This window comes from Streptomyces pyxinicus, assembly GCF_024753135.1.
Lineage (GTDB): Bacteria > Actinomycetota > Actinomycetes > Streptomycetales > Streptomycetaceae > Streptomyces > Streptomyces pyxinicus.
Genome location: NZ_JANUGP010000004.1, coordinates 1 through 229,696, shown reverse-complemented (window position 1 = coordinate 229,696; position 229,696 = coordinate 1). Strand labels below are relative to the sequence as shown.

Genomic DNA, 229,696 nt, shown 5'->3' with positions numbered 1-229,696 from the left:
CATGGGCGGCTCCATCTCCATAGCGTGCTCGTACAGCGGCTGGAGCCAGGCGTGGAGGCGGTCGCGGATCGCGTTCAGGGCGGGGGTGTCCCGGCCGGTCCGGAAGGAGGCCACCTTCTCGCCCGCCGCGCGACGGCGCATCCGGATAACCACCGCTCGGTCCATGATCGTGTCGGGCAGGTCACCGATCCCGGCGAGCGCGGCCATGGCGAAGGTCGGGAACTCCTGCACCTGGTGCTCGGGCCCGGACACCCGCAGCGTCGGCCGGCCACGCTGGTGCCCGGCGTTGATGAGGCCGCGGACCTCCTCGTTCTTCTCCGCGGCCTTGGTGGTGCTGAACATGGCATCGGCCTCGTCGACCAGGAGGGTCGGCGGGTCGTCCCCGTCGATCGACCGGAAGATCGCCGCTGCGGTGGCATTGACGGTGATCAGGCGGTTGTGCACCGTCTCGGTCACCACGTCCAGGAGCCTGGACTTACCGCACCGCTTCTCCGGCGCGACGATCGCCAGGCGCGGTGCGTGCTGCCACGCGCGCTGCAGATGCGTCGCCGCGATCCACAGGGCCACCGCTGTCACCGCCTCCTCGCTGGGCATCGCCACGTATCGCTTGATCTGCGTACGCAGGTGGTCCAGGATCTCCGCGCCATCGGATATGGACACAGCCTTGGACGCGTCGTCGAGATCGTCGTCCGCAGGTGGTGCGGTGGAGTCAGCCGGTTGGCCGGGCACAGCAACGGGAGGCCATGACGTGGCGGCGTCGTCGGGAAGGGATGGCGTACTCGGCTGGGGATCGGTCATACTGGGCATCAGCTCCTCTGCTTGCGGGCCATATGGGACGGCAATCCCGGTCTCCGCAGGTTGATCGCTAGGGATGGCGGTTGAGAGGTTTGCGCTTGAGCCCCCGGCATCGCCGGGGGCCTCTTTCATGTCGCGTGCGGGCGTGTGGGCTCCTGAGGTCGGTGGGGTGGGATGCCACCACTATGCCACATGAATTGCAGATCGCAGAAGTGTTCTGCATCTCGCAGTACGCATGCTACTGTTATGGGGTCCTTGCGAATGGCAGGGCACTGCTACGAACGGAAGGAGGTGGCCATGGCGGATGAGGACCCGCCACAGGGCGTGCTGCTCAGCGGCGAGGGCAACGTCGCGGTGCGCATCAAGCTGGAACGCGAGGCGCGCGGCTGGAGCACCAACGCCCTGTCCGACCGCATGAACGAGGCCGGCTTCGAGATGAACCCGTCCGCGGTCTGGCGGATCGAAAACGGCAAGCGCCGCATCAACCTCGACGAGACCATCGGCTTCGCCGAGGTCTTCGGCCTCGACCTGCGCAACCTCGTCGGCCCCCCGCAGTTGGCCGCCAAGGCCCGCGCCATGGAGCTCATCGACGAGATCCTCGATGCGTTCCGCGCTACTCAACGCGCCAACATGGCCTTCACCGAGGCACGCGACGCCCTCGACGCCTACCTCACCGAGCACCCCGACGTGCGCGAGGAAGCCGACGTCATGGTCTCCAACGCCATGGCGGAGGAGGCCAGCAAGACCATGCTGAAGATGCACGGGCCTCCGCCGCCTGGCGGCGCCGCCTTCGTCGACGAGGCATAGCTCGGCTCCCACTCCCGTCCTGGGTCCGCAAACCCCCAGCACGGGCAGCTCACTCTCATCCCTAGCGATCGACCGGCGGACCGGTGTTGCCGCGCCCATGCCCGCCAGAAGAGGAACCACCCCTTGAGCCAAGCTGCGATACCCCCTGCCTCCACAACGACCCCGTACGCCGAGGCCGCCCTGCCGCGCCTTTACGTCCCCGAGGAAGTCGCCGCCGCACTCGGCTGCTCGGCCTGGTGGGTCAAGGACCGTGCCCGCCGCCGGCTCATCCCATTCACCCGCGTCGGCCGTGCCTACCGCTTCTCGGACGAGCACCTCGCCGAGATCATCCGCATGCACGAAGAGCGTCCGGCCCAGACACCGCAGCGCCCTGGCGTCGTATCGGTACCGACCCGGAAGCCTCGTGCCCGGCGGCAGCAGCCCGAGACGGCTGTGCCCACCATCCGTCTCGAGGCCCGACCACCGCGCCGGATGACCAAGTACCAGTTCGGAAAAGCCGCTTAACGCACCCCACGCGACAGAAGGGAGGGAAATCTGTGGGGTACGCAGAAAAGCGCGGTGGTTACTGGCGAGGCCGCTACAAGATCGAGGACGGCAAGTACGGCACCGTCGCCGATTCCGCAGGCGTGGTGGTCAAGTTCGCCACCAAGCGCGAGGCCAAGCAGGCCGCGGACGCGGAAGAGGTGACCGTTCGGCGTGGCCAGTGGCGTGATCCTGGCCTCGGCCAGGAGACCTTCGGCGAATACGCGAGCCGCTGGTACGCCGCCCAGGACCTGGCCGCCTCGACGATGCAGAACTACAGGCGGCACATCGAGGAGCACCTGCTCCCCGACTTCGACGACAAGGCGCTCGCAGGCATTCTGCGTACGGACGTCGACGCCTGGGAGAAGAAGGAACGGGCTTCGTACGCGGCGTCCAGCGTCAAGACCTGGCGCTCCACGCTCCACCTGATCTTCGAGGACGCGATCGACGAGGGCCTGCTCACGTCCAACCCGGCAGCCAGGCGCCGAGGCCGAGGCAAGCGCGCCGGCCGCTCCCGCGACCGCGGCCCGGAGAAGGTCGTCACCGACGCGCTCGGCATCCTGCTGACTGCCGAGCGGGCAGCCCTGCTCTCCGGGCGCGATGACGAGTTCGTCGCCACGGTCCTCAAGGGCTACACCGGCAAGCGCTGGGGCGAAATCGTCGGTCTGGAAACGGAATTCGTCCGCCCCAGCGCCTTCCGCGTCGAGTGGCAGCTGTACGAACTGGACACCGGCGAGCTGGTCCGCTGCCCGCCCAAGGACGACAGCTACCGCGACATCGACTCGACGGAATGGCTGTCCGCCCTGGTCCTCAACCACATCGCCCGTTCGAAGCCGACGCCCTGCTCCTGTCACGGCAGGACGTACGTCTTCCGTGGCCAGGGTGCGGCGCGCACCGGCGGCCACCAGGGCGCCAAGCTCGTCGACGTCGCCCGCCGTGCCGAAGTCTCCACGGGCACGGTCTCCAACGTCCTCAACCACCCCGATCGTGTCCGCGAGGACACCCGCGTGCGCGTCGAACTAGCCATCGCAGAGCTCGGGTTCATACGGGGAGGCATCACATCGGAGCACGCGGCCCACTGGCGCCGAAACGGCTTCGCCACTTGGCTGTTCACCCCTGCGGTCTCCGGCTGGTATCCGAAGAAGGCTCCACAGGAGGCCCGCCCGGTACCGATCCTCGGCGAGCCCTGGCCGGGCATCCCGGTCCGAGGCCGAGGGGCCGCTGCTCGGGCGGACGCCTGCTGGCTCCCGATCGCCAAGGGCCTTACGCCGCACGGTCTCCGGCACACCCACCGCACGATGATGGAGGACCTCGGCACCGAGAAGGTCCTCATGGACGAACGCATGGGCCACATCGACGGCTCGGTCTCCGCGCGCTACGCGCACGTCACGCCCGGCATGCGCCGGCGCCTCATGCTCGGCTTGACGGAGCAGTGGGAGTCCGCGCTCGATGTGCGTCGTGCTCTGTGTTCGACCTCGCCAGTCCGAGTTCTTGATCGCCTCCTGCGGTTGAAGGGATAGACCGAAGGGCGGCGTACGCGAGGTGGGACTGTCGTTTAGACAGTCCCACCTCGCGAACTTTGGGCCGCTAGTCCTCTGCTCCCAGCGAGGGGTCAGGGCCGAAGGCAGTGACAATCATGCGGGCGAGCCCGCCGGGGGGACTGGTCAGCGTGCCACTCACGCGAACTGGGATTCCGGCATCGTGACAGTGCACGGCCGCGTGATAGTCCCTGTCGGCAAGGTCCATCCATACCGTGCGGCTGCGGCGCTGGATAAGCGTTTGGACGCCAACTCGGCCGGTGTCGTCATCTGGGTGGCGGCTGAGATCTGTAACCACGCCGTAGATCAGGTGCTCTCGCGTGTAGACCTTGGTCTTGAGCCGTTCGGATACCAGGTCGACGATCTCGATTGCCTCGCGGTTGAACTCAACACGCGCTGGCGTACCTGGTGGTGGCGCCGCCACACGGGACCAGTTGAAAGCCACGTCGAGCGCGTTGACGGACTCCGTGTTCACGACCTTGGCGAGAGCCTGACACAGCTCGTAGGAGACTCCTTCGCCGATGGAGTCGTTGATCTCGCTTGCGGTGGGCGCGTGTTCGGCGCCCGCCATGTCCTGCAGTACGCCGAGCGCGCGAGACATAGTGGCTGTCACCCGGCGGTCAAAGAGAGTCTCCTCGATCTGAACGTCGATGTGATCTTGGCGAGGTGAGTAGACGTCCTCGGGGGAGCGTGCCTGGCTGATGATGGGCACGATGTACGAGCCGCGACGGGTCTGGCCCAGGCGAACTTCCCGTGCCTGATCACGCGCCCGAGTCGGGAAGTTCCGGAAGTGCCCTTGGCGTCGGATGGTCGCCGCAGCAGAGGCCACACGGAGGCGCTTCGCGGAGACGAAGAGCTCATACCCGGACTCAAGCGGGATCGATCCATCGCTCATTGACGGGTGGGAGGCCCGGAGGTCAGTGACGTCGTTATAGACCGTTGCGATGGCGTCGTGGACTGTCTGAACGTCTTCGCTTCCCACTCGCGCCAGGTCCTGGATGAGGATCCGTGCCCTCTTGGCGAAGTCCGGTGCGCCTGGCTTCATGGGGACGAGCACGACTTCGTCCGCCGGCCCTGGGAGCCTCCAGAGTTCGGCTACGTCCCCGCCCGATACCGGGACCCAGCCGGTGACCTTGAGGTAGCTGCGAATCTCTTCGGGGCCGAAGTCTGGGGTGTTGTCCGCCATGTCAGCTCAACCCCAGACCGGTGCTGTTGGTCATGCGTCGCGCGGCATCGAACATGGTCCCCATGGCCTTCACGGTGAGCTCTTGGTGCTCAGGAAGATGGATCGCAGTAGTTGATCCACCAGGGGCGTGTCCCATCCCGTAGAGGGAGGACCAGTAGCCGTGGCAGGCGAGGACGATCGAATCCGGCTGGTGGATCACCCAGCGGCCGATATCGGGCGGGACTATGAGCAGCGCAAGGTGACCAGGTGCTGAGCGCTCGGGGTCACGTAACTTGTCGTAGGTCTCGATGTCCAGGTCGAAGCTGTAGCCGCTTCTGATGGTGCGTGGGTTCTGTGTGCACTTGAGCTGGATATCGACCATGAGACCGCGCGAGCGGAGTGTGACGTCGACGCCATCCTTGTCTACGTTCCAGTCGCAGATCGTGTACCCGCCTTGCGTTGCTAAGGCATGTACGTACGCGCGACTGACCTGTTCCTTCTGCCAGCTCGTTGCCTCAGCGGCCATGCCCACCCCCCGGTTGCGTGATCGCGAGGATAAGTGGGATCGGAAGGTGAGGGAATACCGCATCCACGGCCCATCTTTGGTCGTTCCCGGTGCCAGGCGCTGGAGATCCCGATTGGCGAGTGCACAGGTTCAGATGTGTGACGGCTGCTGGGTGCTGGCTTCAAGACGCAGGACCGTCTGGGAGAGGCCGACCAAGATCTTCTCCCCGATTTCTCCCAAACGATCATCGGAGACGCAGCAAGGGCCTGACCCTCAGAGAGAATCAGGCCCTTGACCTGCTGTTTTGGCTGTCGGGGTGGCGGGATTTGAACCCACGACCTCTTCGTCCCGAACGAAGCGCGCTGCCAAGCTGCGCTACACCCCGATGTCGCTGCTCTCGCGGCGACGACGTTTACTTTAGCCCACCGGGGGCCGTAGGCGAAATCCGGTTCAGAGGCGGTGGCGGGCCGGGGTCGGGCGGGTGTGGTCGAGGGCGATCAGGAGGATGGCCAGGGCGTACATCGCGAGGCCGAGGAGCAGGGCGTTGGCCAGGGTGTCGCGGTAGCCGTGGGTCGTGGCGTCGAGGAAGGGGTAGAGATAGCGGGATGGGTTGGATGGGGGGAGCAGGGCCGCCCGGGACAAGGTGAAGATCAGGTAGGCCAGGGGGTAGAGGAGCCACGTCGTCGCCTGGCGGACGTGCAGGCGGGCCCGTGGGGTCAGGAGCAGCCAGTCCAGCAGGGCCGCCGCCGGGGCCAGCGTGTGCAGGAGCTGGAGGGCCGTCCACTGGGCGTGCCAGCGTCCAGGAGGTGAGGCCGCGCCCGGCATCGAGAACGGGGGCGTGGTGTGGGCCAGCAGCAGGTGGTAGACCAGCGCGCTGATCAGGGCGTACAGGAGCGCCGCTCCCGTCAGTGCCGACGGCAGCGGGCGGCGGGCCCGCCAGGCTCGGGACGCCGACAGGAGCATGACCACCGCGAGCAGGAGGCCGGCCTGGACGCCGAAGTAGCTCACTATGCGGGATGGCGGGCCCAGGAGGAGTTCCAGTGCTACGCCCGCCAGCGCTGCCAGGGCCGTCAGCAGGCGGAACGCCGCTGTCACCGGGCGGTGGAGCGGGGCCATCACCGCCGTGGCCGGTACCGGGGCCGGCAGGAGCCGGGGCGGCCTCGGGATCGCGGGCAGGTCCGGGATTTCCCTGGGTATCGGGGCGGTCATGCCCTCACGCTAGGAGCGGGGGGAGGTGGCGGCCAGGTGGGTTGGGCCGGGGGAGTGACCCCCCGGGGGCGGCCATCGGCCGGTAGCCCTCAGTGTCCGCCCGCAGCGCGGACTACCGCCGCTCCACCAGCGTCAGCAGCGTCGACTCCGGCGGGCACGCGAACCGTACCGGCGTGTAGCGGTTCGTGCCGCAGCCCGCCGAGACGTGGAGGTAGGAGGTGTTGCCCTCGGCGGTGTGGGTGGAGAGGCCCTTCACCCGGTCCGTGTCCAGGTCGCAGTTGGTGACCAGGGCGCCGTAGAAGGGGATGCAGAGCTGGCCGCCGTGGGTGTGGCCGGCCAGGACCAGGGGGTAGCCGTCCGCCGTGAACGCGTCCAGTGTGCGCAGGTAGGGCGCGTGGACGACGCCGAGCGAGAAGTCGTACGTCCCCGACGGGCCCCCGGCCACCCGCGCGTAGCGGTCCCGCTTGATGTGCGGGTCGTCCAGGCCGGTCAGCTCGATGGAGACGCCCTCGACCTTCAGGACGCCGCGCGTGTTCGTCAGGTTCAGCCAGCCCGCCTCGTCGAAGCCGTCGCGCAGGCCCTCCCAAGGGTTGTGGACGACGCCGACCGCCGGCGCGTTGCCGTTCAGGCCGTGCCGGCCGCTCGTCTTCTCCAGCAGGTAGCGGGCGGGGTTGCGGAGCTTGGGGCCGTAGTAGTCGTTCGAGCCGAAGACGTAGGCGCCCGGGAACTCCATCAGGGGGCCGAGCGCGTCCAGCACCTCCGGGACGCCCTCCGGGTCCGAGAGGTTGTCACCGGTGTTGATCACGAAGTCCGGGCGCAGCCCCGCCAGCGAGCGCAGCCAGCGCTGCTTCTTGTGCTGTCCGCTCACCATGTGGATGTCGGAGACCTGCAGCACGCGCAGCGGGCCCATGCCCGGCGGCAGCACCGGGACCGTCACCCGCCGCAGACGGAAGGAGCGGGCTTCGAAGCCCACCGAGTACGCCAGCCCGGCGGCGCCTGCCGCCATGATTCCCAGAGGTACTCCGTATCGCGCGCGCATACGACCATCGTGTCAGACCCCGGCGAACCGTCGAGATCCCCGGTCGGCTCTCTCAGATTCGAGACCCCCGGTCCCGCTCGGGCTCCAGACGGGTTCGAGACCGCTCGCCCCTTTAATCGGCGGGCGTTCGCGGTGGCGCACCTGCGACAATCGGTCCCATGACCACCACGCTCAAGTCGAAGCTGCACGACGACCTCAACGCCGCGATCAAGGAGCGCGACGAGCTGCGCTCCTCGACGCTCCGGCTGACGCTCACCGCGATCACCAAGGAGGAGGTCGCGGGCAAGGAGAAGCGCGAGCTGTCCGACGACGAGGTCCTCAAGGTGATCACCCGGGAGGCGAAGAAGCGCCGCGAGGCCGCGGACGCGTTCGCGCAGGGTGGCCGGGCCGAGCAGGCCGAGCGGGAGAAGGCGGAGGGCGAGCTGCTCGCCCGGTACCTGCCCAAGCAGCTCTCCGACGACGAGTTGGACGCGATCGTCGCCCAGGCCGTCGAGGAGGCCAAGGCGTCCGGCGCGGAGGGCCCGCGGGCCATGGGTGCCGTGATGAAGATCGTCAACCCCAAGGTGGCCGGCCAGGCCGAGGGCGGCCGGGTCGCCGCCGCGGTGAAGAAGCTGCTTCAGGGCTGATTCGCCGAGTTCCCCCGGTGCATCGGGGGCGTACGACGACGGGGCCGCACCTCCGCCCGGTGGGCGAGGGGTGCGGCCCCGTCGTCGTCACTACCCCCGCTGGCCCCCGTTCCCGTTGCGTCCGCCGTTGGCCTGGCCCTGGATGAAGTTGCCGGGGAGAGAGAAGGACGGCTTCGGGCGCGGGCCGCCGGGCGTGCCGGTGGTGGTGCCGTCGGTGGTGCCGCCGTCAGCGGTTCCCCCGTCCGTCAAACCGCCGATCAGTCCCCCGATCAGCCCCGTTCCCCCGTTGTCGCTGCCGTTGGTCCCGTTCGTCCCGTTGTTCTCGTCCCCCCGATCGCCTTTTCCCTGACCATCCTCCTCGTCGTCGGGGATGTCGACCAGGTTGAAGTCGGGTGCCGGCTTGCCCTCCAGGGCGCCGGTCATCATGTCGCGCCAGATCGGGCCCGGCACCTCACCACCGAAGACCTTGTCGTGCGGGATGCCGCCGATGGTGATGTTGATCATCTTGCGCTTGTGCTGCGGGTCGCCGACCCAGACCGCGCCGGCCATGTTCGGGGTGTAGCCCACGAACCAGGCCGCGAAGCGCTCGTCCGTCGTACCCGTCTTGCCCGCGCTCGGCCGGCTGCCGAGACCGGCCTCCTGGCCCGTGCCGTCCTCGACCACGCCCTTGAGGAGCGTGCTGACGGTGTCGGCGGTCTTCTCCGACATCGCCCGCGAACAGGTCGACTTCGGCACCTCCAGCGACTTCTGCTCCCGGCCGGCCCGCTGGGTGATCGACTCGATGGCGATCGGGGTGCAGTACATCCCGCGCGAGGCGAAGGTGGCGTACGCGCTCGCCATCGTCAGCGGGGACATCTCCTGGGTGCCGAGCGCGATGGACGGCGCCTGGTCGATCTTGCGGCCGTCAGCCCGCGCCACGCCCATCTTCTTGGCCATGTCGACGACCGGGCAGATCCCGATGTCGCTGATCAGCTGCACGTAGTAGGTGTTGACCGACTTGGCGGTCGCCTCCTTCATGCCGTACGGCCCGTGCTCCGACTCGTTCTCGTTCGTGAGCTTGGCGGGCTTGTTCGGGTCGTTGCGCCAGATCTTGCCGTCGCACGCGTTGATCGGGCTCGGATACGTCATCTGGTACGGCGACGAGTACTGCTGCGTCGGCTGCTTGCCGCCCTCGATGGCCGCCGCCGCCACGATCGGCTTGAACGTCGAACCGGGCTGGTAGCCGGCGCCGCCGCCCATGTCCGAGTTGACCGACAGGTTGATCTGGGTCTCGTTCTTGCCGAAGCCGTACGGGCGGGACTGGCCCATCGCGAGGATCTTGCCGGTGCCCGGTTCCACGATGGACGCGGCCGTGGCCACGCCGTCGCTCTTGTAGACGTGGTCCTTGATCGAGTCCTGTACGGACTGCTGCGCCTGCGGGTCCAGCGTCGTACGGATCGTCAGACCGCCCTGGTTCCAGAGCTTGGCCCGCGCCTCCTTGGTCTTGCCGAAGGCCGGGTCGGTCAGGAAGACCTCGCGGACGTAGTCGCAGAAGAAGCCGGCGCCCTGTACGGCGGTGATGCAGCCGTTCTTCGGCCGGCTCTGGTGCAGCACGATCGGCGCGCGCTTGGCCTCGTCGGCCTCCTGCCGGGAGATGTCGCCCAGCTCGGCCATGCGCTGCAGCACCGTGTTGCGCCGCTTGGTGGCCTCGGCCTCGTCGTTGACCGGGTCGTAGCGGCTCGGGGACTGCACGATGCCGGCGAGCAGCGCCGACTCCTGGAGGTTCAGGTCCTTCGCGTGCTTGGAGAAGTAGCGCTCCGCCGCCGCCTCGACGCCGTAGGCCTGCTCGCCGAAGAAGGTGATGTTGAGGTAGTTCTCCAGGATCTTCTTCTTGCCGAGCTTGTCCTCGATCTGGATCGCGTACTTCAGCTCGCGGATCTTGCGCCCGAGGGTCTGCTGCGTGGCCTGCGCGACCTTCGTCGGGTCGTCGCCGGCCTCCTCGATGAAGTAGTTCTTCACCAGCTGCTGGGTGAGCGTCGAGGCGCCCTGGGCGACCCCGCCCTCCTGCGCGTTCTTGTTCACGGCGCGCAGCACGCCCTTGAGGTCGATCGCGCCGTGCTGGTAGAAGCGCGAGTCCTCGATCGCGACGATCGCCTTCTGCACGTACGGCGACATGTCCTTGAGGTCGACCACCGTACGGTCGCGGGAGTAGACCGTCGCGATCTGGTGGTCCCTGGCGTCCAGGATCGTCGTGCGCTGGCTGAGCTGAGGACTCTTCAGGTTGGCGGGGATCTCGTCGAAGCTCTTGACCGAGCCCTTGGCCGCGAGGCCCAGCGCCCCGGCCGCGGGCAGCGCGATGCCGGCCATCACGGCTCCCGCGAGCACACTGACACCGAGGAACTTCGCGACCTGCTGCGTTGCCGACAGGCCACCGCCCGAGCGCTTCTTTGGCATGGGGGCAGCCTAATCCGTACCTCTGAGCGTTCCGAGGGACCGGCTCCCCGTCGGGATGTTCGGGTGCCGGATCGTGACGTACGGCGCGGTGCGACCCGGTACGGCGGCGCGGGCGCACCGGCAGCGGCCGACCTTTCCGTTTCCCGGACACACGGGCAGGCCTTGGCCTAAGCTGCTCTCAACTGTCACAGCGGTACGGCCATGGAGCAATACGTCCGGCGACCCCGAATCGTTCCGGACGCGCCCCGGTTTTCTGAGCTGTACGTGTCCGAATCCGCCTCGTGTGTCACCTGGCGCCCGGTGTGCCGCACCACAGCTGTCCTGGAATGCCGGGACAGTCGCATATGTCGCCAGCTCACTCCCGCGGGTGATCTGCCGCTTACCCATAGTCCGTTCGGGCCATTCAAGATTGGGCCCGAAGGGGGTGTTGCGCTGTGCCCGCCTTCCGTAACGTCCTCAACTGGCGGCGGTGAATATGCCGCTGCCGCCGTGGGGGAGCCTCGATTCGGGAGAGGACGGCGCCGGTATGGGCTGGGTAACCGACTGGAGTGCGCAGGCTGCCTGCCGCACTACCGATCCGGATGAACTGTTCGTTCAGGGAGCAGCGCAGAACAGGGCCAAGGCGGTGTGCACCGGATGCCCGGTACGCACGGAATGCCTGGCGGACGCGCTGGACAACCGCGTCGAGTTCGGCGTGTGGGGAGGCATGACGGAGCGGGAGCGCCGCGCACTGCTGCGCCGGCGGCCCACCGTGACCTCCTGGCGGAGGCTGCTGGAAACCGCCCGCTTGGAGTACGAGCGGGGCGTCGGCATCGTGCCCCTCGACAGCGACGAGGTGTACGAGAACTACGCGGCGGTCGGCTGAGGACATCGCGGTACGACGCCAGTACCGCACGTGTACAAGACTGGTACGGCACTTGCCACGGGCCGCGTTCGGTCAGTCCTCCGCACCGTCCGAGGCCAGACGCGTGCCGATGTCGCGCAGGCCCGTGAGGTCGTGGACATCGCCCGGAAGGGCGGGTACGTCGACCACCGCCACCTCGGGGTGGCGGGCGGTGAAACGATCACGCGTGCGCTGCTCGCGCGCCAGCAACCGCATGCGCTCGGCGTGCAGTCTCAGCAGACCCGCGGTGAGGCGGTCGACGGGGCGGTCCGTGTCGGCGGGGGAGCCTTCCTCGGAAGCGGTGTCACCCGCCGTGGCGCTGTTGCCCGCCGTGTCGCTGGGGTCGCCGGCTGCGGACTCGGGTGCCGGTGTTCGTGAACTGCCGTACGTGTCGGGAGAGTTACGAAGACCAGCTTTCCCGCCCCCCTGATCCACAATGCGGGGGTCCTCAAGATTTTCCGCGGCGGCGAGCGCCCGCTCGGCCGACAGTCCGGCCGCGCCGCTGTCGTGCACCCGGTTCAGCACCAGACCGACCAGCGGCATCTTCTCCGCGGCCAGCCGCTCCACGAAGTAGGCGGCCTCCCGCAGCGCGTCCCGCTCCGGGGCCGCCACCACCAGGAACGCCGTGCCGGGCGCCTGGAGCAGCTTGTACGTGGCGTCCGCGCGGGTGCGGAATCCGCCGAACGTGGTGTCCATCGCGGCGACGAACGTCTGCACGTCCTTCAGCAGCTGACCGCCCAGCAGCTTGCCCAGCGTGCCGGTCATCATCGACATGCCGACGTTCAGGAACGCCATCCCCGCGCGTCCGCCCAGCTTGGCCGGTGCGGTGAGCAGGCGGATCAGCCGGCCGTCCAGGAAGGAGCCGAGCCGCTTGGGCGCGTCCAGGAAGTCCAGCGCCGAACGGGAGGGCGGGGTGTCGACCACGATCAGGTCCCACTCCTCCCGCGCCCGCAGCTGGCCCAGCTTCTCCATCGCCATGTACTCCTGCGTGCCCGCGAAGCCCGCCGAGAGCGACTGGTAGAAGGGGTTCGCCAGGATCGCGGCGGCCCGCTCCCGGTCCGCGTGCGCCTCCACGACCTCGTCGAAGGTGCGCTTCATGTCGAGCATCATGGCGTGCAGTTCGCCCTCGCCCTCGGTGCCCTTCACCCGGCGGGGCACGTTGTCGAGGGAGTCGATGCCCATCGACTGGGCCAGCCGCCTGGCCGGGTCGATGGTCAGCACGACCACCTTGCGGCCCCGCTCGGCCGCCCGCAGCCCGAGGGCGGCCGCGGTCGTCGTCTTGCCGACCCCGCCCGAGCCGCAGCACACCACGATCCGCGTCTCGGGATCGTCCAGCAGCGGGTCGACGTCGAGCGCCCGCGCGGCGGACAGCCGACGGCCGGCCTCCTGGCCGCCGACGGCGTCCTCGCCCACGGTGGTCTCCGGTGCCTCGGCCGGGTCCGGACTCATGACAACCCCTGCTTCCGCAGCTCGGTGGCGAGTTCGTACAGGCCCGCGAGGTCCATGCCCTCGGCGAGCAGCGGCAGTTCGTGCATCGGCAGGCCCAGCTCACCGAGGGACGCGCGCTGCTCCTGCTCCAGCGCGTACCGCTCGGAGTACTCCGCCGCCTGGTCCAGCAGCGGGTCCACCAGCTTCTCGGCGTTCCCCCCGCGCCGGGCCCCGCCCAGCCCCGCCGCCGAGAGCGCCTGTGCCACCGAGGAACGCTCCACCGTCCGTACGAGTTCCAGGCCGGCCGCGTCCAACACCTGCGGGCGCACCATGTTCACGATGATCCGGCCGACCGGGAGTTGGGCCGCGCGGAGTTCGGCGATGCCGTCGGCGGTCTCCTGGACCGGCATCTCCTCCAGCAGGGTCACCAGATGCACCGCCGTCTCCGGCGACTTGAGCACCCGCATCACGGCCTGCGCCTGATTGTGTATCGGGCCGATCTTCGCGAGGCCCGCCACCTCGTCGTTGACATTCAGGAAGCGGGTGATGCGGCCGGTCGGCGGGGCATCCATGACGACGTAGTCGTACACGAACCGACCCTGCTTGTCCTTGCGGCGCACGGCCTCGCACGCCTTGCCGGTCAGCAGGACGTCCCTGATGCCGGGGGCGATGGTGGTGGCGAAGTCGATGGCGCCGAGCTTCTTCAGGGCTCTGCCCGCGCCACCGAGCTTGTAGAACATCTGGAGATAGTCCAGAAGGGCCAGTTCCGCGTCTATGGCGAGGGCGTGCACCTCCCCGCCGCCCGGCGCGACCGCGATCTTGCGCTCCTCGTACGGCAACGCCTCCGTCTCGAAGAGCTGTGCGATGCCCTGCCGGCCCTCGACCTCCACGAGAAGCGTCCGCTTCCCCTCGGTCGCGAGGGCCAGCGCGAGGGCTGCGGCGACCGTCGTCTTTCCGGTCCCGCCCTTGCCGCTGACGACCTGGAGCCTGCTCACGTCTTCGAGACTAACCAGTCCGGCCGACGCTCACGCGGGAGGCTGTGGATAACGAGCGTCACAGTCGGCCGTGCGACCGGTCCCGGCGGCCGCCGGGATTCGGGTTCCGGGGCAGCGGCTACAGTCCCCCCATGACCAAGAAGTGGGAATACGCCACCGTGCCGCTGCTCGTCCATGCCACGAAGCAGATCCTGGACACCTGGGGCGAGGACGGCTGGGAGCTGGTGCAGGTCGTGCCCGGGCCCAACCCGGAGCAGCTCGTCGCCTACCTGAAGCGGGAGAAGCAGGCATGAGCGCGGTCGAGGCCAAGCTGGCCGACCTGGGCCTGACCCTGCCGGAGGTCGTACCGCCGCTGGCCGCGTACCAGCCGGCCGTGCGGACCGGTGTGTACGTGTACACCGCCGGCCAGCTGCCGATGGTCGAGGGCAAGCTGCCGGTCACCGGCAAGGTGGGCGCCGAGGTCACCCCGGAGGAGGCCAAGGACCTGGCCCGCGTCTGCGCGCTGAACGCGCTGGCCGCCGTGAAGTCCGTCGCCGGTGATCTGGACCGCATCGCGCGCGTCGTGAAGGTGGTCGGCTTCGTCGCCTCGGCGTCCGACTTCACCGGTCAGCCCGCCGTCCTCAACGGTGCCAGCGAACTGCTCGGCGAGGTCCTCGGCGACAAGGGCGTGCACGCCCGCAGCGCGGTCGGCGTCGCGGTGCTCCCGCTGGACGCGCCGGTCGAGGTCGAGATCCAGGTCGAACTGGTCCCGTAGCCCGGCACCGCCCGGCGGGGCCGCCGGGTGGCCGCAGACCTCTGTGTTCCGGGGCGGCCGGGGTCGCCGTAGGGCCGAGCCGGCCCCCAGGCAGCCCGGCCCGTCGGGAACGACGTACCACCGCCCCTCCCCGCCACCAGGCACCCCACCACCCCCAAGGACCTCTCGAACATTCGCCCTATCCGGGATAGCCTCCGGCCATGGCGAACGGTCAGTGGTACCCCCCGGAGTGGCCGGACCGCATCCGCGCGCTCGCGGACGGGAGCCTCACCCCGGTGACCCCCAGGCGCGCGGCCACCGTGCTGTTGCTCAAGGACACCGCGGACGGTCCGTTCGTCCACATGCTGCGCAGACGCGCCTCCATGGCCTTCGCCGGGGGCGCGTACGCGTATCCCGGCGGTGGAGTGGACCCGCGTGACGACGACCGCCGGGTCCGCTGGGCGGGGCCCCCGCGCGCGTGGTGGGCCGAGCGGCTGGGTGTGGACGAGAGCGGGGCCCAGGCCGTCGTCTGCGCGGCCGTACGGGAGACGTACGAGGAGGCCGGCGTCCTGCTCGCCGGGCCGGACGCGGAGTCGGTCGTCGGCGACACCACCGGCGCCGACTGGGAGGCCGACCGGGCCGCCCTGGTCGCGCGTGAGCTGTCCTTCGCCGAGTTCCTGGACCGGCGCGGCCTGGTGCTGCGCTCGGACCTGCTGGGCGCGTGGACGCGCTGGATCACCCCGGAGTTCGAGGCCCGCCGCTACGACACGTTCTTCTTCGTGGCCGCGCTCCCGGAGGGCCAGCGCACCCGGAACGCCTCCACGGAGGCCGACCGGACGGTGTGGATCCGCCCCGAGGACGCCGCCGCCGGGTACGACAGGGGCGAGCTGCTGATGATGCCGCCCACCATCGCCACGCTGCGCCAGTTGCTGCCGTACGGGTCCGCCGCCGAGGCGCTCGTGGCGGCCCCCGCGCGCGACCTGGCGCCGGTACTGGCGACCGCGCGCCTGGAGGACGGCGAGATCGTCCTGTCCTGGCCGGGGCACGAGGAGTTCACGAAGCACATCCCGAGGACGGGGGCGACGTCCGTATGACCGACGCAGTGGCACTGCCGGGGCAGCCCCGGGGCGCGGTCCTCTCCGGTCCCGCCACCGAACGGGCCGTCAACGTGCTCGCGCCGAACCCCTCCGCGATGACCCTGGACGGCACCAACACCTGGATCGTCGCCGAGCCGGACTCCGACCTGGCCGTGGTGATCGACCCGGGACCGCTGGACGAGGGCCATCTGCGCGCGGTCGTGGACACGGCGGAACAGGCGGGCCGGCGCATAGCCCTGACCCTGCTCACCCACGGCCACCCCGACCACGCCGAGGGCGCCGCCCGCTTCGCCGAACTGACCGGCACGCGCGTGCGTGCCCTCGATCCGGCGCTGCGGCTCGGGGAGGAAGGCCTGGCCGCCGGGGACGTGATAGCCGTCGGCGGCCTGGAGCTGCGGGTCGTGGCGACCCCGGGGCACACCGCCGACTCGCTCTGCTTCCACCTGCCGGCCGACCGCGCGGTCCTCACCGGCGACACCGTCCTCGGGCGCGGTACGGCCGTCGTGGCGCACCCCGACGGCCGCCTCGGCGACTACCTGGACTCCCTGCGCCGCCTGCGCTCCCTCACGGTGGACGACGGCGTGCACACGGTGCTGCCGGGCCACGGGCCGGTGCTGGAGGACGCGCGGGGCGCCGTCGAGTTCTACCTGGCCCACCGCGCCCACCGGCTCGCCCAGGTGGAGACGGCGGTCGAGGACGGCCACCGCTCCCCGGCCGAGGTCGTCGCCCACGTCTACGCCGACGTGGACCGCTCACTGTGGCCGGCGGCGGAGCTGTCGGTACGGGCCCAGCTGGAGTACCTGCGCGGACACGGCCTCATCTAGCCCCGCGCGACACGAGAAGCGGCACGAGCAGCGGTACGACAAGCAAGCAGTACGACAAGCAAGCAGTACGGCAAGCGGTACGACAAAGGGGCCCGGCTTCCGGAGAAGCGGGCCCCTCGCGTCGTACCGGGACAGCCGGAGTCAGCGCGAGCGCTTGGCCAGCCGCTCCACGTCCAGCAGGATGACCGCCCGTGCCTCCAGGCGCAGCCAGCCGCGCTGGGCGAAGTCCGCCAGGGCCTTGTTGACGGTCTCGCGGGACGCGCCGACCAGCTGGGCCAGCTCCTCCTGCGTGAGGTCGTGGACGACGTGGATGCCCTCCTCGGACTGCACGCCGAAGCGGCGCGACAGGTCCAGCAGGGCCCGCGCGACCCGGCCGGGGACGTCGGAGAAGACCAGGTCGGACATGGCGTCGTTGGTCTTGCGCAGTCGGCGTGCGACGGCGCGCAGCAGGGCGCCGGCGACCTCGGGGCGGGCGTTCAGCCAGGGCTGGAGGTCGCCGTGGCCGAGGGCCAGCAGCTTGACCTCGGTCAGCGCGGTCGCGGTCGCGGTGCGCGGGCCGGGGTCGAAGAGCGACAGCTCTCCGATCAGCTCTCCGGGGCCGACGACGGCGAGCATGTTCTCGCGGCCGTCGGGGGAGGTGCGGTGCAGCTTGACCTTGCCCTCGGTGACGACGTAGAGCCGGTCGCCGGGGTCGCCCTCGTGGAACAGGGAGTCACCGCGTGCCAGGGTCACCTCGCTCATGGAGGCGCGCAGCTCCGCGGCCTGCTCGTCGTCGAGAGCCGCGAAGAGCGGGTTGCGCCGCAGAACGTCGTCCACGAGTTCTCTCCTTGTCGACCTGCTCAGGGGATCTTTCTCCCCCACGTGCCAGGGGACCGTGTTCCCCATTTTGCCGGACGGTCCAAACAGTGTGATCTGTCACAAGGATGCCGCACAGGTGTGCCGAGGTAAGCGGCAGGGGTCCAATCGGGCGCCGATCTACAGGTCACCGGGTGGGGCCGACGGCCGGTGCGGCGGGCGCGCCATGGCCCAAGTGGCCGGTGAGAGCGCGGCATCGGAGGGCGTCCGGGAGTGTTCGAGAGGTTGTACGGATCGATTCCGCTGTGGGCGAACGCCATCCGGAGCGCTTTCCGGAAAGTAGTACAAAACGGAAGAAAGGGATGTAAGGCATCTGATCGGGGCCCTGTCGCAACTCCGGTCCTCCGACGGGCCGGTCGTCCTGAAGATCGCCCACCGGCGCGGGGCCCGGCGGCGTAGCCTTCCTGCATGGCAGTGAGCAAGGCGCGCAAGGCGGCCAAGACGGTGACCGAGGCCGTGAAGCCGTGGAAACCGGAGTCTCGGACCGCCCTCGTGCGACGGGCCCGCAAGATCGACCGGGAACTCGCGGAGGTGTACCCGTACGCGCACCCGGAGCTGGACTTCGAGAACCCCTTCCAGCTGCTGGTCGCCACCGTGCTGTCGGCCCAGACCACCGACCTGCGGGTCAACCAGACCACCCCGGCGCTGTTCGCCAAGTACCCGGCTCCCGAGGACCTGGCCGCCGCCGACCCCGAGGTGGTCGAGGAGATCCTGCGGCCCTGCGGCTTCTTCCGGGCCAAGACGCGGTCGGTCATAGGGCTCTCCAAGGCGCTCGCGGAGGACTTCGGCGGCGAGGTGCCCGGCAAGCTGGAGGAACTGGTCAAGCTGCCCGGCGTCGGCCGCAAGACCGCCTTCGTGGTCCTGGGCAACGCCTTCGGCCGGCCCGGGATCAGTGTGGACACGCACTTCCAGCGGCTGGTGCGGCGCTGGAAGTGGACCGAGGAGAGCGAGCCGGAGAAGATCGAGGCGGCCGTCAGCGCGCTGTTCCCGAAGAGCGACTGGACCGACCTGTCCCACCACGTGATCTGGCACGGCCGCCGGATGTGCCACGCCCGCAAGCCCGCCTGCGGCGTCTGCCCGATCGCGCCGCTCTGCCCGGCGTACGGCGAGGGCGAGACCGACCCGGAGAAGGCGAAGAAGCTCCTGAAGTACGAGAAGGGCGGCTTCCCCGGCCAGCGGCTGAAGCCCCCGCAGGCCTACCTCGACGCGGGCGGTATCGCGGCGCCGCCCCTGGGGGCCGCGTGACGGAACGATCCCGGGGTCCTCGGGCGTTGGAACAGGCGGAGCGACGGGGGTGGCGATGACGAGGGCCAGTGAGACGCGGGGCGGCGCGGTGACGCTCAGCGCGGAGGGGCTGCCCGACTGGCTGGACCCGGTGGTGCGCGCCGCCGAGACGGTCCAGCCGCTCCAGCTCAGCCGCTTCCTGCCGCCCGAGAACGGCTCGGGCCGGCAGTCCGCCGTACTGATCCTCTTCGGCGAGGGCGAGCGCGGCCCCGAGCTGCTGCTCATGGAGCGGGCCGGCTCCCTGCGCTCGCACGCCGGGCAGCCGTCCTTCCCGGGCGGCGCGCTGGACCCCGGGGACGGCGATCCGGCGGGCGACGGCCCGCTGCGGGCGGCCCTGCGCGAGGCCGAGGAGGAGACCGGCCTCGATCCGGCGGGCGTCCAGCTCTTCGGCGTGCTGCCCGCCCTCTACATCCCGGTCAGCGAGTTCGTGGTCACCCCGGTGCTCGGCTGGTGGCGCGAGCCCACCCCGGTCGACGCGGTGGACCCGAACGAGACCGCGCGGGTCTTCACCGTCCCCGTGGCGGATCTCACGGACCCCGCCAACCGCGCCACCGCCGTCCACCCCAGCGGCCACATCGGCCCGGCGTTCCTGGTGGAATCCGCCCTGGTCTGGGGTTTCACGGCCGGCGTGATCGACCGGCTGCTGCACTACGCGGGCTGGGAGCGCCCCTGGGACCGGGCGCAGCGGGTCCCGCTCGACTGGCGCGCATGACAGGGTGTCCCCGTGTCGCATCCCCGGGGGACACCGGTTCCCCCCGCCAGTGCGTGGCGGGCCGGCCTCCCGGTCGCTCCGCCGGGAGCGGAGTGAGTAGGCGAGGCCTGAAGCGTTGAACGTGCTGGACATCCTGTTGCTGGTCGCGGCCGTGTGGTTCGCGGTCGTGGGCTACCGCCAGGGCTTCGTCGTCGGCATCCTGTCGGTGATCGGCTTCCTCGGCGGCGGTCTCGTCGCCGTGTACGCGCTGCCCGTGGTCTGGGACGCGGTGACCGACAAGGCCGAGGTCGGCACCACCGCGGCCGTCGCCGCCGTGGTCGTCGTCATCGTCTGCGCCTCCGTCGGACAGGCCCTGACCACCCACCTCGGCAGCAAGCTGCGCCGCCACATCACCTGGTCCCCGGCCCGCGCCCTGGACGCCACCGGCGGCGCGCTGGTCAACGTCGCCGCCATGCTGCTGGTCGCCTGGCTGATCGGCTCCGCCCTGGCCGGGACGACCCTGCCGACCCTCGGCAGGGAGGTGCGCGGCTCCAAGGTGCTCCTCGGGGTCTCCCGGACGCTGCCGGCGCAGGCCGACACCTGGTTCGCCGACTTCTCCTCCGTGCTCGCGCAGAACGGCTTCCCGCAGGTCTTCAGCCCGTTCGCCAACGAGCCGATCAAGGACGTCCGGCCGCCCGACCCGGCCCTCGCGCGCGGCTCGGTCGCCGGTCGCGCGCAGCGCTCCATCGTCAAGGTCACCGGCACCGCGCAGAGCTGCGGCAAGGTCCTGGAGGGCACCGGTTTCGTCTTCGCCGACCGCCGCGTCATGACCAACGCGCACGTGGTCGGCGGGGTCGACGAGCCGACCGTGCAGATAGGCGGCGAGGGCCGCAGGTACGACGCCAAGGTCGTCCTGTACGACTGGAAGCGCGACATCGCCGTCCTGGACGTACCGGACCTGCGGGCGCACGCGCTCCGCTTCACCACGTCGGACGCGTCCGGCGGCGACGGCGCGATCGTCGCGGGCTTCCCGGAGAACGGCTCCTACGACGTGCGCGCCGCCCGCGTGCGCGGGCGCATCACGGCCAACGGCCCGGACATCTACCACCGCGGCACGGTCCGCCGCGACGTGTACTCCCTGTACACGACCGTCCGCCAGGGCAACTCCGGCGGCCCCCTGCTCACGCCCGACGGCCGGGTGTACGGCGTGGTGTTCGCCAAGTCCCTGGACGACGCGGACACCGGCTACGCCCTGACGGCGGACGAGATCCGGCCCGACATCGACAAGGGCCGCGCGGCCAACGAGCAGGTGGGTACGGACAGCTGCGCGCTGTGACGCCGGTGCCCGGCATCCCGGGCACCGGCGGTCAGTTGCGCGCGTGCCGCAGACGCATCGAGACCCAGCGTGCCCGGCGGCGCAGAATGCGCGGAATCCCCACCCGCAGATCCGCTTCCGCCAGTTGCGGAGTGCCTCGCTGAGGCGTGCTCAGGCCGGTGGCCGAGCGGCGGTTGCGGGGTGCGTCACTGTAGTCGTGCGTCCAGCCCATACCCGTTCGTGTGCCCCCGCCCCAAGGTCCATAACCGTTCGGGCGGCGGCCAATTGGCCTATGCGGCGGGCATGTGGCCGTTCAGGGGACAAGTGTTCACCAATCGGATACACCGCGCATCGGAACCGTCACGTTGCGGTCACATCCGGACGCGGAACGGGCAGCTCCGGACGGGCCGTCGGCTCACCGGTCGGGCTCGGGATCCTTCAGCCAGTTGACCAGTTCGGTGGAGAACGCCGCCGGGTCCTCCTCGTGCGGGAAGTGCCCGAGACCGTCGAACAGCCGCCAGCGGTACGGCGCTTCGACGTACTCGCCGGAGCCGGCCGCGCTGCGCGTGCGCGTCACCGGGTCCAGCGAGCCGTGCAGATGCAGCGTGGGCACCCGCACCGGACGCTTCATCCGGCGGTAGAACTGGACGCCGTCCGGGCGGGCCAGCGAGCGCACCAGCCAGCGGTACGGCTCGATCGAGCAGTGCGCCGTGGAGGGCACGCACATGGCCCGCTGGTACGTCGCCACCGTCTCGTCGTCCGGCAGTCGCGGCCCGGACCAGTCCCGCATCAGACGGCCCACCAGGGCACCGCCGTCCGCGGTGAGTTGACGCTCCGGCAGCCACGGCCGCTGGAAGCCCCAGATGTAGGAGTTGGCGGCGGTCTGCCGGGCGTCGCGCAGCATGGCCGCGCGCCAGCGCCGCGGATGCGGCATCGAGACGACCGCGAGCCGCCGTACCAGCTTGGGGCGCATCGCCGCCGCCGTCCACGCCAGATAGCCGCCGAGGTCGTGGCCGACCAGCGCGGCGTCCGGCTCGCCGAGGGACCGGATCACCCCGGTGACGTCCAGGGCGAGGTTGGCCGGGTCGTATCCGCGGGGCGTGCGGTCGCTGCCGCCGACGCCCCGCAGGTCCATTGCCACCGCCCGGTAGCCCGCGTCCGCGAGCGCGGTCAGCTGGTGGCGCCAGGTCCACCAGAACTGCGGGAAGCCGTGCAGCAGCAGCACCAGCGGGCCGTCGCCGAGTTCGGCGATGTGGAAGCGGGCGCCGTTGGCGGCGACGTCCCGGTGGGTCACCTGCTGCCCGTCCGGCAGGTCGATCCGGACGGCCGGGGAAGCGGCGGGGTCGGTCATGAGGACGAGCGTGCCACAGCCTCGATGGCCGCGGGGGCGCGGTCCTCGGGCAGCTCCGGACGCGGGTGCGGCTTGGCGTTCTGCAGGACGCCCGCCGACTCCTTCACCGAGGCGGCCACCTTCTGCGGGCCCTGGCCCTTCTTGGCCTTCTTCGCGAACGCCACGCCGATCAGCGCCAGCAGGCCGGCGACGAGCACGTTGGCCGCGAAGGACAGCAGGAAGCAGACGGCCAGGTTCCAGTGGCTCCAGGTGCGGATGCCGTACGCCAGCGCGAAGTTGAGCATCGGCAGGGAGAAGACCAGCACCGCGCCGGCCACCGAGAACGCACCGCCGCTGACCGCGCCGCGCTTGACGTCCTGCCGCAGCTGGGCCTTGGCCAGGGCGATCTCGTCGTGCACCAGCGCCGACAATTCGGTCGTCGCCGAGGCGAACAGCTGGCCGATGCTGCGTTCGGCGCCGACCGGGCTGCCGTCGGGTGCGCTCATCGCGTTCTCCCTCTTGGGTCTCTCGTGCCGCAAGTGTGCCGTCTTGATGTGTACCGTCTCGTCAGATCATGCCGGACGGCCGCCCTCCTCGCCTGCCCCACCCGGTACTTCCGCAAGCCCGTGGCGCGCCGCGGCGGCCCGCTCGGCGGCCTGCTCGGCGGCGATCCGGCGGTGTTCGGCGGCCTTGCGGTCGTGGATCTCCGCCATCCGCAGGTGGTACGCCGGGTCGTCCTGCTCGTAGACGTCCGGGATGCCGTCGAGGTCGTCGTCACGCTCCTCGTCCTCGCACAGCGCGCGGTACCTGGCGTTCCGTATCTTCAGCAGCGCCGTCGCGCACACCGCCGCGATCAGCGAGCCGGTGAGCACGGCCGCCTTGACCTCGCCGGTGAGGACGGGGTCGCCGTCGAAGGCCAGCTCGCCGATGAGCAGCGACACGGTGAAGCCGATCCCGGCGAGGGAGGCCACCGCGAAGACGTCCGCCCAGGCGAGATCCTCGCTGAGCGAGGCCCGGGTGAAGCGGGCGGTCAGCCAGGTGCCGCCGAATATGCCCACCGTCTTGCCGACGACCAGACCGAAGACGACCCCGAGCGTCTCCGGCTTGGTGAACACATCGCCGAGCGCTCCGCCGGAGACCGCCACCCCCGCGCTGAACAGCGCGAACAGCGGTACGGCAAGGCCTGCGGACAGGGGCCGCACCAGGTGCTCGATGTGCTCGCCCGGCGAGTGCTCCTCGCCCTGCCGGGTGGTGCAGCGCAGCATCAGTCCCATCGCCACGCCGGCGATGGTGGCGTGCACGCCGCTGTTGTACATCAGCGCCCAGATCACCACGGCCAGCGGCACGTACACGTACCAGCCGCGCACGCCCTTGCGCAGCAGCAGCCAGAAGACCAGCAGGCCGGCCACGGCCCCGCCGAGCGCGGCGAAGTTCAGCCGGTCGGTGAAGAAGACCGCGATGATCAGGATGGCGAAGAGGTCGTCGACGACCGCGAGGGTCAGCAGGAAGGCGCGCAGGGCGCTGGGCAGCGACGTGCCGATGACCGCGAGGACGGCGAGCGCGAAGGCGATGTCGGTGGCGGTGGGCACCGCCCAGCCCGCCGCGGAACCGTGCCCGGCGAGGTTGGTCAGGGTGTAGACGAGCGCCGGTACGGCCATGCCGCACAGCGCCGCCGCCACGGGCAGCATGGCCGCCCTGCGGTCGCGCAGGTCCCCGGCGACCAGCTCGCGTTTCAGCTCGATGCCGGCGACGAAGAAGAAGACGGCGAGCAGGCCGTCGGCGGCCCAGTGCGCGACGGAGAGGTGCAGACCGAGGCTGCCCGGGCCCAGGTGGAAGTCGCTCACCGTCGCGTAGCTGCGCCGCAGCGCGGGGACGTTCGCCCAGACCAGCGCCGTTACGGCGGCGAGCAGGAGCAGGACGCCGCCCACGGTCTCGGTGCGCAGCGCGTTGGCGACGAAGGTCCGCTCGGGCAGCGACAGCCGTCCCAGCAGCTTGCGGGCGGGATGCGGGGTGCGGGGCGCGGTCACGGCGGGACCTCCGGTGGCTGGACAGTACGGCTTACCTGCCGACCAGACTTCCCGGCGCACCCAGTGAACCTTGCTACGTCCTTGACGCTCTCCTTACGTTACCGAACGGGGGCGGGTGGCGGGAAATGGTGCTCCGGGGCGGTGGGGGTGGGGTTGGTGATGTGGGCAGGTGAGTGGCTGGGAACGGTCCTCTGGGCGGTGGGTGGCGGGCGGTGGGCGGTGGGCGGTGGGACCGGTGATCGTGCGGTCGATGGCGGGAACCGGTGATGCGCACGGCGATCGGTGGGAGCGGGTGGTGCGCAGGCTGGATCGGTGGGATCGGTGGGAGCGGTTGTGTGGTGGCGGGCGGCGGTAACTGGTGATCCGCTGATCCGCACGGTTGGCGGCGGCAGCCGTTGATCGGCGGCCGGGCGGCCGGGCGGCCGGGCGGCGGAAGCGGTGACGCGGCACCGGGCGGCGGGGAGCGGGCGGTGATCCGGCGCCGGGCGACAGGAAACCGCGATCACGCGCCGGGGGGCGGGAAGCGGTGATCGCGCGCCGGACGGCGGTGACCGTGATCTCGCGAGCCGGACGCCGAAGGGGTACCCGGTGTGTCGTCCGGGTACCCCTTCGTGGCCCTGGGTGCGGGGGCCGGCCGCGTCGGTCAGTCCTCGCTCGACGCCGCCGGGAGCTGGGTCTGGATGAGGTCCATGACCGTGGAGTCGGTGAACCCCGCCCGTCAACGTCGCCGAGTTCTCCGTTTGCGATGCCGTCCGTCTGACCTGCGGTGATGCCCTTCGGGACCCGGCTGATGGCACCCGTCACCCGCATCGGCGGCAGTGAGAACTGGGGTGCGGCTGGCACGCTCCGATACCCGTCCAGGGCTTTCAGTGCCTGCCGGTACTCGCCCCTCTCATCCCATCGCCGGACCGTCCGCATCAGCGTGTTGTAGGCACGCCCACCGATCTGCTCGCACTTGTCGTACTCCATCCACGTCCGCCCTGTGCGGATCTTCTCCAGCGTGACCTCGAACGCACCGCGCACGTCCTTCCACTTTTGCGTGTTGGAGATGATCGAAGAGACCTTCTCCCACATCTCGTCAGTCAGCTCGGCCGGCACCTGCTCGCCCGTGTCCCAGTGCCACTTCGACAGCGGGTCGAAGTTGCCCTTGCGGTGGACCTTCGCCGTGCCCTCGACCTGCACCTGGATGTCCAGCATCTCGATCAGGTCAGCCTGCTCCCGCTTGGACAGCTTGCCGACCTTCGTCCGCAGCTTGTCCGCAGCGGCCACTACCTGAAGCGCCCGCTCCTCTTCGCCCTCGATGTCGGCGATCCAGGACTCCACCCGCTCGCGCTCCTGGAGCAGCTCGCGCTCGTCTTCCTTGTAGCGGGCCTTCAGCTCCTCGACCTCTTGGCGCATCTCCTCGACGAAGTCCGCGTCGTCCTCGTCGCCGTCGTCCTCGCCGGCCTCGACCATGACCATCAGGCGGGCGATGGCCTTCTTGCGGGTCCTGCGCTGCTTCGCCAGCGTCTCGTCGATCTGCTCCAGCCGCCGCCGGTAGGACTCAAGGCGCTGCGGCGTCGAGCCGAGGGACTCCTTGATCAGCTCGTGCAACCGGTCCGGGTCGGCGACGAGGTTGGTCACCTCCGCCATCACCGCGGCCTCGACCTCATCCGCGTACAAGGTCTGGCAGTCGTGCTCGTACTCCGCCCCCTCCCGGACCTTCTGGCACCGGTAGTAGCGCACGTCCTTGCGGTTATCGACCGCGCCCGTCATGGGGACGCCGCACAGGCTGATCAGCCGTCCAGACAGCGGGTAGTCGTTGGCCGGGCTCTTGGTCTTGGCCGACCGCTCCAGCGCCTCCAGCGCCAGCACAGCGCGCGCACTGGAGACGATCTCGGGCAGAGGCAGGACGTGGGTCTGCTCGTCCTCGGTACCGGCGGCGAAGGTGAACTCCACCGTGCGGCGCAGGGCCTTCTTGACCCGCTGCGCGAGGTTGCTGCCGTCCCACAGGTGGCCCTTGCGGGTGCGGTAGCCCTTGGCGTTCAGCTTCTTGGCGATCTCGCCGCGCGTGAGGTACTCGGGGTAGTCGACGAGGTACTCGACGGCCGCCTCGATGACGATCGCCTCTAGCGGGTTGACCACGATGTCCCCGGTCTCGGGGTCGATCATGTAGCCGTAGGGGATGCCGCCGTGGGGCCAGCCGCCGGCCATCACCTTCTGGATGCGGCCGGACATGGTCCGCTCCAGAATCAGCGCGTGCTCCATCTCCGCCATGTAGGCGAGCAAGGCCAGCGTGACCTCGAACATGTCGCCTTCGGAGTCGATGCGGTTGTCCGCCGTCACGATGCGGACGTTGCGGCCCTTCTCGACCTCGATGTCCTGGGTGTCGTACACCCAGCGATGGATGTTCTTCATCGTGCGCCCGATGCGGTCGAGCTTGCCGAAGATGACCAGGTCGATCCGGCCGGCCGCGATGTCGGCGTTCATGCGGTCCAGGTCTTCGCGCTCGCGCAGCTTCCCGGATATGCCGCCGTCCGTGTAGACGTCCACGATCAGGTAGTTGCCGACGCCCAGCATCAGGTCGAGCCAGCGCCTGCACAGCTCGTCTTGCGCGTCCAGGCCGAAGCCGTCGACCTGCTTGGACGTGCTCACTCGGCGGTAGATGGCGACGCGCCAGCGCCTGCGCATCTTCTTGCCGGGCAGCAGGACCTTGGTCACGTTGTCTCCTTTACACACGCGAGAACGGAGGCACCCCAGGCGGGATGCCTCCGATGGGACGTTTGCCAACCTATCCCATTAGTGTGTAAGAAAGCCATGAGCTATGTCTGTCTATCGCTCATCTCGTCTTCGTCATCGACGAGGAGTCGAAGGATCAGGGCCGTGAACCGGGCGCGCTTCTCGCGGCTCCAGTCCGTCTCGCGCCACTCGGCTGTCACCTGCGGGTACTGAGTGCTCACGGGGCGACCCTCTGGTTCTTGACGTACGCGGCGTGCGTGACGGGCATCTGCTCGGCGAAGTGCTGCTCCATCTGCTGGGCCGCCATCTCGATCTCCCGCTGAGGGAAGCTCGGAAACAGGGCCGCCTTGTCCGCGGTGCGCAGGCTCAGGAAGTGCATCAGCGAGCGGGCGTTACAGGTGGCGAAGAAGCTGGTGTACGTGCCGACCGGCAGGACGGAGCGGGCGACCTCGCGGGCGATGCCGGCGCGCAGCATCACCTGGTAGGAGTTCCAGGCGTGGCGGTAGTTCTCCCGCGTGACGTCCCGCATCACGCTGTACTGGAGCTGGGTGCCAGGCTGGAACCGGTAGGCGCCGGGCTTGCCGACCTGGACCAGGTTGCGGTCCTCGGCCGGCACGTAGAAGACGGGCGCCAACTCCCGGTACCGGCCGCTCTCTTCGTTGTAACTCCAGCCAACCCTGTGACGGAACCACTCGCGGGCAACAAAGATCGGGGCCTGGATCAGGAACGTCATCGAGTTGTGCTCGAAGGGGCTGCCGTGCCGGTCCCGCATCAGGAAGTTGATCAAACCCTTGGTCGAACCGTCCGAGCCGGCCGCGTCAGCTCCGAGGGTAGAGACTCGGGCGGCCTGGACAACGTCGTAGTCCATCGCGCTGGTGCGCAAGGGCTGGACGGTGATGTCGGATCGGTAGGTGATGCTCACGGAGTGATGTCCTTCTGATGGTGAACGATGGGGGTCTCTGTGCCCGACGCTTCGGCCGGCGAGGCGACGAGCAGGACGATCAGCAGGGCCAGGGCGAACGCCGCGACGTAGAACGGCGCGCCCCTCGGGATCGGTCGCACTATCACACGCGCTCGGTGCTTGCTCACGCGGCCACCAGCTCCTCGTACTGCTTGCGGGACATGCTCGTCAGGTGCCACCCGCCGAAGTCGCACTCGTAGACCCGGCCCTCGACCTTCAGCCCGCGGCGAGTGCCTCGGGCGTCGGCCCTGCGGGTCCGCTTGGTCTGCGCCCGGCCCATCGCCTTCTCGGCCTCCGGTCGGGAGATGAAGGCGCGCTTCAGGCCGCAGTCGCAGGCCCTCCAGTCGACCGTCTTGTACGTCATCGGGGGTGGTGCTCCTTACTTCTTACTGTTGGTCTTCGGGGGGTCCTTCACGAACTTGTCGCAGGCGCAGGTCGTGACGTGGCACTTGCCCCTGGCGGCGGAGGCCGCGGAGTGGGTGAAGGGCGGGTGACCGCACTGGGAGTCGTAGCAGTAGCCCGGCCAGCCGGCCTTGCCGTCGTGGTTGGCGATGGCGATGCCCGACGACGTCAGGGGGAGGGCCCGGCCGGTCCCGCCGAAGCTCATCTTCTTGGCGAAGGCTTCCGCCTCGGCGACGGAGCCGAAGGGCCCGTAGTTGAGGCCCTTCGATCCGTCTGCCCATCGGTGGGTCAGCACCCACAGGTCTCGCATCTGGAGGATGGAAGCCGCCTCCTTCAAGACGGCCTTGGCCATGTCCTCCGGAGTCTCGAAGCCGGGGTCGGTCAGCAGGCCGACGAGCGCCTGGATCTCGTGCCTCCGGGGTGTGAGTCTCAGTGGCCGGCCTCCTTGCCCAGGTCGGGGAAGTGAGCAAGCACCTGGGCCTTCGACCAGTCCTCCCAGGCTTCGACGTCGTCCTGGTTGAGGTGCTCGCGCCAGAGGGCGATGTGCTCCAGACCGCTGTCCTCCAGCTCCTCCTTGATCTCGTTGACCAGCCGGGCCTTGCCCAGGTCCGGCAGGGGGCCGTCCTCCCACACCAGGTGGTAGCGGTAGTGGAAGGCCAGGGCGTCGGCCATGCGCTCCAGGTCCAGGCGGTAGACGACCCGGAGGTTGATCCGGTACCGGCCGTCTACGCTCAGCGTCGGCTTCACAGCAGCTCCTGTCGTTCTATCACACGTGGGCCGGAAGGCCCGCCAGCTCACGCAGGGAGTTCAGCAGGCTGGCAAGGTCATCGCGCGCCTCACGCGCGGCGTCATCCGCCGCCTCGTCGTACTCGCTGTAGGTGTACTCGTCCTCGTTGAGGTCGCCGTCCTCGTTGAGGAACTTCTGGATGCTGGCGTCTCGCGCGTCCTCGCGGGCGTCGCACTCTCGGATTAGGGCGACAACCCGGTCCTTCAGTCGGTGTTCGGCCTCGACCACTCGCGCGGCGATGACTCGCTCCAGTTCGGCCTCGAAGTCGCGGGTCGGGTTGGTGCTCACCTCTCGGTGCTCCTCTCGGGGTGGGACAGGACTCGCACGCCCCAGCGGCGAGCCATCACATAGGTGCGGACGTTCCAGGTGGTGCCGGGCGCCTTGTTCAGGTCGACCCAGTGGCCGCCGGCCTTGTGCGCTACGGTGGCTTGGGGATCGAGGCCGACGATGGCCGTGCCGTTCGGCAGTGCGTCCAGCTCGTCGATCCGCCTGATGTTAGTCACTCTATCACACTTATGCTGCGGCGAGGAACTGAGTGGCCAGCGTGGTCACGCCCAGCAGACGGTCACGCAGGTCGTCCACGGTGCCGTCGTTGAACAGGGTGGCGTCGAACTTCCAGTTCGCCAGCGCGATCTCGGAGGGGTACGGACGGCCGTGTTCGTCCCTGGCCGGGCCGACCCCTGGCCGGTCGATCCAGATCACCACACCACCGCGGCCCCGTACGGCTCGCGCCTCGTTGGGGAAGCGCACGTCGCTGACGACCAGGGCCTCGCGCTCGGGCTCGTAGTCCTCGAACAGGGCCTCGACCCAGACGTCCTCGCCCAGCGTCGCGCGGCCGGCGTCGGTGCCCGTGGCGTGCAGCAGGCGCCGGACCTCGGGGTACCTCTCCTTCGCGACGTCCCACCCGATGGCGTTGACCAGGTTGGCCAGCCGCACGGGCGGCACGTCGGCGTGGGTACGCGTCAGAGGGTTCTGTCGGTACAGGAACGACTTCAGCCGGTCGGCGAAGGCGTCTCGCCTCCAGCCTCCCTCGACCAGGGTCTGCGCTGCGGTGTCCTTCCCGCTGCGAGCGAAGCCCGCGATTCCGACGAGCAGGTTGTCACTCACTCGGGGTCCTCCTTGTCAGGGTCCAGCAGATCGGCGGCGTGGAGCATCCCGGTGCCGGTGTAGAAGTGGCGGCCCATCGGGTCGGCCAGGTTGCCGGCCGCGTCCCGGAGCTTGGCCGCCCACTCGCGGCGGACCGCGTCGACCAGTTCCTCCAGCTCGCACTGTCGGTCCGCGCGCTCCTCGCCGTACAGGCCGCCGGCGATCTCCGCCATCTGGGTCTTGATGTCCGGGCGCCAGAGCCACTCGCCGCCCTCGCGCCTCCATCCGAATGCGGTCACTCTATCACACACCGGCCAGCTCATCGAGTTCGGCCGGCGACAGATCCACGTACGGCTCGCCGTTGGCGTACACCGCCTGGAGGTGAGACAGCCGCACGCACAGCCGTTCTCCACAGGTGGGGATAACTCGCACACCCCTGGGGAGCGGGCCGCAGTGGATCAGCCAGGAGACGCGGCCGGCGGTCTGGTTGTACCCGTTGTAGGAGAGCTGTCCGAGGCCGGTCGCCTTGCAGATACCGCCATGCCAGACCTGATGCTGGCCGGACCAGACGACGGTGTTGAAGAACTTCTCCTCGTCGGTCTCGCCCTTCAGGTACTTCGGGGCGGAGACCGGGGCGACGCGTACGTACTCGCGGAGTGGGGTGTCAGCGCCCACGTGGCCCCAGCGGGCGATGCGGGACCGGTGGGCGAGGCACAGGCCGTTCTTCTGGCTGTGCGCCTCGTTCTTGCAGCGGACGCCCTGGCTGCTGGTCACGGTGCACTTCATGGTAGGTGTCCTCTCGGATGTCGGTCGGGGGAGTCGGATGGGTGGGTGCCAGGGGCTCGAACCCTGGTGCCTGCCGGTCACCCTGTCGCACTTTCACACCTGCGTGCGTCAGAACAGGAAGTAGTCGAAGACCACGATCACGGCGGCCAAGGCGAACTGTGCGACTGCCAGCACGAGCAGCCAGTCACGGGGCCTCACGTCGTTTCCTTGTAGCCGTCGAAGCACTCGACGTACGAGGTGTCGCCCACCTTCGCCCAGCAGAACTGATGGCCGTTGTACGTGCCCCACAGCTCCCTACCGGCGCGGGCCTGCTTCTCGTTGAAGGCGACCCGCCGGGCGATCGAGTTCAGCCGGGGGTTCAGGTAGACGACGCGACCACGGGCGTCGATCACGTACGAGTAGCCCTTGCCGTTGCCCATCTTGGCCGCGTCCCAGTAGCAGGACGTGATGACGGTGTTGTCCTCCGAGCATGGGCGGGTCGGCAGCTTCAGCGGGGCGCCGGTCCCGGCCGGCCGGGCGGACGAGACGGGCTCGACCTTGACCTCGGCGTCGGCGGTGGCGGCGGCCGTGCCGCCCGCGAACGCGGCGGCGGCGACCAGGACGGTGGCGATCTTCTGGCGGAGGTTCATGCGGCACTCTCCTTCTGGAGCTTGAGACGGGGGAGGTTGATGGCACCCGTGCGGGGCGGTTGGGGCACGGGCGGGAGCTTGTACCGGTAGGCGGTCAGCTCAGGGATCTCATGGGGCTCGGTGACGTTGTTCTCGACGGCGACCCTGTAGACGGTGGCGAACAGGGCGACCGACCGCTTCACGATCTCGCTGTAGCTCAGGCCGGTCGGGGCGAGGGTGGCGATGGCCTCGGCCAGGTCGGTGTCGACTCGGGCGGAGAGCTGGCGGGGGACGCTCACGCGGCCAGCTCCTCGAAGTCGAAGGAGTAGGCGACCTCGCCCTCCGCGGTGATCAGGCCCGCGTCGATCAGGTGCTGCGCGGTGCGGCCGTACGAACCCTGGAGAGTCCACGCCATGCCGCTCTTGATCAGGGTGGCGAACAGGTCCAGCGTCTCGGCGTCGCCCAGCTCGCCCAGCTCGAAGCTGATCAGGTCGATCGTGATGTCCTTCATGCGTCCCATCTCCGGGTTACCTCGTATCGTTGGGGGCAGGGAGGGGGGCCGATCTCTACTCGGCCCCGCTCCCGTCAGTCAGTCGGTCGGGCTCAGCTGCCCAGCTCGCTCAGGCGGGCCTCCCACTTCGCCGCCTCGATCTGCTCCTGCGCGACCTCACGGAGGAGCGCCTTGGCCTTTTCGTCGTGGCGGTTGCGCTCGTACTCGAACAGGCGGCGGATGCTCTCGGTCTTCCAGCCGGGGTACTCGGCCTCGAAGGCGTTCAGGGCGTCGACTTCCCAGCCGGACAGGGTGCCGTGCGCCTTCGTCTCGTAGTCGAGCTGCTGGCCCTTGTCGTTGCGGCGACCCCCGTTCCACGTCCGGCTGTCGGTCGTCCACTTCATGACGACGCCGTGCAGGTCCACCTCGCCCCGGTCGTCGGGCAGCCGCTTGTAGGTGTACTCGGTGCTGTACTTGCGGCCCCGGATCTTGGCGTGCCCCTTCTCCACGTCGCCCTTGAACTCCGGGTCGGTGCTGATCCAGACGCGGGGGATGATCTCCTCGACGTCCCTGTGCTTGTCGAAGTTGTAGCGGGTGCCGTGCTCGGCCGACACGACCTTGATGTAGAAGGTGGCCGCCTCGATGTCGATCTTGTAAGCCTCGGTCTTGAGCTTCACGGGGATGCCTCTCAAAAGGTGGTGGTTGCTGTGCTGCTCGGGCTGGCGGCTTACCAGTCCCACCAGCTACGGACCTCCTCGGGAGAGGTCTCGTACTGGGTCTCGATGACGGTGTCCAGGTCGTCGACCAAGGGGTCCTCGCCCACGGTCACGATCGCGTTGACGACCAGGTTGATCAGGTCCCGGTCCCGGTCACCGAGGTCCAGGCCGTCGAGGACTAGATCGGCCCCGCCGTTCGCGGCGTCCGTCAGTTGTTCGAGGGTGAAGGTGGTGCTCACTTGCTCACGCCCTTGGGGCTACAGCTCGCGGTCCATCCGCGATGGCGGGAGCCGGGGACTCGAACCCCGGCGTCGGCCGGTCTCCCTGCTGGCTTTGCCAATCTATCACACTGGGTCTGTCTTACACACTGGGTCAGCTGTACACGACTTTGCCGAACAGGGCTACCTGCACGACGACGTCCGCCGCCCCAGCGTCGATGTGCTCGGCCGCGATGCCGTCCCCCGTCCGGTCCCTCCAGGCATCGAGGACGTAGCCGTGCAGCTCGTCGTTCACGTACGTCTGGAAGGGGTCCAAGAGCTTGCCGAACGCCACCCGCACCTCGTCCCGGCTCAGGTAGTGGACCTTTTCCACCTCGCGCTCGCCGCCGAAGAACGGGCAGGCGTCCTCACCCTCGACGACGGTGTGCACCTTGCCCTCGGGCAGGCCGGCGAACTCCTCCAGCGTCGGCTGGATGGCCCAGTACGTGATCCCGCCGAACGCGGCGATCTCCATGATGTCGTCCACGTCCCGGTCGGTGATGTGATTCAGCAGGTGCTGTTTGATCATGACGGATCTCCTCAGTGCGGGGGCGGCGCCAACCGCCCCCGCGGTGATGGTGTGGTGGTGGTCAGTAGCCGAACTGGAATGTCAGGCCGAGCAGTTCAGGGGCCGTCGATCTGGTGACCTCGACGTCGTACCAGGCGTCCCCGTCGTCCCGGCCGGTGCCGGTCTCGGGGAAGATGTGGTCGTACTCCCAGTCCGACCGCTCGGTGGTGTCCTCGTCGGGGAGAGGGAGGGGCACGGCGACCACGGACGTGGTCTCGATCTCCGCGCCGCCCCCGTATCGGTTCTCGATCCTCAGACCGATGACTGCGATGTCCATCACGACTTCGCGATGATCAGCAGGGCTTCCAGGTAGTCCTTCGACTGCTCGCGCAGGTACTCGCGGATCTCATCCTTGGTGAAGACGCGCGGGGTGGTGCGGTCGGCGTCGCCCTGCTTCTCGTCGTACGGGTGGGCGTGAAGGTCGTCCCACTCCTCTTCGGTCGTGTGACCCACGAGCCAGGTAACGGCCGCGCCCTCATGGCCGGTCACGTACAAGGCCAGCGCGATCTCATCGGCCTGCTGGCAGTTGAAGGCCGGGCCGGTGCTGTCGGCGGTTACGGCGTCACCGAATATCCCGGCGAGGGGCTGAAGGGTCTGACGCAGGAGCGTGGTGGAAAACGACATGCGGGTCTCTCCTCGGGTTGCTGCTCGCGAGACACGCGCTCGCGATGGTGGGTGCCGGGGGCTCGAACCCCGGTGCCAGCCGGTCACCCGCACGACATGACGCTCTAACACACCAATGTCCGTGTTACACACCTATTCCTGTTCAAGCTCGATCTCCTCGATCACGGACGACTCGTAGTCGAGGTTGAATTCGCCGGACGCCCGCAGGGTGGCCTCCAGCCAGGCGCGCACGTCGTCCTCGGTGAACTCCGAGCCGTCGTCCTTGCGCAGGCCCTCGATGTCGAAGCTGACCGTGACCGTGCCCTTGTACGAGTAGTCGAGCGGGTCCAGGCCGATGTTCTCGCCCTTGTCGCTGATCTCCGAGCGGTAGTCATCCAGGTCGTACTCGGTGACAATCTCGCGCAACAGATCACGGGCGTTGGCGCGCAGTTCGCCGAACTTTTCGCGGGCCGCCCGAGCCTCTCCCTGTTCGCGCTGAAGGGCCCCGTGGATGTTCGAGTAACGGGCCTCCAGGCTGCCGAGCGCCCCCTGGGTGCGGGTGAGATCGGCCTGCGCCAGCTCCAGGGCGTCGGTCACGCGCTGTATCTCCAGGCGGAGGGCGGCGGCGGTGACGGAGTCGGCCGGGTCGGTGAGCTTTTCGAGGGAGACGGTCATAACGGTTACCTCTCATGTCAACCTAACACACTGCGTGTCAGGGTAGTGGGTGTCGAGGGCTCGAACCCCGATGCTTGCCGATCACCCTGCTTCAGTCTAACTATCACATACTGAGGGACATGAAGACTACGTCGGGCTCGCCCGCAGTCCAGTTGGGTACGCGCTCCGTCTCGCGGAAGCCGTAGCCCTGGTAGTACGACGGCAGGAAGCCGTCGAAGCAGTCGAGCAGGCGGGCACCCTCGCGGATGGCGGCGTTGACCAGGGTGTCGCCACGCCCCTTGACGCGGGAGAACAGGCCGATGAGCGTGCCGTCAGGGGTCACCCCGAAGCCGGCCTGGCTGTCGTCGGTCAGGAAGTACCGCGCGTCCTCGGGCATCTCCTCGGGCTTCGAGGTGGCGGCGGCGATTCGGTCGGACCCGGCGCGAGCGGAGCGGAGGGCGGCCTTGTAACGAGCGGCGGAGGTGAAGCTGATCACTGGAGAACTCCCGGTGTCTGGTAGTCAGTCTATCACATGGCGGTTTGGGTGGACGCCCCGGACTCGCACACGGGTGGTGGCTGCTCGCGTCCCGTCGACTTATGTCACTCTATCACACATGGTGCCAGTAGACCACGGCGACGTCACGGCCGTCTCCGATCCACGCTTCGATCACGAGCTTGCTCATCAGCCCGTAGGGCGTGACGAACTCGGCGTAGTGCACGCTCAGATCGTGGGTGTACCGCAGGGTCTCCTTGACCAGCGCATCCAGGTGCCGGGCGAGGTCGCAGTGACTCTCGTGCACCCATCCGGGAGCGGACAGGGCGGCGCCGGGGACGGCGAGCAGGGTCTTGCTGTGCAGAGGCATGGGTCTTCCTAGGGGTGTGATCAGGCGTAGAGGTGGGCGTCCATCGTGGCGGCGGCGTAGACCTCCGCCTTGAACTCCGCGCGCAGGTCGTCCAAGTACGCCTGGCCCTGCTCGCGGGCGAACTCCCGGTCATGCCGCTCGCACAGCGGGTTGGAGTCGTGGACGCACGGCATCCAGGTGCGCGGGTCGGACGGGTCGCTCGGGCAGTGGCAGCACGCCGGGCAGTCGGTGTGCTTGTCCAGGGAAACGGACATGGGTGTCCTCCATGAGGTGAGTAGGAACGGGGGCCGGGGACTGGCACCCCATCGGGCAGGCCGGACAAGCCGGCCGACCTGAAGGCGTGCCGGATCAGGGGCGGTGGCGGCGACGCTCAAGCGTCCCGTTCTCACCGCCCCGACCGGTTGCGGGCGGTAGGGCGACAACAGCCGTGGCGTGTACGTATCCCCAGGGCGCGAGTGCTGCGGTACCTCCCCTTTCAGGGGGAGTGACAACGCGTGCATCGGCGTCGGGCAGAGGTCGAAGAATCGGCGCGCGCCTACCGGGCGCGGGTACTGCGGTCGTGCTTTGGGTGGTGCGTGGTCCGTTCCGTGGAGCGGGGAGGACCGGACCCCGTTCCCGCCCCCTGGGGTGCCCTACCGCCTACGGGGCCGACCGTCGGCCCCTTGCTACCTCCCATCGTTCGCGGGCGGTAGGGCACTCCCTGGGGAGCGGGAAACGGCCTCCCCCGCAGGTTGAAGGCTTGGGCTTAGCTCGGCGGGCACACCGCTTCACTTTCACCGGCCCCCGTTTCCCAACGCCATGACGCGTACAGGCACCCACGGGCTCCGTCTCCTGGCCTACGGTGCGAACTAGACGGACACCTCTCCCCAAGGGACCGCAGAGGGTGGCCCCTCCCCTTGGGCTTCAGCGCCCGCCCGGCCGACCGGGCTCCAGCACGTTCTGCGGTTACGGACCGGGCCCGTACGAGTCGGGGTTGCGATTCGCGTTCATGTCCTGCCTCCGTTCGGTCGTTGCGGTCGGTGTGATGGGGAGACTTTAGGCAGATCGGCTGAGTGATGTCTACCTAACACACCGGATCGGACGCGATCCGGGTCCGTTTCCAGGGCCTGAAACATGCCGTGACCTGCGACGATAGGGACGTGTGTGACGCGCATCACACTTGTCGGGTAGCCTGTTCGGCTGCCTGGTCTGTCCGGTTCTGTCTGTTCGTGCTGGCCGCTCGATGTCTGCCTATCCCACATCGGCCGTCTCCGCTGGTCAGACGCCGTTGTCCGGCCCGTTCCCGCCGGTCCTGGGGAGTTGGTCCAGTGGCCTGCCGTTCGGCCCGTAGCGGCCCGTCCCTGGTCTGCCTGCCCGTGCGTCGCGCGCGTGGCGCGGGTACCTGCGCGCGTTGCGCGTGTGGCGCGGGTACCTGCGTGCGCGTGTCCCTGCGCGTGCGCTTGGCGCGGGTACCTGCGCGCGAGCGGGCAGGCGACGGCGAGGCCAGGGCGGCGCGGGGGGTGGGGGGTGACCCCGGCGGAGGGATTTTGCGGATCGATGCGTGATAGCAGCCGGGATTCCGCCACGGTTTCAAGGTCGATCAGGAGATGCCGGCCCCGGCTCCCACACGGGCAGACGGGGCTCGAAGTGCTGCTGAGAGTGGCTACATCTTCGCCCGGCCGGCGACGGTACGGACGAGGTGAGCGACCGACTGACCCTCGAAGTACCCCAGGGGTGGCCGCACCTCTCCCTGGTCGTCCAGCTCCAGGAGCTGGGCGCCGATCTCCGCGAGTTCCGCAGCCTGCCGGCCGGTGATCCGGACGTCCTGCTCCACGGCCCCCGCGGTCGTGAGGATCTGGTCGAGCACTGCCTGGTCGTAGCCGTCAGGAAGTGTCAGCGAGTCGGGCCGGACGCGGCGAAGGGCGCAGGAGGCGATGACGTACGGAGGAGCCAAGATGGCCCCGCCGGGACTCCTGGACACGAAGCCGCTCGCATCCGCGCGGAACGCACCCCTGACCGCAGGGGCGGCCGCCGGTCTCCGCTCGTGCACGCCTACCTCATACTTCATGCTCGATGATCCAGGCACGGTGCTCCTGCCTGGCGTAACCCCGCTCGTTGTCGGTCCAGCATGGGGCATCCACTGGCAACGGCCCGCGCGTGGTGCCGTTGATGAAGTCATGGGAGATCAGCTCTCGGGCGAAGTCGATCGCATCCGTCAGCGTGGCCGCGACTTGGCTCGGATGACCCTCGGCCATGTCCGCGACGCGGTCCACCGCGGCGGCTCGCCGTACGAGGAACTCGCGAGCGAGGTGGCCGCCGTCCGAGTCGCCCATCAGGATGCCGAGCCTCTGCACCTTGGCCAGCTCAACCGTTAACCCGTCCATACGGTCAGGGTAGCCAGGCGCTGACCCTGCGTGGGCGGCTTCGCCGCCCCAGCTCGTCGGTTGGCTGAATCCGTGGTGCCCGGTAGGGCACCCTTTCCCTTCGCCGCCGGGGCCGGTGCTGTGCGCCGCCGCGAGGCGGCCGGCGCTGGTCAAGCTCAGCCTGTGTAAGTGTGACGGGCGCCACCGCGGCCGACCCGCAAACGGAACAAGATCAACTGCATCCTTATATATGTAAACGGCTAGACGAACTGCCAGGCTGGAGGCCCTATCGGGCCTCACCGATGCCTCCTACTGACGTAGTTGAGGCTTGGCCAGCGGGGGCGCGGAGCGCCCCTCTGAACGTAGCCACGTACTTCTACTTCCCCTCGGGTCGACAGCTTCGGGCAGCTACCTGCCTCGCAGGTAGGACGTCGTCGAGGGGGTCAACTTCCACGGCCAGGGGGTGACACGGTCGCCCTGGCAGAACTCCGATCGCAAGAGCAGGCTCCCCAAGGACTGGGAGCGCACGCGCAAGCGAATCCTTCGGCGGGACGGTCACCAGTGCACAGCGCGCGACAGCTACGGCGTGCGGTGCGCGGAGCCGGCCACCGACGTGGACCACATCATCGCTGGCGATGATCACCGAGACCCCAACCTGAGATCGCTCTGCGGATGGCACCACCAGCGCAAGTCATCGCAAGAGGGAGCCGCAGCCAGCGCCGTGAAGCGCCGGCAGATCGACAAACGGTTCCGACGCGGCGAGGCCCATCCGGGTCTCCTGTGACCCCGGCGGCTCCGAGTCCCTCCCCTGCTCGTCGAGCGCCGGCCGGCACCCCAGGGCTTCCTCTCCCCTGGGCGATGCCTCGCCCCCTGGTCGCTACCCCAGGGGGCTCGACTTCCCGCTACGGCGGGCGAGGGGAGCGTTCGAGCGCGTGGGCGCGCGCCGGCCTCCAAAGCCGGACGCAGCAGGTTCGAGTCCTGCCGGGCGTGCGTAAGCCCCGGACCCACCTCTGACGCAAGTGGCCGTGAGCGGCTGGTGCACCAGCGCTCAGCGCCCCTCGGGGGCGTGGGCATAGACGAAAGGGAGGTGACCGGTGGGCGCACGTGGCCCCGTCCCGAACCGTGAAGATGACCTCGCACGCCCCCGGTCGCGCAAGGGTGGCGACCAGCAGTCGGCGACACAAGGCGAGATGCGGCCGGTCAAGATCCCGAACGCGGATCGTGACTGGCACCCCATCGCCCGCCGGCTGTGGGACTCGCTGAAGACCTCGGGCCAGTCGGACTTCTACCAGAACTCCGACTGGGCCTTCGCCTACTCGCTGTGCGAGGACTTGTCGTTCTACAAGAAGTCGGGCAAGCGCAGCGGGCAGATGCTCCAGACCATCTACTCGGCCTTCGAGCGGCTGCTTGTCGCCGAGGGCGACCGGCGCCGCGTGCGCATCGAACTGACCGAGCCCGTACCCGAGCAGGACTCTGCCGCGGTAGTCGCCATCGCTGACTACAAGAAGGTGCTGGGAGTTGACTGATCGGGGGTGACGCTTGGCTGCCGCCGTGCCGCTCACCTCCGAAGAGATCGAAGCCCTGGAGCCTGACTACCTGGGGCCCACCTGGCAGAAGGACGCCTTCGGCAGATGGAAGCTCCCTGAGTTCACGCTGGGGTGGCAGATCGCCGGCTGGTGCGCCGAGTACCTGGACGGTGAAGGCTCCACCGACGAGAAGCGGGTGCCCTGGAAGTTCACTCCGGAGCAGCTCCGCTTCCTGCTGTGGTGGTACGCCATCGACAAGGCCGGCGAGTTCATCTACCGGACCGGAGTCCTCCAGCGCCTGAAGGGCTGGGGCAAGGACCCGCTCCTCGCGGTGATCTCGCTCGTCGAGTTCGTCGGGCCGTCGCGCTTCTCCCACTGGGACGAGGACGGTAGCCCGGTCGCGAAGTCTCACCCGCAGGCATGGGTGCAGATCACGGCCGTGAACCAGGAGCAGACCACCAACACGATGGGCTACCTGCCCATCCTGATGGGGCCGAAGCTCATACAGACCTACGGCATCAAGGCCGGCGCCGAGCTGATCCGCGCCGACCGCGGCCGGAAGAAGCTCCAGGCGGTCACCAGCTCGTACCGGGCGATCGAGGGTAAGCGGACGACGTTTACCCTGCTCAACGAGACACACCACTGGGTTGCCGGCAACGGCGGCCACAAGATGTTCGAGACCATCGACGGCAACTCCACCAAGATGGACTCCCGGTACCTGGCGATCACGAACGCCTACCTGCCGGGTGAGGACAGCGTGGCCGAGCGGACGCGCGAGGCGCACAACAAGGTGCTCGAAGGCCGCGCGGCCGACGTCGGCGTGCTGTACGACTCGATCGAGGCCCACCCGAAGACTCCGCTGACGCCCGAGGCGCTGCGCATCGTCCTTCCCAAAATCCGCGGTGACGCGGTCTGGTTGAAGATCGAGACGATCATCAAGTCCGTCATGAACCTGACGATCTCGGCCTCTCGCTCACGGCGCATGTACCTCAACCAGGTCGTCGCCGAGGAAGACGCCCTGTACGGACCCGAGCAGTGGACAGACATCCTGCACGAGGGGGCCACGCTCCAGCCGGGCGACGAGATCGTGTTGGGCTTCGACGGCGGCAAGACCGACGACAGCACAGCTTTGCTCTGCATCCGCGTGCGCGACATGTGCGCGTTCGTGCTGGGGCTGTGGGAACGGCCGGACGGCCCGCGTGGTGACGGCTGGCTGGTACCTCGGGCCGAGGTCGACTCGGCCGTGCACGACGCCTTCCGCCTGTACGACGTGAAGGCGTTCTATGCCGACGTCGCCCTCTGGGAGTCCTACATCTCCGAGTGGGACGAGACGTACGGCGACCGCCTGGCCGTGAAGTCGCCGGTCGGCAAGGACAGGATCGGCTGGGACATGCGTTCGTCGCTGAAGCTCTCGACGATGGCGCACGAGCGGCTGATGCGCTCAGTGTTCGACCGCAAGCTCCGTTACGACGGGGACCTGACCTTGCGCCGGCACGCCCTCAACGCCAGGCGGAGATCGAACAACTACGGCATCTCCTTCGGCAAGGAGAGCCGCGAGTCGCCGAAGAAGGTCGACGCCTACGCCGCGCTGATGCTCGCGCACGAGGCCCTGGTCGATCTGCGCGCCCGCGGCAAGAAGGTCCGCCCCCGCACGGGGCGTGGCTACTTCATGTAGCACTGTGTTAGTGAGACAGAAAGGTGGTGAGGCATGGCTGACACCAGCCCGAAGGCGCTGGCGACGGAACTCCTCGCCATCCTCGATCGCGACGAAGGCCGGCTGGAGCGGATCGACCGCTACGTGCAGGGCAACCACGACGACCCGTACATGCCGCCCCAGGCGGACGACGAGTACAAGCTGCTGGCCAGGCGCGCGGTGTCCAACTGGATGCCGCTCCTCGTCGGCACGCCGGCTCAGGCGCTGTACGTGGACGGCTTCCGCTCGGGCGCGTCCAGCGAGGGTGAGCTGCCCGCCGCGCCGGCCTCGAAGACCACGGAGTGGTCGCACTGGCAGCGCTCGCGCCTCGACGCCCGCCAAGCCGCGGTGTACCGGGGCGCGCTGGCCTTCGGTCACTCCTTCGTGCTGACGGAGAAGACGAAGAAGGGCGTGATCTCGAAGGGCCTGAGCGCGAAGCGCACGGCGGCCCTGTACGAGGACCCGGCCAACGACGAGACACCGTACGCCGCGCTGACCATCACGGCCATGCCGAAGGGCAACGTCAAGGGCAAGGCCCGTATGTGGGACGGCAGTTACGAGTACGCCGTCACCTTCACCGCGAAGGGCGATGCGGACAGCGTGCGCGTGGCCCGCCTGAAGCGGCACGGCGCGAGCGAGTGTCCGGTCACCCGGTTCGCCGCGTCCGTCGACCTGGAGGGTCGCACGGTCGGCGTCGTGGAGCCGATGATCGCGCTCCAGGACCGGATCAACCAGACCGTCTTCGACCTGCTGGTCGCGCAGACGTACACCTCGCATGAGGTCCGGTACGCCACCGGCATGGCTCCGCCCATGCAGATGGAGATGCTGGACGCGGAAGGCAACATCACGACCGACCCGGACAAGGCGGTCGACAGCCGGCCGAAGCTCGACGCGGCCGGCAACCCGATTCCGGCGCCCATCAACCACAACGCCCGCCGCTTTTTGTTCGCCGAGGACCCCGACGTACGGTTCGGGTCGTTGCCGGCCGGGCCGGTCAGCTCGCTGATCGACTCGATCGACATGTCCATCCGGCACCTCGCCGCGATCAGCCAGACCCCGGCCCACTTCGTGCTGGGCCAGATAGCCAACCTCTCCGCGGAGGCACTGCTGGCCGCCGAGACCGCGCTTCAGCGGAAGGTCTCCGAGTTCCAGTCCATCTTCGGTGAGTCCTGGGAGAGGGTCTTCCGCCTGGCCGCAGAGCTGGACGGTGACACATCTGCCGCCGAGGACTTCCACGGCGAAGTGCAGTGGCGCGACATGGAGTCGCGCAGCTTGGCCCAGGCCGCTGACGCTCTCGGCAAGCTCGCCGAGCAGCTCGGCATCCCGAAGAAGGGCCTTTGGAAGCGGGTTCCGGGCGTCACCCAGACCGAGTACGAGGACTGGGTGGACCTGGCCGAGGACGAGGACTCTGTCGGCCAGCTCGCCACCGCGCTGACGCGGGCGACACCGTCCGTCGCCCCGGCGCCGGCCGTCGACACCAGCCCCCGTGAGGGGCTGATCGCCGCGTGACGTCCGCAGCCCGACAGGCTGAGGCTGATCGCGTATCCGCCGCCTTCCAGGTGGCCCTGACCCAGATCGGGGCGGGCACCGTGGACGAGGCGCTGAAGCTGTGGAAGGCGGTCCCCGTCACCGCGAGGGCCACCACGTCCACGGCGTGGCTCCGCCGGGCCATCACACTGGTGATGACCCGGCGGCGTATGAGCCGTGATCTGGCTCGCGCCTACTACCGTCTGGCCCGCGCCCTGCGCACGGGTTCGACGGTGGCCGATCCGTACCACCCAGAGCCCACGTACGTGACCCTGGACACCTTGCGGCGAGAGTTCGCTGAACTGGCTGGTGAAGCCGCTGGCGGCTCCCTGGAGGAGCCGTCAGGCGCCGGTCGGCCTGAACCCTCCGACTCCTCCCCGCAGGCCGCGACCGGCGAGTCCGGGGAAGCCGGCGGGGAGGCACAGCCCGCGTCCGAGCAGACGTCAGCCCCGGAGGCCGACGCCGAGCTGGACGAGGACCGCATCGCGGTTGAGGAGCTGGACGGACTGGAGCCGAGCGAGGAGCAGATCGAGCGGGAAGCAGAGGCTGAGGCGAGGGTCATCCTCGAAGCGCTCGGCCCGTCCAACCTGGAGCGCAAGACGTCGGTGATCGACGACTCCAAGCCCGCGGTGGACGTCGACAAGGCACGCGAGGAAGCCCATCAGCAGGCCGGCGCACGGCAGGCGGCGACCGCCGAGCGCCTGGTGATGAACGGCGGCCGGTCCACCGTGTGGAACCACATGGCCAGGGACCGCCGGGTGATCGGCTACATCAGGCTTTCGCGCTCCGGTACTCCCTGCGGGTGGTGCGCCATGCTCATCTCTCGCGGCCCCGTCTACAAGTCGCAGGCCACGGCGGCGTTCGCTGAAGGCGACGCCTACCACGACAACTGTCACTGCTACGCGGAGCCGGTCTACAGCCTCGCGCAGTACAAGGGCTCGTCGGCGTCGGCGCTGTACGAGCTGAATCGCCGGTACGAGGAACTGTGGCCGAAGGTCACCAAGGGCCTCTCCGGTAAGGCGGCTGTGTCCGCCTGGCGCCGGTTCATCCGGCGGGAACAGAAGGCCGCAGCCCAGGAGGCGCGGCAGACACCCCCGAACGTCCAGGAGGCGTGAGAGTGCCCGAGCAGGAAGCCCCCAGCACCGAGAACGACACCCCGAACGAGGAGACCCCGCAGATGCTCGCGGAGGGCGAGGCTCACCAGGGAGATAGCGCGGAGTCGACCGAGGAGAAGTCCCAGGAGGAAACGGTTCCTCCGGAGGTGCTGCGCAAGGAGCTGACGGACGCGCGAGCCGAGGCGGCCAACTACCGCGTGAAGCTGCGCGAGGCCGAAACCAAGCTCTCGTCGGCCAAGACGGTCGAGGAGTTCGAGGCCGCGGTCGCCGAGCTGAAGGCGCAGAACGACGCGCTGGAGCGGCAGATCCTGCTCAACAACGTGGCAGCCAAGTACGAGCTGCCGCCGGCCCTGGCCAAGCGCCTGGCGGGTTCGTCGCCCGAGGAACTGGAGGCCGACGCGAAGGAGCTTCAGAAGCTTGTCGTGCCGCCGGCTCCCGAGTCCCTCGGTGGCGGTCTGACTCCGTCCGATGGCGACGAGGACTTCGACCCGGTCAAGGCCGCTCGGGCTGCGCGCTCGCGCAGGTACTGAGCTTCCCCTTCTGGGCCGGTGTGTTAGTGAGACACGCCGAGCCTCCCTCCCCCTACCTACAGGAGACCCACCCCAGTGGCGTACACCCCGCACGATGTGATCAAGCCCGAGAAGATCGCGGCCACCGCTGCGGTCGCTCTCGAAGAGGCTCTGGTCGTCCCGGCTGTCTTCCAGCGCGAGGGCATCGACCAGTTCAAGGGCACCAAGAACGACACCATCAACGTCAAGGTCGAGGGCGTCCTGCCCTTCCGCACCTACGGCTTCCGCAACGACCGCTCGAAGCCGATCGAGTTCGACACCTACCACGAGAAGACCGTGGCCGTGAGCTTCGCCGGCGACATCTACTCGGCTGTCCAGCTCACCGACGAGCAGAACGACTTCGACCTCCAGGGCTGGGCCAAGCTGATGGCCAAGCAGACCGAAGCGGTCGGCCGCGGCCTGGAGTTCCAGGCCGTTGACTACCTGCTCGGGCAGAAGTTCCCGGTCACGCTCGGCGGCCAGGTCGCGAACCGCTCCCTGCGCCGGACCCTGATCCGCGCCCGCGATGTGCTGAACAAGTTCCGCATCCCGAAGGAGTCCCGGACCCTGCTGGTCGGCACCGACTGGGAGACCGAGCTGCTGGCCGACCCGGACCTGAACCTCGCTTCCAACGTCGGTGAGTCCGAGGCCGTCTCCGCGCTGAAGGAGGCGACCCTGGGCCGGCGCTACGGCTTCAACATCGTCGTCTCCAACGAGCTGCCCTCGGACAAGGCCATCGCGATGACGCAGTCCGCGTTCATCTTCGCGACCGGCGCCCCGTCCGTCCCGCAGTCCGTCCCCTTCGGTGCGTCCGCGTCCTACAACGGCGTGGCGTTGCGATGGGTCCGCGACTACGACGCGAACTACCTGGTGGACCGCTCGGTCGTGAACACCTTCAAGGGCTTCCGCTCCGTGACGGACATCCTGATGGGCCGCGACGCGGTCACTGGCCAGGCGTTCGTCTCCGAGCACGAGCACTTCGTCCGCGCCATCTCCCTGGACCTGGACGCCGACGCTGACGTGCTGCCCGACCCGGACGGCCCGGACCCCGTCGAGCAGGAGCTGGCCGCCATCACTGGCGTAGCCGCGACCGCTGACGGCGCCTCCGTCTGATCCAGTCGTTGAGACGGGGCAGAGTGTGTAAGCGTGACACCCTCCGTCCCGTCTCGCCCCGACGAGAAGGAGAACCCGTGGCGTACGCCACCCTCGACGACCTGAAGGGGCGACTGGACTGGACGCTCGACGCTGATGAGGAACGTGTCGCGGCTAACGCGCTGGAGGACGCCTCGGACCTGGCAGCCCACTACGGGCGCGAGTGGCCCGAGGACGCCGCCCCGCGCATGGTGCGCACGCTCGTCCTGAAGACGTGCAAGCGGTACATGTCCAACCCGGACGGCTACACCCAGTCCCGAGCCGGCGACGAGACGCTGGCCTGGAACGACGCGGCCGGCGAGAACGCCGGCACCGTGTACTTCACCAACGAGGAACAGAAGCTGCTTGCCGGCCTGGCCGGTCGGCGCACGAACGGCCTCTACACCGCCGAGGTCACCGCCTGGCAGTCACGCCGCCGGCCCGTGGCCGTGGGCCTGGTGCCGGTCGAGCCCTTCGGCAAGAACTTCCCGATGTACGCCGACGAGCGGGAACCGTGGTGAGCAGTCTCCAGCGCAGGCGCGGCGTGAAGGCGAAGGTCTGGAAGACGAAGGAACACGTCGACAGTCGCGGCAACAAGGTGCTCGTCGCCGACCCGGCCGGCCCGGTCGAGGTGCGGTGCGCGCTGATCCCGCAGCGCTCCGCCCGAGCCGAGGTCCCCGGCCAGATGCAGATCAACATCACTCGCATGATCGTGTCGGCCGACCTGTCGGACGTGACCCTGTGGTCCCGCGTCGAAGCGCTCGGCACTCAGTGGGACATCGTCACGCCGCCGGCCTACCACCACGGCAACCGCAAGACCCGGCACTGGGCCATCGACATCCGGGAGCGGCCATCGTGAGCATCGAGTGGCTGGACAACGGGCTGGGCAGCAAGTTCAAGAACGTCGAGGACTACCTGGCCCTGATCGACGGGGTCCAGCTGGCTCTCGAAGAGAAGCAGTTCCTGATCCGCGTGCGCGCGGAGGAGAACCTGCAACGCGCCCGAGCCGGCAAGGGCAAGGAGATCGGCGCCCTGGACCCGACCGGGGCAACCGTCGAAGTCGAACGCGGCCGCGTCGACCGGTATGTGGTCCTGGAGGACCACGCCGTCGACCACCAGGGCGGCAACCCGAACTCGGCTCTGGCCATCGAGCTGGGCCGTAACGCCTACGACGTGACCCTGCTGAACGCCGAGGGCGAGACCGTCAACAAGTACACGGTCGGCTCGATGGAGGGCCTCTTCATCCTCACCGACGCCGCGGACCTGCCGCACCGCGATGGCGGGGGAGCGAAGGTCAAGCGGCACGTACGCATCCGCATGAAGAAGGGGGGCGGCGGTGGCCGGACTTCCATCCGAGATTAGGGCGCTCGCCGAGCTGTCGCCCGTCGAAGACCTACTCCTCGCGGTGCTCCGCGAGGGACTGCCCGGCATCCACGTGCAGTCGCTCATCGCCAAGGACCAGAGCTTCCCGTTCGTCCTGGTCCGCCGGGACACCACGTACGGAGTCTGGACCGGCGACGACCGCTTCACCGACTCCGCCCGCGTGGTCGTGCAAGCGTTCTGCGAAGACCCAGACGGCGACGCCGATGCGTCGATCCTGTCCGAGGCGTGCCGCGTGGTCCTGCGCAACGCGTGGATGCAGCAGAAGGTGTATCCGGGCAAGGGCCACATCACCCGCGTGGACATGCTGGCCGCCCCGCGCCGGACGACCGACTGGGCGACCTCGACAGGGCCGGTCCAGTACGCCGACCTCCCGACCGGGGTGTGGCGCTACGAGTCGACGTTCCAGGTCGACATCCGCAAGCCGCGTACCAAGCCCTTCCTGAAGTAACCCCACAGTCCGGTGTGTTAGTGAGACATGCCGGGAGTAAGGAGACCCCCCGAGTGGCACTGAACGATGCCGCGACTCTCGTCATCGGGAGCGGCAACTACCTGACCGCCGCGACCGGTACGGAGATCCCGGCCGACTTGCTGGCCCCGCTCTCCCCCTGGGAGGCCGTGGGCCACACCAGCCTCGAAGACATCCTCTCGATCACCTCCGAGGGCGGCGAGGCGACCACGATCGGCTCGCTCCAGAACAAGAGCCTGCGCACCAAGTACAGCGCCCGCACGGAGACGCTGGCGCTCACGCTCCAGCAGTTCGACGTCGCCGGCCTGAAGCTGTACTACGGCTCGAACGCCCCGGTCCTGCCGGACGGTACGGTCGGCGTTCCGACCGACCCGGTCCCCACGACCTGCGCCTTCCTCGCGGTGTTCGTGGACGGCGAGAACGTCTTCGCGATCTACGCGCCGAAGGCGGAGATCTACCGGAGTGACGACCTGTCCTTCGGTGACACCGAGTCCCTCGCCGGCCTCCCGCTCGGCGTGAAGCCGATGGCGTACGGCTCCAACAACTGGACCTACGCGATCACCCCGCTGGGCACAGTGCCGGCCGAGGGCGGCGGCACCGACGCGGGCTCGGGCGCCGGCACCGGAGCCTGAGCCGTCCTTTGACCCCCCGGTGTGTAAGTGCGACAGCGGACCCGCCTTGCACACCGGGGCCCCTCGCGGGCCCCTCCCCTCGGTCCGCCCCCTGTTCTCTCCCGACCCCTTGGAGGTCCGCACCTCATGGCCACGTACACCCTCGACGACATCCGCGCCGCCGCCGACGCGAAGTACGGCTCGACCGACATCCAGCTCGACGACACGAACACCGTTGTCCTCCGCAACCCGCTGCGCCTAGCCAAGGCCGAGCGCGACGAACTGGGCTCCCTCCAGGACAGGCTCGACGGCGACGAGGGCCTGGACCAGGGCGACGTCCTGGCGGACGCGATCCGCCTGGTGGCGAAGGACAAGAAGGCCGCGGAGGAGCTGATCGAGCAGGTGGCCGGCGACCTCGCCGTACTGGCCTCGATCTTCGAGACCTACACCAAGGGCACCCAGGCGGGGGAAGCCTGAGCCTCGCGCGCCTGATCGACGAGCACGGCGAGGGCCTGTACCCCGACCTGCGGTTCTACTACGGCGTTGACCTCGCCGAGGTGATCGCCGGCCGCGGGCCCTCGCCGGCCCTCGTCTGGCTCATGGTGCAGAGGCTGCCCGACACCTCCCTGACCGTCGCTCTCGCGTCGGGCGGCAGGGAGCACTTCGGCTGGGGCGTGGACCGCCACATGACCGCCGACATCTTCGACGCGCTCAACCAGAACACGCGGGCCACCGGCCAGTGGGGCAAGAAGGGCGCTCCCAAGTTCCCGGAGTGGCCCAGGCCCAAGGTCCAGAAGAAGGCCGCCAAGGGGAAGACCAGGCGCCGCGTACGCGTGGCGGACATCTACAAGCAGTTCGCCCGGAGGTAGGCCCATGCCCGATGGACAGGTGGTTGGTCGCGTAGCGATCAAGATCCTGCCGGAGACCAGCAAGTTCAAGCAGGAAGCCGAGGCGGAACTCAAGAAGGCGGAGCAGGGACTTGAGGTCAAGGCCAAGGTCGTCCTCGACGCCGACGACATCAAGGCCCAGGCCGAGAAGATCCAGGCGGCGGCCAAGAACGCCCTCAAGGACATCGGCCTCCGCGTCAACCTGGACAACGAGGACTCCGTCCGCGCCGGCATCGCTCGCCTCCAGGCCGAGCTGAACCGACTGGCGGAGACATCGATCCATGTCGACCTCAACGGCGACGACCTGGGCGCCGCGCTCGATCTGCTCAACGATCGGCTCGACGAGATCCGCACGATCCGCCTGACGGTGGACGAGTCCTCGCAGGACTCGATTAAGGCCGCCATCGCCCGCATCGACGCCGAGCTGGCCAAGCTGCGCTCCGTTGACATCGATGTCCACGTGAACGAGGCCGAGCTGCTCGCCGTGCGCGAGATGCTCGCCAACGACCTGCGCCTGGACCTGACCGTCGACTACGACGACGACGCCTCGCTGAAGCAGGCCCTCGCCAAGATCAACGCCGAGTTGGCGAAGATCGCAGAGGTCAACCTGACGGTCGGCATGGACGAGGAGTCGCTGAAGAAGGCGCAGGAGGAACTCCGGAAGCGTCTCGACCTGCGCGCCGAGGTCGCCCTGAACTGGGACATGGCCGAAGCCCAGGCCACGGCCGACAAGGTCAAGGCCATGCTCGACGACATCAAGGTCAACCCCAAGCTGGATGACCGGGACGTCGCCAAGCTCAAGCGGCAGCTCGAAGCCGCGTTTCTCCAGATGGAGGAGCTGAAGGCCAAGATCACGCCCGAGCTGGACGCGGTCGCCAAGCGTAAGGTCGAGCACGAGATCGATGATCTCCAAGACAAGATCGACGGCCTGAAGGCCGAGATCGAACCGGAGACCTCGAAGTCCGCCATCGCCGCGGTGATGGCGTCGATGGCCCGCCTGACCCGCGACCGCACCGTCAACCTGTTCCCGAAGGTGTCGGTGTCCGCGTACACCACCGCGGCCTCGATGCTGAAGGCGCTGTCGGGTGGGCGCGTGCTGAGCCAGACGTTCGAGAAGCTCGGCAACGTCTTGAAGAACCTGGACAGAAGTACGCCGATCATCGGCACGCTGGCTACGGCCATCGCCGGTCTGGCGTCCTGGGGTATCGCGGCGGCCAGCAACCTCGCCGCCCTGTCCGCGTCGCTGGCGCAGATCGGCGCGACCTCGCTCGCACTGCCGGGAATTCTCGGCGGCATGGCGATCGGCGTCGGTGCCACGATCGCCGCGTTCAAGGACTTCAACAAGGTTCTCCCCGAGGTCAAGGGGCAGCTCTCCGCGCTCCAGGATCTGATCAGCTCCAACTTCTGGGCCGAGGCCAAGAAGCCCATCCGGGACCTGATCGACAGCGCCCTCCCCGCGCTGCGGGACGGCTTCGCTCAGACCTCCACCCAGCTCGGCCAGTTCTTCGGCGGCTTCGCCACGGCCCTCAAGGGCTCGCTCGCCCCCGAGCTGAAGGGGATGTTCGGCGACCTGTCGAAGTCGATCGACATCGCCACCAGCGGCACGGGCGCGTTCGCCAACGTCATCACGACGCTCGGCAAGGTCGGCGCCGGCTACCTGCCGCAGCTCGCGCAGTGGTTCGTCGACATCGCCGAGAAGGCGTCGAACTGGCTGAACCAGAAGGGCGAGTCAGGTCTCAAGGAAGAGATCGACGCCGGTATCCAGTCCCTGAAGGACTTGGGTGGCGTCCTCTTCGAGACCGGCGGCATCCTCGCGGGCATCGCTCGCGCCGCCACCGAGGCCGGCGGCTCCACCCTCGGGATGCTGCGAGACACCCTCGCCGGCATCCACGCCGCAGTCGACTCATCGGGCGCGCAACAGGCCCTCGTCGGCGTCTTCACCGCAGCCCACCAGGCCATGTCGAACATGGCCGGCCAGGGCGGCGCCCAGGTGAAACGTTTCTTCAGCGAGCTGGCCTCGCTGATCACCGAGGTCATGCCGCAGGTCGGCACGATCATCGGCACGGCCATCGGCGGCATCGCTGACGCGCTGTCGCAGCCGATGGTCACGCTCGGCGTTCAGGATCTCTTCAACGGCCTGGAGCAGGGCGTCAACGCCCTGGTGCCAGCGCTGAAGCCGCTGGGCGCCGCGCTCGGCGCGGTCCTCTCGATCATGGGCGAGATGGCCGAGAATCTCGGCCCGCTCCTGGCAGCCGCGCTGACCCCGCTGGCCAACGCCTTCGTCTCGCTCACCCCTGCGATCCTCCCGCTGATCGACCTGCTGGGCGGTGCCCTGACGGGCGTCTTCCGGCAGCTCGCCCCGGTGATCAACCAGCTCGCGCCGGTTATCGCCGACGTGCTGGGCCAGGCGTTCACCGCACTGTCTCAGATCCTGCCGATCGTCGCCCAGGCGTTCGGTCAGATGCTGGCCGCGGTGGCACCGCTGGTGCTCCAGCTCATCTCGGGCCTGGCCCCGATCCTGCCGCTCGTCGCGCAGTTCATCGGGCAGATCATCACCGCGGCCATGCCGCTGGTCGATGTTCTGATCCAGATCCTCTCGGCCATCCTGATCCCGCTGATCCCGGTGGTCCAGGGCATAGCGGAAACGTTCCTGCCTCTGTTCGCCCAGGCGTTCGATCGCCTGGTGCAGGCGGTGATGCCGTTCCTTGAGGCGCTGAAGTCGATCATCGACTTCCTGATGCCGGTCCTCGCGCCGGCCATCGAGTTCCTCGCCGAGCTGTTCCTGGGCACCTTCGTGTCCGCGATCAACGGCGTGGCGTTGGTCTTCGAGGGCCTGAAGGAGATCTTCAAGGGCGTCATCGACTACCTGAAGGCCGTCTTCGAGTTCTGGTACGACTTTTTCACCCTGAACTGGGGTGACCTCTGGGACGACGCGGTCAACGTCTTCAAGTCCCTGATGGGGATCTTGAAGGGCCTGTGGGACACGCTGCTCGGCGCGTTCATCACGTGGCTGTCGGTCAGCTTCCTGGGCGCAGCGAAGAAGGGCCTCACCGCGATCAAGGACGCCTTCAAGGCGGGCTGGGACGCGGTGGTCAACTTCGGCAAGAGCGCCTGGTCCAACATCACCTCGGGCTTCTCGTCTTTCTTCTCCGGCCTGTGGTCGAAGGCGTCAAGTGGCATCAGTCGGATCAAGTCGTTCTTCAGCGACGGCTGGGACTCAGTCCGTACGACGGCCATCTCGAAGTTCCAGTCGCTGGTCTCCACGATCGAGACGTGGATCGGCAAGGCCGCGTCCACGGTGGCCAAGCTCCCCGGCAAGGCCAAGGAGGCGCTGGGCGACCTTTCGTCGACCCTGAAGAACGCCGGCATCCAGTTGATCAAGGGGTTCATCTCCGGGATCAGCGGCATGTTCGGCGCGGTCAAGGACAAGCTCGGCTCGCTGACGGACAAGCTGACGAGCTGGAAGGGCCCCGAGTCCCTCGACAAGGTCATCCTCGTCAACGCCGGCCAGCTCGTCATCAACGGCTTCATCGCCGGCCTGGAGTCCCGCTACGACGCGGTACGCAAGTCGCTGAAGGGGCTGACCGAAGACGTCGCCGGAACCGAGTTCGGCGCCCCGTCGATCGGCGCGTTCAGCACGTCGCGTGGTGTGTCCTCCGCGGTCTCGGCCGCGCTCGCCGGCCAGGCCGGCGGCACCACGAAGGTCCTCAACTACTACGCAGCACCGGGTTCCTCTATCGACTCCGAAGAGGACCTGTTCGCCGCTGCCAACCGAGCCCGGATGGGATGGTGATTCGGCTTGCCGAAGCTCATCTTGAGCAGCGGCACGGACACGCTCAACCTCAACGAGATCGCGGACAAGGGCCTGGGCTACCAGGCCAAGTCGGGGGCGACAGGCTTCGGCCTGCCCCCCGTCACCGTCCAGTGGCTCGAAGGGGCCGGGGACGGTTCTGTGTACCGCCGCAAGCGGGTCCAGTCTCGGGATATCGACCTGGCCCTGGAGATCCTCGCGCGTGATCGTACGGATCTCCAGGCCAGGCTGTCCCGGCTGGCCCTGGCCGTTTCCGACCGGTGCGTGCTCACGCTCCAGAACGATGACGGCACCCGCTGGTCCCTCGTCGTCTACCGCACAGGCGGTGGCGAGTTCACGTACGGCGTGGAAACGATCGGCGAGCGCGAGTTCGAGACGGTCATCACCTTCCGGGCACCCGACCCGTACTGGACGTCCTCGGTCACCGAGACCCGGCGCATCACCGGGGCGACGTCGAGCCCGTTCCTGTCCACTCTGGGCAACCTAAAGGTCTCGGCGTCGCAGGCGATCGGCACGATCGAGCTGAACAACTCTGGGGACGCCGAGGCGTACCCGGTCTGGAAGATCACCGGGCCGGGCCGTACGTTCACGGCCGTCTCTCCGACCGGCGAGCGGCTGAAGTGGAACGGCAAGCTGGCGGCCGGCGAGTCGCTGACGATCGACACCAAGGCGGGCACGGTCGTCGACCAGGACGGCACCAACCGCTACAACGAGCTGGATGCCGCGCCCCGCTTCTGGACGGTCAAGCCTGGCCTATCTACGGCGGAGGCGTCCCTGCTCGACATCTCGAAGGCGTCGGCCATCGTCTGCTCATGGCAGCCACGCAAGTGGATGGTGGTGTGATAGTGAGACTTGCTGACCTCACCGTCGAAGTGCGGGACAGAACGCTGACGCGGGTCGGGCTGGTCCGGCCCGAGGAGCTGAACTTCGAGATGCAGGACGCCTTCAACAACGTCGGCTCCTGGAAGCTCACCCTCGCCAGTGAGCATCCGCTGACCCCCATCCTGCGCCGGCCCGGCTCCGGGCTCATCGTCACCGGCCCGAGCTACACCCTGATGTCCGGGCCGATGACGAAGTTCGAGTCGGCATCCACGCCGGAGGACCCCGGCGGCTCGGTCGTCTTCGAGGGCGTCTCAGACAACGTCATCTTGTCGGACATGCTCGCGTTCCCCGAGCCGACGAACCCCAACGGTGCAACACAGGCGCTCGCGCACGACGTCCGACAGGGGGCGGCGGAGAGTGTCATGCACGGATTCGTCCGGGCCAACGCCGGCCCGGCGGCCCCGGCACCTCGGCGCAGACAGCGTCTGACGATGGGCGACGACCACGGCCGCGGGCCCCAGGTCGTGAAGTCCGCACGCTTCCCCGTGCTGGGCAACTTGCTCTCCGAGGTGGCGCTGCTCGGCGACCTGGGCTTCCGCGTCATACAGCGTGGGACAGCCCTCGTATTCGAGACATACCAGGTGCAAGACAGGTCCGACTTCATCCGACTGGACGTGCTGAACGGCACCCTGTCCGGGCAGCGCGCCGCGATCTCCGCGCCAGGGGTGACGCGAGCGATCGTCGCCGGCCAGGGCGAGCTGACCAAGCGCCAGCTCCTGGAGGTGTCCAACGAGACCTCTCTGGAGGCCGAATCCGACTGGGGCCGGCGCATCGAGCTGTGGGTCGACCAGCGCAACACCGACAACTGGGACGAGCTTCAGCAGGCCGGCGACGAGGCGATAGCCGACTCGGGCTTCACCGCCGTCGACCTCCAGCTGGTTCCGATGGAGGACTCGACGATGGTCTTCGGCAGGGACTGGGGCTTGGGCGACCGGGTCGCGGTCGTGGTTGACGACCAGGAGCTGAAGGCCAACGTGACCGGCCTGGTCATGAAGGCCAGCAAGGACGGCTTCCTCGTCGGCGCCGCACTCGGTGACCCGACCGGCTTCAGCACGGACATCGCGCTGCACAAGCGTGTGTCCAGGGCCGAGAAGCGTGTCTCCTCGCTGGAGCGATCCACCAGCGGCGGCGCGGACGACATCATGGCGATCATGGGAGTTTGGTAGTGGCCACCCCGTTCAACTTCTACCGGGGCAGCGCCCCCGCCGGGCTGACTCCCGTCTACACCGTGCCGGACTCCACGACGGCGATCGTGACCAACGTCGTCGCCGCCAACCCCGGTGACCAGGCCGGCTCGGTCACAGTCCAGATCAGCGGGGTGGACGTCCTCCCCAGAGTCGGCATCGCCCCGCAGGGCGTCCTGACCCTGGAGATCAACCAGGTGCTCACCACGGGCGACGAGATCGAGGTACAGGGCAGCGGCTCAACGTGCGCGCTGCACATCAGCGGAGTGGAGGTTGTGTAAGTGGGACTGACCGTATGGCCGGCTCCCGAGGATTCCGGCATCGTCGGTCCCACTGGAGCCGAGGGCCCGCAGGGTCCACAGGGACCGAAGGGCGACAAGGGCGCCGCAGGAGCAACCGGCGCCGCGGGTGCTCCCGGCGCGGCCGGCGGCCAGGTACTGCACGGCACCGCGGCCCCCACTGCGAGCCAGGGCAAGGACGGAGACCTCTACATCCTGGAGGACACCCGCACCCTGCTGGGCGTCACGAACAGCACGCTGACCTACTTCCAGAAGTCCTCGGGGGCCTGGTATCAGATCGGTACCCCGATCGGCGGCGCGAAGTGGTACGTGAACACCGCGTCGACACCGAGCACGGACGCCAAGGCCGGCGACATGCTTCTCCGCTCCGACACGGGCGACCTCTGGCAGCGCAGTGCGTCCGGCTGGGGCAGTCCGATCGGCAACCTCAAGGGCACACCAGGCAGCAAGGTGTACGTCTTCGGTAACGCCACCGAGTCCACCCAGGTCACCGCGGCGGCCGGTGATATGGCGGTGCGGACCGACACCGGCAACGTCTACACCTACGTGATCGGGACGGGCTGGGTCGTCAAGGGCAACATCATGGGCGCGCCCGGCGCGACCGGTGCGGCCGGTCCGCAGGGGCCGAAGGGTGACCCCGGCGCGGGCGGCGTCGGCACCGTGAACGGCAAGGCCGGCCCGGACGTCGTACTCCAAGCGGCAGACGTCGGGGCCATCGCGGCGGCCGACAAGGGCGCGGCCAACGGCGTTGCTCCGCTGGACGGGTCCAGCCTGGTGCCGAACGTCAACCTGCCCGACCTGGGCTCGACGTACATCAAGGTCAGCACGCGCGGCGCGGCCTCCGGTGTCGCCACACTGGACTCGGCGAAGCGGCTCACGGCCGCGCAGCTCCCGAGCATCGCGATCCCCGCAGAGTTCACCCCCGCGGACCTGGGCCTGAAGGCTTGGGCGTTCGACCCCGCCCTCGCCGACTCGACGCCGATCTACTGCGGCACGACGCCGCGCCTGGCGGCAGTCAAGGTGACGGAGTCGATCTCAGTCTCGAAGGTCGTCTGGCACTTCGGCGGCTACGCGGGCGGCCTGATCGCCGGGAGCTGGACCGCCGTCTACAACGCCTCCACCCTGGCCCGCGTCGGCGTCGCCTCCAACATCGACTCCGTCAAGGAGCCGGCCGAGCAGCACGACAAGGGCGGCAACGCCTCGTTCGCCACGCTGGACGCGTCGGTGACTCTGCCCGCCGGCATCTACTACGTGGCCTGGCGCTTCAACTACAACACCACCACGGGTGACGGCCCGATGATCCTCGGGGTCGACAACGCATACGGCTCGCCGGCCAACCAGTTCGGGCTGAACAACCTGTGGCGCTACGGGCGACTGTCCACCTCGCCGACGACCGCCCCCACCACCCTGAGCGGGATCGCCAACGAGAGCAACCGCTTCTGGGTGGCCCTCGCTTAACGCACACCCCGCGACAACCATGAAGAAGGGAACCCCAGAGTGGCACTGACCGGCGGATACGTCGGCGGCTGGTCCGGCGACACCTCGAAGCCGATCCGCACGCTCGTGACGATCCAGATCCCCACCGACCTCGTCCAGAGTCCATACGAGCCCTACACCCCGGAGGACGCCAAGGCCGTCCTTGACGCTGCCCTGGCCGCCGCGCTGGCGGCGCTGCCCGAGGACTTCAAGGTCGCGGTCGCGCGGCATACGGAGAACATCGAGACCGACGCCCTCTCGCGCCCGTAGCCCAGCCGCCCCGCCCCTCTCGCAAGGCCCCCGAGTGCACGACCTCGGGGGCCTTCCTCTTGCCCAGGAAGGACCCCCCGAGTGGCTATCACCTCCTACCCCTTCGACGACCAGTCCGTAAGCGAAGGCCAGTTCTCCTACCTGTTCCGTGAGCTTCAGTCCACGGGCGTGGCCGATCAAGTCGGAGGCGCCGGCTTCCGCGTCGTCGGCGACAGCTCCGGGATGCAGGTCAAGGCGAACCCCGGCTTCGCCCTGGTGCGCGGCTTCGCCGTGCAGTCGACGGACGTCGAGATTCTCCCCATCGACGCGGCCTCGACGAGCGTGCGCATCGACCGCGTCGTGCTGCGCCTGGACCCCGCCGCGAATACCATCACGCTCGCCGTCGTCAAGGGCTCGCCGGGCGGTGACGCGCCAGCCCTGACTCAGTCGGACACAGGTGTCTACGAGTTCCCGCTGGCCCAGGTCAAGGTCGCCATCGGCGCAGCCACGATCACCGCCACGGCCGTAACGGACGAGCGCCGCTTCACCGGCAACACGGTCGGCGGCTGGACCACGGCAACCCGGCCTGAGAACCCGCGGATCGGGCGACTCGGTCTGAACACGTCGACCGGCGCCTGGGAATACTGGACCGGCTCCGCGTGGGCCGACCTCGCCCCGGTCGTCACCTGGGCGTCGATCTCGGGCCGGCCGAACGACTTCGCCCCGGCCGCGCACACCCACCAGTGGACGGACATCACCAACAAGCCGTCCACCTTCGCACCCAGCGCGCATACGCACGCTTGGTCCGACGTGACCGGCACCCCGGCGACCTACCCACCAAGCTCACACTCCCACGACTGGAACTCGATCACCGGTAAGCCGTCCACGTTCGCGCCGGCCAGCCACTCGCACTCGTGGTCCTCGATCACCTCGAAGCCGTCCACGTTCGCACCCAGCTCGCACAGCCACTCCCAGTACGTGGAGTCGAGCGGCACGATCGCCTGGGCCAACGGCTCGAAGAAGCCTCACGCCAACTCGGCCAGCGGGTCCGGCACCTGGTACGCGGTCTGGGTCGAGGGCGACGGCACCTTCTGCCGCAACACGTCCTCGATCAAGTTCAAGGAGAACGTCCGCGACTACGCCGTGGACCCGGGCGACGTCCTGGCGCTGCGCCCGGTCGTCTACGACCGCAAGGACCAGGTCCGCGAGGACGGCACGGTCAAGGAGGGCCGCAAGGACGAGGTCGGCCTGATCGCCGAAGAGGTCGAGCGGCGCCTGCCCTGGCTCGTGAACTACCTGGACGGCGAGGTCGACGGCCTCCGCTATGACCTGCTGGGCGTCGCCCTGGTCCCGGTCGTGCAGCGCCAGGCCGCGCAGATCGAGGCACTGTCCGAGCGCCTCGTTGCGCTGGAGGCCAAGGCGTCATGACCACGTCCCTCGCACTCGACCCGAGCGTTCAGGTTGCCGCGGTGACGGCCGGCGGCACGGTGGCAGTGGCCTTGGTGGGCGTCGTCATCGAGCTACTGCGCCGCCAAGCCAGCGCCCTGAACGAAGTCCGCGAACACGCGGCCGAGGCGCGGGACCAGGTCGCCAACACCCACTCGACCAACCTTCGCGACGACCTGGACGCGGTGGCCCACCGCATCGACCGCGTTCTCGCACTCCAGGAACGGCATAGCGAGGACATCGCCGCCCTCCGCGCGGACATCGCCCACGAGCGCCGTGAGCGCCTGGCCGTGGCCGAACGACTCGACGACCACATGGCCACCAGCGCCGCCTGATCTTCCCCACCCACCCGAAGGCCCTGTCTCCCCACCGCGGGGGGCGGGGCCTTCGCCATGCCTGAAGGAGACACGCACCACCTTGACCGCGCACATCTACCCCGGCGCCGACCGCACCACCCAGTGGTTCCACTCGGCGTACGAGGGCGACACCATGCCGCACCCGAACGTCATCGTTCTGCATACCACCGAGGGCAGCTCCTGGCCGAGCTACTCGGGCGGAAGTGTCGCTCCGACCTTCACCGTCCACCCGGACGGCCGGGTCCGTCAGCACTTCTACGCCAACGAGTCCGCCCGCGCGCTGGTGAACGCGGCCGGCGGCGTGCAGACCAACACCCTGAACTGCGTGCAGATCGAGCTGATCGGCACCTGCGACAAGGGCGGGCCGGGCGTCTACTGGCCCAGCGCCACCGACGCCCAGCTCGCCGGCCTGGCCAAGCTCGTGAAGTGGCTGACCGCCACCTACCCGATCCCGCTGAAGTCGACCTCGAAGCCGTGGCTGGCCTACCCCAGCTCCTACGGCTCGAAGAACGGCCAGCGGATGAGCTTCTCCGAGTGGGAGAACTTCAACGGGATCGCGGGTCATCAGCACGTTCCGGAGAACGACCACGGTGACCCCGGCAACTTCCCCATCGCCCGCCTGATCAAGCTGGCCGGCGGTGCCTCGGCGCCGGCCCCGGCGACCAAGCCGGTCGTCGACCTGTCCAACGTGGTCGAGGCCGCGCGCAAGGACCCGAGCGCTGCGCAGGGCCACGCCACACACGCCGCGGATGTGAAGATCGTCGAGGCCGCCCTGAAGGCCGAGGGCCTGCTGAGTGCGGCCTACGCCTCGGACGGCTCTTTCGGTACGACCACGATCGCCGCGTACAAGAAGCTGCAGCAGAAGCTGGGTTACTCGGGCGCGGACGCGGACGGCATCCCCGGCCTGTCCAGCCTGAAGGCTCTGGGCGCCAAGCACGGCTTCACCGTCAAGGCGTGATCGCATGACCGACCACGCGAGGAGATACGACACCCCCGTGAAGAACCTGCTCCTGCCCGTCCTCCCGAACGCGCTGAAGCCGTACGCCAAGGCGATCATCGCCACCATCGGCGCGCTGGCCTACATCGCGGTGTACTTCTTCGGCCCAGACCAACCGGCCCTGGCCATCGTCGTCCCGGTGCTGACCACGCTCGGCGTGTACGTCCAGCCGAACGGGACAAGGCCCACCCGTGATGAGGTCTTCGGCTCGGTCTCGGACGCCGTAGACGAGTACCGCGAGGCCCACGACCGGGGCTGACCAGTTAACACAGACGCCCCCACTGACCTGTGCGGTCGGTGGGGGCGTTCTCGTCGTCTCAGTCCTGTGCCTGGCCCTGGCGGGCGGCCTTGGCAGCCTCGACCTCCGCCATGCTCGTGATCCTCGGGCGGCGACCGCCCCGCTTCTTCGGTGCCGGCTTCTCCTCCGCGCTGGCCGCAGTCTTCTTCGCGCTGGCCGCGGCCTTCTTCGCTCTGGGCGCGGCCTTCTTGGCGGGCGGCGACGGGGGAGTGAACTGCGTGGGCGGCGCGGACAGCGCGGGCTTGGCCGGCGTCGGCTCGATGCCCTCTTCCTTGACCGCCGCGATCAGTTCCTCCATCGGCGTCGGCTCGATGCCCTTCTTCTTGGCCGCCGCGATCAGTTCCACGATCGGCTGGGCGTCCGAGCTGCACAGGTCCAGCTTGTACGTCTCGCCGTCGACCATGATCAAGAAGGTCTTGGCGGGCATCTCCTTGTCCAGGTCGCAGGCGGTGACCTCGACTGTCATCTTCATCGTTTGCTCCTGATGGGTCGCGGCTGCACACTGAGTCTACCGAGTGTGCAAGGTTGACAAGATCACTTCAGTAGTGGGAGTGTAAGTACGACGACGGGCCGAGGGCTCGCAAACTTACACAACCTCAACGGAAAGCAGGAGGAGCCGATGCCGGCCAAGAAGATCCAGGACGAGGGCGAGGTCATCAGGTGGTTCGAGCAGGGGTGGACCTACGACGAGATGAGCGCGGAGTACCTGCGGAAGTACAACATCGAGATGAAGCCCTCTGCGTGGGGGAACTTCCGCTACCGCAAGGGGCTGGCGCGCCGCATCGCCCGCGATGACGTACTGATCCCCTGGGCGGTGAAGAAGGAACACCGCGCGCTGTATCCGCTGATGATGCTGCGCCTGGAGGGCCGTAAGCGTGCCGGCCTGTCGATAGACGAGGACAAGGTCAAGCGCCTGGAGTCGTGGCACCGGATGCTGAAGGAGGAGAACGCGGTCGTCCACTACGAGCCGGACACCGTCGAGGGCTTCTTCTACGTGCCGCGCGAGGCGGGTGACACGGACATCATCCGCGAACCCGCGAGGGCGACGACCCTTCGCCGCAACGCTGACAAGCGCGACTGACGCTTACCTTTTTCTCATGTGCAGACCCCCTTCTTCGGAGGGGGTCTTTTGCATGTCTGCCCAGGTCACAGGCTTACATGTCGCATACACAGGCTTCGGTAGGTTTTAAAGCAACTCACACGGTTGCCCGCTTGACACGCTCCGAAACGCAGTGAAATAGTCCGGGAACCGATCAGTCACACTTACACACCTTGGGGGTGGGATCGTTGCTGCGTGTCCTTGAGCAGGCCAACCTCGTCGCCGACGAAGGTCGCATCAGGGTCTACATCGATGCCGAAGAAGAAGACTTCCGCCTCGTCACGGACGCCGATGGCCATGACACCAAGATCATGAAGGATCTGCTCGACTTCCTGGAGGTGTTCGGCCTGGAGCTGGTCGACGACTTCGAGTACGACCCCGAATTCGACGACGAGGGCAACGTCGTCATGTACCTGTGCGAGACCGACCCGAAGGACGTGAGCGCGTGAGCCTGAACCTGATGGAGATCCCGAGTAAGCCCGCGCACCCGAACCACTCGGTACCGCGGGACGGTTGGGGCCGGCCGATCGTCGTCCCCAGGGCTGGCGGTCAACCGAAGGGCTACACCCGCACCACGACGTTCATCGACTGCATCGAGGACAAGAGCGCCCTGATCGACTGGGGTAAGCGCATGGTCCTGGTCGGGGCTGCGAAGCGGGCGGACCTGGTGGGCAAGGCCCGGCTCCTGGACCCAGAGAACCCGGACGACAAGAAGCGCCTGAACGAGCTGGCCGTGCAGGCGACGGACGCCTCGGGCGCCAACAGCAAGCGGGAGAAGGGCACCCACCTTCACGGCCTCTCCGAGCTGGTGGACGCTGGTCGGCCGCTGCCCGCCGGCCTCTCCGCGCGAGACGTCGAGGACATGGCGGCCTACCTCTTGGAGACGTCCCCACTGACGGTGAAAGCCGTGGAACAGTTCGTCGTGGTCGACGAGCTGGGGGTCGCCGGCACCTTCGACCGCATGGCCGAGTACGACGGGCCCGGCCCGGACGGCGAGCCGATCTCGGGCAACTTCATCTGCGACCTGAAGACGGGCTCCGTGGACTACGGCGGCCTGAAGATGGCTGCTCAGCTCGCCTGCTACTCGCGCGGGGTGAAGTACGACTTCGCACGCTTCCCGGTGGACGCCCAGGACAAGGCCGCGGTCGCTTCCTTCAAGAAGCGTGTGATAGACGTGCATGATGCGGCAGCGGCCTACAGCCCGCTGCCGCCGGTCTCTCAGGACTGGGGCATCATCATCCACCTGCCGGCGGGTAAGGGGGAGTGCGCGCTGTACTGGGTCGACCTGAACCTCGGATGGGAAGCTGCTGAGCTGGCGCTTCGCGTCCGGGAGCTGCGCTCGAAAGGGCGCAAGGCGATGAAGCAGTTCGTGATGCGGGGCACAGGAGAAGGCCCAGCTCCAGCCGCGTAAGGTGTGATAGACTGACTAAATCGTCACGAGAGAGGAACTCAACCGAGTGAGTGAAGCCAGGGGCATCACCGTCACGATCAAGTACGGCAAGTCCTATGAGGACACGTGGGCCGTCTTCAAGGGGAGCGCGGGAGACGTCCGGCAGGACATCCTCGACTTCTTCGGGATCGAAAGTGATAGTGTGACCGGCCTGACGCTATCAGATGTCGTCACCAACGCTACGCAGATCGCTCACGGCAAGGGTTTGATCGCGACGCAGCTCGGGGCGACGGTCATCGCGCAGGAGCCGGCCGCGACGCCGGCCAAGTCGCAGGGCGACCCTTGGGCCAGCGTGGGCGCCACCAACCAGCCGGTCACCGTCGCCGACCAGGCACCGGCTGCCTCGCCCGAGCAGGACAAGAACGCTTGGATCTTGCGTGAGATCGAGAGCAAGGCCACCCGCGCCGAGCTGAAGAAGTTGTGGGCCGGGAACCAGTCCTTCTTCGCCGACCCGGCCGTGATGACCGCCTACAAGGCCAAGGGCAAGGCGCTCGCCGCGTGAAGCCCTCCAGGGGCGAGAACTTCGCCGCGACCCTCGTCCTGCTGATCGGCGTGGTCGCGAGCGTCTGGGTCTGGACGTCCGCACCGTGCGGCGTCTGGTCCTTCAGCAAGGTCGGCGAGATGCCGGCCCGCTGCCTCACCAAGTAACTGAGCACCGTTCATCGAACATAGGAGTACCAACACAGTGGCTCTCAACCTCATCGACATCCCGGTCCAGGCCGGCGGCTGGTTCAAGCCGGCGGACCTCTTCGGCTCGGTCGCCTTCCTGATCGAGGTCCACTCCTTCGAGCACCAGCGCCCCACCCCGAACGGCCCGAAGGACTCTGTCCTCGCGGACGTCACCGTCTTCCGCGATCAGGCCCAGCTCAACGCCGGCACCCCGGAGATCACCAAGGGCACGCGGATCGAGCAGACGATCCTCGCCCGCGACCTCCAGACCATCGTCGGCGGCGCGACCATCGTGACCCTCGACCAGATCCCCGCGAAGAAGCCGGGCCAGCGGCCGGCGTGGGTGTGGCGCCCCCTCAACGACGCGGACGCCCGGACCAAGGTCATCGCGTACGCCAACGCGCGGGAGGCCGCCGCGGAGGCGGCTGTGGACGGCGCCCCCGACTTCGACTGATCCTAGTGTGTAAGTAAGACAAGGTTGATGGTCGAAAGGGGGTCGATGCCGGGGCGGAGCGCCCCGAGGAAGGAGGGCTCGGTGAGACCGAGCTGGGATGAGTGGGCGCTGGGCCTCGCAGAGGCCGTGTCCACGCGAGCCGACTGCACGCGCGCCCAGGTGGGCGCCGTGATCCTGAGCCGCAAGCACCGCGTGATCGGACTCGGCTACAACGGTCTGCCGCCGGGCCTGCCCGGCTGCGCGAGCGCCGGTAACTGCCCCCGCGGCCTGCTCTCCGTCGAGGAGTGTCAGCGGGATTCCAACTACGCGAACTGCGCCGCGACGCACGCCGAGCGCAACGCGATCGAAGACGTCCTGGACAAGGGCATCCCGCCTTACGAGCTACAGGCCGCGACCCTGTACGCCACCCGCCGGCCATGCCCGGCCTGCAACACGCTCATCGCTTCCGCCGGCATCCGGCGGGTCGTCGTTCTGGGAGAGGAGAACGGTCCCAAGTGCTCACCCCTGGTAGGTCTTTGGCACTCCATGCAGAGTCGGGTCGCGAACTTCCCCGAGTAGAGGCGTTCGAGGATTTGTACGCCGCCGGGGTCCGGCCCCGGCACGGCGAAGTCGTCATGGTCGCCGGACGAAGCGGCACACAGAAGTCGGGTTTCGCCCTGTTCTGGGTGGCGCAGATGAACCTGCCCACGCTGTACTTCAGCGCCGACATGTCCGCCTTCACCGCGTCATCGCGTCTCGCGTCGATGGCGACGAGGGACACCACGGAGATGGTCGAGGCCGGCATGGCGGAGGGCGGGAAGTACCGGCAGGGGTACATCGACGCGCTGGCGGACAGCCAGATCACCTTCTCCTTCGGCAGCCCGATCGCGTGGCGGCAGATCGATGAGGAGATCGAGGCGTACATCGAGCTGTGGAACGCGTACCCGCAGGTCGTGGTGTTCGACAACCTCATGGACTTCGAGAACGCCGAGTCGGACTACACCGAGCAGATGGCCGTCATGCAGGGCTGCACGGAGCTGGCCCGCGACACCGGGGCGACCGTCATCATCTTGCACCACGCGAGTGACAAGGCGTGGGAGGCGAAGACGCAGCCGTGGAACCCGCCGAGCCGCGACCAGGTCAAGGGTGGCTTGAGCGAGAAGCCCGAACTGGCCCTGTCCGTCGCGCTGGACCCCACATCGATGGCGTACCACGTGGCGTGTATCAAGCAGCGCATGGGCCCGTGCGATCCGACCGCGCAGCGCTACACGACCATGATCTGCGAGCCCGAGTACACGCGCTTCCGGCGGGCGGAGAAGCGCGTGGTGGTCACGGCACAGACGGCCAAGTCGCAAGAGGTCTGGTCGCCGACGAAGTTCGCCGTAGGAGCATGAAAGGGTGTGATAGAGTGACCGACCTTGCAGCGAGGAACCGGCGCAACAAGCGCAAGGGTGCTGACTGGGAGGCCGCCCTGCGGGACGGCTTCCGTGAGCAGCAGTACGACATCGAGCGACTGCACCTCAACGGCGCCGACGACGAGGGAGACCTGGTCATCCGGATGGCCAGCGGCGCGTTTGTCGTGATCGAGGCCAAGAACGCCAAGTTCGAGCCGTCGACCTTCGTTCGCCAGATGGAGACCGAGGTCGAGAACTTCCGCAAGAACCGCAGGCTCGACGCCGAGCTGGTGTCCGGCGTCGTCATCGTCAAGCGGCCCCGCGTGAGCTGGCGCAAGGCGTACGTCCTGACCACGGTCGAGCGGTACTTCGGCCTGGGGGACGCGCAGTGATCGGCTTCATGGGCCTGGGTGTGGACGCCGACGAGGCGTTCGACGCGGCCGAGGCGTTCTTCGCCTACATCGAGGACCCCGACTCGGACCTGGCCTTGGTCCTCAGCGTCGAGGAGGCGTACGGGGTGGTGCTGTGAGGTACCGGCGGATCGGCGAGGCCGACCACGACGCGGGAGACGAGGGCAAGCCCACGCTCGATTCCGTGATGGAGCACTACGAGCTGGACTTCAACTCGGAGCGCAACACGGGGATGGCGCACTGCCCGCTGCACGAGGACAACACCCCGTCGATGTCCTACAAGCTCGACACCGGCCTGTGGAAGTGCCACTCGTGCGGGCAGGGCGGGGACAGCTACACGATGATCATGTTGAAGGAGGAGACCGATTTCCGAGGAGCACGAGCCCTTGCGGCCACTCTCGGCCTCCCAGAGGGAGATGCTGGAAGAGGCAACCCAGGGGTACGAAGGAGCGCTTACGGCGGAGGCCGCACAGTGGCTGCACGCAAGGGGGATCGGCAAGGGGGAAGCTCTTTCCGCCCGACTTGGCGTCGTCGCTGATCCTTTCCCCGGCCACGCCCGATACCGGGGGATGCTCGCCATCCCCTACCTGGACAAGGACGGCAAGCCGCTCACGATCCGGTTCCGCTGCCTCCAGGAGCACAACCACCGGGACTTCTTCCACGGTAAGTACAACACGATCAAGGACGACATCCCGCGCATGTACGGGATCGACGCCATCCATCGGGCCGGCGACGCGATCCACGTCACCGAGGGCGAGCTGGACGCCCGGATACTGCGCAAAGTCGGGCTGCACGCGGTAGGCGCCCCCGGCGCGAACATGTGGCAGGGCCGCCACCGCCGGATGCTGGCCGGCTTCTCCCGCGTGTGGGTGTGGGGAGACCCGGACGAGGCCGGCGCGGAGTTCACCGCGAAGATCACCCGGCAGCTCCGCTCCGCCAAGGCCGCACGGCTGCGCGTGGGCGACGTGACCGATACCTACCTGGCAGGCGGCGCGGAAGCGCTTCTATCCCTGATCGACGAAGGAGTGTGTTAGTGGGACTCACTGACGAGATGGCGACCGAGAAGCCCAAGCGCGCTCCGCGCAAGGCCGACCCACTGGCCAAGCTCTTGACCGAGCTGCGGGACGAGATGGGCGCCGCGGCCGCCACCTTCACCGCGATACCGGCCTACCGCAGGCTGCCGCACGACGGGCGGGCCTCGGCCTGGGACCGCGAGTACGCCAGGACCGGCGCACTGGACGCCCTGATCCTCTCGCTCGCCTTCGAGGTCGGCGCGAGGCCCGCGGCCGAGCTGCGGTACGCGCTGCTCCAGCTCGCCGCCAACGCCATGACCGCGATCAACACCCTGGATGGTGCGAAGTGAACGACGAGCAGCCCGAGTTCCTGGACCCGGAGGCGTGGGACGAGTTCGAGATCCTCGACGTCGAGCCCGTGGTCGACCACTACGGCGGCGTGAGGCGCGCGGCGTCCATCGTTGGCGACCTGCGCAAGGCGCTGCGAGAGGAGGGCTTCACGCGCGAGGAGACCTTCGCCCTGGTCAGCGTGTACTGGGCCAGCGAGATGGGTCTGACGCTGTGAGCCTGCCCGGAAAGCCGGGCCCCACGCTGGAGGCCATACACGCCGCTCTCGCGGACGACGAGAGGGCGGCCCTGGTCCAGTCCCTCGTCGAGTCCCCGACGCCGGCGGAGGCGATCTCAGCCGTCCTCGCGGCCAACGGCTACGCCGTCTCCGCATCCACGATCCGCACATACAGGCGCGCACTGCGCAGAGAGGGGGTGACTAGTGTCTGACCTGGTGGAAGCGCTGCTCGCCAAGCCGACCGCCCCGCCGGTCGCCGGCCGGAAGGCCAACCCGGAGAGGGACTTCACCCGACAGATCGAGATCAGCGGGGACAGCGCGGACGTCACGGTCCGCGGTGAGACCTTCGAGGCCAACGAGTCGGAGGCCGTGGCCGTCCTGGAGCGGCAGGGACTGGACCCGGCCGACTGGACGGTGACCGGCTTCCGCTCCTCGGAGTGGACGATGGCCGGCGGGGACACCGGCATCTCGACCCGGTTCTCCTTCAAGCGGGCCGAGTGTGTAAGTGTGACGGAACGTGAGCCGATCGACGAGTTGCTGGAGGTCATCGAGCGGCACGCCATCAGCGCCGAGCCCACCGAGCTGCCCGGCGACCACACGTTCATCGTCGCCCTGGGCGACACCCAGTTCGGCAAGGTCGACGGGGACGGCGTCGAGGGCACCTTGGCCCGCGCGATCGACTGCCTGAACGCAGCCGCCGACCGCTTGGCCTGGTACCGCGAGCGCTTCGCTATCGAGCACGCGCACATCGCGTGGTTGGGCGACCATATCGAGGGCTTCGTCTCACAGGGCGGCGCGAACTCCTGGCGCACCGGCCTAACGCTGACCGAGCAGATCCGCCTCGACCGGCGGGTGAAGCTACACGCGCTGCTCACCTTCGCGCCGCTGGTCAACCGCCTGACGATGGCGGCCGTGCCCGGCAACCACGACCAAGCCGTAAGGATCAACGGCAAGGGCGTGACCCGCTACGACGACAGCCACGACGTGGAGTCGCTCATCGCGGTCAAGGACGCGGTCGACCTCAACCCCGACAAGTTCGGTCACGTCGAGTTCTACGTCCCGGACTCCGATGAACTGACCGTCGTCGTCGAGTGCTCGGGCTCGGTCGTCGCCCACGCTCACGGCCACCAGTGGCGCACCGGCAAGCACTTCGACTGGTGGAAGGGCCAGGCGTTCAACAAGGACTCCGCCATGCACCAGGCGGACGTCCTGCTCGCCGGCCACCTGCACCACGAGCTGATCGAGGCGGACGGCCCGCGGACCTTCATCCAGGTGCCGGCCCTCGAATCCGAGTCCACCTGGTGGCGGCACGCCAAGGGCCCGACCGGGGCGCCGGGCCTGATCGTCGCCGTGACCAAGGACGGGCGCGTACCCGTGAAGGAGGTCGTCAGCCAGTGAACCTGATCGAGATCACCAACGCCTACGACACTGTCGAGCAGGCGTATGCCGACTGGTCCGTGCTGGAGGACTCGGAGGTCGTGAAGGTCGTCGAGCGGGCTGCCCGCCACATGGCCGACAAGTACGCCAGCTCGGTCACGATCGAGCGTGAGGACGCCCGTCAGGAGGGGCTGATCCTGGTGGCCACGAACCCCCGGCTGCGCGAGTGCCTGAACAACCCCGACGTTGGGCTCGGCGTCCTCCACCACCGGCTCGTGCAGCTCCTGACCACGCGCGTGCGCACGGAGGCCAAGCACCGCTCGGGCCACTCGTCCTTCGAGGTGCTGGCGGGTGCGTCCTGATGGCCAACTACCAGCGCGCGGACGTCGAGCGGGTCCTGCCGTACCTGTTCGACGACGAGGCGGCCTATGGGATCAAGGCCGAGGTCTACGTCGAGGACGGGATGCCCAAGGGCTACAGCGACCCGTCCAAGGGGAACAGCGTGTTCGCTTCGCTCGCCGACGTACGGCGGGCCTGGCAGCAGGCCGACCTTTCCCTGGTCGAGCGCCAGGCCGTCTTCATGCGGTACGTGCTCGACGACCAGCTCCAGGTGATCGCCAGCCTGTACGACGTGAAGGCGTCGACCGCGATGCGGCGGCACGAGCGGGGCGTCGGGAAGCTCACGGCCTGGCTGAACGGCGAGCGGTACGTGGACGGCTACGACTGCCTTCCGGAGCAGGAAGCCGCGTAACGAGCGAGGGCCGGGGCGGGCGTAACGGTCCGCCCCCTCGCCGACCCAAGTGTGTAAGAGCGACAAGGAGTTCAACCGCAGTGACTGACTACGCTGTCCCCTTCGGGCCTACCGGCCGCACCGTCTACGAGCGCACCTACAGTCGGACCCTGGCCGACGGCTCGAAGGAACAGTGGCCCGACACCGTACGCCGCGTCGCGGCCGGCAACCTCGCCCTCGTCCACGGCACCGACCAGAGTGCCTGGAGCGAGGACGTACGGGCCGAGTACGACGAGCTGGTCTCCCACATGGACGAGTTCGCCATCCTCCCCGCAGGCCGGCACCTGTGGGCAACGGGCGTCAAGGGGCGCCAGTTCCTGTTCAACTGCCACGTCTCGGGCTGGGGTGCCGAACGCCTGAGCCGACACTACGAGTTCACCTTCTTGCGGCTGATGGAAGGCGGCGGCGTCGGCGCCAACTACAGCTCCCGCTTCCTCAAGCCCTTCGGAGCACCGCGCCGGCAGCTCCGCGTGCACATCGTCTGCGACCCGATGCACCAGGACTACGAGGAGATGAAGGCCGCGGGCATCCTGTCCGAGGAATATGACTCCGACTGGGCCGGCGCGTTCGAGGTCGAGGACTCCCGCGAGGGCTGGTCCGACGCGCTGGTGGACCTGATCGACACCTTCATGACCGACGACGACGTCAAGCACGCCGACCGCGTGTACGACGTCTCGCGCGTCCGCTGCAAGGGATCGAGGCTGAAGACGTTCGGCGGCACAGCCAGCGGTCCGGGCCCGTTCGCCCGCATGATGAGCGAGATCGCCGCCGTCCTGTCCAACACCCAGGGCGCGCACCTGTCCCCAGTCGAGGCGATGGAGATCGAGCACCGCATCGCCGAGTGCGTGGTCTCGGGTGGCGTCCGGCGCAGCGCCCGCATGTCGATCTGCCACTGGGCGGACCCCTTCATCGACCAGTTCCTGACGTGCAAGCGGGACACCGCCCTGCACTGGACGACGAACGTGAGCGTCGAGATCGATGATCGCTTCATCCAGGCCCTCAACGAGGTGACGGATACTCGGCACGCCGAGGCAGTCCGCGTGCACCGCGCGGTCGTCGAGGGGATGCTGCGCAACGGCGAGCCTGGCTACTGGAACAGCTCGTACTCCAACGAGGGCGAGGTCAACGAGGTCATCGCCACCAACCCGTGCGGCGAAATCGCGCTCCCCAGTGCCGGCGCGTGCGTGCTGGGCCACGTCAACCTCGACGCCTTCGCGCCGAAGACGCGGGCCGGCAGCTACGACCGGGCCGACATCCTGCGGGCCCACGAGCTGATGACCCGCTTCCTGATCCGGGCGACGTTCGGCGACATGACCGACGACGAGCAGCGCGGCATCATGCACTCCGAACGGCGCATCGGAGTCGGCCACTTCGGCGTGCAGGGCTTCCTCGCGAAGATGGGCATCCGCTACTCCGAGGCGCCGTACGACCCGTGGTTCCGCACCCTGCTGGAAGACCTGTACGACACCGTCCGGGAAGAGGCCCGCGCCTACGCCTTCGCCCTGCGCGTGCCCGAGCCGGTCAAGGTCACGACGATGGCCCCGACCGGCACGATCGCCAAGATGCCGGGCGTCACCGAGGGCGGCCATGCCATCTACGCCCGCACCTTCAACCGTCGTATCCGCTTCTCGATGCTCCGCCCCGAAGAGGTCGCCCAGGCCGAAGCCTTCATGGCCCAGGGCTTCCACGTGGAGAAGTGCATCTACGACCAGAGCGGCAACACTCTGGTCGTCACGATCCCGACGAAGGACAAGCTCGTCGCGGAGGTCGAGGCGATGGGCTGGAACCCGGAGCTGGTCCAGGCGCAGGACGAGCTGAGCCTGGACCAGCTCCTTGCCTTCCAGGCGCTCTACCAGGAGTGCTACGCCGACAACGCCGTCAGCTTCACGGCCAACGTCCCCGAGGGCCTGGACGTGGACGAGGTCGCCGACACGATCCAGCGGTGGCTGCCCGACCTCAAGGGCACCACGATCATGGTCGACGGCGCCCGGCCCCAGGCGCCGTACGAGCGGATCACCGCCGCGGAGTTCGCCGCCTCCGAGGCGACCTCGATCGAGGACTCCACCGACGAGGACTGTGCGACCGGCGCGTGCCCCGTGCGCTGACTGCACGACGATGCCCCCCGGCCTGCTGGTCAGGGGGCATCGGCGTACCGGACCGCTCCGCGTTCAGTCGAGGCGGTGTTCCCAGTGCAGATCCGGGTCGATCCAGTAGGAGTGCGACTCTGGAGTGATGGTGAGCTGGACGGTGTCGATGTCCGGGCGTCCGGCGTCCCGCCAGGCCATCAGCGTTTCCTCTACGCGGTCCCACAGGTGGACGGGGCCGCCCTGACGAACCGTCCAGGTGCCGTCGCTGGCGATGAACTCCGCGAACGACTCGCGGTCGGGATCGAACAGGTACAGCAGCGGCTGACCCTCGCTCGTGGCAGCGTGTACGAGGTGCGCCCCCGGCACCGCGAGCTGGGTGAGGAAGGCCGGCATCCACTCGTCCAGCAGGCTCACGGGGACCTTCGCCTCCCGCTCGCTGTCCGCGTACGCGGTGCGGGCGGACAGGTCGCCCGACACGGGCACCACGGCCTGTGCCCGCGCCTGCATGAACGAGGACTGTCCGACGATGCTGCCGTGGGCGTTGCCCTCGTCGTCCACGGCGAGCTTGGCGAGGCCGGTTCCGTAGGGCCAGGAGCCCACCGTGCTGAGGATGATGCCGCCGGGCTTGGTCTGCCGGACCCAGGCGTAGGGGATGCGGCGGACGGCGCACGTGGCGATCACTCGATCATACGGCGCGTTGCGCGGGTAGCCGAGAAGACCGTCGCCGGTCACGGCCCACGTGGAGATGCCAACCGCTTCCAGCGCGGCGTCGGCGCGCTGCGCCACCTCCGGGTCGACCTCGACCGTCGCGACGTTGTCCTCGCCGAGGTAGCGGCACATAAGGGCCGTGGAGTACCCGGTGCCGGTGCCGATCTCCAGCACCTTGTGCCCGTCTTCGATGTCGAGCTTCTCGATCATGTCGACGACGGTCGTTGGGGTGGTCGATGACGACGTGGGCACGCCGGTCACGGGCTCGCTGACTTGGTCGGCAGTCAGGTGGCCGTCGAGCTGCGTGGTCAGCGTCTGGTCCGTGTGCGCGAGCATCGCCCACTCGGCCGGCTCCGTTCCCACGGCGGTGACCGGCCGCCACTTCCCGCCGGCCTCTGGGAGGAACACGCCGGGGTGCAGGAACGTGTCGCGCGGGATGGCTTCGACGGACGCACGTAGCCACGGGGACTTGAGCACCCCGTTTCGCTCCAGCAGTGCGGCCAGGCGGCGGCGCTCGGCCGCAGAATCGGTCATGAGGCTTCTCCATCTGTGAGCAGATCAGCGAAAGCGGCGGACATCTCCAGCCCGGTGTTCTCTTCGAGCCACCCCCACTGCCCGTTCGGGTTCAGCTCCAGCCACCAGTACGCCCCGTACTCATCGATGGCGAGATCGAAGCTCCCGGACACCAGCTCGTAGTGGTCCAGGTAGGCGAGCAGGGCCTTGGTCACCTGGTCGGGCAGGTCGAGAATGCTGTAGTGGGCGAGTGAGTAGTCCCTGCGCCAGTCCAGCAGGTCGGAATCGATCCGGACCGCGAACACGCGCCGATCGACGATGAGGACCCGTACGTCAGCGACCTTGGGCACGCGCGCCTGGAAGAGGTGGGGCGTGACGCGCAGGCTCTCGTCGATCTCGAACGGTGTGACCGGCTCGGTCCACCCGGTGACCGACACGCCATCACGCTGGTACGGCGTCCAGCGCAGGGTCTTGAAGATCACGTGCTCGTACTCGACGAGGAACCTGCGCGCCTCGTCCGGGTCGTTGGTCACGATCGTAGGCGGGACCATCAGCCCGAGCTGCTGCGCGACCGCGAGCTGAGCGGGCTTGTAGTCGGCTGCCGCGTTCTTGAGCGGGTGGTTCACCCACAGCGGCCCGTCAAGGGCATACAGGGTGCCACCAAGGCCGTAACGGACCTGCGCTGTGGCGAACTGCGCGTCGTCGTCACCAAGGTGTGCGAACTCGGGCCAGCGGGGGCGGCGCCAGTACACAGAGCGCGCGCGGTCAAGGCGAACGGATCTCGACGGGGTACGCACCTCCCCGGCCATGCGTGCCGGGGAGGTGCCAAACCGAGCCGAGACCGTGAGGCCCTCACCGATGTCGGCGGGGTTGAAGCGAACCACCGGCACGCCTCGCCGGTTGAGTTCGGTGATCACCATGTCCGCGGTGACGTCGTCCGCTTCGGTGACTACCAGTACCGGCCTCTCCTCGGTCATGGTCATCAGTCCTGGTTGCTGTCCTGGTCGTGGCCCGCGTCGTTGGCCGAGTCGGAGTTCGTGGTCGTCGAGGTCTCGGTGCCCGAGCTGGTGCCGTGCTTGCCCATCTCGACGACCTGGCCGGCGCGGTCACGGAACACACCGAGCTGCGTGGCCGGGTCGATGGTGACCGTGGCGTGCGGACGCTTGACGGTGGTCGGGTAGGGCGCGAGTCGGTCGGCGGCCCACGGGCGGCCGGCGGTGAGCTGTGCGGTGGAGGTCGTCACGGATGCTCCTTGGGTGAGATGGAACGGTGCGTGTTGACGGGTCGGTCCCGCTCAGGCCGTGGGGGAACGAAGCTGAGCGAGACCGGCCTGACCCCATCCCGGCCGCCGCGACCGTCCATAGAGGCTGCGACCGGGATGGGGGGTGGTGGGGCCCTGCCCTCGGACGGTCTTGCCTGGCCATCACCGAGGGCAGGGCGTCCTCCGCCCTCGCCCCTGAAGGCGGAGCTTGGGTGCCAGCCCTGTCGCACGGGGGGAGCGATCAGGGCTGGCGGCCCCGCGCGAGGGGCAGGAGTCGGACTCGCACGGGGGTGGAACGGCCCCGCCCGAGGTGAACGAGGCAAAACGCTCGGGCGGGACCTGTCTAGGGATTCGTCATCAGGTACGCGGCGACCAGGACGAAGCCGGTCGAGCCAACGATCGTGAAGACGAAGAGGGGGCCGGCGTAGCGGGCGATCCTGCGACCGTAGCGGGCCGCCCTGCGACGTAACCGGCGCATCAGGACTCCATCCAGGTGCGCCAGGGCCTTGTGATGATCTCCTCGAAGCGGAGGTGGCTCGGGTTCTTCCCCGAGTGCTCCAGTGCCCAGGTCTGGGGCGGCTCCCACGCCCCGTCAGGAGCGGACTCCGCTCCGCACGACGCGCACTTCATCTTGTGCGTCACGGGCGGGGAGTCCGGCTCTCTGTCGGGCTCCAGGTGCCACTGCTTGAACACCAGGACTGTGTGCGGCCCGCTCACAGCCCGAGCCTCCGCATCTTGTTACGGGCGGTGTTGCGCGCCTGCATCTCCTCCAGGGCCGTGGGGAATTCGACGCTACCGGGGTCGGCCTCCCACTCCGTGCCGCCGCGTGCCGGCCGCAGGAGGAGCCTTCCACCGACCTCGCCCATAAGGACGCCGACCCGGTTGCTGGCCGTGTCCTTGGCCAGGTCGCCGATGTGCGGCTTGCTGTGCTCGTCGTGACCGTCCATGACCCTGAAGCTACGAGGCGCAACCAGGGGCGGCCAGGAGCAAGCCGATGCACTTTGACATACGATCCGTCAAAAGTGCATCGGCAGAGTGTAGTTACGCAAAAACGCCCAGGTGGGCGCCGACCTCTCGCATCTCCGTCGTGAGGGTCCGACGCTTCTTGACGATCTCCTGGAAGGTGATCGCCGCGGACGACTGATGACGGAACCACTTGGGCGCAGCCTCGTCGAGGTGTGCCAGTTCCTCCATCGCGGCCGTGGGATCGCCCGTACGGACATACGCGCGGGCGAGGTCGAGCCGGTAGCGGTTGCCGTCGTTGGTGCTCGGCCCTCCGAACTGCTTCCAGTTCTGTTCCAGAAGGTGCGGCTCGTCCTTGGACTTTCGGATCACGGTCCTGGCGTCGCCCGCGATCATGTGGTCCTCCAGCTCCTTCATGGCGGCCGTGACGGGACCGAACATCGACCAGTGCCGCAGCAGATTCTTGTGCGTCTTGCCGACCGCCTTCGCGGCGGTGCCGGCCGCCTTGCGCAGGGCCTTGGCCTCCCTCGGGCGGTTGTTCCGCGAAGCCGCAGCCGCCGCCTCCATCGCCAGTCCGCCCCACGTGGCGTACTCGTCCGGCGTGGCGCCCATGATCTTCGGCTCGACGACGTCCATCGTGGCGACCGCGATGTCTTCGGCCTCATCGAACCGCTCGGTCCGAACCAGCAGCCAGCACATCCCGCCGACTCCGGAGGCGGCCACCAGGTTGTCGCCCGCAGCCTTCGCGTCCTCGATCGCGCCCCTCGCCGCCACGTGGGCGAGGTCGAACTGCCGGATCTGGGTCAGGTACCGCCCTGCCAGGTTCAGGACCCTTGAGCGCTCGACCAGGGCGTTCAGGTGCTCCTGCCCCGAGTCGTAGTACGCGACCGCATCGTTGGCAGCCCGGATAAGAGTGGGCAAGTCCGCGGCGATGCTGTCATACGTGTCGCCGAAGTAGAGGACGGAGTTGTCGTACGTCATGCGGCGCAGCCGGCGAAGGTCGGGCTCCTCGCCGATCGGCGCGCTCGCCGTCCCCAGGCTGAGCGCGGGCGTGAGGGCGATGCGCACCTCGCGCAGGTTCAGACTGTTCGGATCTTCGAGCTTGACCGGTTGCGGAGGGCCGGCCGCCATCAAGTCGGAGGTCTTTACTCCGAGGGCTCGCGCGATGGCGTGAAGGGTCTCCATGCGGACCCCCTCGCCACCCTGCTCGATCTTCCGGACTGGCCCGACCGAGAGGCCGGCGCGATGCGCGAGCTGCTCTTGGCTGAGACCCTTCGCGCGCCGGTAGCGCCGTACGTTGTCTGCGAGTTCATCCGACATGCGTCACCACCCTTCCCAACCAGCGTACGCCGAACGAGCCCTCCTCAAGCGGCGAGCGAGGAGGGCTCGATTCCGGCAGACGACTACCCGGCGAACGCCTCTGGTGCGGCGTCAGTCGTGACCGGCGTCGGCAGTTTGACCGCCTGGAGCTGGTCCAGCCTGTCGGGCTGGGATGTCTGGCCGACGTCAGGAGAGGACTCGTGCGGGTCGTCCGTCAGCTCGGGCGGGTAGGCCGGCGCCGGGACGTACGCGAAGAACGGGTTGAAGAACCCAAGGAAGTCGCCAAGGTCGTCCCAGGTGTCCGGCTCGTCCTTCTTGTCGATCTTGACTGAGTCAGATTCGGGCACCTGCTGCACGACGTAGGTCTTCGGCGCGGACTTGGACTTGTTGGGCGCGGCCTTGCTGGCGGACGCCGCGGTGGGCATCTTCTCCCCCGTGGAAGCCTTCGGCTTGGCGGCCGGGGCGTTCGCGGACTTCTTCGCCGCCCGGCGCGAGGGAGCCGACGCGGGGGTGGTGGAGGCTTCAGCGACGGGCGCCTCCCCGTCGTCCTGTACGGGCTCGTCCCGGCCCTTCAGGTCGGTCGACGGGTAGTTGCCTGCCGGTGCCGCCGTTGGGGCGGGAGAAGTCGACTGGACGCCCCAGCCGCCTATCTGAACGGTGCTTCGGCCGTCCTGAACACCGACCGTGTTCGAGACGGGTTCGTCGTCCCGCTGCTCGGCCGCGTCGGTGTCGTCGGTATCGAGGCTGAAGCCCGGCTGTCTGGCGTCATCCCCGAGCGGGCCCTTGAGTCCGGCGAAGGTCAGCCAGCTCATGGCGAGGGCCATCGTTGCGGCTCCTGCGCTGGTCCGGACTCGCCCCTTAACGCGGCGGCGGCGATGTGTAGGCATGGGCGTTCCCCGATGTGTTGCGGGTGTGCAAGCTCTGTCCGGCATCTGAACACACTGGAGACCTTGATCGGAATCTTTGCTTCCGCTTATAAGTCCGCTCGATCGATCATCTACTGGCCGGTCACCCCCTCTGACCTGGTGCGAACGTGCGTTCGAGTGCTCGAAAAAACTTTACGAACGAAATGTTGAAGGCGAAGTCGGCTCTGCCGACACCGGAAGTACGTTTCGCGTATCGAGGCGTCGGGATGCGACGAAGGGCCAGGACCGGTGATCCAGTCCTGGCCCTCGCGTGCCGGGGTCTCACTCCTCGTCGGTACCCGCGGTCCGAGCCTTGCTCATACCGTCAGCGATGCGACGTACGCTATCTGCATCCGTCAGCGTGGTGACGTCACCGAGCTGGCGGTTCTCGGCCACGTCCCGCAGCAGCCGGCGCATGATCTTGCCGGAGCGGGTCTTCGGCAGCTCGGCCACCGGGAGGATCCGCTTGGGCTTGGCGATCGGGCCGAGCGTGGCGCCCACGTGGTCGCGCAGCTCGCCGACCAGCGTCTCGTTCTCCGAAGCGGTGCCGCGCAGGATCACGAACGCCACGATCGCCTGACCCGTGGTCTCGTCCGCGGCGCCGACGACGGCCGCCTCGGCGACCGCCGGGTGCGACACCAGCGCCGACTCCACCTCGGTGGTGGAGATGTTGTGCCCGGACACGAGCATCACGTCGTCCACCCGGCCCAGCAGCCAGATGTCCCCGTCGTCGTCCTTCTTCGCCCCGTCACCGGCGAAGTACTTGCCCGGGAAGCGGGACCAGTAGGTGTCGATGAACCGCTGGTCGTCGCCCCAGATGGTGCGCAGCATCGACGGCCACGGCTCGGTCAGCACCAGATAGCCACCGCCGCCGTTCGGCACCTCGGCCGCCTCGTCGTCCACGACGGTCGCGCTGATGCCGGGCAGCGGGCGCTGCGCCGAACCGGGCTTGGTGTGGGTGACGCCCGGCAGCGGCGAGATCATCATCGCGCCGGTCTCCGTCTGCCACCAGGTGTCCACGATCGGCGTCCGGTCGGCACCGATGTGCTTGCGGTACCAGATCCACGCCTCGGGGTTGATGGGCTCGCCGACCGACCCCAGCACCCGCAGGCTGCTCAGGTCGAACTTGGCGGGGATGTCGTCGCCCCACTTCATGAACGTCCGGATCGCCGTCGGCGCGGTGTAGAGGATCGTGACCTTGTACTTCTGCACGATCTCCCAGAACCGGCCCTGGTGCGGGGTGTCCGGCGTGCCCTCGTACATGACCTGCGTCGCGCCGTTGGCCAGCGGGCCGTAGACGATGTACGAGTGCCCGGTGACCCAGCCGACGTCGGCCGTGCACCAGTACACGTCCGTCTCCGGCTTCAGGTCGAACACCGCCCAGTGCGTGTACGCCGCCTGCGTGAGGTAGCCGCCGGAGGTGTGCAGGATGCCCTTCGGCTTCCCCGTGGTGCCCGAGGTGTAGAGGATGAACAGCGGGTGCTCGGCCTCGAACGCCTCCGGGGTGTGCTCGGCGGACTGCCAGCCGACCAGGTCGTGCCACCACACGTCCCGCTCGCCGTCCCAGGCCACGTCCTGGCCGGTACGGCGCACCACGAGCACGTGCTCGACGATGCCCGCCTTCTGCGCCGCCTCGTCCACGGCCGGCTTGAGCGCGGACGGCTTGCCGCGCCGGTAGCCGCCGTCGGAGGTGATGACCACCCGGGCGTCGGCGTCCTGGATGCGGGTCGCGAGCGCGTCCGAGGAGAAGCCGCCGAAGACGACCGAGTGGGTGGCGCCGATCCGGGCCGAGGCCAGCATCGCGATCGCCGTCTCCGGGAGCATCGGCATGTAGATGGCGACCCGGTCGCCCTTGCGGACTCCCAGCTCCAGCAGGGCGTTGGCGGCCCGGGAGACCTCGTCCTTCAGCTCCGCGTAGGTGATCGAGCGGCTGTCGCCCGGCTCGCCCTCGAAGTGGATGGCGACCCGGTCCCCGAGGCCCGCCTCCACGTGCCGGTCCACGCAGTTGTACGCGACGTTCAGCTCGCCGTCCTTGAACCACTTGGCGAACGGCGGGTTCGACCAGTCCAGCGTCTCGGTCGGCTCTTTGGCCCAGGTCAGCCGACGGGCCTGCTCGGCCCAGAAGCCGAGCCTGTCAGCCTTGGCCTGTTCGTACGCCTCCGCGGTGACGTTGGCATGCTCGGCCAGGTCGGCGGCCGGCGCGAACCTGCGTTCTTCCTTGAGCAGGTTGGCCAGGCTCTCGTTGCTCACGACATCTCCCTTTCCAAGGGTGTCCGTTGTGTCCCAGGCCACAGCTCATCAGACGCGGGGGTCCGATGACAAGGGTCGACCCGAAAATTGGTGTAGACCTATTCCGGGAGCCGGCTCAGACCGTGCTGTGTGCCTCCTCTTCCTGATCAGACCCGCCGGTGGCCCCGGCGGAGAGACCCGTGTCGGCGGTTCGCGCACCACCTGCCCTGCCATCGGCGACGGCCCCGCCCGCCGTGACCACCTCCACTACGTCCTCGAACACCGCCTCTCCTTCCGTGTCCGCGAGCAGATACGCCCGCGCCTCACCGACGTGGAAGTACATGCCGTGCAGCTCCAGCGCCCCTTCGGCGAGCGCCCGGGCGACCGGAGGGTGCGCCCGCAGGTGGTCGAGCTGCTGGACCACGTTCGTCAGGCACAGTCGCTCCGCCTCGTCCGCGGGCGCCCGCCCGGCCATCCGGGGCCCGGAGCGGTGGTCCCCGGCCGTCCGCGCCAGGCTCGGCAGCCCGTGCCGCAGCCAGCGCCCCAGGGGGGACTCCCCGCCCGCGCTCCGCCCCAGCAGTGCCTGCATCGCCCCGCACCCGGAGTGCCCGCAGACCGTGATGGAGCGCACCCCGAGCACCTCCACGGCGTACTCGATGGCGGCCGCCACCGAGTCGTCGCCGTGCTCCTCGCCCGGCGGCGGCACCAGGTTGCCGACGTTGCGGACCACGAACAGGTCGCCGGGACCACTGGAGGTGATCATCGACGTGACGAGCCGGGAGTCGGCGCAGGTGAGGAAGAGCTGCGCCGGCTGCTGGCCCTCCCGGGCGAGCCGCGCCAGCTCCGCACGCACCAGCGGCGCGGTGTTGCGCTGGAACGAGCTGATGCCACGGGCCAGTTCCCGCGCCGCGGCCCGCCCGGCCGGAGCGGCGGCCGGGTCGGCGAAGCACGACTGGTGGTTGCGCCAGGGCGTCCAGGGCCGGCACCGGCACTCGGCGGACGTGGCCGGCTCGGCGGTCCGGATGCCGCCGCGTCGGCCCGACAGCTCGGCCGTACCACCCCGCGCGGTGTGGGAGTTGCGCCAGTCCTGCAGTGACTCGTACGCCGCGTGGTCCATGAAGGAGCCGTCCAACTCCACCACGGCGTGCGCGCCTTGGGGTACGAGATGCAGGGCTCTGCTGAGCCTGGGCACCGCGAGGAAGGTCAACTGGCCGCGGACTCTTACGTGATGGACTCCTTCCGTCTCGTCATGGGTGATGCGGGTGCGGGTGAGGCGGCGCAGGGCGAGGGCGACCGCCACGGCGATCCCGAGGGCCACGCCCTCCAGGACGCCGAACACCACCACGCCGAGGGTGGTCGCGGCGTAGACCGGGACCTCACGGTGGCGTGTCACCGTGCGGATGTGGTGCAGGGACACCATCTGGATGCCGACGGCCATCACCAGGGCGGCGAGGGAGGCGAGCGGGATCTCCTCCAAGATCGGGACCATCAGCAGCGCGGCTGCTACTACGAGAACGCCGTGCAGCATCGTGGAGTTCCGGCTCACGGCACCGGAGTTCACATTCGCGGTGCTGCGCACGGCGACTCCGGCCACGGGCAGGCCGCCGAGCGCGCCCGAGAGGACGTTGGCGGCGCCCTGGCCCAGCAGTTCCCGGTCCAGGTCGGAGCGTTTGACGCGGGACTGCGGGCCGGGCCGGGCGGCGACCATCTTGTCCACCGCCACGGCGCCCAGCAGCGACTGCACACTGCACACCAGGGTGGTGCTGAGCACGGCGGCCACCACGCCGAGCACCGGTCCCTCGGGCAGTCCGGCCAGTGCGTGACTGCGCCAGGAGGGCAGGTCCACCCGGGGCAGGCTCAGCGCGGTGAGGGCGGCGGCCGCGGTGGCCCCGGTGACGGCGACGAGAGGGGCCGGCACCCTCCGCAGCACCCGCCCGGCCCGGCCCGGCAGCCGGGGCCAGGCCAGCAGCAGGGCGAGGGTCAGCACGCTCATGGACACGGCGGCCGGTTGCAGTCGGGCCAACTGGGCGGGAAGCGCCCGCAGGTTGGCGAGGACGGAGCTGTCCGGGCTGCCGCCGAGGACGATGTGCAGCTGGGCGACGGCGATGGTGATGCCGATACCCGCGAGCATGCCGTGCACCACGGCCGGGCTGACCGCGAGCGCGCCGCGCGCCACCCGCAGACAGCCGAGGCCGAGCTGGGCGAGACCGGCGAGGACCGTGATGCCGCACGTCGCCCGCCAGCCGTACTGGTGGATGAGGTCGGCGGTGACGACGGTGAGTCCGGCGGCGGGTCCGCTGACCTGGAGCGGACAGCCGCCGAGCCGCCCGACGACGAGTCCGCCGACGGCCGCGGCGACCAGGCCCGCCTGGAGCGGGGCGCCGGTGGCCAGGGCGATGCCCAAGGACAGCGGCAGGGCGATCAGGAACACCGCGACGGCGGCGGACACGTCGGCGCCCTCGACCGGGAAGCGGCGGCGGCCAGGGGCGGGCGGGTGCGGTGGGTGGGCGTGCTGGGCGTCAGGGGGTGCGCAGGCTGAGGGCATGTCCCGTCTCCTCCGGGGCGGCGCGGTCGCGGACTAGGTGGCCCCGCGTCTCTGGGCGGGTATCGGTCGCGGCCGTGGGTCACGGCGTGCAGCGGCGGGATGAAGCAACGCTCGGTAAATGAACCGTAATGCAGAGTAAAGACAATGCATAGCTTTTCGGGGCAAATGCAGTACAGCACCCCACTGGCGGGTGAAGTGAGCATTTCATCGGCTTGTCGTATTAATTCCCTCTAAGTCCCGTGCGACCTTGGGCGGCGCTGCCGGACCACCCCCGGCACATCCCCGTGAAAGGCCCTCGTCAGCGTCTGTCTGAGAGAAGGAAGAAGGTGGGCCGCACATGGCCGCCACCCAGAGAATCGCCGTCGGTGCCATGGTCGCCGCGGCCTGCGCCGCGTCGCTCGCCGGTTGTGCGGGCGGCTCCTCCCACACCGTGAAGAAGGGGGCCCCGGCCCCGCGGCAGGGGGCGCCGGCTCCCAACAGCGCGCTCCGTCTGATCGGCGACGGATCCACCGCGTACACCGGCGGGCAGCCCCATCTGCCCGTGGCCGAGCGGCTGAAGCCCGGGCAGAAGCCCCCGCAGTTCGTGGTGTTCTCCTGGGACGGCGCGGGCGAGGACAGCCAGAAGCTGTTCTCGCACTTCCGCAAGGTCGCCAAGGAGAACCACGCGACGATGACGTACTTCCTCAGCGGCGTCTACCTGCTGCCCGAGGAGAAGCGCGCCCTCTACAAGCCGCCGCAGCACGCCGTGGGCAGCTCCGACATCGGCTTCAACGACCAGCAGGGCATCACCGACACACTCCAGCAGGTGCGCCTCGCCTGGCTGGAGGGCAACGAGATCGGCACCCACTTCAACGGCCACTTCTGCGGCCCCGAGGGCGGCGTCGGCCAGTGGTCCGTGGACGAGTGGAAGAGCGAGATCTCCCAGGCCAAGCAGTTCGTGAAGAACTGGAAGACCACCACCGGCATGCAGACCGCGGCACCGCTGCCCTTCGACTACGACAAGGAGCTGATCGGCGGCCGCACCCCCTGCCTGGAGGGACAGAAGAACTTCACCAAGGCCGCCCGGCAGTTGGGCTTCCGCTACGACTCCAGCGGCGTCGACAACCAGCTCTGGCCCAAGAAGAAGGAGGGGCTGTGGGATCTGTCGATGCAGCTGGTCCCCTTCCCCGGCCACACCTTCGAGCAGCTGACCATGGACTACAACTTCATGGCCAGCCAGTCGGGGGCGCAGACCCAGGGCGACCCCGACAAGTTCGACTACTGGGGCGACCAGATGCGTGACGGCCTGCTCAAGGGCTTCTACCGCGCCTACGACGGCAACCGCGCCCCGCTCGTCATCGGCAACCACTTCGAGTCATGGAACGGCGGCACCTACATGCACGCCGTCGAGGACGTGGTGAAGCAGGTCTGCAACAAGCCCGAGGTGCGCTGCGTCTCCTTCCACCAGCTGGCCGACTGGCTGGACGCCCAGGACCCGGCGACCCTGAAGAAGCTGCGCGGCCTGGAGGTGGGCGAGGCCCCCCGGCAGGGCTGGGCCTCCTTCCTCTCGGGCCGCCCGGCACCGGCGCCCAAGGGGGTTCCCGGGGCGCCGGCGGTCAGGCAGTAGCCACGGCAGCGGGCGTCGGCGGTCCCGGGCCGGCCGCCGGCGCCCGTGTCGTCGTACCGGTGCTCGGACGGCAGGCGGTCAGACCGGTGTCGCCACACCCTCGCCGAGCACGAACCCCGGGTCGACCTGTGCGGCGAGGTCGGCCCCCGTGCGTTCGTTGCCCCAGGACTCGGCGTTCCTGAGGTGGAAGTGCACCATCTGGCGGGTGTACCGCTCCCAGTCCCGCTGGTCGTGGGTGGCGTCCGCCGTGGCCCGGAGCGTCTGCAGGGCACGCGAGTTGGCTTCTTCGAGGAGGTCGAACCGGGGCGGCCGGCCCTTCTCCATGGCACGCACCCAGTCCGAGCGCCCGACGGTCACGAGCAGGTCGTCACCGACCTCCGCGCGCAGGAAGTCGATGTCGTCCTGTTCCTGGATCTTGTTGCCGACGACTTTGAGGGCGACGCCGAAGTCGCGGGCGTACTCCTTGTACTGGCGGTAGACGGAGACCCCCTTCCGGGTCGGCTCGGCGACGAGGAACGTCATGTCGAAGCGGGTGAACATGCCGGAGGCGAAGGAGTCCGAGCCGGCCGTCATGTCGACCACGACGTACTCGTCGGGGCCGTCGACGAGGTGGTTGAGGAACAGCTCCACCGCTCCGGTCTTGGAGTGGTAGCAGGCGACCCCCAGGTCGGCGTCCGTGAAGGGGCCCGTGACCATCAAACGGACGGCGCCGCCGTCGAGTTCCACCGGACGCGCACAGGCGTCGTAGATCGCGTTGGGCTCGCGCACCCGGACCAGCCGCGAGCCCTGGCCGGGCGGGGTGGTCTTGATCATCGTCGCGGCCGAGGGGATGCGTGGGTTGGAGCCGCGCAGGTGGTCCTTGATCAGCGGGAGCCGTTCGCCCATGGCGGGCAGCGCGGCCGCCTCCCTCTCGTCCAGGCCGAGCGCGGGGCCGAGGTGCTGGTTGATGTCCGCGTCGATGGCGACCACCGGGGCACCGGCGGCGGCGAGGTGGCGGATGAAGAGGGAGGAGAGCGTGGTCTTGCCGCTGCCGCCCTTCCCGACGAAAGCAATTTTCATGTTCACCAAGCGTAGTCGGAAGGTGGCTGTAGGTTCCAAGTGGGAGTGAAGAAGACCACTCCTTCGTGGGGCCGGACGGTGCGGTGCGTACTGTCGTACTCATGAGTACGACAGGCGCGACCGCCGATCCGCTCGCGACCCTGGGTTCGCTGCCCGGGGTGGCCGATGCCGTGGACTCCGTGCGTAAGGCCGTGGACCGGGTCTACGGGCACCGGATCATGCGCCGCCGCAGCAACGCGATCACCTCCGAGGCCGCCCTGCGCGGTGCCCGGGGCTCTGCGGCGCTGTCCGGCGCCGACTGGAACCTGGAAGAGGTGCGGCGGCGCACCGACTTCGGTGCCGACCCGGAGACACGTGTCGTGGGCGCGGCCCTGCGGCTCTCGGCCGAGGCTGGACAACTGTTGTCCATCTGGCGGCAGTCGCCCCTCAGGGTGCTGGCCCGGCTGCACCTGGTCGCCGCCGCGGACGACGCCGAGCGGGTCGGCCGGCCGCGCCAGGCCGGCGAGACGGTGGACGAGCCGCTGGTCGAGCTGCCGCTGCCGGACGCCCGGGAGGTCTCCGGGCGGCTGGAGGGGCTGGCCGATCTGATCATCGCCGGGACGTCCGCACCCGCCCTGGTCACGGCCGCCGTGGTGCACGGCGAACTGCTGGCGCTGCGCCCCTTCGTGTCCCACAGCGGCCTCATCGCGCGGGCCGCCGAGCGGATCGTGCTGATCGGCAGCGGCCTGGACCCGAAGTCGGTCTGCCCGGCCGAGGTCGGCCACGCGGAACTGGGCCGTGCCTCCTATTTGGCCGCGCTGGACGGCTACGTCTCCGGCACCCCCGAGGGCATGGCGGCCTGGATCGCCCACTGCGGCAAGGCGGTGGAGCTGGGCGTGCGCGAGTCGACGGCGGTCTGCGAGGCGCTGCAGCGCGGCGCGGCCTGACCCCGGTGGAACCGACCCGGTCGAAGAGGGCCGGTCGAAGAGGGCCGGTCGAAGAGGGCCGTCTGAGGGCGGCCGACGAAAAAGCGGCGGTACGAGTGCTCGTACCGCCGCCGGCACGCGCACCGGGTTACCAAGCGTCCTCGATATGTGCCCATCAGGCCGGGGTGCTTTGCCCGTCACCTGGTGCGGCTGGCCCGTAATCGACGGGTCGACGTCGCGTGGGTGCCCAGTGCTCGTGCGGGGTCCGTGGGGCCAAGTGCGTAGTGGTAGGGAATCCTCTCGGATGTCCTTTGGTCTCGCGGGCCGTTGACACCTTTGTACTGCAAGCCGGGAGCAAGCGGAACCCCTGCCCGCACTTCTTTACTTTCAGGTCCGAAAGCGGGTGAAACGGACACTGCCAGGCTGGTCAGGCAGTGCCACGGCGCCTGCTGGCGTACCAGACGAGGCCGGCGGTCGCGGCCGCCGCTCCCACGGCCGCCGCCGCGACCAGCGCCGGGCGCGGCGGTACGGAGAGGCTGGGGAGGCGCTTCTTGAGCGGGACCGGGCGGCGGAACTCCAGAACCGGCCACCCGCGCGCGAGTGCTTCGCGGCGCAGGGCGCGGTCCGGGTTCACGGCGTGCGGGTGCCCGACCGTCCGCAGCATCGGCAGGTCGGTCGCGGAGTCGCTGTAGGCGTAGCAGCGCTCCAGGTCGTACCCCTCGGAGGCGGCCAGTTCGCGGACCGCCTCGGCCTTGGTCGGGCCGTAGGCGTAGTACTCCACCTCGCCGGTGAAGCAGCCGTCCTCGCCTACGACCATCCGGGTGGCCACCACGCGGTCGGCGCCCAGCAGCTCGCCGATCGGCTCCACGACCTCGGCGCCCGAGGTGGACACGATGACCACGTCCCGCCCGGCCGCGTGGTGCTCCTCGACGAGGGAGGCGGCCTCGTCGTAGATGATCGGGTCGATCAGGTCGTGCAGGGTCTCGGCGACGATCTCGCGCACCTGCTGGACGTTCCATCCCCGGCACAGTGAGGACAGATACTCCCGCATGCGCTCCATCTGGTCGTGGTCGAGACCGCCGGCCAGGAACACGAACTGGGCATATGCGGTACGCAAGGCGGCCCTGCGGCTGATCAGTCCGCCTTGGTAGAAGGACTTGCTGAAGGTGAGCGTGCTCGACTTCGCAATGACCGTCTTGTCCAGGTCAAAGAAGGCTGCTGCGCGAGGCAAGGAGTGGTTTTCCACGACCCAGAGCATATGCGCCCACCATTCGGCGTAAGGTGGGGCGCGTGGGTTTGCCTGAGAGGGCTCTCGGGTACACCATGGAAGTCACGGATCGTTCGCGACCGTGCTAACCCGGCCCGACTCCTCCCCCCCCGAGTCGGCCGTGGGGACGACCCCCGCTCTCCCCCCCGGCGGGGGTCGTCGCATGTCCGGATGCGTTTTCCCGCCTCTCCCCCTCCCCTCGACGGCCGCTTGGCCGGCGCCGCCGCGCTCTCGGCCGGGCTCCCGCATGCCCACGGCTGGTTACTCAAGGTAATCGGATCGCTGCTCTGTGGAAGTCGTACACAGGCCGGTACAGGGGTCACCGGTTTGGGTGACGGAGTTATTCACAGCTCCCGAGTTGTGCACGGTTTTCCACCAAGATCCACACGATTTCGAGGATCGCGGCACCGTGTTTCCCACGCCTCCGGCCGAGGCGAGTTCTTGGCCGGTTCCGATTGCCGGAGCGGCGTATGGCCGGTTCCTATCGGCCGCTCATATGGAGGCCGCTCGCCGGTTCTCCACATCTTCGGGAATCGCGTGGCCGCACAGGCCGCGCGCAACGCACGACCAGCGGAACACGCGACCAAGGGGGAGCACCTGTGACCGGAACCGTCACCAACGACCCGCCGCCCACCGGCGACAGCCGGCCCGGACGGCCACTCATCCTCACCGAGGACGCCGAGCTTCTGGACGACCTGCTCCGCCTGTGCGCGGCGGCGGGCGCCACACCCGAGGTCCACCACCGCGTGCCGGAGACCGGCGACGGCTGGGAAGCGGCCCCCCTCGTCCTGGTCGGCGACGACGTCGCCCGCCGGACGCGGGGCACCGCCCGCCGCCGGGGGGTGGTGCTGGTCGGCCGCGACCAGGACGACCCGGACGTATGGAAACGAGCGATGCAGATCGGCGCCGACCACGTCCTGATGCTGCCCGACGGCGAACAGTGGCTGGTCGACCGGATCGCCGACGTGGCCGAGGGGCTCGGCCGGCCGGCCCTCACCGTCGGGGTGATCGGCGGCCGGGGCGGAGCGGGCGCGTCCACGCTCGCCTGCGCCCTCGCCGTCACCTCGGCCCGTGAAGGACTGCGCACCCTCCTCGTGGACGCCGATCCGCTCGGCGGCGGACTCGACGTCCTCCTCGGCGGCGAGAGCGCCGACGGGCTGCGCTGGCCCGCCTTCGCCGCCTCCCGCGGCCGGCTCGGCGGCGGCGCGCTGGAGGAGTCGCTGCCCGAACTGCACGCCCTGCGGGTACTCAGCTGGGACCGGGGCGACTGCGTGAGTGTTCCGCCGCAGGCGGTGCGCGCGGTCCTCGCCGCGGCACGCCGAGGCGGCGGGACGGTCGTGGTCGACCTGCCCCGCCGGCTCGACGAAGGCGTGGCCGAAGCCCTCGCCCAGCTCGACCTGGCCCTGCTCGTCGTCCCCGCCGACCTGCGTTCGGTGGCCGCCGCCGGACGCGTCGCGTCGGCCGTCGCCATGGTCGTGCGCGATGTGCGGCTCGCGGTCCGCGGGCCGTACGCGCCGGGCCTGGACGACCGCGAGGTGGCCCGGCTGCTGGACCTGCCGCTGGCGGGCGAGGTGCCGGTCGAACCGGCACTGCTGCGCCCGGGGGCCGGCGCCAAGCCGCCCGCCGCGACCGGGCGCGGCCCGCTCGCCCGGTTCTGCGCCGACTTCTGGGAGCGTGCCCTGGTCGAGGCGGGAGGATCCCGATGACACTCCCCGGACTCGACCGGGCCGACGGCGCGGCCCTGCTCGACGGGGTCCGGCGCCGGCTGGCCGAGAGCGGCGCCGACCCCACCCCCGCCCGCGTGGCCCAGGCGCTGCGCGAACAAGGCCGGGTCCTCGGCGACGCGGAAGTGCTCGGCGCCGCGCGGCAGTTGAGGTCAGAACTCGTCGGCAGCGGTCCTCTGGAACCGCTGCTCGCCGATCCGCGCGTCACCGACGTCCTGGTGTCCGCGCCCGACCGGGTGTGGGTGGACCGGGGCGGCGGCCTGGAGCTGACACCGGTGACCTTCCCGGACGCGACGGCCGTGCGACGCCTCGCGCAGCGACTGGCCGCGGTGGCCGGACGCCGGCTGGACGACGCCCGGCCGTGGGCGGACGCCCGGCTGCCCGACGGCACCCGGTTGCACGCCGTGCTGCCCCCGGTCGCCGTCGGCTGCACCTGTCTGTCCCTGCGGGTGGTACGGCCGCGGGCCTTCACGCTCGCGGAACTGGTCGAGGCGGGCACCGTGCCGCCGGGCGGCGACCGGATCCTGCGCGCGCTGCTCGCCGCGAAGCTGTCCTTCCTCGTCAGCGGCGGCACCGGAAGCGGCAAGACGACCTTGCTCAGCGCCCTGCTGGGGCTGGTCGGACCGGGGGAGCGGATCGTGCTCGCCGAGGACTCCGCCGAGCTGCGTCCGGACCATCCGCACGTGGTCCGGCTGGAGACCCGGCCGGCCAACCAGGAGGGCGCCGGCCTGGTGACCCTGGAGGACCTGGTCCGGCAGGCGTTGCGGATGCGTCCGGACCGGCTGGTCGTCGGCGAGGTGCGCGGACCCGAGGTCGTCCATCTGCTGGCGGCGCTGAACACCGGCCACGAGGGCGGCTGCTGCACGGTCCACGCCAACACCGCCGGGGACGTGCCGGCCCGTCTGGAGGCCCTGGCCACGGCCGCCGGGCTCGACCGGGACGCGTTGCACAGCCAGTTGGCGGCCGCCCTCTCCGTGGTGCTCCACCTCGTACGGGACCCGGCCGGGCGGCGCCGGATCGCCGAGGTGCACGTACTGGAGCGGGACCCCACCGGGCTGGTGCGGACAGTGCCGGCACTGCGCTGGGGCGAGCGGGCCTTCACACGCGAGCGCGGCTGGGAGCGACTGGAACGGCTGCTCGGTGAGCCGGGCGGATGCGAGAGGGAGAGGGGACGGAAGTGACCGGTGGGTCATCCCTGGGAGCCGCGCTGATCTGCCTGGGCGCGATGGCCTGGCTGCTGGGCGGGCGGCACCACGGCCTGCGGCGGGCCCGGCTGCTCCTCGCGGGGAGCCAGGCGGCGGCGACTCCTCCACCGGACTGGGGCCGGGCCCTGGGCGGATTACGGCACCTCGGCGGCCGGCTGGGCGCGGAGTGGTGGGCGCTGGTGGCCGGGGCGCTGCTCGCCTTGCTGGGCGCGTCGGTCGTCCCGGCCCTCGCGGGGGCGGTCGGGGTGCCGGTGCTGCGGCGGGTGCGGCGAGCCCGCCGGGCGGGGCGGCGGCGTGAGCGGCGGGCGGACGCGGTGATCGCCCTGTGCGGGGCGCTCGCCGGGGAGGTGCGTGCGGGGCGGCAGCCGGGAGCGGCACTGCTGCGGGCCGCGCAGGACACCGGCGCACTGGGCGACACCCAGGCGGCCGTGGTCGCGGCGGCGCGGTTCGGCGGGGATGTGCCCGCCGCCCTCGCCGTGGCGGCTCGGCAGCCGGGCGCGGCGGGACTGCTCGGCCTCGCCGCGTGCTGGCGGGTGGCCGTGGACCAGGGCGCGGGCCTCGCGGCGGGCCTGGACCGGCTGGAGGCGGCCCTGCGTGCCGAACGCGACCAACGCGCCGACCTGCGAGCGCAGTTGTCCGGCGCCCGGGCGACGACCGCACTCCTGGCCGCGCTGCCGGCCCTCGGCCTGCTGCTCGGCACGGCTCTGCACGCCGACCCGCTGCACGTCCTCCTGCACACCGGACCGGGGTTCGCGTGCCTGGTGGTGGGAGCGGTGTTCGAGGGGGCCGGGATGTGGTGGGCGACGCGGATCGTGCGGGGTGCGGAGAAGGGGTGAGGCCGGGATGGCGCGAGAGGTGACCGATGCGGTCAGGGTGACTGGGGCGTGCGAAGCCGGGCGGGACGTCCGGGCGGTGTCGATGGCGCGAGAGGCGGCGGCGGTATGAGCGGAGAGTTCGTCCACAGGCTGGGGATGGCCGGGGTCGCGATGTCGGCCCTCGGTTGGATCGGGTGGCGACTGGAGTCGGCGCGTCGGCGGCGCCGGGCACGGCGTCGGATGGCCGGATTGCTGGGCGCGGACGTTCCGCGGGCCGGGGGTCGGCCGGAGCTGCCGGCGAGCGTGCGCCGGTGGTTGCCGGTGGCCGGGGCGGCGTGCGGTGCCTGGGTGCTGGCCGGCGGGGTCGGAGGGGTTCTGCTGGGGATCGGTGCGGGAGCGGTGCTGTGGTGGTGGCGGGAGCGGCAGGCGCTCACCGGTGCGGCTCCGGTGGCCGACGCGGCCCGCGCGGCGCGCCAACTCCCGCTCGCCGCCGACTTGCTGGCCGCTTGTGTCGCGGCCGGCGCGGGGCCGGTGATCGCCGCGCAGGCCGTGGGAGAGGCCCTCGACGGCCCCGTCGGGAAGGCGCTGGCGCGCGGTGCGGCGGAGCTGCGGCTGGGCGGTGTACCGGCCGACGCCTGGCGGCGGTTGGCCGAGCTGCCCGGGGCGAGGGCCCTTGCGCGGCTGTTGGCGCGGGCCGGCGAGTCGGGGCTGCCCGCGGCCGGGCCGGTCGCCCGCCTCGCCTCGGACGCCCGCGCGGAGTGGACGCGTACCGCGACGGCCCGGGCGCGCAGGGCGGCCGTGCTGATCTCGGCCCCGGTCGGCCTCTGCTTCCTGCCCGCGTTCATCGCGATCGGCGTGCTGCCCGTGGTGATCGGACTGGCGGGCGCGGCGACGGGACGGAGGTGAGGCGAGGGGACGGGCGCGAGCGCGGGCTTCGGAAACGGGCGACACGAACGACACGAACGAAACAGATCACATCAGGCCAGAGCCTCACGGGGGTTGAGATGAACGGGAAGATCAAGGAAATGGTGGGACGGCTGCGCGGTGCGTACCGCCGTCTGAACCGTCGGGACGCCGGCATGGTGACGTCCGAGTACGCGATGGGGATCATCGCGGCCGTCGGATTCGCTGTGCTGCTCTACGAGGTCGTCACCAGCGGCCAGGTCAGGGCGGAACTGCAGGCGATCGTGAAGAAGGCGCTCGATGGCGGGAAGTGAGCGGGGGTCGGACGGCGGGTTCGTGACCGCGGAGGCGGCCGTGGTGCTCTGCGTACTGGTGGCCTTCACCATGGCACTGGTCTGGGGGCTGCTCGTGATGGCGGCGCAGCTCCGGTGCGTGGACGCCGCCCGCGCGGGCGCCCGGTCCGCAGCCCGCCAGGATCCGCCGGACGCGGTGGTCGGAGTGACTCGGGAGGTGGCGCCGAGCGGGGCGCGGGTGACCGTGGGGCGCGAGGGCGACCAGGTGCGGGTGACGGTGGTGGCCGAGCCGCCGATGCTGGGCGGCCTGCCGTTCGAGGTGCGCGAGGAGGCCGTGGCGCTGGCCGAGGAGACGGTGGGGGAGGGACCGTGAGGCAGGCAGGTGCGCGCAGGCGGGACCGGTGCGGTCCGGGCCGCTCGGATCGGGGCTCGGCCACCGTCTGGAGCCTCGGGGCGATCGCCCTGCTCTGTGTGGTGTTCGGTGCGGTGCTCGCACTCGGCCAGGCCGTGGTCGTACGGCACCGGGCGGCCGGCGGTGCGGATCTGGCGGCGCTCGCGGCGGCGGACCACTGGGCCGAGGGGAGCGCGGCAGCCTGTGACCGCGCCGGGCGGCTGGCCCGGGTGCAGGGGGTCCGGCTGGTGCGGTGCGCGATCGTGGGCGACACCTCGGAGGTGACGGCGGCCTCGGGCAGAGGGCCGTTCACCGCGGAGGTGCGGGCGAGAGCGGGTCCGGCGGGACCGGCAGGTCCGGTACCGGCCGCGTCGAGTGGCGGCTCACCGGCATCCAGACCCTCGGCCGTGCCGGGATCGGGGCCGTGATGCCGGGGCCTGGGTGGATGAGGGGCCTGACACGTGGGGAAGCCGTGTTGCCGGGCGCGTCTCTGGCGGACTGGGGAACTCACGGTGCGGGCTGCTCCGGGCAGCACCCTGCCTCCTGTCCGGCCGACCGGAGTGGCTACTGCTCGGCCCCTCGCCTCCCGGCCTCCGCACCTTCTGCCGGCTCCGGCCCCTGCTCCACCGGGGCGGCCGGAACCGCCCCCGCCTCCGTCGGCCCCTGCTCCACCCGCGCGGCCGGAGTCGTCCCCGTCTCCCCCGGCGCCTCCGCCGAGCCCGCCCCCGGCATCTCCGCTGCCTCGTCCCCCGGCGCCTCCCGCAGCAGCACCGTCAGGAGGCGGACGGCCCCTCTCTTGTGCAAGGGGTCGTTGCCGTTGCCGCACTTGGGGGACTGGACGCAGGAGGGGCAGCCGGCGTCGCACTCGCAGGAGGCGATGGCCTCGCGGGTGGCCGTGAGCCAGGAGCGGGCGGTGTGGAAGGCACGCTCGGCGAAGCCCGCGCCGCCGGGGTGGCCGTCGTAGACGAAGACCGTCGGAAGGAGGGTGTCGGGATGCAGCGGCACGGAGACGCCGCCGATGTCCCAGCGGTCGCAGGTCGCGAAGAGGGGCAGCATGCCGATCGAGGCGTGCTCGGCGGCGTGCAGGGAGCCGCCGAGGATCTCCGGGGTGATCCGGGCCTCGTCCAGCTGGTCCTCGGTGACCGTCCACCACACCGCGCGGGTGCGCAGCGTACGAGGAGGGAGGTCGAGTTTCGTCTCGCCCAGCACCTCGCCGGTGATCAGGCGCCGGCGGAGGTAGGAGACCACCTGGTTGGTGACCTCGACGGAGCCGTAGCACAGCCGGCCGGAACCCCAGGGGATCTCGGTGTCGGTCTCCAGGACGGAGATGGCGGTGGTGTCGCGGGCGACCGTCGAGTACGGCGGGTCGGCCTGTTCGACGAGGGCGACGGAGTCCTCCAGATCGAGGGAGCGCACCAGGTAGGTGCGGCCCTGGTGCAGGTGGACGGCGCCCTCGTGGACCGTGGAGTGCGCGGCGCCCGCGTCGACCGTGCCGAGCAGGCGGCCGGTGCCGGTCTCCACGACCTGCACGGGACGGCCGCCCGCGCCGCGGATGTCGGTCAGGTCGGCGGCCCGCTCCCGGCGTGTCCAGTGCCAGGCCCGGGTCCGCCGGCGCAGCAGCTTCGCGGCCTCCAGCTGCGGGAGCACGTCGGCGCAGGCCGGTCCGAAGAGGTCCAGGTCCTCCTCGGTCAGCGGGATCTCCGCGGCGGCGGCGCACAGGTGCGGGGCGAGGACGTAGGGGTTGTCGGGGTCCAGGACGGTCGATTCCACCGGTTGGGCGAACAGGGCCTCGGGATGATGGACGAGGAAGGTGTCCAGCGGGTCGTCGCGGGCGACCAGGACCGCCAGGGCGCCCTGTCCGGAGCGGCCCGCGCGGCCGGCCTGCTGCCACAGGGAGGCGCGGGTGCCGGGGTAGCCGGAGATCACCACCGCGTCCAGACCCGAGACGTCCACGCCCAGCTCCAGGGCCGTCGTGGCGGCGAGGCCGAGGAGTTCCCCGGAGTGCAGGGCGCGTTCCAGGGCGCGCCGCTCCTCGGGGAGGTAGCCGCCCCGGTAGGCGGCGACCCGGCGGGCCAGGGAGCGGTCGACCTCGGCCAGTTTCTCCTGGGCGATCACGGAGATCAGCTCCGCGCCGCGCCGGGACCGGACGAAGGCGACCGAGCGCACGCCCTGCACGGTCAGGTCGGTCAGCAGGTCGGCGGTCTCGGCGGTGGCGGTACGCCGTACGGGCGCGCCCCGCTCGCCGTGCAGGTCGGTGAGCGGGGGCTCCCAGAGGGCGAAGACGAGTTCCCCGCGCGGCGAGGCGTCGTCGGCGACCTCGGTCACGGGAAGGCCGGTCAGCCGGCGGGCGGCGACGGCGGGCTCGGCGGCGGTCGCGGAGGCCAGCAGGAAGACCGGGGAGGAGCCGTAGCGGGCGCACAGGCGGCGCAGGCGGCGCAGCACCTGGGCGACGTGCGAGCCGAAGACACCGCGGTAGGTGTGGCACTCGTCGACGACGACGTACCGGAGCGACTTCAGGAAGGAGGACCAGCGCGGGTGGGACGGGAGTATCCCGCGGTGCAGCATGTCGGGGTTGGTCAGCACGTAGTTGCCGTACTGGCGGATCCACTCGCGTTCCTCGAACGGGGTGTCGCCGTCGTACACGGCTGGGCGTACGGCGTTGCCCAGAGGTTGGGAAAGTTCCTTCACGGCCCGGCACTGGTCCGCGGCGAGCGCCTTGGTGGGGGACAGGTACAGGGCGGTGGCGCCGCGTCCGTTCGGGGCCTCGGCGCCGTCCAGCAGGGCCGACAGGACCGGTACGAGGTAGGCGAGGGACTTGCCGGAGGCGGTGCCGGTGGCGACGACCACCGAGTCGCCGTCCAGGGCGTGCTCGGCGGCCAGCGCCTGGTGGGCCCAGGGATGCTCGATGCCGCACGCCTGAATGGCCGCGATCACCTCTGAGCGAATTCGATCAGGCCAGACTGCATGGCGGCCCGCGCGCGGGGGCAAGTGCTCCGTATGAGTGATGCGCGCAGCCCGGCTCGGCCCGGACGTGAGCCGGTCCAGGACCGCGCCCGGAGACGGGCGGGATGCCGGGTCCGCCGGGGATCGATCGGTTCGGAGATTCTTGGCCATCGGCACCGAGTGTGTCACTGGAGTGACGGACAATGGAGCCAAGGCGTCGTGCACGCCTGCCGGTAAGTGATTGAATGCCATCGCGGCTGGCGAAACGTCCCGAGGGCCGTAAGCCGAGGTGCCCGAGGGGCGACCGCTCGATAGCAAGGTGCTGGAGGATCCGTGGACCTGTCCCTGTCGACCCGTACTGTCGGCGATCGTACGGTCGTCGAGGTCGGTGGCGAAATCGATGTATACACCGCGCCCAAGCTGCGCGAGCAGCTGGTCGAGTTGGTGAACGACGGCAATTTCCACCTCGTCGTCGACATGGAGGGCGTGGACTTCCTCGACTCCACCGGACTCGGCGTGCTGGTCGGCGGCCTGAAGCGGGTGCGTGCCCATGAGGGCTCGCTGCGCCTGGTGTGCAACCAGGAGCGCATTCTGAAGATCTTCCGTATCACCGGCCTCACCAAGGTGTTCCCGATCCACACCTCGGTCGAGGAAGCGGTGGCGGCCACCGACTGACCCCGGACCGTCGTCCGGCGCCGGGCTCCCGCGGGGGTCCGGTCGTCGGCCGGTCCCGCCCCGGTTTCCCGGACCCAGACGGTCGCCGGGACCCGGGGCACTCAAGTACATCAGGGGTGCGGGCTCTCGGCGGCCCCGCCCCCGACCGCACGCCCGTAGCCGCGAGGGGGATGCATGGCCACCGTCGAACTCCGCTTCAGCGCGCTGCCCGAGCACGTCAGGACCGCCCGGCTGGTGGCGGCAGCGGTGGCGCGCAGGGCCGGAGTGGACGAGGCCGTCCTGGACGAGGTCCGGCTCGCCGTGGGCGAGGCCTGCTCCCGCGCCGTCGGACTGCACCAGAGCGGCGGGATCACGGCACCGGTGAAGGTGGCGCTGATCGAAGAGGAGAAACAGTTCTCCATCGAGGTCGGCGACGAGGCCCCGCACGCCGTGCCGGGCGGCGACACGCCCGGCGGCGTGCCCGAGACCGACGCCGAGGAGGACGAGATGGGCCTCGCGGTCATCAGCGGCCTCGTGGACGACGTGGAGGTCACCACCGGCCGGAACGGCGGTCTGATCCGGATGACCTGGCCCACCACCCCGCCGGCCGTCGCGGCACTCTGACCCGGCCACTGCCCGCCCAACTCCCGAGAGCCCTGCCGAGCAGGGCTCTCGTCGTGTTTTCCGGCCTGCCTCTTCACAGAGCGCTTCCGGTGGCCTGGCGAATTCGTGAAGGAATTCACGATCAATAGCCCAGGTGATGGATCAAGGCTCAATGTCGCCGTCAATGCCCCTGAGGCATTAGCCCTTTCGGGTTCCGTGGTGTGATCGCGATCATTTATGGGGAAGGACGAGTAGGCCATTTCCGTTTCCCGTCCCCTGTTTAGATCACTCCGTGGTACCTACAATCCGTCCACATCTTGAGCTCAGCCCAAGCGTCAAGGAGGACGAATGGCGGGGCTTTCTACCCCTCAGCAGTCGGTACGTCCCACAGACCTCGCGGCAGCGGTCCTGACCGACGACAACCGGATCCTCGTGGCCGTCATCGCGGCGGTCGCCGTGGCCGCGCTGGTGGTCGCCGGGATCCTGCTGCGCCAGGTGCTGGCGGCCGGCGAGGGCACCGACAGCATGAAAGAGATCGCCGAGGCGGTCCAGGAAGGCGCCAAGGCGTATCTCGCCCGGCAACTGCGCACACTCGGCGTATTCGCCGTCGTCGTCTTCTTCCTGCTTCTGCTGCTGCCCGCGGACGACTGGAATCAGCGAGCCGGACGCTCGGTGTTCTTCCTGATCGGAGCCGCGTTCTCGGCGGCCACCGGTTATATCGGCATGTGGCTCGCCGTGCGCAGCAATGTGCGCGTCGCCGCGGCCGCCCGGGAAGCCACGCCGGCCGTCGGTGAACCCGAAAAGGATCTCACCACCGTCTCGCACACCGCGATGAAGATCGCATTTCGCACCGGTGGTGTGGTCGGCATGTTCACGGTGGGGCTCGGCCTGCTGGGCGCCTCCTGCGTGGTGCTGGTGTACGCCGCCGACGCGCCGAAGGTGCTGGAGGGCTTCGGCCTCGGCGCCGCCCTGATCGCGATGTTCATGCGGGTGGGCGGCGGCATCTTCACCAAGGCCGCCGACGTCGGCGCCGACCTGGTCGGCAAGGTCGAGAAGGGCATTCCGGAGGACGACCCGCGCAATGCCGCGACCATCGCCGACAACGTGGGCGACAACGTCGGCGACTGCGCGGGCATGGCGGCCGACCTGTTCGAGTCCTACGCCGTCACCCTGGTGGCCGCGCTGATCCTCGGCAAGGTCGCCTTCGGTGACTCCGGACTGGCCTTCCCGCTGCTGGTGCCCGCCATCGGGGTGATCACGGCGATGATCGGCATCTTCGCCGTCGCCCCGCGCCGCACCGACCGCAGCGGCATGACCGCGATCAACCGCGGCTTCTTCGTCTCCGCGGTGATCTCCCTCGTCCTGGTCGCGGTCGCGGTCTACGTCTACCTGCCGTCGACGTACTCCGGCCTCGCCGGGGTGACGGACGCGGCGATCAAGGGCAAGGACGGCGACCCGCGGATCCTGGCCCTGGTGGCGGTGGCCATCGGCATCCTGCTGGCGGCTGTCATCCAGCAGCTGACCGGCTACTTCACCGAGACCACTCGCCGACCGGTCCGGGACATCGGCAAGACCTCCCTCACCGGACCGGCCACCGTCGTCCTCGCCGGCATCTCGGTCGGCCTGGAGTCGGCCGTCTACACCGCGCTGCTCATCGGGCTGTCGGTGTACGGGGCGTTCCTGCTGGGCGGCACGTCGATCATGCTGGCGCTGTTCGCGGTGGCCCTGGCCGGCACCGGCCTGCTCACCACGGTCGGCGTGATCGTCGCCATGGACACCTTCGGGCCGGTCTCCGACAACGCGCAGGGCATCGCCGAGATGTCCGGCGACGTCGAGGGGGCGGGCGCGCAGGTGCTCACCAACCTGGACGCGGTCGGCAACACCACCAAGGCCATCACCAAGGGCATCGCCATCGCCACCGCCGTGCTCGCCGCGTCGGCGCTGTTCGGGTCGTACCGCGACGCGATCACCACCAACGTGCAGGACGTCGGGGCGAAGCTCACCGGTCCCGGCGCGCCGCTGAGCTTGTCCCTGGACATCTCGCAGCCCAACAACCTGGTCGGCCTCATCGCGGGCGCCGCGGTCGTCTTCCTCTTCTCCGGGCTGGCCATCAACGCCGTGTCGCGGTCGGCGGGTTCGGTGGTGTTCGAGGTGCGGCGGCAGTTCCGCGAGAAGCCCGGGATCATGGACTTCACCGAGAAGCCCGAGTACGGCAAGGTCGTCGACATCTGCACCCGGGACGCCCTGCGGGAGCTGGCCACGCCGGGTCTGCTCGCCGTCATGGCGCCGATCTTCGTCGGGTTCACGCTCGGCGTCGGCGCGCTCGGCTCCTATCTGGCCGGCGCGATCGGCGCGGGCACGCTGATGGCGGTGTTTCTCGCCAACTCCGGTGGCGCCTGGGACAACGCCAAGAAGCTGGTGGAGGACGGCCACCACGGCGGCAAGGGCAGCGAGGCACACGCGGCCACGGTGATCGGCGACACGGTCGGCGACCCCTTCAAGGACACCGCCGGACCGGCGATCAACCCGCTGCTGAAGGTCATGAACCTGGTCTCGCTGCTGATCGCGCCCGCGGTGATCAAGTTCTCCTACGGCGACGACAAGAACCTCGGCGTGCGGATCGGTGTCGCGATCCTCGCCTTCCTGGTGATCCTCGTCGCCGTGTACATCTCCAAACGGCGCGGGATCGCCGTCGGGGACGACGAGAGCACCGGTCGGGTCGCCAACTCGTCGGACGCGGCGGTGGTTTCGTAGGCCGACGGCGGAGGGCCTCTACGACAGGCGGGCGGGCGGTGCGTACTGACGCCCCGCCCGCCCGCTCCCGTGTGCACGTGCTGACGCCGCCGCTCCATGCCGTGAGCCTTCTCTCCTGCGGTGCGAAGAGTCACAAAAGCTGATCTACAGGACGTCCGGGTGAGGGGATGTGCGCGTCCGCCGTGTAGATTCCGGGGGCCGAGAGCCGTGGAAGGGACCTGTCCGGTGAACAAGAAGCTCACGGCCGCGCTGTCCGGCGGTGCGGTACTGGTGGTGGCGCTGTCGGGATGCGGCGGCAGCGACGGCGACAAGGGGCCCGACCCGAAGCTGGTGTCCTGGGCCAAGTCGGTGTGCGACCCGCTGCCCGCCCAGCAGGCGAAGATCTCCGAGGCCTTCGACGCGCTCGCGGCGGTCGCCAAGGACGGCCCGCCCAAGGACGTGCAGAAGACCGACTCGCAGGCCTTCCAGGAACTGGCCGACGGCTTCAAGGCCCGCGCCACGACCCTCGGCAACGCCGGGGCGCCCCCCGGCATCGAGGACGGCAAGCGCAAGCAGCAGGACGCCGTCAAGAAGCTCACGGCGCTGTCCGCGGCCTACGCCGACCTGAAGAAGCGGGTGGACGGGCTCGACACCAAGAACCAGACCAAGTTCGCCTCCGGTCTCAGCGACCTCTCGGAGCGGATGAAGGCGGTGTCGGGGCAGTACGACGGCGCGATCAGCGCGTTGCAGAACCTGGAGAAGGGCGACGTCAACGAGGCGGTCAGCCAGCAGAAGGGCTGCACGAAGACCTCCGCGACGCCTTCGGCCGCCACGGGCTGAGCCGCCCGTCACGGGCCACAATGGGGGCGTGACTGACTCCGGACTCGCCACCCTGCCCGCTTCCGACCGGCCCGAGACCGCCGCGCGTCTGCGGGACGCGCTGCTGGCCGCCACCTTCACCGCCGACGGGCTGCTCGATCTGCTCGGCGCGCCCGCGTACGCGGCGCTGGCCCGCAGCGAGACCGTGCCCGCGCTCCGGGCCACCCGCGGCGACACGCCGCTGGAGACGCTCGTACGGCTCTTCCTGCTCCAGCAGCCCGTGCCGCACGCGCGCGTGGCGGCCGTACTGCCGGTGGAGGAGGCCCTGGCGGCCGGCTGGCTCACGCGCGCGGGCGGCGACGAGGTGGCCGCGACCGTGGACGTACGGCCCTACGGCGGCCCGGACGGCGAGGACTGGTTCATCGTCTCGGACCTTGGCTGCGCGGTGGGCGGCGCGGGCGGCATCGGACAGCGCGACGAAGGCGTGGTCCTGGGCGTCGGCGGCGCCTCCACGACCCTCGCCGGCATCACCGTCCGGGCGCCCGTCGCCGCCGCGCTGGACCTCGGCACCGGCTCCGGCATCCAGGCGCTGCACGCCGCGCAGCACGCCACGCGCGTGACCGCGACCGACCTCAACCCGCGCGCGCTGCACATCACCGCGCTCACGCTCGCGCTCTCCGGCGCCCCCGCCGCGGACCTGCGCGAGGGCTCGCTGTTCGAACCGGTCCGGGACGACGAGACCTTCGACCTGATCGTGTCCAACCCGCCGTTCGTCATCTCGCCGGGCGCCCGGCTGACCTACCGGGACGGTGGCATGGGCGGGGACGATCTGTGCCGCTCGCTCGTTCAGCAGGCGGGGGAACGGCTGACCGAGGGCGGGTTCGCGCAGTTCCTCGCCAACTGGCAGCACGTGGCAGGGGAGGACTGGCAGGACAGACTCAGGTCGTGGGTGCCGCGCGGGTGCGATGCCTGGATCGTGCAGCGCGAGGTGCAGGACGTCACGCAGTACGCCGAGCTGTGGCTGAGGGACGCCGGGGACCACCGCGGGGACCCGGTGGAGTACCAGGCGCGTTACGACGCCTGGCTCGACGAGTTCGAGGCGCGCAAGGTGAAGGCGGTCGGCTTCGGCTGGATCACCCTGCGCCGGACGGGCTCCGCCGAGCCCGTCGTCACGGTGGAGGAGTGGCCGCACCCGGTGGAGCAGCCGCTCGGGGAGGCGATCCGGGACCACTTCGAGCGACTCGACTTCCTCCGCGCGCACGACGACGCGGCGCTGCTGGACAGCCACTTCCGGCTGACCGCGGAAGTGGTCCAGGAGCAGGTCGGGCTGCCCGGCGCCGAGGACCCGGAGCACGTGGTGCTGCGCCAGCACCGCGGCATGCGCCGGGCCACCAAGGTGGACACGGTCGGCGCCGGTTTCGCGGGCGTGTGCGACGGCTCGCTGAGCGCGGGCCGCATCCTGGACGCCATCGCCCAGCTCGTGCACGAGGACCCGGTACTGCTGCGCGACCGCACGCCGGCGCAGATCCGGCTGCTGGTGGAGCAGGGCTTCCTGGAGCCGGTTGGCTGAGGCGTGGCGCGTAGCGGCACCGGCGGGGGTGCGGGTGCCGCGTACGCCTGCCGTCGTACCCGCGTCCCCGGAGGCGCGCAGGCGTCCCGGTGACGGGAGGGTGCCGCGCGGATGGGATGCTCGTCGGAGCCAGGCCGGGTCACGTGGGGGAGCGGGGAACAGCGATGTGCGTGCTGGACGCGGCGGCCAAGGAGGCCGAGGTCGCCCGGTTCCTTCGGGCGTATCCCCGGGTCACCGAGGCGGGCGGCACGCATCCCGTGCTGCGCGGCTGTGACGAGATCGCCTGGTCCGAGATCCCCGGCTGCCCCGCCGGGGTGCCGGCCGTCCTGCGGGGCCTGCTCGATCCCGATGCCGCCGCCGAGGCCCAGCGGGTCCTCGACAACGTGCTCATGGACGGTGTCTTCCGGCTGAGCGCGGTGATGCCGGTGGCGCTGCCGTTCCTGCTCCGGCTCGCCGCCGATCCGGGTCTTCCGGTCCGGGCCGACCTGCTCGGCGGGCTGCTCCTCGCCGCCGAGCTCTGCACGCCGTACGACGCGGACGAGCCGGTGCCGAGGTTCTCCGGCGGCGCCGCCGACCACGCGGAGCGCCTGCGCTGCGGGGCGGTCTTCGCCGCGCACGCGCCTGAGGTGGCCGGCCTGGCGGACGGCTTCCCGGACGCCGCCGACCGCGCCTGCCTGCGGGAGGTCGCGGGTCTGCGGTGAGCCCCGCCACGCCGTCCGCGCCCACCTCCCTCACCTCCCTTGGCAAAACGGCCGAAAAATATGCGCGGCGACGCCCGGCCGACCGTGCTCGATCGCCTGTTCGAGGGCGCGTCGGCCTTCCGTTCACCTCGATGTCGCTCGCCGGCCTCCCGCGCGTGCCACTCTCCGGGCGCTGGGCACGACCGACGGGGCAGGGCGAGGGGGACGGCATGGAGAGCGCACCGGCGATCTTCGCGGGAGTGGTGTTCGCCCTGTTCGGAGCCGCTCTGCTGACCTGGACCGGGGTCAGGCTGCGGCGCGGTGAGCCGGTCGCCGAGGGTGTGAGCCGGGTCGCATCGGCCACCCTCGCGAGCCTGGCCGGCGCCCTCGCGCTGATCTTCGCCGCGTACTGCCTGACCCGCCTCTGACGTCGGCGGAGCCCGGGCGCCGGGGTGCCGGGGGAGTAAAGGGAGCGTCACGCTCCGGACAGGCGCCGTGTGATCGCCTGGTACTCCGGGCGGCAGGAATGACGGTAGTCGGGTTACCGTTCGAGTGGCCGTTGTGGGCTTTTCCCGTTTGACACGGGAGCGGGATGTACCGTCACACTCCGCAGCGTCACACGAGCCAGCAGTACGCCGCGACCCCGGGACGAAGGCCTGGGGAGGCCCCAGCGTCGACCGGAGAGAAGAGCCAAGTTGTCCCCGACCAGCGAGACCGCACAGGGCGGCCGCCGACTCGTCATCGTCGAGTCGCCTGCCAAGGCGAAGACGATCAAGGGCTACCTCGGCCCCGGCTACGTAGTCGAGGCGAGCGTCGGGCACATCCGTGACCTTCCCAACGGCGCCGCCGAGGTGCCCGAGAAGTACACCGGCGAGGTCCGCCGCCTCGGTGTGGACGTCGAACACGACTTCCAGCCGATCTATGTGGTCAACGCCGACAAGAAGGCCCAGGTCAAGAAGCTCAAGGACCTGCTGAAGGACTCCGACGAGCTATTCCTCGCCACCGATGAGGACCGGGAGGGCGAGGCGATCGCCTGGCACCTCCAGGAGGTCCTCAAGCCGAAGATCCCCGTCAAGCGGATGGTCTTCCACGAGATCACCAAGGACGCGATCCGCGCCGCCGTCGCCAACCCGCGCCAGCTCAACCAGCGCCTGGTCGACGCCCAGGAGACCCGCCGTATCCTCGACCGGCTCTACGGCTACGAGGTCTCGCCGGTGCTGTGGAAGAAGGTCATGCCCCGGCTCTCGGCGGGCCGTGTGCAGTCCGTCGCCACCCGGCTCGTCGTCGAGCGGGAACGCGAGCGCATCGCCTTCCGCTCCGCCGAGTACTGGGACCTGACGGGCACCTTCGGCACCGGCCGCGCGGGGGATTCCTCCGACCCGTCGTCGCTGGTCGCGCGCCTGCAGAGCGTCGACGGCCGGCGGGTCGCGCAGGGCCGTGACTTCGACTCCCTGGGGCAGCTCAAGAGCGCGAACACCCTCCACCTCGACGAGGCGAACGCCCGCGCCCTCGCCGCCGCCCTGGAGAACACCCGCTTCGCCGTCCGGTCGGTCGAGTCGAAGCCGTACCGCCGCTCGCCGTACGCCCCGTTCCGTACGACGACGCTGCAGCAGGAGGCCAGCCGCAAGCTCGGCTTCGGCGCCAAGGCGACCATGCAGGTCGCCCAGAAGCTGTACGAGAACGGCTACATCACGTACATGCGTACGGACTCCACGACGCTGAGCGAGACCGCCGTGGCGGCCGCCCGCGCCCAGGTCACGCAGCTGTACGGCGCCGACTACCTGCCCCCGCAGCCGCGCACCTACGCCGGCAAGGTCAAGAACGCGCAGGAGGCGCACGAGGCGATCCGCCCCTCGGGTGATCGTTTCCGCACGCCCGCCGAGACCGGCCTGACCGGCGACCAGTTCAAGCTGTACGAGCTGATCTGGAAGCGGACCGTCGCCTCCCAGATGAAGGACGCGACCGGCAACTCGGTCACCGTCAAGATCGGCGGCACCGCCGCCGACGGCCGGGACGTGGAGTTCAGCGCCTCCGGCAAGACGATCACCTTCCACGGCTTCCTGAAGGCCTACGTCGAGGGCGCCGACGACCCGAACGCCGAGCTGGACGACCGCGAGCGCCGGCTGCCGCAGGTCTCCGAGGGCGACCCGCTGGCCGCCGAGGAGATCACGGTCGACGGCCACGCCACCAAGCCCCCGGCCCGCTACACCGAGGCCTCGCTGGTCAAGGAGCTGGAAGAGCGCGAGATCGGCCGTCCGTCGACGTACGCGTCGATCATCGGCACGATCCTCGACCGCGGTTACGTCTTCAAGAAGGGCACGGCGCTCGTCCCGTCATTCCTGTCCTTTGCCGTGGTCAACCTCCTGGAGAAGCACTTCGGGCGGCTCGTCGACTACGACTTCACCGCCAGGATGGAGGACGACCTCGACCGCATCGCCCGCGGCGAGGCCCGGGCCGTGCCGTGGCTGAAGCGGTTCTACTTCGGCGAGGGCACCGTCACGGGCGCCGCGGCCGACGCCGGCAACGGCGATGGGGACCACCTCGGCGGCCTCAAGGAACTGGTGACCGACCTGGGCGCGATCGACGCGCGCGAGGTGTCCTCGTTCCCGGTCGGCAACGACATCGTGCTGCGCGTCGGCCGCTACGGTCCCTACATCGAGCGCGGTGAGAAGGACTCCGAGAACCACCAGCGCGCGGACATCCCGGAGGACCTGGCGCCCGACGAGCTGTCCGTCGAGCTGGCGGAGGAACTTCTCGCCAAGCCGAGCGGCGACTTCGAGCTGGGCACCGACCCGGTGTCCGGTCACCAGATCATCGCCAAGGACGGCCGCTACGGCCCGTACGTCACCGAGGTGCTGCCCGAAGGCACCCCGAAGACCGGCAAGAACGCGGTCAAGCCGCGTACCGCCTCCCTCTTCAAGTCCATGTCGCTGGACACGGTCACCCTCGACGACGCGCTGAAGCTGATGTCGCTGCCGCGGGTGGTCGGGACGGACGCCGAGGGCGTGGAGATCACCGCGCAGAACGGCCGCTACGGCCCGTACCTGAAGAAGGGCACCGACTCGCGCTCGCTCCAGTCCGAGGACCAGCTCTTCACGATCACGCTGGAGGAGGCGCAGGAGATCTACGCCCAGCCCAAGCAGCGCGGCCGGGCCGCGGCCAAGCCGCCGCTGAAGGAGCTGGGCGAGGACCCGGTCTCGGGCAAGCCCGTGGTGGTCAAGGACGGCCGCTTCGGTCCGTACGTCACCGACGGCGAGACCAACGCGACCCTGCGCTCCGGTGACAGCGTCGAGGAGATCACCCCGGAGCGCGGCTTCGAACTGCTCGCCGAGAAGCGCGCGAAGGGCCCCGCCAAGAAGACCGCGAAGAAGGCGGCGGCCAAGAAGACGGCCCCGGCGAAGAAGACCGCCGCCAAGAAGACGGCGGCCAAGAAGACGACCACCGCGAAGAAGACGACCGCCAAGAAGACCACCGCGAAGAAGGCGACGGCTTCCCGGGCGACCGCCTCCGGCGCCGAGGACTGACAGCCCCCTGAGAAGGCCCCGCACGGGCTCTGTCGGCTTCGCGAATCGAACCGTCGAGCGAACGCCCCGGCATCACTTCGGTGTCGGGGCGTGCGCATGCCAGGACGGGCGGGTGTGGTGTCGGTGGCTGCGGATAGGCTGAACGCATGACGCGAGCCGAGCAGCCAACGGCCCCCACCACCGCCCCGGACGACGCCCTGGTCGCGGACTCCCGCGAGCGCGCCGTCCGTTCCCTGCTGCACCGACCGGATGTGCGACGCCTGTGGAGCGCGCAGCTGGTGAGCGGTGTCGGTGACGCCCTCGCCCTGCTGGTGCTGGTCGTCCTCGCCCTCCAGGCGGCGATCGCCGAGGGCGCCTTCGGCGGCGGCTATCGCGGCGTGGCGTTCGCAGTGGCGACGGTTTTCGCCGCCCGCGTCCTCGCCGTGCTGCTCTTCGGCGCGGTCCTGCTCGGACCGCTCAGCGCGCTCACGGCGCCCGAGGGCCCGCTCGACCGCCGCTGGACCATGGTCGGTGCCGACGGCCTGCGCGCGGCGCTGCTGATCGTCGCCCCCCTGTGGATCGACTGGACGCCGGGCAACGCCCTGGCCGTCCTGCTGGTCACCGCCTTCGTCACCGGCGTCGCCGAGCGGCTGTGGACGGTGTGCCGGGAGAGCGCGGCCCCCGCCCTGCTGCCAGGGCCGCCCCCGGAGGGCGCCACCGTACGGCCGCTGCCCGACCATCTGGACGCCCTGCGCCGCCTCTCGCTGCGCACCGGCTTCCTCGCCGTGCCGCTGGCCGCCGCCACCCTGGTCGTCGCGGCCCTGTTCAACAACCTGCTCGGCACCGGCCTGGCCTGGTTCGACCAGCACCAGGCGGCCCTCGGCTCCTATGTGGCGGCCGGTCTGTTCGCCGGTTCCCTGTCCGTGCTGACCTTCCTGGAGCTGCCGGGCACCCGCACCCCGCGCCCCCGGTCCCCGCTGGAGGGTCTGCGCCGTCCGCGCACCGGCGCCGGCGTCGACAAGGGCCGCACCGGTGCCGTCCCGCTGCTCGTCCTGGCCTGTGCCGCCGTGGCCGGCGCCGTCGCCGCGGCCGTCGCGGTGTGCGTGCTGCACGCCAAGGACCTGGGCGGCGGCCCGGTCCTGTACGGCCTGCTGGTGCTCGGCCTGACCGGCGGCGTCGCGGCCGGCATCCGTACCGCCCCCGCGCTGCTGCCCTCGCTCTCGCGCCGCCGGCTGCTGGCCCTCGCGATCGCCTTCACCGGCATCGCGCTGCTGGCCGCGGGCCTCGTCGCGGACGTCACCACGGTCCTGCTGATCAGCACCCTGGCCGGCGTCGGCGCGGGCGTCGCGGCCAACACCGGGCACGCCCTGCTCGACCAGGAGACCGAGGAGTACCGCCGGGCGCGCACCACCGAGCACCTGCACGCGGTGGTCCGGGTCTTCATCGCGCTCGGCGCCGTCATCGCGCCCCTGGTCGCCGCGCTGATCGGCCCGCACCGGCTGGAGAACGGCCGGTTCGTGTTCGCGCACGGCGGCGCCGCCTTCACGCTGATGCTGGTCGGCGCGCTGCTGCTGCCGGTGGCCGCGCTGGTGCTCGCCAAGGTCGACGACCGCTCCGGCGTGCCGCTGCGCCACGACCTGCGGGACGCGCTGCTCGGCGGCGACGACCCGGACACGGTCCCGGCCGCCACCGGCTTCTTCATCGCCCTGGAGGGCGGCGACGGCGCCGGCAAGTCCACCCAGGCCGAGGCCCTCGCCGAGTGGATCCGGGCCAAGGGCCACGAGGTCGTGCTGACCCGCGAGCCGGGGGCGACCCCGGTCGGCAAGCGGCTGCGCTCGATCCTGCTCGACGTGTCCTCGGCGGGCCTGTCGCACCGCGCGGAGGCGCTGCTGTACGCCGCCGACCGCGCCGAGCACGTCGACACCGTCGTACGGCCCGCCCTGGAGCGCGGCGCCGTCGTCATCTCCGACCGTTACACCGACTCCTCGGTGGCCTACCAGGGCGCCGGCCGCGACCTGTCCCCGACCGAGATCGCGCGCATCAACCGCTGGGCGACCAACGGACTGGTCCCGCACCTCACCGTGCTGCTGGACGTCTCCCCGGAGACCGCCCGCGAGCGGTTCACGGAGGCGCCGGACCGCCTGGAGTCGGAGCCCGCCGAGTTCCACACGCGCGTGCGGGCCGGTTTCCTCACGCTGGCCGCCGCCGACCCCGGCCGCTACCTGGTCGTGGACGCGGGCCAGGAGCCCGAGGCCGTGACCACCGTGGTCCGGCACCGGCTCGACACCGTGCTGCCGCTGTCCGAGGCCGAGATCAAGGCCCAGGAGGAGGCGCGGAAGAAGGCCGAGGAGGAGGCCCGCCGCAAGGCCGAGGAGGAGGCCGCGCGCAAGGCCGAGGAGGAGCGCCTGGAGCGCGAGCGCGAGGAGCAGCTTGCCAAGCTGCGCGCCGAGGAGGAGGAGCGCAAGCGCCGCGAGCTGGAGGAGGCGCAGCGCCGCGAGGCCGAGCGGCAGGCGGAGGAGGCCCGGCAGCGGGCGGCCGAGGCGGCCCGGCGCGCCGAGGAGGAGCGGCAGCGGCTGCTCGCCGAGGAGAAGGCCCGCGCGGAGGCGGAGGCCCGTCGCCAGGCGGAGGAGGAGCGTCGCCGCCGGCAGGCCGAGGAAGAGGCGCGGCAGCGTGCCGACGAGGAGGCCCGGCAGGCCCGCGTCCGCGCGGAGGAGGAGGCCCGGCGCCTGGAGGCACAGCGCAAGGCCGAGGAGGCGCTGCTGCGCGCCGAGGAGGCCCGCCGGCAGGCCGCCGAGGCCGCGACGGCGGCCGACCAGGCGGCCCGCAGGCCGAGCACGCCCCGGCCGTCCGGAACCCCCGGCGCTGCTCCGGGTACGGCTTCCGACGCGGCGACGGTCACGACGCCGGTGGTGGCTCCGGGCGCGGCGGACGAGACCGCCGTACTGCGTCCGGTGCGCGAGGAGCGGGACGACCCGGCCGAGACCGCCCGGGGAGCCCGTGGCGGACACACCGACTCCGAGGTCACCGCCGAGCTGCCGCAGCCGCCGGCCGTCCCGGGTGCGGCGGACGAGACGGCGGTGCTTCCCGCGGTGACCCCCGAAGGCGCGGCGGACGAGACGGCCGTACTGCCGCCGGTGCGGGACGAGGGCCCTGCGGACCGGGTGCCCTCCGGCTTCTTCCGGGACGAACGCCCCGCCGACGCCGGAGACCGTACGCGCGAGATGCCCCAGCTCGACGCCGACGGCACCCCCCGGCGCCGGCCGCGCCCGGACTGGGCCGAGGAGACGCCGCTGGACGATCTGCCGACGCTGGCGGACGAGCTGCTGGGGTCGTACGACGGCCACGACCACGGCGACCAGGACGAGGAGCCGGGCCGCAGGGGCCGCGGCCGCCGCGGCTGAGACCGGTGACATAGGGCGGTGCCCGTCGGGAGGCGACGACGGGCACCGCCCCACGTTGTCGGTGCCCACCCGCACAATGGACTGCGGTACGCGAAGTGTGACGGAAAGGGCGGCGTAAGCCATGACCGTGTGGGACGACCTGGTCGGGCAGGAGAAGGTGAGCGCGGTGCTCGACGCCGCCGCGCGGGACGCCGACGCCCTGGTCACGGCCGCCGCGGCCGGCCAGCCGCCGCCCGAGGCGTCGAAGATGACGCACGCCTGGCTGTTCACCGGCCCGCCCGGCGCCGGCCGCAACCAGACGGCCCGCGCCTTCGCCGCCGCCCTCCAGTGCGTCAGCCCCGACCGCGCCCTCGGCGGCACCCCCGGCTGCGGCTTCTGCGACGGCTGCCACACCGCGCTGCTCGGCACCCACGCGGACGTCACCACGGTCGCCGCGGTGGGCGCCGAGATCCTGGTCAAGGACATGCGGGACACGGTCCGCAAGTCGTTCACCGCGCCGGCGAACGGCCGCTGGCAGATCATCCTGGTGGAGGACGCCGAGCGGCTCAACGAGAAGTCGGCGAACGCGGTCCTCAAGGCGGTGGAGGAGCCGGCCCCGCGCACGGTCTGGCTGCTGTGCGCCCCCTCCATCGAGGACGTGCTGCCCACCATCCGCTCCCGCTGCCGCCACCTGAACCTGGTGACGCCCTCCGTCGAGGCGGTCGCCGACCTGCTCGTCCGCCGCGACGGCGTCGAACCCGAGGTCGCCGCCTCCGCCGCCCGCGCCACCCAGGGCCATGTGGACCGGGCCCGGCGCCTGGCCACCGACCCGGCGGCCCGCGAGCGCCGGGCCGCCGTGTTGAAGCTGCCGCTGCGCCTGGACGAGGTCGGTGCCTGTCTGAAGGCCGCGCAGGAGCTGGTCGACGCGGCGGCCGAGGACGCCAAGCAGCTCGCCGAGGAGATGGACGGCAAGGAGTCCGAGGAGCTGAAGGCGGCGCTCGGCGCGGTCCAGGGCGGCCGGCTGCCACGCGGCACGGCGGGCGTAATGAAGGACCTGGAGGACATGCAGAAGCGCCGCAGGACCCGTACGCAGCGCGACAGCCTGGACATCGCCCTCGGCGACCTCACCGGCTTCTACCGCGACGTCCTCGCCCTCCAGCTCGGCTCCCGCGTGGCGCTCGCCAACACCGACGCCGAGGACGCCCTCGACCGGCTGGCCCGGGGCAGCTCTCCCGAGTCCACGCTCCGCCGCATCGAGGCGATCGGCGCCTGCCGGGACGCGCTGGACCGCAATGTGGCCCCGCTGCTGGCGGTGGAGGCGATGACGATGGCACTGCGGGCGGGCTGAGCGACTCTCGCACTCCCGTGGATCCACCGGCTCCGCTGTCCCTCGTACGAGCCACAATCCACACGCACAGCACCCGAACCATCGCGCAGCGTTACGCTCGCCAGATGCACCCAAGGCCCTCCTCCAGCCGCCGATCCCCCCACCGGACCCGGACCCGCACCGCCCGGACCCCGCGCCCCCGGACGCCCGCCCGCGTCCTCGCCCCGCTGGCCCTGGCCGCCGCGCTGCTCGCGAGCGCCTGCTCGGCCGGGAACCCCGCCACGTCGGCGAGCGGGACGGTGGACGCGGCGCTGGCCGCGCTGCCGCGTGCGACACCGTCGGCGCTGACGTCGTACTACGCGCAACAGCCGCGCTGGCGGGACTGCGGCGCCCCCGGCTTCCAGTGCGCGACGGTCAAGGCCCCGCTGGACTACGACCACCCCGGCGCGGGCGACGTGCGGCTCGCGGTCTCCCGCAAGAAGGCCACCGGCAAGGCCAAGCCGCTCGGCTCGCTGCTGGTCAACCCGGGCGGCCCGGGCGGTTCGGCGGTCGGCTACCTCCAGCAGTACGCCGGCATCGGCTACCCGGCGGACGTCCGCGCCCGCTACGACATGGTCGCGGTGGACCCGCGCGGCGTCGCCCGCAGCGAGCCCGTCGAATGCCTCGACGGACGGCGGATGGACGCGTTCACACAGACCGACACGACCCCCGACGACCAGCGGGAACGCGACGCGCTGGTCACCGCGGACAAGGACTTCGCGGAGAGCTGCGGCACGCACTCGGCGCGGCTGCTGCGGCACGTCTCGACGGTCGAGGCGGCCCGGGACATGGACATCGTCCGCGCGGCGCTGGGCGACAGGAAGCTGAACTACGTCGGGGCGTCGTACGGCACGTTCCTCGGGGCGACCTACGCGGGCCTGTTCCCGGAGCGCGTCGGCCGCGTGGTCCTGGACGGCGCGATGGACCCGACGCTGGACGCCCGCAGGCTCAACCTGGACCAGACGGCGGGCTTCGAGACGGCGTTCCAGGCCTTCGCGAAGGACTGCGTGCGGCGCTCGGACTGCCCGCTCGGCGGCAGGGCCACGACGCCCGCGCAGGTCGGCGCCCACCTGAAGGCGTTCTTCCGGAAGCTGGACGCGCACCCCGTCCCGGCGCACGACGCGGACGGCCGCGAGCTGGGCGAGTCGCTGGCCACGACCGGCGTGATCGCGGCGATGTACGACGAGGGCACCTGGCCGCAGCTGCGCGAGGCGCTGGCCTCGGCCATGGACAAGAACGACGGCGCGGGTCTGCTGGCGCTCGCCGACAGCTACTACGAACGCGACGCGAAAGGCCGTTACAGCAACCTGATGATGGCCAACGCGGCCGTGAACTGCCTGGACTCGCCGCCGGCCTTCTCCGGCCCCGACGAGGTGCGCGAGGCGCTGCCCAGCTTCGAGAAGGCGTCCCCGGTCTTCGGTACCGGCCTCGCCTGGGCCTCGCTGAGCTGCACGTACTGGCCGGTGCGGGCGACCGGTGAGCCGCACCGCATCGAGGCGAGGGGCGCGGCGCCGATCGTAGTGGTCGGCACCACCCGGGACCCGGCGACCCCCTACCGCTGGGCCCAGTCCCTGGCCGGCCAGCTCTCCTCGGGCCGCCTGCTGACCTACGCCGGCGACGGCCACACCGCCTACGGCCGCGGCAGCACCTGCGTCGACTCGGCGATCAACACCTACCTCCTCCACGGCACCCCACCGCCCGCCGGCAAGCGCTGCTCCTAGCCCCGCCGCCCCACCCCGGTCCCGACCGCTCCGGGGTGGGTACGAAGCACCCTTCGAACCTGTGTAGACTTACCGACGTTGCTGATCGCACCTTGCTGCGACCGGCGTGCCGCTTTAGCTCAGATGGCCAGAGCAACGCACTCGTAATGCGTAGGTCTCGGGTTCGAATCCCGAAAGCGGCTCAGAGAAAGGCCAGGTCAGATACCTTCTGACCTGGCCTTTTCTGTCGCTCGGGGCATGGCAGGGCATGCGGCGGGGATGCCGCAGGTTTGCGTGCGTGAGCGATGCGTGAGTGGAGGGGCCGTCAGCCCTTCTTGGCGGCCTTCTTGGCCTTACCCTTCTTCTTCCCCTTGGCCTTCGCCTTCGCGGCCCGCTTGGCCTTCTTGACGGCCTTACGGAACTGTTCTTCTTGCTCGGCCTTGCGCTGGAGAGGGACCAGCTTTGCGGTGGCCTCGGCGGCGCTCTTGCCGACGTGGGGGAGCACGCTCTGATAGATGTCGCGGGTGATCCGTGTGTCGCTGTGCCCGAGGGTGTCCGACACGATCTTGATGTCGATGTCGGCGGCGAGCATGAGCGTTGCCGCTCCGTGGCGCAGATCGTGCAGGCGGATCGGCGGGAGACCGGAGGCGGCGACCAAGCGTTCGAAGAGGTCGGTTACCTTGCCGGGATGGAGCCAGGAGCCGTCTTCCTGCGTGAAGACATGGCCGGTGTCGACCCAGGCCGATCCCCACTCCTCGCGGGCCTTGTTCTGCCGTTCGCGGTGGCGCTTCAGGACGTCGACTGTGTCGTCGTCGAGGGCGACCACGCGGGAGCCGCTGTCGGTCTTGGGGTCGGACGCTTCTACTTCCCAGCCGTCCTGGACGAGTTGGGAGGAGACGGTGAGGAAGTGGGTGTCGAGGTTCGTCTCCGACCACGGCTGCCCGCACGCCTCGCCACGGCGCAGGCCGCGGAAGGCGATCAGGTGCCACATCGCGTAAAGCCGTTCCTCGGCGACGAAGTCGAGGAATGCTCCGGTCTGTTGAGGCGTCCAGACCATCACGGGGGACGGCTTTTCGCCGGTCTGCTCCCACTTGGCGACCCGCTCGTCGGTCCACACGAGCGCCTTCGGCTTGCGCACAGGGTCTATTTCGACGTGAGCGGCCGGATTGAACGTGATGATCTGTTGCCCGATTGCGTCGTTCAGGGCCGCGCGGAGGGTGGCCTTGACGTGCTGGCGCGTGGCAGGGCCGGTGATGCGGCGGAAGGCCGGCATCTCGTCGATCGCGGCCTTCATCGCCTTGCGACGGGCTCGGTTTCCGGCGCCCTTCCACGGCACGGTTGCCAGCTCGTCGAGTGCGGCTCGGCGTTGCCAGGAGTCGGCACCAGGGCGCGAGCGCGGGGACGGGGATCCGGGACGTACGTGAGGCGACTGCCAGCCGTGCGGTCGTCCCGCGTCCGAGCTCGTAGTAGACGGTCCAGAACGCCCAGTCGAACGCGGGATCTCCCACCATGGGGAGCGGATCGATCAGCCGGGGGTGTCCCCGCCGGTCGAAAAAGACGTTCTCCCGGTACAGGTCGGCGTGCAGCACCGTCGCCCGGCGGGATCCCTCCTCCAGATCGGCGGCGGCAGCGCATCCTGCTTCGACGAGGGGACGCCAGCCACCAAGGTCGAGTTCACGCATCCGCCGCGCGATCTGCGGGCGGACTTCTTGGGCGACGTAATCGGTGAGGAGCGGAAGCTGCTCCGACCGGAGCCTGTGGCGCACCAAGCTGTGGAGCCCTTGCACGGCCGCCGCCACCATTTGCAGCTCCCGCCGCGGCCGATCCGCGCCGCCGGGTTGCCCGCCGATGAGTTCGAGCGCGGCCACGGCCAAGTCATCCGCGGCCTCCACGACCTCGACCGTGGGCCCGTGGGCCCAGAGCCGTAACGCCTCCACCTCGTGGCGAAATCGAGACGGATCAACCCATGCTTTGAGGAGCAGCGGACGCCCGTCGGGACGGGCCGAGGTCGCGATCACCGAGGCGTGGCCGGCGTCGTGGTACGCCCTGAGCGTCAGCTTCCACCTCCCTGCCGCACGTGCCAGCAGACCCGGGACGGCGTCGAGCCACGGCTTGACCGCAGGCCCGTAGTGCGCGAGCAGCCGCTGCCTGCACCCCGCGGGAACCTCCCCGAGCGTCCGCTTCGTCATCAGCTCAGCTCGATCCCGTCCGAGACGAGCTCGTCCGTCAGGGCTGGGAACTCGCCCAGTACCTCCGAGACGAGGGCCTGCACCTTGTCGACCTCGGCGTCCGGGGCGGAGAGGCGGACGAGGATGCGCCAGGGTTCGTCCAGGCGCTGGCCGGTGGTGCTGACCAGATGCACTTCCGCGTGCCCGTCGGTGGTCTCGTGCAGGCGGTGGGCCAGGCGCTGCGCGGCGATGTTGTAGAGCTTGCCGACGTGGTAGACGGGGTTCTTGCCGTTGGCGCCCTCCAGGTTCATCGGCCGCAGCGGCGTGATCAGTCCGTTGACACGGTTCCCGCGCCCGATGACGCCCTCGTCCCCCGACTCGATCGAGCTTCCGGTGTAGGTCAGGTACAGCTCGTCCTTCTCCGGAACGTCGCGGGCGTTGAGCCGGAAGCGTGCCTGGGCGCCCGGCAGCCGGAGGCCGGCCATCCTGTGGCACTCGGCGAGGACGGTCTCCTTGTTGCGGATGTACTCGGCCCGGCTGGCGACGTGCCGCGCCTTCTGCGGCACGCACAGGACGATGTCGGCCTCGTCGCCGCCCCAGAAGCCCATCAGCTTGACGTCGGACCCGCACCAGGCGTGGGAGAGGGTGGACTCGCTCTCGCCGGAGAAGTGGTTCACCAAGTCGCGGACGAACGACTCGAAGGCGTTCTCGGGAGCCCAGCCGGTCCCCAGCGACGTGTCGTTCGAGAGCCGCACACGGCGCTCGCGGAGGTCGTCGACGGAGCGGGGATTGAACCAGCGCGTGCGGTCGGGGGTCCCGTCGCCGGTGAGGACCGCCCCTGGGCTGGAGTTGCTGGTGATGTTGAAGACGAGATCTCCTCGACCGGGATCGTCTCGCCCCCGCACATGGGGGCCGCGCGACCGTTGACCAAGGCGCGGACCGGGGTGGTCATCTCGCCTGCCCCGTAGCGGACTTCGCTGGCGCCGCCGAGGAGAGCGAGCTTGTCGAAGTTGTGGTGCAGTACGGCGCCGAAGCGGGCGACGGTGTGGTGGCTGTAGGCACGGGACAGCCGCTCAGCGAGGTGATCGGCGAGGGTGTCCGGATGACCGAGCCCCTTCCGCTCGACGATGGTCGTCGCGTCCGGTCTGGCCATGGCAGTGTCGATGACGAGGTGGCTGTTACCGATGATCGTGCTCGTACGAGGCATCACGAACTCCCGTTCAGGGGTGGGAAGAAGGGGATGAGCGCAGGCGTCAGCACGCCTGGACGAGCAGTGCGGTCGAGATTCAGCGAGGGACTCCAGCAGCGCGGAGATGCGCCACGATCTCTGCGAGCGACTTGTACGCGGAAACGGCTTGTTCTTCAGCAGCGAGTCGGACGATGTCGTGGGTCGTGACGAGTTCGATGTCCTGGGTCCGACGGCGATCGAGCCAGAGAAGCAGGCGCCAGGCGAGTACCGGCCCGCAGAACGGCAAGCGGTCCGCGAGATTGACCGGGATGCGCGCCGGCGCTACGTCCTCGTACAGCAGGTCCCGTACGAGGTGGAAGACGACGTCGGTGTAGTCGAGAACGGCTGGGCCACAGGAGCTCGCCTCCCAGTCGACGACGTGCAGGCGCTCTCCGTCGACGAGGAGGTGCTCGGGCTTGAGATCGCCAAGTAGGTGAACGGTTGGGTGGGCGTCGATCGCTTGGAGGGCCTCCCGCAACGCAGCCCACCAGGGCATCCACCGGCAGCGGGCCGAGAACTGATCCAGTAGGAACTGGCTCGCGGAAACAGGACTGTCAGTCCGTGCCGTCCAGCCGGGGCCAGGAATAGCGCCGGCAGTGGGCCGGTGAAGCATGCCGCTCACCGCCACGACGTGACCGATGTAGTGCTCCGTCGCCTTGCGGGTGGTCACCGAGCACGGCGTCCCGTGCACCACCCGGAATACGGTCCAGGACCCGGCCTCGTCGCATCCCGTCGCTAGGACGGTCGGAACCGAGATGCCGCGCAGGGCAGCACGCTGGACCGTGGTGGCCTCCCGTCGGCGCCGGCCCTCGGGGTCGATGCCGACGTAGACCTTCAGTACGGCACTGCCGTCCATGACGAACCGCGTTCTGGAGTACGGCTTGAGGACTGCCACGCCGAACGGCCCGAGCCCTTGTCCGACCCATGGATCCACGGTCTTCGTGCTGCTCATCCTCCACACACCTCCGTCCCGTTCGAGAAGCAGAACCGATCACCAAGAACCGCTGGATTGGCGGGAGTTACCTCCATCGCCCTGCGGCTTTCTCGGTCTGCTGCGACAGTAGGCGCGGCGCCCCGCAGCACCCCGGAAAAACCTTCCGGGGTCGATTCCGGCCACGAGGTGATGCTCAGGACATGCGAGGGATGACAGAGAACCTGACCATCGGCGAACGCGTTGCCTTACATCGGCGCCGACGCGGACTTTCCCAAGAGGTCTTGGCCGGCCTCGTCGGCCGCACCACGGACTGGCTGAGCAAAGCGGAGAACAACCGGATCGAGCTCGACCGCCTCTCGGTGATCACTTCACTCGCCGAGGCCCTGGATGTCTCGCTCGGGGATCTCCTCGCCGAGCCGACGCTCCTGGAGTGGTCGAGTGACAGCGGCCGCCGTACGGTGCCCGCTCTGCGTGACGCGCTCATGGACTACAAGCAGCTCACGCCCCTGCTGGGGCTCCCACCCGACGACGAACCGCCACCCCTGGCGGGCTTGCGGGACGCAGTGAGGGAAGTCCTCGACGCGTACCAGGTGTCTCAGTACGGCTTCGCGACTCGACGGCTTCCCCTCGTCCTCGCCGACGCCCTCGCGGCCTCCCGCTCGTATTCAGGGCGTGACGGGGAGGAGGCCCATGCCGAACTCGCCTTGGCCTATCACGGTGCGGCCATGGTGCTGGGCAAGGTTGGGGAGTCGGAACTGGCGTGGATCGCCGCCGACCGCGGCTTGGCGGCAGCGCAACGGAGCGGCCAGAGCACGGTGACAGGCTCGCTCTTCCGCGCGGTCACGCACTGCCTGATGGCCACTGGCCGCTTCACCGCGGCGATCCAGCTGGTGAACGACGCGGCGGCCGTCATGCAGCCCGGCCTGGGCACCGCGAACGACGAGTACCTCTCGGTCTACGGCACGCTCTTCCTCGCCGGCGCCATGGCGGCCGCCCGAGCGGAGGACCGTGCGACCACCCAGACCTTCCTCCGCGAAGCGGATGAGGTCGCGCAACGACTGGGTGCCGACGCGAACCACCTCTGGACGGCCTTCGGCCCGACCAACGTGGCCATCCACTGCGTCGCCACCGCGGGAGAACTCGGCGACATCCAGATCGCCGCAGACCTCGGGCAGCGCATCGACACCAGCGGCCTGCCGGTGGAACGGCGCGTGAGGCACAGCCTGGAACTCGCCCGAGCCCTCAGCGCCTGGAACCGGACCGACGAGGCCCTGGCCACGCTGCTGGACGCCGAGCGAGCCGCACCCGAGCAGGTACGCCACCACTACCTGAGCCGCGAACTGGTCATCGGGTGGATCCGCGGCACCCGAGGCCGCCCGTCCCAGCCAGTGGCCGACCTGGCTCGTCGGCTCGGCGTGGTCGGCGGTTAGAGTCCGTTCCGTGACCGAGAACGAGCACGAAGCGAAGATGGCCCACCCGCGCATGGCCGCCGGCGCGCTCTTCTTCGACGACGCCGACAGGGTCCTGCTCGTCGAGCCGTCGTACAAGGATTACCGCGACATCCCTGGTGGCTACGTCGAGAACGGCGAGTCTCCGCTGCAAGCGTGCGTGCGCGAAGTCCATGAGGAGCTGGGCATCAAGCCCGCCATCGGGCGGCTGCTCGTCGTGGACTGGGCGCCGAACCCGGGAGAGGGCGACAAGGTCCTTTATCTCTTCGACGGAGGCCGTCTCACCGAGGATGAGTCCGGGCATATCGAGCTTCAAGCCGACGAGCTCCGTGGATACGCCTTCCACGACACCAGGGAGCTGTCGGGGCTTACCATCCCCCGCCTCGCACGCCGTATCACCGCAGGTGTCGAGGCCCGCGTCAACGGCGTACCTGCTTACTTGGAGCATGGAACGGCGCCGGAGGCGACTTCGTGACCGGTGAACACCGACCTGGCGCGGCGAAGAATGACCGCCACCCCTGCTCGGCGACGCCTATCTCCATCCCGAATTAGGCGAGGACCGGCCAGAGGAACTTCGACGTTCGCTACTGGTGCCTCGCCTCGACTGAGGATGCCGCTGTTGAGGTCCTGCACGAGGCAGGGGTAGCGACTCTTGCTGATCTGCTCTCTGCTCTTCAGCGGGTACGTACGCGCCTCGAACGTGTCTTCACCGGCGTTGCGTCGTTTGTCAGGGCAGCGGTGTCGCATGACACCTGCCCATACCGCACGCGCGGGCAGCGGATTCCACTATGATCGATCGTCTTGGGACACAGAACTAAGGTTCGAAGCTGCAGGTCGGAGGGTCTGCGGAAGCGGTGGCTGCGTCGGGGGAACAACAGCCGTCAGCTCTGCGAATCCGGTTGGGGGACCTGCCGAAAACCTTGCTTCTACCAGCGCGTCTGTGGTCTCCTGGTGCTCGTTCATGTCATGCGTCACGGAGGGTTGTGCTGTGAGTAAGGGGCACTACGGAGTACCTCTTGAGCGCAGTGATTGTCTGGAGTTGCCACTTCACCCTCACAGCTGCACTCCAGAGTCATTCCAGGACTGGCTGGAAAACATCGGCAAGGGCAGGCGCTTGGCCGTCGATCTCTTCTCCGGTGCTGGTGGGCTGAGCGCGGGCGTCGAGCGGGCTGGGTGGACCACCGCCGCAGCAGTGGACACCGACGAGCGCGCACTCGAGACCCATAGAGCGAACTTCCCCGGCCTGGGCCTGCAGATGGATCTTGGTGATCCCAAGGAGCGGGACAGGCTGGAGGCTACCCTCGCGCCTGCAGAGATTGATCTCGTCGCGGGTGGGCCTCCGTGTCAGCCCTTCAGCAGGGCCGGGCGCAACAAGATCCGCCACCTCGTGAAGAAGCACGGGCGTGATCCGGAGGACCGCCGGAAAGAGCTGTGGAGCGCCTATCTGGACATGGTCAAGCGGATCAGGCCGCGGGTGGTTCTCATGGAGAACGTTCCTGACATGGGGCTGCACGACGATTTCTTCGTGATCCGGACGATCGAGGAAGAACTCGAAGAACTCGGCTACGCGACGCAGGTGCGACTCGTCGACGCGTGGAACTACGGAGTCCCACAGCACCGGAAGCGCCTCATCCTCCTCGCCAGGAGGGACGTCGACGACTTCACCTGGCGTGAGCCCGCGCCGCGGCGCACCACGCTGCGTGACGCGATCGGAGACCTCCCGGAGCTGAAGGTCGTCGCCACCGAGCGAGTCGGTGAGCGGAAGATCGACTACCGCAAGCCGCGCAAGATCTCGGATTTCGCGGACGAGATGCGCAAGGGTGCGACCCGCGGCGTGATCTGGGATCACATGACTCGAAGGGTCCGCGCAGACGACTACCGGATCTTCCAGGTCATGGACTCCACCACCAAGTACTCCCAGCTACAGGAGAAGCTGGACGAGGAGGAGAGGGAGTACCAGCGGTACAGCCCGGACAAGTACACGGACAAGTACAAGAAGCTGGCCTGGGACGAACTCAGCCGTACGATCACGGCGCACATCGCCAAGGACGGCTACTGGTACATCCACCCGGAGCAGCTGCGGACCTTGACTGTGCGTGAGGCTGCACGCGTACAGACCTTCCCGGACCGGTTCCGGTTCGCCGGCACCCGGAGTGATGCCTTCCGGCAGATCGGTAATGCCGTGCCCCCGCTGCTGGGCGAGGCCGCCGCGGAGGTACTCAAGCCCGTTGACGGATCCGAAGCCACGTCTGGACTCCAGCCCCGCTGGCGGGAGGTCCGGAACGCGCTCACCGACTGGGCGGAACGGAGACGCGCCGGAAGCGACTGGTACCAGCTTCCGAGCGAAGAGCCCGTGCCACTCCATGCTGCTGTCGTGGCCATACTGTCCGGTGCCAAGGTCAGACCGGACGCCATGGCGGAGATCATGGACCTCGTCAGGAAGTCGAGGACGCTGACGTCGACGCTGTTCAAGAAGCTGGTCGACGCGGCGCCCACGAAGCCAGCTCGCGCGCGAGTGGACCGTCTCACGCCACTGGTCGACAAGCCGAACGCCTGGAGAGTGGATCAGCGACTCAAGATTCCGGCCAGGCTGTCCATGAAGCCAGCCGAAGAGGCTCTCTACAAGCTGCTGATCGGCGAAGACCTCATGCTGGTCGGCACGGGGAACCTTCGGGTGGCTGCGAGGGTCAACGGTGTCGACGAGGACCACGCGAACCGGCTCAGCGACGGGCGCGTCAACCTGGTGAAGCTCGTGGGCGCGGGGAACGACGCACCGCTCCGCATGGCGGCGGTCCGTCTCATCGGTGCGGACCTGTGCCGGGACACGCAACCTGTCTGCTCGGACTGTCCACTCGTCGCTCACTGTGCTCGCCGTGGGGAGCTGTCCGACGACCTGCTGACTCTGGCCGTCACAGGGGAATGAACCTCTCAGTAGTCGTCGGCCCGCTCGAGTTCCTCGGCGAGTCCTTCGACCCATGCCGGGGCTGGCAGGGCGTCGAAAGCCTCTCGATGCTCGACGATCGCCCGACCCAGGGCATGGAGATCGGTCACTGATCGGCCGTACAGGTACCAGCGCCCTCCACGCTGGTCGACACCACAGCCCGCGAGTTTCGCGAGTTCGATGATCAACGCGCCGCGCTCCGGGTCAGGGGCGACCCCCACCAACGGGTGGTCAGCGTGATGGCGGTGGTCGATCCCGCCAGAGCATGAATAGAAGGTGGCTGTCCGGGCTGCGCTGAGAGCGAGACTGAGGCCGGCGACTCCGACGTCGTTGCCCTGAAGGACGCACATGAGGTCGAAGTACCCCAGGTCGTCTGTCTCCCGGGTCTCGTCGAGGAACTCCTCGACTCCGTCAGGCGCGTCCGATGAGGCCGCCCTCTCGAGGACCTCAGCTTCCCTCTCGAGACACTCCTCTGCTTCTGCCCAGCTGGGCAGGCCGAGGCAGTGGTATTCGTGATGCTCGGTGAAACCGTTGGCCACCTCCTCGGCTGTCAAGTCACCGCTCAGACCGGCCAGTTGATAATTGTGGCCGATTGCTATCTCGAACTCGGGAATCATGTGCCAATGATGACGGACAGCGTGTCGTTGGGGGAGAGTCGCCGGGATTCTCGCCCATCCTCGAGAGTCGGAATTCGGGCACGGGTCCGCGTACTTTGATTCGCAGCGCTACGCGAGCGGACGCTGCCGCCCTGTTCGCGGGCCACGGTCGCCACTCGCTGAGCGGCGCCCGCGGTGTCACGGCGAATCTCGCATTCCCAGATCCGCACCACGGTCCAACTGGCTTCCGTGGCCTCCATGGTGTTGCGTTGGTCCCGCTTCCTGTTCGCTGCGATCTTCTCCTGCCAGAGAAGGGCGTTGGGGCCCTGGAACTCGGCGGAGCAGTGTTCCGGGCAGCCGTGCCAGAAACAGCCGTCGACGAAGACGGCGATTCGGTACCGAGGGAGCACGAAGTCGGCAGTGCAGCGCCGCGCGACCCGTCGCTGGAGGCGGAACCTCAGGCCCAGCCGGTGCACGGCCTTCCTGAGGGTCACTTCGGGCTTCGTGTCCCTCGCGCGTCGACCGCGAAGGTGTTCGCTCTTTGTGGTGGAGACCCACTGTCCCGCCGATGGTCCTCCACTCGCTCTGGTCACGATCTCAGCCCCAGCCTGTTGACGTTCTCCTGGGAGGAGAGCGCCGCACTCTCCTCGTGCTCCTTGAAGCCGCTGTAGTCAGCGATCGCACGAGGTCGCATCGTGCTGCGTCACATCCCGAGGAAGCGGTCAGGGACTGGGCCGGGAAGAGGATGCTCTGAACCGCGGTGTTCAGGATCCGGGGCCGGGTTGTCGTCATCGCCCGAACCTGGCTCCTACGGGGCGGGGTTGAACCCCAGACGTAGTGCTCCGTTGCGGGCGTGCAGCGCTTGGACGGCCTGGACCTCGGGGACCTCCTGTTCCAGTTCGAGCCTCCTACCGACGAACTGCGCCAGCTGCCGCTGCCACGGTTCGAGGGCACGTGTCTCCTTGGCCCAGCGTTCGATCGCGTACCACTCGTCGGCGGGGATCAGCGCTGCCTCCTCGGCGGCTCCGGACTCGGTTCCGGTACCACCGGAGAGTGCGGCCTCGTCCAACGGATTGTCGAGCAGTTCGGTGGACAGAGCGCGTGGCATCGTCCAGGGGACTGTGGACACCGCGTCCCAGCAGGCCACCTTCTTGGCCCATTCCCCGACGTGATTGCCTTCCAGTGGTGTGGTCACCGCCCTCATGACACGTGGGCAAAGGTCGTGGATGGCGGATTCCAGGACCGGCGTCACGGACTGGTCCCGCCAGATCCGGTCGAGGTCGATCCGACGATCCGTGGCCAGGGAGAGACGCGCCACGGTGTAGGTGGTGATCATGCTCTTGTGGCTGCCTGCGCCGTGGATGGCGGCAATGCGGTCAACGGTCTTGAACAGGATCGCCATGGCGATCACCCGCTGGCAGTACTGGAGGTCCACCCGAGGCGGAGCCTCCTCGACGCGCAGCATGAACTCGACGAAGTTCTTCTGGGCGCCTCGGCTGACCAGGTAGGGGAGCCGGTGCCAGGAGTGGACGAACTTGGCCAGGTCCGCCTTCGTGAATTTCTTCTTCGTCGGGTTGAGCTTCTTGAACTGCCGCTGCCTTGCGGGCGTCCGGGCTTTGGCCAGCTCGTCCGTGTACTGGCCGCGAGCGCGTTCGTAGAACCAGTGAGTCTCCTGGCCGCTGCCGTCCGCAGCGGGGGCCCACAGAGAGCGGGTGATCCGCTGGATCTCCACGTGGTAGTCGTGGTTGGAACTGAAGTCGACCTGGGTCACCCGGTTTTGCGTGTTGGAGTATTCCGAGATCTTCGGAACGATCTCGGCGAGCCGGTCGGGTGCCACCTCCGTCAGCTTCATCTGCACCCGCGCGTCGGACAGGTCTGCCTTGTCACGGGTGAGCGCGTAGTGGAGCGAGGCGGTCGTCTGACCCCCGTTCACGATCTGCAGGCCGTGGATCCCTGAGATGTGGGTGGGCTCGCCGTCCGGGCCCTTCACGAAGTCGACCTGCGATGCCGTTGCGGTGATCCCGTTGTTGTAGGCCAAGAAACGGCCCGGCGCGTGCAGCAGGGTCTCCCGAATTCCACGGTTGACCGAGCCGCGGGTCTGGAGGAAGGAACGGACGTTCAGTTCCAGGAGTCGCGTGCCGTACTCGGCGTACAGCTCCGCGAGCATCTGCCCGGGTATCACCGCCAAGGCGACGGAGTGGTCCTCCTCTGAGGAAGGCGCGGCGACGCAGGGGAGTGGCGGGGAGAAGGGCACCACGATGGGCTCGCCGAGCGAACCCGACGTCGCGTGACGGTGCAGGCGGGCCAGATCCCACACCTCGTGGGTCACCGGCAGACCGTCGAGGTCTGACGCCGGTACCTCGGTGAAGGTGCCGACGCGGTTGCTGAGCAGGAAGAGTCTGATCCTTTGCACTTCGGTGAGGGCCTTCTCGACTGCCGCGCACATGTCGTACACGTCGAAGGACTCGTCGATGTGCTGCTGCAGCCCGTCACGGCAGCGGGCCGCGAAGGTCAGGAGTCGTCTGAAGAACGTCTCGGTCTGTGCCTTGCTGAGTTTGGTCTCCAGCGGCGCCAGATGGAAGTCCGTGACGAACAGGTCCAGAGACTCGCCCGACTCCCCGATCCCGTATCCGTGGACCTCGTGCCCGTGCGCCTTGTGGTAGGCGGTGAAGGTGTTGGAGACGATGCCGGCCTGTTCGAGGTCTTCGAAGACCCGTCTGGTGAACGCCTCCGGGGTGGTCGTCCCCTCGGCATCAGCCGTCGCCTGGACGTCGGCGACCAAGCTGCGGGAGAACTCGTCCAGGTCCAGCTCAGCCATGGGGTCCCCCGATCATCTCCCGCACCTCGTCGATCTGTGCGCGGAAGGCGTCCAGACCCGAGGTGCTCACCTGGTACGAGCAGTCGCCGACCCCTTCGGGGAGGTCGGACTCGGTCAGCCTGGGGAAGCCGTCTCGTACGTGCCAGAAGCGCAGGTCCCGCACGGTGTACCGAGGCTCGTCGTAGCAGTCCCGGTGTGCCGGCAGGTAGCCAGCCTGAATGAGCAGGCCGTCGAATCGGGCTCGGGCGGCGGGGTTCGTGAGCTGCTGCCGAATGCGGTCGACTCGCCTGTTCAGGCTCTCGCCAGAGCCTCCGCGCCGCTCGTCCAGCTGTGCGAAGGCCAAGAGGAGGGCAGGGGTACCGGTGCTGTCCAGCTGTCTCTCGCTCGCGATCCGGATGTTCCGGGGTCGCTTGGCGGTGCTGACCTTGGTCTCGATGGCCGCGTCCGGCAGCTGGAAGTCCTGGTTGGTCCCCGTGGGGCCGGTCCAGGCGTCGACTGCCTCGGACTGGGAGAGCTCTGCGATCAGGGTGTCTCCCAACAGCAGGAGTTCGCCGTACATCCCACGCCGAGCCTCGGGGCTGAGTCCGTCCGTGCTGACGGCACGCAGCAGGTCCTGCCACCTACCGAACCGCGCCACGGCGGCAGCCAGGGCGTCGGCAGCTCCCGAAGCCGCCTGCGCAGTGGCGGCCACGTCCGCGACAAGCGGGTTGAACACCTCCCGGAGCGCGTTCTCGGTCAGGATCACCTGCAGCTCGTACTCCAGGCGGGACACCGCGCTCAGGTTCATCTCTATCCCGGCGGCCCTCGGCAGACGGCCGACCGACCGTACGACGGGGTCAGCGGAGCGGGCGTCCGTACGGAAGACCAGCATGCGCTGCCGTTCGGGGTGGGAGACGGAGAGGAAGATGTCGAGCGGGGAATCCGGGTACATGCGGATACTGGAGCGCCCTGGGGTGTCCTGTGGGCTCTCCAGTTCCTGCCACTCGTCCTCGGTGATGTCGGTGACCGTCACGCCTCGTCATCCTCCTCGTCCTTGGTGTAGATGTCCTCCTGCAGCCAGATGGCGTTGGCCTCGTACTCGGTCTTGGCCTGGTACTCGGAGTGCGGGAAACTCACCTGGAATCCCACGACGGGAGTCGTCTGACCGGCTTCGGATGCGTCCGGCACAGTGAGGGGGTAGACGAGCAGCAGTCCTTGGTCGGTCCTCCGCTGTCGCCGGATATGCGGGCCGGCCGGAGTCTTGGAGGCCGACGCCTTGTCCTGCAACTTCGCGGCCTTCTCAGCGGCTGCGCGGGCCGCCTCCTTCTGGTCGTCGTCGAGGTCGATCATCTCGTCCGGCGGGCTGAGCACCCTGCGGATCGTGTACCGACCCTCGTCTCCGAACTTGGGGTTGAGTGCCTTACGGGTCACGAGGCCGACCTTGTGCCCGGCGATCTCCCTAGGAATGTCCGACGTCGTGCTCCCGACCAGACAGACAGTCCAGCTGCCGAGCTCACCCACCCTCGTGCACTGATCCACGTACTTCGCGATGAGCCTTGGGCGGACACGCTGTGCCATGCGGTCGGTCTCGTAGGTGGTCAGGAACTCGGAGACGATCTCCGCAGGCACGTCGTTCCACCGGACCTTGCCGTTCGGCGCTTGGGCAGGGACCGGCTTGGTGATCGCGTCCATGCGACGGACGAGCGATTCCAGGGCCTGGTAGTTGCGCTCGACGGTGCCCCTCGCGAGATTGAAGATCACGGTCTCCGGCCCTTCGCCGGAGTAGCTGAGCATGATCTTCGTGCTCTGCCGCATCTTGTTGGCTGCTGTCACCGTGAGGCCCAGCGAGGAGGCCCGCACCTTGAGCCCAAACTGTTTCGGAGTGAGGCCGAGAGTCGCCATTTCCTCGACCTCCCTGCGCAGTTCGTCGGTGGCGGCTGTGACCTCCACATAGGCGTCCTCGAGGGCCGGCATGGTGTAGAGGCGGCACAGGTCCTCGTACCCGGGGCGGTAGCCGAACCACCGGCCCATCTGCAGGAGCGTGTCGTACGTCTTCGACGGCCGCAGGTAGTAACTGACCGTCAGGCCCTCAAGGGTGAGGCCGCGGGATAGCTTCTGCCCTCCGATGGCGATCACCGAGAGGCCGTTCCTGCGGTTGTCGTAATAGTCGAGGGCGTCCTTGGAGGAGCCGTTCACGGTCTTGACCTGGATCTTCCGGAGGGCCGGCAGTAGCTGGTCGGAGACCTGATCCCAAGTCAGGCGCTCGGCCTGTTCGGGCTCGAAGCAGTCAGTGGTCGGGGTGAAGTCCCTCTCCCACAGGGAACGGAACTCGGCACGGATCTCGGGGCCCTTTCCGTAGCGGTCCCGCATCATGTCCACGACGAGGTGTAGGTGGTCCTGGACCTGCTCGTGCACCAGGGTCTGCACAGCGGTGAAACGGGTGACGTGCACCAGCATCGAGTTGTGGACCTTCGCCTGTCCCCGGGCTCGGCGGGCGGCGCAGGAGAGTACGAAGGAGAGGATCGCCTCACGCAGCGACTTCGGCAGGTCTCCGGTGGGGACGTCGCCCGACTTGTGGCCGGAGGGGAGCCAGGCGTCACTGTCGTCCACGTGCCGGACGAGCGGCAGAGCCTGTACGTCGTCCTCATCCTCATCTTCCACTTGGAGGCCGAAGACCCTTTCGGGACCGAGGTAGTTCGACGGGGACGGCAGGCTGCGGATGAAGCTGGCGGGGAACAGGTCCTCACCCGCCTCGGAGTGGTCCGCCTCCGGGTCGATGTAGATGTTGGCGAACGGCGTGGCCGTGTAGCCCACGTACGCGGACTTGTCGAAGCTTTTCATGAGCTTGCGGATGGCCGCGTTGGTCTTGGTCGGATCCGCTTCCGGGTCACGCACCGTGTTGATGGAGGCGTTGTCGGCCTCGTCGTCGATGACGAACAGCGGGAGGTCGCTGATTACCTTGTCGCCGTTCTCGTCCTCGACACCGTGTACGTCCAGTACCCACTTACGTACGTACTCGAGAATCTTGTAGTGCTTCTTGACGACGAGGACGACGGGGAAGTCACCCAGGGGGAAGTTGATCGCCTTCGCTGTCGCGAGACCGAAGTCCCCCTTCTCGCCGCTGTTGGTCGGTGAGGCGATCTTGAGCTTCTTCACCAGCGGCATCTTGCCCACACCTATCGCGCGGGAACGCCCGTTCTCGTCCGAGCGGCTCTGGTTCTGGGTGTCGAAGCCCAGGAGCCCCTCGTCGATCCGGAGTTGGGTCTGGCTGCGGAGGTCGTTGTGGATGCCTGCGAGCACCACGATGAAGCGGTAGCCGGCGTCCACCGCCTTCGCCGTGAGCCCGATGTACTGGCCGGTTTTTCCCGACTGCACCTGGCCGATCACCAGGCCCCGGCGGCGCCACGGTCCCGGACGGCGGGGGTCCTCCAGCTGGCTCAGTACGTCGTCCGAGCTCTGGTCCAGCCGCCGCACGACCCACGGCGGGAGGTTGACCACGTCCTCGAGGTACCTGCGGTAGCGCTCCCAGAAGTCCCAGTCGCGGTCGTTCTTCGCCTCGGGCAGCCACGGTTCGTGGCCCTCGCCCTCGGTGAGGGCGAGGGACCGCTCCTGGAAGACGGCGGTCAGGGCCTCGATCTCCTTGACCAGCACGTCCCGGTCGACGGCCTCACCCTGCGCGGCCATCATGCCGAAGATGACGTTGACCGCGTTGTACACCTCGTCGGACTTCGGCTGCCGGTCCTGAGGCAGGAAACTGAGCACTAGGCGGCGGGCCTTGGCCATGGGGTCATCGGGAACGTCGCTCACGTGGAACCTCCGGTCGGACGAAGTCGATGTCTGGGAGCGTAGGGGCGGCCACTGACAATGCGTCATCTGCTCCAGAAACCCTGCAGCTGGTCGAAGGGCGGCATGGTCCTCAGCCGATCTTTGGCGGCGGACGGAGAACGGCCACCCGAGACCAGTGACTCGTAGATGCGCTGTGCGACCTCGACGGCCGCGTCGTCAGCCGGGCCCGGGCCGCCGAACGGTTCTGGATCGTCGCTGCTGTCGGTCTCGTGCATCACGCGCAGCGCCGCGACGGGGATCGTCTCCTCAAGGAGACGGATCAACGCGCGTACGTCGGCGCTTGTGTTGCCGCCCGGACGCAGGGCGGACTGGACCAACGGGTGGCTGCGGTTGATCTTGCAGGTGACTCTGCCTTCGGGGCGACGTACGAGCCACGCGTACGACAGTGGGTCGCCGTGAGTGCGGGCGGCGACCTGTCCCCGGTACCGGAGCACGTCCGCCGCGGTCGACCGGGCCTTGCGCGCGATGCGGTTGAGATGCGGCCGGAGGGCGACGGGCGGGACGACGCTCGACTTCCTCACGTCGACGCTCCACTCGGCGTCCGTCTCGGTCGGGATGTCCACGGCGATGCGCGCCAGGTTGTACTTCTCCTCACGTCGCATTCCCCGTTGCCCCAGCCAGTCACCGGCGAGGATCAGTCGGTTCCGGCGGTACACGTAGAAGCCCTGCTGGTCGAGCCAGCCTTCAGGGCCGGCTGCCTGGGCGTACTCCTCTGAGCTGAGCCGGTGGGAGCCGGGCAGGATGAACGCCTCGACTCGAACCGAGCTGGCACCCAGTGGCAGCTCCTCCGGCTGGAGGGGCTGTACCGAGGGATGGTTGTGAAGGAAGGGATCCCAGGCTTCCACCGTGGTTCCGCGTACCCGCAGGTTACGGCGCCGGGTACCGGTGAGGAACCGGGCGAAGACCATGCCGAGGTGTGACTCGGTACGCGTCGCCTCTGCGTAGAACTGCTTCTGGGTGCCCTCGTCACCAGCACTCACTTCAGCAGCGTGGTATCCGTTGAGCCGCCGCCAGAGAACGATGGTGCCGTGGTCGGAATCCCCCCGGAGTCTGTCCAGTACGACCATGGTTTCGGTGTTCGCGTCGTGGAGCAACCGCCACTGGCCGGACTGTTCGACGACGTCAAGGTCCCAGGTCCGGGTGTGCCACTGTCCCCTGGCCTTGGCCGAGCTCACGGTGAGCTGCCTGGCCTGGGAGAACGAGGCGGACTTGAGGCCGACGCCGAACCGGCCGAGGTCGGTGGCCGAGCGTGGAGTCGCGGGGCCGCGGGCGGCCACCGTCATGGCCGTGACGAGTTCCTCGGCGGTCATGCCCCAGCCGTCGTCGACAACCGCGATCCAGGAGTCGGCGCCGGCCCAGGTGAACTCCACATCGATGGTCCGGGCCTCGACGGAGATGCTGTTGTCCACGAGGTCGGCGACGGCAGCTGGCAGCGAGTAACCCAGCGAGCTGAGCGAAGCCACCATGCCCGCCGGCTCGGGGGCGGCGATGTCGTACTTCATATGTGCCCGGCTCTGCTTCCCCGTGACGTTGTTCTCCGGAGGTGACCGTCCCGGAGACTCGTTGCAACCGGGCGGATGCGACCCCAAACCAAGAGGGACCGCTGCGTGCGTTCGTTCACTCAGGGCGACACACTCCACCACCAATCGATGCTACGTGAGCAGCACCGCATGCTGGCCGGAGTTCGCCGGACCCGTGGTTTCGGGAGGTGGGATGGGGCCGAGACCTCTGTCTGTCTCGTCGCCCTTTACCGGAACAGGGGACGCCAGTGGCCAGGGGCCAGCCCCAGCGCATCAAGATGGACCTGACGACTTCCCACAGGGAAAGATCTTTTGGCGACAAATCCGTCTCGATCCAGTCTGGTTGGTGCCTCGATCTGACGTTCACCGGTTGTGGCTCTGCGTGAACGTGGCCGAGGCTAGGCAACGAAATCAGGCGGGGTCTTCTGCGACGACGGCTGGGGTGCCTACGCGCCGGCCCCTCCGGCATGATTGGCGCATGATTGTCGAGATCGAGACGGAGGTCAGCCGTGACGAACCAGCCGATCTGCGAGCTGACTTGGCCACTGACAATGTGGTCACCGCGTGGTTGATGCTGGCGCTGGGGAAGGGCCGGGAGCACGCCGGGAACGACGGCTATGACGACAGTGCATCTCAGCACTACAGCTGGGACGACACCGTTCAAAACCATGCCCGCGTCTCGGTGGGGGACGTCATAGCCCTGTGGGACAGAAGGGAGCTCATCGGCGTCTCGGTGATAGAGGCCATCGACATCGCTTCTGCCGAGAAGACCCTGTACTCCTGCCCACATTGCGGCAAGGCCGACATCAAGCGGCGCCAGCGGGAGAAGCCGGCCTACCGCTGCGGCAAGTGCGGACATCTCTTTCCCGCCCCGCGCCAGAAGACCAAGTCGGTGACTACCTACCGGTCTGTACATGGCAAGAGATGGGTGAACGGGCGCGGTCTCCTCTCGGGCTCCGAGCTTCGGGCCCTCTGCGATTCTCCGAAGTCGCAGCTGAGTATGCGCCCTGCGCGATGGGAGCGGCTACGGGAGGCACTTCTCGATGCCACCGGTCAGGCCAGCACCGTCAAGGACATAGCCGCAGCCGCTCGCCTGGCCGTAGCAGGGGGTCACAGGGAGTCGATCGTGCGAACGCGCGTCGGTCAAGAGGCGTTCCGCGCGCGGTTGCTGCGAGAGCAGGGCGAAGTTTGCGCGTTCACAGGGCCCACACCGGCCGACGCCCTGGAAGCGGCGCACCTCTACAGCTACGCCGAGAGTGGCGAGCATCACGAACACGGCGGGCTGCTTCTGCGCCGTGACATTCACAGGCTCTTCGATCTCGGCCACATCGCGGTGGACTTGGCCTCCGGGACCCTCGACGTGATCCCGAGCCTTCACAGCTATCAGTGCTACGCGCAACTGCACGGCCAGCCCGTGGCGGTGCAGCTGCGACCTGAACATCGGGTCTGGCTTGATGCACATTGGCTCGGCAAACGATCCCGCGCGTAGTCAGGGCCGCAGCGTATTACTGCTCGGCTGTTTCGGCCAGGTGCTGCCCTTCCCCACCGCCAGCATCATGGATTCGGGGTGTGCTGCCGGTGGCCGACGATGCCACGGTCTCGGCCAGATGGGAGCTGTTCCCATCGCCCTCCGGCCTGCCGCGTCAGCCGCGTGGAACCTCTTCGCGATGTCACCGCCGGCGCCGACGTGGCCGAAGACAACATAGAACCGTGTGGTGATCTACCATCAGCTGTCGGGAGGTCACCATGCCGACGCTCCGCCCTCGTGCGAGGCTGCTTCACACCATCGGTACAGAACTCATCAGTAGCGAGACGGTGGCAGTCGTAGAACTGGTCAAGAACGCCTACGACGCCGACGCGAACTGCGTTGTCCTGTGCTTCTCCGGTGAGCTTCGAGAAGGTCACGGGCAGCTGGCAGTCCTCGATGATGGATCGGGAATGACTGTCGACACCGTCACAGGTATCTGGTTGGAGATCGCAACGCCGCACCGGATGCGCACGCGGACCACGCCCCACGGTCGTCGTGTCCTGGGTGAGAAGGGCGTTGGACGGTTTGCCGCCGCTCGTCTGGCTGACTCGATGACCTTGATCAGTCGACAGTGGGGCGAGCCGGACGAGGTCGAAGTCGGAGTTGACTGGCGCCAGTTCAGGGATCCAGACGTCTATCTGGACCAAGTCGAGCTCGATGTGACTGAACGAGCGGCGGGGGACTTCCAGGACGGCGGGCGTGTCGCCGCACTCTGGGAACGTGTCGATCGGCCGTGCAGCTCAGGTGGCACAATGCTCCTTTTGGAAGGCTTCACGCGCAGCTGGGGAGAGGGAGATCTCCTTGCTCTCCGTCGGGATCTCTCCCGACTCATCGCACCGCCTGATGCGGACGGCAACCAGGATTTCGAGATTGTTCTCGACCTGCCGCAGGAGTTCGAGGCGTTGGCAGGGCCGATCGAACCTCCGACCGAGCTGATGAATCCTCCGTACCGGCTGTCCGGTTCCGTGGCGGCCGACGGAACGGCGGACCTGGAGATCACGATCCCCGGTAGGGCCCCGTACCGGCACCAAGTGGGCCTTGACCGGAGCGCGCGGCACCGGGGGGCTGACGGGACGCTTGTCAGCGGCCCTTTCTCCATCGACCTGCGGGTCTATGACCGAGACCGTGACGCGATCTCACAGCTGACTGCTGAGGGCGGACTCAATCTTTCTACCAAGCAGTTTCGTGATCTGCTCGACCAGCGGGCTGGAGTGAGCGTCTACCGCGATGGGTTCCGAGTCCTGCCATTCGGGGAACGGGGCGACGACTGGCTCACGCTCGACGCTCGACGCGTCAACAACCCCCGAATGCGGCTGAGTAACTCGCAGATAATCGGTACTGTCAGTATCTCCGCAGATGAGAACCCCGATCTCCGGGACCAAACCAATCGTGAAGGGCTGCTCCAAGGCCCTGCCTATGACGGCCTGCGCGATGCCGTCACGGAAATCATCGCGGAACTCGAGAGCGCTCGGCTCGAGCAACGGAGACGGACACGTGAGCCTGAAGAGCCCCGGGGACGGGGGCTCTTTGATGAGATCGACATCACCGATGTCGCAGAAGCCGTCCGCAGGTCACACCCCAACGACCGTGCGCTGGCGGCTGTGGTAGCCAACGCAGAACGCAGGATCATTGCTGGGGTCGAGCACGTTCGTGAGGTACTCGCCCGCTATCAGAGGCTCGCCACGCTCGGCAGGCTCGTAGACGAGGTTGTGCATGACGGGCAGTCGTCTGTCGGACGGATACGCCGAGTCACCCGGGACGCCGATCGGGTCCTGGCTGGTGCTGACGCTTGTGAGTTTCGTGATGAGGCCGTCGGCCTCGTCAGCACAGTCGACAAGCAAGCGGACTATCTGGCTCAGCTGTTCAAACGCATCGCACCCTTCGGAGGCCGTCGTCGGGGTCGGCCCAAGAAGGTCAGCATGCTGGAGACGATCAACTCGGCTGTGGACGTTCTTGCAAGCCGGGCCGCCAAAGTCGGTGCTGATGTCAGGGTGGGTGGAGTCGACGAGACCGTCACGCTTGATCCCGCCGAGCTGCAAGAGGTTGTCATTAATCTGCTGGACAACTCTCTCTACTGGCTTCAGCACGTCCCAAAGGGTTCACGGCATGTGGAACTGACAGTGGAGAGACTGGAAGACGGGGCTTTGGCGTTGGTGATTGATGACAGTGGCCCCGGGGTGCCGCCCGAAATTCGCGAAATTATCTTCGAGCCCTATTTTTCCAGCAAGCCAGATGGTGGCGGTCTTGGTCTGGCAATCGTGGGGGAGCGCGTCGCAGACGCCTACGGTGGTGCGCTTGCCCTTGTGAACAGTCGGCTCGGCGGAGCAGCCTTCCAGGTGACCTTTAGGAGACGAGTGTGATCGAGAGCCCGGATGGAGCAGCCCGGGAAGGCAGCGCCCAATCGGGCGCTGACGTGAACGGAACGCCTCGCGACGACATGGGGATAGCCGGCGTGAAGGCCGTCGACGTTCCTGAGCCCAGCCCCGAGTGGACCGTTGTCATAGTGGAAGACAACGAGGACTACCGAAACGACATCGAGGACCAGCTTCTCCAGTCAGATGTAGCCTATGGCCGCGCACCAAGAGTGATCCCGGTTGGGGACTTCTCCCAGGCAGAGACAATCCTGAGCGCGCAGACGGTCGATGTCGTAATTCTCGACGTTCGTGACGATCAGGGCAGTGACGACGCAGGCGAGCAGCTGCTGGACAACCTGAAATCCACTCGATTTGTTCCGGTCGTCTTTTATACCGCATATACAGAGAGGGTCGAGGCTCTGGCTCAGCCTCCTGTTGTGCAGATTGTGGGAAAGGAGGAGCGCACCGATGTTCTGCTAGACGCGGTGAGGGTGGCTTTCAACAGTACGTTGCCGATTGCCGTGAGAGGTCTCTCCGACCACGTCCGAGAGGTCACCCGTGAGTACCTCTGGGATATCGCAGAGCAATGGTCGTCGCTGGGAGAATATGACGCCGATGAGAAGACCACACTCCTGGTGGCGCGCTTGGCGCGATCGCTGGAGTTGACGCTGGCCCTCGATGGGGAGGATCGACTGCGTGGCCCTGTGGGGCGAGCTTTGGCTGCGCCCAGCAACTGGCACCCGTCCCGTATCTATGTAGTTCCTCCCATGGGGGAGAAATTTGATACGGGTGACCTTCTGTTGCACCAGGGGACGCAACGTTACTGGGTGCAGCTCACACCCAGTTGTGACCTGGCCAACGGAAAGGCGGACCGGCATCTTCTGGTGGCAGCGGATCCCCTTCTCGAAGTCGAACCCTTTCTTTCCTGGGGTGATGCTGATCTCGAGTGGCGTCGACTCAAGGACGCCGCAGCGCCACGCGGTGGTTGGAGTCGAGACGAGAAGTTGCGCCGCGCGAAACTGGAAAAGGATTCCAAGGATTTGCGCGCGAGATGCAAACGAGTAATTCTTGGACGGAATGATCGCTTCTTTCATCTGCCGAAATTCTTTACTGTTCCGGATCTACTGATTGATCTGCAGAATGTGAAAACCCCGGCCAATGCGGAGATGGGTGAATATGAGCGGATCAGTGGACTAGCTTCGCCGTGGCCTCAGGTGCTGGTAAATAGATACAATCGCCAAACGGGGCGAATGGGCTTCGATGATCCCGATGCCGAAGCGGTCCTTGGGCGTATTTCGAGCGAAATAATTGAGGGTCAGGCGGAAGCTGATGGGAGTGGAATCGCTGGATAGTTCGGCGAAGTGCCGGATGAGCCATACCTCTGGGCGGGGTTTCATCGTTCTCGCGTGATGTACCGGTTCGTGATCAGGTGGGGCCGAGCATGATCAAGGTGGGAGTAGCGCATCAGCCGGTGCGGCGTAGGGCGGCGGCGATGTTGGTGACGCCTTCAGCGTCAGGGTGTCGATGGCGAGGTTGCGCCATGTCGCGATCACGTGAGGTGCGTTGCCGGTGCGGAGCTGAAGTACGACCCGGACTTCATCCTCTTGGACGTCGAGGAAACCTACTGGGTCGTTGGGGCATGGCCGACGATCGAGCAAACGGCCCCGAGGTCTTGGAGAAGAAGCTGCTGCTGGGGACTGGGCGCGCCTCGTCCAGGACTTCGGCGAGTTCGGCACGTGGCGGTACATCTGCGCGAAAGAGCAAACCATCAAGGACGCCAACGGATCATGGGAGTCCTTCGTCGTGCCCGCCAAGCCAAAATGATCAATCTCGCTGCGTGAGCGGACTGGGTGGCACAAGGGCGGACCGGCCATCATGCTGATCAACGGCGCGAGCCTCTGGTCTGCGAAAACGGGATGCGGCGGCATCGCCCGGCATCCCCTGGAATGATCTTGCAGGCCCTCGTAATGCGTAGGTCTCGGGTTCGAATCCCGAAAGCGGCTCCATGGGGGACCCCAGGTCATGGCTTTGACCTGGGGTTTTTTGTTTCCGTTGACCTTGGAATCCCGGCCAATCGGGCACTCGCTGTCTGCGCATCGTAATGCGTAGGTTCGGGGTTGCGTTCCCCGTGACCATGTTGCGGGCTTGAGTCTCTGAGCTGGGCTTTTGCTTATCTGGGAGGGGCGGCTCGGGCCTACGCAATGAGGTTCGGTGGACAACCGGTGGACAGGCGTGCGTGACGCTCCATCAGTGGCCTGTCGTGGCCCAGTGCCGACGGGGTGAACAGACCGTCTTCGATGCGGCGATCGGAAGCGGTGGGACTGTCCGATCTTGACAACCTCACTGTCGGACATCTTCCCGTCAGTGACGCCGTCGTACAGGGATAGCGTCCTCCGGCTCGCAGTGGCCGTTCCTGATCGAGGCTGGGCAAGGAGCCGGAGGAACCCACGCCATGCTGTGCTGAGCTTGCGCAGCTCCGTGCCGAACCGTGGCAGAAACGCCCACCGATGGGGTTGTGCATACTCTGCGCGAGCTCGGCGTGACCTGTGGGGCGGGTTGGTCTTGAAACGTCCTTGATTCGGTAAAGGGAATCCCATAGGTTTCTTTCGTCACTGCTTCACAGCATGGACACATCAATTTCATAGCGGGCTCTGGGGAGAGCCCGGAGGGGGACAAGGGCATGACCAACCCTTGGTTTCAGCGGCTTCGTGCCGCCCGGATGCTCGGCGTGCTGCTCGGTGGCGCCGTCGTCCTGGGTGCACTGCCCGCTACCACCAGTCCGGCCGACGCGGCCGGCAGCACACCGAACTCGGCCGAGGCGACCGCGTTCGCCCTGGCCGCAGAAACCGGCGAACCGGTGGAGATCACCGCGCGACGCACCGAGGACGAACTCGTCTTCGCCAACCCGGACGGCAGCCTCACCAGCGAGACCAGCGCGCAACCGCAGCGAGTGCAACGCCCCGACGGCAGCTGGGAGAAGGCCGACGCCGCGCTCGAGCGACGGGCCGACGGCACCGTCGGCCCGAAGGCAGCCGTCGTCGGCCTTGCCTTCGCTGGCGCCGGCTCGACCGACCTGATCACCCTGGGCGACGAGGGCAAGTCCTTCACCCTGCGCTGGCCCAAGCCGCTGCCCGAGCCGGTCCTGGACGGCGACACCGCTGAGTACCGCGAGGTGCTCCCCGGCGTCGACCTGCTGGCCAGCGCCACGGTCACCGGCTACTCGTACGTCCTGAAGGTCAAGACGCCCGAGGCCGCGCACAACCCGGAGCTGGCCCAACTGCGCCTGCCCGTACGCTCCGAGGGGCTCGATCTGACCACCGGCCCGACCGGCGGACTGCAGGCGGTGGACGCCTCCGGCGAGCGGATCTTCGCCGGCCAGGCACCCAAGATGTGGGACTCCGCGACCACTGCCGAGGAGGTCCCGGCGGACGCCGTGCCGGCCTCCGGCTCCGGCGCCCCCGTCGAGGACGCGCCCGACGCTGCCGCGAAGGTCGCCGACATGGGCCTGGACGTGACCTCGTCCGCCGTCACCGTCGAGCCCGACGCTTCCGTGCTGACCGCCTCCGATACCCACTTCCCGGTCTACCTCGACCCGGAGGCCGGCATGTCCAAGAGCGAGTGGCTGTACGTCTCCAGCGCACACCCGAGCACCGAGTTCCACAAGTTCAAGAAGGACGAGGGCGTCGGCCGCTGCTCGTACAAGTCCATCGGCGGCACCTACTACGTGTGCAGCTCCTCGCCGTACACCAACCGCATGTACTTCCAGTTCGGCACTTCCGGATGGAAGAACCGCACGATCTCCAAGGCGGTCTTCGAGGTCTACGAGACCTTCTCCTTCTCCTGCCAGAAGAGCACCGTCAACCTGCACGCGGTGGCCGAGGGCGGCGTCGACTCCGCGACCAACTGGAACAACAAGCCCAAGGACGGCGACCTGATGGTCGACCGCACGGTGGCCTACGGCCGCGGCGACAGCTGCAGCCCGGATGCCCCGGCGAGCTGGGTCGACTTCCAGGACAACGCCGACGAGAGCAACGAGAACCTCACCTCCACCGTCCGTAAGAAGGCCAAGGCGGAGGATCCGATCGCCTTCTCGCTGCGGGCCGCCGACGAGGACGACGCGAACTCCTGGAAGCGGTTCCGCGGCGACAACGCCAAGCTGGTCGTCACGTACAACACCACTCCGGGCAAGCCTTACAACGAGCGGTTGGCCAACCCGGAGGAGAAGACCTGCACCACGGACAACACCAAGCGCCCGTGGATCCGTGACGACACCCCGACCATGGCGGTCAACGGCACCGACGCCGACTCCTACAGCGACGGCACCGGCCAGAACCTCACCGCCACCTTCCGCGTCTGGGACCAGGTCGACGGCCGGCCCATCGTCTACGAGGGCAAGGACGGCCCGCAGAACGAGGGCGTCTTCGAGGAGAGCATGCCCGTCAGGGAGCTCGTCCACGGCCACGGCTACAAGTGGCACGCCCAGCTCTACGACGGCTCCACCGGCAAGCTGAAGGACTCCGGCTACTCGGACTGGTCCGACTGGTGCGAGTTCGTGGTGGACACCGAACGGCCCGACACCAAGCCGCTGGTGAAACCGGCGGACGGCGAGGCGGACCTGCCCGTCGGCGTCAAGCGACACTTCACCCTCTCCGCGAACGGCAACTCCGACTCCGTCTTCAAGAACGATGTCGAGTACTACGAGTGGGACCTCGGCAGCGACACCCCCGGCCGCAAGGCCACACCCGCGAGCCTCGGCGGCGACGCCACCATCGAGGTGCCGACCTCGTCCTTCGGGCCGAACGTGCTGTACGTCCGCAGCGTCGACCGGGCGGGCAACCGCGGTCCGTTGGAGAAGTACATCTTCACCGCCGATCGCGCCTGCGCGGACGCCCTCGCCGACACCTGCGCCGCCGCCGTCTACGGCCTCGACCAGACCTCCGGCGCCACCGCCCCCGACACCTCCGGCCACGACCGTGACCTCACCGTCAAGGGCGCCGACTGGGTCGCGGGCAACCACTCCGCAACCGAGGCAGCCGACAAGGCCCTGCGCTTCAACGGCAGCAGCGACTACGCCACCGCCGCCTCCGCCGTCCACACGGGACAGGCGTTCACCGTCTCGGCCTGGGTGCGGCCGACCTCGCTGAGCGAGAACATCTCGGTGATCAGCCAGGCCGGCACCAGCGGCAACGGCCTCAACCTCTACTACTCCACGGCCTACAAGCGCTGGATCTTCGGCCGCCACATCGCTGACAAGGACGGCTCCGACATCGTCCGCGCCATGGCGACCAGCGAGCGGCCCGCGACCGTCGGCAAGTGGACCCACCTGGCCGGCGCCTACGACCCGGCGGCACGGAAGTTCACCCTCTACGTCGACGGTGAAGAGCAGGGCGGCACCACCGTCACCGGTGTCTGGAACGCAGGCAAGGGTCTGAACATAGGCCGCGCCCAGTACGACGGCGCGTGGCACGACTACTTCGCCGGCGACATCGACGACGTACGCCTGGTACCCGGCCTGCTCTCCGGCACCGAGATCTACCGGCTCGCGAACGACTAGCTCATCCGGCAACCGGCGGCTCCTGACCAGAGCGGCTTCGCCCGGGCGCACGGCAGTCGACCGGCGCCCGGGCACCCCACATCACACGGGAGGGGAGCGCGCATGCGCTCAACACGGAGACATCACGTCCATAGATGGGCGAAACATCTGGCCGCAGCGGTGTCCGCGGCCCTGACCCTGACCTTGCTTCAGGCGGCCCCCGCACTCGGTGACGACGATGCCCGGGAGCAGCGACGGCCCAAGACCCAGGACGTGCCCTCCACCCCCGTGGTAGAGGAGGGCGGTGAGGTCACTCCGCTCAAGCACCTTGCGGGGTACGGCAGTTCACGCGCTCCGAAAGCGTCCTGGCCGAAGCCGGGCAGCGCCACCGTCGCCCTGGACGGTGGCAGGGCCCCGCGGAGCATCAAGGCAGGCGGCCTCCCGGTGCGGATCGCTGCCGCCCATGCCCGCTCGGCCCGCGCGGCCACCCTCGCCCGGGCCACGGTCGACGTCCTGGGCCACGATGCCGCGCGCAAGGCCGGCATCGACGGCCTGCTGCTGAAGGTCACCAACGCGGACACACGAACCTCCCTGACCACGGCCGCCGCGCCCGCGAAAGTCTCGGTGGAGGTCGAATACGCGTCCTTCGCCCAGGCCTACGGCGGGGACTGGGCGCAGCGGCTGCGGCTGGTCCAGCTGCCGGCCTGTGCGCTGACCACGCCGAAGGCGGCGGCCTGCCAGACGGTCACGCCGCTCGCCACTGGCAACGACGTCCGCGCGCAGAAGCTCACCGCGGACGTGCCCGCCGCCGTGGGCACGAAGGCCCCGCTGCTTGCGGTCTCGGCCGCGCCCTCTGGAGGCTCCGGCTCCTACACCGCGACGTCCCTCGCCCCTTCGGCGTCCTGGCAGGTGGCGGCTCAGACCGGCTCCTTCACCTGACAGTACCCGCTGCGTGTCCCGCCCGCGATCGCGGGTCCCTCCCCGCAGCTGGGCCTGGCCTACAACTCGGCGTCCACGGACGGCCGTACTGCCTCCAGCAACAACCAGACCTCCTGGGCCGGCGAGGGCTTCGACCTCAGCGCCGGCTACATCGAGCGCTTGTACCGCTCCTGCACCGACGACGGCCACGACGAGGCCGGGTCGCAGAAGTACGACCTGTGCTGGCACTCCGACAACGCCACCATGAACTTCGGCGGCCGGGCCGGCGAGCTGGTGAAGAAGTCGGCGAACGAGTTCCGTCTCAAGCAGGACGACGGCACCCGCGTCGAGCGGAGGACCGGCGGCTTCAACTCCGACGACGACAAGGAGTACTGGGTCGTCACCACGACCGACGGCACCCGCTACTACTTCGGCAAGGGCAAGCGCGAGTCCGCCGACACCGAGTTCACCGGCTCCTCCTGGGAGGTCCCGGTCTTCGGCGACGACAAGGACGAGCCCTGCCACAAGGACACCTTCAAGGAGTCCCGCTGCCAGCAGACCTGGCGCTGGAACCTCGACTACGTCGTCGACGTCCACGGCAACTCGATGACGTACTACTACGGCACCGAGACCAACAAGTACGACTCGGTGCGCGGTGACAAGGTGGTGTCGTACGACCGCGGCGGCTACCTCAAGCGCGTCGAGTACGGCGAGCAGGAGGGCAAGGAGAACGCCACCGCCGCCCCCGCCCAGGTCGTCTTCTCCACGGCCGAGCGCTGCACCGGCGCCGCCGCCGACTGTGAGCCCGGCGACCTGAAGGAGTCCACCGCCAAGCGCTGGCCGGACGTGCCGTTCGAGCAGATCTGCACCTCCGACACCGAGTGCAAAGACCAGTGGTCCCCGACCTTCTTCAGCCGCAAGCGCCTGGCGAAGGTCACCACGCAGGTCCTGGCGTCCGACGGGAAGACGTACACGGACGTCGACGAGTGGGAGCTGGCGCACAAGTACCAGAGCGCCGACACCACCCACTCCCCGGCGATGTGGCTGGAGTCCGTCACCCACTCCGGCAAGGACGGCGCGAACAAGCTTCCGAAAGTCACCTTCTACGAGCGGCAGGACGCCAACCGCGTCGACACCGGCGCCGACGACCGCCTGCCCATGTACAAGTGGCGCATCCGGGCCATCCAGTCGGAGACCGGCGGCACCATCTCGGTCAACTACAAGCCCACCGAGTGCACCCCGTCGAACCTCCCCACCCCCGAGACCAACACCAAGCGGTGCATGCCGTCCTTCTGGTCGAAGGAGGGCACGGTCGGGGAGAAGGAGGACTGGTTCCACAAGTTCGTCGTCGACACGGTGATCGAGGACGAGGTCACCGTCACCGGCCCGAACAAGGTCACCTCCTACGACTACGCGGGCGCCGCCTGGGCCTTCGACGACAGCGAGCTCGTCAAGACCAAGAAGAAGACCTGGAACCAGTGGCGCGGCTTCCGCAAGGTGACCGTGAAGACCGGTGACGCGGGCAGCAAGCAGCTGCGCACCGAGACCACCTACCTCCAGGGCATGGACGGCGACAGGGAGAAGGACTCCGGCGGCACCAAGTCGGTCTCGGTCACGGCCTCCGACGGCACCAAGGTCCGCGACGACGCCCGCCACCAGGGCTTCCAGCTGGAGCAGCGCACCTACAACGGCAGCGAGGAGATCTCCGGCACTGTCAGCACCCCCTGGAAGTCCGAGGCCACGGCGACCGAAGGCAGCGACGAGGCGACGTACGCGGCCGTGAAGTCGACGAAGACCCGCACCGCGCTCGACGACGGCAAGGTCCGCCGCGCCGCCATCGAGCACTTCTATGACTCCTACGGCATGCTGGAGCGCTCCTCCGACTCGGGCGACCTGTCCGACCCGGACGACGACACCTGCACGACGAACAGCTACAACCGCAACACCAAGGCCAATCTGCTCACGCTCCTCAAGCGCGTGACGGTGGTCCCGGTCAACTGCGACGACGGCCCCCCGTCCTACAAGGGCGAGGCGATCTCCGACGTCCGCACCTGGTACGACGACCCCGACACCTACGGCACCACGCCCACCAAGGGCGACGTGGTGCGCAGCGAGAAGGTCAAGGGCTACGCGGACGACGGCACCCCGCAGTACGTGACGACGTCGACCGCGAAGTACGACGTCCACGGCCGGGTTACGGACTCCGCCGACCAGCAGGGCAACACGACGAGGACGACGTACACGCCGACCACGGGCGGCCCGGTCACCGGCATGAAGGTCACCGACCCGGTGGGCAACTCGACGACCTCGACGGTCGACCCCCGCTGGGGCCTGGTCACCGCCACGGTCGACGCCAACAAGCAGCGCACCGACCTGGACTACGACGCCCTCGGCCGCCTGCTGAAGGTCTGGCTACCGGGCCGCGCGAAGTCCTCGGACACACCGTCCTTGGAGTACGCCTACCTGGTCCGCAACAACGGCCCGGTCGTCACCACCACGAAGTCGCTCCTGCCGAACGGCTCCGTCGCGGTCAGCCATCAGCTCCAGGACGGGCTCCTGCGCGAGCGCCAGTCCCAGACCCCGGCCGCCAACTCCGGCCGTGTCGTGACCACCACCGAGTATGACTCCCGCGGCCTGGCCGTCAAGGAGATCGGCCCCTTCTACAACTCCGCCGCCATCGGCACGACCTTCGTGGGCGTGGCGGACGCGTCCGAGGGGACGCCTCGGGAGACGGAGACGGTGTACGACGGGGCGGGGCGGCCCACGGACGAGATCTTCCGCGTGGCAGGGGAGGAGAAGTGGCGGACCAAGGCCGCCTACCACGGCGACCACACCACGATCGACCCGCCGGACGGCGAGACGCCGACCGCGACCTACGTCAACGCCCAGGGGCAGAACATCAAGGTCCTGGAGTTCAAGGCATCCTCGCCGAACGGTGACGCGGACACCACGACCTACGCGTACGACGCGGCGGGCCGTTTGACGGAGGTGAAGGACGAGGCCGGCAACCGTTGGTTGTACGAGTACGACGTGCGCGGCCGACAGATTCTCGCCACCGACCCCGACGTGGGCGAGACGCACATGACGTACAACGACCTCGACCAGCTCAAGACGGTCAAGGACGACCGCAGGGTCACGCTGACCTACGAGTACGACAAGCTGGCACGCAAGCGCTCCCTGTCCCGGGGCGACACCAAGCTGACCAGCTGGGAGTACGACAGCACGACGGTTCCGAACGGCAAGGGGCGGCTGGCCTCGTCCACCAAGTGGATCGACGGCAAGGCGTACACCTCGTCCGTGGACGCCTACGACGCGGCGGGCCGTCCACTGAAGACCTCGATCTCCATCCCGGCCTCCGAGGGCAAGCTGGCCGGTGTCTACACCGCCACGGCCTCCTACAAGCCGGATGGCTCAGTTGGGGAGATCGAACTCCCCGCGGCCGGTGACCTCCCGGCGGAAACCATCGCCACGGGTTACACCGCCACCGGTCTGCCGTCGTTCACCCTGGGTGACACCAGCGACTACGCCCGCGAGACCCGGTACTCCAACTACGGCGAAGTCCTCCAGCTCACGCTCGGTACCGCCAGCGCCGACAAGTACACCTGGCTGACCAACACCTACGAGGAGGGCACCCGGCGCCTGGAACGCGCCCGCATCGACCGCGAGATCGTCAAGACCCCGGACGTGGATGTCACCTACGGGTACGACCTGGCCGGCAACATCAAGAAGATCGCGGACACACCGGAAGGCAGGACGGCGGACGTCCAGTGCTTCACGTACGACTACCTGCGCCGCCTCGCCGACGCCTGGACCCAGACGGCCACGGGCTGCGCGGCGAGCGCCGGCGAGGCCACCATCGGCGGCCCCGCACCGTATTGGCACTTGTACGCCTACGACTCCGCGGGCAACCGCACCGCTGAGACCCGTCACGCGACAGGCACCATGGGCACGGCGGCCGCCACCCAGACGACGACCTACATCCCGAACGGCACGGGCAAACCGCACGCACACGCGGTGAAGTCCGCCGAGGTGCGCACCACCACCTCCGCCAAGGAGGTCACGGCGGCCCAGTCCTACGAGTACGACGAGACGGGCAACACCACTCGGCGCACCAAGGCGGCCACCGACCTTGCTCCCGCGGTCGACCAGAAGCTCGACTGGGACGACGAGGGACATCTGACCGCCGTCACTCCGTACGCGTCCGGACAGCTGGACGAAGCCAACGGGACGTCCTTCGTCTACGACGCCGACGGCAACCGCCTGCTCCGTAAGGAGAAGGGCGCGGTCACCCTTTACCTGGGTGCTCAGGAAGTCCGTCTCGACACCGCGAAGAACACACTCAGCGGCACCCGTTACTACTCGCACGGCGGCCAGCAGATCGCGGTGCGCACGACCGCGGGTGTGACCTGGCTCGTCGGCGGGGTCAACGGCACCTCCGAGATCGCGATCAAGGCCGCGGACTCGGCGATCACTCAGCGGCGTACCCTGCCGTTCGGCGAAGTACGGGGGGCGAAGCCGACCGCGTGGCCCGGCGACAAGGCGTTCGTCGGCGGCACGGCCGACTCGTCCACCGGCCTCATCCACATCGGCGCACGTGAGTACGACCCGGCCATCGGCCGGTTCTTGTCCGCCGACCCGATGCTCGACGTCAATGACACACAGCAGTTGAACGCCTTCGCGTACGGACGCAACAACCCGCTCGTGTTCCCCGACCCGACGGGGCTTTGGTGGGGCGAGTCCTGGATCAGCCCGATCGGCCACGGGGCTCTGGATGTCGCGGGCCTGGTCCCAGGCTTCGGCGAACCCGCCGACCTGCTGAACGGTCTGTGGTATACGGCCGAGGGCAACTACATCGACGCGGGTCTGTCCTACGCCTCCGCGATTCCGATCGTCGGCTACGGCGCGAGTGCGGCAAAGGGCGCCAAGTACGTCAACAAGGCCGTCGACGCCGTCGACGCGGCGACGGACACCGCCAAGGCGGCGGACAAGGTCAAGGACGTCGCGAAGAACACCGACAATGTCACCCCGCCGTCGACCCCGAAGCCCAAGCCGAAGCCCGAACCGGCCCCGCCTGCCAAGGCGAAGGACGCGTCTCAGGCGAAGAAGGGCGACTCCGGCGGCAAGAAGAACGACGGGGCGCAGAAGAAGTCGGATACCAAGGACGCCGATCCGCCCGCCGAGGGGTCGTCCTGCAAGGTGGGCAACAGCTTCCTCCCCGGCACCACGGTGCTGATGGCAGACGGGACCGAGAAGCCCATTGAGGACCTCGCGCCGGGTGACGAGGTGCGCGCCACCGACCCGGAGACCGGGGAGACCGCGGCCAAGCCGGTGACCACCACCATCACCGGACACGGCGTCAAGCAACTCGTCGACGTCACCGTCGACACGGACGGCGACCGCGGTGACGCGACCGCCACGATCACCGCCACGGACGGCCACCCCTTCTGGGTGCCCGCGCTGCACGAATGGGTCGACGCCGAGGACCTGGAGCAGGGCGAGTGGCTGCGGACGGGGGCAGGCACGCTGGTCCGGATCACAGCGATCCAGCAGCGGACCGAGACCCGTACGGTCCACAACCTGACTGTCGCGGACATCCACACGTACTACGTGCTCGCCGGCACGACGTCTGTCCTGGTGCACAACTGCGGCAACAAGAAGGCAGACGACCCGCAGGCGGCTCCGGGCGGCAAGAACGGTGCCGGGGTCAGCATCAAGCAGGTCAAGATGGCCCTTGGCCGGGCCGGCATGAGCGTGAAGAACTACGACATAGTGCACGTGAAGGAGATCACGACGGCAGACGGGCTTCCCTCCTACGGGTACAGTCCGCACCCGGGCGCCAAGCCTGAGCTCGGTCCCAGGGGCAAGCCCGTGATTCAGATCTCCGACATGGGCCTGGCCGACATGGACACGGCGGTGGCGACGATCTTCCACGAGAGCTATCACCACTGGAGCTTCAGCCGCATGGGCAACAAGGACTTCGGTGGCAAGGAGTCCGTGGCCGAGCGGTTCGGGCAGCGCATGCTCGGCATCTTCAGGAAGCGGACAGGAGGGTGAGCGCCGAGATGAAGAATTTCGAGCCTGCCGAGGTACAGACCCTGGCGGCGGAGCGCAGGTTCCTGCTCGACCAGTCCGAGTGGCGCTGCCCCGCGTGTGGGGAGGTGGCCGTCAGAAGCTACCTCCACCGGGCCGACCGGCCGAACCGGCCGACGGTCATCAGCTACACCTGGTGTGCGCACTGCCGAAGGGCGACGGGAGCAACCAGCCCCCTGCCCCCGGGCCTTACCTTCGACGATCCCTGGGCGGACCTCAGCCCGAGGCAACGCGAGGAACTGGAGGAGGACTCGGACCGGATGTTCGCCGAGCTGGATGCCATGTGGGCGAAGGGTGTCCTGCCCCAGAGGTTCAGCGGAACCGGCGGAGGGACACGACGGCGTTGACCAGACCGACCCTCGTCCTGCTGGTGCCGGGCTCGGACCGTGAGCAGTTGCTGGCGGACATCCGGGCACTCGGACTTGAAGAGGTCACGCGCGTGGCGCCGGGGCCCGTATGCGGTCCCCGTGGAGCACGGGAACGCCGAGTCGGCGAAGGCTCTCCTCGGCGGCCTCATCCGCAGCCGGACGAGGGTGGACACGAACTTCGGGGAGCTCATCGAATTCTCCGAGTTCGTGCGCCGCATGGAAACCGAACCGGGCTGGGACTGGCGGTCGTGAACACGACGCGGCCTGGCTGGGCCTCGCACGGCGGCCCTGATGCCGGGTTCAACCTGGTGGGCGACGGCGAGAGTATGGCCGTGCGAAACGGGAGCGGGACGGGGCCCCGGGCGTTCACCTCCGCCGACCGGGGCCCCTTTGCGTCCCCGGATCCGGCCTGTGGCGACACTCCCCCGAGTTACGCGACCATGCGCGCGCCGTCGGGCCGGTTCCGATGGAAATGATCACATCAACTGTCGCCAACGGATCGCTAACATGTGGCCAACGGTTCGACGGCAGATCGCGGGCCAGTTGGCCGGAAGTCGTGGGGCGGTGGTGGAAGGGGCCCGGGAGCGGGCGGGTCCGGTGCCGTGGCGGCCGACGGAAGATGGCGGGAAACCGTTGCGGCAGGGCGGGATTCCGCCAGGGAACGGCGGGCGTGGGCCCGTCGCGGAGCGCGGTCGGTCCTCGGCCGCGCGGGGAGACGGTGGAGCGGCGTGATGCGGCGGTACGCGCTGCGGGTCGGACTGCGGTTCGGGTTGTTGGGACCGCCGGTCCTCTTCGACCGGCCGCCGAACGGGACGCCGTCCCCCACCCCGACTCAGGACGCCGACGACGGTATCCGTGCCATCGGCAGCCCCAAGGTGCGCGCCCTCCTCGCCGCGCTGCTGCTGGAGCCCGGGCGGGTCGTGTCGGTCGAGTCGCTGAAGGACGCCCTGTGGGGCGGGATGCCGCCGGTCTCCGCGCACGCCTCGCTGCACAACCACGTCACCCGACTGCGCCGACTCCTGGACGACCCCGAACGGCTCAAAGCCGTACCCCCGGGGTATCTGCTGCGCGTCGACCAGGGTGAGTTGGACGTCCATGCGTTCGATGCCCGGGTGAGTGAGGCGCGTGCCGCGCACGCCCTGCGGGACTGGTCCGGTGTCGTCGGCGCCGGGACGGCCGCGCTCGCCCTATGGCGCGGCACCCCGCTCAGCGGTCTGCCCGCCGACTTCGGCGGCTACGCCCTGGTGCAGCGCCTGGAGGAGGCGCGGCTGCTCCTGCTGGAGTGGTGCTACGACGCGGAAGTGGCCCTCGGTGGACCCCGGTTGCCTGCCCTGGTACCCGAACTCGCGGCACTGGTCGCCGAGTACCCGTTGCGCGAGGCGTACCACCGGCAGCTGATGCTCACCCTGCACCGCACCGGCCGCCAGGCGGAGGCGCTGGCCGTCCACCGCGATCTGCGCGCCCGCCTGATCGAGGAACTCGGCGTCGAGCCCGGCCCGGCAGTACGCGAGGCGCATGCCGAGGTGCTGCGCGACGGTGGCGAGGGGCGGTGGCCGGACGAGGGGCGGCGCGAGGGCGCTGACGTGCGCCGAGCCGCCGCGAGCGGCCTGGACGCAGGCAGCGCGGGTGGCCCGCCGGCCGTCGCCGCCGTACGGCACACCCCGCGGCCCGCCCAGCTCCCCGCGCCGCCCGCCCACTTCACCGGGCGCGCCGCCGTCCGCGTCGACCTGCGCCGGGCGTTGACCGAACCGCCGGCTCCGGCACCCGCCGTCGCCGTGGTCAGCGGCATGGCGGGCGTGGGCAAGAGCGCGCTGGCCCTGCACGTGGCACATGAGCTGCGGGAACGTTTCACCGACGGCCAGCTCTACGTCAACCTGCACGGCGCCACCCCCGGCATGGCCCCGCTCACCGCGGCTCAGGCCCTCGCGGCCCTGCTGCGCGACCTCGGCGCCGAGCCCCGCGGCATCCCCGAGCACCCCGATGCGGCGGCCGCATTGCTGCGCTCCCTGTTGGCACCCGCCCGCATCCTGCTGGTACTGGACGACGCGGCCAGCGCGGCCCAGGTACGGCCCCTGCTGCCGGCCGGGCCCGGCTGCGCGGTGATCGTCACCAGCCGTTCCCCGCTCACCGCGCTCGACGGCGCCCGGCGCTTTCCGCTCGGCCCGCTGACCGGCGAGGACAGCGCGGCCCTGCTGCGGGCGGTGAGCGGACGGCAGGGGCTGGACGCCGGGCACGCCCTGGTCGAGCTGACCGGCCGGCTCCCGCTCGCGCTGCGGGTCGTCGCCGCCCGGCTCGCCGCCCGCAGCGCCCTCACCCCTGACGTGCTCGCGGGCCAACTGGCCGCCACGGGCGGCCGCCTGCACCACCTGGAGTACGACGACCTGAGCGTCCGGCGCTCCCTGGCCGTCGCCCACGACGCGCTGGCCGCCGCCGGACGCGAGGCCGACCGGGACGCGGCCCTCGCCCTCCGTCACATCGGCGCGCTCGACCTGCCGGTCTACGGCGCCCCCCTGATCGCCCGCCTCACCGGCATCAGCGCACGCCGCGCCGAGGCCGCGCTGGACCGACTGGTCGACGTGGCCCTCCTGGAGGAGACCGCCTACGGCCGCTACGCCCCCCACGCCCTGGTCCGCGACTTCGCCCGCGAACTGGCGGAGCCGGGGCGGAGGGAGGACGCCGTCGGCTTCGGAGACGGCAGCGGCGTCTCAGGCTTCGCCGCCGTCACGCCCTCGGCCGGCACCGATGTCGACGGGGGCGGGCCTGGTCCGGCAGCGGACGGCTCCGCTGGTCCGGGATCCGTCGACAGTGCCACCGTGTCCGGTAGCAGCCCCCGCCCCCGCGAGCGTGACTCGGCACCGCGTGACCTCGACGTCCCGGCACCGACCAGTACCGCCATCCCGGCACCGGCCACCACCGCCTCCCCGGCCGCGGAGCCCGCCACCCCGGCCACCACCGCCACCCCGACTGCGGAGCCCGCCTCCCCGGCCACCACCGCCACCCCGGCCACCACCGCCACCCCGACTGCGGAGCCCGCCACCCCACCCCCCGACCTGACCGCCCTGCGCTGGTACGCCGCCGTCGCCGAGCGGGTGCTGGCCGTGACCATGGAGCCGGGGCTCGATCTGGAGGACCGGCGGCGGGCGACCCGCACGCAGCCGGTCGAACATGCCGAGGACGTCGCCGCGCTGCCGTGCTTCCCGTCGGCCGAGGTGGCCTTCGCCTGGGCCGAGGCGGAGCTGGAGAACATCGTCGCCCTGGTGACCCGCAACGCCGGCACCGCCGACCCGCGCCGCACCGCCCACCTCTGCGTGCTGGTCCGGCTGCTCTTCCCCTGTGTGCAGCGCCGGGGACGGGTCGCCGAGATGGAGGTGCTCGGGCGGGCCGGGCTCCGGGCGGCACGCCGGCTCGGGGACGCGGCGGCCGAGGCGTATGCCCTGGGCGACCTCGCGGCCCCGCACTTCCTGACCGGCCGGCAGCGCGACGCCCTCGACCTCACCGACCGCTCCCTGGCGATCTGGCGCCGGCTCGGCGACGCCTCCCGGATCCGGCGGGGCCTGAACAACCGCGGGCTGCTGCTGGAGGGTCTTGGACGGTTCGAGGAGTCGGAGGCGGCACTGCGGCAGAGCCTCACGTACGCGCGGCAGCTGAACGACCCGTTCGGCGAGGCCGTCACACACAGCCATCTCGGCAACCTGCACGAGCACACCGACCCCCGCGCCGCCATCGAACAGCACCGCCGCTCGCTGGCCATCGGCGACGCCATCGGTGCCGTCCTCATCCGGCACACGGCACACTGCAACATCGGCTACGCCCATCTCTCCCTCGGTGAACCGGCCGCCGCCGCCCGGCACTTCGAGGAGAGCCTGCGCATCCTCGGCGGACACGGCGACTGGCACGGCGAGTCCCAGACCCGGCTCGGACTGGTCCGCGCCCTGCGCGAGCTGGGGGAGGGCGAGCGGGCGGGCGCCGAGTGCGCCGAGCTGCTGCACCGGGCCGACGCCCGCGCCGACCGCCACATGGGCGGTCTCGCCCGGCATCAGCACGGCCTGCTGCTGAGCGAGCGGGGACGCCGGGCACAGGCGCGTGAGGCCTGGCGCGCCGCGCTCACGGCACTCGACGGCACGGACGAGCGCGCGGTCCTGGCGGTCCTGGCGGAGCTGCGGCACCTGCTCGACGGCTGACCGCCGGTGCCGGCCGTCGAACCACCCCCTGTCTTCGCTCACTTGGCGTCGGCATAGCACTCCACCACCGCCGTGCTGAACGGGAACCGGACCGGTGTCTCGCCGAAGGTCAGCAGCCCGGCGAGGTCGGCGGACTCGCGGATCGCCCGGACCACGGTGTCGGCCTCCTCGGCGGGGCAGTGCACGATCACCTCGTCGTGCTGGAAGAAGACCAGCTCCGCCTTCAGGTCCGCGCAGGCCCGGCGCAGCGCGGCGAGCAGCAGCAGCGCCCAGTCGGCGGCGCTGCCCTGTACGACGAAGTTCCGCGCGAAGCGGCCCCGCGCGCGGGAGTTGCCGGAGGCGTAGCCGGGGACCCAGCCGTCGGACTCCGGTTCGCGGCCGTCCTCGTCGACCGGGATGCCGGCCTCCTCCGCCGCGTCCTCGCCCGCCCCGGCCGCCGGCGGACAGGTGCGGCCCAGCCAGGTGCGGACCAGCCGGCCCTCCTCGCCCGCGCGGGCCGCCTCGTCCACGTAGGCGACCGCCTTCGGGAAGCGGCGGCGCAGGGCCGCGAGGTTCTTCAGGCCGTCACCGGAGGTCTGGCCGTAGACCGCGCCGAGCACCGCGATCTTGGCTTGGTCCCGGTCGCCGGAGAAGGCGCGGTCGGAGACCGACTGGTAGAGGTCGCTCTCACGGGCGGCCACCTCCATCAGCCCGGGGTCGCGGGAGATGGCGGCCAGCACCCGTGGTTCCATCTGGTCGGCGTCGGCCACCACCAGCCGCCACCCGGGGTCGGCGACCACGGCGCGCCGGATCACCTTGGGGATCTGGAGCGCGCCCCCGCCGTTGGTCACCCAGCGCCCCGTGACGGTGCCGCCGGCCTGGAACTCAGGCCGGAAGCGGCCCTCGCGCACCCAGTCGTGCAGCCAGGACCAGCCGTGCGCCACCCAGATGCGGTACAGCTTCTTGTACTCCAGCAGCGGTGCCACGGCCGGGTGGTCGACGGACTGGATCTCCCAGCGGCGGGTGGAGCGCACCTTGATCCCGGCCTGCGCGAAGGCCTTGACCACGTCGGCCGGCAGGTCGGGCCGCACTCTGCGGCCGAAGGCGGCGGACACCTCGTCCGCCAGCTCGGCGAGCCGGCGCGGTTCGCCCCCGCCCGCGTACCGCTCGCCGAGCAGGCCGTGCAGCAGGTCGCGGTGGACCTCGGCGCTCCAGGGCAGGCCGGTGCGGTTCAGCTCGGCGGCCACCAGCATCCCGGCCGACTCGGCGGCGGTCAGCAGCCGCATCCGGTCCGGGTGGGTGGCCCGCTGGTGGCGCCGCTGCTGCTCGGCGTAGACCGCGAGGAGGTCGGCCAGGGGCAGCGGGGCGCCGGCCGGCTCGAACAGCGGCGACTGCGCGCCCGGCTGGGCCGCGCGCTGCGGCGGGTCGGGCGGTAGGGGGCCGCCCCGGAGGCGGGCCAGGGCGGCGGCGGCCGAGCGTGGCTCGCCGTACCGCCCCTCGTGGCCCAGCAGGAGGGTCTCGGCGTCCTCGATGTCGTAGCACCGCTCTACTCGCACCCCCGTGGCGAGCAGACGCGGATAGACATCGGGGGTCGACCGCCACACCCAGCGCGTCACCTCCGGGCGGCTCCGCACCGCCCCGGCGAGATCGCTCTCCCGCCGCACCGGCCCGGCGGGCAGCCCGTCCGGACCGAGGGGGGCGACGTCCACGCCACCGTCCTCGGCCGGAGCGAGCGCCCACCGGTCGGTCATGACTGCGATTGTGGCAGGGGGGTCTGACAATCGCCCTGACCTGCGATTTCCACTCCCGCAGGGGCTGGCTGGGCGCCGTACGGCACCCTCCTCAGCTCTGCGGTGAGTCCGGAGCCTCCGCCCCGGCGTCCTCCTGCTGCTCCAGCACCAGGGCCAGCACCCGGCCGACGTACTCCTCGGTCCCGGACTTGGTGATGCCGAGGCCGCTGAGTACGCCCCGGCCGTTCTCGTGCTCCAGGAGGGCCAGCAGGATGTGCTCGGTGCCGATGTAGTGGTGGCCGAGCCGCAGGGCCTCGCGGAAGGTGAGTTCCAGGACCTTCTTGGCGTCCGGGCCGTAGGGGATCAGGTCGGGGACCTGCTCCGCCGCGGGCGGCAGCGCCGCGCCTGCCGCCTGCCGTACGGCGTCCAGGGGCGTGCCCTGCGCGGTGATCGCCTTCGCCGCCAGGCCCGCCGGTTCGGCGAGCAGTCCGAGGACCAGGTGTTCGGGCCGGCCCTCGGCCGTGCGTGCGGCCACCGCCTCGTTGTGCGCGGCCATGACCACGTTCCGCGCGCGCGGGGTGTAGCGGTCGAAGCCCTGGCCGGGGTCGAGGTCGGCGGACTCCTTGGGCACGAACCGCTTCTGCGCCGCCTGCCGGGTCACGCCCATGCTCGTGCCGATGTCGGTCCAGGACGCGCCGGAGCGGCGGGCCTGATCGACGAAGTGGCCGATCAGATGGTCGGCCACGTCTCCGAGGTGATCGGCCGCGATCACCGCGTCCTGGAGCTGCTCCAGGGGCTCGCTGTGAACCGTCTTGATGGCCTCGATGAGGTCGTCGAGGCGTACGGATGCCGTGGGGTTGTTTCCGTGGGTCGCCATGTGTCAACCGTAGGTTGCCCCCAGACGACCGTCAACCGTTGGTTGACAGTCAACATTCGTGGTCACCTCGCAGCCGAACCCGCCGATGTTTTCCACAGGCTGTGGACGGATTTCCTGCGCTGTCCGTGCGGCATGGCACGATCGACGGCGTGACCAGCACTGCCAGCACCGTCGAGCGGGCCTTCCGGGCCGCCCTCTACGACGACACCGACACCGGCCTCGACACGGGCGCCTCCCTGCTCGCCGCCGACCCCGCCGCGGACGCCGAACTCACGCGCCGGGGCGAGGAGTTCGTGGCGGCGGCCTGGCGGCGCGGCTGGCAGCCCGCCGACGTCGTACGGCTCGTGCGGCGCGAGCTGGAGGAGCCGCACGCACGCCTGGCCGCCGCGCTGATCCGGGCGCAGGCCGGCCGGGACCGGCCGCGCGGGCGCCGCTGGGCCACCCAGTTGGAGGCGCTCCCGGAGGACCCCGCGCGCGGGGCCGACCGTTTCACGCACGCCACCACCGCCCTGGAGCTGTACCGCCTGCTGCTGCGGCTGCCCGCCCTGGAGCCCCTGGAGGAGGAGACCCGCCGGACCTCCGCCGCGCCCGCCGCCACCCGCATGCTCACCCGCATCCGCGCGCTGCTCGCCAAGGCCGAGGCGACCGGTTACCCGGAGGAGGCCGAGGCGCTCAGCGCCAAGGCGCAGGAGCTGATGGCCCGGCACAGCGTCGACGAGGCGCTGCTCGCCGCCGAGGCGCCCGCTCCGGACGCGCCCGGCGCCTGCCGGATCGGGGTCGAGCCGCCGTACGAACAGGCCAAGGCGGTCCTGCTGGACGCGGTGGCCACCGCCAACCACTGCCGCGCGGTGTGGAACGAACCCTTCGGCTTCTCCACGGTCGTCGGCTTCGAGGCCGACCTGGAGGCCGTCGAGCTGCTGTACACCTCGCTGCTGGTGCAGGCCACGCACGCGATGACCCGCGCGGAGGCGGCCCAGCGCGCCGGCGGACGGAAGCGGACCAAGACCTTCCGGCAGTCGTTCCTCGCCGCCTACGCCCACCGGGTCGGCGACCGGCTCGCCGCCGTCGCGCGGAGCCAGGTCAGCCGGGATCTGCTGCCGGTGCTGGCCACCCGTGAGATAGCCGTCACCGGCCGGCTGGAGCGGATGTTCCCCGAGACCACCACGACCCGGCTGCGCGGGGTGAGCGACGAGGCCGGCTGGACCGAGGGCAGGGCGGCGGCGGACCGGGCGCAGGTCGGGAACAGACCCCGGCTGCCCTGAGCCGGTCGCCGGACGCCGGCCCGCCTCAGTCCCCGACCTGCTGGAAGGCGCTCACCGAGGCGTCCGGCGTGGTGTCCTTGAGGGCGATGGGGCCGTAGGACCACGGGAAGTCGCGGGTCTCGTCGCCGCCCGGCAGGCTGATCTTCACGCTCTTCGCCGCCAGGCTGCTCGTCTCGCCCGCCTTGCCGCGCACGTAGCCGATGCTGAAGGTCGCGGAGTCGCCCTTGGCGAGCTTCAGTTGCCGCGCCTTCGCGCCCTTCAGGACCGGCACCTTGTGCTCGCCGTCGCCGCTGAGCACCGCGCCCGGAAACGTGTCCAGTGTGCAGGGCTTGCTCTGGTTGGTGATGCTGACCGGCACCTCGCCGCTGTCCCCGGCGGCCGGTGCGACGCTCGCCGAGCCGATCTGCACCGAGACACCGCCGATCTCGCAGGCCGAGCTGTTCTTGTCGCCGCTGTGGCCGCCGCCGCTGTCGCAGGCGGTCAGCAGCAGGGCGGCGGCGAGGGCGGTGACGGTGAGCGGAAAGGCGCGCATGAGCAGGTCCCCATCGAGTTCGTGACGGTGCACCTGCATCATGGCGCCTGCGCGGGGGCACCGTTCGCGCGCCCCACCCGAATCACCGCTTCGGGTCTCCGGAGGAACCACCGCTTCGGGTGACCGGCCGAGCCCACGGTACGGCGCCGTCAACGCTGCGGTGTGGTCGACAGGTCCGAGGGCAGACCCGACGGCAGCTTGCCGCCCTCGGCCTTGGTGTACGTCTCCTGGCCCGCCTTGCCCGACCAGGTGACCTTCAGCGTCTTGCCGTCCACCGAGTCGATCATCCCGGTGACCCGGTCCTTGCTGCCGTCGGCGCAGCTCAGGTGGATCATCCGCATACCGGCCTCCTCGCCGGCGGTGCCGCTGCACACGGTTCCCCCGGTCGCGAAGACCCCGGCCCGCTTCCCGGTGATCACGAGGGCCACGACCTTGCCGCCGGTGGTGGTGATCCAGCTGCCCTGGAGCTTGCCCGAGGCGCCGGTCACGGCCGACGAAGCGGTGCCGGATGCTGGGGAGGCAGGACTGGAGGAGGACGGGGAACCGTCACCGGAGCCACCGCTGCACGCCGCCAGCGCCAGCGCACCCGCCAGCCCCACCGCGGCGACCGCCCCACGCCGCACGCGCCGGCCGGCCACGCCCGGCGTACGCCTCCCCTTGCCCGACGAAGCCCCCCTCGCCCTACCGGACGAAGCCCCCCTCGCCGTACCCGACGACACCGTCCCCGCCGTGCCCCTCGCAGAAGTCACCGGAAAGCTCCCATGCTGTAGCGGCCGGCCGCCCCGCCGGACGGCCCGCAGCAAGCTACCAGCAGTTACCAGGAGGACTTCCGGACACCGGGCAGGAACCCCTGGTGGGCCTGTTCGCGCAGGTTCACCCGGGACAGCCCGAAGGTGCGCAGGTAGCCGCGCGGGCGGCCGTCCACCTGGTCGCGGTTGCGCACGCGCGTGGCGCTCGCGTCCCGCGGCTGCCGGCCCAACTCGCGTTGCGCGGCGAGCCGTTCGGCCTCGGACGAGGAGGGGCGGCGGATGATCTCCTTCAGCTCGGCCCGGCGCTCGGCGTACCGGGCCACGACCTCGCGCCGCCGGTCGTTCTTCGCGATCTTGCTCTTCTTCGCCATCAGACCCGCACCCCCCGCGCGCGGATGCGGGCCACGGCCGCCTCGACGCCGATCGCGTCGACGGTCCTGATCGCCCGCACGCTCAGCCGCAGCCGGATGTACCGGCCCTCGGCGGGCAGCCAGTAGCGCTTGGTCTGGATGTTGGGGTCGAAGCGGCGCGAGGTGCGCCGGTGGGAGTGGGAGACGCGGTTGCCGAAGCCCGGCTGGACCCCGGTGAGCATGCAGTGCGCGGACATGGTGACGTAGCTCTCCTCAGTGGTTGAAGCTAATGGAATTCATTTTCAGTAAGGTAGCAGCATGGCACGCAACGAACTCCGCCCGGTCAGCAAGCTCCGGTCCACCGCCGGGACCGGCTACACCTACGTGACCCGCAAGAACCGCCGCAACGACCCGGACCGCCTGACGCTGCGCAAGTACGACCCGGTGGCCGGCCGCCACGTCGACTTCCGAGAGGAGCGCTGACCGCCATGCGCGAGGGAATCCACCCGGACTACGGCCCGGTCGTCTTCCGGGACCGGGCCGCCCGGCACGCCTTCCTCACCCGCTCGACCATGACGAGCGACCGCGTGATCGAGTGGGAGGACGGCAACACCTACCCGGTCGTGGACGTCGAGATCTCGAACGTCAGCCACCCCTTCTACACGGGCACCGCGCGCGTGCTGGACACGGCCGGACGCGTGGAGCGCTTCGAGCGCCGGTACGGGAAGCGGGGCGGGGCGTGAGCCTGACCGTGGCCGTCGTGGGCGGACTGCACGGGGACGCCCGTAAGGCGGCCGTGGCCCGGCTGCTCGCGGACGTGCCCGGCAGTGTCGTCCTCCACCACGACCTGGCGACGGCCGCCGCCGGCACCGTCGTGCGCACGGTCCGCGACCGGACGGGCCTGCTGAACACGGGCGAGACGCCGCTGGTCAACGACTGCGCGTGCTGCGCCCTGCGCGAGGACCTGGTGCCGGAGCTGCTGCGGCTCGCCGACGACGCCGCGGTGCGGCTCGCGGTCGTGGAGCTGTGGGACTCCGTGGAGCCCAAGGCGATGGCGGAGGTGATCACGGCCGGCGGGCTGACCGTCAGTTCCGTGATCACCGCGGTCGATCCGGCGCTCGTGCTGCCCTACCTCGGCAACGGCGACGACCTCGCCGACGTCGGCCTCGCCGCGGCCGCCACCGACCAGCGCACGGTCGCCGACACCTTCGCCCGGCAGCTGGAGTACGCCCCGGTGCTGGCCGTGGCCGAGTCCCCGGAGGCCGACGACGAGGACCGCGAACTGCTCGCCCAACTGCACCCGACCGCCCGCCGGATCCCGATCGGCCACGGCACTCCGGCGGGCCCGGCCGCCCCGAGCGAGGCGCACACCTGCCCCCGGAGTCCCCTCGCCCGTGCCGCGCTGGCCGGGTTCGACGTGGAGGCCGCTGCCGCCGCCCAGCACCCGGCCTGCGCCCTGCTCCCGGTCGAGGCCGACGACCACGGTGTCTCCACCCTGGTCTGGCACCACCGCCGCCCCTTCCACCCGGAGCGGCTGTACGCGGCGCTGGAGGACCTGACCTGTGCCGCGGCCCGCAGCCGGGGGCGGTTCTGGCTCGCCGACCGGCCCGACGCGCTGCTGCACTGGGACGCGGCCGGCGGGGCGCTGTGCGTGGAGCGCGCCGGACCCTGGCTGGCCGCGCTGCCGGACGCGGCCTGGGAGCTGGTGCCGCCGGTGCGCCGCGCCGCCGCCGCGCTGGCCTGGCACCCCGAGCACGGCGACCGCTGCAACCACCTGGTGTTCACCTCGCCCGCCCTCGACCGCGACGGACTCGCGCACCTGCTGGATTCCTGCCTGCTCACCGACACCGAGTACGCCGCCGGGCGGGAGGCCTGGCAGCAACTCCCGTCCGCCTTCGACACCCTGCTGGAGGTCTGATGCCTCGCGAGAGCGACCGCAAGCCCGTCAAGAACCGCCCCAATCCGCTGGACCAGGCGGGCATCACCTGCATCGACTACAAGGACACCGACCTGCTGAGGAAGTTCCTCTCCGACCGCGGCAAGATCCGCAGCCGCCGGGTCAGCCGGATCAGCGCCCAGCAGCAGCGGCAGCTGGCCCGCGCGATCAAGAACGCGAGGGAGATGGCGCTGCTGCCGTACTCCAGCCGCTGACCGCACTCACGAAGGCATCGCAAGGCATCGGCATCGGAAGGCTTCGACAGGAGGCGGAAGGGAACAGTAAGGGCGCCGTTTGCGTCTCTTCCTGGTGCGTCAAAGCTGTAACCACGGGACCACCACGTGTGCACGTGCATCTGCTCAAGCATTTGCACGTGAACAGGGTTATGATCCGGGTCAGTTGACTACAGCATCCATGGCCACATCAGCCAGTGCACCAGCGGGGAGCGACCTGTGGACCGCGACGCTGACGGCGTTATCGGGGGGTACGACGTGTACAACGGCATGGCTGCCACGCAGCTGGACGTGGCCTGGCAGAAGAGTCGGCACAGCAACTCCCAGGGATCCTGCGTGGAGTTCGCGCGGCTGCCGGGCGGCGATGTCGCCGTACGCAACTCGCGGTTTCCGGACGGGCCGGCGCTCGTCTACACGCGCGCGGAGATCGAAGCCATGCTCCTCGGCGTCAAGGACGGCGAGTTCGACCACCTGACGGCGAGCTGAGAGGCCGGTCCGGTGCGGCGGCCGATGGCAACGATGTCCGCCGCTCCGGAACCTGTGGGGTGACGCGCGTAGAACACGCGCGTCACTCCGCACGGCGGTGGGTCAGCCGGCCGGGCCGAGCCGGAACATCGCCCAGACGACCTTGCCGTCGAGGGTGCCCGCGAGCGGGTGCCAGCCCCAGCTGTCGGCGAAGGAGTCGACCAGGAACAGGCCGCGCCCCGACTCCGCCGAGAAGTCGTCCGAGTCCTGCGGGACCGGGGACTCGTGGCTCGGATCGCGCACCGCGCACACCAGCCGCTCGGTCCAGCGCAGCAGATGCAGCCGTACCGACGGGTTCGGCTCCACGCACCGGCCCTGCGCCGCCGGTACGGCGTGCCGCAGCGCGTTGGTGACGAGTTCGGAGACGACCAGGCAGATGTCGTCGAAGCGGTCGCCGAGGTCCCACTGGTCCAGCGTGGCGCGGGTGAAGCGCCGGGCCTCGCGCACCGCTTCGTACCGGGCGGGCAGGGCGCAGGAGGCGGCATCGGACACGGTCGCGGGGTCCAGCGGCGGAAGGCCCTGCCGTAACGGCTTGAGCATGGTCGATCCATTCGTCCCCATGCGAGGCACTCCCCGGTTTCGCGGTCGTTGCGATGCAGCGGTGGCGCGGCACCATGGTTTCGGAAGCGCACAGCAGATGCAAGGGCAGATGCACGTGCACGTGACCGAAATGGCCCTGCCCGTACCGCTTCTTGGCCATTTTTTCTGCCATCTTCGCCACGAATTCCGTCAGTGGTCCCGACCTGTCACCGTTCCCAACCAGGCAGAAACGGCCGACCTCTTTCCGTTTCCGTAACCGCGCGAGTACTGCTCGAAGTGTTTTAGTGGCAGACTGCGGCACCTGAAGACGGTTGGGGAGGCTGGCGAACGTGAGCGCGGGAGAGCCCGGATCGGTGGTGCGGCGGATGCTGCTCGGCTCGCAACTCAGGCGACTGCGTGAAGCTCGGGGGATCACGCGTGAGGCGGCGGGCTACTCGATCCGCGCCTCCGAGTCGAAGATCAGCCGGATGGAGCTGGGCCGGGTGAGCTTCAAGACCAGAGACGTGGAAGACCTGCTGACGCTGTACGGCATCACCGACGGGGGCGAGCGCGAGTCGCTGCTCTCCCTCGCCCGGGAGGCCAACGTGGCGGGCTGGTGGCACAGTTACACCGACGTCCTGCCCAGCTGGTTCCCCACCTACGTGGGCCTGGAGGGCGCCGCCTCGCTGATCCGCGTCTACGAGGTGCAGTTCGTCCACGGCCTGCTCCAGACCGAGGAGTACGCCCGCGCGGTGGTCCGGCGCGGTATGAAGGGCGCGAGCGCCGCCGACGTCGAACGCCGGGTCGCGCTGCGCCTGGAGCGCCAGCGCCACCTGTTCTCCGACAGCGCCCCCGAGTTCCACATCGTCCTGGACGAGGCCGCGCTGCGCCGCCCCTACGGCGACCGCGAGGTGATGCGCGGCCAGCTCCAGCACCTGATCGACGTCTCCGAGCGGCCCAACGTGCGGTTGCAGATCATGCCGTTCGGCTTCGGCGGGCACTCCGGCGAGAGCGGCGCCTTCACCATCCTCAGCTTCCCCGACGCCGACCTGTCCGACGTGGTCTACCTGGAGCAGCTCACCAGCGCCCTCTACCTCGACAAGCGCGAGGACGTCGCCCAGTACGAGCAGGCGCTCAAGGAGTTGCAGCAGGACAGCCCCGGCCCCGGCGAGAGCCGCGACCTGCTCCGGGGACTCCGCCAACTCTCATGACTCACACGTACGATGACGAGTGATCAGACATGGCGTAGATCTGGTGGCCGCTAGCGATTGAGGGATCACATGGCGTCGTCCTACTTCACCGACCTGGCCCGGCAGTACATCGACGGCGAGTGGCGCACGGGCACCGGCTCCTGGGACGTCATCGACTTCAATCCCTACGACGACGAGAAGCTCGCCTCCATCACGGTCGCCACGGTCGACGAGGTGGACGAGGCCTACCGGGCCGCCGCCCGCGCCCAGCGGCGGTGGGCCGAGACCAACCCCTACACCCGCCGTGCCGTCTTCGAGCGGGCGCTGCGCCTGATCGAGGACCGCGAGCAGGAGATAGCGGACCTGATCATCGCGGAGCTGGGCGGCACCCGCGTGAAGGCCGGCTTCGAGCTGCACCTCGCCAAGGAGTTCCTGCGCGAGTCGGTCCACTTGGCGCTGCGCCCCGAGGGCCGGATCCTGCCCTCGCCGGCCGACGGCAAGGAGAACCGCGTCTACCGCGTCCCGGTCGGCGTGGTGGGCGTGATCAGCCCCTTCAACTTCCCCTTCCTGCTGTCGCTGAAGTCGGTCGCCCCGGCGCTCGCGCTCGGCAACGCCGTGGTCCTCAAGCCGCACCAGAACACCCCGATCGCCGGCGGCACCCTGCTCGCGAAGATCTTCGAGGAGGCGGGACTGCCCGGCGGCCTGCTCAACGTGGTCGTGACCGACATCGCCGAGATCGGTGACGCGTTCATCGAGCACCCGGTCCCGAAGGTCATCTCGTTCACCGGCTCCGACAAGGTCGGCCGCCACGTCGCCACCGTCTGCGCCCGCCATTTCAAGCGCTCGGTGCTCGAACTGGGCGGCAACAGCGCGCTCGTGGTGCTGGACGACGCCGACCTCGACTACGCGGTGGACGCGGCGGTCTTCAGCCGGTTCGTCCACCAGGGCCAGGTCTGCATGGCCGCCAACCGCGTGCTGGTGGACCGCTCGGTCGAGGAGGAGTTCACCGAGAAGTTCGTCGCCAAGGTCCGCAGCCTGAAGACCGGCGACCCGCGCGACCCCGAGACCGTCATCGGCCCGGTGATCAACTCCGCGCAGGCCGCCGCGCTCTCCGGCACCGTCGAGCAGGCGCTCGCCGAAGGGGCCACCGCGCTGGTGCGGGGCGCCACGACCGACAACCTGGTCGAGCCCAGCGTGCTCACCGGTCTCCCCGCCGACTCCGCGCTGCTGCGCGAGGAGGTCTTCGGGCCGGTGGTCTTCCTGGTCCCGTTCGACGGCGAGGAGGAGGCGGTCCGGATCGTCAACGACACCCCCTACGGCCTCAGCGGCGCCGTGCACACCGGGGACGTCGAGCGGGGTGTCGCCTTCGCCAAGCGGATCGACACCGGCATGTTCCACGTGAACGACGGCACCGTGCACGACGAGCCGCTCGTGCCCTTCGGCGGCGAGAAGCACTCCGGCCTCGGCCGGCTGAACGGCGAGACCACGCTGGAGGCCTTCACCACGGTCAAGTGGATCTCGGTCCAGCACGGCCGCAGCGGCTTCCCGTTCTGACCCTTCCCGGATGTCGGGGCATAGAGGCCAGGATCTGACCTCTATGCCCCGTAGCGTCCTTCGATGTCGGGGCGAGGAGCCCCGGCGGACGCACCGAGGAGAGGCGGCAGGCCATGGTCACGCATGTACCGGCGGAGGCGAAGGGCGACGAGCGGGGGGCGCTGCTCGCGTTCATCGAGGAGCAGCGCGGCGGGATCCGCCGGGCGCTGCTGGGGCTGACCGAGGAGCAGGCCCGCTCCCGGCCCAGCGCGAGCGAGCTGTCCCTCGGCGGTCTGCTCAAGCACGCCGCCGAGGTCGAGCAGAGCTGGATCGCACGGGCCCGGCAGGAGCCGCCCGCCGTCGCGCGCGACGCCTCGAACTGGCACGAGACCCACCAGCTGGTGGGCGAGGAGACGGTCGCCTCGCAACTGGCGTACTGGGAGCAGGTCGCCGCCGAGACGGAGACGTTCATCCGCTCCGCGCCGAGCCTGGACGACACCTTCCCGCTGCCGCCGGACCCATGGTTCCCGCCCGAGGGCCGCGTCTCGCTGCGCTGGGTCTGCCTGCACCTCATCCGCGAAACGGCCCGGCACGCCGGCCACGCCGACATCATCCGCGAGTCCCTGGACGGCCGTACCGCCTTCGAACTGGTGGCACGGGAACAGGGCGGCTCCCGGGACTGACGGCGGCCGGACGGCGGCGCCCCGAGAGCCGGCCGCGCCGGGTCCTACGCTTGGCCCATGTCAGCGATCCGTCTTCTCGTGCTGGGCGCGGTGCGGCAGCACGGGCGGGCCCATGGGTACCAGGTGCGGAGTGATCTGGAGTACTGGGGCGCGCACGAGTGGTCGCACGCCCGGCCGGGCTCGATCTACCACGCGCTGAAGCAGCTGGCCAAGCAGGGACTGCTGCACGCGCACGAGGTGGCGCCGTCCACGGCGGGCGGCCCGCCGCGCACCGAGTACGAGATCACCGAGCGGGGCACGGACGAGTTCTTCCGGCTGCTGCGCGAGGCCCTGGTCTCCTACGACCAGAAGCCGGACGTCCGGTCGGCGGCCCTCGGCTTCCTGGTCGAACTGCCCCGCGCCGAGGCGCTGGAGCTGCTCGGGGAGCGGATCCGCCGCATCGCCCGGTGGCGTGGCTCCGTCACCGGGCACTACCTCCCCGAGGACGGCCCCGGACGGCTCGGCCACATCGGCGAGATCATGCACTACTGGCTCCACACGGCCGACTCCGACGCGGCCTGGACGCAGGGGCTGATCGACCGGCTGGAGGCGGGCGCGTACACGTTCGCCGGGGAGGGCGAGCCGTTCGTCGGGGTGCTGGCCGAGGGGCAGGAGAACCCGTACGCGACGGGGGAGCGGCACCCGGACGACGAGCGCTGAACCCGCCGTACGCCCGCCGGGTCAGTGGTGGAAGCTGGTGGCCGCGTCCGTGTCCCGGGTCAGCGGCTGCGGCTGCCGGCGCAGTTCGGGCAGCAGCCGGCTCAGGTCGGCCATGAACAGGTCGGCCAGGTCGTGCGAGAAGCCGTTGCGGCACACCACCCGCAGCACCGACAGGTCCTCCCGGTTCGCCGGGAAGGTGTACGCGGGCACCAGCCAGCCGCTCTCGCGCAGCCGCCGGGAGACGTCGAACACGTTGTACGCCGTGACGTCGTCGGCCGTGGTGAACGCGAACACCGGCAGCTCGTCGCCGCGCGTGAGCAGCCGGAAGTCGCCCAGCTCCGCGATCCGGCCGGCCAGCGAGGTCGCCACGTCCCGGGTGGACTGCTGCACCGCGCGGTAGCCGTCGCGGCCGAGCCTGAGGAAGGTGTAGTACTGCGCCACCACCTGGGCGCCGGGCCGGGAGAAGTTCAGCGCGAAGGTGGGCATGTCCCCGCCGAGGTAGTTGACCCGGAAGACCAGTTCCTCGGGCAGCGCCTCCTTGTCCCGCCACAGCGCCCAGCCGACGCCCGGGTAGACCAGCCCGTACTTGTGGCCGGAGGTGTTGATCGAGGCCACCCGCGGCAGCCGGAAGTCCCACACCAGGTCCTCGTCGAGGAAGGGCGCCACCATCGCGCCCGAGGCGCCGTCGACGTGGACCGGGACGTCCAGGCCGGTGCGCTCCTGGAGGGCGTCCAGGGCCGCGCACAGCTCCGCGACCGGCTCGTAGGAACCGTCGAAGGTGGAGCCGAGGACACCGACGACCCCGATGGTGTTCTCGTCGCACAGCTCGGCCGCGGCCCCCGGGTCCAGGTGGAAGCGGTCGCCCTCCATGGGGACGAGCCGCGCCTCCACCTCCCAGAAGTTGCAGAACTTCTCCCAGCACACCTGCACGTTGACGCCCATGACCAGGTTCGGCCGGACCCCCGGGTAGCGGTCGGCGTTGCGCTGCGTCCAGCGCCGCTTGAGGGCCATCCCGGCGAGCATGCACGCCTCGCTCGAACCGGTGGTCGAACAGCCCACCGCGGCCGCCGGGTCCGGCGCGTTCCACAGGTCCGCGAGCATCGCCACACAGCGCCGCTCCAGTTCGGCGGTGCGCGGGTACTCGTCCTTGTCGATCATGTTCTTGTCCCGGCACTCCGACATCAGCACCCCGGCCTGCGGCTCCATCCAGGTGGTGACGAAGGTGGCCAGGTTGAGCCGCGAGTTGCCGTCCAGCATCAGCTCGTCGTGCACCAGCTGGTACGCCGTCGACGGGGGCAGCGGCGCGTCGGGCAGCCGGTGCGTGGGCGGGGCCTCGGCCATGCCGCCGACCGGGTTGGCCTCCCCGTAGAAGGGGTTGACCGACATGGTGCGCCGCTCGTGCTTCGCGGGGCCTTTGTGCAGAGCCATGGACTGCCTCCAGAAGGGATATTCAGCGGACCGCCGTGCCGTCCGCGCGCAACTGCATCTGCGGCCGTCCCGTCACCAGCAGCCAGGCCGGCAGCGAGGCGATGCACAGCAGGGCGAGGACGGCGGGCGAGGAGACCAGGACGGCGGCGGTGAACAGGCTCACCCAGCCCTGCCGGGTGATCGCCAGGAGGATGCCCAGCACGCTGGTGGCCACACCCAGGGCCGGGGGCACGGCCGGAACCAGCGCGTGGGCGCACAGCCCGAGGGCGGTGCCGACGAAGACGGCCGGGAAGATCCGACCGCCGCGGAAGCCGCAGGAGGCCGCGACCAGCAGCGCGGCCAGCTTCACCACGGCCAGCAGAGCGAACTGCCCGGCCGACCGGCCCTCCGGGTCGCGGGCCAGCTCGCCGATCTCCGACAGTCCCTTGAAGAGCGTCAGATGGCCGCCCAGGGCCGCGAGCGCCCCCAGGACGACACCACCGGCCGGAAGCATCAGCATCGGGTGCCGCAGCCGCTGGAAGGCCGCGTGCGCGTAGGGGAAGGCGTACACGGCGCACATGCCCAGCAGCGCGGACGCCGAGGCGACGACGAGCGCCGCCAGCAGGTCCCGCCAGTCCGGGCGGCCCAGCGGCGGCAGCCCCAGGTCGAAGGCCGGGCGGAACAGCAGGGTGGTCGTCATGGCCCCGACGGCCGCCGCGACCAGCGGCGCGAACAGGTTGTCCCACAGCCGGCCCCGGACCGGCCGGCCGGTCAGCGCCTCGGAGATCACCAGGGCCGCCGCCACCGGCGTCCCGAACAGCGCCCCGAGGGTCCCCGACTCCGCCAGCATCGGCCACACGGCTCCGGGCGTCCGGGGCACCAGCCGCGCGCCCAGCCAGGCCGCCAGGCCCACGTTCACGGCGATGATCGGGTTCTCCGGGCCGAGGCTCGGCCCGCCCGCCAGCATCAGCCCGGTCGCCAGCACCAGCCCCGGCAGCACGAGCGGCGGCAGCACCGGCGCGTCGAGACCCGTCGTCGCCGGATCCGGCCCGGCGTGCCCCGGCACCTTCCAGACCACCAGACCGACGGCGATCCCGGTCGCCACCAGCATCACGGACATCCACAGCACCGAGTAGCGGCCCACCCCGAGCGCGTCGGGCAGCGGACCCCACAGCACGTGCTGCAACCGCTCCGCCGCCGCGCTCACCCCGATGTAGACCAGGCTCGCCCCCACGCCCACGCCCACGGCGGGCGCGATCAAGGGCAGCAGGGCCCGCGCGGGGGCCGCCGGGCGGGTCGTACGAGCCTGCTCCTCGGTGTCCTGGACCACGGGCTCACCATAAGCGGATGAAACGCCCGTAACATCCTGAACAGGAATCGATCCTCACCTCACGGTGCACACCCGTACCACCCTCGTCCGGAGACACCGGTGGAACCCGGGGCCGCCGCCGCACGTTGGTAGCTTTGTGCGGCACGCCGTCGACGGTCAGCCGCCGTAGCCGCCTTCCACCCTCAGGAGCCCGGACCCGTGATGACACTCGCCCTCGGCCCGAGCTGGCTGGACCCCGACTATCTGCTCGACACCTTCGGCATCTGGGGTCTGCTGCTCATCGTCTTCGCCGAGTCCGGCCTGCTCATCGGCTTCTTCCTGCCGGGCGACTCGCTGTTGTTCACCTGCGGCCTGCTGATCACCTCCGGCCAGCTGGACTTCCCGCTGTGGGCCGCGATCGCCCTGATCTGCCTCGCCGCGATCCTGGGCGACCAGGCGGGCTACATGTTCGGCAAGAAGGTCGGCCCGTCCCTGTTCAACCGGCCCGACTCCCGCCTGTTCAAGCAGGAGAACGTCGTCAAGGCGCACGAGTTCTTCGAGAAGTACGGCCCGAAGTCCCTGGTCCTGGCCCGCTTCGTGCCGATCGTGCGCACCTTCACGCCGATCATCGCGGGCGTCAGCGGCATGCGGTACCGCTCGTTCCTGACCTTCAACGTCATCGGTGGCGTCCTGTGGGGCGCGGGCGTCACCCTGCTCGGCTCCTGGCTCGGCAACATCGGCTTCGTCCACAAGAACATCGAGGCGATCCTCATCCTGATCGTCCTCGTCTCGGTCGTGCCGATCGCCATCGAGTTCCTCCGCGCGCGCGCCAAGAGCAAGCGGCGGCCCCGGCCGGAGCCCGAGCCGGCCGCCCCGCAGCAGCCGCGGTACCAGCAGCAGCACCAGCACCCGTACGGGCAGCCGCAGTACCAGCAGCCCGTCATGGACGACGCCACCACCAGGCTGCGCCGCATCGAGCCGGACCAGCCCTACGGCCACCCGCAGCAGGAACAGCAGCAGTACGGACAGCCGCAGCACGGGCAGCAGCAGTACGGGCAGCAGCAGTACGGGCAGCAGCAGTACTGGGACCAGAACGGCGGCTACGGCGACCAGCAGTACCCGCAGCAGCAGCCGTACCAGGACCAGCAGCAGCCGCCGTACCAGGACCGGCAGCAGTACCCGTACGACCACCAGCAGGGCGGCAACCACCGCGCCCCGTGACGGACGGCGGGCGGGACCGGGGTCAGAAGCCCCGGGTCCGCTTGGCCGCCCGCCGCTTGCCGGCCGAGCCCACCCGCAGGAACAACCGGAAGACCTCCGAGCCCAGGTTCACGCCGATGGCGATCGCCAGGGCCAGCGAGGCCGCGTTGGCCAGCGACACCAGCCCCTTGTCCACCTCGTTCTGCGCCATCGACAGCAGCCCGAAGTAGGTGGCGGAACCCGGCAGCAGCGGCCCGATCGCCGCTGTCGTGAAGGGCAGCGCGGAGGCGAACCGGTAGCGCGACAGCAGCTGCCCGAACAGGCCCACAAGACCCGCCGCCGCGGCCGTGGAGGCCACCGGCGAGAGATCGCCGACGTAGTGCATCGCGCCGTACACGGACCACGCGACGCCGCCGTTCAGCGTCACCCACAGCACGGTGGACCGCTCCTGCTGGAGCAGCACCGCGAAAGTCAGCGACAGCAGCATGGACGCCGCGATCTGCACCAGCGGGCGCTCGTTGATGATGAGCGCCGCGTCCGGGTTCAGCTTGCCGCCGACCTTCACTCCGAAGTACAGGACCACCAGCACCCCGGCGACGATCCCGACGAAGAAGTACATGACCTCCAGCAGGCGCGCGGACGCGGTGATGTAGAAGCCCGTCAGGCCGTCCTGCACGCCCGCCACCAGGGCCCGCCCGGGCAGCAGCGCGAACAGCCCACCGGTGACCACCGCGGACGCCTTCACGTCCACGTGCGCCAGCGCGAACGCCACCCCGACCGCCGCCGGGGGCATCGCGGCCACCGTGAACTGGTAGAACTCCGGCAGTCCCCGCCCCGCGCACAGCCACGCCAGCCGGTCGCCGAGCATCGCGCCGAGGGCCGCCGCGACGAACACGATCAGGTCACCGCCGACCAGCACCGAGGCCGCGCCGGCCAGCAGCCCGCTCGCCAGCGTCAGCGCCCAGCCGGGATACGGGTGCCGGTTGCGGCGGATCTCCGCGAGCCGCCGGTAGGCCTCCTCCAGGGAGACGTGGGCCTCCGGGTCCGTCAGGTCGTCCACCAGGCGGAACACGGCCGCGAGCCGCGTGTAGTCGGTGCCCCGGCGCCGTACCGTCCGCGACGCCGTCACCGGGTCCTCCACCAGCGAGGGCTGATGGGAGATCGACAGCAGCGTGAACGTCACGTTGGGCTCGCAGCGGTCCAGGCCGTAGGACCGGCACACCGCGAACATCGCGGCCTCCACGTCCTCCGCGCCCTCGCCGCCCGCCAGCAGCAGCTCCCCGATCCGCAGGGTCAGGTCGAGCACACGCGGGACGGCCGGGCCGCCCTCCTCCTCGCGCTGCACCGGCTCCACGGCCGGCCGCTCGGTCACCGGCATCCGCAGCATGGTGCGCATCCGGTCCTGCCACGGCGCGTCCTTGACCAGGCTGACCAGCGGCACCCCGGTGGGCGGGGTGAACGCGACCGGCGCCGACCCCGCGCTGTAGGTGCGCGGCGGGGTGAACGCCGACCCCTCCGGCTCCGGGCTCGCCACCACCGGTGCCTCCAGCCCGTCCGGTACGGCGAACTCGGAGGTCGTCTCCGACTCACCACCACCCACCCGGGGCACGTCGAGGCCCTTGGGGATGGCGAACTCGGACGTGATCTCCGGGTCGTACCGCGCCTCGTCGGACCGGGGCTTGCGGTCCTCCGCCTCCGTCACCTCGCACCGCTCCCTGAACGACACCTTCCGTAGGCCTCAGTATGCGCATGAGCACACAGACGGGCCGCGCCACCCCACCCAGGGTGCCGCGGCCCGTCGAGGGCAAACCCGCCGGTCAGTGGCCGCCGGTCTCCTTGAAGCGCTTGTACGACCGCTCGATCTCCACCTCGGCGTCCGTGCGGCCCACCCAGTTCGCGCCCTCGACCGACTTGCCGGGCTCCAGGTCCTTGTAGACCTCGAAGAAGTGCTGGATCTCCAGGCGGTCGAACTCCGACACGTGGTGGATGTCGCGCAGGTGCTCCACCCGGGGGTCGGTGGACGGGACGCACAGCAGCTTGTCGTCGCCGCCCGCCTCGTCCGTCATCCGGAACATCCCGATCGCGCGGCAGCGGATCAGGCAGCCCGGGAAGGTCGGCTCGTCCAGGATGACCAGCGCGTCCAGCGGGTCACCGTCCTCGCCGAGGGTGTTCTCGACGAAGCCGTAGTCGGTCGGGTAGGCGGTCGAGGTGAAGAGGCGACGGTCCAGGCGGATCCGACCGGTCTCGTGGTCCACCTCGTACTTGTTGCGCGAACCCTTCGGGATCTCGATCGTGACGTCGAACTCCACCGGTGGCTCCTCCATGATCAACACATAGTTCTGGTGGTTAAGTGTCCCTCACGCAGGTGTGTGATCGCGAAAGGGGCTGGTGGTCGTGCCAGAGCTGAGGCCGTGGCGGGCCGCGAGACCGCGGGTGGTGCGGATCGCGAACGCCGTACGACCCCGTCTGGAGCGCGCCGTGACGGCCGCCCGACCACGGATCGCCCGGCTCACCAACGCCGTACGGCCCGGACCCGAGCGCCCCCCACGTCCGCACGCCCCCAGAGCCTGGCGGTACACCGCGGGTGCCGCGACCGCCGGCCTGGCCCTGGCCGCGGGCGTGGTGACCGCAGCCGGCCCCTGGGACGCCAACGGTCAGCGTACGGCCGAGCGGGACCGGGCCGTGGCCCTGGAGCGGTCAGGTGGCGCAGATCACGGCCCGGCCGGGTCCACCGGCGCCGACCGTCCCGCCCCGAGCGCCCCGCCCGTCCTCACCGCCCTGGGCGGCACCACCAGCACCGTACGGACCGCCCCGGGCCAACAGGCGCTCTCCGATGTCCTCGCGCCCCTCCTGGGCAGCTCCGCGCTCGGCGACAGCCACAGCGCGGCCGTCGTCGACGTCACCACCGGCGAACGCCTCTACGGCACCGACTCGGGCCGGGCGCTCACTCCCGCCTCCACCACCAAGATCGCCACCGCCGTCGCCGCCCTGTCCGCGCTCGGCGCCGACCACCGCCTCACCACCCGCGCCGCCCTCGAACCCGACACCGGCGAACTCGTCCTCGTCGGCGGCGGCGACCCCACCCTCACCGCCCGCGCGAAGACCTCCGGCACGGAGACCTGGGCCAGCCTGCGCACCCTCGCCGCCCGGGCCGCCGCCGCCCTGAAGAAACGTGGCACCACCAAGGTCACGCTCTCCTACGACACCACCCTGTACGCCGGTTCCGCGCTGCACCCCATCGGCGTCAACGACAACCTCGCCCCGGTCAGCGCCCTGACCGCCGACGAGGGCCGCACCGACGGCTCAAGCAGCGGACCGGCGACCCGGGTCACCGACCCGGCGGCCGACGCGGCCGGCGAGTTCGCCGGCTTCCTGCGCGACGCCGGCATCACCACCACGTCCCCCGGCCCCTCCAAGGCCAGCACCCGCGCCGAGACCCTCGCCACCGTCTCCTCGCCCCCGCTGTCCGCCCTGGTCGAACGGATGCTGACCAACAGCGACAACGACATCGCCGAGACCCTCGCCCGCCAGACCGGACTGGCCAGCGGGCAGCCGGGCAGCTTCGCCGGCGGCGCCAAGGCCATCGACCTGCAACTGACCAAGCTCGGCCTGCCCATGGCCGGCGCCGCCTTCCACGACGGCAGCGGCCTCGACCGGGACGACCGGCTCACCGCCGACCTGCTCACCGCCCTCCTGGTCAAGGCCGGCGACCCGCACCGCCCCGGCCTGCGCCCCGTCCTCACGGGTCTGCCCGTCGCCGGCTTCACCGGCACCCTCACCGACCGCTACACCGACGGCGCGGCCGGCGTCGTCCGCGCCAAGACCGGCACCCTGACCGGCGTCAACACCCTCGCCGGCACCGTCGTGGACGCCGACGGCCACCTGCTGACCTTCGCCTTCCTCGCCTCCGGCACGACGGACCCGCTGGAGGCCCAGGCGGCCCTTGACCACACGGCCACGGCGCTCGCGGGCTGCGGCTGCACCTGACCGGCCACCACGCCGGCCGACCCCACCCGACGGCGGGCCCCCCGCCGCTGCGGGAGCCCACGGCCTGCCCCACCCGCCGAAGTCCACGGCTTGGCCCTGCCGGGACGGCGCCCGCTGCTGCCGGCGTCCGTGGCTCGCCCCAGGGGGGATCGCGTCCGGCGCCGCACCCTGCCACTGTGGTCCGTGGGCTGCCCCGACCGGGCCCGCGCCCGGCGCCGGAGTCCACGGCTTGCCCCAGCCGGGACGGCGCCCGCCGCTGCCGACGACCACGGCTTGCCCCAGGCGGGATCGCGTCCGGCGCCGCACCCCGCCACCGTGGTCCATGGGCTGCCCCGACCGGGCCCGCGCCCGGCGCCGGAGTGCACGGCCTGCCCCTGCCGGGACGGCGCCCGCTGCTGCCGGAGTGCACGGCTTGGCCCAGCCGGGACGGCGCCCGCCGCTGCCGACGACCACGGCTCGCCCCAGGCGGGATCGCGTCCGGCGCCGCACCCCGCCACCGTGGTCCATGGGCTGCCCCGACGGGGCCCGCGCCCGGCGCCGGAGTCCAGGGCCTGCCCCGGCCGGGACGGTGCCGCCGCTGCCGACGACCACGGCTCGCCCCAGGCGGGATCGCGTCCGGCGCCGCACCCCGCCACCGTGGTCCATGGGCTGCCCCGACGGGGCCCGCGCCCGGCGCCGGAGTCCACGGCCCGCCCCAGCCGGGCCCGCGCCCGCCGCCCAGCGCCGACACCGGAGTCCGACCGGTACCCCGCCCGCCGCCGCACGACGCTGCCGGAGTCCGACCGGGACCGCGTACGGTGCCGCACGACGCTGCCGGAGTCCGACCGGGACCGCGTACGGTGCCGCACGCCGCCGGAGTCCACGGCCTGTCCCAACCGGGACCGCGCCCGCCGCCCCCCGGCCACCGCGGTCCACGGCCTGCCCCAACCCGTACCCCTCACGTACCGTTGACGGCATGACTGGCTTCGGTGGCACCGCATCTCCCGGGATGGTCGACTGGAACCTCGCGGTCGCGACCGCGACACGGCTCGTACGGCCGGGCCCCGACGTCAGCCGTGACGAGGCCCGGGCGGTCGTCGCGGAACTGCGCCGGCACGCCAATGCCTCCGAGGAGCACGTCCGCGGCTTCACCCGGATGGGCACCGACGAGATCCACGACACGCCCGTCCTCGTCGTCGACCGCCCCGGCTGGGTCCGCGCCAACGTCGCCGGCTTCCGCGAACTCCTCAAACCCCTCCTGGAGAAGATGCAGGAGCGCCGCGCGGGCAACCCCGGCAGCGCCGTCCTCGGCGCCGTCGGCGGCAAGGTCACCGGCGTCGAACTCGGCATGCTGCTGAGCTTCCTGTCCTCCCGCGTCCTCGGCCAGTACGAGACCTTCGCCCCCGACGGCCGCGACCTGCCCGCCGGCCGGAACGGCGGCGGACGCCTCCTCCTGGTCGCCCCCAACGTCGTCCACGTCGAACGCGAACTCGACGTCGACCCCCACGACTTCCGGCTCTGGGTGTGCCTGCACGAGGAGACGCACCGCACCCAGTTCAGCGCCGTCCCCTGGCTCCGCGACCACTTGGAGGGCGAAATCCAGTCGTTCCTCGCGGAGACCGACGTCGACCCCATGACCTTCCTCGAACGTATCCGCGACGCCGCCCAGTCCCTGGCCGGCGGCCGTCCCGAGGGTGAGGAGGAGGACGGCGGGCGCTCCCTCGTGGAACTCGTCCAGACCCCCGCCCAGCGCGAGGTCCTCGCCCGCCTCACCGCCGTGATGTCCCTGCTGGAGGGCCACGCCGACTACGTCATGGACGGCGTGGGACCGAGCGTCGTGCCGACCGTCGCCGAGATCCGCGAGAAGTTCCAGCAGCGCCGCGCCAAGGGCGCCTCCCGGCTCGACCAGGCCCTGCGCAAGCTGCTCGGCCTGGACGCCAAGCTGCGGCAGTACCGGGACGGCGAGCGCTTCGTCCGGGCCGTCGTGGACGAGGTCGGCGTCGACGGCTTCAACCGCGTCTGGACCTCCCCGAACACCCTCCCCACAAAGGCCGAGATCGCCAAGCCTGGGGAGTGGATCGCGCGGGTGCACCGCAGGACCGAGTCGTGACGGTGACGCGCGTGTCGTGAGAGGAAACCGGCCGACGGCAGGCGAACGCCCCTCCAATCACCCGTCCGAGGGACCGTGAGCCATGCGTAGGCGTGCAATGCTCGGGGAACGGCCCGGTTCTGTCACCATCTACACACTCTGAGTGACCGGCTCGGGCTCACCCCCCGAAAAACTTCATGAAGGGAACCGGACATGGGTCCCCATCCTGCGGTCGCGGCGATACGCCTGGCGGTCCGCCGCGTACTCCACGACATCCTCAACGACCAGCACACCCCCGGCACGCCCCTGAGCGCGCCGAGCGGTCCGGGCGCGCAGCCGCCCCGGACGGCCGAGCGGCTCCCCTCCCCGCTCGGGCCCCCGCTCGACGCCCCGCTCGTCCTCGTCGCCTGCTCCGGCGGCGCCGACTCCATGGCCCTCGCCTCCGCCCTCGCCTTCGAGGCCCCCCGGCTCGGCGTCCGGGCCGGCGGCATCACCGTCGACCACGGCCTCCAGCCCGGCTCCGACCTCCGCGCCGACGAGGTCGCCCTGCGACTGCGCGAACTGGGCCTCGATCCCGTCGAGTCCGTCGCCGTCACCGTCGGCCGCGACGGCGGACCCGAAGCCGCCGCCCGCGACGCCCGCTACGCCGCCCTGGACGCGGCGGCCGAACGCCACGGCGCCACCGCCGTCCTGCTCGGCCACACCCGCGACGACCAGGCCGAAACCGTCCTGCTGGGCCTCGCCCGCGGCTCCGGCATCCGCTCCCTGTCCGGAATGGCCGCGGTCTCGGGGGCCGACGGCCGTTACCGCCGCCCCTTCCTCCACCTGGACCGGCAGACCGCCCGCAAGGCCTGCCTGGTCCAGTCCCTCCCCGTCTGGGACGACCCGCACAACGCCGACCCCGCCTACACCCGCTCCCGGCTGCGCCACGAGGGCCTGCCCGCCCTGGAGAAGGCCCTCGGCAAAGGCGTCGTGGAGGCGCTCGCCCGCACCGCCCAGCTCTCCCGTGACGACGCCGACGCCCTCGACGCCTGGGCCAGCCAGGCCGAGGCCGGTGTCCGCGACGCCACCGGCCTGCTGGAGTGCGCCAAGCTCTACGCGCTCCCGCCCGCCGTACGGCGCCGGATCCTGCGCCGGGCCGCCATCGAGGCCGGTGCGCCCGCCGGCTCGCTGTTCGCCCGGCACATCGAGGAAGTCGACCGTCTCATCACCGGCTGGCGCGGCCAGGGAGCCATCAACCTCCCCGGCCGGGTCGTCGCCCAGCGGCAGGGTGGCAGACTGGTCATTCGGCAGGGCTGAAACCCGACGTCCGGAGCGACCCTCCGGCCGCCGGTCGGGGCAGCCGGAGGCCGTACACGCGGCCGGGAGCCGAAGGCCGCGCGTGCGGCCGTAAGTGCGGGACGACCGAAAGTGATGCGGGTGGACGCGAAAGACATGGGTGCCGACCTCCAGCAGGTGCTCATCACCAAGGAAGAGATCGACACGAAGCTGGCCGAGCTGGCCGCGAAGATCGACGCGGAGTACGCGGGCAAGGACCTGCTCCTCGTCGGTGTCCTCAAGGGCGCGGTGATGGTCATGGCCGACCTCGCGCGGGCCCTGTCCACCCCCGTCACCATGGACTGGATGGCCGTGTCCTCCTACGGCGCGGGCACCCAGTCCTCCGGGGTCGTCCGCATCCTCAAGGACCTCGACACCGACATCAAGGGCCGGCACGTCCTGATCGTCGAGGACATCATCGACTCCGGGCTGACCCTGTCCTGGCTGATCAACAACCTCGGCTCGCGCGAGCCCGCCACCCTCAAGGTGTGCACGCTGCTGCGCAAGCCGGACGCCGCCAAGGTCGCCATCGACGTCGAATGGGTCGGCTTCGACATCCCGAACGAGTTCGTCGTCGGCTACGGCCTCGACTACGCCGAGAAGTACCGCAACCTGCCGTTCGTGGGTACGCTCGCGCCCCACGTGTACGGCGGCTGAGCCGGACCGGGCACAGGACTGGGCCACTCGGCCCAAGCCCGGTAGGACGATCGGGAACCCCGGCGGGCCCCGCGCCGTTGAAGCTTGCAGAGACGGGATTCACCAGCCGTCGAAACGGCTTCGTGCGACTTCGGGCCACCATGCTGGGGTACCGTCAGAAGAACTGTCTTATCAAACTCACTATGGCAGGAGGGACGGGGCGACACCGCTCCGTATGGATGGACGTGAAGCGATACTTCCGTGGGCCGGTCATGTGGATCGTGCTGGCCGTCCTTGCCGTGGTCGTGTTGATGCAGGTCGTCGGCTCGTCCGGCGGCTACAAGACGGTGGACACCGGCCAGGTCGTGGCGGCGATCAACGACAACAAGGTCAACTCGGCCAAGATCACCACCGGTGACGAACAGAGCATCAAGGTCACCCTCAAGGACGGCGTCAAGGTCGAGGGCAGCTCCAAGATCCAGGCGAGCTACATCGGCGACCAGGGCGTGACCATCGCCGGCACGCTGCAGAGCAAGTTCCAGGACAAGCAGATCCCGGACGGGTACACCGTCTCGCCGTCGAAGCAGAACCCGTTCCTCGGCGTCCTGCTCTCCCTGCTGCCCTTCGTCCTGATCGTCGTCGTCTTCCTGTTCCTGATGAATCAGATGCAGGGCGGCGGCTCCCGGGTCATGAACTTCGGCAAGTCCAAGGCCAAGCTCATCACCAAGGACACCCCGAAGACGACCTTCTCCGACGTCGCCGGCTGTGACGAGGCCGTCGAGGAGCTCCACGAGATCAAGGAGTTCCTCCAGGAGCCGGCCAAGTTCCAGGCCGTCGGCGCCAAGATCCCCAAGGGCGTGCTGCTCTACGGCCGCCCGGGTACCGGCAAGACCCTGCTCGCGCGCGCCGTCGCCGGCGAGGCGGGCGTCCCCTTCTACTCGATCTCCGGTTCCGACTTCGTCGAGATGTTCGTCGGCGTCGGCGCCTCCCGCGTCCGCGACCTGTTCGAGCAGGCCAAGGCGAACGCCCCGGCGATCGTCTTCGTCGACGAGATCGACGCGGTCGGCCGCCACCGCGGCGCCGGCCTCGGCGGCGGACACGACGAGCGCGAGCAGACCCTCAACCAGCTCCTGGTCGAGATGGACGGCTTCGACGTCAAGGGCGGCGTCATCCTGATCGCCGCCACCAACCGTCCCGACATCCTCGACCCGGCCCTGCTGCGCCCCGGCCGCTTCGACCGCCAGATCGCGGTCGACCCGCCGGATCTCCAGGGCCGTCTGGAGATCCTCAAGGTCCACCAGAAGGGCAAGCCGGTCGCCTCCGACGTCGACCTGGCCGCCGTCGCCCGCCGGACCCCCGGCATGACCGGCGCCGACCTGGCCAACGTGCTCAACGAGGCCGCCCTGCTCACCGCCCGCAGCGACCAGAAGCTGGTCGACAACAAGGCGCTGGACGAGGCGATCGACCGCGTGGTCGCGGGCCCGCAGAAGCGGACCCGGATCATGTCGGACAAGGAGAAGAAGATCACCGCGTACCACGAGGGCGGTCACGCCCTGGTCGCGGCGGCCTCTCCGAACGCCGACCCGGTCCACAAGATCACGATCCTGTCCCGCGGCCGTGCCCTCGGCTACACGATGGTCCTGCCCGACGAGGACAAGTACTCGACCACCCGCAACGAGATGCTCGACCAGCTCGCCTACATGCTGGGCGGCCGGGCGGCCGAGGAACTGGTCTTCCACGACCCGACCACCGGTGCCGCCAACGACATCGAGAAGGCCACCAACCTGGCCCGCGCGATGGTCACGCAGTACGGCATGACCGAGCGGCTCGGCGCCATCAAGTTCGGCGGCGACAACAGCGAGCCCTTCCTCGGCCGTGAGATGGCCCACCAGCGCGACTACTCGGAAGAGGTCGCCGCGCTGGTCGACGAAGAGGTCAAGAAGCTCATCGAGACCGCGCACAACGAGGCGTGGGAGATGCTGGTCGAGAACCGCGACGTGCTCGACAATCTGGTCCTGGCCCTCCTGGAGAAGGAGACGCTGGGCAAGGAGGAGATCGCCGAGATCTTCGCCCCGATCGTCAAGCGTCCGCCGCGGCCCGCCTGGACCGGTTCCTCCCGTCGCACCCCGTCCACCCGCCCGCCGGTGCTCTCCCCCAAGGAGCTGGCACTGACCAACGGCGCGAACGGCGCGACGGCCGCGATCAGCACGGCCAAGTCCACGGCCGCGGAGTCGGCCCCGGTCACGGACCAGACCCCGGAAGACCGTCCGGAGAGCTGACCCTTTCCGGCCAACCGGCCCGGAATGACTGCCGCGCCCCTCGGGTTCTAGCCTGGGGGGCGCGGCAGTTCGGTATGCCCGCGGGCAAGACGTACAGGAACGAGGCACAGATGACCGACCCCGTGACGCTGGCCGGTGACGGTCTCATCGGCGAGTTCGATGAGAAGCGGGCCGAGAACGCCATCCGCGAACTGCTGATCGCGGTGGGCGAGGACCCGGACCGCGAGGGCCTGCGGGAGACGCCGGCCCGGGTGGCGCGCGCCTACCGGGAGCTTCTGGCCGGTCTGCGGCAGGAACCGGAGGACGTGCTGACGACGACGTTCGACCTGGGGCACGACGAGATGGTCCTGGTGAAGGACATCGAGATCGTGAGCCTCTGCGAACACCACCTGCTGCCGTTCCACGGCGTGGCCCACGTCGGCTACATCCCGGCGGAGACCGGCAAGATCACCGGCCTGTCGAAGCTGGCCCGGCTGGTCGAGGTCTTCGCGCGCCGCCCGCAGGTGCAGGAACGTCTCACCACGCAGATCGCGGACTCCCTCATGCGCATCCTGGAGGCGCGTGGCGCGATCGTCGTCATCGAGGCCGAGCACATGTGCATGTCGGTACGCGGCATCCGCAAGCCCGGCGCCAAGACCACGACGTCGGCCGTCCGCGGCCAGTTGCGGGACGCCACCACCCGGGCCGAGGCGATGAGCCTGATACTGGCGCGCTGACGCGCCCGCCGGCCTCGGGGCCGACGGCAGGTGGCCTCAGGCCACCGGCTCCGCGCCCGGTGTGTTCTGGTCGTCGTCCTCGGGGAGCTTGCAGACCCGCTCCAGGAACAGGGCCGCCGCTATCACGCCGATGCCCGCCAGGAGGGAGAGGCCGGCGTAGAGGGCCTGGTCGCGGCGGGCGGGGATGTCGAGCAGCTCCAGGAGGAAGACGCCCGTGCCGCCGTACATCCCGGCGACCAGGGCGGCGACCAGGGCGCTGGACTGGCCGAAGACGACCGCGCGGGCGGCCATCAGGGGGTCGACGCCCTTGGCACCGGGGCGGCGCTCGCGCTGGGCCTTGAGCCGGGCGCGCAGGGAGAGCGCCGTCGAGAGCAGCACGACGGCGATCAGCGCGAGGACGATGGGGGCGGCCAGGGGGACGCTGGGAAGAGTCCCGATCGAGTTCCAGAGGCGGGCGCCCGCCCAGGACAGGACTCCGGCGACGACGAACACGCCGACCAGCACCCTGATGCGCAGCTCTCTCACGGCTCCCCTTCAGCTCCCCCGGACCGATCCCGGATCTTGGTCGTCTCCGACCTTAACGACTACTCGGGCAGTCGGAGTTCCAGGTCCCCGCGTGCCTCGACACCTTCGTGGGTGAGGGTGGCGAGCAGATCGGCCACGGTGCCCCGGCCGGGCAGCTGCGCCTGGGGGTCGACGTCGTGCCAGGGGGCGAGGACGAAGGCCCGCTCGTGGGCGCGGGGGTGCGGGAGGGTGAGCTGGGGGTCGTCGGAGGTGACACCGGCGTAGGCGACGATGTCGACGTCCAGGGTGCGCGGGCCCCAGCGTTCGTCGCGGACCCGGTTGAAGGCCTCCTCGACGGCGTGGGCGCGCTCCAGGAGGGAGGAGGGCGGCAGGGTGGTCTTCAGCAGGACCACGGCGTTGAAGTAGGAGGGCTGGCTGTCGGGTGCGACGCCCCACGGCTCGGTCTCGTAGACGGGGGAGACCGCCTTGACGCGGACGCCGGGCGTGTCCTCCAGGGCGTCGACGGCCCCCTGGAGGGTCTCCAGGCGGTTGCCGAGGTTGGAGCCGATGGAGATCACGGCCCATTTCGGGTTGCTCAGCGTGGTGTCGGCGGCGTCGACCTGCTGGACGACGGAGACGGGCACCGGCTGGACGGTCGGGTCGCTCTGACCCTGGAGGAAAGGTCGGGTCATGCTCGGCTCCGGGTGATGGTGACGGTCACGTCGTCGAAGGGGACGGTGATGGGGGCGTCCGGCTTGTGGACGCACACCTCCACCTCCTGTACCCCTTCGTGCTTCAGGCAGGTCCGGGCGATCCGCTCGGCGAGGGTCTCGATGAGGTTCACCGGTTCGCCCTCGACCTCGGCGACGACCTCCTCGGCCACGACGCCGTAGTGCACGGTCTTCGTCAGGTCGTCGTCGGCCGCGGCCGGCCGGGTGTCCAGGCCGAGGACGAGGTCGACGAGGAAGGTCTGGCCCTCTTCGCGTTCCTTGGGGAAGACACCGTGGTGCCCGCGGGCCTTGAGGCCGCGCAGCGCGACACGATCCACGCGAATCACTCCTGCAATCGTCGGGAACGGCCGGGCGGTGCCGCGTGCGGGCGGCACCCCGGCCTCGGACGAATCTACCTGCGGGCACCGACAGCGCCGGGGCGCGGGGCGGGGGCGCGGGCCGGTGTCCGGAGGGTTCACCCCGTGTTTCCCCCGGGGAACCCGGGCTCTTCACGGAGTGGTAGCCGCTCATACCCGGGGGTAGGTGATTCCAACCACTTCTCCGGGTCCGATCCGGGGACCGGCAGGGGTGACCCCGGGGCTCCGGGGATCAGGCGAGGGTGCCGTCGTCCGGGTCGACGCCGTTCTCGCCGTTCTCGTCCTCGTCGGTGTCGTCGGTCTCGGCGAGGACGGGTGAGGCGTGGTGGGACCAGAGCTTCCAGCCCGAGGGGGTGCGCCGGAACACGTTGGTGGCGACGACGAGCTGGCCGACCAGGGGGCCGAGTTCGTCGCCCTCGTCGGGGGCGGGGCCGCCGCTGAGGATGTTCTCGGTGCAGGTCACGACGGCGGTGTCGCCGGTGAGGGAGACGTGCACGTCGGTGAGGAAGAACTGGATGTAGTCGGTGTTCGCCATGATCAGGGCGTACGACCTGAGGACCTCGCCGCGGCCGGTGAGGACCGGCCAGCCGGGGTGGACGCAGGAGACCACGCCGCTGTCCGCGGGGTCGTGGTACTCCTCGTCGACGCCGAGGTCGGCGGGGGTGAGCCAGTAGGAGGAGACCTCCTCGAAGTCACCGCGTTCCAGTGCCTCGTAGAAGGCGGTGTTGGCGGCCTCGACCTGCTCGACGTCGGTGTGGGGGGCGGTCACCGGTCTCCTTCCGCCTGGCGCTGGGTGGTGGCGTCGGGCGCGTGTCGGTCGTCGCGCGCCCCCTTTCCGCTGTCCGCGCCGGGCGCGGTGCCCTCGGCGCGCGCCTGTTCCACGGCGCGTGCGACGCGTACCGCGTCCGCGGTGGCGCGTACCTCGTGGACGCGCACCGCCCACGCGCCGGCGTGCGCCGCGAGTGCGGAGACGGCGGCCGTGGCGGCGTCGCGCTCCCGGGCCGGCGGCGGCGCGCCCTCGGGGCCGGCGAGGACCCGGCCGAGGAAGCGCTTGCGGGAGGCGGCGACGAGCAGCGGGTGGCCGAGGGCGCGCAGGCGGTCGAGGTGGGCGAGCAGGGTCAGGTCGTGCCCGGCCTCCTTGGAGAAGCCGAGTCCGGGGTCGAGGACGACGCGGTCGGGGCTGATGCCGCCCGCGAGGACGGCCTCCACGCGCGCGTGCAGCTCGTCCACGACCTCGGCGACGACGTCGTCGTAGTGGCCCTCGACGTTGCCGCCGCGCAGGAAGCCGCGCCAGTGCATGACGACGAAGGGGGCGCCCGCGTCGGCGACCACGGGGATCATGGCGGGGTCGGCGAGACCGCCGCTGACGTCGTTGACGAGCGCGGCGCCGGCCGCGAGGGCCCCCCGGGCGACGGTGGCCCGCATGGTGTCGACGGAGACGACGACGCCCTCGGAGGCGAGGCCCCGGACGACCGGGACGACCCGGCGCAGTTCCTCGTCCTCGTCCACGCGGGTGGCGCCGGGCCGGGTGGACTCGCCGCCGACGTCGACCAGGTCCGCGCCTTCCGCGACGAGGTCGAGGCCGTGTTTGACGGCGGCTGTCGTGTCGAACCAGCGGCCGCCGTCCGAGAAGGAGTCGGGGGTCACGTTCACGACTCCCATGACCGCGCACCGGTCCCATGCCGGAAGGCCTGTCACCCGGCCACGCCCGCTGAGGTTGTTCATACGTTCAGCGTAGGCCCCGGGAGGGCGCCGCGAACGCGCGGCGGGCCCGGGCGGAGACCCCGGTGCCGGAGGGGGGTGGGGTCTCCGCCCGGGCCGGTCCCGGGGCCGTACGGCCCCCGCGGCGCCTCAGGAGGCGCCGCGAGGTGTCGTACGGGGGTCAGGCCGCTCGGGCGTCGCGTTCGGACACGGCGTGCGCGCAGGGGCGCTCGCCGGTCGTCCGGCGGCGGCGCAGGAAGCGCGGCAGCGGCAGGGCGAGGTCGACGAAGCCCTCCGCCTGCATGGCGGCGAAGCCGATGCGGGGCAGGTCGGCGGAGGCCCGGTAGACGACGAAGCGGGGTTCCCAGCGGGGCTGGAACTTGGCGTTGAACTTGTACAGCGACTCGATCTGGAACCAGCGCGAGAGGAAGACCAGCAGTCCGCGCCAGGCCCGCAGGACCGGCCCGGCGCCGATCTTCTCGCCGCGCGCGAGGGCGGAGCGGAACATCGCGAAGTTCAGTGAGACCCGGGTGATGCCGAACCGGGGGGCGGCCTGCAGGGCGGCGACGATGAGCAGTTCGTTCATGCCGGGGTCGGCGGCCCGGTCGCGGCGCATGAGGTCCAGGGAGACGCCGTCCTTGCCCCAGGGCACGAAGTGCAGGACGGCCTTGAGGTCGCCGTAGGGGCCGGGCTCGTCGTCGTGCTTGTGGGCGGTGGCGATCAGGCAGTCGCCGTCGGCGGCGTCGCCGATGCGGCCGAGGGCCATGGAGAAGCCGCGTTCGGTGTCGGTGCCGCGCCAGTCCTCGGCCGCGCGGCGGACGCGGTCCAGTTCCGCCTCGCCGAGGTCACGGATGCGCCGTACCCGGGTTTCGTAGCCGGCCCGCTCGATGCGCTTGACCATTTGGCGCACGTTGCGCATCGCGCGTCCGGCGAGCGAGAAATCCGCGACGTCGACCACCGCCTCGTCGCCCAGTTCGAGGGCGTCGAGTCCGGTCTCGCGGGTCCACACCTCGCCGCCCGTCTCCGAGCAGCCCATGACGGCCGGAGTCCAGGAGTGGGCGCGGGCCTCGTCCATGAAGCGTTCGATGGCGCCGGGCCAGGCCTCGACGTCGCCGATGGGGTCGCCGCTGGCGAGCATCACGCCGGAGACGACGCGGTAGGTGACGGCGGCCTTGCCGCTGGGGGAGAAGACGACGGCCTTGTCGCGGCGCAGCGCGAAGTGGCCGAGGGAGTCGCGGCCGCCGTGCCGGGCGAGCAGGGCGCGCAGCTTCTCCTCGTCCTCCTCGGTGAGCCGGGCGGCCGGGTGCTCGGGGCGGAAGGCGAGGTAGATGGTGGTGGCGGCGGTGATCCAGCCGAGGGCGCCGAGGGAGAAGGCGACGGTCCAGGAGGTGTTGCCCTGGTAGTCGACGGGGCCCTCGAAGCCGAACAGGCCGTACAGGACGTGCGTGAGGCGGTCGGCGAGACTCGGGTCGCCGATGGTGCGGTCCGGGTGGACGCTGACGATGACCAGTCCGAGGGCCAGCGAACCGGCGCTCATCAGCACGAAGTTGGCGAGTGCGCGCCAGCGGCTGCGCGGGTCGGGCAGGGCCGCGAACTGGTCGCGGTGGCGCAGCAGCGGCACCAGCAGGGCGACGGCGATGAGCACGCCGATCAGCGAGTGCCGGTAGGCGAACTGGGCCGCGGCGCCGGCCGGGAGCAGGGCGACGGCGGCGCGCCAGGCCCGCCGCTTGCGCCGTTTGAGGCCGTGCGCGAGCAGGAGCAGCAGCACGCCCGAGCTGAGCGAGAGCGCCGCGGCGAACGGTCCGAAGGAGCCGGGCAGGACTTCGGCGAGGGCGTGCATACGGCTGTGCCGGAAGCGCGGGAACACGCCCGCGGCGATGTCCAGGAGGCCCACGAGCGTGGCCGCCCGGCCGACGGCAACGGGGACGGCTTCGGGGCGCGGACCACGCAGTATGCGCCGCGCCCGGCTTGATCGACCCGGAACCTCGCCCGACATTTCCCCATCTATCCTGACAGACATCGCATCCCGTAGTTCTGCGAGAGACCTTGAATCCGGGCCCGATCGGGCGTCCGGCGACATTGCGCCCTCTAGGACGGTGTCTCGGGGAGAGAGGTTCACTCCCCACCGGAAAGTCGGGTCAAAGGCCAAGGAAAGCCCCGGGCAAGCCCTCGCGACGATGTGGGTGCGGCACGGGCGGAAAGCGCAGGCAGGAACAGCCATGGGTCTCACGAGCAACAAAGTGCTGGCGTTGGCGGCCGTGTTCGCCCTCGCGCTGTTCGTCGGCACGGTGTGGCTGTGGCCGCGCCTGGCCCGGCGCGGCTGGCGGCCCGTCGGCGGGCGGGTCGGCCTGCTGCTCGCCACCCAACTGGCGCTCTTCGCGTCCGTCGGCCTCGCCGCCAACCAGGCCTTCGGCTTCTATGCCAGCTGGGCGGACCTGTTCGGGCAGGAGACCGACCAGGGGGTCGTCGTCGACCACTTGGCGCAGGGCGGCGGGGGCGGCCCGCTCCAGGTGCTCTCCGCGTCCGGCGTGCCGGGGGCGTCCGGCGGGCGGCCCGCGCAGGTGGGGCAGATCCAGAAGGTCGACATCGTCGGCCGCGAGACCCGCATCGCGACACCGGCGTACGTGTACCTGCCGCCGGAGTACTTCCAGCCGCAGTACCGCACGCGGACGTTCCCGGCGGCCGTCGTGCTGACCGGCTACCCGGGTACGGCGCAGGCGCTGGTGAACAAGCTCAAGTACCCGGCGACGGCGCAGCGGCTCGCCAAGGACGGGCGGATGCAGCCGATGATCCTGGTGATGCTGCGGCCGACGGTGGCTCCGCCGCGGGACACCGAGTGCGTGGACGTGCCGGGCGGACCGCAGGCGGAAACGTTTTTTGCGAAGGATCTCCCGGACGCGGTGCTCGCCCACTACCGGGCCGGCAAGCGGCCCGGCAGCTGGGGCGTCGTCGGCGACTCCACGGGCGGCTACTGCGCGCTCAAACTCGCCATGCACCACCCCGAGGTGTACGCGGCCGGCGCGGGCCTGTCCGCCTACTACAAGGCGCCGATCGATCCCACCACCGGCGACCTCTTCCACGGTGACCGGATGCTGCGCGACCGCGCCGACCTGGGGTGGTTCATCAAGCACGAGCCGGCCCCCGACACCTCGCTGCTCGTCACCAGCAGCAAGGTCGGCGAGCACAACTACCAGGACACGCTGAAGTTCGTCCAGGACGTGCGGGCGACCAACCTGACCCGGATCTCCTCGATCGTCCTCGACAGCGGCGGGCACAACTTCAACACCTGGCGGCGCGAGATCCCGCCGACGCTCCAGTGGCTCAGCGGCCGGCTCACCGACCGCTGAGCCGGGCTGCCCGGCCGACCGCCCCTGACGCCCCGTGAGACCGGCCCCGTGGCCGGGTTTTTACGGGGCGGGGACCCATGATTCGCCTACGCGCGGTAAGTTTCTGGCCATGCCACGTGGACGCCACCGCCATTCCCCGCCTCTGCACCGGCTGTTGCCCCCCTCCGCGATCGCCGGTGTCTCCGTCGTCTGCGCGCTGGGCCCCTGGGCGTTCTCCGAGGCCACGGTGGTCCGCGCGCTGGCCGCCGTCGCCGCCGCCACGGCGGTCGCCGGGGCGGTCGTGATGCGCCGCTGGGACACGCAGGCGGGCAAGCAGGTCGCCGAACTCACGCGCGCGCGGGCGGGCGACGAGTGGCGGCACGAGGAGCGGGTCGCCGAACTGGAGACCGACCTGGAGGAGTCCCGCGAACTGCGCGCCAAGCTGGAGCAGCGGCTGCGCGCCAAGCGGGCGGAGCTGGCGGGCCTGCGCAACGAGCACGCGGCCCTGCTGCGCCGGTACGCCACGGCGGAGACCGAGCGCGCGAGCGCCCTGGAGGGACGCCGGCTGCTGGAGATCGAGGCTGCCGTGCCGTCGTCCTCGCCCGCGCTGCCGCCCGCGCGCGGTGACGAGCGCGGGGCGGCCGAGGCGGCGCCCGAGGACCCCGACGCCGCCGGGGACGCCGACGCCACCGGGGACTCCGACGGCGGTACGGCGTCCGGCGCGGTGTTCTCCGCCGAGGGTTCCTGGCTGTACCGGCGGGCGCTGACCGCGCTGGCCCGGTTCGACGGGGACGCGGTGACCGCGCGTACGGGAGCGCGGGACCATCCGGACGCCGGGCCGGGCGACGCGCAGGAGAGCGACGCGCAGGAGGGCGAGGAGCAGGGGCAGCCCGAGGCGGCCGACGCGCACGCGCGCGCGGTCGCCGACACGACGGCCGACGAGACCGTCGCCCCCACCGAACTCGCCGAGTCGGCCGAACCGGCTGAGCCGGCCGAACCCGCCAGGGCGGCGGAACAGCGGCCCGGCGGGCACTTCACGGTGCCGACCGCCGTGGCCGTCGTACCGGCGACGCCCGCACGGCGCCCGGGGGTCGAGGGCGGTTTCGACTTCTTCGGCACCCAGAAGGACGCCCCCACGGCCGCCCTGGACTCCGTGCAGAACGAGGACCTCGCCGACGTGGTCGGCCAGGAGGCCCTCGCCGTGCACAAGGCCGAGGCGGAGGCCGGGTTCAAGCCCGCCGACGCGTCGTCCGACGGCGCCGGCCAGGTGATCGACCTGACGGAGCACGACGAGACCGAGCACATCGACGTCCAGGGGCTGCGCAGCGCGGCCTCCTGAGCGGGAGGTTCCCCGCTCAGCCGGTCATCCAGCGGTCCGGCGGGGCGTCGCGGCGGCCGGTACGGGACCGCTCCGCCTGCTCGCCCAGCAGCCGCGCGGCCTCCTCGGCGTCCCGCAGCCGGGCCGTCACGGTCTTCCCGGCCCCCGCGTCCACGTGCACGTCGGCGAGCAGCCACAGGCGCTCCCAGGGCCCCTGGGTGAGCCGTACGCTCTGCACCTTGGCGTGCGGGACCAGGCAGAGGGTGCGGCCCAGCAGGCCGCTGCGGGTGGCGAACACCGCGTCGGTGACGGCGAAGTGGTACCCGCGCCACCGCACCGGCGTGCACCACCGCGCCCGCCTCGGCACCCGCGACAGCCGCCGGGGCATCGTCACGCCGGGCAGCACGCGCGCGACGACGGACTCGGCGAGCGCGCGCGGGGCGACCGGGATCAGCACCGATTTCCGGGAGCCGGCCACGTCGAGTTCCACCCGGACCCAGTGGCGCCGTCGCCACAGCAGCGGCTCCACGATCCGCACGGTCTGCACCCGGCCGGGCGGTACCGTCTCGTGGGCACGGTCGAGGAGCCCGCGGTCGATGCGCAGGCCGTCCTGGGACTCGCCCACCGTCCAGTCGAACTCGGAGACGAACCGGCCGACGCCGTTCGCTCCGGCGGTGCCGACCAACGGCAGCGCGGCCGCCAGGACCGTCCACAGGCTGTGGGTGGTCAGCCACAGCACGGTCGGTACGACGAGCGCGGCGCCCAGCGAGCCCCAGGTGGCGCCGGTCAGCAGCAGGGACAACGCGAGTTCCCGCGGGGGCACGCGCAGCAGCTCGCGCGCCGGCGCCTCCCCGACCTCGCGCGCCGTCTCGGGCGCGAATCCCGCCGCGCGCGCGAGGAGTTCGGCGCGCAGGGCGCGCGCCTCCCGCTCGCCCAGGAAGGCCAGCTCGTCCTTGTCGTCGGTGCCGACGACATCGATGCGCAGCTTCGCGACCCCCGCCACGCGCGCGAGCAGCGGCCGCGAGACGTCCACGGCCTGGACGCGCTCCAGCCGGATGTGCGCGGTGCGCCGGAACAGCAGCCCGGTACGGATGCGCAGTTCGCTGTCGGTGACCGCGTAGTGCGTGCACCACCAGGACAGGAAGCCGTAGAGGCCCGCCAGCGGCACCAGCACCGCGAGGCCGGTCAGCAGCATGGTGGTGGTCAGCCGCGCCAGCTGCGCCTGCACCCCGTCCGGGTCGTGCATCCCCCAGCCGGCCAGCACCGCGACCGGCGCCCACGCCCGGCGGAACGGCGTGACCGGGTGCAGCCGGCGCTCGGCGACGGGCGCGTGTCCCGCTCGCTCGGCGACGGGCGGGTGCCCCGCTATGCCGCCGTCGGGGCCCGGGGGCGTCACAGGCCCGCCGATCGTGCCTCGCCCAGCTCGGTGAGCCGGTCGCGCAGCCGTTCCGCCTCGGCCGGGTCCAGGCCGGGGATGGTCGCGTCGGTCGCCGCGGCGGCGGTGTGCAGCTGCACGGTGGCCAGCCCGAACCGCCGCTCCAGCGGCCCGGAGGTCACCTCCACGAGCTGCATCCGCCCGTACGGCACCACCGTCTCCTCGTGCCACAGCACGCCGCGGCTGATCAGCAGGTCGTCGGCGCGCTCGGCGTACCGCCACGAGCGCCAGTTGCGCGGCACCAGCCGCCAGCCCCACGCGGCGAGCGCCACCGGCAGCAGCGCCACGGCCGCCCACGCGGGCCCCACCAGCAGGCCGAGCGGCACTCCGGCGCCGGCCGCGAACACCACCGCCCACACCACCAGCAGCAGCCGCCGCACCCGCACCAGAGCGGGTCGCAGCCCTCGCCACTCCAACTCGTCCCCCGGCATCCCGGCTTCCCGCGGACTCCCCGTTTCCATGGGGCCAGCGTACGTAGGGGAAACTGGGGCCATGACTCCTACGACGGAGACCACGGTCGGGATCGGCGGCGCGGCGGAGAGCACCGACATGGTGCTCAACATCGGCCCCCAGCACCCCTCCACGCACGGTGTGCTGCGGCTCAGGCTGGTGCTGGACGGGGAGCGCATCGTGCGCGCGGAACCGGTGATCGGCTACATGCACCGCGGCGCCGAGAAGCTCTTCGAGGCCCGCGACTACCGGCAGATCATCATGCTCGCCAACCGCCACGACTGGCTGTCGGCGTTCTCGAACGAGCTGGGCGTGGTCCTCGCCGTCGAGCGGATGCTCGGCATGGAGGTCCCCGAGCGCGCCGTGTGGACGCGCACGCTGCTCGCCGAGCTGAACCGGGTGCTCAACCACCTGATGTTCCTCGGCTCCTATCCGCTGGAGCTGGGCGGGATCACGCCGGTGTTCTACGCGTTCCGGGAGCGCGAGGTGCTCCAGAACGTGATGGAGGAGGTCTCCGGCGGGCGCATGCACTACATGTTCAACCGCGTCGGCGGCCTCAAGGAGGACCTGCCGGCCGGATGGAGCGCACGCGCGCGTGCCGCCGTCGCCGCCGTGCGTTCGCGCATGGACGTCTTCGACGACCTGGTCCTCGGCAACGAGATCTTCCGGGGGCGCACGCGCGGTGTGGGCACGCTGGCACCGGAGGCCGTGCACGCCTACGGCGTGAGCGGGCCCATCGCGCGCGGCTCCGGCGTCGACTTCGACCTGCGCCGTGACGAGCCGTACCTGGCCTACGGCGAACTCCAGGACGTCCTCAAGGTCGTCACCCGGGGCGAGGGCGACTGCCTCGCCCGTTTCGAGGTCCTGCTGGAGCAGACCCACAACGCCCTGGGCCTCGCCGACGCCTGCCTGGACCGGCTGGCCGGGCTGGCGCCGGGACCGATCAACCAGCGCCTGCCGAAGGTGCTGAAGGCGCCCGAGGGCCACACCTACGCCTGGACCGAGAACCCGCTCGGCATCAACGGCTACTACCTCGTCAGCAAGGGCGAGAAGACGCCGTACCGGCTGAAGCTGCGTTCGGCGTCCTACAACAACATCCAGGTCCTGACCGAGCTGCTGCCCGGGACGCTGGTGGCGGACATGGTGGCGATCCTGGGGTCGATGTTCTTCGTGGTCGGGGACATCGACAAGTAGCGGAGGGGGTTCAAAGGAGCGGGTCGGGGATGCCGGCCGGCCGCACCAGCCAGGCGAAGTCGCCGAGTCCGCCGGGTGCGGTGAGTTCGGCCGCTTCCCCGGCGCTCGCGAGGGCGCGCACGTAGGCCGCGGGGTGCGTGGAGGCGAGTGCGAGCGGGGGGCGTGCGCCGGTGATGCCCAGGGCGCGCAGGGCGTCGCGCTGGGGGAGGAGGCGGGGGGCCGCGTGTGCTGAGGCTGTGCGCGCCGCTTCGGGAGGCGTGCACGCCGCCGCGCAGGCGTCCAGCGCCACGTGTGCCGTGATGTCGCAGGAGCCGTCCGGCACCGGAGCCGTCTCGCGGCCCTCCCGGAAACCGGTGAGCGTGCCGAACGGGGGCCGGGTGTCTCGGGTGTGCGCATAGTCCACCGCCACCGCCAGCCCGCGCGCCAGCCGGCCCACCGCCGCCGCCCAGGCCCGGTCCCGGGGCAGCCCGATCTCCGCCCGCAGCCCCTCCTCGGCCGGCAGCGGCCACCAGCGCGCCAGCCAGTCCGCCGCCGCACCGGTCACCCGCTCCCCGAGCCGTTCGCCGCCGTCCTCGTCCACGAGCACCAGCCGGGGCACACCGGCGGAGTCCACCTCGGCCACGTCCAGGGGCACGTTGTCCAGCCACTCGTTGGCGAACAGCAGCCCGGTGACCGTCTCCGGGGGCTCGCTCACCCAGGTGATCCGCGCGTCCAGGCCGGCCGGGCGGTCGGCGATCTCGACGGCGCACACGCGCGCGCGGGCGGCCACGTCGGGCGGCAGGGCGGCGAGCACGCCCGTGACCAGCTCGCCCCGCCCGGCGCCCAGGTCCACGAAGTCCAGCTCGGCGGGGCGTCCCAGCGCCGTGTCCACCCGGCACAGCAGCCCGGCCACGGCCTCGGCGAACAGGGCGGAGGCGTGCACGGACGTACGGAAATGGCCGGCCGGGCCCTCGGGCCGGCGGTAGAAGCCGCCGGGCCCGTACAGCGCCGTCCCGGCCGCCGCGCGCCAGCCCCGCGGCCAGGGCCCCGGGCCGGCCGGCTCCCGCCTGGTCTCGTCCGTCACCGGACCAGACTAGGCGCACAGGTGATCACTCCCTCCACCTTCCGGAGTACGCGCGCGGGGCCCGGATCGGTCCTCCGGTTGACCCCCGCACGCTTCCGGTTTCCCTACGCTGGGTTACGTGCAGCGCCTCTATGACTTCCTTCGCCGCCACCCGACCGGGGTCGACACCTTCTGGGCCGTCATCCTGTTCGGGCTGTCCGGCCTGAACGTGGTCACTCTCCACGGCGTGACCGGTCACATCGGGGCGCTCGTCCGTGGCATGGCCGTGTCCGCCGCCCTGTGCGTCGTCGTCGCGTTGCGCCGCCGCTTCCCCGAGCCGATGCTGCTGCTCGCCCTCGCGACCGGACTGGCCCAGCTGGTGCTGGACGTGGAGACGACCGTCGCCGACTTCGCCCTGCTGGTGATCGCCTATACCGTCGCCGCGGTCGGCGCGCGCTGGGCCTCCCGGCTCGCGCTCGCCGTCAGCCTCTGCGCGGCCCTCCTCGCGCAGCTCCGCTGGCCGGCCGTGCACTCGTCCTTCCTCGGGCAGGCCGCCGTAGCGGTCTTCCAGACGGTGCCGTTCGCGCTCGCCTGGGTCCTCGGCGACTCCGTGCGCACCCGGCGCGCCTACTTCGCCCAGCTGGAGGAGCGCGCCACCCGGCTGGAGAAGGAGCGCGAGGCGCAGTCGAAGGTCGCGGTCGCCGCCGAACGCGCCCGCATCGCGCGCGAGCTGCACGACGTCGTCGCGCACAACGTGTCCGTGATGGTCGTCCAGGCCGACGGCGCCGCCTACGTCCTCGACGCCGCCCCCGACCAGGCCAAGAACGCCCTGGAGACGATCTCCTCCACCGGCCGCCAGGCCCTCGCCGAGATGCGCCGCCTGCTGGGCGTGCTGCGCACCGGTGAGCACCGGGAGAGCGGCGAGTACGTCCCGCAGCCCGATGTCGAGCAGATCGACGACCTCGTGGAGCAGTGCCGCGGCTCCGGCCTCCCCGTGGACTTCAAGGTCGAGGGCACCCCGCGCCCGCTGCCCAGCGGCGTGGAGCTGACCGCCTACCGGATCGTGCAGGAGGCGCTCACCAACACCCGCAAGCACGGCGGCCCCGACGCGGGCGCCAGCGTGCGGCTGGTCTACTTCGACGACGGGCTCGGCCTGCTCGTGGAGGACGACGGCAAGGGCGCCCCGCACGAGCTGTACGAGGAGGGTGGCGCCGACGGCCGGGGACACGGGCTGATCGGGATGCGCGAGCGCGTCGGCATGGTCGGCGGCACGCTGGACGCCGGCCCGCGCCCTGGCGGAGGATTCCGCATCAGCGCCCTCCTGCCGCTCAAACCGGCGCACTGACGATTCCGCACGCCCCGAACGAAAGAGACCCGATGACGATCCGCGTGATGCTCGTCGACGACCAGATGCTGCTGCGCACCGGGTTCCGGATGGTGCTCGCCGCCCAGCCGGACATGGAGGTCGTCGCGGAGGCGGGCGACGGCGTGGAGGCCCTCCAGGTGCTGCGCGGCACCCCGGTCGACGTGGTCCTCATGGACGTCCGCATGCCGAAGCTGGACGGCGTGGAGGCCACCCGGCGGATCTGCTCCGAGCCCGACCCGCCGAAGGTGCTGATCCTCACCACCTTCGACCTGGACGAGTACGCCTTCTCCGGTCTCAAGGCGGGCGCCTCCGGCTTCATGCTCAAGGACGTGCCGCCCGGCGAGCTGCTGACCGCCATCCGCGCGGTGCACAGCGGTGACGCGGTGGTCGCGCCCTCCACCACCCGGCGTCTGCTGGACCGCTTCGCGCCGATGCTGCCCGCCGCCGGCGGGGAACCCCGGCACAAGGGTCTTGAGCGGCTCACCGACCGGGAGCGGGAGGTGATGGTGCTGGTCGCCCAGGGGCTGTCCAACGGCGAGATCGCCGCCCGCCTGGTGCTGAGCGAGGCCACCGTGAAGACCCACGTGGGCCGCATCCTGACCAAGCTGTCGCTGCGCGACCGGGTGCAGGTGGTGGTGCTGGCGTACGAGACCGGCCTGGTGCGCGCGGGCGGCCACGGCTGACTCCGCCGCGCCGTCGGGGCTTCATCGCAGGACGCCCTCGATGAAGTCGCTGCCCAGCCGGGCCACCGCCGCGAGATCGAGCTGGTGCCGCACGTACCGCCCGCGCCGGCAGTCGGTGATCAGGCCCGCCTTCTTCAGCACCGCGAGGTGCCGGGATATCACCGGTGCCGACATGCCGTGCGCGTCGGCCAGTTCGCCCGTGGTGTGCGGCCCCCGCGCCAGGTGCCGGCACAGCCGTATCCGCACCGGGTGGGCGAGCGCCTCCAGGCGGCGCGTGAGCTGCTCGACGGACGGCGCCTGCGGGCGGCTGCCGCCGGCCGGGTAGGTGATCGAGGGCTGCCAGCCGTGGCGGTGCAGCACCATCAGATGCGGGCGGCCGAGGCTGGTGGGCACCAGGACCAGGTTGCCGTCCCTGGTGGCGGTGTGGCCCACCAGCAGCTTGTCGACCGTGACCAGCGCGGCCCGCTCGTCCAGTGAGACTGCCCCGGACAGGGACGCGAGCGCCTCGCCGAGCCCCTTGCGGCGCAGCAGCTCGGTCTTGTGCCGGGCGTCCGCGGCGAGCTGCGGCTGGACGCGGGCCCAGGTGTGGGCGAAGAAGGCTTCGTCGCAGTCGAGCATCAGCTGCCGGAACCAGGCGCGCACGACCGGCGGGTCGTCCAGCAGCCGGCGAGTGAAACGCTCCTGCGCGGTCCCGCGCGCGGCGGCCAGTTCCAGGGAGCGCCGGCGCAGCTCCGGGTCGTCCAGCGGGCCGGCATCGCGCACGTCGTAGCGGAGCTGGCAGGTGAACTCCAGGGCCGCGTTGACGAACTGCTCGTCCGTCAGCTTGTCGAGCTGGTCCAGCTCCTCGGCGAGGGTGGCGCCCGGCAGCTCCCGGCCGCCGGGAATGCCGGCGAAGGGCGCGAAGACGTCCGAGAACGTGGTGCGCCACAGGAAGTCCGCCTCGCACAGCCGGTCGGCCAGACAGGAGTCCAGCCGCGAGGACACGGCGGCCGCCCAGCCCTGGAGCTCGGGGTGGTGGCCGGGCTCGCTCAGCGCGTGCAGCGACATCCCCAGCTCCGCCAGGGGCGAGGGCACGACGAAGACCCGTTCCGGCGGCAGCCCCGTGATGTCGATGGTCACGCTCATGCCCCCATCCTGCACCGGCCCACCGACAGCGCCCGCGCCGATTGACGGCAGCCGTCAATCCACGGGACATCCGCCCTGGTGGGGAGCAGGCTGACGGCTCATGAGCATCACCCAGCAGTACCTCCTCGACAGCTACCGCGCCCACCAGCACGGCGCCCCGCGGCCGCCCGCGCCCGGCCGGCACGACCTCCAGGCGCTGCGCGCCCTGCGCGACCACCGGCGCTTCGCCGCGGTCGTCGCCGGGCACCCGGCGCACGGACGGTTCCGGCACGCCCTGCGGCGCTGGCTGCGCCCGCGCGTGCTGTGATCGGCGCGTTGTGATGGGCGCGCCGTGGTGAGGGCCGTGCACGCCGGGCGTTGGGCATCGCATCCGCGCCCGGCACGCACGCCGTGCGCGGGCATCCGCGCCGCGCACGGCGCGGAGAACAGCGCGCGGAACGCCGTACACAACCCGGCGTGCGCATTACTTCCGCACCACCCGGAGCGAGTCGATACGCCCCGCCCCGGCCGCCCTACGGCAACCGCTCCACGAAGCCGGCCACCGCCGCCCGCACGTCCCCCGCGCTCCACTGCAGCCCCTCCGAGCGCACCGAGACCTCGGTGTACGCCAGCCCGGGGCCGCCGCGCGCCCAGTAGCCGCCGAAGAGGTACGTCCCCGTCTCCTCGGCCTGCCGCAGCGCCGTGTCCATGAGGACGTCCGCGTCGTACGGCAGCCAGACCTGGAACTCGTGGGTGTGCGGCTCCTCGGGGTGCACCCGCGCCCACGGCACCCGCGCCTCGGCGAAACCCTCCCGCAGGGCCGTGGCGACCACGCGCGCGTGCCGTACGTACTCCGGCAGCCGGGGCAGTTCACGCGCCAGGCCGACGAGGGCCGACAGCGCGGTGGGGAACTGCTGGAAGACCATGCCCCCGTACCGGTGCCGCCAGGTCCTCGCCTCCTCGACCAGGGTCCCGGGACCCGCCAGGGCGGCGCCGCCGAAGCCGTCGAGCGACTTGTAGAACGACACGTAGACGCTGTCCGCGAGCCCGGCGATCTCGGCCAGGGAGCGGCCGAAGTGCGGGGTGGTCTCCCACAGGCGCGCGCCGTCGAAGTGCACCACCGCGTCTCGCTCGCGCGCCGCCTCCACGGCCCCGGTCAGCTCCTCCCAGGCCGGCAGCACATAGCCGGCGTCCCGCAGCGGAAGCTCCAGCATCAGCGTCCCGAAGGGCTCCGCGAGGTCACGGATCTCCGCTGCCGTGGGCAGCCGGGGCTCGCTCGTCACCCGGACCGGGCGCAACCCGCTGACCTGGCTGAAGGCGTGCCGTTCGTGCGTCTCGGGATGGGCGAGGGCGTGCAGGGCGACCGCCCGGTTGCCGGTGCGGTCCGCCCAGCAGCGCAGGGCCACCTGCTGGGCCATCGTGCCGGTCGGGAAGAACGCGGCGGCCTCGGTGCCGAGCAGGGCCGCGACCCGCTGCTCCAGGTCGGCCACGATCCGGTTGCCGTAGACGTCCACGGGCTGGTCGAGGTCGTACACCCCGGGGGCCGCCTCCAGCAGGTCCGCCAGCCGCCGGCCGACCGTCCGGTGGACGCCCGTCCGCGCCAGCACGCGCTCCGCCCCCGCCACGGCGGCCAGGCGCCGCTCCCGCCTGCGTTCCTCCTCGGACTGCCGAGTCGCCCCGGCCTCGTCCTGCCCCGCTGTCCCGGTCATATACGGATCGGTCATGTACGGATCATGCCGGACGGAGCGCGGGCCCGGCAGCCCGATTTCCCCCCGGAACCCACAGCCTGTGGACAACCGGCCGCCGCTCCACCCGATAGCGTTAACATGACGAGAAATCGTCCGGTACCGAGAGCGGACTGGAACGGGAAGGCCGCCGTCGCGTGAGTACAGTCCACCAGCCAGATCCCCAGGACCGCCCCGCGCGGCTCACCGTCGGCGTCGTCGGCGCCGGTCGCGTGGGCCCCGCGCTGGCCGCGTCCCTCCAGCTCGCCGGGCACCGACCGGTGGCCGTCTCCGGGGTCTCCGACGCCTCCCGCAGGCGTGCCGAGACCATGCTGCCGGACGTCCCGCTGGTGCCGCCCGCCGAGGTGCTCCGGCGTGCGGACCTGGTGCTGCTCACCGTCCCCGACGACGCCCTGCCCGACCTGGTCGCCGGACTGGCCGAGACCGGGGCCGTGCGGCCCGGACAGCTGCTCGTGCACACCTCCGGCCGGTACGGCACGCGCGTGCTCGACCCCGCCCGGCGCGCGGGCGCGCTGCCGCTGGCCCTGCACCCGGCCATGACCTTCACCGGCACCCCCGTGGACGTGCAGCGCCTGGCCGGCTGCGCCTTCGGCGTCACCGCGCCCGAGGAACTGCGCCTGGCCGCCCAGGCCCTGGTCATCGAGATGGGCGGCGAGCCGGAGTGGATCAGCGAGGAGAACCGCCCGCTCTACCACGCGGCCCTCGCGCTCGGCGCCAACCACCTGGTCACCCTGGTCGCCCAGTCCATGGAGCTGCTGCGCGCGGCCGGCGTGGAGGCACCCGACCGGATGCTCGGCCCGCTCCTCGGCGCCGCCCTGGACAACGCCCTGCGCTCCGGTGACGCCGCGCTGACCGGCCCCGTCGCGCGCGGGGACGCCGGCACGGTCGCCGCGCACATCGGCGAACTGCGGCGGCACGCCCCGGGGGCCGTGGCCGGCTATCTGGCGATGGCCCGCGCCACCGCCGACCGGGCGCTCGCGCACGGACTGCTCAAGCCGGAACTCGCCGAGGACCTGCTCGGCGTACTCGCCGACGGCGACGGCGACGGAGCGAAGCGCGACAGCACCGGCACCGACGGCCCGGACGGCACCGAGGGGAACGACCGATGAGCACCGCCCTGCTGAGCACCGCCGAAGAGCTGCACGTGCGCGAGCGCCACGGCCGCCGGGCCGTCGTGATGACCATGGGCGCGCTCCACGAGGGCCACGCGACGCTGATCCGCACCGCGCGCGGGCTCGCGGGACCGGACGGCGAGGTCGTCGTCACGGTCTTCGTCAACCCGCTGCAGTTCGGCGCGGGCGAGGACCTCGACCGCTACCCGCGCACCCTCGACGCCGACCTCGAACTCGCCGGACAGGCGGGCGCCGACGCGGTGTTCGCGCCCTCCGTGGACGTGGTGTACCCGGGCGGCGAGCCGCAGGTGCGGGTCAGCGCGGGCCCCATGGGCGAGCGGCTGGAGGGCGCCACGCGGCCCGGCCACTTCGACGGCATGCTCACCGTCGTCGCCAAGCTGCTGCACCTCACCCGCCCCGACGTCGCCCTGTACGGCCAGAAGGACGCCCAGCAACTGGCGCTGATCCGCCGCATGGTGCGCGACCTGAACTTCGGCATCGAGATCGCCGGCGTGCCGACCGTGCGCGAGGCGGACGGGCTCGCCCTGTCCAGCCGCAACCGCTACCTCTCGTCCGACGAGCGCCGCACCGCGCTCGCGCTGTCCCGCGCGCTGTTCGCCGGCCGCGACCGGCACGCGGCGCAGGAGGCGCTGCGCGCGCGGGCGCGGGAGACGCCCTTCACGCACGCGCGCGCGCAGGCGCTGAGCGCCATCGGCGAGTCCCGCGCGGCGGCCGACGCGCACGCGGTGGCGACGGTGGTGCCGGGCGGCCCGGCCGCCGTACGCGCCGCCGCCCGGCAGGCCCTCGACGAGGCCGCCCGCCTCGACCCGCCGCTGAAGCTGGACTACCTCGCCCTGGTGGACCCCTCCGACTTCACCGAGATCGGCGACGGCTTCACCGGCGAGGCCGTCCTCGCCGTCGCCGCGCGCGTGGGCACCACCCGGCTGATCGACAACCTCCCCCTCACCTTCGGATCCCTCGGAGCCGCCTCGTGACCAGCACAGGCATACGACTGCACGCGCCCGCCCCTGGCTGGGCCATCTCCGCGGACGTGGTCGTCGTCGGCTCCGGGGTGGCCGGCCTGACCGCCGCCCTGCGCTGCGAGGCCGCCGGACTCGCCACCGTGGTGGTCACCAAGGCCCGCCTGGACGACGGCTCCACGCGCTGGGCGCAGGGCGGCATCGCCGCCGCCCTCGGCGAGGGCGACACCCCCGAACAGCACCTCGCGGACACCCTGGTGGCGGGCGCGGGCCTGTGCGACGAGGAGGCCGTACGGATCCTCGTCACCGAGGGCCCCGACGCGGTGCGGCGGCTCATCGAGACCGGCGCGCACTTCGACGAGTCCGCCGAGGGCGACCTCCAGCTCACCCGCGAGGGCGGACACCACCGGCGCCGGATCGCGCACGCCGGCGGCGACGCCACCGGCGCGGAGATCTCCCGGGCCCTCGTGGAGGCGGTCCGCGCGCGCGGCCTGCGCACGATCGAGAACGCGCTCGTGCTGGACCTGCTCACCGACGCCGAGGGCCGCACCGCCGGCGTCACCCTGCACGTGATGGGCGAGGGCCAGCACGACGGCGTGGGCGCCGTGCACGCGCCCGCCGTGGTCCTCGCCACCGGCGGCATGGGCCAGGTGTTCTCCGCGACCACCAACCCGTCCGTGTCGACCGGCGACGGCGTCGCGCTGGCGCTGCGCGCGGGCGCGGAGGTCAGCGACCTGGAGTTCGTGCAGTTCCACCCGACCGTGCTGTTCCTGGGCGCCGACGCGGAGGGCCAGCAGCCGCTGGTCTCGGAGGCGGTGCGCGGCGAGGGCGCCCACCTGGTCGACGGCGCCGGGACGCGCTTCATGGTCGGACAGCACGAACTGGCCGAGCTGGCACCGCGCGACATCGTCGCCAAGGGCATCATGCGGCGGATGCAGGAGCAGGACGCCGAGCACATGTTCCTCGACGCCCGGCACTTCGGCGCCGACATGTGGGCGCACCGCTTCCCGACCATCCTGGCCGCCTGCCGGGCCCACGGCATCGACCCGGTCACCGAGCCCATCCCGATCGCCCCGGCCGCGCACTACGCCTCCGGAGGCGTGCGCACGGACGCGCGCGGGCGGACGACGGTGCCGGGGCTGTACGCGTGCGGGGAGGTCGCGTGCACCGGCGTGCACGGCGCCAACCGGCTCGCCTCCAACTCCCTGCTGGAAGGCCTCGTCTACGCCGAGCGCATCGCCGCCGACATCGCGGCGGCCCGCGCCGCCGACGGCCTGCACGCGCGCGTGCCCGCGCCGGTCCCGGACCCCGAGCGGCCCGCGCACCCGCTGCTCGCCCCCGAGTCCCGGTTCGCCATCCAGCGGATCATGACCGAGGGGGCGGGCGTCCTGCGCTCCGAGGCGTCCCTCGCCGGAGCCGCCGGGCAGCTCCAGCGGCTGCACGCCGAGGCGCGCGACGCGCTCGACGAGAACGGCAAGACCGCCGAGCCCGGCGTGGACACCTGGGAGGCCACCAACCTGCTGTGCGTGGCCCGCGTCCTGGTGGCCGCCGCCCGGCAGCGCGAGGAGACCCGCGGCTGCCACTGGCGCGAGGACTTCGCCGACCGCGACGACACCGGCTGGCGGCGCCATATCGTCGTACGGCTCAAGGCGGACCGTTCGCTGGCCGCACGCACCACCGACACCGCAGACTTCCCCCCGACCCGGTAACCAGCGCCCAGGAGCAGTGACAGACGTGAGCACCGACGACCTTCCCCTCGCCCCGACCGGCGGCTGCGGCGACGGCTGCGCCTGCGGCGCCGAGGGCGACGAGGAGTACCTGGAGTGCGGGCTCGACCCCGCGCTCGCCGAGCTGCTGGCCGCCGCCGGGCTCGATCCGATCGAGGTCGAGGACGTCGCCAACGTCGCCATCCAGGAGGACCTGGACGGCGGAGTGGACGTGACGACCGTCGCGACCATCCCCGAAGACTTCGTCGCCACCGGCGACTTCGCCGCGCGCGAGCCGGGCGTGGTGGCCGGCCTGCGGGTCGCCGAGGCCGTGCTCTCGGTGGTCTGCACGGACGAGTTCGAGGTGGAGCGGCACGTCGAGGACGGCGACCGGGTCGCGGCCGGGCAGACGCTGCTGTCGGTCACCACGCGCACCCGCGACCTGCTCACCGCCGAGCGCAGCGCGCTGAACATCCTGTGCCGGCTGTCCGGCATCGCGACCGCCACGCGCGCGTGGGCGGACGCGCTGGAGGGCACCGGGGCGAAGGTCCGCGACACCCGCAAGACGACCCCGGGCCTGCGCTCGCTGGAGAAGTACGCGGTCCGCGCGGGCGGCGGCGTCAACCACCGCATGTCGCTGTCCGACGCGGCCCTGGTCAAGGACAACCACGTGGTCGCCGCCGGCGGCGTCGCCGCGGCCTTCAAGGCGGTACGGGAGTCCTTCCCGGAGGTGCCGATCGAGGTCGAGGTCGACACCCTGCACCAGCTGCGCGAGGTCGTGGACGCGGGCGCCGACCTGATCCTGCTCGACAACTTCACGCCGGGTGAGTGCGCGGAGGCCGTCGGCATCGTCGCCGGGCGGGCCCTGCTGGAGGCCTCCGGCCGGCTCACACTCGACAACGCGCGCGCGTACGCAAAGACCGGCGTGGACTTCCTGGCCGTCGGCGCGCTCACCCACTCCTCGCCGATCCTGGACATCGGCCTGGACCTGCGCGAAGCGGAGTAACGGCCATGCTGCTCACGATCGACGTCGGCAACACGCACACGGTCCTCGGCCTGTTCGACGGCGAGGACATCGTCGAGCACTGGCGCATCTCCACCGACGCGCGCCGCACGGCGGACGAACTGGCCGTCCTGCTCCAGGGCCTGATGGGCATGCACCCGCTGCTCGGCGAGGAGCTGGGCGACGGCATCGACGGCATCGCGATCTGCGCGACCGTCCCCTCGGTGCTGCACGAACTGCGCGAGGTCACCCGCAGGTACTACGGCGACGTACCGGCCGTCCTCGTGGAGCCGGGCGTGAAGACGGGCGTGCCGATCCTCACCGACAACCCCAAGGAGGTCGGCGCCGACCGGATCATCAACGCGGTCGCGGCCGTCGAGCTGTACGGCGGCCCGGCGATCGTCGTCGACTTCGGCACGGCGACCACCTTCGACGCGGTCTCCGCGCGCGGGGAGTACGTCGGCGGGGTGATCGCGCCCGGCATCGAGATCTCCGTGGAGGCACTCGGCGTCAAGGGCGCGCAGCTGCGCAAGATCGAGGTGGCCAGGCCGCGCAGCGTGATCGGCAAGAACACGGTCGAGGCCATGCAGGCCGGCATCGTGTACGGCTTCGCGGGGCAGGTCGACGGGGTGGTCGGCCGGATGGCCCGGGAGCTGGCCGACGACCCGGACGACGTGACGGTGATCGCCACGGGCGGGCTCGCGCCGATGGTGCTGGGGGAATCCTCGGTGATCGACGAGCACCAGCCCTGGCTGACGCTGATCGGACTGCGGCTGGTGTACGAGCGGAACGTGTCGCGGCTGTGAGGTGACCGGCGGGTCGGGGTGGGCGCCGGTCGGGGGAAACCCGGGAGCGACACGCGGTACCCCTTGATCCCGATCCGCCGCTTTTGTCTGATTAGCGATAGCGTCGCCGCATGCCCACGCCATACGGATCCCGCGGCGGCATGGCGTTCGGTGCGGAGGAGCTGCGTGTGCTCCGCCGTGCCCTCGCCCTCGCCCTTCACCCCGGCCAAGCGTCCGCCGAGGACGTCCAGGACTGCTTCCGCCTCGCCGAGTCCCTCGACGAGGCGATGAGCGAGAGCGCGAGGCTGCGCGCCTTCCTGGTGGCCGACCTGGGTCGCTATCGCGCCGCGCTGCCGGGTACGGCCGCCGGGTACCTCGCCCTCCTGGAGGAGGCGCTGGGCGCGGGACACCGGCCTACGGCGGACGACCTCGCGGCACTGCGGGCCCTGCGCGGCAACCGGGTGGCCGCCGCGCTGCTCGACCGGTGCCAGGAGCTTGCCGAGCAGGACGTACGGGCCCGGTTCGCCCAGGGCGCCCGCAAGGTGCCGGCGCCGGCCGTACCGCCCTCCCGCACCCGGCTGCTGGCGCTCCGGGGCGGGGCCGGGGCGCGCCAGGCCGAGGAACCGCCCAAGCCGGGCCAGAAGCCGCCCGCCCCGAAGCCGGCGACCCCGCCGAAGCCGGCCACGGAACCCGAGGCACCGAAGCGGCCCATCCCGACACCGGGCGAGGTCTTCCCCCGCCGCAAGCCCACGCCCCCCTCGGAACCGACCGCCACCCGCGAACTGGCCGCCGGCTGACCCCGCGGGCATCCCCGGCGCGGTCGTCCCGCACCCACACCACCCCCGCACCTCCCCGCCCCCGCCCCTTTCGCCCGTCCCCCCGTGGCTACTCTGGTGTCATGGAATACGTCTCCGCGCTCGTGCCCCCGGTCGTCATGGCCGCGTTGTTCATCGGTGTGGTCAGGGTGATCGTGAAGACCCAGGGCGGTGCCGCCAAGGCCAAGGAGGACGCGGCGGTCGACGCCGCGCTCGCCCGCGCCGAGGGCGCGCGTCAGCCCTCCGCCGGCGGCGGCAAGGCCTGAGGCAGGCCGGTACCGCACGGGGGCGCGAGGTCGGTGCACGCGCACCACCCGCGCCCTTTTTGTTGGTATTCGTCGGGTTGGCGCACGTCCGGCAGGTCATTGCCGGGATCTCCCACTATTGTTCTGAGCTGTGCCTCGCCCATTGGGAGAACTCGAAGACGCGGTCATGACGCGGGTGTGGAAGTGGAACCGCCCGGTGACCGTTCGAGAAGTCCTGGAAGACCTCCAGCAGGAACGCTCCATCGCGTACACCACCGTGATGACCGTTTTGGACAATCTCCATCAGAAGGGCTGGGTGCGCCGCGAGGCCGAAGGCCGGGCCTATCGATATGAGGCCGTCTCCACGCGTGCCGCGTACGCCGCCGCCCTGATGAACGACGCCTGGTCGCAGAGCGACAACCCGGCCGCCGCTCTCGTCGCCTTCTTCGGGATGATGAGCGAGGAACAGCGAGAGGCCCTCAGGGACGCCGTACGCATCGTCCAGGGACCGGAAACCCGGGAACCCCCACAAGCCCCCGCGGTGCGGGAAGAGCCGCCGGAAGAGGCACGGGAAGAGGAGAACCCCGGCTCGGCAGAGGACGGCACCGGGCGATAGCGTCCGCTCATGTCAGCGATGCGTCCCGAAGTCCCCGCAAAAGCCGTCACCGTCCGCCGGGCCCGGACCAGCGATGTCCCCGCCGTTCGCGACCTGCTCGACGCCTACGCCCGTGACCGCATCCTGCTCGACAAAGCCACCGTCACGCTTTACGAGGACATCCAGGAGTTCTGGGTCGCGGAACGCGACGACAACGCCGAGGTGGTCGGCTGCGGCGCGCTGCACGTCATGTGGGAGGACCTCGCGGAAGTCCGCACGCTGGCGGTGAAGCCCGGCCTCAAGGGCGCCGGCGTCGGCCATCGCGTACTGGAGAAGTTGCTGCAGACCGCGCGCCGGCTCGGTGTTCGCCGGGTTTTCTGCCTGACCTTCGAAGTCGACTTCTTCGGCAAGCACGGCTTCGTGGAGATCGGGGAGACACCGGTCGACACCGATGTGTACGCGGAGCTGTTGCGTTCCTATGACGAGGGCGTCGCGGAGTTCCTCGGTCTCGAACGAGTGAAACCGAACACCTTGGGCAACAGCCGGATGCTTCTGCATCTGTGATCGTCATTGCCCAGGTGCCCTATGTCCGAAACGCGCATGTTTCCGGACGGGGGCGGTCCACCGGGTTCCTCCCAGGGGTTTGTGTTTTTCCGGCAAAAGCGGTTTGCTTTCCGACGTACTGCAGTACTGCATATAACAGGGGCGGCGAAACGGCGGACGCCGCACACCCCCCAACCTCAACGTTATCGATGAAAGGAATTGCGGTGGCACAGAAGGTTCAGGTCCTTCTTGTCGACGACCTCGACGGCGGCGAGGCTGACGAGACCGTGACGTTCGCGCTGGACGGCAAGACGTTCGAGATCGATCTCACGACCGCCAATGCGGACAAGCTGCGCGGCCTTCTCGACCCCTATGTGAAGGGTGGTCGTCGCACCGGGGGCCGTGCCTCCGGCGGTCGCACAAAGGCGCGCGCCGCTTCCGGCGGCAACCAGGACACCGCGGCGATCCGCGCCTGGGCGAAGGAAAACGGTTACGAGGTCAACGACCGCGGCCGTGTTCCCGCGTCCATCCGCGAGGCCTACGAGAAGGCCAACGGCTGATTCCGGGCCGGTTTCGCGAAGGCCGCCTACGAGAACGACGAGGGCCGGTGACGCCGGCCCCCCGACGCTCCGGCGCCGACGCGCCGCAGCCGGACGCGGTGACAGTGCGCTGCCACCGTGTCCAGCAGTCGTACGAGATCGGGGGCGCTCCGCTCGCGCCCCATGGCCGGCAGTGCCGGCAGCGAGGCTCCGGCCTCGCTTCCCGGGCCGGGGGGCCGCAGCCACACGGCGGCCCCCGGTACGGACCCGGGACCCAGGAGGGCCGGTGCCGGCGCGGTCACGCTGCCGCCCGCCCCGAGCGCCCGCAGATCCAGCGCGACGGCGCCCCATTCCAGCCACTCCAGCAGCCCCGGCACCTCCTCCGCGCTGCCCGCGGCCACCAGCAGCCGCATCCGGTCGCCCCGCAGGGCCACCGGGGAGTGAGGCGCGAGATGCCGCAGCGCGCCCGCCCCCGCCTCGGCCGGTACGTCCAGGACGTCGAACCGCACGCCGGTGCGCAGCCGCAGCGGCCGTCCGGGCACGGTCGGCCACCCCAGATCGTTCTCGTACCAGTGGCGGGCCCGGCTCTCCGGATCCGCGGGGGATGAGAAGGATGATTCCGGTCGCGCTTCGCGGGGCCGCCGGGGAGGGGGGACAGGTGAGGTCGGTGTCCTCGCTCCGGAGGGCGGCAGAGGGGCCGGGGCAGCCATGCCAAGCGCAACCGCCGAAGCGGCCCACGGGTTACGCTGGGCGCCGTGTCGAACACTCAGAGTGCGGCACCGGGGAGCGTGCGGGGCGCGGGGGAGGCGCGAGGTTGTTCGCCCATAGCGGAGGGAACAGGGGTGCGCCGCATGGAGTGTCCGTCCCGGCGGGTAAGACATGCCTAGTGGGAGGGGGCGACGCGCGGTACGGGCGGTCTCACGTTCGCCATCGGCGTAGTGGCGACTGGGGTAACTGCCTGGCCTGCGGGAACATCGTCTCGCACCATCGGGTTGGAGCAGATGTCGGCGTTCGGGGTCAGGAGGCCATCGACGGTGTCGGCAGTTGGAATGAGCGGTCCCCGCTTGCGGGACTAAGCTGCGGAAGGACAGGGAGGGGAAGTTCCCCCCACTGCCTGACCGCTCTGAGGAGCGATTAACGATGTTCGAGAGGTTCACCGACCGCGCGCGGCGGGTTGTCGTCCTGGCTCAGGAAGAAGCCCGGATGCTCAACCACAACTACATCGGCACCGAGCACATCCTCCTGGGTCTCATCCACGAGGGCGAAGGTGTCGCCGCTAAGGCCCTGGAGAGCCTCGGCATTTCGCTTGAGGCGGTCCGCCAGCAGGTGGAGGAGATCATCGGCCAGGGCCAGCAGGCCCCGTCCGGCCACATCCCCTTCACCCCCCGTGCCAAGAAGGTCCTGGAGCTGTCGCTCCGCGAGGCCCTTCAGCTGGGCCACAACTACATCGGCACGGAGCACATCCTGCTCGGCCTGATCCGTGAGGGCGAGGGCGTCGCCGCCCAGGTCCTGGTCAAGCTGGGCGCCGACCTCAACCGGGTGCGGCAGCAGGTCATCCAGCTGCTCTCCGGTTACCAGGGCAAGGAGACCGCCACCGCCGGCGGGCCGGCCGAGGGCACCCCCTCGACCTCCCTCGTCCTCGACCAGTTCGGCCGGAACCTCACCCAGGCCGCTCGTGAGTCCAAGCTCGACCCGGTCATCGGGCGCGAGAAGGAGATCGAGCGGGTCATGCAGGTGCTGTCCCGCCGTACCAAGAACAACCCGGTGCTGATCGGTGAGCCCGGCGTCGGCAAGACCGCCGTCGTCGAGGGCCTCGCCCAGGCCATCGTCAAGGGCGAGGTGCCCGAGACGCTGAAGGACAAGCACCTCTACACGCTGGACCTCGGCGCCCTGGTCGCCGGCTCCCGCTACCGCGGTGACTTCGAGGAGCGCCTGAAGAAGGTCCTCAAGGAGATCCGCACCCGCGGCGACATCATCCTGTTCATCGACGAGCTGCACACGCTGGTCGGTGCGGGTGCCGCCGAGGGCGCCATCGACGCGGCCTCCATCCTGAAGCCGATGCTGGCCCGCGGTGAGCTGCAGACCATCGGCGCGACCACGCTGGACGAGTACCGCAAGCACCTGGAGAAGGACGCGGCCCTGGAGCGCCGCTTCCAGCCCATCCAGGTCGCCGAGCCGTCCCTGCCGCACACGATCGAGATCCTCAAGGGCCTGCGCGACCGCTACGAGGCGCACCACCGCGTCTCCATCACGGACGAGGCCCTGGTCCAGGCCGCCACCCTGGCCGACCGGTACATCTCGGACCGCTTCCTGCCGGACAAGGCGATCGACCTGATCGACGAGGCCGGTTCCCGGATGCGCATCCGCCGGATGACCGCGCCGCCGGACCTGCGCGAGTTCGACGAGAAGATCGCCGGCGTCCGCCGCGACAAGGAGTCCGCGATCGACTCGCAGGACTTCGAGAAGGCCGCCTCGCTCCGCGACAAGGAGAAGCAGCTCCTGGCCGCCAAGGCCAAGCGGGAGAAGGAGTGGAAGGCCGGCGACATGGACGTCGTCGCCGAGGTCGACGGCGAGCTGATCGCCGAGGTCCTCGCCACGGCCACCGGCATCCCGGTCTTCAAGCTGACCGAGGAGGAGTCCAGCCGTCTGCTCCGCATGGAGGACGAGCTGCACAAGCGGGTCATCGGCCAGGTCGACGCCGTCAAGGCGCTGTCGAAGGCGATCCGCCGTACCCGCGCCGGGCTCAAGGACCCGAAGCGTCCGGGTGGCTCGTTCATCTTCGCCGGCCCGTCCGGTGTCGGTAAGACCGAGCTGTCCAAGGCGCTCGCCGAGTTCCTCTTCGGTGACGAGGACGCGCTGATCTCCCTCGACATGTCCGAGTTCAGCGAGAAGCACACGGTCTCGCGCCTCTTCGGCTCGCCCCCCGGCTACGTGGGGTACGAGGAGGGCGGCCAGCTGACCGAGAAGGTGCGCCGCAAGCCGTTCTCCGTCGTCCTGTTCGACGAGGTGGAGAAGGCCCACCCGGACATCTTCAACTCGCTGCTGCAGATCCTGGAGGACGGTCGCCTGACCGACTCCCAGGGCCGGGTCGTGGACTTCAAGAACACGGTCATCATCATGACGACCAACCTCGGCACCCGGGACATCTCCAAGGGCTTCAACCTCGGCTTCGCCGCCGCGGGTGACACGAAGACCAACTACGAGCGCATGAAGAACAAGGTCTCGGACGAGCTCAAGCAGCACTTCCGCCCCGAGTTCCTCAACCGCGTCGACGACGTGGTGGTCTTCCCGCAGCTCACGCAGGCGGACATCCTCCGGATCGTCGACCTGATGGTCGGCAAGGTGGACGAGCGCCTGAAGGACCGGGACATGGGCATCGAGCTCTCCCAGTCCGCCAAGGAGCTGCTGGCCAAGAAGGGCTACGACCCGGTGCTGGGCGCGCGTCCGCTGCGCCGCACGATCCAGCGCGAGGTCGAGGACACGCTCTCGGAGAAGATCCTCTTCGGCGAGCTGCGTCCCGGTCACATCGTGGTCGTGGACACCGAGGGCGAGGGCGAGTCGCAGACCTTCACCTTCCGGGGTGAGGAGAAGTCGGCGCTGCCCGACGTCCCGCCGATCGAGCAGGCGGCCGGCGGTGCCGGACCGAACCTGAGCAAGGACGCCTAGGCGTCACGGCCGTAGCGGCCATGAGAGAGGGGCCGGTGCCTTCGGGCACCGGCCCCTCTCTCATGCCCCTGGGCGCGCCCTACGAGAGCTGTCCGTCGTAGTCCGGCAGCTTGTACGTCTTCTCGGCGTGGCCGCCCGAGAGGTCGGTGGCGCTGTTGCCGATGTTTGCGATGATCTCGTAGCCCTTGTTCTCGATGTCGGCGCGCTGCGCGGTCTTGTAGGCGGCGACATCCTTGAAGAGGTCGAGCAGGCCGCGGACGTACAGCCCGGAGACGTCGTAGCCGTCGTGTTCGAGGTTGTACTCGGTGGGCCAGGAGAGGATGCCCGGGCGGGCGGTCACGAAGAACAGCCGGACGCCGTGCTCCTGGGCGTAGCGGGCGACGTCCAGCACCGGCTGGTTGGCCGGCTGCGGGAAGCTGAAGCCGAAGTCGGTCTCCAGCGTGGTGTTGTCGATGTCGAAGACGATCGCCTGCTTCTCGCCGGGCCGGGCGGCGGCGATGCGGTCCTTCAGGTACGGCAGGGCCTGGTCCATCACGGCCTGGCAGTCCCGCTGCCAGGTGGCGCGGTCCACCTTCGCGGCGGCGGCCGCCGAGCTGCTCGTGGCGCTCGTGGCGGTGCTCGTCGTCGCGGCCTCGGCCGGTACGGCCAGGGCGGCCAGGGCGGCGACGGAGACCGTGGTGACGCAGACGCGGCGCGCCCAGGGGCGTGGGGTCATGGGGGTGGGGTCCTCTCACGTGCCTGAATGTCAGGTGCATGTTCTGCTGCGAGGGTGGCGCGAAAGGAACCGTAGGGTTACCGGGCGGTAGGCGCCTAGAGGTGCGGGTCACATTTCTGTGATCGTCGGACAGGGCCCCGGTGACATGGCTTACAGGCGAAATGTCCGGTACTACCCGGAATAGTGAAAAGGGTCTGCCGAATAAATGGGACTTTCACCCCGGAATCCGACGTGAAAGAACGACGTCGTCAGGGGTGGTGCCGGGTGAGCGGGGGACCTGTCAAGAGGTCGTTGGTTTTGCGGTCACCTACTACGGATCGCCGTAGATGGGGCGTTTTGGGATGGGCCGGGTGCTCGGTTACCAAGGATGAGCCGCTGCGGCGAACGATTGTGCGCCGGGTGGTCGAAACGTCCCCGAACTGACGAGGTATCGATGTTCCAGCGCGTCACGTCCCGTTCTTCCCGTACGTCCTCGCTCCGCAACCGCGTGGCCGTCCTGGCTGCCGGCATCGGCGCCACGGCCGTGCTGGGGACCGGGGTCGCGAGCGCCGCGGCGCCCTCCGCCAACGCCTGGGTCGACCCGGTGAAGAAGTACACCCTCTCGGCCAGCTTCATGCAGTCCGGCAGCCACTGGGTCGCCAAGCACAGCGGCCAGGACTTCGCCGTCCCGACCGGCACCGAGGTCCTCGCCGCCCACGGCGGCACCGTCGTCAAGGCCGGCCCCAACGGTGCCGGTGACGGCCCCGCGTACGGCAACGCCATCGTCATCAAGCACGGCGACGGCACCTACTCGCAGTACGCGCACCTGTCCCGGATCGACGTCAAGGTCGGCCAGATCGTGAAGACCGGCCAGCACATCGCCCTGTCCGGCTCCACCGGCAACTCGACCGGCCCGCACCTGCACTTCGAGATCCGCAAGACCGCGAACTACGGCTCGGCGATCAACCCGGTCACCTTCCTGCGCGCCCAGGGCGTGAAGGTCTGAGCTAACTCTTCCCGTGGGTGCTCTCGTGCGCCTGCGTGACGAGATCCATGGCGACCTCGAGAACGGCTGCCCGCCGCTTCTCGGGGTCGTCTTCCAGGTCCGCCATGACGAACATCCCGGCGTGCAGCGTGAACACCGCGCTGAAGCAGCGCACCTGCTCCACCAGGGGCGCCTCGGTGTCGATGAGGATGTCCCGCAGGCCGCGCACCCGGTCCTTGAAGGTGTCGCCGATCCGCAGTTCGCGGACCGTCGCCTGGTTCTCCTGCATGAAGCGGAAGAGCGGCTGCGCGTCCTTGAGCGCCTCGCTGTAGCGGCGCAGGATCTCCCGCTTGGTCTCCAGGGTGCCGGGCTGGCCGCGGCCCCACTCGATCAGGTTCTCCAGCGGTTTCGTCAGGTCCTCGAAGAGGCTGACGGTGATCTCTTCCTTCGTCTTGAAGTGGTAGTACAGGGCCGCCTTGGTGACGTCGAGGCGCTCGGCGATCTCCCGCAGAGACGTCTTCTCGTATCCCTGCTCCGCGAAGAGTTCGAGGGCCACGTCCTGGATGCGCTGGCGGGTGTTGCCGCGGCGCTGCTGCTTGGTGCCGTCCATGGTGCCGCCCATCCTCGTACTCCTCGTGCTCCCACGGAAACTTACTTGACGCCCGGCTAGTGACCCGGCTACCTTCCCCAGTGTAGTGAACTAGCCGGGCGGCAAGTAAGTAGGCCGCAGGGGGAGTGGAAGAACGATGGCGGACACAATCGAGAGCCAAGCACCGGGCAAACAGCCCAAGAGCGTGCGTGTGGTGCTGCTCGCGCTCATGATCGCGATGATGCTCGCGATGCTGGACAACATGATCGTCGGTACCGCGATGCCCACCATCGTGGGCGAGCTGGGCGGCCTGGAGCACCTGTCCTGGGTGGTCACCGGCTACACCCTGGCCACCGCGGCCTCCACCCCGGTCTGGGGCAAGATCGGTGACATGTTCGGGCGCAAGGGCGCCTTCCTCAGCTCGATCGTGATCTTCCTGATCGGTTCGGCGCTGAGCGGCATGGCCCAGGACATGGGCCAGCTGATCGGGTTCCGGGCCGTGCAGGGCCTCGGCGCCGGTGGTCTGATGGTCGGCGTCATGGCGATCATCGGTGACCTGGTGCCGCCGCGGGAGCGGGGCAAGTACCAGGGCATGATGGCCGGCGTCATGGCGCTGGCGATGATCGGCGGTCCGCTGGTCGGCGGCACGATCACCGACAACTGGGGCTGGCGCTGGGCCTTCTACATCAACCTGCCGCTCGGCGCGGTCGCGCTCGCGCTGGTCACCGCGGTGCTGCACCTGCCGAAGAAGCGGTCCAAGGCGGGCATCGACTACCTCGGTGTGCTGCTGCTGACGGTCGGCATCACCTCCATCGTGCTGGTCACCACATGGGGCGGCACGGAGTACGCCTGGACGTCCGCGCGGATCATGGAGCTGACCGGCATCGGCGTGGCCGCGCTGGTCGGGTTCGTGTTCTGGCAGACCAGGGCCGCCGAGCCGGTGCTGCCGCTGCACATCTTCAAGAGCCGCAACTTCACCCTGATGTCGGTGATCGGCTTCATCACCGGCTTCGTGATGTTCGGTGCGACGCTGTTCCTGCCGCTGTACCAGCAGGCGGTGCAGGGTGCCTCCGCGACCAACTCGGGTCTGCTGCTCCTGCCGATGCTCGGCGCGATGCTCGTCACCTCGATGGTCGCCGGGCGGGTCACCACGAACAGCGGGCGCTACAAGGTCTTCCCGGTCGCCGGCGGTGTGCTGATGATCGTCGGCCTGTACCTGCTGTCCCTGATGGACACGGAGACGACCCGGTTGACCTCCGGCCTCTACATGGCGGTGCTCGGCGCGGGCATGGGCTGCCTGATGCAGATCACCATGCTGGTCGCGCAGAACAGCGTCGAGATGAAGGACATGGGTGTCGCGTCCTCCTCCGCGACCCTGTTCCGGACGCTCGGCTCGTCCTTCGGCGTCGCCATCATGGGCGCGCTGTTCAACCACCGAGTCCAGGACGTCATGGCCGAGCGGGCCGGGTCGCTGGGCGCGAGCATCACGGAGAAGTCGGCACAGCTGGACGCGAAGAGCCTGCAGAAGCTGCCGGCGGTGGCGCGTGAGGCGTACCAGCACGCGGTGACCTCCGGTGTGCACGCGGCGTTCCTGCTCGGCGCGGCCATCGCGGTCGTGGTCCTGGTCGCCTCCGTGTTCGTCAAGGAGGTCCCCCTGCGCAGCGGCCCCGCCCAGCCGTCCAAGGCGGAGGGCGACGACAACCCGGCCCCGGCCGCACTGATCGACGCGCTCTGACCCCTGGTCCCCGAAGGCCCCCTGGTGTCCGCCGAGGGGGCCTTCGGCATAGGTGCGTGGGACGCGCGTACCGGTACGGCCCGGGACGACGCCACGACCGCGCTGCCGCCGCCTGCATGCCGCCCGCCGACCGTTCCGCCGGGTTCAGCTCCGCTTCCCTCCCGGCACGGCCCCCGCACCCCTCACACCCGCGCGAGCCTCACTCCGTACCCCCCGCCCCCGGCAGCATCTGATAGCTGCCCGTGTTGGTGGGGGCGTGCTCGGGGAGCCAGAGGACTGCCACCGCGCCCTCGGCGGGGACGGTGGACGGGGTGCTCGGGGGGCGGACGTTGCGGAAGGTGAGGCGGGCGCCGAGGACGCGGGCCTGGCCGGCCGCGATGGTCAGGCCGAGCCCGTGGCCCGTACCGGCACGGTCCATGCTGCCGGTGCGGAAGCGGCTCGGGCCCTCGGCGAGGAGTTCCTCGGGGAACCCGGGGCCGTGGTCGCGGACCCGGATGACGCGGCCCTCGACGGTCACCTCGACCGGCGGCCGGCCGTGCCGGGCCGCGTTGGCGAGCAGGTTGAACAGCACCCGCTCCAGGCGCCGGGGGTCGGTGGTGACCTCGGACTCGTGCACCACCCGTACGGTGACGTCCGGGTCCTTGACCGCCACCCGCCGGGTGACGAACTCGCCCAGCATGATGTCCTGCAGCTCGGCGCGCTCCGAGGCGCCGTCCAGCCGGGCCACCTCCAGCACGTCCTCGACCAGCGTGCGCATCGCCTTCGCCCGGTCCAGGACCAGCTCCGTGGGCCGGCCCGGCGGCAGCAGCTCGGCCGCCGTGAGCAGCCCGGTGACGGGGGTGCGCAGCTCGTGCGCGATGTCCGCGGTGACCCGCCGCTCGGCCTCCAGCCGCTGCCGCAGCGCGTCCGCCATGGCGTCCACCGCGTGCGCGAGGTCGTCCGTCTCGTCCCGCACCACCCCGCCGATGGCCTCCCGCACCCGTACCTCGGTCTCGCCGCCCGCGACCCGGTGCGCGGCGGCCGCCGCCTTGCGCAGCCGGCGGGAGAGCTGCGCGCCGATCAGCACGCCGAGCGCGCTGCCGCAGAACACGACCGCGACGGAGCCGATGACCAGCGCCTGGTCGAGGTCCTTCATCACGTCGGTGGAACGGTCCGGCAGCGGCCCGTGCAGGGACAGCACGTGCCCGTCCTTGGTCGGCACCGCCGCCCAGATGTCCGGCGCCCCGCCGTGCTCGCTGACATCGCTGACCTTGCGGCCCTCCTCGACCTTCGCGCGCAGCGCCGCCGGCAGATCGGGGTCGTCGATCTTGACGCTGGGGAAGTTCGGCCGCCGGTTCAGCTCGTAGTTGCGCTGCGCGATCTGCACGCGCTGGTTGGCCAGGTCGCGCGCGTTGTCGAGCATCGAGACCCGCGCCGCGTTGTGCACGACCAGGCTCAGCGCGATCGCCACCAGCCCGGCCACCAGCGCGATCGCCGCGCTGAGCTTCCATCTCAGTCCGGTGTGCAGGCCCGCGCGCTCCACGCGCCGGACCGGATGCCGAAGAATCCCCCGCATGTCCGCTCCGCTCAGGCCTTCAGCTTGTAGCCGAAGCCGCGGACCGTCTCGATCCGGTCCTGGCCGATCTTCTGCCGCAGCCGCTGCACGTGCACGTCGACGACCCGGGTGTCCCCGCCCCAGCCGTAGTCCCACACCCGCTCCAGCAGCTTGTCGCGGGAGAGCACGGTGCCCGGCGCGGAGGAGAACTCCAGCAGCAGCCGCATCTCGGTGGGCGTGAGCGCCACCGGCTGCCCGGCCCGGCGCACCTCCATGCCCTCGGTGTCGATCTCCAGGTCGCCGAAGCTGAGGACCCCCCCGCCCACCGGCTCCCCGGCGTCCTCGGTACGGTCGCTGCCGCCGGCGTGCCCGAAGCGGCGCAGCACGGCCCGGATCCGCGCGACCAGCACCGCGCCGTCGAACGGCTTGGTGACGTAGTCGTCGGCGCCCGCCTCCAGGCCCAGCACCACGTCGATGGAGTCGGCGCGCGCCGAGAGCATGATCACCGGCACGGTCGACTCGTCCCGGATACGGCGGCACAGGCTGACCCCGTCAAGACCCGGGACCATGACGTCGAGCAGCGCGATGTCGGGGCGGTCGGCACGGAACGCCTCCAGGCCCGACAGCCCGTCCGGCATGGCGGTGACCGCGAAGCCGTCCCGCTCCAGGGCGAGCTGGGTGGCCTCACGGATGACGTCGTCGTCCTCGACGAACAGGACGTGGGTCTGGTCTGCCATCCCGCTGCTCTCGATCCTCGTGTGTACGTGCGTGTGTACGCGTGGGTGGGGGGTCAGTTCTGCGCGGGCGCCGCGTCGCCGGCCTTGCTGTAGTCGGTCTCGTGCCGGTTGATCTCGGTGAACCGCCCCGCCTTCCACCGGTACGTGATCACGGTCTCCCGGGACGGGTTGGCCACCTGGTCGTCCGTCTCGTACACCTGCTTGGTCACGCTCAGGTCGGTGCCGTCGATCTCCGAGTAGACCGGTGACTCCTCCGCCTTGAACACATTCTTGTACGCGTCCCCGACCCGCTGGTACACGTAGCTGCCGATGCCCACCAGGTCACCGCAGGTCGAGACGTTGACGAGGACGTCGTTGACGGAGCCGCCGGTCAGATAGCCGTAGGAGACGTCGACGGGGTAGTCGTCGGAGCCGCACGGCTTCAGCTCGCGTTTCACGGCGGCGGAGACCGCCGGGTCCTTTTTGACCAGCGAGACCGCGTCCACCTGGCGGAAGCCGGCCGCGGGACTCGGCGAGGGGGACTCGGAGGCTCCCGCGACCGCCGACGCGTGCGCCGGTCCCTCGTCCCGGGTGCCGGTGCCGCCCGTGCCGCACGCGGCGACGAAAAGGGCGATGGCGGCGAGCGCGGCCGCCGCCGCGATCACCGCCTGTGACGTGGTGCGGACCCGGTCGGGTCCGGCCCCGGTCAGGCCGCGCAACGCTCCCGCTCCTCACGCTCCAGCGCGCGTGCGTCCAGATCGCGGGCTTCCAGCTCCTCGCGGAGCCGGGCGAGCGCCCGGTGCAGCGTGCTCTTGACCGTACCGGCCGACATGCCGAGGGCGGCGGCCGTCTCCTCCGTGGACATCTGCTCCCAGTGTCGCAGCACCACGACGCTGCGCTGCTTGGGTGCGAGCACCTTCATGATGTCCATCAGCAGGGCCCGGTCGGCGTGCTGCTCGGTGGAGTCCGCAACGGAGGCGTCCGGCAGCTGCTCGGTCGGGACCTCCTCCAGCTTGCGCGCCCGCCACCACTCGGTGCGGGTGTTGATCATGACGCGGCGCAGGTAGGCGTCGGCGAGCCGCTTGTCGGCTATGCCTTCCCAGCGGCCGTACGTCCGCACGAGCGCCGTCTGCAGCAGGTCCTGCGCGTCGACGGGGTCCGGCACCAGCCGACGGGCGCTGCGCAGCAGCGCGTCCTGCCGAGTGCGGACGTACTCCTCGAACTCAAGCACCTCGCCCTGCGCCATGATCAACCGCCTCCGTTCCCCGTTCACCCCGGCTTCGTCCGGGGTCCTTCAGTCCATGTGCCGGATGGTCGCCGGGCACGGAAGAGAAGTTACGGAGCGGTTGTCACGGCGCTGTCCGAACCAGCCTTCGGCTGGCAATCGGCTGTCCGTCGGTTGTGTAACGGAGGGGAGGGCGTGACGGATTGGATGGATGCTATGTCCGTTTAGATGGTGGTTTGTCGGGCCGGGAAGGCGTGGGAAGGCCGCAACAAACCACCGTCGGTGACGATGTGGCCGGGCGTCAGCCCAGCGGCAGCCGGTACAGACCGCCCGTCATCGGCTCCACCAGGCCGTCCGTGACCAGGCCGTCCAGCGCGCGGGCCCGCTGCACCGGCTCGTGCCACACCCGGTCCAGCAGCGCCTGCGGCACCGGCGCGTGCGCCTCCCGCAGGACGGCCAGCAGCTTGCCGCGCACCTGCCGGTCCGTACCGGCGTACGTCTGCCCGCGCCGCGGCGGTCCCGCGTGCTCCGGCTTGCCCGCCAGCCGCCAGGCGCACTGCGTGGCGATCGGGCACCGCTGGCAGCCTTCGTTGCGCGCCGTGCACACCAGCGCGCCCAGCTCCATGGAGGCCGCCGCCCAGCGCGCGGCGGTGCCCTCGTCCGCCGGCAGCAGCTCCCGGGCCAGGCGGCGCTCGGCGGCCGTCGTCGCGTTCGGCGGGTACTGCACCCCGCTCACCGCCCGCGCGAAGACCCGGCGCACATTGGTGTCCAGCACCGGATGCCGCTGCCCGTACGCGAAGGAGGCCACCGCCGCCGCCGTGTACTCGCCGATCCCGGGCAGCGCCAGCAGCTGCGCGTGGTCCGTCGGTACGTCCCCGCCGTGCCGTTCCGCTATGGCGACCGCGGCGCCGTGCAGCCGCAGCGCCCGGCGCGGATAGCCGAGCCGGCCCCAGGCGCGCACCGCCTCGCCGGGCGCCTCCTTGGCCAGGTCGGCGGGGCGCGGCCAGCGGGCCAGCCACTGCTCGTAGACCGGCAGCACCCGGTTGACGGGGGTCTGCTGGAGCATGAACTCGCTGACCATCACACCCCACGGGCCCGCCTCCGGGCGGCGCCAGGGGAGGTCGCGGGCATGGGTGTCGAACCAGGCGATCACGGGGGTGTGCAGCTTCTCAGTCATGGCCTTCCGATCCTGCCACGGGTTGGCGGACCGTGCGGGTGACGGCGCGGTCACCGAGCGTCGCGTTGACGAAGAAGCGTGCCCGTGGCGGCAGTTGCCGGGATGATGATCCGGAAAAGTTGCTGTCCGAGCGGCATGTGGCGCGAGCAAGCGCGGCGATCTCTCGTACAGTTTGGGCCGTGGGATCTCTGCGCAATCCGGTCGGGCCGCTTCCCTCCTCCATCTACTGGCGTCGGAGGGCCGTACTGCTGTCCGTCGTCGCCCTGTTGGCGCTGGTGATGACATGGATCGTCACCATGGGCGGCGGGGGTGGCAAGAAGGGCGCCGACGGGTCCGACGGCAAGGACCCCGCGCACACGATCACGCCGGGCCCCTCCTCGTCCGGGCCCGCGATCAGCCAACACCCCGGCGGGCGCGACGAGTCGGGCGGCGGCTCCGCCGGAAGCGGCGGGAGCGGCTCCGGCGACGACGGCGCGGACGGCGACGGCTCCGGCTCCGGGGGCTCGTCGGGCTCCGCCGGCTCGGGCCCCGGCGCGGGGAACGTCGGTACGGGCGACACGCTCCCGGCGTCCGCCTCCCTGGCCAACTGCACCAGCGGCGCGGTGTCGTTGAGCCTGCGCAGTGTGCACAACTCCTACTCGCCGGACCAGAAGCCGACCTTCGAACTCACCGCGAAGAACACCTCGTCCACCGACTGCAAGGTCGATCTCGGCCCGAAGAACGCGGTGTTGACGATCACCCCGGCGGACGGCGACGACGCGTACTGGTCCTCGGCCGACTGCCCCAAGGACGCGGCGCACCTGCCGTTCCGGGTGACCGCGGGCAAGAGCATCACCTACACCGTGACCTGGGACCGCAAGCCGAGCGCCCCCCAGTGCGCCACCCCGCCGGCGGGCTCGGCGAAGCCGGGCACCTACCTGCTGGAGGCCAGGACCCCCGGCTACGGCAAGCTCCAGGCGTCCTTCGTCCTCTCGGCGGACTAGGGCCCCTCTCCCGGATCCGGCCGGGGGCGCCCCGCAAGGGGCGCGGGGAACTGCGTGAGCGACCACGACGGACCCGCGGTCGCCGGCACACAGGACGCCCCGAGTCAGAAGGCGCCCGGCGTCGCACTCAGACGTACCGCTCCAGGATCGAGGACTCCGCCAGGCGCGACAGCCCCTCCCGCACGCTCCGCGCCCGGGCCTCGCCCACCCCGTCCACCGCCTGGAGGTCGTCGACGCTCGCGGCGAGCAGCTTCTGCAGGCCGCCGAAGTGCTCCACCAGGCGGTCGATGATGGCGCCCGGCAGCCGCGGCACCTTGGCCAGCAGCCGGAAGCCCCGCGGGGACACCGCGGAGTCGAGCGTCTCGGGAGACCCCGTGTAGCCGAGCGCCCGCGCCACCGTGCCCAGTTCCAGCAGCTCCGCGTGGGTCAGCGCGTCCAGCTCGGAGAGCGCCTCGTCGACCGTGCGGGACCGCTTCGCCGTCGGCTCCGGCACATAGTCCCGCACCACCAGCTCGCGGTCCGGCTCGACGCCCGCGATCAGCTCCTCCAGCTGGAGCGTGAGGAGCCGGCCGTCCGTGCCCAGCTCGACCACGTACTCGGCGATCTCGGTGGCGATGCGGCGCACCATCTCCAGCCGCTGCGCGACCGCCGAGACGTCCCGGACCGTCACCAGGTCCTCGATCTCCAGCGCCGACAGCGTGCCCGCCACCTCGTCGAGGCGGAGCTTGTACCGCTCCAGGGTGGCCAGCGCCTGGTTCGCCCGGGAGAGGATCGCCGCCGAGTCCTCCAGGACGCGGCGCTGACCGTCGACGTACAGCGCGATCAGCCGCATCGACTGGGAGACGGAGACCACCGGGAAGCCGACCTGCTTGCTCACCCGGTCCGCGGTCCGGTGCCGGGTGCCGGTCTCCTCCGTGGGGATCGTCGGGTCCGGCACCAGCTGGACGCCCGCGCGCAGGATCTTCGACAGGTCCGACGACAGCACGATGCCGCCGTCCAGCTTGCACAGCTCGCGCAGCCGGGTCGCGGTGAACTCGACGTCCAGCACGAAACCGCCCGTGCACATCGCCTCGACCGTCTTGTCCGAGCCGAGGAGGATCAGACCGCCGGTGTTGCCGCGCAGGACCCGCTCCAGGCCGTCACGCAGGGCCGTGCCCGGTGCCACGGCGCTCAGCGAGGCGCGCATCCGGCCATCGGAACCGGCACTCCCACCGGACTTTCCGGGAGCCGCTGCCCGGTCGTTGGCTGCCACTGCACTCCTCCGGTCACAGGTTCTGAGGCGCTCCCGCAGCCGCACGCGGTTCGTACGGACGGGCGAGACCTGCGCAAAGTCTACCGGCGCTGCTCCGCCTCCCGTGGGGCCTCTCGCCGACGCGAGCGCGGCAGCACCCGCAGCGCGTCTCCCATGTCGGCGACTTCCAGCACCTTCATCCCGTCCGGGACCTTGCCCGGATCGCTCGGCACCAGGGCGTGCGTGAAGCCCAGCCGGTGGGCCTCGGACAGCCGGCGCTGCACGCCCGTGACCCGTCTCACCTCGCCCGCGAGGCCCACCTCGCCGATGGCGACCAGGTTCTTCGGCAGCGGGGTGTCGCTGGCGGCGGAGGCCAGCGCGAGGGCGATGGCGAGGTCCGCGGCCGGCTCGGAGAGCTTCACACCGCCGACCGTCGCGGAGTAGATGTCCCGCTTGCCGAGCGCGCTGATCCGGCCGCGCTGCTCCAGCACCGCGAGCATCATCGACACCCGGGACGTCTCCAGGCCCGAGGTGGTCCGGCGCGGGGAGGGGATCTGGGAGTCCACGGTCAGCGCCTGCACCTCCGCCACCAGCGGCCGGCGGCCCTCCAGGGTGACGGTCAGGCAGGTGCCCGGCACCGGCTCGGCGCGCCGGGTCAGGAACAGGCCGCTGGGGTCGGCCAGGCCGGTGATGCCCTCGTCGTGCAGCTCGAAGCAGCCGACCTCGTCCGTCGCCCCGTACCGGTTCTTCACGCCGCGCACCAGGCGCAGGCGCGCGTGCCGGTCGCCCTCGAAGTGCAGGACGACGTCCACCAGGTGCTCCAGCAGACGGGGACCGGCGATCGCGCCGTCCTTGGTGACGTGGCCCACCAGGAGGGTGGACATGCCGCGTTCCTTGGAGGCGCGGATCAGGGCTCCGGCGACCTCGCGCACCTGGGCCATGCCGCCGGGGGCGCCCTCGATCTCCGGGGAGGCCACCGTCTGCACCGAGTCGAGGATCAGCAGGGACGGCTTGACCTCGTCCAAGTGGCCGAGGACGGCGGCCAGATCGGTCTCGGCGGCCAGATACAGGTCGTCGTCCAGCGCGCCGATGCGGTCGGCGCGCAGCCGGACCTGGCTCGCCGACTCCTCGCCGGTGACATAGAGGGTGCGGTGCTCGGCGCTCGCCGACTTGGCGGCCACGTCCAGCAGCAGGGTGGACTTGCCGACGCCGGGCTCGCCCGCGAGGAGCACCACGGCGCCGGGCACCAGGCCGCCGCCGAGCACGCGGTCCAGCTCCGGGACGCCGGTGGAGCGGGCGGTGGCCTGGCGGCCGTCGACCTGGCCGATGGGCACCGCGGAGCTGGTGACCCGGCCCGGCGCCGTCGTGCGGACCGCGGGCGCGCCGTACTCCTCGACCGTGCCCCAGGCCTGGCACTCGGGGCAGCGGCCGAGCCACTTGGCCGTCTGCCAGCCGCACTCGGTGCAGCGGTAGGACGGGCGGTCCTTGGTGGTCTTGGTACGGGCAGCCATGCGGAAACCGTAGCCCCCGGCACTGACAACGGGCCCCGGGACCGGCGCGGAGGACCGGCGAGGGGCCCGGGAGCCGCATGTGGGTGAACGGGTCTCGGCCACCGCCCCTCGGTTTCCGGTCGCGGGGCGAATCGTTCCTGTCCCCTAATGAGGGATCGTTTCACCCGTACGAGGTAAAAGTGCTCAAGGTTCCGGAAGGGACGCCGCACGGCCGCCTACGGTCGCACGGGTGATGAGCAGCAGTCCGGAGACCACGACCCGCGCCACCGGCGCACACCGGGCGCACCGGGAGGCACGGGACCGCGCTGCCGCGCGCACCCTCGCCCAGCGGACGCCGGCGCGCTACGAACCGTACCTGGACGGCCTGTTCACCTACTGTCTGTCCGTGCTGTGCGACCACGACACGGCCACCGCCGCCCTCGGCGACGTCCTCGCGCTCGCCGAGCGGCGCGCCCACCGGATGCCGGAGACCTCCGCCGACCGCAGGGCGTGGCTGTACGCGCTCGCGCGCTGGGCGTGTCTGCGCAAGCTGGCCGAGGCCAGGCAGAGACGTCAGGCCACCCACGCGGCGGGCCGCGCCGCCGGCGGGGCGACCGCCGAGGCGTCCGTACCGCCCGAGGTCCAGGAGCCGCGGCGCCGCCAACTCGCCCTGCTGGCCTGGCCGGAGGCGGCCGGCACGTCGCCCGAGCAGCGCGAGGCCCTGGAACTCGCCGTCCGCCACCACCTCGCCGCCCACGAGGTCGCCGCCGTCCTCGGCATGGAACCGGCCGCCGCGCGCGAGCTGCTCGCCGCGGCGGCCTGCGAGGTCGAGCGCACCCGGGCCGCCCTCGCCGTCGTGGAGACCGGCGGCTGCCCCAGCGTGGCCCACCTCACCGGCGACAGCCGCCTGGTGCTCAGCAGCGCGCTCCGCCGCGAGCTGGTACGGCACGTGGACGACTGCCCGCGCTGCCGCCGCACCGCCGAGCGGGCGGTGCCCGGCCGCTGGCCCGGCGCCTCGGTCACCCCGGCCGAGCTGCCGGTGCTGGAGGCACCCCGCGCGGCCCTGCACACCGTGCTCGCCCACCACCCGCGCGCGCGGGGCGCCGCGCTGCCGCGCTTCGACCGGCGCGGGTTCCCGATGGACCCCAAGGACCGCGCGGCCCGCCGCGACCGGCTCCGCGCGCGTGCGGTCACGACGACGGTCGTCGCCACGGTCGTGGCGGCGCCGGTGCTGGCCCTGTGGGCGGCGTACCGGGGCGCGCCCCTCGGCGACGACGGCGGCCGCTCCGCCACCGCGCGCGAGACCCAGGGCCCGGACGCGCTGGGCGGCGACACGGCGGGCGGGTACGAGAACGCGGGCAACGCCAGCGCCCGCCCCGGGACGCCGGGCGGCAAGGACGGCGAGTCCGACGTCTCCGTGGAGGTCGTCAGCGTCTCCGGGGCCGGCAAGAAGGGCGCCGGGCAGCTCGGGGTCAGCGCGGCCAACGACGGCGACACCACCCTGATCACCCTCACCGCGTCCGGGGACGCCCCGGTCGACTGGTCCGCGTCCACCTCGGCGCCGTGGCTGTACCTCAGCCGGTCCTCGGGAACCCTCGACCCGGGCGAGACGTTGACGATCAAAGTGCACGTGGACCACCTCCGCGAGCCCTCGGGCCACTGGCACGCGCGCGTGGCGATCTCCCCGGCGGCCGCGGTGGTCACGATCAACGGCTACGGCACGGCCCCGAGCCGCCCGACCTCCCGCCCCTCCGCCCCCTCCACTCCGCCCCCGACCAGCTCCACCACGCCCCCGACCACACCTCCACCGACCGACCCTCCCTCCACCCCACCCCCCAGCGACCCCCCGACCTCGGATCCCTCGTCCCCTACCTCGTCCCCGACCGACCCGGACACACCGGCCCCGTCGGACGGCTGACGCGGGGCGGGGGCGACGGGGTGGGGGGGCGACGGGGTGGCGGGTCGTCGGTGGCGGGGGCTCGACGCGGGCCGGCCGGACAGGCCGGCGCACGGGGTGGTCGCCGGTGCGGGGCGGGCAGAAGCGGGCGGTGATCACCGGGGCCGGGGGAGCGCGGCGAGCCGTGCTCGATCTGCTCTCCCGGGCAACCGGGGCTTTTTTCGCGGTGCCTTCTCGGCCGGCCGAGACGGGCAGGCGGGTGGGAAAGGCAGGTCGGCTAAGGTGCCGGGTCCGCCGGGTGGGGGGCCAGCAGCGGCAGCTCCGCCGAGAGCCGCTGTTCGCACAGGGCCGCGAGACGGTCGTAGCCCGCCTTGCCCATCAGTTCCGTCAGCTCGGCGCGGTAGGAGACGTACACCGGGTCCCCCGCCCCGTGCGCGGACGTCGCCGAGGTGCACCACCAGTGCAGGTCGTGGCCACCGGGACCCCAGCCCCGGCGGTCGTACTCCCCGATGGACACCTGGAGGATCCGGGTGTCGTCCGGCCGGTCGATCCAGTCGTACGTCCGCCGCACCGGCAGCTGCCAGCACACGTCCGGCTTGGTCTCCAGCGGCTCCCGCCCCTCCCGCAGCGCGAGGATGTGCAGCGAGCAGCCCGCGCCGCCCGCGAACCCGGGCCGGTTCTGGAAGATGCAGGACCCCTGGAACGGCCGCGTCTGCCGCGAGCCCTCCTCGTCCTCCGAGATCCAGCCGCCCCGCGTGCCCTCCTCGTGGTGCTGCCAGATGTCCGGCGTGAGCCGCGCCACGTGCTCGGCGACCCGCTTCTCGTCGTCCTCGTCGGAGAAGTGCGCGCCCAGCGTGCAGCACCCGTCCGCCGCCCGGCCCGCCTGGATGCCCTGGCAGCCGGAGCCGAAGATGCAGTTCCAGCGCGAGGTCAGCCAGGTCAGATCGCAGCGGAAGACCTGCTCGTCGTCCGCCGGGTCCGGAAACTCCACCCACGCGCGCGGGAAGTCGAGCCCCTTCTCGTCACTCACCGTCGACCCCTTGGAAGCTTTGGCCGCCTTGCGCACCTTGTCCGCGATTCCGGAGATTTCGGCTTTGGCGGGCTTCGCCTTTTTCGTCTTTGGCACCCGTCCAGGGTAAGTGGCCCGGCCCCGCTCCGGGGCACCGAGCAGCGGCGATCTGGCAGTAGCGTTCCGTACATGAGACTCGGTGTCCTGGACGTGGGTTCGAACACGGTGCATCTGCTGGTGGTGGACGCCCACCCCGGCGCCCGGCCGCTGCCCGCCCACTCGCACAAGGCCGACCTTCGGCTCGCCCAGCTCCTCGACGGCGACGGCGCCATCGGCGAGGACGGCATAGAGAAGCTGGTCGCCGTCGTCCGGGACGCGCTCCAGGCCGCCGAGGACAAGGGCGTCGAGGACCTGCTCCCGTTCGCCACCTCCGCCGTCCGCGAGGCCGGCAACGCCGACGACGTCCTCACCCGCGTCGAGGCCGAGACCGGCGTACGGCTCCAGGTGCTCAGCGGCGCCGAGGAGGCCCGCCTCACCTTCCTCGCCGTCCGCCGCTGGTTCGGCTGGTCCGCCGGAAAGCTGCTGGTCTTGGACATCGGCGGCGGCTCCCTGGAGATCGCCTACGGCCTGGACGAGGAACCGCACGCCGCCGTCTCACTGCCGCTCGGCGCCGGTCGCCTCACCGCCGGCTGGCTGCCCGGCGACCCGCCCGCCCCGGACGACGTCCGCGCCCTGCGCCGGCACGTGCGCACCGAGATCGCCCGCACGGTCGGCGAGTTCAGCCGCCTCGGCGCCCCGGACCACGTGGTCGCCACCTCCAAGACCTTCAAGCAGCTGGCCCGTATCGCCGGCGCCGCCCGCAGCGCCGAGGGCCTCTACGTCCAGCGCGAGCTGAAGCGCGAGTCCCTGGAGGCCTGGGTGCCGCGCCTCGCCGGCATGACGACCGAGCAGCGCGGCGAACTGCCTGGCGTCTCGGAGGGCAGGGCCGGCCAGTTGCTGGCCGGTGCCCTGGTGGCCGAGGGCGCGATGGACCTCTTCGGCGTGGAGAGCCTGGAGATCTGCCCCTGGGCGCTGCGCGAGGGCGTGATCCTGCGCCGCCTGGACCACATGGGAACGGCGTGAAGCCCGCGCGGCGCACCCCGGCGGCACCCCGCATGGCCAAGCTCACAACGGCCGAGCTCACAACGGCCAAGCAGCACCCGGCATCCGGTCCGTCCCACCCCGTAAGGTGACGGACGTGGCTGAACCAAGGGACGTGCGCGTCGCCCTGTCGACGGCCTCCGTGTACCCGGAGTCGACGGCGACGGCCTTCGAGATCGCCGCGCGCCTCGGATACGACGGCGTCGAGGTCATGGTGTGGACCGACCCGGTCAGCCAGGACATCGAGGCGCTGCGCCGCCTGTCGGACTACCACGGCGTCCCGATCCTGGCCGTCCACGCCCCCTGCCTGCTGATCACCCAGCGCGTGTGGTCCACCGACCCCTGGGCCAAGCTCCAGCGCGCCCGCGCGGCGGCGGAGAAGCTCGGCGCCTCCACCGTCGTCGTGCACCCGCCCTTCCGCTGGCAGCGGCAGTACGCGCGCGACTTCGTGACCGGGATCTGGCGGATGGCCGACGAGACGGACGTCCGGTTCGCCGTCGAGAACATGTACCCCTGGCGCTACCGCGACCGCGAGATGCTCGCCTACGCCCCGGACTGGGACGTCACCCGGCACGACTACCGGCACTTCACGATCGACCTCAGCCACACCGCGACGGCCCGCTCCGACGCCCTGGACATGATCGGCCGCATGGGCGACCGGCTCGGCCATGTCCACCTGGCCGACGGGCGCGGCTCCGCCAAGGACGAGCACCTGGTGCCCGGCCGCGGCACCCAGCCCTGCGCCGAGCTGCTGGAGCACCTGACCGTCTCCGGTTTCGACGGCCATGTCGTCATCGAGGTCAACACCCGCCGGGCGATGTCCAGCGCCGAACGCGAGGCCGACCTCGCCGAGGCCCTGGAGTTCACGCGCAAGCACCTGACGTCGTCGGCGGCACGGGTACCCCGGCCATGACCGAGCCCGAGCCCGAGAGCCCTGACGGCGGGTCCGAGAGGCCTGATGCCGGCCCCGAGAGCCCCGACACCGGCCCCGAAAGCCCCGACGGCACCCCTGAAATCCCCCTCGGCACCCCTGAAACCCCCACCGGCACCCCTGAAAGCCCCGCCGGCCGGCCGCGCGCCCGCCGCCGCGGCCGCCCTCCGCGCACCGAGTCCGTCGGCACCCGCGACCGCATCCTCGCCGCGGCCCGCGCCGAGTTCTCCGAGCGCGGCTACGCGAAGACGTCCGTGCGCGGCATCGCCAAGGCGGCCGGGGTGGACTCCGCGCTGGTCCACCACTACTTCGGCACCAAGGAACAGGTCTTCGAGGCGGCCGTCGCGGTCGCCTTCGCCCCCGCGCTGGAGGCCCCGAACGCGGTGGCCGACGGCGCGCTGGAGGGCGTGGGGGAGCGGCTGACCCGGTTCGTCTTCGGCGTCTGGGACAACCCCGTCACCCGGGCCCCGCTGCTGGCGATCCTGCGCTCCGCCGTCGACAACGAGACCGCCGCCGCCGTCTTCCGCCACCTGGTCGCGACCCAGCTGCTGCGCCGCGTCGCCGCCCAGCTCGACCTGCCGGACGCCGAACTCCGCGCCGAGCTGGCCGCCGCCCAGCTGGTCGGCGCGGCCATGATGCGGTACGTGATCAAGCTGGAGCCGCTGGCCTCGGCCGACCTGGAACAGCTCATCGCGCGCGTCGCACCCGTCGTCCAGGGACACCTGACGAACCCCTGAGCATGCCCCGTCCGTGGAACGCGCGTCCCGTATTCCGGACAACCGTGTCCAGTCCTTGGAGCACCGGCGTACGCTCGACCGTACAGTCAGAACTCTCTGGCAGAAGGTTTCGAAGGAGCGAGCGACGATGCCCGAGCTGAGGTCCCGCACAGTCACCCACGGCCGCAACATGGCGGGCGCCCGCGCCCTTATGCGCGCCTCCGGTGTACCCGGTGCGGACATCGGCCGGAAGCCGATCATCGCGGTCGCGAACTCGTTCACGGAGTTCGTGCCGGGCCACACCCACCTCCAGCCGGTCGGCCGGATCGTCAGCGAGGCGATCACCGAGGCGGGCGGCATCCCGCGCGAGTTCAACACCATCGCCGTAGACGACGGCATCGCCATGGGCCACGGCGGCATGCTGTACTCGCTGCCCTCCCGCGACCTGATCGCGGACTCCGTCGAGTACATGGTCGAGGCCCACTGCGCCGACGCCCTGGTCTGCATCTCCAACTGCGACAAGATCACCCCGGGCATGCTGATGGCCGCCCTGCGGCTGAACATCCCGACGGTCTTCGTCTCCGGCGGCCCCATGGAGTCCGGCCGGGCCACCCTGGTTGACGGCACGGTCCGCACCCTCGACCTGGTCGACGCGATCTCCGACGCCGTCAACGACAAGATCTCCGACGAGGACATCCTCCGGATCGAGGAGAACGCCTGCCCGACCTGCGGCAGCTGTTCCGGCATGTTCACCGCCAACTCCATGAACTGCCTGACCGAGGCCATCGGCCTGTCCCTGCCCGGCAACGGCTCGGTCCTCGCCACCCACACCGCGCGCAAGCAGCTCTACGTCGATGCCGCCCGCACGGCCGTGGACCTCACCCGCCGCCACTACGAGCAGGACGACGAGACGGTCCTGCCGCGCAATGTCGCGACCTTCCAGGCCTTCGAGAACGCCATGGCCCTGGACATCGCGATGGGCGGCTCCACCAACACGATCCTGCACCTGCTGGCCGCCGCCGAGGAGGCCGGCGTCCCCTTCGGCCTGGAGCAGATCGACGCCGTCTCGCGCCGGGTGCCGTGCCTGGCCAAGGTCGCCCCGAACGTGGGCAAGAACCGCACGTACTACATGGAGGACGTGCACCGCGCCGGCGGCATCCCGGCCCTGCTCGGCGAGCTGCACCGGGCCGGGCAGCTCAACGAGGACGTGCACGCCGTGCACAGCCCCTCCCTCGCCGACTGGCTGAAGACCTGGGACGTGCGCGGCGGCTCGCCCTCCCCGAAGGCCGTCGAGCTGTGGCACGCGGCCCCCGGCTGCGTCCGCTCCGCCGAGGCCTTCTCCCAGTCCGAGCGCTGGGACTCCCTGGACGAGGACGCCGAGAGCGGCTGCATCCGCTCCGCCGAGCACGCCTACTCCAAGGACGGCGGCCTCGCGGTGCTGAAGGGCAACCTCGCCGTCGACGGCTGCGTGGTGAAGACGGCCGGCGTGGACGAGTCGATCTGGACCTTCGAGGGCCCGGCGGTCGTCTGCGAGTCCCAGGAGGAGGCCGTCCAGCGCATCCTCACCCAGGAGGTCAAGGAAGGCGACGTCGTCGTCATCCGCTACGAGGGCCCCAAGGGCGGCCCCGGCATGCAGGAGATGCTGTACCCGACCTCGTACCTGAAGGGCCGGGGCCTGGGCAAGAGCTGCGCGCTGATCACCGACGGCCGCTTCTCCGGCGGCACCTCGGGCCTCTCCATCGGCCACGCCTCACCGGAGGCGGCCTCCGGCGGCACCATCGCCCTGGTCAGGGACGGCGACCGCATCCGCATCGACATCCCGGGCCGCTCGATCGAGCTGCTGGTCGACGACGCCGAACTCGCCCGCCGCGAGCAGGAGCTGAACGGCGTCTACGCCCCGCGCGACCGCGAACGCAAGGTCTCCGCCGCGCTGCGCGCCTACGCGGCGATGGCCACCAGCGCCGACCGGGGCGCGGTCCGCGACGTGAGCAAGCTGGGCTGAGCCACCGGAGCCTGTGAAGGGGGCCGCCCCGGCGAGGGCGGCCCCCTTCCCGGGTCACACGTCACACGTCACCACGTCGACGGGTCGCGGGCGTCCAGCGAGAACACGGTTCCGTCGGGGGCGGCGGCGTACAAGCGGCCCCCGGTCAGGACCGGCGCGGGCAGGCTCGCCACGACCCGGTCCGCATCGGCGCCGAGCCGGGCCCTGGTCTGCCCGACGAGCCGGCCGTCCGCGGCGTCGACGGCCAGCAGCCGCCCGTCGGCCGCGCTGAAGAACACCCTCCTGCCGTCCGTGACCGGAGCCGAGCCCCGGGTCACGGAGGTCTCCAGGCCCCACACCCGCTTGCCGGCCTTCATGTCGACGGCCGTCAGGATCCCGCCGGCGCCCAGCAGGTAGACGCGGTCACCGTGCACGGTCCCCTGCGCGCCGTCCAGCCCGACGGGCAGCGGCACCCGGCGCGCCTCCCGGGTCGCGGGCGTGTACCGGACGACCGCCTCGGTACGGCCGTACACGGTGTCCACGGCCGTGAGGTACACCGAGTCGTCGTCGGCGCCGACCGGCGACAGGGAGCCGCTGAGGTCGGCCTCCCAGCGCACTCGCCCGCTGACCGGGTCCACCGCCATGACATGCGTGCCCGAACCGTCGCGGGAGCGGCGCGCCACGTACGCCGACGAACTGCCCGGGAACGACTGGAACACCGGCACCTCGGGACCGCCGGGCAGCGCGTGCCGCCACTTCGTCCTCCCGGTCGCCGTGTCCAGCGCGCCCACCGTCCCGTCGGCGTACGTGAACAGGGCCGTGCCGCCCGTGTAGTGCACCCCGGTGCCCTGCGGCAGGCGACGCTCCCAGACCTGCTTGCCCGAATCGGGGTCGAGCGCGGCCAGTCGGGTGCCGCCGTCGGTGTACGGCTGCACGAGACCGCCGGACAGCACGGGCGGGTCACCGGCGATCCGGGTGGAGACCGAGTGCCGCCACAGCAGCCGGCCGTCGGCGGGCGACACGGCGAAGACCACTCCGGTCCGCGAGCACAGCAGCTTCCCCGCCCCGTACGAGCAGTGCGCCATCGTCCCGCCCGTGCGGGGCGGTACGGTCGCCCAGGCCTTGGCCGCCGCCGGCACCGTGCGCGGACTCCGGTCCGGCGCCGGATGCCCGCCGGGCGCACCGGACAGCCGCGCTGCCCCGAGGGCCGCCGCGACGGCCAGTCCGAGCCCGGCCATGCCCCAGGCGGCGGCCCGCTTCCCGCCGCCCCACCGGCGCCGCCGCGGAACGGCCCTGTCGACATCCGAGTCCCCGGACCCCGGGTCCCCGGACCCCGAAGGAGCCTCCTCCTCGCCCTTCTCCTCCCCACCGGACCCACCCGACCGCTGAGCCGGTATGAACGCCTGCGTGTCGTAGGAGGCGGCGACCGAGCGCAGCTCCCGCATCAGCTCGTCCGGGGTGGGCCGGTCCTCGGGTTCCTTCGCGAGGCAGCGCAGCACCAGCGGCGCGATGCTCTCCGGAAGCCCGGTCAGATCGGGCTCGTCGTGCACCACCTGGTAGGCGACGATGTAGGGGCTGTCCGAGTCGAACGGCCCCCGCCCGGTCGCCGCGTGCACCAGCACGGAGCCGAGCGCGAAGATGTCCGCCGCCGGCCCCACCTCCCGCGGCCGGCGGAACTGCTCGGGCGCCATGAACGGCGGTGTCCCGATCAACTTCCCGGTTTCGGTGCGCAGTTCGCTGTCCTTGGGCCGGGAGATACCGAAGTCGATCACCTTCGGACCGTCCTCGGCGAGCAGCACGTTGCCCGGCTTGAGATCCCGGTGCACGACACCGACGCGGTGGATGTCGCGCAGCGCCTCGGCGAGCCCGGCCATCAGCCGGCGTACCTGCGCGGGCGCCAGCGGCCCGTTCCGCTTCACCTCCTGGGCCAGCGTCGGGCCGGGAATGAACAGGGTGGCCATCCAGGGCCGTTCCGCATCCGGGTCGGCGTCCACGACGGAGGCCGTGAAGGCACCGCTGACCCGCCGGGCCGCGGCCACCTCCTGCCGGAACCGGCCCCTGAACTCGGGGTCCCTGGCGAACTGCGCGTGGACGACCTTCACCGCGAGCCGCATCCCCGAGGTGCTGCGGGCGAGGTGCACGACGCCCATGCCACCGGAGCCCAGGCACGACTCCAGTCGGTAGTGGCCGGCGTACTCCGGAAGTTCCGCTTCCGCGCCCGCTCCGATGCTGCGTCCTGACGCCATGGACCACCCCCGTGCCTCTTCGTCCGCGCGCGCGACGCAGGGAGCCTAATCGATGAGGTGTACGGACCGGAGACGGCGCCCCGCGAACCGCGCACCCGGTTTCGGCGTCCAAGGCAGTGACGGATCCCACGGCAGTCGTGGGGCCAACGGGGGGAGCGACTCGATGTCTGTCGAGCCTATGGAAGCGGTCGGCACCACCACGGCGGAGCCGGCCTCGGTCACCACGGCCGCGCTGCGCACCTACGCGGTCGCGCCGGGCGTGCGCCTGAACGTCCGCAGCGGTCCCGGCACCCAGTACAGCCTGGTCCGCATGCTGCCCGAGGGGGCCAGGGTCGCGATCTACTGCCAGACGCCGGGCACCAGCGTCGCGGGCCCCTATGGCACCTCGAACATCTGGGACAACATCGGCAACGGCGAGTACGTGGCCGACTCCTACGTCCAGACCGGCGCCGACGGCTACGTGACCGCCCGCTGCGCCTGACCCGGGAACCCGGAGCCGGAAACCCGGGGAACCGGGGAATCGGAAGCCCGGGAAACCGGGGAACCGGGAACGGAGGACACCCGCCCGCGGAGCCCGCCCCCGCCCGGCGCCATAATCGTCCCGTGAGCGACGAAACCGGCACCCCGGGC

The 229,696-nt window shown here is 70.4% G+C and carries 222 protein-coding genes, 3 tRNA genes and 3 pseudogenes (1 of these 228 cut by a window edge); 130 read left to right on the top strand and 98 right to left on the bottom strand.

Going from position 1 to position 229,696, the window contains the following annotated elements:
* Positions 1-798 carry the 5' portion of a DUF3631 domain-containing protein gene (locus tag NX794_RS07940; RefSeq protein WP_258777527.1) on the bottom strand. 480 nt of this gene lie to the left of the window's left edge, so the window shows 798 of its 1,278 coding nt (coding positions 1-798); the start codon lies at positions 796-798; its stop codon lies beyond the left edge, outside the window.
* 294 nt (positions 799-1,092) lie between these two features.
* Here NX794_RS07940 and NX794_RS07935 point away from each other — a divergent pair, with 294 nt between their 5' ends.
* The 3 genes from NX794_RS07935 to NX794_RS07925 all read left to right on the top strand — a co-directional run bounded on the left by NX794_RS07935 (position 1,093) and on the right by NX794_RS07925 (position 3,644).
* Complete coding sequence (locus NX794_RS07935) at positions 1,093-1,602, top strand: helix-turn-helix domain-containing protein (protein ID WP_258777526.1); 510 nt, start codon at positions 1,093-1,095, stop codon at positions 1,600-1,602.
* A 123-nt stretch (positions 1,603-1,725) separates the two neighbouring features.
* The gene (locus NX794_RS07930; RefSeq protein WP_258777525.1) at positions 1,726-2,106 is read left to right on the top strand and encodes a helix-turn-helix domain-containing protein; all 381 of its coding nucleotides are present in this window, start codon (positions 1,726-1,728) and stop codon (positions 2,104-2,106) included.
* Positions 2,107-2,138: 32 nt separating this feature from the next.
* Positions 2,139-3,644, top strand: a complete 1,506-nt coding sequence (locus tag NX794_RS07925; RefSeq protein WP_258777524.1) for a LacI family DNA-binding transcriptional regulator — start codon at positions 2,139-2,141, stop codon at positions 3,642-3,644.
* Between the two features lie 67 nt (positions 3,645-3,711).
* Here the strand turns inward: NX794_RS07925 and NX794_RS07920 are convergent, their stop codons facing one another.
* The 5 genes from NX794_RS07920 to NX794_RS07900 all read right to left on the bottom strand — a co-directional run bounded on the left by NX794_RS07920 (position 3,712) and on the right by NX794_RS07900 (position 7,580).
* Positions 3,712-4,848 carry a hypothetical protein gene (locus NX794_RS07920; RefSeq protein ID WP_258777523.1) on the bottom strand — a complete coding sequence of 379 codons (1,137 nt, stop codon included), beginning with the start codon at positions 4,846-4,848 and terminating at the stop codon, positions 3,712-3,714.
* A gap of 1 nt (position 4,849) precedes the next feature.
* Positions 4,850-5,353 (bottom strand): DUF4365 domain-containing protein, encoded by a 504-nt coding sequence (locus tag NX794_RS07915; RefSeq protein ID WP_258777522.1) that lies wholly within the window; start codon positions 5,351-5,353, stop codon positions 4,850-4,852.
* Between the two features lie 290 nt (positions 5,354-5,643).
* A tRNA-Pro gene (locus NX794_RS07910) sits at positions 5,644-5,717 on the bottom strand.
* A gap of 65 nt (positions 5,718-5,782) precedes the next feature.
* On the bottom strand, positions 5,783-6,541 hold the full coding sequence (locus tag NX794_RS07905) for a Pr6Pr family membrane protein (protein ID WP_258777521.1): 759 nt from the start codon (positions 6,539-6,541) through the stop codon (positions 5,783-5,785).
* Positions 6,542-6,653: 112 nt separating this feature from the next.
* Positions 6,654-7,580, bottom strand: a complete 927-nt coding sequence (locus NX794_RS07900) for a metallophosphoesterase (RefSeq protein WP_258777520.1) — start codon at positions 7,578-7,580, stop codon at positions 6,654-6,656.
* Positions 7,581-7,738: 158 nt separating this feature from the next.
* On the opposite strand from NX794_RS07900, the gene NX794_RS07895 reads away from it, so the two are divergent.
* Positions 7,739-8,206: a GatB/YqeY domain-containing protein gene (locus NX794_RS07895; RefSeq protein WP_258777519.1), complete on the top strand. Its 468-nt coding sequence runs from the start codon at positions 7,739-7,741 to the stop codon at positions 8,204-8,206.
* 90 nt (positions 8,207-8,296) lie between these two features.
* Here the strand turns inward: NX794_RS07895 and NX794_RS07890 are convergent, their stop codons facing one another.
* Positions 8,297-10,639, bottom strand: coding sequence for a transglycosylase domain-containing protein (locus tag NX794_RS07890; RefSeq protein ID WP_258777518.1), 2,343 nt, complete (start codon positions 10,637-10,639; stop codon positions 8,297-8,299).
* Between the two features lie 526 nt (positions 10,640-11,165).
* On the opposite strand from NX794_RS07890, the gene wblA reads away from it, so the two are divergent.
* Complete coding sequence (gene wblA / locus NX794_RS07885) at positions 11,166-11,504, top strand: transcriptional regulator WblA (protein ID WP_258777639.1); 339 nt, start codon at positions 11,166-11,168, stop codon at positions 11,502-11,504.
* Positions 11,505-11,576: 72 nt separating this feature from the next.
* Here wblA and bagB read toward each other — a convergent pair whose 3' ends face one another.
* Together bagB and bagA are read right to left on the bottom strand one after the other, a co-directional pair.
* A complete protein-coding gene (gene bagB / locus NX794_RS07880; protein WP_258777517.1) occupies positions 11,577-12,971 on the bottom strand; it encodes an ATPase BagB in 1,395 nt (464 codons plus the stop codon).
* The gene (bagA, locus tag NX794_RS07875; protein WP_258777516.1) at positions 12,968-13,945 is read right to left on the bottom strand and encodes an ATPase BagA; all 978 of its coding nucleotides are present in this window, start codon (positions 13,943-13,945) and stop codon (positions 12,968-12,970) included. Before bagA ends, bagB begins: the two co-directional genes overlap by 4 nt.
* Before the next feature lie 131 nt (positions 13,946-14,076).
* Here bagA and sp36 point away from each other — a divergent pair, with 131 nt between their 5' ends.
* The 4 genes from sp36 to NX794_RS07855 all read left to right on the top strand — a co-directional run bounded on the left by sp36 (position 14,077) and on the right by NX794_RS07855 (position 16,599).
* Positions 14,077-14,238: a Sp36 family protein gene (sp36, locus tag NX794_RS07870; RefSeq protein ID WP_258777515.1), complete on the top strand. Its 162-nt coding sequence runs from the start codon at positions 14,077-14,079 to the stop codon at positions 14,236-14,238.
* Positions 14,235-14,699 (top strand): RidA family protein, encoded by a 465-nt coding sequence (locus NX794_RS07865; RefSeq protein ID WP_258777514.1) that lies wholly within the window; start codon positions 14,235-14,237, stop codon positions 14,697-14,699. The genes sp36 and NX794_RS07865 overlap by 4 nt, the downstream gene beginning before the upstream one ends.
* 200 nt (positions 14,700-14,899) lie before the next feature.
* A complete protein-coding gene (locus NX794_RS07860) occupies positions 14,900-15,772 on the top strand; it encodes an NUDIX hydrolase (RefSeq protein WP_258777513.1) in 873 nt (290 codons plus the stop codon).
* A complete protein-coding gene (locus NX794_RS07855) occupies positions 15,769-16,599 on the top strand; it encodes an MBL fold metallo-hydrolase (RefSeq protein ID WP_258777512.1) in 831 nt (276 codons plus the stop codon). The genes NX794_RS07860 and NX794_RS07855 overlap by 4 nt, the downstream gene beginning before the upstream one ends.
* 141 nt (positions 16,600-16,740) lie before the next feature.
* On the opposite strand, the gene NX794_RS07850 is transcribed toward NX794_RS07855, so the two are convergent.
* Entirely contained in the window at positions 16,741-17,415 is a 675-nt protein-coding gene (locus tag NX794_RS07850; protein WP_258777511.1) for a Crp/Fnr family transcriptional regulator, read from the bottom strand.
* A 447-nt stretch (positions 17,416-17,862) separates the two neighbouring features.
* On the opposite strand from NX794_RS07850, the gene nth reads away from it, so the two are divergent.
* The 3 genes from nth to NX794_RS07835 all read left to right on the top strand — a co-directional run bounded on the left by nth (position 17,863) and on the right by NX794_RS07835 (position 20,765).
* Positions 17,863-18,699 carry an endonuclease III gene (nth, locus tag NX794_RS07845; protein ID WP_258777510.1) on the top strand — a complete coding sequence of 279 codons (837 nt, stop codon included), beginning with the start codon at positions 17,863-17,865 and terminating at the stop codon, positions 18,697-18,699.
* A gap of 55 nt (positions 18,700-18,754) precedes the next feature.
* Positions 18,755-19,450 carry an NUDIX hydrolase gene (locus NX794_RS07840; RefSeq protein WP_258777509.1) on the top strand — a complete coding sequence of 232 codons (696 nt, stop codon included), beginning with the start codon at positions 18,755-18,757 and terminating at the stop codon, positions 19,448-19,450.
* A gap of 115 nt (positions 19,451-19,565) precedes the next feature.
* Positions 19,566-20,765 carry a MarP family serine protease gene (locus tag NX794_RS07835; protein ID WP_258777508.1) on the top strand — a complete coding sequence of 400 codons (1,200 nt, stop codon included), beginning with the start codon at positions 19,566-19,568 and terminating at the stop codon, positions 20,763-20,765.
* A gap of 31 nt (positions 20,766-20,796) precedes the next feature.
* On the opposite strand, the gene NX794_RS07830 is transcribed toward NX794_RS07835, so the two are convergent.
* The 29 genes from NX794_RS07830 to NX794_RS07690 all read right to left on the bottom strand — a co-directional run bounded on the left by NX794_RS07830 (position 20,797) and on the right by NX794_RS07690 (position 37,963).
* A complete protein-coding gene (locus tag NX794_RS07830; protein ID WP_258777507.1) occupies positions 20,797-20,976 on the bottom strand; it encodes a hypothetical protein in 180 nt (59 codons plus the stop codon).
* Between the two features lie 183 nt (positions 20,977-21,159).
* Complete coding sequence (locus NX794_RS07825) at positions 21,160-22,095, bottom strand: alpha/beta fold hydrolase (protein WP_258777506.1); 936 nt, start codon at positions 22,093-22,095, stop codon at positions 21,160-21,162.
* Positions 22,092-22,580 (bottom strand): phage holin family protein, encoded by a 489-nt coding sequence (locus NX794_RS07820; RefSeq protein WP_258777505.1) that lies wholly within the window; start codon positions 22,578-22,580, stop codon positions 22,092-22,094. Before NX794_RS07820 ends, NX794_RS07825 begins: the two co-directional genes overlap by 4 nt.
* A gap of 66 nt (positions 22,581-22,646) precedes the next feature.
* Entirely contained in the window at positions 22,647-24,101 is a 1,455-nt protein-coding gene (nhaA, locus tag NX794_RS07815; RefSeq protein ID WP_258777504.1) for a Na+/H+ antiporter NhaA, read from the bottom strand.
* 93 nt (positions 24,102-24,194) lie between these two features.
* A complete protein-coding gene (locus NX794_RS07810) occupies positions 24,195-26,801 on the bottom strand; it encodes a recombinase family protein (protein ID WP_258777503.1) in 2,607 nt (868 codons plus the stop codon).
* A 235-nt stretch (positions 26,802-27,036) separates the two neighbouring features.
* The gene (gene thyX, locus NX794_RS07805) at positions 27,037-27,687 is read right to left on the bottom strand and encodes an FAD-dependent thymidylate synthase (RefSeq protein WP_258777638.1); all 651 of its coding nucleotides are present in this window, start codon (positions 27,685-27,687) and stop codon (positions 27,037-27,039) included.
* A gap of 50 nt (positions 27,688-27,737) precedes the next feature.
* A complete protein-coding gene (locus NX794_RS07800) occupies positions 27,738-27,908 on the bottom strand; it encodes a hypothetical protein (RefSeq protein ID WP_258777502.1) in 171 nt (56 codons plus the stop codon).
* A complete protein-coding gene (locus tag NX794_RS07795; RefSeq protein ID WP_258777501.1) occupies positions 27,905-28,144 on the bottom strand; it encodes a hypothetical protein in 240 nt (79 codons plus the stop codon). Before NX794_RS07795 ends, NX794_RS07800 begins: the two co-directional genes overlap by 4 nt.
* A 15-nt stretch (positions 28,145-28,159) precedes the next feature.
* Positions 28,160-28,534, bottom strand: a complete 375-nt coding sequence (locus NX794_RS07790) for a hypothetical protein (protein ID WP_258777500.1) — start codon at positions 28,532-28,534, stop codon at positions 28,160-28,162.
* Positions 28,535-28,611: 77 nt separating this feature from the next.
* The gene (locus tag NX794_RS07785; RefSeq protein ID WP_258777499.1) at positions 28,612-28,929 is read right to left on the bottom strand and encodes a hypothetical protein; all 318 of its coding nucleotides are present in this window, start codon (positions 28,927-28,929) and stop codon (positions 28,612-28,614) included.
* A gap of 19 nt (positions 28,930-28,948) precedes the next feature.
* Entirely contained in the window at positions 28,949-29,257 is a 309-nt protein-coding gene (locus NX794_RS07780) for a hypothetical protein (protein ID WP_258777498.1), read from the bottom strand.
* Positions 29,254-29,472, bottom strand: coding sequence for a hypothetical protein (locus NX794_RS07775; RefSeq protein WP_258777497.1), 219 nt, complete (start codon positions 29,470-29,472; stop codon positions 29,254-29,256). The genes NX794_RS07780 and NX794_RS07775 overlap by 4 nt, the downstream gene beginning before the upstream one ends.
* A gap of 10 nt (positions 29,473-29,482) precedes the next feature.
* Positions 29,483-30,076, bottom strand: coding sequence for a deoxynucleotide monophosphate kinase family protein (locus tag NX794_RS07770; protein WP_258777496.1), 594 nt, complete (start codon positions 30,074-30,076; stop codon positions 29,483-29,485).
* Positions 30,073-30,354 carry a hypothetical protein gene (locus tag NX794_RS07765; protein WP_258777495.1) on the bottom strand — a complete coding sequence of 94 codons (282 nt, stop codon included), beginning with the start codon at positions 30,352-30,354 and terminating at the stop codon, positions 30,073-30,075. Before NX794_RS07765 ends, NX794_RS07770 begins: the two co-directional genes overlap by 4 nt.
* Before the next feature lie 4 nt (positions 30,355-30,358).
* Complete coding sequence (locus NX794_RS07760; RefSeq protein ID WP_258777494.1) at positions 30,359-30,841, bottom strand: HNH endonuclease family protein; 483 nt, start codon at positions 30,839-30,841, stop codon at positions 30,359-30,361.
* A 194-nt stretch (positions 30,842-31,035) separates the two neighbouring features.
* Entirely contained in the window at positions 31,036-31,470 is a 435-nt protein-coding gene (locus NX794_RS07755; protein WP_258777493.1) for a hypothetical protein, read from the bottom strand.
* Positions 31,467-31,748 (bottom strand): hypothetical protein, encoded by a 282-nt coding sequence (locus NX794_RS07750; protein ID WP_258777492.1) that lies wholly within the window; start codon positions 31,746-31,748, stop codon positions 31,467-31,469. The genes NX794_RS07755 and NX794_RS07750 overlap by 4 nt, the downstream gene beginning before the upstream one ends.
* The gene (locus NX794_RS07745; RefSeq protein WP_258777491.1) at positions 31,745-31,960 is read right to left on the bottom strand and encodes a DUF7417 domain-containing protein; all 216 of its coding nucleotides are present in this window, start codon (positions 31,958-31,960) and stop codon (positions 31,745-31,747) included. Before NX794_RS07745 ends, NX794_RS07750 begins: the two co-directional genes overlap by 4 nt.
* A gap of 92 nt (positions 31,961-32,052) precedes the next feature.
* Entirely contained in the window at positions 32,053-32,679 is a 627-nt protein-coding gene (locus NX794_RS07740) for a hypothetical protein (protein ID WP_258777490.1), read from the bottom strand.
* Positions 32,667-32,894 (bottom strand): hypothetical protein, encoded by a 228-nt coding sequence (locus NX794_RS07735; protein ID WP_258777489.1) that lies wholly within the window; start codon positions 32,892-32,894, stop codon positions 32,667-32,669. The genes NX794_RS07740 and NX794_RS07735 overlap by 13 nt, the downstream gene beginning before the upstream one ends.
* Before the next feature lie 133 nt (positions 32,895-33,027).
* Entirely contained in the window at positions 33,028-33,441 is a 414-nt protein-coding gene (locus NX794_RS07730) for a hypothetical protein (RefSeq protein WP_258777488.1), read from the bottom strand.
* A 61-nt stretch (positions 33,442-33,502) separates the two neighbouring features.
* Positions 33,503-33,757: a hypothetical protein gene (locus NX794_RS07725; protein ID WP_258777487.1), complete on the bottom strand. Its 255-nt coding sequence runs from the start codon at positions 33,755-33,757 to the stop codon at positions 33,503-33,505.
* Positions 33,757-34,104, bottom strand: a complete 348-nt coding sequence (locus tag NX794_RS07720; protein WP_258777485.1) for a hypothetical protein — start codon at positions 34,102-34,104, stop codon at positions 33,757-33,759. The genes NX794_RS07725 and NX794_RS07720 overlap by 1 nt, the downstream gene beginning before the upstream one ends.
* Positions 34,105-34,236: 132 nt before the next feature.
* Positions 34,237-34,758 (bottom strand): hypothetical protein, encoded by a 522-nt coding sequence (locus tag NX794_RS07715; protein ID WP_258777484.1) that lies wholly within the window; start codon positions 34,756-34,758, stop codon positions 34,237-34,239.
* 103 nt (positions 34,759-34,861) lie between these two features.
* Complete coding sequence (locus NX794_RS07710) at positions 34,862-35,233, bottom strand: hypothetical protein (RefSeq protein ID WP_258777483.1); 372 nt, start codon at positions 35,231-35,233, stop codon at positions 34,862-34,864.
* A 112-nt stretch (positions 35,234-35,345) separates the two neighbouring features.
* Complete coding sequence (locus NX794_RS07705) at positions 35,346-35,600, bottom strand: hypothetical protein (protein WP_258777482.1); 255 nt, start codon at positions 35,598-35,600, stop codon at positions 35,346-35,348.
* Between the two features lie 20 nt (positions 35,601-35,620).
* Positions 35,621-35,854, bottom strand: a complete 234-nt coding sequence (locus tag NX794_RS07700; protein ID WP_258777481.1) for a hypothetical protein — start codon at positions 35,852-35,854, stop codon at positions 35,621-35,623.
* A 1,388-nt stretch (positions 35,855-37,242) separates the two neighbouring features.
* The gene (locus NX794_RS07695) at positions 37,243-37,533 is read right to left on the bottom strand and encodes a hypothetical protein (protein ID WP_258777480.1); all 291 of its coding nucleotides are present in this window, start codon (positions 37,531-37,533) and stop codon (positions 37,243-37,245) included.
* 103 nt (positions 37,534-37,636) lie between these two features.
* Positions 37,637-37,963: a hypothetical protein gene (locus tag NX794_RS07690; protein ID WP_258777479.1), complete on the bottom strand. Its 327-nt coding sequence runs from the start codon at positions 37,961-37,963 to the stop codon at positions 37,637-37,639.
* A gap of 899 nt (positions 37,964-38,862) precedes the next feature.
* Here NX794_RS07690 and NX794_RS07685 point away from each other — a divergent pair.
* From NX794_RS07685 to NX794_RS07570, 24 genes are all read left to right on the top strand, one after another.
* Positions 38,863-38,932: transfer RNA gene (locus NX794_RS07685), tRNA-Trp, on the top strand.
* Positions 38,933-39,036: 104 nt separating this feature from the next.
* Positions 39,037-39,468 (top strand): phage terminase small subunit, encoded by a 432-nt coding sequence (locus NX794_RS07680; protein ID WP_487416672.1) that lies wholly within the window; start codon positions 39,037-39,039, stop codon positions 39,466-39,468.
* Positions 39,469-39,493: 25 nt separating this feature from the next.
* Positions 39,494-41,143 carry a terminase gene (locus NX794_RS07675; protein WP_258777477.1) on the top strand — a complete coding sequence of 550 codons (1,650 nt, stop codon included), beginning with the start codon at positions 39,494-39,496 and terminating at the stop codon, positions 41,141-41,143.
* A gap of 33 nt (positions 41,144-41,176) precedes the next feature.
* Positions 41,177-42,670, top strand: a complete 1,494-nt coding sequence (locus NX794_RS07670; protein WP_258777476.1) for a phage portal protein — start codon at positions 41,177-41,179, stop codon at positions 42,668-42,670.
* Positions 42,667-43,803 carry a VG15 protein gene (locus tag NX794_RS07665; protein WP_258777475.1) on the top strand — a complete coding sequence of 379 codons (1,137 nt, stop codon included), beginning with the start codon at positions 42,667-42,669 and terminating at the stop codon, positions 43,801-43,803. Before NX794_RS07670 ends, NX794_RS07665 begins: the two co-directional genes overlap by 4 nt.
* Before the next feature lie 2 nt (positions 43,804-43,805).
* Positions 43,806-44,333 carry a hypothetical protein gene (locus tag NX794_RS07660; protein ID WP_258777474.1) on the top strand — a complete coding sequence of 176 codons (528 nt, stop codon included), beginning with the start codon at positions 43,806-43,808 and terminating at the stop codon, positions 44,331-44,333.
* 75 nt (positions 44,334-44,408) lie between these two features.
* Positions 44,409-45,464, top strand: a complete 1,056-nt coding sequence (locus NX794_RS07655; RefSeq protein ID WP_258777473.1) for a phage major capsid protein — start codon at positions 44,409-44,411, stop codon at positions 45,462-45,464.
* 77 nt (positions 45,465-45,541) lie between these two features.
* Positions 45,542-46,003 carry a hypothetical protein gene (locus NX794_RS07650; RefSeq protein WP_258777472.1) on the top strand — a complete coding sequence of 154 codons (462 nt, stop codon included), beginning with the start codon at positions 45,542-45,544 and terminating at the stop codon, positions 46,001-46,003.
* On the top strand, positions 46,000-46,341 hold the full coding sequence (locus NX794_RS07645; RefSeq protein WP_258777471.1) for a phage head-tail adapter protein: 342 nt from the start codon (positions 46,000-46,002) through the stop codon (positions 46,339-46,341). Before NX794_RS07650 ends, NX794_RS07645 begins: the two co-directional genes overlap by 4 nt.
* Positions 46,338-46,844, top strand: coding sequence for a DUF5403 family protein (locus NX794_RS07640; RefSeq protein WP_258777470.1), 507 nt, complete (start codon positions 46,338-46,340; stop codon positions 46,842-46,844). Before NX794_RS07645 ends, NX794_RS07640 begins: the two co-directional genes overlap by 4 nt.
* The gene (locus NX794_RS07635) at positions 46,819-47,313 is read left to right on the top strand and encodes a phage tail termination protein (protein WP_258777469.1); all 495 of its coding nucleotides are present in this window, start codon (positions 46,819-46,821) and stop codon (positions 47,311-47,313) included. The genes NX794_RS07640 and NX794_RS07635 overlap by 26 nt, the downstream gene beginning before the upstream one ends.
* A 53-nt stretch (positions 47,314-47,366) precedes the next feature.
* Complete coding sequence (locus NX794_RS07630) at positions 47,367-47,963, top strand: phage tail tube protein (RefSeq protein WP_258777468.1); 597 nt, start codon at positions 47,367-47,369, stop codon at positions 47,961-47,963.
* 126 nt (positions 47,964-48,089) lie between these two features.
* Positions 48,090-48,419: a phage tail assembly protein gene (locus tag NX794_RS07625; protein WP_258777467.1), complete on the top strand. Its 330-nt coding sequence runs from the start codon at positions 48,090-48,092 to the stop codon at positions 48,417-48,419.
* An 80-nt stretch (positions 48,420-48,499) separates the two neighbouring features.
* Complete coding sequence (locus NX794_RS07620) at positions 48,500-48,811, top strand: hypothetical protein (RefSeq protein ID WP_258777466.1); 312 nt, start codon at positions 48,500-48,502, stop codon at positions 48,809-48,811.
* Between the two features lie 4 nt (positions 48,812-48,815).
* On the top strand, positions 48,816-52,622 hold the full coding sequence (locus tag NX794_RS07615) for a hypothetical protein (RefSeq protein ID WP_258777465.1): 3,807 nt from the start codon (positions 48,816-48,818) through the stop codon (positions 52,620-52,622).
* A gap of 6 nt (positions 52,623-52,628) precedes the next feature.
* Complete coding sequence (locus NX794_RS07610; protein WP_258777464.1) at positions 52,629-53,483, top strand: phage tail family protein; 855 nt, start codon at positions 52,629-52,631, stop codon at positions 53,481-53,483.
* Positions 53,484-53,485: 2 nt separating this feature from the next.
* On the top strand, positions 53,486-54,688 hold the full coding sequence (locus tag NX794_RS07605; RefSeq protein ID WP_258777463.1) for a siphovirus ReqiPepy6 Gp37-like family protein: 1,203 nt from the start codon (positions 53,486-53,488) through the stop codon (positions 54,686-54,688).
* The gene (locus NX794_RS07600; RefSeq protein WP_258777462.1) at positions 54,688-54,987 is read left to right on the top strand and encodes a hypothetical protein; all 300 of its coding nucleotides are present in this window, start codon (positions 54,688-54,690) and stop codon (positions 54,985-54,987) included. Before NX794_RS07605 ends, NX794_RS07600 begins: the two co-directional genes overlap by 1 nt.
* Positions 54,988-56,463, top strand: a complete 1,476-nt coding sequence (locus tag NX794_RS07595; protein WP_258777641.1) for a hypothetical protein — start codon at positions 54,988-54,990, stop codon at positions 56,461-56,463.
* Positions 56,464-56,502: 39 nt separating this feature from the next.
* The gene (locus tag NX794_RS07590) at positions 56,503-56,751 is read left to right on the top strand and encodes a hypothetical protein (protein ID WP_258777461.1); all 249 of its coding nucleotides are present in this window, start codon (positions 56,503-56,505) and stop codon (positions 56,749-56,751) included.
* Positions 56,752-56,832: 81 nt separating this feature from the next.
* Entirely contained in the window at positions 56,833-58,158 is a 1,326-nt protein-coding gene (locus NX794_RS07585) for a tail fiber domain-containing protein (protein WP_258777460.1), read from the top strand.
* Positions 58,155-58,511, top strand: coding sequence for a DUF2746 domain-containing protein (locus NX794_RS07580; RefSeq protein WP_258777459.1), 357 nt, complete (start codon positions 58,155-58,157; stop codon positions 58,509-58,511). Before NX794_RS07585 ends, NX794_RS07580 begins: the two co-directional genes overlap by 4 nt.
* An 82-nt stretch (positions 58,512-58,593) precedes the next feature.
* Positions 58,594-59,490, top strand: a complete 897-nt coding sequence (locus NX794_RS07575; protein WP_258777458.1) for an N-acetylmuramoyl-L-alanine amidase — start codon at positions 58,594-58,596, stop codon at positions 59,488-59,490.
* Between the two features lie 4 nt (positions 59,491-59,494).
* Positions 59,495-59,788 (top strand): DUF7439 family protein, encoded by a 294-nt coding sequence (locus NX794_RS07570; protein ID WP_258777457.1) that lies wholly within the window; start codon positions 59,495-59,497, stop codon positions 59,786-59,788.
* Positions 59,789-59,846: 58 nt separating this feature from the next.
* On the opposite strand, the gene NX794_RS07565 is transcribed toward NX794_RS07570, so the two are convergent.
* A complete protein-coding gene (locus tag NX794_RS07565; protein WP_258777456.1) occupies positions 59,847-60,299 on the bottom strand; it encodes a hypothetical protein in 453 nt (150 codons plus the stop codon).
* A 147-nt stretch (positions 60,300-60,446) separates the two neighbouring features.
* On the opposite strand from NX794_RS07565, the gene NX794_RS07560 reads away from it, so the two are divergent.
* The 18 genes from NX794_RS07560 to nrdJ all read left to right on the top strand — a co-directional run bounded on the left by NX794_RS07560 (position 60,447) and on the right by nrdJ (position 71,132).
* Positions 60,447-60,908: a hypothetical protein gene (locus NX794_RS07560; RefSeq protein ID WP_258777455.1), complete on the top strand. Its 462-nt coding sequence runs from the start codon at positions 60,447-60,449 to the stop codon at positions 60,906-60,908.
* 206 nt (positions 60,909-61,114) lie between these two features.
* On the top strand, positions 61,115-61,375 hold the full coding sequence (locus NX794_RS07555) for a hypothetical protein (protein ID WP_258777454.1): 261 nt from the start codon (positions 61,115-61,117) through the stop codon (positions 61,373-61,375).
* On the top strand, positions 61,372-62,337 hold the full coding sequence (locus tag NX794_RS07550; RefSeq protein ID WP_258777452.1) for a hypothetical protein: 966 nt from the start codon (positions 61,372-61,374) through the stop codon (positions 62,335-62,337). Before NX794_RS07555 ends, NX794_RS07550 begins: the two co-directional genes overlap by 4 nt.
* Positions 62,338-62,383: 46 nt before the next feature.
* The gene (locus NX794_RS07545) at positions 62,384-62,878 is read left to right on the top strand and encodes a hypothetical protein (protein ID WP_258777451.1); all 495 of its coding nucleotides are present in this window, start codon (positions 62,384-62,386) and stop codon (positions 62,876-62,878) included.
* A complete protein-coding gene (locus NX794_RS07540) occupies positions 62,875-63,024 on the top strand; it encodes a hypothetical protein (RefSeq protein ID WP_258777450.1) in 150 nt (49 codons plus the stop codon). The genes NX794_RS07545 and NX794_RS07540 overlap by 4 nt, the downstream gene beginning before the upstream one ends.
* 37 nt (positions 63,025-63,061) lie before the next feature.
* Positions 63,062-63,499 carry a hypothetical protein gene (locus tag NX794_RS07535; RefSeq protein WP_258777449.1) on the top strand — a complete coding sequence of 146 codons (438 nt, stop codon included), beginning with the start codon at positions 63,062-63,064 and terminating at the stop codon, positions 63,497-63,499.
* Positions 63,500-63,580: 81 nt separating this feature from the next.
* On the top strand, positions 63,581-64,057 hold the full coding sequence (locus NX794_RS07530) for a deoxycytidylate deaminase (protein WP_258777448.1): 477 nt from the start codon (positions 63,581-63,583) through the stop codon (positions 64,055-64,057).
* Positions 63,994-64,872, top strand: a complete 879-nt coding sequence (locus tag NX794_RS07525) for an AAA family ATPase (protein ID WP_258777447.1) — start codon at positions 63,994-63,996, stop codon at positions 64,870-64,872. Before NX794_RS07530 ends, NX794_RS07525 begins: the two co-directional genes overlap by 64 nt.
* 14 nt (positions 64,873-64,886) lie before the next feature.
* A complete protein-coding gene (locus tag NX794_RS07520) occupies positions 64,887-65,264 on the top strand; it encodes a hypothetical protein (RefSeq protein WP_258777446.1) in 378 nt (125 codons plus the stop codon).
* A complete protein-coding gene (locus NX794_RS07515; protein ID WP_258777445.1) occupies positions 65,261-65,401 on the top strand; it encodes a DUF7215 family protein in 141 nt (46 codons plus the stop codon). Before NX794_RS07520 ends, NX794_RS07515 begins: the two co-directional genes overlap by 4 nt.
* Positions 65,402-65,469: 68 nt before the next feature.
* Entirely contained in the window at positions 65,470-65,820 is a 351-nt protein-coding gene (locus NX794_RS07510) for a CHC2 zinc finger domain-containing protein (protein WP_309505971.1), read from the top strand.
* Positions 65,821-65,851: 31 nt separating this feature from the next.
* The gene (locus tag NX794_RS07505) at positions 65,852-66,316 is read left to right on the top strand and encodes a toprim domain-containing protein (RefSeq protein WP_258777444.1); all 465 of its coding nucleotides are present in this window, start codon (positions 65,852-65,854) and stop codon (positions 66,314-66,316) included.
* Positions 66,316-66,645 carry a hypothetical protein gene (locus NX794_RS07500; RefSeq protein ID WP_258777443.1) on the top strand — a complete coding sequence of 110 codons (330 nt, stop codon included), beginning with the start codon at positions 66,316-66,318 and terminating at the stop codon, positions 66,643-66,645. The genes NX794_RS07505 and NX794_RS07500 overlap by 1 nt, the downstream gene beginning before the upstream one ends.
* Positions 66,642-66,860, top strand: a complete 219-nt coding sequence (locus NX794_RS07495) for a DUF7187 family protein (protein ID WP_258777442.1) — start codon at positions 66,642-66,644, stop codon at positions 66,858-66,860. Before NX794_RS07500 ends, NX794_RS07495 begins: the two co-directional genes overlap by 4 nt.
* A 204-nt stretch (positions 66,861-67,064) precedes the next feature.
* Positions 67,065-68,258, top strand: coding sequence for a hypothetical protein (locus NX794_RS07490; protein ID WP_258777441.1), 1,194 nt, complete (start codon positions 67,065-67,067; stop codon positions 68,256-68,258).
* The gene (locus NX794_RS07485; protein WP_258777440.1) at positions 68,255-68,599 is read left to right on the top strand and encodes a hypothetical protein; all 345 of its coding nucleotides are present in this window, start codon (positions 68,255-68,257) and stop codon (positions 68,597-68,599) included. Before NX794_RS07490 ends, NX794_RS07485 begins: the two co-directional genes overlap by 4 nt.
* Complete coding sequence (locus NX794_RS07480; RefSeq protein WP_258777439.1) at positions 68,599-68,988, top strand: hypothetical protein; 390 nt, start codon at positions 68,599-68,601, stop codon at positions 68,986-68,988. Before NX794_RS07485 ends, NX794_RS07480 begins: the two co-directional genes overlap by 1 nt.
* A gap of 80 nt (positions 68,989-69,068) precedes the next feature.
* Positions 69,069-71,132, top strand: coding sequence for a ribonucleoside-triphosphate reductase, adenosylcobalamin-dependent (gene nrdJ, locus NX794_RS07475; RefSeq protein WP_258777438.1), 2,064 nt, complete (start codon positions 69,069-69,071; stop codon positions 71,130-71,132).
* A gap of 63 nt (positions 71,133-71,195) precedes the next feature.
* Here nrdJ and tgmC read toward each other — a convergent pair whose 3' ends face one another.
* The 10 genes from tgmC to NX794_RS07425 form a co-directional block, all read right to left on the bottom strand.
* On the bottom strand, positions 71,196-72,356 hold the full coding sequence (tgmC, locus tag NX794_RS07470) for an ATP-grasp peptide maturase system methyltransferase (RefSeq protein ID WP_258777436.1): 1,161 nt from the start codon (positions 72,354-72,356) through the stop codon (positions 71,196-71,198).
* Complete coding sequence (gene tgmB / locus NX794_RS07465) at positions 72,353-73,312, bottom strand: ATP-grasp ribosomal peptide maturase (RefSeq protein WP_258777636.1); 960 nt, start codon at positions 73,310-73,312, stop codon at positions 72,353-72,355. The genes tgmC and tgmB overlap by 4 nt, the downstream gene beginning before the upstream one ends.
* A 5-nt stretch (positions 73,313-73,317) precedes the next feature.
* A complete protein-coding gene (gene tgmA, locus NX794_RS07460) occupies positions 73,318-73,578 on the bottom strand; it encodes a putative ATP-grasp-modified RiPP (RefSeq protein WP_258777435.1) in 261 nt (86 codons plus the stop codon).
* 361 nt (positions 73,579-73,939) lie between these two features.
* Positions 73,940-74,074 carry a hypothetical protein gene (locus tag NX794_RS07455; protein WP_258777433.1) on the bottom strand — a complete coding sequence of 45 codons (135 nt, stop codon included), beginning with the start codon at positions 74,072-74,074 and terminating at the stop codon, positions 73,940-73,942.
* Positions 74,074-74,313, bottom strand: a complete 240-nt coding sequence (locus tag NX794_RS07450) for a DUF7848 domain-containing protein (RefSeq protein ID WP_258777432.1) — start codon at positions 74,311-74,313, stop codon at positions 74,074-74,076. Before NX794_RS07450 ends, NX794_RS07455 begins: the two co-directional genes overlap by 1 nt.
* Positions 74,310-74,543, bottom strand: a complete 234-nt coding sequence (locus NX794_RS07445; RefSeq protein ID WP_258777430.1) for a hypothetical protein — start codon at positions 74,541-74,543, stop codon at positions 74,310-74,312. Before NX794_RS07445 ends, NX794_RS07450 begins: the two co-directional genes overlap by 4 nt.
* Positions 74,544-74,637: 94 nt before the next feature.
* The gene (locus tag NX794_RS07440; RefSeq protein WP_258777429.1) at positions 74,638-75,879 is read right to left on the bottom strand and encodes a helix-turn-helix domain-containing protein; all 1,242 of its coding nucleotides are present in this window, start codon (positions 75,877-75,879) and stop codon (positions 74,638-74,640) included.
* An 83-nt stretch (positions 75,880-75,962) separates the two neighbouring features.
* The gene (locus NX794_RS07435; RefSeq protein WP_258777428.1) at positions 75,963-76,703 is read right to left on the bottom strand and encodes a hypothetical protein; all 741 of its coding nucleotides are present in this window, start codon (positions 76,701-76,703) and stop codon (positions 75,963-75,965) included.
* 363 nt (positions 76,704-77,066) lie between these two features.
* On the bottom strand, positions 77,067-79,034 hold the full coding sequence (gene acs / locus NX794_RS07430) for an acetate--CoA ligase (protein ID WP_258777427.1): 1,968 nt from the start codon (positions 79,032-79,034) through the stop codon (positions 77,067-77,069).
* A gap of 115 nt (positions 79,035-79,149) precedes the next feature.
* Complete coding sequence (locus tag NX794_RS07425; RefSeq protein WP_258777425.1) at positions 79,150-81,558, bottom strand: bifunctional SulP family inorganic anion transporter/carbonic anhydrase; 2,409 nt, start codon at positions 81,556-81,558, stop codon at positions 79,150-79,152.
* Positions 81,559-81,895: 337 nt separating this feature from the next.
* Here NX794_RS07425 and NX794_RS07420 point away from each other — a divergent pair, with 337 nt between their 5' ends.
* A complete protein-coding gene (locus tag NX794_RS07420; protein WP_258777424.1) occupies positions 81,896-83,164 on the top strand; it encodes a polysaccharide deacetylase family protein in 1,269 nt (422 codons plus the stop codon).
* Positions 83,165-83,242: 78 nt separating this feature from the next.
* On the opposite strand, the gene NX794_RS07415 is transcribed toward NX794_RS07420, so the two are convergent.
* Positions 83,243-84,223, bottom strand: a complete 981-nt coding sequence (locus tag NX794_RS07415; RefSeq protein ID WP_258777423.1) for an ATP-binding protein — start codon at positions 84,221-84,223, stop codon at positions 83,243-83,245.
* A 101-nt stretch (positions 84,224-84,324) separates the two neighbouring features.
* Between NX794_RS07415 and NX794_RS07410 the strand changes: the two genes are divergently transcribed.
* A complete protein-coding gene (locus NX794_RS07410; RefSeq protein ID WP_258777422.1) occupies positions 84,325-85,149 on the top strand; it encodes a Fic family protein in 825 nt (274 codons plus the stop codon).
* Between the two features lie 406 nt (positions 85,150-85,555).
* Here NX794_RS07410 and NX794_RS07405 read toward each other — a convergent pair whose 3' ends face one another.
* Positions 85,556-86,386 carry an HAD family hydrolase gene (locus NX794_RS07405; protein WP_258777421.1) on the bottom strand — a complete coding sequence of 277 codons (831 nt, stop codon included), beginning with the start codon at positions 86,384-86,386 and terminating at the stop codon, positions 85,556-85,558.
* Between the two features lie 608 nt (positions 86,387-86,994).
* Here NX794_RS07405 and ssd point away from each other — a divergent pair.
* From ssd to NX794_RS07370, 7 genes are all read left to right on the top strand, one after another.
* Positions 86,995-88,101, top strand: a complete 1,107-nt coding sequence (gene ssd, locus NX794_RS07400) for a septum site-determining protein Ssd (protein ID WP_258777420.1) — start codon at positions 86,995-86,997, stop codon at positions 88,099-88,101.
* Entirely contained in the window at positions 88,098-89,300 is a 1,203-nt protein-coding gene (locus NX794_RS07395; protein WP_258777419.1) for a TadA family conjugal transfer-associated ATPase, read from the top strand. Before ssd ends, NX794_RS07395 begins: the two co-directional genes overlap by 4 nt.
* Before the next feature lie 44 nt (positions 89,301-89,344).
* Positions 89,345-90,160 carry a type II secretion system F family protein gene (locus NX794_RS07390; protein WP_428985869.1) on the top strand — a complete coding sequence of 272 codons (816 nt, stop codon included), beginning with the start codon at positions 89,345-89,347 and terminating at the stop codon, positions 90,158-90,160.
* A 282-nt stretch (positions 90,161-90,442) separates the two neighbouring features.
* Positions 90,443-91,045 (top strand): type II secretion system F family protein, encoded by a 603-nt coding sequence (locus tag NX794_RS07385; protein WP_309505969.1) that lies wholly within the window; start codon positions 90,443-90,445, stop codon positions 91,043-91,045.
* A 98-nt stretch (positions 91,046-91,143) separates the two neighbouring features.
* On the top strand, positions 91,144-91,356 hold the full coding sequence (locus NX794_RS07380) for a DUF4244 domain-containing protein (protein WP_258777416.1): 213 nt from the start codon (positions 91,144-91,146) through the stop codon (positions 91,354-91,356).
* Positions 91,343-91,708, top strand: coding sequence for a TadE family type IV pilus minor pilin (locus NX794_RS07375; RefSeq protein WP_258777415.1), 366 nt, complete (start codon positions 91,343-91,345; stop codon positions 91,706-91,708). The genes NX794_RS07380 and NX794_RS07375 overlap by 14 nt, the downstream gene beginning before the upstream one ends.
* Complete coding sequence (locus NX794_RS07370; RefSeq protein ID WP_258777414.1) at positions 91,705-92,154, top strand: Rv3654c family TadE-like protein; 450 nt, start codon at positions 91,705-91,707, stop codon at positions 92,152-92,154. Before NX794_RS07375 ends, NX794_RS07370 begins: the two co-directional genes overlap by 4 nt.
* 136 nt (positions 92,155-92,290) lie before the next feature.
* On the opposite strand, the gene NX794_RS07365 is transcribed toward NX794_RS07370, so the two are convergent.
* The gene (locus NX794_RS07365; RefSeq protein ID WP_258777413.1) at positions 92,291-94,921 is read right to left on the bottom strand and encodes a DEAD/DEAH box helicase; all 2,631 of its coding nucleotides are present in this window, start codon (positions 94,919-94,921) and stop codon (positions 92,291-92,293) included.
* An 81-nt stretch (positions 94,922-95,002) separates the two neighbouring features.
* Here NX794_RS07365 and bldG point away from each other — a divergent pair, with 81 nt between their 5' ends.
* The 12 genes from bldG to NX794_RS07305 all read left to right on the top strand — a co-directional run bounded on the left by bldG (position 95,003) and on the right by NX794_RS07305 (position 111,880).
* Complete coding sequence (gene bldG, locus NX794_RS07360; RefSeq protein ID WP_010986038.1) at positions 95,003-95,344, top strand: anti-sigma factor antagonist BldG; 342 nt, start codon at positions 95,003-95,005, stop codon at positions 95,342-95,344.
* A gap of 174 nt (positions 95,345-95,518) precedes the next feature.
* Positions 95,519-95,947, top strand: coding sequence for an ATP-binding protein (locus NX794_RS07355; RefSeq protein ID WP_258777410.1), 429 nt, complete (start codon positions 95,519-95,521; stop codon positions 95,945-95,947).
* A gap of 327 nt (positions 95,948-96,274) precedes the next feature.
* Positions 96,275-98,680 (top strand): sodium-translocating pyrophosphatase, encoded by a 2,406-nt coding sequence (locus NX794_RS07350; protein ID WP_258777409.1) that lies wholly within the window; start codon positions 96,275-96,277, stop codon positions 98,678-98,680.
* 225 nt (positions 98,681-98,905) lie between these two features.
* A complete protein-coding gene (locus NX794_RS07345) occupies positions 98,906-99,499 on the top strand; it encodes a small secreted protein (protein WP_258777408.1) in 594 nt (197 codons plus the stop codon).
* A gap of 28 nt (positions 99,500-99,527) precedes the next feature.
* The gene (locus tag NX794_RS07340; RefSeq protein WP_258777407.1) at positions 99,528-101,048 is read left to right on the top strand and encodes a N5-glutamine methyltransferase family protein; all 1,521 of its coding nucleotides are present in this window, start codon (positions 99,528-99,530) and stop codon (positions 101,046-101,048) included.
* Positions 101,049-101,212: 164 nt separating this feature from the next.
* Positions 101,213-101,749, top strand: a complete 537-nt coding sequence (locus tag NX794_RS07335; RefSeq protein ID WP_258777406.1) for a hypothetical protein — start codon at positions 101,213-101,215, stop codon at positions 101,747-101,749.
* Between the two features lie 209 nt (positions 101,750-101,958).
* Entirely contained in the window at positions 101,959-102,156 is a 198-nt protein-coding gene (locus NX794_RS07330; RefSeq protein ID WP_258777405.1) for a hypothetical protein, read from the top strand.
* A 267-nt stretch (positions 102,157-102,423) separates the two neighbouring features.
* Positions 102,424-105,252: a type I DNA topoisomerase gene (gene topA, locus NX794_RS07325; RefSeq protein WP_258777404.1), complete on the top strand. Its 2,829-nt coding sequence runs from the start codon at positions 102,424-102,426 to the stop codon at positions 105,250-105,252.
* 146 nt (positions 105,253-105,398) lie between these two features.
* On the top strand, positions 105,399-108,632 hold the full coding sequence (gene tmk, locus NX794_RS07320; protein ID WP_258777403.1) for a dTMP kinase: 3,234 nt from the start codon (positions 105,399-105,401) through the stop codon (positions 108,630-108,632).
* Positions 108,633-108,753: 121 nt separating this feature from the next.
* Positions 108,754-109,959: a DNA polymerase III subunit delta' gene (locus NX794_RS07315; protein WP_258777402.1), complete on the top strand. Its 1,206-nt coding sequence runs from the start codon at positions 108,754-108,756 to the stop codon at positions 109,957-109,959.
* Between the two features lie 104 nt (positions 109,960-110,063).
* Positions 110,064-111,698, top strand: coding sequence for an alpha/beta hydrolase (locus NX794_RS07310; protein ID WP_258777401.1), 1,635 nt, complete (start codon positions 110,064-110,066; stop codon positions 111,696-111,698).
* Between the two features lie 108 nt (positions 111,699-111,806).
* Positions 111,807-111,880 (top strand) — tRNA-Thr (locus NX794_RS07305).
* 122 nt (positions 111,881-112,002) lie between these two features.
* Here the strand turns inward: NX794_RS07305 and NX794_RS07300 are convergent.
* The 5 genes and pseudogenes from NX794_RS07300 to NX794_RS07280 all read right to left on the bottom strand — a co-directional run.
* Positions 112,003-113,046: pseudogene (locus NX794_RS07300) on the bottom strand (tyrosine-type recombinase/integrase); the annotation flags it as partial.
* Between the two features lie 124 nt (positions 113,047-113,170).
* Positions 113,171-113,866, bottom strand: a pseudogene (locus tag NX794_RS07295) (aminoglycoside phosphotransferase family protein); the annotation flags it as partial.
* Positions 113,866-114,750, bottom strand: coding sequence for a methionine adenosyltransferase (locus NX794_RS07290; protein WP_258777400.1), 885 nt, complete (start codon positions 114,748-114,750; stop codon positions 113,866-113,868). The pseudogene NX794_RS07295 and the gene NX794_RS07290, both read right to left, overlap by 1 nt.
* A gap of 14 nt (positions 114,751-114,764) precedes the next feature.
* Positions 114,765-114,998, bottom strand: a pseudogene (locus NX794_RS07285) (methionine adenosyltransferase); the annotation flags it as partial.
* 133 nt (positions 114,999-115,131) lie between these two features.
* A complete protein-coding gene (locus NX794_RS07280; protein ID WP_258777398.1) occupies positions 115,132-116,025 on the bottom strand; it encodes an aminoglycoside phosphotransferase family protein in 894 nt (297 codons plus the stop codon).
* A 191-nt stretch (positions 116,026-116,216) separates the two neighbouring features.
* Between NX794_RS07280 and NX794_RS07275 the strand changes: the two genes are divergently transcribed.
* From NX794_RS07275 to NX794_RS07265, 3 genes are all read left to right on the top strand, one after another.
* Complete coding sequence (locus NX794_RS07275; protein ID WP_258777397.1) at positions 116,217-117,437, top strand: helix-turn-helix domain-containing protein; 1,221 nt, start codon at positions 116,217-116,219, stop codon at positions 117,435-117,437.
* Between the two features lie 10 nt (positions 117,438-117,447).
* Positions 117,448-117,930 carry an NUDIX domain-containing protein gene (locus tag NX794_RS07270; protein WP_258777396.1) on the top strand — a complete coding sequence of 161 codons (483 nt, stop codon included), beginning with the start codon at positions 117,448-117,450 and terminating at the stop codon, positions 117,928-117,930.
* Positions 117,931-118,569: 639 nt separating this feature from the next.
* On the top strand, positions 118,570-120,378 hold the full coding sequence (locus NX794_RS07265) for a DNA cytosine methyltransferase (protein ID WP_309505968.1): 1,809 nt from the start codon (positions 118,570-118,572) through the stop codon (positions 120,376-120,378).
* Between the two features lie 5 nt (positions 120,379-120,383).
* Here the strand turns inward: NX794_RS07265 and NX794_RS07260 are convergent, their stop codons facing one another.
* From NX794_RS07260 to NX794_RS07235, 6 genes are all read right to left on the bottom strand, one after another.
* Positions 120,384-121,013, bottom strand: coding sequence for a hypothetical protein (locus NX794_RS07260; RefSeq protein ID WP_258777394.1), 630 nt, complete (start codon positions 121,011-121,013; stop codon positions 120,384-120,386).
* Positions 121,010-121,585: a very short patch repair endonuclease gene (locus NX794_RS07255; RefSeq protein WP_258777393.1), complete on the bottom strand. Its 576-nt coding sequence runs from the start codon at positions 121,583-121,585 to the stop codon at positions 121,010-121,012. The genes NX794_RS07260 and NX794_RS07255 overlap by 4 nt, the downstream gene beginning before the upstream one ends.
* A 215-nt stretch (positions 121,586-121,800) precedes the next feature.
* Positions 121,801-123,810: an AIPR family protein gene (locus tag NX794_RS07250; RefSeq protein WP_258777392.1), complete on the bottom strand. Its 2,010-nt coding sequence runs from the start codon at positions 123,808-123,810 to the stop codon at positions 121,801-121,803.
* Entirely contained in the window at positions 123,803-124,822 is a 1,020-nt protein-coding gene (locus NX794_RS07245; protein WP_258777391.1) for a PD-(D/E)XK motif protein, read from the bottom strand. The genes NX794_RS07250 and NX794_RS07245 overlap by 8 nt, the downstream gene beginning before the upstream one ends.
* On the bottom strand, positions 124,819-127,596 hold the full coding sequence (locus NX794_RS07240) for a Z1 domain-containing protein (RefSeq protein ID WP_258777390.1): 2,778 nt from the start codon (positions 127,594-127,596) through the stop codon (positions 124,819-124,821). Before NX794_RS07240 ends, NX794_RS07245 begins: the two co-directional genes overlap by 4 nt.
* A 62-nt stretch (positions 127,597-127,658) precedes the next feature.
* On the bottom strand, positions 127,659-129,137 hold the full coding sequence (locus tag NX794_RS07235) for an ATP-binding protein (RefSeq protein ID WP_258777389.1): 1,479 nt from the start codon (positions 129,135-129,137) through the stop codon (positions 127,659-127,661).
* Positions 129,138-129,633: 496 nt separating this feature from the next.
* Between NX794_RS07235 and NX794_RS07230 the strand changes: the two genes are divergently transcribed.
* From NX794_RS07230 to NX794_RS07190, 9 genes are all read left to right on the top strand, one after another.
* Positions 129,634-130,644 carry an HNH endonuclease gene (locus NX794_RS07230; protein ID WP_258777388.1) on the top strand — a complete coding sequence of 337 codons (1,011 nt, stop codon included), beginning with the start codon at positions 129,634-129,636 and terminating at the stop codon, positions 130,642-130,644.
* 257 nt (positions 130,645-130,901) lie between these two features.
* A complete protein-coding gene (locus NX794_RS07225) occupies positions 130,902-133,043 on the top strand; it encodes a sensor histidine kinase (RefSeq protein ID WP_258777387.1) in 2,142 nt (713 codons plus the stop codon).
* Positions 133,040-134,389 (top strand): response regulator, encoded by a 1,350-nt coding sequence (locus NX794_RS07220; protein ID WP_258777386.1) that lies wholly within the window; start codon positions 133,040-133,042, stop codon positions 134,387-134,389. The genes NX794_RS07225 and NX794_RS07220 overlap by 4 nt, the downstream gene beginning before the upstream one ends.
* 1,328 nt (positions 134,390-135,717) lie before the next feature.
* Positions 135,718-138,591 carry a LamG-like jellyroll fold domain-containing protein gene (locus NX794_RS07215; protein WP_258777385.1) on the top strand — a complete coding sequence of 958 codons (2,874 nt, stop codon included), beginning with the start codon at positions 135,718-135,720 and terminating at the stop codon, positions 138,589-138,591.
* A 102-nt stretch (positions 138,592-138,693) separates the two neighbouring features.
* Positions 138,694-139,509 (top strand): hypothetical protein, encoded by an 816-nt coding sequence (locus NX794_RS07210; protein WP_258777384.1) that lies wholly within the window; start codon positions 138,694-138,696, stop codon positions 139,507-139,509.
* A gap of 159 nt (positions 139,510-139,668) precedes the next feature.
* Entirely contained in the window at positions 139,669-145,542 is a 5,874-nt protein-coding gene (locus NX794_RS07205; RefSeq protein WP_258777383.1) for a polymorphic toxin-type HINT domain-containing protein, read from the top strand.
* Positions 145,539-145,925 carry a hypothetical protein gene (locus NX794_RS07200; protein WP_258777382.1) on the top strand — a complete coding sequence of 129 codons (387 nt, stop codon included), beginning with the start codon at positions 145,539-145,541 and terminating at the stop codon, positions 145,923-145,925. The genes NX794_RS07205 and NX794_RS07200 overlap by 4 nt, the downstream gene beginning before the upstream one ends.
* A 120-nt stretch (positions 145,926-146,045) precedes the next feature.
* The gene (locus tag NX794_RS07195; RefSeq protein ID WP_258777380.1) at positions 146,046-146,198 is read left to right on the top strand and encodes a hypothetical protein; all 153 of its coding nucleotides are present in this window, start codon (positions 146,046-146,048) and stop codon (positions 146,196-146,198) included.
* Between the two features lie 479 nt (positions 146,199-146,677).
* A complete protein-coding gene (locus NX794_RS07190; RefSeq protein WP_258777379.1) occupies positions 146,678-150,127 on the top strand; it encodes an AfsR/SARP family transcriptional regulator in 3,450 nt (1,149 codons plus the stop codon).
* A gap of 38 nt (positions 150,128-150,165) precedes the next feature.
* Here NX794_RS07190 and NX794_RS07185 read toward each other — a convergent pair whose 3' ends face one another.
* Both NX794_RS07185 and NX794_RS07180 read right to left on the bottom strand, forming a co-directional pair.
* On the bottom strand, positions 150,166-151,857 hold the full coding sequence (locus NX794_RS07185) for a bifunctional 3'-5' exonuclease/DNA polymerase (protein ID WP_258777378.1): 1,692 nt from the start codon (positions 151,855-151,857) through the stop codon (positions 150,166-150,168).
* A 91-nt stretch (positions 151,858-151,948) separates the two neighbouring features.
* The gene (locus NX794_RS07180; protein ID WP_258777377.1) at positions 151,949-152,713 is read right to left on the bottom strand and encodes a Clp protease N-terminal domain-containing protein; all 765 of its coding nucleotides are present in this window, start codon (positions 152,711-152,713) and stop codon (positions 151,949-151,951) included.
* 149 nt (positions 152,714-152,862) lie between these two features.
* Between NX794_RS07180 and NX794_RS07175 the strand changes: the two genes are divergently transcribed.
* On the top strand, positions 152,863-153,975 hold the full coding sequence (locus tag NX794_RS07175; RefSeq protein ID WP_258777376.1) for a DUF2786 domain-containing protein: 1,113 nt from the start codon (positions 152,863-152,865) through the stop codon (positions 153,973-153,975).
* 25 nt (positions 153,976-154,000) lie between these two features.
* Here the strand turns inward: NX794_RS07175 and NX794_RS07170 are convergent, their stop codons facing one another.
* From NX794_RS07170 to rpmB, 4 genes are all read right to left on the bottom strand, one after another.
* Positions 154,001-154,507, bottom strand: a complete 507-nt coding sequence (locus NX794_RS07170; RefSeq protein WP_258777375.1) for a DUF4232 domain-containing protein — start codon at positions 154,505-154,507, stop codon at positions 154,001-154,003.
* Positions 154,508-154,656: 149 nt separating this feature from the next.
* A complete protein-coding gene (locus tag NX794_RS07165; protein WP_258777635.1) occupies positions 154,657-155,106 on the bottom strand; it encodes a hypothetical protein in 450 nt (149 codons plus the stop codon).
* A gap of 215 nt (positions 155,107-155,321) precedes the next feature.
* Complete coding sequence (gene rpsN, locus NX794_RS07160) at positions 155,322-155,627, bottom strand: 30S ribosomal protein S14 (RefSeq protein WP_258777374.1); 306 nt, start codon at positions 155,625-155,627, stop codon at positions 155,322-155,324.
* Positions 155,627-155,863, bottom strand: a complete 237-nt coding sequence (rpmB, locus tag NX794_RS07155; RefSeq protein WP_258777373.1) for a 50S ribosomal protein L28 — start codon at positions 155,861-155,863, stop codon at positions 155,627-155,629. Before rpmB ends, rpsN begins: the two co-directional genes overlap by 1 nt.
* 61 nt (positions 155,864-155,924) lie before the next feature.
* Here rpmB and rpmG point away from each other — a divergent pair, with 61 nt between their 5' ends.
* From rpmG to NX794_RS07130, 5 genes are all read left to right on the top strand, one after another.
* Entirely contained in the window at positions 155,925-156,089 is a 165-nt protein-coding gene (rpmG, locus tag NX794_RS07150; protein ID WP_258777372.1) for a 50S ribosomal protein L33, read from the top strand.
* 5 nt (positions 156,090-156,094) lie between these two features.
* Positions 156,095-156,349, top strand: a complete 255-nt coding sequence (locus tag NX794_RS07145) for a type B 50S ribosomal protein L31 (protein WP_258777371.1) — start codon at positions 156,095-156,097, stop codon at positions 156,347-156,349.
* Positions 156,346-157,524, top strand: coding sequence for a CobW family GTP-binding protein (locus NX794_RS07140; RefSeq protein WP_258777370.1), 1,179 nt, complete (start codon positions 156,346-156,348; stop codon positions 157,522-157,524). Before NX794_RS07145 ends, NX794_RS07140 begins: the two co-directional genes overlap by 4 nt.
* On the top strand, positions 157,524-157,757 hold the full coding sequence (rpsR, locus tag NX794_RS07135; protein ID WP_258777369.1) for a 30S ribosomal protein S18: 234 nt from the start codon (positions 157,524-157,526) through the stop codon (positions 157,755-157,757). The genes NX794_RS07140 and rpsR overlap by 1 nt, the downstream gene beginning before the upstream one ends.
* Positions 157,758-158,045: 288 nt before the next feature.
* The gene (locus NX794_RS07130) at positions 158,046-158,261 is read left to right on the top strand and encodes a DUF397 domain-containing protein (protein ID WP_258777368.1); all 216 of its coding nucleotides are present in this window, start codon (positions 158,046-158,048) and stop codon (positions 158,259-158,261) included.
* A gap of 102 nt (positions 158,262-158,363) precedes the next feature.
* Here NX794_RS07130 and NX794_RS07125 read toward each other — a convergent pair whose 3' ends face one another.
* Positions 158,364-158,861: an ATP-binding protein gene (locus NX794_RS07125; RefSeq protein WP_258777367.1), complete on the bottom strand. Its 498-nt coding sequence runs from the start codon at positions 158,859-158,861 to the stop codon at positions 158,364-158,366.
* A 344-nt stretch (positions 158,862-159,205) separates the two neighbouring features.
* On the opposite strand from NX794_RS07125, the gene NX794_RS07120 reads away from it, so the two are divergent.
* The 4 genes from NX794_RS07120 to NX794_RS07105 all read left to right on the top strand — a co-directional run bounded on the left by NX794_RS07120 (position 159,206) and on the right by NX794_RS07105 (position 162,924).
* Positions 159,206-160,030: a helix-turn-helix domain-containing protein gene (locus NX794_RS07120; RefSeq protein WP_258777634.1), complete on the top strand. Its 825-nt coding sequence runs from the start codon at positions 159,206-159,208 to the stop codon at positions 160,028-160,030.
* 69 nt (positions 160,031-160,099) lie between these two features.
* On the top strand, positions 160,100-161,563 hold the full coding sequence (locus NX794_RS07115; protein ID WP_258777365.1) for an aldehyde dehydrogenase family protein: 1,464 nt from the start codon (positions 160,100-160,102) through the stop codon (positions 161,561-161,563).
* A gap of 113 nt (positions 161,564-161,676) precedes the next feature.
* Positions 161,677-162,225, top strand: coding sequence for a DinB family protein (locus NX794_RS07110; RefSeq protein ID WP_258777364.1), 549 nt, complete (start codon positions 161,677-161,679; stop codon positions 162,223-162,225).
* Positions 162,226-162,282: 57 nt separating this feature from the next.
* A complete protein-coding gene (locus tag NX794_RS07105; RefSeq protein ID WP_258777363.1) occupies positions 162,283-162,924 on the top strand; it encodes a PadR family transcriptional regulator in 642 nt (213 codons plus the stop codon).
* Positions 162,925-162,945: 21 nt separating this feature from the next.
* Here NX794_RS07105 and gad read toward each other — a convergent pair whose 3' ends face one another.
* Both gad and NX794_RS07095 read right to left on the bottom strand, forming a co-directional pair.
* Entirely contained in the window at positions 162,946-164,352 is a 1,407-nt protein-coding gene (gene gad, locus NX794_RS07100; protein WP_258777362.1) for a glutamate decarboxylase, read from the bottom strand.
* Between the two features lie 22 nt (positions 164,353-164,374).
* A complete protein-coding gene (locus NX794_RS07095) occupies positions 164,375-165,661 on the bottom strand; it encodes an ion channel protein (RefSeq protein ID WP_258777361.1) in 1,287 nt (428 codons plus the stop codon).
* Between the two features lie 198 nt (positions 165,662-165,859).
* Between NX794_RS07095 and NX794_RS07090 the strand changes: the two genes are divergently transcribed.
* On the top strand, positions 165,860-166,861 hold the full coding sequence (locus NX794_RS07090) for a DedA family protein (protein WP_258777360.1): 1,002 nt from the start codon (positions 165,860-165,862) through the stop codon (positions 166,859-166,861).
* A 22-nt stretch (positions 166,862-166,883) separates the two neighbouring features.
* Here NX794_RS07090 and NX794_RS07085 read toward each other — a convergent pair whose 3' ends face one another.
* Together NX794_RS07085 and NX794_RS07080 are read right to left on the bottom strand one after the other, a co-directional pair.
* Positions 166,884-168,542 carry a threonine/serine exporter family protein gene (locus NX794_RS07085; RefSeq protein WP_258777359.1) on the bottom strand — a complete coding sequence of 553 codons (1,659 nt, stop codon included), beginning with the start codon at positions 168,540-168,542 and terminating at the stop codon, positions 166,884-166,886.
* A gap of 115 nt (positions 168,543-168,657) precedes the next feature.
* A complete protein-coding gene (locus NX794_RS07080) occupies positions 168,658-169,149 on the bottom strand; it encodes an inorganic diphosphatase (protein WP_258777358.1) in 492 nt (163 codons plus the stop codon).
* Between the two features lie 79 nt (positions 169,150-169,228).
* On the opposite strand from NX794_RS07080, the gene dacB reads away from it, so the two are divergent.
* The 6 genes from dacB to folE all read left to right on the top strand — a co-directional run bounded on the left by dacB (position 169,229) and on the right by folE (position 177,843).
* Positions 169,229-170,827, top strand: coding sequence for a D-alanyl-D-alanine carboxypeptidase/D-alanyl-D-alanine endopeptidase (gene dacB, locus NX794_RS07075; protein ID WP_258777357.1), 1,599 nt, complete (start codon positions 169,229-169,231; stop codon positions 170,825-170,827).
* A 988-nt stretch (positions 170,828-171,815) separates the two neighbouring features.
* A complete protein-coding gene (locus NX794_RS07070; RefSeq protein ID WP_258777633.1) occupies positions 171,816-172,916 on the top strand; it encodes a zinc-dependent metalloprotease in 1,101 nt (366 codons plus the stop codon).
* 192 nt (positions 172,917-173,108) lie between these two features.
* Positions 173,109-174,194, top strand: a complete 1,086-nt coding sequence (tilS, locus tag NX794_RS07065; protein WP_258777356.1) for a tRNA lysidine(34) synthetase TilS — start codon at positions 173,109-173,111, stop codon at positions 174,192-174,194.
* Between the two features lie 114 nt (positions 174,195-174,308).
* Entirely contained in the window at positions 174,309-174,869 is a 561-nt protein-coding gene (hpt, locus tag NX794_RS07060; protein WP_258777355.1) for a hypoxanthine phosphoribosyltransferase, read from the top strand.
* A 218-nt stretch (positions 174,870-175,087) separates the two neighbouring features.
* Entirely contained in the window at positions 175,088-177,127 is a 2,040-nt protein-coding gene (gene ftsH / locus NX794_RS07055; protein WP_258777354.1) for an ATP-dependent zinc metalloprotease FtsH, read from the top strand.
* 110 nt (positions 177,128-177,237) lie between these two features.
* Entirely contained in the window at positions 177,238-177,843 is a 606-nt protein-coding gene (gene folE / locus NX794_RS07050) for a GTP cyclohydrolase I FolE (protein ID WP_258777353.1), read from the top strand.
* Positions 177,844-177,879: 36 nt separating this feature from the next.
* Here folE and NX794_RS07045 read toward each other — a convergent pair whose 3' ends face one another.
* The 6 genes from NX794_RS07045 to NX794_RS07020 all read right to left on the bottom strand — a co-directional run bounded on the left by NX794_RS07045 (position 177,880) and on the right by NX794_RS07020 (position 183,131).
* Positions 177,880-178,368: a DUF3180 domain-containing protein gene (locus tag NX794_RS07045; protein WP_258777352.1), complete on the bottom strand. Its 489-nt coding sequence runs from the start codon at positions 178,366-178,368 to the stop codon at positions 177,880-177,882.
* 59 nt (positions 178,369-178,427) lie between these two features.
* On the bottom strand, positions 178,428-179,039 hold the full coding sequence (folK, locus tag NX794_RS07040; RefSeq protein ID WP_258777350.1) for a 2-amino-4-hydroxy-6-hydroxymethyldihydropteridine diphosphokinase: 612 nt from the start codon (positions 179,037-179,039) through the stop codon (positions 178,428-178,430).
* Positions 179,036-179,395 (bottom strand): dihydroneopterin aldolase, encoded by a 360-nt coding sequence (gene folB, locus NX794_RS07035; RefSeq protein ID WP_258777349.1) that lies wholly within the window; start codon positions 179,393-179,395, stop codon positions 179,036-179,038. The genes folK and folB overlap by 4 nt, the downstream gene beginning before the upstream one ends.
* A gap of 271 nt (positions 179,396-179,666) precedes the next feature.
* Positions 179,667-180,203, bottom strand: a complete 537-nt coding sequence (locus NX794_RS07030; RefSeq protein ID WP_258777348.1) for a nuclear transport factor 2 family protein — start codon at positions 180,201-180,203, stop codon at positions 179,667-179,669.
* On the bottom strand, positions 180,200-181,159 hold the full coding sequence (gene folP, locus NX794_RS07025; RefSeq protein ID WP_258777347.1) for a dihydropteroate synthase: 960 nt from the start codon (positions 181,157-181,159) through the stop codon (positions 180,200-180,202). Before folP ends, NX794_RS07030 begins: the two co-directional genes overlap by 4 nt.
* A gap of 157 nt (positions 181,160-181,316) precedes the next feature.
* Positions 181,317-183,131 carry a phosphatidylglycerol lysyltransferase domain-containing protein gene (locus tag NX794_RS07020; protein ID WP_258777346.1) on the bottom strand — a complete coding sequence of 605 codons (1,815 nt, stop codon included), beginning with the start codon at positions 183,129-183,131 and terminating at the stop codon, positions 181,317-181,319.
* Positions 183,132-183,354: 223 nt separating this feature from the next.
* On the opposite strand from NX794_RS07020, the gene NX794_RS07015 reads away from it, so the two are divergent.
* Together NX794_RS07015 and NX794_RS07010 are read left to right on the top strand one after the other, a co-directional pair.
* The gene (locus NX794_RS07015) at positions 183,355-184,482 is read left to right on the top strand and encodes an alpha/beta hydrolase (protein ID WP_258777345.1); all 1,128 of its coding nucleotides are present in this window, start codon (positions 183,355-183,357) and stop codon (positions 184,480-184,482) included.
* A gap of 109 nt (positions 184,483-184,591) precedes the next feature.
* Positions 184,592-185,800: a coiled-coil domain-containing protein gene (locus NX794_RS07010; RefSeq protein ID WP_258777344.1), complete on the top strand. Its 1,209-nt coding sequence runs from the start codon at positions 184,592-184,594 to the stop codon at positions 185,798-185,800.
* A 16-nt stretch (positions 185,801-185,816) separates the two neighbouring features.
* Here NX794_RS07010 and NX794_RS07005 read toward each other — a convergent pair whose 3' ends face one another.
* Complete coding sequence (locus NX794_RS07005; protein WP_428985865.1) at positions 185,817-187,175, bottom strand: PH domain-containing protein; 1,359 nt, start codon at positions 187,173-187,175, stop codon at positions 185,817-185,819.
* The gene (locus tag NX794_RS07000) at positions 187,172-187,675 is read right to left on the bottom strand and encodes a PH domain-containing protein (protein ID WP_258777343.1); all 504 of its coding nucleotides are present in this window, start codon (positions 187,673-187,675) and stop codon (positions 187,172-187,174) included. Before NX794_RS07000 ends, NX794_RS07005 begins: the two co-directional genes overlap by 4 nt.
* 31 nt (positions 187,676-187,706) lie before the next feature.
* Here NX794_RS07000 and NX794_RS06995 point away from each other — a divergent pair, with 31 nt between their 5' ends.
* Positions 187,707-188,858 carry an NADH-quinone oxidoreductase subunit D gene (locus tag NX794_RS06995; protein WP_258777342.1) on the top strand — a complete coding sequence of 384 codons (1,152 nt, stop codon included), beginning with the start codon at positions 187,707-187,709 and terminating at the stop codon, positions 188,856-188,858.
* Positions 188,859-188,868: 10 nt separating this feature from the next.
* Here NX794_RS06995 and NX794_RS06990 read toward each other — a convergent pair whose 3' ends face one another.
* A complete protein-coding gene (locus NX794_RS06990; RefSeq protein ID WP_258777341.1) occupies positions 188,869-189,921 on the bottom strand; it encodes an SAM-dependent methyltransferase in 1,053 nt (350 codons plus the stop codon).
* Positions 189,922-190,039: 118 nt separating this feature from the next.
* Here NX794_RS06990 and NX794_RS06985 point away from each other — a divergent pair, with 118 nt between their 5' ends.
* Together NX794_RS06985 and NX794_RS06980 are read left to right on the top strand one after the other, a co-directional pair.
* A complete protein-coding gene (locus tag NX794_RS06985) occupies positions 190,040-191,245 on the top strand; it encodes a sensor histidine kinase (protein ID WP_258777340.1) in 1,206 nt (401 codons plus the stop codon).
* 32 nt (positions 191,246-191,277) lie between these two features.
* Positions 191,278-191,949, top strand: a complete 672-nt coding sequence (locus NX794_RS06980; protein ID WP_258777339.1) for a response regulator transcription factor — start codon at positions 191,278-191,280, stop codon at positions 191,947-191,949.
* 21 nt (positions 191,950-191,970) lie between these two features.
* On the opposite strand, the gene NX794_RS06975 is transcribed toward NX794_RS06980, so the two are convergent.
* The gene (locus NX794_RS06975) at positions 191,971-193,074 is read right to left on the bottom strand and encodes a DUF5937 family protein (protein ID WP_258777338.1); all 1,104 of its coding nucleotides are present in this window, start codon (positions 193,072-193,074) and stop codon (positions 191,971-191,973) included.
* A gap of 100 nt (positions 193,075-193,174) precedes the next feature.
* Here NX794_RS06975 and NX794_RS06970 point away from each other — a divergent pair, with 100 nt between their 5' ends.
* Positions 193,175-193,381: a hypothetical protein gene (locus NX794_RS06970; protein WP_258777337.1), complete on the top strand. Its 207-nt coding sequence runs from the start codon at positions 193,175-193,177 to the stop codon at positions 193,379-193,381.
* Between the two features lie 205 nt (positions 193,382-193,586).
* Here NX794_RS06970 and NX794_RS06965 read toward each other — a convergent pair whose 3' ends face one another.
* Positions 193,587-194,762 carry a threonine aldolase family protein gene (locus tag NX794_RS06965; RefSeq protein ID WP_428985868.1) on the bottom strand — a complete coding sequence of 392 codons (1,176 nt, stop codon included), beginning with the start codon at positions 194,760-194,762 and terminating at the stop codon, positions 193,587-193,589.
* Positions 194,763-194,935: 173 nt separating this feature from the next.
* Here NX794_RS06965 and NX794_RS06960 point away from each other — a divergent pair, with 173 nt between their 5' ends.
* The 10 genes from NX794_RS06960 to NX794_RS06915 all read left to right on the top strand — a co-directional run bounded on the left by NX794_RS06960 (position 194,936) and on the right by NX794_RS06915 (position 203,142).
* Positions 194,936-195,907 carry a Rossmann-like and DUF2520 domain-containing protein gene (locus tag NX794_RS06960; protein ID WP_258777335.1) on the top strand — a complete coding sequence of 324 codons (972 nt, stop codon included), beginning with the start codon at positions 194,936-194,938 and terminating at the stop codon, positions 195,905-195,907.
* Positions 195,904-196,905: a pantoate--beta-alanine ligase gene (gene panC, locus NX794_RS06955; protein WP_258777334.1), complete on the top strand. Its 1,002-nt coding sequence runs from the start codon at positions 195,904-195,906 to the stop codon at positions 196,903-196,905. The genes NX794_RS06960 and panC overlap by 4 nt, the downstream gene beginning before the upstream one ends.
* On the top strand, positions 196,902-198,599 hold the full coding sequence (locus tag NX794_RS06950; RefSeq protein ID WP_258777333.1) for an L-aspartate oxidase: 1,698 nt from the start codon (positions 196,902-196,904) through the stop codon (positions 198,597-198,599). Before panC ends, NX794_RS06950 begins: the two co-directional genes overlap by 4 nt.
* A 25-nt stretch (positions 198,600-198,624) precedes the next feature.
* The gene (nadC, locus tag NX794_RS06945; RefSeq protein ID WP_258777332.1) at positions 198,625-199,602 is read left to right on the top strand and encodes a carboxylating nicotinate-nucleotide diphosphorylase; all 978 of its coding nucleotides are present in this window, start codon (positions 198,625-198,627) and stop codon (positions 199,600-199,602) included.
* A gap of 5 nt (positions 199,603-199,607) precedes the next feature.
* Positions 199,608-200,405: a type III pantothenate kinase gene (locus NX794_RS06940; RefSeq protein WP_258777331.1), complete on the top strand. Its 798-nt coding sequence runs from the start codon at positions 199,608-199,610 to the stop codon at positions 200,403-200,405.
* Between the two features lie 140 nt (positions 200,406-200,545).
* Positions 200,546-201,181: a hypothetical protein gene (locus NX794_RS06935; protein ID WP_258777631.1), complete on the top strand. Its 636-nt coding sequence runs from the start codon at positions 200,546-200,548 to the stop codon at positions 201,179-201,181.
* A 101-nt stretch (positions 201,182-201,282) separates the two neighbouring features.
* Positions 201,283-201,465 carry a hypothetical protein gene (locus NX794_RS06930; RefSeq protein WP_258777330.1) on the top strand — a complete coding sequence of 61 codons (183 nt, stop codon included), beginning with the start codon at positions 201,283-201,285 and terminating at the stop codon, positions 201,463-201,465.
* 130 nt (positions 201,466-201,595) lie between these two features.
* Positions 201,596-202,060: a BlaI/MecI/CopY family transcriptional regulator gene (locus NX794_RS06925; RefSeq protein ID WP_258777329.1), complete on the top strand. Its 465-nt coding sequence runs from the start codon at positions 201,596-201,598 to the stop codon at positions 202,058-202,060.
* 9 nt (positions 202,061-202,069) lie between these two features.
* On the top strand, positions 202,070-202,603 hold the full coding sequence (locus NX794_RS06920; RefSeq protein WP_258777328.1) for an amino-acid N-acetyltransferase: 534 nt from the start codon (positions 202,070-202,072) through the stop codon (positions 202,601-202,603).
* A 203-nt stretch (positions 202,604-202,806) separates the two neighbouring features.
* The gene (locus NX794_RS06915) at positions 202,807-203,142 is read left to right on the top strand and encodes a histone-like nucleoid-structuring protein Lsr2 (protein ID WP_258777327.1); all 336 of its coding nucleotides are present in this window, start codon (positions 202,807-202,809) and stop codon (positions 203,140-203,142) included.
* Between the two features lie 26 nt (positions 203,143-203,168).
* On the opposite strand, the gene NX794_RS06910 is transcribed toward NX794_RS06915, so the two are convergent.
* Positions 203,169-203,831 (bottom strand): SCO3374 family protein, encoded by a 663-nt coding sequence (locus NX794_RS06910; RefSeq protein WP_258777326.1) that lies wholly within the window; start codon positions 203,829-203,831, stop codon positions 203,169-203,171.
* Positions 203,832-204,261: 430 nt separating this feature from the next.
* On the opposite strand from NX794_RS06910, the gene NX794_RS06905 reads away from it, so the two are divergent.
* On the top strand, positions 204,262-206,787 hold the full coding sequence (locus NX794_RS06905) for an ATP-dependent Clp protease ATP-binding subunit (RefSeq protein ID WP_258777325.1): 2,526 nt from the start codon (positions 204,262-204,264) through the stop codon (positions 206,785-206,787).
* Between the two features lie 79 nt (positions 206,788-206,866).
* Here the strand turns inward: NX794_RS06905 and NX794_RS06900 are convergent, their stop codons facing one another.
* Positions 206,867-207,502 (bottom strand): HAD family acid phosphatase, encoded by a 636-nt coding sequence (locus tag NX794_RS06900; protein WP_258777324.1) that lies wholly within the window; start codon positions 207,500-207,502, stop codon positions 206,867-206,869.
* 433 nt (positions 207,503-207,935) lie between these two features.
* On the opposite strand from NX794_RS06900, the gene NX794_RS06895 reads away from it, so the two are divergent.
* Positions 207,936-208,487, top strand: coding sequence for a M23 family metallopeptidase (locus NX794_RS06895; RefSeq protein WP_258777322.1), 552 nt, complete (start codon positions 207,936-207,938; stop codon positions 208,485-208,487).
* Position 208,488: 1 nt separating this feature from the next.
* Here NX794_RS06895 and NX794_RS06890 read toward each other — a convergent pair whose 3' ends face one another.
* Positions 208,489-209,088, bottom strand: coding sequence for a TetR/AcrR family transcriptional regulator (locus tag NX794_RS06890; protein ID WP_258777321.1), 600 nt, complete (start codon positions 209,086-209,088; stop codon positions 208,489-208,491).
* A 124-nt stretch (positions 209,089-209,212) separates the two neighbouring features.
* Here NX794_RS06890 and NX794_RS06885 point away from each other — a divergent pair, with 124 nt between their 5' ends.
* Complete coding sequence (locus tag NX794_RS06885) at positions 209,213-210,790, top strand: MDR family MFS transporter (protein ID WP_258777320.1); 1,578 nt, start codon at positions 209,213-209,215, stop codon at positions 210,788-210,790.
* Between the two features lie 199 nt (positions 210,791-210,989).
* Here NX794_RS06885 and cseC read toward each other — a convergent pair whose 3' ends face one another.
* The 5 genes from cseC to NX794_RS06860 all read right to left on the bottom strand — a co-directional run bounded on the left by cseC (position 210,990) and on the right by NX794_RS06860 (position 215,442).
* A complete protein-coding gene (cseC, locus tag NX794_RS06880) occupies positions 210,990-212,345 on the bottom strand; it encodes a two-component system sensor histidine kinase CseC (protein ID WP_258777319.1) in 1,356 nt (451 codons plus the stop codon).
* Between the two features lie 11 nt (positions 212,346-212,356).
* The gene (gene cseB, locus NX794_RS06875; RefSeq protein ID WP_258777318.1) at positions 212,357-213,061 is read right to left on the bottom strand and encodes a two-component system response regulator CseB; all 705 of its coding nucleotides are present in this window, start codon (positions 213,059-213,061) and stop codon (positions 212,357-212,359) included.
* Between the two features lie 53 nt (positions 213,062-213,114).
* Positions 213,115-213,759 (bottom strand): hypothetical protein, encoded by a 645-nt coding sequence (locus NX794_RS06870; RefSeq protein ID WP_258777317.1) that lies wholly within the window; start codon positions 213,757-213,759, stop codon positions 213,115-213,117.
* On the bottom strand, positions 213,747-214,286 hold the full coding sequence (locus NX794_RS06865) for a SigE family RNA polymerase sigma factor (protein WP_258777316.1): 540 nt from the start codon (positions 214,284-214,286) through the stop codon (positions 213,747-213,749). The genes NX794_RS06870 and NX794_RS06865 overlap by 13 nt, the downstream gene beginning before the upstream one ends.
* Before the next feature lie 280 nt (positions 214,287-214,566).
* Positions 214,567-215,442, bottom strand: coding sequence for an HhH-GPD family protein (locus tag NX794_RS06860; RefSeq protein ID WP_258777315.1), 876 nt, complete (start codon positions 215,440-215,442; stop codon positions 214,567-214,569).
* 179 nt (positions 215,443-215,621) lie between these two features.
* Here NX794_RS06860 and NX794_RS06855 point away from each other — a divergent pair, with 179 nt between their 5' ends.
* The gene (locus NX794_RS06855) at positions 215,622-216,425 is read left to right on the top strand and encodes a hypothetical protein (protein ID WP_258777314.1); all 804 of its coding nucleotides are present in this window, start codon (positions 215,622-215,624) and stop codon (positions 216,423-216,425) included.
* 127 nt (positions 216,426-216,552) lie between these two features.
* Here the strand turns inward: NX794_RS06855 and disA are convergent, their stop codons facing one another.
* On the bottom strand, positions 216,553-217,677 hold the full coding sequence (disA, locus tag NX794_RS06850) for a DNA integrity scanning diadenylate cyclase DisA (protein ID WP_258777313.1): 1,125 nt from the start codon (positions 217,675-217,677) through the stop codon (positions 216,553-216,555).
* Positions 217,678-217,757: 80 nt separating this feature from the next.
* Positions 217,758-219,167 carry a DNA repair protein RadA gene (gene radA, locus NX794_RS06845; RefSeq protein ID WP_258777312.1) on the bottom strand — a complete coding sequence of 470 codons (1,410 nt, stop codon included), beginning with the start codon at positions 219,165-219,167 and terminating at the stop codon, positions 217,758-217,760.
* Between the two features lie 229 nt (positions 219,168-219,396).
* Here radA and NX794_RS06840 point away from each other — a divergent pair, with 229 nt between their 5' ends.
* The gene (locus NX794_RS06840) at positions 219,397-221,064 is read left to right on the top strand and encodes a BACON domain-containing protein (protein WP_258777311.1); all 1,668 of its coding nucleotides are present in this window, start codon (positions 219,397-219,399) and stop codon (positions 221,062-221,064) included.
* A gap of 256 nt (positions 221,065-221,320) precedes the next feature.
* Here the strand turns inward: NX794_RS06840 and NX794_RS06835 are convergent, their stop codons facing one another.
* The gene (locus tag NX794_RS06835) at positions 221,321-222,169 is read right to left on the bottom strand and encodes a DUF3109 family protein (protein ID WP_428985864.1); all 849 of its coding nucleotides are present in this window, start codon (positions 222,167-222,169) and stop codon (positions 221,321-221,323) included.
* Between the two features lie 72 nt (positions 222,170-222,241).
* On the opposite strand from NX794_RS06835, the gene NX794_RS06830 reads away from it, so the two are divergent.
* The 4 genes from NX794_RS06830 to ilvD all read left to right on the top strand — a co-directional run bounded on the left by NX794_RS06830 (position 222,242) and on the right by ilvD (position 226,841).
* Complete coding sequence (locus NX794_RS06830; RefSeq protein WP_258777310.1) at positions 222,242-223,174, top strand: Ppx/GppA family phosphatase; 933 nt, start codon at positions 222,242-222,244, stop codon at positions 223,172-223,174.
* Positions 223,175-223,289: 115 nt separating this feature from the next.
* Entirely contained in the window at positions 223,290-224,105 is an 816-nt protein-coding gene (locus tag NX794_RS06825) for a sugar phosphate isomerase/epimerase family protein (RefSeq protein ID WP_309505967.1), read from the top strand.
* Entirely contained in the window at positions 224,102-224,860 is a 759-nt protein-coding gene (locus tag NX794_RS06820; protein WP_258777308.1) for a TetR/AcrR family transcriptional regulator, read from the top strand. Before NX794_RS06825 ends, NX794_RS06820 begins: the two co-directional genes overlap by 4 nt.
* A gap of 127 nt (positions 224,861-224,987) precedes the next feature.
* Complete coding sequence (gene ilvD / locus NX794_RS06815; RefSeq protein WP_258777307.1) at positions 224,988-226,841, top strand: dihydroxy-acid dehydratase; 1,854 nt, start codon at positions 224,988-224,990, stop codon at positions 226,839-226,841.
* Positions 226,842-226,909: 68 nt separating this feature from the next.
* Here ilvD and NX794_RS06810 read toward each other — a convergent pair whose 3' ends face one another.
* Positions 226,910-229,066, bottom strand: coding sequence for a serine/threonine-protein kinase (locus NX794_RS06810; protein WP_258777306.1), 2,157 nt, complete (start codon positions 229,064-229,066; stop codon positions 226,910-226,912).
* Positions 229,067-229,229: 163 nt separating this feature from the next.
* Here NX794_RS06810 and NX794_RS06805 point away from each other — a divergent pair, with 163 nt between their 5' ends.
* Complete coding sequence (locus tag NX794_RS06805; protein WP_258777305.1) at positions 229,230-229,547, top strand: SH3 domain-containing protein; 318 nt, start codon at positions 229,230-229,232, stop codon at positions 229,545-229,547.
* Positions 229,548-229,696 lie beyond the last annotated feature (149 nt).

Excerpts from the sequence above, each read along its gene's own strand:
- NX794_RS07935 (WP_258777526.1), top strand. The coding sequence starts at position 1,093 with ATGGCGGATGAGGACCCGCCACAGGGCGTGCTGCTCAGCGGCGAGGGC.
- NX794_RS07920 (WP_258777523.1), bottom strand. The coding sequence starts at position 4,848 with ATGGCGGACAACACCCCAGACTTCGGCCCCGAAGAGATTCGCAGCTAC.
- NX794_RS07915 (WP_258777522.1), bottom strand. The coding sequence starts at position 5,353 with ATGGCCGCTGAGGCAACGAGCTGGCAGAAGGAACAGGTCAGTCGCGCG.
- NX794_RS07905 (WP_258777521.1), bottom strand. The coding sequence starts at position 6,541 with ATGACCGCCCCGATACCCAGGGAAATCCCGGACCTGCCCGCGATCCCG.
- NX794_RS07900 (WP_258777520.1), bottom strand. The coding sequence starts at position 7,580 with ATGCGCGCGCGATACGGAGTACCTCTGGGAATCATGGCGGCAGGCGCC.
- NX794_RS07895 (WP_258777519.1), top strand. The coding sequence starts at position 7,739 with ATGACCACCACGCTCAAGTCGAAGCTGCACGACGACCTCAACGCCGCG.
- NX794_RS07890 (WP_258777518.1), bottom strand. The coding sequence starts at position 10,639 with ATGCCAAAGAAGCGCTCGGGCGGTGGCCTGTCGGCAACGCAGCAGGTC.
- wblA (WP_258777639.1), top strand. The coding sequence starts at position 11,166 with ATGGGCTGGGTAACCGACTGGAGTGCGCAGGCTGCCTGCCGCACTACC.
- bagB (WP_258777517.1), bottom strand. The coding sequence starts at position 12,971 with ATGAGTCCGGACCCGGCCGAGGCACCGGAGACCACCGTGGGCGAGGAC.
- sp36 (WP_258777515.1), top strand. The coding sequence starts at position 14,077 with ATGACCAAGAAGTGGGAATACGCCACCGTGCCGCTGCTCGTCCATGCC.
- NX794_RS07865 (WP_258777514.1), top strand. The coding sequence starts at position 14,235 with ATGAGCGCGGTCGAGGCCAAGCTGGCCGACCTGGGCCTGACCCTGCCG.
- NX794_RS07860 (WP_258777513.1), top strand. The coding sequence starts at position 14,900 with ATGGCGAACGGTCAGTGGTACCCCCCGGAGTGGCCGGACCGCATCCGC.
- NX794_RS07855 (WP_258777512.1), top strand. The coding sequence starts at position 15,769 with ATGACCGACGCAGTGGCACTGCCGGGGCAGCCCCGGGGCGCGGTCCTC.
- nth (WP_258777510.1), top strand. The coding sequence starts at position 17,863 with ATGGCAGTGAGCAAGGCGCGCAAGGCGGCCAAGACGGTGACCGAGGCC.
- NX794_RS07840 (WP_258777509.1), top strand. The coding sequence starts at position 18,755 with ATGACGAGGGCCAGTGAGACGCGGGGCGGCGCGGTGACGCTCAGCGCG.
- NX794_RS07830 (WP_258777507.1), bottom strand. The coding sequence starts at position 20,976 with ATGGGCTGGACGCACGACTACAGTGACGCACCCCGCAACCGCCGCTCG.
- NX794_RS07825 (WP_258777506.1), bottom strand. The coding sequence starts at position 22,095 with ATGACCGACCCCGCCGCTTCCCCGGCCGTCCGGATCGACCTGCCGGAC.
- NX794_RS07820 (WP_258777505.1), bottom strand. The coding sequence starts at position 22,580 with ATGAGCGCACCCGACGGCAGCCCGGTCGGCGCCGAACGCAGCATCGGC.
- thyX (WP_258777638.1), bottom strand. The coding sequence starts at position 27,687 with ATGGACTACGACGTTGTCCAGGCCGCCCGAGTCTCTACCCTCGGAGCT.
- NX794_RS07795 (WP_258777501.1), bottom strand. The coding sequence starts at position 28,144 with ATGACGTACAAGACGGTCGACTGGAGGGCCTGCGACTGCGGCCTGAAG.
- NX794_RS07790 (WP_258777500.1), bottom strand. The coding sequence starts at position 28,534 with ATGGCCAAGGCCGTCTTGAAGGAGGCGGCTTCCATCCTCCAGATGCGA.
- NX794_RS07760 (WP_258777494.1), bottom strand. The coding sequence starts at position 30,841 with ATGAAGTGCACCGTGACCAGCAGCCAGGGCGTCCGCTGCAAGAACGAG.
- NX794_RS07755 (WP_258777493.1), bottom strand. The coding sequence starts at position 31,470 with ATGAACCTCCGCCAGAAGATCGCCACCGTCCTGGTCGCCGCCGCCGCG.
- NX794_RS07745 (WP_258777491.1), bottom strand. The coding sequence starts at position 31,960 with ATGAAGGACATCACGATCGACCTGATCAGCTTCGAGCTGGGCGAGCTG.
- NX794_RS07730 (WP_258777488.1), bottom strand. The coding sequence starts at position 33,441 with ATGATCAAACAGCACCTGCTGAATCACATCACCGACCGGGACGTGGAC.
- NX794_RS07725 (WP_258777487.1), bottom strand. The coding sequence starts at position 33,757 with ATGGACATCGCAGTCATCGGTCTGAGGATCGAGAACCGATACGGGGGC.
- NX794_RS07720 (WP_258777485.1), bottom strand. The coding sequence starts at position 34,104 with ATGTCGTTTTCCACCACGCTCCTGCGTCAGACCCTTCAGCCCCTCGCC.
- NX794_RS07715 (WP_258777484.1), bottom strand. The coding sequence starts at position 34,758 with ATGACCGTCTCCCTCGAAAAGCTCACCGACCCGGCCGACTCCGTCACC.
- NX794_RS07705 (WP_258777482.1), bottom strand. The coding sequence starts at position 35,600 with ATGCCTCTGCACAGCAAGACCCTGCTCGCCGTCCCCGGCGCCGCCCTG.
- NX794_RS07700 (WP_258777481.1), bottom strand. The coding sequence starts at position 35,854 with ATGTCCGTTTCCCTGGACAAGCACACCGACTGCCCGGCGTGCTGCCAC.
- NX794_RS07690 (WP_258777479.1), bottom strand. The coding sequence starts at position 37,963 with ATGGACGGGTTAACGGTTGAGCTGGCCAAGGTGCAGAGGCTCGGCATC.
- NX794_RS07670 (WP_258777476.1), top strand. The coding sequence starts at position 41,177 with ATGGCTGACACCAGCCCGAAGGCGCTGGCGACGGAACTCCTCGCCATC.
- NX794_RS07625 (WP_258777467.1), top strand. The coding sequence starts at position 48,090 with ATGGCCACGTACACCCTCGACGACATCCGCGCCGCCGCCGACGCGAAG.
- NX794_RS07615 (WP_258777465.1), top strand. The coding sequence starts at position 48,816 with ATGCCCGATGGACAGGTGGTTGGTCGCGTAGCGATCAAGATCCTGCCG.
- NX794_RS07580 (WP_258777459.1), top strand. The coding sequence starts at position 58,155 with ATGACCACGTCCCTCGCACTCGACCCGAGCGTTCAGGTTGCCGCGGTG.
- NX794_RS07570 (WP_258777457.1), top strand. The coding sequence starts at position 59,495 with ATGACCGACCACGCGAGGAGATACGACACCCCCGTGAAGAACCTGCTC.
- NX794_RS07565 (WP_258777456.1), bottom strand. The coding sequence starts at position 60,299 with ATGAAGATGACAGTCGAGGTCACCGCCTGCGACCTGGACAAGGAGATG.
- NX794_RS07560 (WP_258777455.1), top strand. The coding sequence starts at position 60,447 with ATGCCGGCCAAGAAGATCCAGGACGAGGGCGAGGTCATCAGGTGGTTC.
- NX794_RS07510 (WP_309505971.1), top strand. The coding sequence starts at position 65,470 with ATGGAGCACTACGAGCTGGACTTCAACTCGGAGCGCAACACGGGGATG.
- NX794_RS07505 (WP_258777444.1), top strand. The coding sequence starts at position 65,852 with ATGCTCGCCATCCCCTACCTGGACAAGGACGGCAAGCCGCTCACGATC.
- NX794_RS07480 (WP_258777439.1), top strand. The coding sequence starts at position 68,599 with ATGGCCAACTACCAGCGCGCGGACGTCGAGCGGGTCCTGCCGTACCTG.
- tgmC (WP_258777436.1), bottom strand. The coding sequence starts at position 72,356 with ATGACCGATTCTGCGGCCGAGCGCCGCCGCCTGGCCGCACTGCTGGAG.
- tgmB (WP_258777636.1), bottom strand. The coding sequence starts at position 73,312 with ATGACCGAGGAGAGGCCGGTACTGGTAGTCACCGAAGCGGACGACGTC.
- NX794_RS07455 (WP_258777433.1), bottom strand. The coding sequence starts at position 74,074 with ATGCGCCGGTTACGTCGCAGGGCGGCCCGCTACGGTCGCAGGATCGCC.
- NX794_RS07445 (WP_258777430.1), bottom strand. The coding sequence starts at position 74,543 with ATGGACGGTCACGACGAGCACAGCAAGCCGCACATCGGCGACCTGGCC.
- NX794_RS07440 (WP_258777429.1), bottom strand. The coding sequence starts at position 75,879 with ATGTCGGATGAACTCGCAGACAACGTACGGCGCTACCGGCGCGCGAAG.
- NX794_RS07435 (WP_258777428.1), bottom strand. The coding sequence starts at position 76,703 with ATGGCCCTCGCCATGAGCTGGCTGACCTTCGCCGGACTCAAGGGCCCG.
- NX794_RS07425 (WP_258777425.1), bottom strand. The coding sequence starts at position 81,558 with ATGCCCTCAGCCTGCGCACCCCCTGACGCCCAGCACGCCCACCCACCG.
- NX794_RS07420 (WP_258777424.1), top strand. The coding sequence starts at position 81,896 with ATGGCCGCCACCCAGAGAATCGCCGTCGGTGCCATGGTCGCCGCGGCC.
- NX794_RS07415 (WP_258777423.1), bottom strand. The coding sequence starts at position 84,223 with ATGAAAATTGCTTTCGTCGGGAAGGGCGGCAGCGGCAAGACCACGCTC.
- NX794_RS07410 (WP_258777422.1), top strand. The coding sequence starts at position 84,325 with ATGAGTACGACAGGCGCGACCGCCGATCCGCTCGCGACCCTGGGTTCG.
- NX794_RS07405 (WP_258777421.1), bottom strand. The coding sequence starts at position 86,386 with ATGCTCTGGGTCGTGGAAAACCACTCCTTGCCTCGCGCAGCAGCCTTC.
- NX794_RS07395 (WP_258777419.1), top strand. The coding sequence starts at position 88,098 with ATGACACTCCCCGGACTCGACCGGGCCGACGGCGCGGCCCTGCTCGAC.
- NX794_RS07390 (WP_428985869.1), top strand. The coding sequence starts at position 89,345 with ATGGCCTGGCTGCTGGGCGGGCGGCACCACGGCCTGCGGCGGGCCCGG.
- NX794_RS07380 (WP_258777416.1), top strand. The coding sequence starts at position 91,144 with ATGAACGGGAAGATCAAGGAAATGGTGGGACGGCTGCGCGGTGCGTAC.
- NX794_RS07375 (WP_258777415.1), top strand. The coding sequence starts at position 91,343 with ATGGCGGGAAGTGAGCGGGGGTCGGACGGCGGGTTCGTGACCGCGGAG.
- NX794_RS07365 (WP_258777413.1), bottom strand. The coding sequence starts at position 94,921 with ATGGCATTCAATCACTTACCGGCAGGCGTGCACGACGCCTTGGCTCCA.
- NX794_RS07355 (WP_258777410.1), top strand. The coding sequence starts at position 95,519 with ATGGCCACCGTCGAACTCCGCTTCAGCGCGCTGCCCGAGCACGTCAGG.
- NX794_RS07350 (WP_258777409.1), top strand. The coding sequence starts at position 96,275 with ATGGCGGGGCTTTCTACCCCTCAGCAGTCGGTACGTCCCACAGACCTC.
- NX794_RS07335 (WP_258777406.1), top strand. The coding sequence starts at position 101,213 with ATGTGCGTGCTGGACGCGGCGGCCAAGGAGGCCGAGGTCGCCCGGTTC.
- NX794_RS07330 (WP_258777405.1), top strand. The coding sequence starts at position 101,959 with ATGGAGAGCGCACCGGCGATCTTCGCGGGAGTGGTGTTCGCCCTGTTC.
- tmk (WP_258777403.1), top strand. The coding sequence starts at position 105,399 with ATGACGCGAGCCGAGCAGCCAACGGCCCCCACCACCGCCCCGGACGAC.
- NX794_RS07315 (WP_258777402.1), top strand. The coding sequence starts at position 108,754 with ATGACCGTGTGGGACGACCTGGTCGGGCAGGAGAAGGTGAGCGCGGTG.
- NX794_RS07310 (WP_258777401.1), top strand. The coding sequence starts at position 110,064 with ATGCACCCAAGGCCCTCCTCCAGCCGCCGATCCCCCCACCGGACCCGG.
- NX794_RS07280 (WP_258777398.1), bottom strand. The coding sequence starts at position 116,025 with ATGAGCAGCACGAAGACCGTGGATCCATGGGTCGGACAAGGGCTCGGG.
- NX794_RS07275 (WP_258777397.1), top strand. The coding sequence starts at position 116,217 with ATGACAGAGAACCTGACCATCGGCGAACGCGTTGCCTTACATCGGCGC.
- NX794_RS07260 (WP_258777394.1), bottom strand. The coding sequence starts at position 121,013 with ATGATTCCCGAGTTCGAGATAGCAATCGGCCACAATTATCAACTGGCC.
- NX794_RS07250 (WP_258777392.1), bottom strand. The coding sequence starts at position 123,810 with ATGGCTGAGCTGGACCTGGACGAGTTCTCCCGCAGCTTGGTCGCCGAC.
- NX794_RS07235 (WP_258777389.1), bottom strand. The coding sequence starts at position 129,137 with ATGAAGTACGACATCGCCGCCCCCGAGCCGGCGGGCATGGTGGCTTCG.
- NX794_RS07230 (WP_258777388.1), top strand. The coding sequence starts at position 129,634 with ATGATTGTCGAGATCGAGACGGAGGTCAGCCGTGACGAACCAGCCGAT.
- NX794_RS07225 (WP_258777387.1), top strand. The coding sequence starts at position 130,902 with ATGCCGACGCTCCGCCCTCGTGCGAGGCTGCTTCACACCATCGGTACA.
- NX794_RS07215 (WP_258777385.1), top strand. The coding sequence starts at position 135,718 with ATGACCAACCCTTGGTTTCAGCGGCTTCGTGCCGCCCGGATGCTCGGC.
- NX794_RS07210 (WP_258777384.1), top strand. The coding sequence starts at position 138,694 with ATGCGCTCAACACGGAGACATCACGTCCATAGATGGGCGAAACATCTG.
- NX794_RS07190 (WP_258777379.1), top strand. The coding sequence starts at position 146,678 with ATGCGGCGGTACGCGCTGCGGGTCGGACTGCGGTTCGGGTTGTTGGGA.
- NX794_RS07185 (WP_258777378.1), bottom strand. The coding sequence starts at position 151,857 with ATGACCGACCGGTGGGCGCTCGCTCCGGCCGAGGACGGTGGCGTGGAC.
- NX794_RS07180 (WP_258777377.1), bottom strand. The coding sequence starts at position 152,713 with ATGGCGACCCACGGAAACAACCCCACGGCATCCGTACGCCTCGACGAC.
- NX794_RS07170 (WP_258777375.1), bottom strand. The coding sequence starts at position 154,507 with ATGCGCGCCTTTCCGCTCACCGTCACCGCCCTCGCCGCCGCCCTGCTG.
- rpsN (WP_258777374.1), bottom strand. The coding sequence starts at position 155,627 with ATGGCGAAGAAGAGCAAGATCGCGAAGAACGACCGGCGGCGCGAGGTC.
- rpmB (WP_258777373.1), bottom strand. The coding sequence starts at position 155,863 with ATGTCCGCGCACTGCATGCTCACCGGGGTCCAGCCGGGCTTCGGCAAC.
- rpmG (WP_258777372.1), top strand. The coding sequence starts at position 155,925 with ATGGCACGCAACGAACTCCGCCCGGTCAGCAAGCTCCGGTCCACCGCC.
- NX794_RS07145 (WP_258777371.1), top strand. The coding sequence starts at position 156,095 with ATGCGCGAGGGAATCCACCCGGACTACGGCCCGGTCGTCTTCCGGGAC.
- rpsR (WP_258777369.1), top strand. The coding sequence starts at position 157,524 with ATGCCTCGCGAGAGCGACCGCAAGCCCGTCAAGAACCGCCCCAATCCG.
- NX794_RS07130 (WP_258777368.1), top strand. The coding sequence starts at position 158,046 with ATGGCTGCCACGCAGCTGGACGTGGCCTGGCAGAAGAGTCGGCACAGC.
- NX794_RS07125 (WP_258777367.1), bottom strand. The coding sequence starts at position 158,861 with ATGGGGACGAATGGATCGACCATGCTCAAGCCGTTACGGCAGGGCCTT.
- NX794_RS07120 (WP_258777634.1), top strand. The coding sequence starts at position 159,206 with ATGCTGCTCGGCTCGCAACTCAGGCGACTGCGTGAAGCTCGGGGGATC.
- NX794_RS07115 (WP_258777365.1), top strand. The coding sequence starts at position 160,100 with ATGGCGTCGTCCTACTTCACCGACCTGGCCCGGCAGTACATCGACGGC.
- NX794_RS07110 (WP_258777364.1), top strand. The coding sequence starts at position 161,677 with ATGGTCACGCATGTACCGGCGGAGGCGAAGGGCGACGAGCGGGGGGCG.
- NX794_RS07105 (WP_258777363.1), top strand. The coding sequence starts at position 162,283 with ATGTCAGCGATCCGTCTTCTCGTGCTGGGCGCGGTGCGGCAGCACGGG.
- gad (WP_258777362.1), bottom strand. The coding sequence starts at position 164,352 with ATGGCTCTGCACAAAGGCCCCGCGAAGCACGAGCGGCGCACCATGTCG.
- NX794_RS07070 (WP_258777633.1), top strand. The coding sequence starts at position 171,816 with ATGGTCGACTGGAACCTCGCGGTCGCGACCGCGACACGGCTCGTACGG.
- tilS (WP_258777356.1), top strand. The coding sequence starts at position 173,109 with ATGGGTCCCCATCCTGCGGTCGCGGCGATACGCCTGGCGGTCCGCCGC.
- hpt (WP_258777355.1), top strand. The coding sequence starts at position 174,309 with ATGCGGGTGGACGCGAAAGACATGGGTGCCGACCTCCAGCAGGTGCTC.
- ftsH (WP_258777354.1), top strand. The coding sequence starts at position 175,088 with ATGGACGTGAAGCGATACTTCCGTGGGCCGGTCATGTGGATCGTGCTG.
- folE (WP_258777353.1), top strand. The coding sequence starts at position 177,238 with ATGACCGACCCCGTGACGCTGGCCGGTGACGGTCTCATCGGCGAGTTC.
- folK (WP_258777350.1), bottom strand. The coding sequence starts at position 179,039 with ATGACCCGACCTTTCCTCCAGGGTCAGAGCGACCCGACCGTCCAGCCG.
- folP (WP_258777347.1), bottom strand. The coding sequence starts at position 181,159 with ATGAACAACCTCAGCGGGCGTGGCCGGGTGACAGGCCTTCCGGCATGG.
- NX794_RS07020 (WP_258777346.1), bottom strand. The coding sequence starts at position 183,131 with ATGTCGGGCGAGGTTCCGGGTCGATCAAGCCGGGCGCGGCGCATACTG.
- NX794_RS07015 (WP_258777345.1), top strand. The coding sequence starts at position 183,355 with ATGGGTCTCACGAGCAACAAAGTGCTGGCGTTGGCGGCCGTGTTCGCC.
- NX794_RS07010 (WP_258777344.1), top strand. The coding sequence starts at position 184,592 with ATGCCACGTGGACGCCACCGCCATTCCCCGCCTCTGCACCGGCTGTTG.
- NX794_RS07000 (WP_258777343.1), bottom strand. The coding sequence starts at position 187,675 with ATGGAAACGGGGAGTCCGCGGGAAGCCGGGATGCCGGGGGACGAGTTG.
- NX794_RS06995 (WP_258777342.1), top strand. The coding sequence starts at position 187,707 with ATGACTCCTACGACGGAGACCACGGTCGGGATCGGCGGCGCGGCGGAG.
- NX794_RS06980 (WP_258777339.1), top strand. The coding sequence starts at position 191,278 with ATGACGATCCGCGTGATGCTCGTCGACGACCAGATGCTGCTGCGCACC.
- NX794_RS06975 (WP_258777338.1), bottom strand. The coding sequence starts at position 193,074 with ATGAGCGTGACCATCGACATCACGGGGCTGCCGCCGGAACGGGTCTTC.
- NX794_RS06970 (WP_258777337.1), top strand. The coding sequence starts at position 193,175 with ATGAGCATCACCCAGCAGTACCTCCTCGACAGCTACCGCGCCCACCAG.
- NX794_RS06965 (WP_428985868.1), bottom strand. The coding sequence starts at position 194,762 with ATGACCGGGACAGCGGGGCAGGACGAGGCCGGGGCGACTCGGCAGTCC.
- panC (WP_258777334.1), top strand. The coding sequence starts at position 195,904 with ATGAGCACCGCCCTGCTGAGCACCGCCGAAGAGCTGCACGTGCGCGAG.
- NX794_RS06940 (WP_258777331.1), top strand. The coding sequence starts at position 199,608 with ATGCTGCTCACGATCGACGTCGGCAACACGCACACGGTCCTCGGCCTG.
- NX794_RS06935 (WP_258777631.1), top strand. The coding sequence starts at position 200,546 with ATGGCGTTCGGTGCGGAGGAGCTGCGTGTGCTCCGCCGTGCCCTCGCC.
- NX794_RS06930 (WP_258777330.1), top strand. The coding sequence starts at position 201,283 with ATGGAATACGTCTCCGCGCTCGTGCCCCCGGTCGTCATGGCCGCGTTG.
- NX794_RS06920 (WP_258777328.1), top strand. The coding sequence starts at position 202,070 with ATGTCAGCGATGCGTCCCGAAGTCCCCGCAAAAGCCGTCACCGTCCGC.
- NX794_RS06910 (WP_258777326.1), bottom strand. The coding sequence starts at position 203,831 with ATGGCTGCCCCGGCCCCTCTGCCGCCCTCCGGAGCGAGGACACCGACC.
- NX794_RS06905 (WP_258777325.1), top strand. The coding sequence starts at position 204,262 with ATGTTCGAGAGGTTCACCGACCGCGCGCGGCGGGTTGTCGTCCTGGCT.
- NX794_RS06900 (WP_258777324.1), bottom strand. The coding sequence starts at position 207,502 with ATGACCCCACGCCCCTGGGCGCGCCGCGTCTGCGTCACCACGGTCTCC.
- NX794_RS06895 (WP_258777322.1), top strand. The coding sequence starts at position 207,936 with ATGTTCCAGCGCGTCACGTCCCGTTCTTCCCGTACGTCCTCGCTCCGC.
- NX794_RS06890 (WP_258777321.1), bottom strand. The coding sequence starts at position 209,088 with ATGGGCGGCACCATGGACGGCACCAAGCAGCAGCGCCGCGGCAACACC.
- NX794_RS06885 (WP_258777320.1), top strand. The coding sequence starts at position 209,213 with ATGGCGGACACAATCGAGAGCCAAGCACCGGGCAAACAGCCCAAGAGC.
- cseC (WP_258777319.1), bottom strand. The coding sequence starts at position 212,345 with ATGCGGGGGATTCTTCGGCATCCGGTCCGGCGCGTGGAGCGCGCGGGC.
- cseB (WP_258777318.1), bottom strand. The coding sequence starts at position 213,061 with ATGGCAGACCAGACCCACGTCCTGTTCGTCGAGGACGACGACGTCATC.
- NX794_RS06865 (WP_258777316.1), bottom strand. The coding sequence starts at position 214,286 with ATGGCGCAGGGCGAGGTGCTTGAGTTCGAGGAGTACGTCCGCACTCGG.
- NX794_RS06860 (WP_258777315.1), bottom strand. The coding sequence starts at position 215,442 with ATGACTGAGAAGCTGCACACCCCCGTGATCGCCTGGTTCGACACCCAT.
- radA (WP_258777312.1), bottom strand. The coding sequence starts at position 219,167 with ATGGCTGCCCGTACCAAGACCACCAAGGACCGCCCGTCCTACCGCTGC.
- NX794_RS06830 (WP_258777310.1), top strand. The coding sequence starts at position 222,242 with ATGAGACTCGGTGTCCTGGACGTGGGTTCGAACACGGTGCATCTGCTG.
- NX794_RS06820 (WP_258777308.1), top strand. The coding sequence starts at position 224,102 with ATGACCGAGCCCGAGCCCGAGAGCCCTGACGGCGGGTCCGAGAGGCCT.
- ilvD (WP_258777307.1), top strand. The coding sequence starts at position 224,988 with ATGCCCGAGCTGAGGTCCCGCACAGTCACCCACGGCCGCAACATGGCG.
- NX794_RS06810 (WP_258777306.1), bottom strand. The coding sequence starts at position 229,066 with ATGGCGTCAGGACGCAGCATCGGAGCGGGCGCGGAAGCGGAACTTCCG.
- NX794_RS06805 (WP_258777305.1), top strand. The coding sequence starts at position 229,230 with ATGTCTGTCGAGCCTATGGAAGCGGTCGGCACCACCACGGCGGAGCCG.